This is a genomic window from Marivivens donghaensis (genome assembly GCF_011806565.1).
Classification (GTDB): Bacteria; Pseudomonadota; Alphaproteobacteria; order Rhodobacterales; family Rhodobacteraceae; genus Marivivens; species Marivivens donghaensis_A.
Genome location: NZ_JAATOP010000002.1, coordinates 1 through 226679 on the forward strand (window position 1 = coordinate 1; position 226679 = coordinate 226679).

The 226679-nt window shown below is 60.0% G+C and carries 224 protein-coding genes, 5 tRNA genes, 2 pseudogenes and 1 riboswitch (1 of these 232 running past the window's edge); of the genes and pseudogenes, 121 read left to right on the top strand and 110 right to left on the bottom strand.

Annotated elements, in window-relative coordinates:
* Both HCZ30_RS02850 and HCZ30_RS02855 read right to left on the bottom strand, forming a co-directional pair.
* Window positions 1–195, bottom strand: a pseudogene (locus HCZ30_RS02850) (hypothetical protein); the annotation flags it as partial.
* Window positions 196–198: 3 nt separating this feature from the next.
* The gene (locus tag HCZ30_RS02855) at window positions 199–636 is read right to left on the bottom strand and encodes a flagellar basal body-associated FliL family protein (protein ID WP_167636264.1); all 438 of its coding nucleotides are present in this window, start codon (window positions 634–636) and stop codon (window positions 199–201) included.
* Between the two features lie 111 nt (window positions 637–747).
* Here HCZ30_RS02855 and fliF point away from each other — a divergent pair, with 111 nt between their 5' ends.
* The 4 genes from fliF to fliP are packed head-to-tail and all read left to right on the top strand — an operon-like array spanning window position 748 to window position 3728.
* Window positions 748–2196, top strand: coding sequence for a flagellar basal-body MS-ring/collar protein FliF (gene fliF / locus HCZ30_RS02860; RefSeq protein ID WP_167637046.1), 1449 nt, complete (start codon window positions 748–750; stop codon window positions 2194–2196).
* Entirely contained in the window at window positions 2193–2753 is a 561-nt protein-coding gene (locus HCZ30_RS02865) for a hypothetical protein (RefSeq protein WP_167636265.1), read from the top strand. Before fliF ends, HCZ30_RS02865 begins: the two co-directional genes overlap by 4 nt.
* Window positions 2746–3021 (top strand): FliM/FliN family flagellar motor switch protein, encoded by a 276-nt coding sequence (locus HCZ30_RS02870; RefSeq protein ID WP_167636266.1) that lies wholly within the window; start codon window positions 2746–2748, stop codon window positions 3019–3021. Before HCZ30_RS02865 ends, HCZ30_RS02870 begins: the two co-directional genes overlap by 8 nt.
* Window positions 3018–3728, top strand: a complete 711-nt coding sequence (gene fliP / locus HCZ30_RS02875; RefSeq protein WP_167636267.1) for a flagellar type III secretion system pore protein FliP — start codon at window positions 3018–3020, stop codon at window positions 3726–3728. The genes HCZ30_RS02870 and fliP overlap by 4 nt, the downstream gene beginning before the upstream one ends.
* On the opposite strand, the gene HCZ30_RS02880 is transcribed toward fliP, so the two are convergent.
* From HCZ30_RS02880 to HCZ30_RS02900, 5 genes are read right to left on the bottom strand one after another with little or no spacing between them, the layout of a single operon-like run.
* Window positions 3725–4822 carry a flagellar basal body P-ring protein FlgI gene (locus tag HCZ30_RS02880; protein ID WP_167636268.1) on the bottom strand — a complete coding sequence of 366 codons (1098 nt, stop codon included), beginning with the start codon at window positions 4820–4822 and terminating at the stop codon, window positions 3725–3727. The genes fliP and HCZ30_RS02880 overlap by 4 nt on opposite strands.
* Window positions 4822–5808 carry a flagellin gene (locus tag HCZ30_RS02885; protein WP_167636269.1) on the bottom strand — a complete coding sequence of 329 codons (987 nt, stop codon included), beginning with the start codon at window positions 5806–5808 and terminating at the stop codon, window positions 4822–4824. The genes HCZ30_RS02880 and HCZ30_RS02885 overlap by 1 nt, the downstream gene beginning before the upstream one ends.
* A 2-nt stretch (window positions 5809–5810) precedes the next feature.
* Window positions 5811–7214, bottom strand: coding sequence for a flagellar hook-associated protein FlgK (gene flgK / locus HCZ30_RS02890; protein WP_167636270.1), 1404 nt, complete (start codon window positions 7212–7214; stop codon window positions 5811–5813).
* Window positions 7215–7217: 3 nt separating this feature from the next.
* On the bottom strand, window positions 7218–8519 hold the full coding sequence (locus HCZ30_RS02895; protein WP_167636271.1) for a flagellar hook protein FlgE: 1302 nt from the start codon (window positions 8517–8519) through the stop codon (window positions 7218–7220).
* Between the two features lie 60 nt (window positions 8520–8579).
* Window positions 8580–9362: an OmpA/MotB family protein gene (locus HCZ30_RS02900; RefSeq protein ID WP_167636272.1), complete on the bottom strand. Its 783-nt coding sequence runs from the start codon at window positions 9360–9362 to the stop codon at window positions 8580–8582.
* A 163-nt stretch (window positions 9363–9525) separates the two neighbouring features.
* Here HCZ30_RS02900 and HCZ30_RS02905 point away from each other — a divergent pair, with 163 nt between their 5' ends.
* Complete coding sequence (locus HCZ30_RS02905; protein ID WP_167636273.1) at window positions 9526–11418, top strand: polysaccharide biosynthesis protein; 1893 nt, start codon at window positions 9526–9528, stop codon at window positions 11416–11418.
* On the opposite strand, the gene HCZ30_RS02910 is transcribed toward HCZ30_RS02905, so the two are convergent.
* The 13 genes from HCZ30_RS02910 to HCZ30_RS02970 form a co-directional block, all read right to left on the bottom strand.
* Window positions 11400–12161, bottom strand: coding sequence for an FkbM family methyltransferase (locus HCZ30_RS02910; protein WP_167636274.1), 762 nt, complete (start codon window positions 12159–12161; stop codon window positions 11400–11402). The two genes, HCZ30_RS02905 and HCZ30_RS02910, sit on opposite strands and share 19 nt — an antisense overlap.
* A complete protein-coding gene (locus HCZ30_RS02915; RefSeq protein WP_167636275.1) occupies window positions 12158–12553 on the bottom strand; it encodes a DUF6165 family protein in 396 nt (131 codons plus the stop codon). The genes HCZ30_RS02910 and HCZ30_RS02915 overlap by 4 nt, the downstream gene beginning before the upstream one ends.
* Complete coding sequence (locus HCZ30_RS02920) at window positions 12550–13908, bottom strand: tetratricopeptide repeat protein (protein ID WP_167636276.1); 1359 nt, start codon at window positions 13906–13908, stop codon at window positions 12550–12552. The genes HCZ30_RS02915 and HCZ30_RS02920 overlap by 4 nt, the downstream gene beginning before the upstream one ends.
* Complete coding sequence (locus HCZ30_RS02925) at window positions 13905–14684, bottom strand: hypothetical protein (protein ID WP_167636277.1); 780 nt, start codon at window positions 14682–14684, stop codon at window positions 13905–13907. Before HCZ30_RS02925 ends, HCZ30_RS02920 begins: the two co-directional genes overlap by 4 nt.
* A 15-nt stretch (window positions 14685–14699) precedes the next feature.
* On the bottom strand, window positions 14700–16367 hold the full coding sequence (locus HCZ30_RS02930) for a glycosyltransferase family 4 protein (RefSeq protein ID WP_167636278.1): 1668 nt from the start codon (window positions 16365–16367) through the stop codon (window positions 14700–14702).
* A 57-nt stretch (window positions 16368–16424) separates the two neighbouring features.
* Window positions 16425–17480 carry a Gfo/Idh/MocA family protein gene (locus HCZ30_RS02935; RefSeq protein ID WP_167636279.1) on the bottom strand — a complete coding sequence of 352 codons (1056 nt, stop codon included), beginning with the start codon at window positions 17478–17480 and terminating at the stop codon, window positions 16425–16427.
* On the bottom strand, window positions 17477–18262 hold the full coding sequence (locus tag HCZ30_RS02940; protein ID WP_167636280.1) for a ThuA domain-containing protein: 786 nt from the start codon (window positions 18260–18262) through the stop codon (window positions 17477–17479). The genes HCZ30_RS02935 and HCZ30_RS02940 overlap by 4 nt, the downstream gene beginning before the upstream one ends.
* A gap of 138 nt (window positions 18263–18400) precedes the next feature.
* On the bottom strand, window positions 18401–19384 hold the full coding sequence (locus HCZ30_RS02945; protein WP_167636281.1) for an ABC transporter substrate-binding protein: 984 nt from the start codon (window positions 19382–19384) through the stop codon (window positions 18401–18403).
* A gap of 45 nt (window positions 19385–19429) precedes the next feature.
* Window positions 19430–20275: an ABC transporter permease gene (locus HCZ30_RS02950; protein ID WP_167636282.1), complete on the bottom strand. Its 846-nt coding sequence runs from the start codon at window positions 20273–20275 to the stop codon at window positions 19430–19432.
* Entirely contained in the window at window positions 20272–21219 is a 948-nt protein-coding gene (locus tag HCZ30_RS02955; RefSeq protein ID WP_167636283.1) for an ABC transporter permease, read from the bottom strand. The genes HCZ30_RS02950 and HCZ30_RS02955 overlap by 4 nt, the downstream gene beginning before the upstream one ends.
* Window positions 21212–21985: an ABC transporter ATP-binding protein gene (locus HCZ30_RS02960; RefSeq protein ID WP_167636284.1), complete on the bottom strand. Its 774-nt coding sequence runs from the start codon at window positions 21983–21985 to the stop codon at window positions 21212–21214. The genes HCZ30_RS02955 and HCZ30_RS02960 overlap by 8 nt, the downstream gene beginning before the upstream one ends.
* A 17-nt stretch (window positions 21986–22002) precedes the next feature.
* A complete protein-coding gene (gene hydA / locus HCZ30_RS02965) occupies window positions 22003–23463 on the bottom strand; it encodes a dihydropyrimidinase (protein WP_167636285.1) in 1461 nt (486 codons plus the stop codon).
* 227 nt (window positions 23464–23690) lie between these two features.
* Complete coding sequence (locus HCZ30_RS02970; RefSeq protein WP_167636286.1) at window positions 23691–24947, bottom strand: Zn-dependent hydrolase; 1257 nt, start codon at window positions 24945–24947, stop codon at window positions 23691–23693.
* 181 nt (window positions 24948–25128) lie between these two features.
* On the opposite strand from HCZ30_RS02970, the gene HCZ30_RS02975 reads away from it, so the two are divergent.
* Window positions 25129–25740 carry a TetR family transcriptional regulator C-terminal domain-containing protein gene (locus tag HCZ30_RS02975; protein ID WP_167636287.1) on the top strand — a complete coding sequence of 204 codons (612 nt, stop codon included), beginning with the start codon at window positions 25129–25131 and terminating at the stop codon, window positions 25738–25740.
* Window positions 25741–25769: 29 nt separating this feature from the next.
* Here the strand turns inward: HCZ30_RS02975 and preA are convergent, their stop codons facing one another.
* The 6 genes from preA to HCZ30_RS03005 form a co-directional block, all read right to left on the bottom strand.
* Window positions 25770–27071 (bottom strand): NAD-dependent dihydropyrimidine dehydrogenase subunit PreA, encoded by a 1302-nt coding sequence (gene preA, locus HCZ30_RS02980; RefSeq protein WP_167636288.1) that lies wholly within the window; start codon window positions 27069–27071, stop codon window positions 25770–25772.
* Entirely contained in the window at window positions 27072–28385 is a 1314-nt protein-coding gene (locus tag HCZ30_RS02985) for an NAD(P)-dependent oxidoreductase (RefSeq protein ID WP_167636289.1), read from the bottom strand.
* Window positions 28386–28465: 80 nt separating this feature from the next.
* On the bottom strand, window positions 28466–29092 hold the full coding sequence (locus tag HCZ30_RS02990; protein ID WP_167636290.1) for an ATP-binding cassette domain-containing protein: 627 nt from the start codon (window positions 29090–29092) through the stop codon (window positions 28466–28468).
* Window positions 29085–30728, bottom strand: a complete 1644-nt coding sequence (locus tag HCZ30_RS02995; RefSeq protein WP_167636291.1) for an ABC transporter permease subunit — start codon at window positions 30726–30728, stop codon at window positions 29085–29087. The genes HCZ30_RS02990 and HCZ30_RS02995 overlap by 8 nt, the downstream gene beginning before the upstream one ends.
* On the bottom strand, window positions 30729–31925 hold the full coding sequence (locus HCZ30_RS03000) for an ABC transporter substrate-binding protein (protein ID WP_167636292.1): 1197 nt from the start codon (window positions 31923–31925) through the stop codon (window positions 30729–30731). It abuts the gene before it with no gap.
* Window positions 31925–32542 carry a CDP-alcohol phosphatidyltransferase family protein gene (locus HCZ30_RS03005; protein ID WP_167636293.1) on the bottom strand — a complete coding sequence of 206 codons (618 nt, stop codon included), beginning with the start codon at window positions 32540–32542 and terminating at the stop codon, window positions 31925–31927. The genes HCZ30_RS03000 and HCZ30_RS03005 overlap by 1 nt, the downstream gene beginning before the upstream one ends.
* A gap of 232 nt (window positions 32543–32774) precedes the next feature.
* Between HCZ30_RS03005 and HCZ30_RS03010 the strand changes: the two genes are divergently transcribed.
* The 6 genes from HCZ30_RS03010 (at window position 32775) to HCZ30_RS03035 (ending at window position 39487) form a co-directional block, all read left to right on the top strand.
* Window positions 32775–34046 carry an imelysin family protein gene (locus HCZ30_RS03010; protein WP_167636294.1) on the top strand — a complete coding sequence of 424 codons (1272 nt, stop codon included), beginning with the start codon at window positions 32775–32777 and terminating at the stop codon, window positions 34044–34046.
* 176 nt (window positions 34047–34222) lie between these two features.
* A complete protein-coding gene (locus HCZ30_RS03015) occupies window positions 34223–35680 on the top strand; it encodes a di-heme oxidoredictase family protein (RefSeq protein WP_432442753.1) in 1458 nt (485 codons plus the stop codon).
* Window positions 35680–36666: an imelysin family protein gene (locus HCZ30_RS03020; RefSeq protein WP_167636296.1), complete on the top strand. Its 987-nt coding sequence runs from the start codon at window positions 35680–35682 to the stop codon at window positions 36664–36666. The genes HCZ30_RS03015 and HCZ30_RS03020 overlap by 1 nt, the downstream gene beginning before the upstream one ends.
* 1 nt (window position 36667) lies before the next feature.
* The gene (locus tag HCZ30_RS03025) at window positions 36668–37732 is read left to right on the top strand and encodes a DUF1513 domain-containing protein (RefSeq protein ID WP_167636297.1); all 1065 of its coding nucleotides are present in this window, start codon (window positions 36668–36670) and stop codon (window positions 37730–37732) included.
* A gap of 63 nt (window positions 37733–37795) precedes the next feature.
* Window positions 37796–38893, top strand: a complete 1098-nt coding sequence (locus tag HCZ30_RS03030) for a WD40/YVTN/BNR-like repeat-containing protein (protein WP_167636298.1) — start codon at window positions 37796–37798, stop codon at window positions 38891–38893.
* Window positions 38894–39013: 120 nt separating this feature from the next.
* Window positions 39014–39487, top strand: coding sequence for an Rrf2 family transcriptional regulator (locus HCZ30_RS03035; protein WP_167636299.1), 474 nt, complete (start codon window positions 39014–39016; stop codon window positions 39485–39487).
* Between the two features lie 10 nt (window positions 39488–39497).
* Here the strand turns inward: HCZ30_RS03035 and HCZ30_RS03040 are convergent.
* The 4 genes from HCZ30_RS03040 to HCZ30_RS03055 form a co-directional block, all read right to left on the bottom strand.
* Window positions 39498–39573: transfer RNA gene (locus tag HCZ30_RS03040), tRNA-Thr, on the bottom strand.
* 47 nt (window positions 39574–39620) lie between these two features.
* A complete protein-coding gene (locus tag HCZ30_RS03045; RefSeq protein ID WP_167636300.1) occupies window positions 39621–41099 on the bottom strand; it encodes a heme biosynthesis protein HemY in 1479 nt (492 codons plus the stop codon).
* A gap of 11 nt (window positions 41100–41110) precedes the next feature.
* Complete coding sequence (locus HCZ30_RS03050) at window positions 41111–42367, bottom strand: COG4223 family protein (protein ID WP_167636301.1); 1257 nt, start codon at window positions 42365–42367, stop codon at window positions 41111–41113.
* 61 nt (window positions 42368–42428) lie between these two features.
* Window positions 42429–43109 (bottom strand): uroporphyrinogen-III synthase, encoded by a 681-nt coding sequence (locus tag HCZ30_RS03055; RefSeq protein WP_167636302.1) that lies wholly within the window; start codon window positions 43107–43109, stop codon window positions 42429–42431.
* A 69-nt stretch (window positions 43110–43178) separates the two neighbouring features.
* Between HCZ30_RS03055 and tsaD the strand changes: the two genes are divergently transcribed.
* The 5 genes from tsaD to HCZ30_RS03080 are packed head-to-tail and all read left to right on the top strand — an operon-like array spanning window position 43179 to window position 46362.
* Entirely contained in the window at window positions 43179–44273 is a 1095-nt protein-coding gene (gene tsaD / locus HCZ30_RS03060) for a tRNA (adenosine(37)-N6)-threonylcarbamoyltransferase complex transferase subunit TsaD (protein ID WP_167636303.1), read from the top strand.
* Window positions 44270–45229 carry an NAD(P)H-dependent glycerol-3-phosphate dehydrogenase gene (locus HCZ30_RS03065; protein ID WP_167636304.1) on the top strand — a complete coding sequence of 320 codons (960 nt, stop codon included), beginning with the start codon at window positions 44270–44272 and terminating at the stop codon, window positions 45227–45229. Before tsaD ends, HCZ30_RS03065 begins: the two co-directional genes overlap by 4 nt.
* Entirely contained in the window at window positions 45230–45502 is a 273-nt protein-coding gene (locus tag HCZ30_RS03070; protein WP_167636305.1) for a YciI family protein, read from the top strand. It begins immediately after the preceding gene.
* The gene (locus HCZ30_RS03075; RefSeq protein ID WP_167636306.1) at window positions 45502–45918 is read left to right on the top strand and encodes an EVE domain-containing protein; all 417 of its coding nucleotides are present in this window, start codon (window positions 45502–45504) and stop codon (window positions 45916–45918) included. The genes HCZ30_RS03070 and HCZ30_RS03075 overlap by 1 nt, the downstream gene beginning before the upstream one ends.
* Window positions 45919–45966: 48 nt before the next feature.
* A complete protein-coding gene (locus HCZ30_RS03080) occupies window positions 45967–46362 on the top strand; it encodes a DUF1761 domain-containing protein (protein ID WP_167636307.1) in 396 nt (131 codons plus the stop codon).
* 143 nt (window positions 46363–46505) lie between these two features.
* Here the strand turns inward: HCZ30_RS03080 and HCZ30_RS03085 are convergent, their stop codons facing one another.
* Together HCZ30_RS03085 and ahcY are read right to left on the bottom strand one after the other, a co-directional pair.
* Entirely contained in the window at window positions 46506–46841 is a 336-nt protein-coding gene (locus HCZ30_RS03085) for a DUF2853 family protein (RefSeq protein ID WP_167636308.1), read from the bottom strand.
* A gap of 99 nt (window positions 46842–46940) precedes the next feature.
* Entirely contained in the window at window positions 46941–48329 is a 1389-nt protein-coding gene (gene ahcY / locus HCZ30_RS03090; RefSeq protein ID WP_167636309.1) for an adenosylhomocysteinase, read from the bottom strand.
* A 105-nt stretch (window positions 48330–48434) separates the two neighbouring features.
* On the opposite strand from ahcY, the gene HCZ30_RS03095 reads away from it, so the two are divergent.
* Window positions 48435–49028, top strand: a complete 594-nt coding sequence (locus HCZ30_RS03095; RefSeq protein ID WP_167636310.1) for an HD domain-containing protein — start codon at window positions 48435–48437, stop codon at window positions 49026–49028.
* On the opposite strand, the gene HCZ30_RS03100 is transcribed toward HCZ30_RS03095, so the two are convergent.
* Window positions 49029–49580, bottom strand: a complete 552-nt coding sequence (locus HCZ30_RS03100) for an ActR/PrrA/RegA family redox response regulator transcription factor (RefSeq protein ID WP_167636311.1) — start codon at window positions 49578–49580, stop codon at window positions 49029–49031.
* A gap of 54 nt (window positions 49581–49634) precedes the next feature.
* A complete protein-coding gene (locus HCZ30_RS03105) occupies window positions 49635–50261 on the bottom strand; it encodes an SCO family protein (RefSeq protein WP_167636312.1) in 627 nt (208 codons plus the stop codon).
* 81 nt (window positions 50262–50342) lie between these two features.
* Between HCZ30_RS03105 and regB the strand changes: the two genes are divergently transcribed.
* From regB to hslV, 9 genes and pseudogenes are all read left to right on the top strand, one after another.
* A complete protein-coding gene (regB, locus tag HCZ30_RS03110; protein ID WP_167636313.1) occupies window positions 50343–51695 on the top strand; it encodes a sensor histidine kinase RegB in 1353 nt (450 codons plus the stop codon).
* A gap of 63 nt (window positions 51696–51758) precedes the next feature.
* Window positions 51759–53309: a PAS-domain containing protein gene (locus HCZ30_RS03115; protein ID WP_167636314.1), complete on the top strand. Its 1551-nt coding sequence runs from the start codon at window positions 51759–51761 to the stop codon at window positions 53307–53309.
* Window positions 53310–53349: 40 nt separating this feature from the next.
* The gene (tsaE, locus tag HCZ30_RS03120) at window positions 53350–53805 is read left to right on the top strand and encodes a tRNA (adenosine(37)-N6)-threonylcarbamoyltransferase complex ATPase subunit type 1 TsaE (RefSeq protein ID WP_167636315.1); all 456 of its coding nucleotides are present in this window, start codon (window positions 53350–53352) and stop codon (window positions 53803–53805) included.
* Window positions 53798–54703 carry a phosphotransferase gene (locus HCZ30_RS03125; RefSeq protein WP_167636316.1) on the top strand — a complete coding sequence of 302 codons (906 nt, stop codon included), beginning with the start codon at window positions 53798–53800 and terminating at the stop codon, window positions 54701–54703. Before tsaE ends, HCZ30_RS03125 begins: the two co-directional genes overlap by 8 nt.
* Window positions 54700–55365, top strand: coding sequence for a nucleotidyltransferase family protein (locus tag HCZ30_RS03130; protein ID WP_167636317.1), 666 nt, complete (start codon window positions 54700–54702; stop codon window positions 55363–55365). Before HCZ30_RS03125 ends, HCZ30_RS03130 begins: the two co-directional genes overlap by 4 nt.
* Entirely contained in the window at window positions 55362–58310 is a 2949-nt protein-coding gene (gene addB, locus HCZ30_RS03135) for a double-strand break repair protein AddB (protein ID WP_167636318.1), read from the top strand. The genes HCZ30_RS03130 and addB overlap by 4 nt, the downstream gene beginning before the upstream one ends.
* Window positions 58307–61726, top strand: a complete 3420-nt coding sequence (addA, locus tag HCZ30_RS03140; RefSeq protein WP_167636319.1) for a double-strand break repair helicase AddA — start codon at window positions 58307–58309, stop codon at window positions 61724–61726. The genes addB and addA overlap by 4 nt, the downstream gene beginning before the upstream one ends.
* Before the next feature lie 39 nt (window positions 61727–61765).
* Window positions 61766–62101: pseudogene (trxA, locus tag HCZ30_RS03145) on the top strand (thioredoxin); the annotation flags it as partial.
* A gap of 189 nt (window positions 62102–62290) precedes the next feature.
* Entirely contained in the window at window positions 62291–62848 is a 558-nt protein-coding gene (hslV, locus tag HCZ30_RS03150; RefSeq protein WP_167636321.1) for an ATP-dependent protease subunit HslV, read from the top strand.
* Here the strand turns inward: hslV and HCZ30_RS03155 are convergent, their stop codons facing one another.
* Window positions 62849–63145 carry a BrnA antitoxin family protein gene (locus tag HCZ30_RS03155; RefSeq protein ID WP_217703026.1) on the bottom strand — a complete coding sequence of 99 codons (297 nt, stop codon included), beginning with the start codon at window positions 63143–63145 and terminating at the stop codon, window positions 62849–62851.
* A gap of 110 nt (window positions 63146–63255) precedes the next feature.
* On the opposite strand from HCZ30_RS03155, the gene hslU reads away from it, so the two are divergent.
* Window positions 63256–64557, top strand: a complete 1302-nt coding sequence (gene hslU / locus HCZ30_RS03160) for an ATP-dependent protease ATPase subunit HslU (RefSeq protein ID WP_167636323.1) — start codon at window positions 63256–63258, stop codon at window positions 64555–64557.
* On the opposite strand, the gene HCZ30_RS03165 is transcribed toward hslU, so the two are convergent.
* From HCZ30_RS03165 to HCZ30_RS03185, 5 genes are read right to left on the bottom strand one after another with little or no spacing between them, the layout of a single operon-like run.
* Window positions 64545–65339 carry a metallophosphoesterase family protein gene (locus HCZ30_RS03165; protein WP_167636324.1) on the bottom strand — a complete coding sequence of 265 codons (795 nt, stop codon included), beginning with the start codon at window positions 65337–65339 and terminating at the stop codon, window positions 64545–64547. The two genes, hslU and HCZ30_RS03165, sit on opposite strands and share 13 nt — an antisense overlap.
* Entirely contained in the window at window positions 65336–66232 is an 897-nt protein-coding gene (locus HCZ30_RS03170) for a diacylglycerol kinase family protein (protein WP_167636325.1), read from the bottom strand. The genes HCZ30_RS03165 and HCZ30_RS03170 overlap by 4 nt, the downstream gene beginning before the upstream one ends.
* Window positions 66233–66261: 29 nt before the next feature.
* A complete protein-coding gene (locus tag HCZ30_RS03175; protein WP_167636326.1) occupies window positions 66262–66861 on the bottom strand; it encodes a Smr/MutS family protein in 600 nt (199 codons plus the stop codon).
* Complete coding sequence (mltA, locus tag HCZ30_RS03180) at window positions 66861–67799, bottom strand: murein transglycosylase A (protein ID WP_167636327.1); 939 nt, start codon at window positions 67797–67799, stop codon at window positions 66861–66863. Before mltA ends, HCZ30_RS03175 begins: the two co-directional genes overlap by 1 nt.
* Before the next feature lie 18 nt (window positions 67800–67817).
* Window positions 67818–68477, bottom strand: coding sequence for a Tim44/TimA family putative adaptor protein (locus tag HCZ30_RS03185; RefSeq protein ID WP_167636328.1), 660 nt, complete (start codon window positions 68475–68477; stop codon window positions 67818–67820).
* Between the two features lie 102 nt (window positions 68478–68579).
* Between HCZ30_RS03185 and HCZ30_RS03190 the strand changes: the two genes are divergently transcribed.
* The gene (locus HCZ30_RS03190; RefSeq protein ID WP_167636329.1) at window positions 68580–69062 is read left to right on the top strand and encodes an FxsA family protein; all 483 of its coding nucleotides are present in this window, start codon (window positions 68580–68582) and stop codon (window positions 69060–69062) included.
* A 57-nt stretch (window positions 69063–69119) separates the two neighbouring features.
* Window positions 69120–69617 (top strand): protein-export chaperone SecB, encoded by a 498-nt coding sequence (gene secB, locus HCZ30_RS03195; RefSeq protein WP_167636330.1) that lies wholly within the window; start codon window positions 69120–69122, stop codon window positions 69615–69617.
* Here the strand turns inward: secB and dnaQ are convergent.
* The 4 genes from dnaQ to HCZ30_RS03215 are packed head-to-tail and all read right to left on the bottom strand — an operon-like array spanning window position 69610 to window position 72350.
* A complete protein-coding gene (dnaQ, locus tag HCZ30_RS03200; RefSeq protein WP_167636331.1) occupies window positions 69610–70338 on the bottom strand; it encodes a DNA polymerase III subunit epsilon in 729 nt (242 codons plus the stop codon). The genes secB and dnaQ overlap by 8 nt on opposite strands.
* Window positions 70331–70924, bottom strand: a complete 594-nt coding sequence (coaE, locus tag HCZ30_RS03205; RefSeq protein WP_167636332.1) for a dephospho-CoA kinase — start codon at window positions 70922–70924, stop codon at window positions 70331–70333. The genes dnaQ and coaE overlap by 8 nt, the downstream gene beginning before the upstream one ends.
* Window positions 70921–71754, bottom strand: a complete 834-nt coding sequence (locus HCZ30_RS03210) for a shikimate dehydrogenase (RefSeq protein WP_167636333.1) — start codon at window positions 71752–71754, stop codon at window positions 70921–70923. The genes coaE and HCZ30_RS03210 overlap by 4 nt, the downstream gene beginning before the upstream one ends.
* Complete coding sequence (locus tag HCZ30_RS03215; RefSeq protein WP_167636334.1) at window positions 71751–72350, bottom strand: Maf family protein; 600 nt, start codon at window positions 72348–72350, stop codon at window positions 71751–71753. The genes HCZ30_RS03210 and HCZ30_RS03215 overlap by 4 nt, the downstream gene beginning before the upstream one ends.
* Before the next feature lie 398 nt (window positions 72351–72748).
* On the opposite strand from HCZ30_RS03215, the gene HCZ30_RS03220 reads away from it, so the two are divergent.
* The 7 genes from HCZ30_RS03220 (at window position 72749) to HCZ30_RS03250 (ending at window position 80098) form a co-directional block, all read left to right on the top strand.
* On the top strand, window positions 72749–73225 hold the full coding sequence (locus tag HCZ30_RS03220; protein WP_167636335.1) for a CopD family protein: 477 nt from the start codon (window positions 72749–72751) through the stop codon (window positions 73223–73225).
* Window positions 73226–73339: 114 nt separating this feature from the next.
* Entirely contained in the window at window positions 73340–74611 is a 1272-nt protein-coding gene (rho, locus tag HCZ30_RS03225; protein ID WP_167636336.1) for a transcription termination factor Rho, read from the top strand.
* A gap of 16 nt (window positions 74612–74627) precedes the next feature.
* Window positions 74628–75908 carry a tRNA uridine-5-carboxymethylaminomethyl(34) synthesis GTPase MnmE gene (mnmE, locus tag HCZ30_RS03230; protein WP_167636337.1) on the top strand — a complete coding sequence of 427 codons (1281 nt, stop codon included), beginning with the start codon at window positions 74628–74630 and terminating at the stop codon, window positions 75906–75908.
* An 11-nt stretch (window positions 75909–75919) separates the two neighbouring features.
* Window positions 75920–77782, top strand: a complete 1863-nt coding sequence (gene mnmG, locus HCZ30_RS03235; RefSeq protein ID WP_167636338.1) for a tRNA uridine-5-carboxymethylaminomethyl(34) synthesis enzyme MnmG — start codon at window positions 75920–75922, stop codon at window positions 77780–77782.
* A complete protein-coding gene (gene rsmG / locus HCZ30_RS03240) occupies window positions 77779–78384 on the top strand; it encodes a 16S rRNA (guanine(527)-N(7))-methyltransferase RsmG (RefSeq protein WP_167636339.1) in 606 nt (201 codons plus the stop codon). Before mnmG ends, rsmG begins: the two co-directional genes overlap by 4 nt.
* Window positions 78377–79174, top strand: coding sequence for an AAA family ATPase (locus HCZ30_RS03245; protein ID WP_167636340.1), 798 nt, complete (start codon window positions 78377–78379; stop codon window positions 79172–79174). The genes rsmG and HCZ30_RS03245 overlap by 8 nt, the downstream gene beginning before the upstream one ends.
* Before the next feature lie 15 nt (window positions 79175–79189).
* Window positions 79190–80098, top strand: coding sequence for a ParB/RepB/Spo0J family partition protein (locus HCZ30_RS03250; protein ID WP_167636341.1), 909 nt, complete (start codon window positions 79190–79192; stop codon window positions 80096–80098).
* Here HCZ30_RS03250 and hemW read toward each other — a convergent pair.
* Genes hemW through rph form a run of 3 tightly spaced genes read right to left on the bottom strand, consistent with a single transcriptional unit; the run spans window position 80095 to window position 82563 of the window.
* On the bottom strand, window positions 80095–81282 hold the full coding sequence (hemW, locus tag HCZ30_RS03255) for a radical SAM family heme chaperone HemW (RefSeq protein WP_167636342.1): 1188 nt from the start codon (window positions 81280–81282) through the stop codon (window positions 80095–80097). The two genes, HCZ30_RS03250 and hemW, sit on opposite strands and share 4 nt — an antisense overlap.
* On the bottom strand, window positions 81245–81856 hold the full coding sequence (rdgB, locus tag HCZ30_RS03260; protein ID WP_167636343.1) for an RdgB/HAM1 family non-canonical purine NTP pyrophosphatase: 612 nt from the start codon (window positions 81854–81856) through the stop codon (window positions 81245–81247). Before rdgB ends, hemW begins: the two co-directional genes overlap by 38 nt.
* Window positions 81853–82563, bottom strand: coding sequence for a ribonuclease PH (gene rph / locus HCZ30_RS03265; RefSeq protein ID WP_167636344.1), 711 nt, complete (start codon window positions 82561–82563; stop codon window positions 81853–81855). The genes rdgB and rph overlap by 4 nt, the downstream gene beginning before the upstream one ends.
* A 112-nt stretch (window positions 82564–82675) precedes the next feature.
* Here rph and hrcA point away from each other — a divergent pair, with 112 nt between their 5' ends.
* Together hrcA and HCZ30_RS03275 are read left to right on the top strand one after the other, a co-directional pair.
* Window positions 82676–83734 carry a heat-inducible transcriptional repressor HrcA gene (gene hrcA, locus HCZ30_RS03270; RefSeq protein WP_167636345.1) on the top strand — a complete coding sequence of 353 codons (1059 nt, stop codon included), beginning with the start codon at window positions 82676–82678 and terminating at the stop codon, window positions 83732–83734.
* An 11-nt stretch (window positions 83735–83745) separates the two neighbouring features.
* Entirely contained in the window at window positions 83746–84294 is a 549-nt protein-coding gene (locus tag HCZ30_RS03275; RefSeq protein ID WP_167636346.1) for a nucleotide exchange factor GrpE, read from the top strand.
* A 66-nt stretch (window positions 84295–84360) separates the two neighbouring features.
* On the opposite strand, the gene mutS is transcribed toward HCZ30_RS03275, so the two are convergent.
* A complete protein-coding gene (mutS, locus tag HCZ30_RS03280; protein ID WP_246212580.1) occupies window positions 84361–86979 on the bottom strand; it encodes a DNA mismatch repair protein MutS in 2619 nt (872 codons plus the stop codon).
* A 128-nt stretch (window positions 86980–87107) separates the two neighbouring features.
* On the opposite strand from mutS, the gene HCZ30_RS03285 reads away from it, so the two are divergent.
* Together HCZ30_RS03285 and HCZ30_RS03290 are read left to right on the top strand one after the other, a co-directional pair.
* Window positions 87108–89363 carry an NADP-dependent malic enzyme gene (locus tag HCZ30_RS03285; protein ID WP_167636347.1) on the top strand — a complete coding sequence of 752 codons (2256 nt, stop codon included), beginning with the start codon at window positions 87108–87110 and terminating at the stop codon, window positions 89361–89363.
* A gap of 12 nt (window positions 89364–89375) precedes the next feature.
* Entirely contained in the window at window positions 89376–90242 is an 867-nt protein-coding gene (locus HCZ30_RS03290; RefSeq protein ID WP_167636348.1) for a ribokinase, read from the top strand.
* Between the two features lie 134 nt (window positions 90243–90376).
* On the opposite strand, the gene HCZ30_RS03295 is transcribed toward HCZ30_RS03290, so the two are convergent.
* Window positions 90377–90661 (bottom strand): SCP2 sterol-binding domain-containing protein, encoded by a 285-nt coding sequence (locus HCZ30_RS03295; protein WP_167636349.1) that lies wholly within the window; start codon window positions 90659–90661, stop codon window positions 90377–90379.
* A gap of 72 nt (window positions 90662–90733) precedes the next feature.
* Window positions 90734–91966, bottom strand: a complete 1233-nt coding sequence (locus HCZ30_RS03300; protein WP_167636350.1) for an argininosuccinate synthase — start codon at window positions 91964–91966, stop codon at window positions 90734–90736.
* Between the two features lie 129 nt (window positions 91967–92095).
* On the opposite strand from HCZ30_RS03300, the gene HCZ30_RS03305 reads away from it, so the two are divergent.
* A complete protein-coding gene (locus HCZ30_RS03305; RefSeq protein ID WP_167636351.1) occupies window positions 92096–92902 on the top strand; it encodes a hypothetical protein in 807 nt (268 codons plus the stop codon).
* Here the strand turns inward: HCZ30_RS03305 and HCZ30_RS03310 are convergent.
* Complete coding sequence (locus HCZ30_RS03310) at window positions 92887–93327, bottom strand: NUDIX domain-containing protein (protein ID WP_167636352.1); 441 nt, start codon at window positions 93325–93327, stop codon at window positions 92887–92889. The two genes, HCZ30_RS03305 and HCZ30_RS03310, sit on opposite strands and share 16 nt — an antisense overlap.
* Before the next feature lie 77 nt (window positions 93328–93404).
* Here HCZ30_RS03310 and HCZ30_RS03315 point away from each other — a divergent pair, with 77 nt between their 5' ends.
* The 7 genes from HCZ30_RS03315 to HCZ30_RS03345 all read left to right on the top strand — a co-directional run bounded on the left by HCZ30_RS03315 (window position 93405) and on the right by HCZ30_RS03345 (window position 101641).
* Window positions 93405–94409 (top strand): Hsp33 family molecular chaperone HslO, encoded by a 1005-nt coding sequence (locus tag HCZ30_RS03315; RefSeq protein ID WP_167636353.1) that lies wholly within the window; start codon window positions 93405–93407, stop codon window positions 94407–94409.
* Complete coding sequence (locus HCZ30_RS03320) at window positions 94393–94986, top strand: NUDIX hydrolase (protein WP_167636354.1); 594 nt, start codon at window positions 94393–94395, stop codon at window positions 94984–94986. The genes HCZ30_RS03315 and HCZ30_RS03320 overlap by 17 nt, the downstream gene beginning before the upstream one ends.
* Window positions 94977–96116: a CCA tRNA nucleotidyltransferase gene (locus HCZ30_RS03325; RefSeq protein WP_167636355.1), complete on the top strand. Its 1140-nt coding sequence runs from the start codon at window positions 94977–94979 to the stop codon at window positions 96114–96116. Before HCZ30_RS03320 ends, HCZ30_RS03325 begins: the two co-directional genes overlap by 10 nt.
* A 50-nt stretch (window positions 96117–96166) precedes the next feature.
* The gene (locus HCZ30_RS03330) at window positions 96167–97999 is read left to right on the top strand and encodes an ATP-binding cassette domain-containing protein (RefSeq protein WP_167636356.1); all 1833 of its coding nucleotides are present in this window, start codon (window positions 96167–96169) and stop codon (window positions 97997–97999) included.
* Window positions 97996–99816 carry an ABC transporter ATP-binding protein gene (locus HCZ30_RS03335; protein WP_167636357.1) on the top strand — a complete coding sequence of 607 codons (1821 nt, stop codon included), beginning with the start codon at window positions 97996–97998 and terminating at the stop codon, window positions 99814–99816. Before HCZ30_RS03330 ends, HCZ30_RS03335 begins: the two co-directional genes overlap by 4 nt.
* A 42-nt stretch (window positions 99817–99858) precedes the next feature.
* Window positions 99859–101052: a class I SAM-dependent RNA methyltransferase gene (locus HCZ30_RS03340; RefSeq protein ID WP_167636358.1), complete on the top strand. Its 1194-nt coding sequence runs from the start codon at window positions 99859–99861 to the stop codon at window positions 101050–101052.
* A gap of 82 nt (window positions 101053–101134) precedes the next feature.
* Window positions 101135–101641, top strand: a complete 507-nt coding sequence (locus HCZ30_RS03345) for a L,D-transpeptidase family protein (protein WP_167636359.1) — start codon at window positions 101135–101137, stop codon at window positions 101639–101641.
* Between the two features lie 6 nt (window positions 101642–101647).
* Here HCZ30_RS03345 and HCZ30_RS03350 read toward each other — a convergent pair whose 3' ends face one another.
* On the bottom strand, window positions 101648–102163 hold the full coding sequence (locus tag HCZ30_RS03350) for a CAP domain-containing protein (protein ID WP_167636360.1): 516 nt from the start codon (window positions 102161–102163) through the stop codon (window positions 101648–101650).
* Window positions 102164–102335: 172 nt separating this feature from the next.
* On the opposite strand from HCZ30_RS03350, the gene HCZ30_RS03355 reads away from it, so the two are divergent.
* On the top strand, window positions 102336–102917 hold the full coding sequence (locus HCZ30_RS03355) for a L,D-transpeptidase (protein WP_167636361.1): 582 nt from the start codon (window positions 102336–102338) through the stop codon (window positions 102915–102917).
* Between the two features lie 148 nt (window positions 102918–103065).
* On the opposite strand, the gene hemH is transcribed toward HCZ30_RS03355, so the two are convergent.
* Together hemH and HCZ30_RS03365 are read right to left on the bottom strand one after the other, a co-directional pair.
* On the bottom strand, window positions 103066–104139 hold the full coding sequence (gene hemH / locus HCZ30_RS03360) for a ferrochelatase (protein WP_167636362.1): 1074 nt from the start codon (window positions 104137–104139) through the stop codon (window positions 103066–103068).
* 49 nt (window positions 104140–104188) lie between these two features.
* The gene (locus tag HCZ30_RS03365; RefSeq protein ID WP_167636363.1) at window positions 104189–105010 is read right to left on the bottom strand and encodes a methyltransferase domain-containing protein; all 822 of its coding nucleotides are present in this window, start codon (window positions 105008–105010) and stop codon (window positions 104189–104191) included.
* 25 nt (window positions 105011–105035) lie between these two features.
* On the opposite strand from HCZ30_RS03365, the gene HCZ30_RS03370 reads away from it, so the two are divergent.
* From HCZ30_RS03370 to HCZ30_RS03390, 5 genes are read left to right on the top strand one after another with little or no spacing between them, the layout of a single operon-like run.
* Window positions 105036–105794 carry a ComF family protein gene (locus HCZ30_RS03370; RefSeq protein WP_167636364.1) on the top strand — a complete coding sequence of 253 codons (759 nt, stop codon included), beginning with the start codon at window positions 105036–105038 and terminating at the stop codon, window positions 105792–105794.
* A complete protein-coding gene (gene grxC / locus HCZ30_RS03375; RefSeq protein ID WP_167636365.1) occupies window positions 105781–106035 on the top strand; it encodes a glutaredoxin 3 in 255 nt (84 codons plus the stop codon). Before HCZ30_RS03370 ends, grxC begins: the two co-directional genes overlap by 14 nt.
* Entirely contained in the window at window positions 106032–106865 is an 834-nt protein-coding gene (locus HCZ30_RS03380) for a carbon-nitrogen hydrolase family protein (RefSeq protein ID WP_167636366.1), read from the top strand. The genes grxC and HCZ30_RS03380 overlap by 4 nt, the downstream gene beginning before the upstream one ends.
* Window positions 106858–107304, top strand: coding sequence for a MarR family winged helix-turn-helix transcriptional regulator (locus tag HCZ30_RS03385; RefSeq protein ID WP_167636367.1), 447 nt, complete (start codon window positions 106858–106860; stop codon window positions 107302–107304). The genes HCZ30_RS03380 and HCZ30_RS03385 overlap by 8 nt, the downstream gene beginning before the upstream one ends.
* Entirely contained in the window at window positions 107297–108082 is a 786-nt protein-coding gene (locus HCZ30_RS03390; protein WP_167636368.1) for a GNAT family N-acetyltransferase, read from the top strand. Before HCZ30_RS03385 ends, HCZ30_RS03390 begins: the two co-directional genes overlap by 8 nt.
* Here the strand turns inward: HCZ30_RS03390 and ubiG are convergent.
* Window positions 108079–108813, bottom strand: a complete 735-nt coding sequence (gene ubiG, locus HCZ30_RS03395; protein WP_167636369.1) for a bifunctional 2-polyprenyl-6-hydroxyphenol methylase/3-demethylubiquinol 3-O-methyltransferase UbiG — start codon at window positions 108811–108813, stop codon at window positions 108079–108081. The genes HCZ30_RS03390 and ubiG overlap by 4 nt on opposite strands.
* A 56-nt stretch (window positions 108814–108869) precedes the next feature.
* Between ubiG and pip the strand changes: the two genes are divergently transcribed.
* The 6 genes from pip to infB all read left to right on the top strand — a co-directional run bounded on the left by pip (window position 108870) and on the right by infB (window position 116860).
* Window positions 108870–109841 (top strand): prolyl aminopeptidase, encoded by a 972-nt coding sequence (gene pip, locus HCZ30_RS03400; RefSeq protein WP_167636370.1) that lies wholly within the window; start codon window positions 108870–108872, stop codon window positions 109839–109841.
* Between the two features lie 57 nt (window positions 109842–109898).
* Window positions 109899–111347 (top strand): ABC transporter substrate-binding protein, encoded by a 1449-nt coding sequence (locus HCZ30_RS03405; protein WP_167636371.1) that lies wholly within the window; start codon window positions 109899–109901, stop codon window positions 111345–111347.
* Between the two features lie 132 nt (window positions 111348–111479).
* On the top strand, window positions 111480–112067 hold the full coding sequence (gene rimP / locus HCZ30_RS03410; RefSeq protein ID WP_167636372.1) for a ribosome maturation factor RimP: 588 nt from the start codon (window positions 111480–111482) through the stop codon (window positions 112065–112067).
* Between the two features lie 5 nt (window positions 112068–112072).
* Window positions 112073–113674, top strand: a complete 1602-nt coding sequence (gene nusA / locus HCZ30_RS03415) for a transcription termination factor NusA (protein WP_167636373.1) — start codon at window positions 112073–112075, stop codon at window positions 113672–113674.
* A 19-nt stretch (window positions 113675–113693) separates the two neighbouring features.
* The gene (locus HCZ30_RS03420) at window positions 113694–114329 is read left to right on the top strand and encodes an RNA-binding protein (protein WP_167636374.1); all 636 of its coding nucleotides are present in this window, start codon (window positions 113694–113696) and stop codon (window positions 114327–114329) included.
* Entirely contained in the window at window positions 114326–116860 is a 2535-nt protein-coding gene (infB, locus tag HCZ30_RS03425; RefSeq protein ID WP_167636375.1) for a translation initiation factor IF-2, read from the top strand. The genes HCZ30_RS03420 and infB overlap by 4 nt, the downstream gene beginning before the upstream one ends.
* A gap of 78 nt (window positions 116861–116938) precedes the next feature.
* Here the strand turns inward: infB and HCZ30_RS16720 are convergent, their stop codons facing one another.
* From HCZ30_RS16720 to HCZ30_RS03440, 5 genes are all read right to left on the bottom strand, one after another.
* Window positions 116939–117070 carry a hypothetical protein gene (locus HCZ30_RS16720; RefSeq protein ID WP_281352603.1) on the bottom strand — a complete coding sequence of 44 codons (132 nt, stop codon included), beginning with the start codon at window positions 117068–117070 and terminating at the stop codon, window positions 116939–116941.
* Window positions 117071–117202: 132 nt separating this feature from the next.
* Window positions 117203–117337, bottom strand: a complete 135-nt coding sequence (locus tag HCZ30_RS16725) for a hypothetical protein (RefSeq protein ID WP_281352604.1) — start codon at window positions 117335–117337, stop codon at window positions 117203–117205.
* Window positions 117338–117422: 85 nt separating this feature from the next.
* The gene (gene mutT, locus HCZ30_RS03430; protein ID WP_167636376.1) at window positions 117423–117827 is read right to left on the bottom strand and encodes an 8-oxo-dGTP diphosphatase MutT; all 405 of its coding nucleotides are present in this window, start codon (window positions 117825–117827) and stop codon (window positions 117423–117425) included.
* Window positions 117824–119038: a bifunctional glutamate N-acetyltransferase/amino-acid acetyltransferase ArgJ gene (gene argJ, locus HCZ30_RS03435; RefSeq protein WP_167636377.1), complete on the bottom strand. Its 1215-nt coding sequence runs from the start codon at window positions 119036–119038 to the stop codon at window positions 117824–117826. Before argJ ends, mutT begins: the two co-directional genes overlap by 4 nt.
* 4 nt (window positions 119039–119042) lie before the next feature.
* Window positions 119043–119906, bottom strand: a complete 864-nt coding sequence (locus tag HCZ30_RS03440) for a peptidylprolyl isomerase (protein ID WP_167636378.1) — start codon at window positions 119904–119906, stop codon at window positions 119043–119045.
* Between the two features lie 186 nt (window positions 119907–120092).
* Between HCZ30_RS03440 and secA the strand changes: the two genes are divergently transcribed.
* A complete protein-coding gene (gene secA, locus HCZ30_RS03445) occupies window positions 120093–122804 on the top strand; it encodes a preprotein translocase subunit SecA (protein WP_167636379.1) in 2712 nt (903 codons plus the stop codon).
* 255 nt (window positions 122805–123059) lie between these two features.
* On the top strand, window positions 123060–124028 hold the full coding sequence (locus HCZ30_RS03450; protein WP_167636380.1) for a hypothetical protein: 969 nt from the start codon (window positions 123060–123062) through the stop codon (window positions 124026–124028).
* Here the strand turns inward: HCZ30_RS03450 and radC are convergent.
* From radC to dnaK, 3 genes are all read right to left on the bottom strand, one after another.
* Complete coding sequence (gene radC / locus HCZ30_RS03455; RefSeq protein WP_167636381.1) at window positions 124023–124778, bottom strand: RadC family protein; 756 nt, start codon at window positions 124776–124778, stop codon at window positions 124023–124025. The genes HCZ30_RS03450 and radC overlap by 6 nt on opposite strands.
* Before the next feature lie 64 nt (window positions 124779–124842).
* Window positions 124843–125994, bottom strand: a complete 1152-nt coding sequence (gene dnaJ, locus HCZ30_RS03460; protein ID WP_167636382.1) for a molecular chaperone DnaJ — start codon at window positions 125992–125994, stop codon at window positions 124843–124845.
* A gap of 74 nt (window positions 125995–126068) precedes the next feature.
* Complete coding sequence (gene dnaK / locus HCZ30_RS03465; protein WP_167636383.1) at window positions 126069–127988, bottom strand: molecular chaperone DnaK; 1920 nt, start codon at window positions 127986–127988, stop codon at window positions 126069–126071.
* 189 nt (window positions 127989–128177) lie between these two features.
* Between dnaK and HCZ30_RS03470 the strand changes: the two genes are divergently transcribed.
* The gene (locus HCZ30_RS03470; RefSeq protein WP_167636384.1) at window positions 128178–128795 is read left to right on the top strand and encodes an alpha-ketoglutarate-dependent dioxygenase AlkB family protein; all 618 of its coding nucleotides are present in this window, start codon (window positions 128178–128180) and stop codon (window positions 128793–128795) included.
* Here the strand turns inward: HCZ30_RS03470 and HCZ30_RS03475 are convergent.
* A complete protein-coding gene (locus HCZ30_RS03475; RefSeq protein WP_167637051.1) occupies window positions 128792–129613 on the bottom strand; it encodes an ABC transporter permease in 822 nt (273 codons plus the stop codon). The genes HCZ30_RS03470 and HCZ30_RS03475 overlap by 4 nt on opposite strands.
* Before the next feature lie 129 nt (window positions 129614–129742).
* Here HCZ30_RS03475 and cysQ point away from each other — a divergent pair, with 129 nt between their 5' ends.
* The 9 genes from cysQ to HCZ30_RS03520 all read left to right on the top strand — a co-directional run bounded on the left by cysQ (window position 129743) and on the right by HCZ30_RS03520 (window position 139976).
* Window positions 129743–130540 carry a 3'(2'),5'-bisphosphate nucleotidase CysQ gene (gene cysQ, locus HCZ30_RS03480; protein ID WP_167636385.1) on the top strand — a complete coding sequence of 266 codons (798 nt, stop codon included), beginning with the start codon at window positions 129743–129745 and terminating at the stop codon, window positions 130538–130540.
* On the top strand, window positions 130541–131341 hold the full coding sequence (locus HCZ30_RS03485; RefSeq protein ID WP_167636386.1) for a 3-deoxy-manno-octulosonate cytidylyltransferase: 801 nt from the start codon (window positions 130541–130543) through the stop codon (window positions 131339–131341). It abuts the gene before it with no gap.
* Window positions 131338–132567: a glycosyltransferase gene (locus tag HCZ30_RS03490; RefSeq protein ID WP_167636387.1), complete on the top strand. Its 1230-nt coding sequence runs from the start codon at window positions 131338–131340 to the stop codon at window positions 132565–132567. The genes HCZ30_RS03485 and HCZ30_RS03490 overlap by 4 nt, the downstream gene beginning before the upstream one ends.
* Before the next feature lie 139 nt (window positions 132568–132706).
* A complete protein-coding gene (galU, locus tag HCZ30_RS03495) occupies window positions 132707–133600 on the top strand; it encodes a UTP--glucose-1-phosphate uridylyltransferase GalU (protein WP_167636388.1) in 894 nt (297 codons plus the stop codon).
* Window positions 133601–133629: 29 nt separating this feature from the next.
* Window positions 133630–134613, top strand: a complete 984-nt coding sequence (gene galE, locus HCZ30_RS03500; protein ID WP_167636389.1) for a UDP-glucose 4-epimerase GalE — start codon at window positions 133630–133632, stop codon at window positions 134611–134613.
* 157 nt (window positions 134614–134770) lie between these two features.
* Window positions 134771–135826 (top strand): glycosyltransferase family 4 protein, encoded by a 1056-nt coding sequence (locus HCZ30_RS03505; RefSeq protein ID WP_246212603.1) that lies wholly within the window; start codon window positions 134771–134773, stop codon window positions 135824–135826.
* A gap of 14 nt (window positions 135827–135840) precedes the next feature.
* Window positions 135841–136851: a glycosyltransferase family 2 protein gene (locus HCZ30_RS03510; RefSeq protein ID WP_167636391.1), complete on the top strand. Its 1011-nt coding sequence runs from the start codon at window positions 135841–135843 to the stop codon at window positions 136849–136851.
* On the top strand, window positions 136848–138551 hold the full coding sequence (locus tag HCZ30_RS03515; protein WP_246212582.1) for a beta-1,6-N-acetylglucosaminyltransferase: 1704 nt from the start codon (window positions 136848–136850) through the stop codon (window positions 138549–138551). Before HCZ30_RS03510 ends, HCZ30_RS03515 begins: the two co-directional genes overlap by 4 nt.
* A 3-nt stretch (window positions 138552–138554) precedes the next feature.
* A complete protein-coding gene (locus HCZ30_RS03520; RefSeq protein WP_167636392.1) occupies window positions 138555–139976 on the top strand; it encodes a nodulation protein NodH in 1422 nt (473 codons plus the stop codon).
* A gap of 2 nt (window positions 139977–139978) precedes the next feature.
* On the opposite strand, the gene HCZ30_RS03525 is transcribed toward HCZ30_RS03520, so the two are convergent.
* From HCZ30_RS03525 to HCZ30_RS03555, 7 genes are all read right to left on the bottom strand, one after another.
* The gene (locus HCZ30_RS03525) at window positions 139979–140446 is read right to left on the bottom strand and encodes a PTS sugar transporter subunit IIA (RefSeq protein ID WP_167636393.1); all 468 of its coding nucleotides are present in this window, start codon (window positions 140444–140446) and stop codon (window positions 139979–139981) included.
* A gap of 35 nt (window positions 140447–140481) precedes the next feature.
* Complete coding sequence (gene hpf, locus HCZ30_RS03530; RefSeq protein ID WP_167636394.1) at window positions 140482–141048, bottom strand: ribosome hibernation-promoting factor, HPF/YfiA family; 567 nt, start codon at window positions 141046–141048, stop codon at window positions 140482–140484.
* Window positions 141049–141276: 228 nt separating this feature from the next.
* Window positions 141277–142029 (bottom strand): LPS export ABC transporter ATP-binding protein, encoded by a 753-nt coding sequence (gene lptB / locus HCZ30_RS03535; RefSeq protein WP_167636395.1) that lies wholly within the window; start codon window positions 142027–142029, stop codon window positions 141277–141279.
* Window positions 142029–142508, bottom strand: coding sequence for a lipopolysaccharide transport periplasmic protein LptA (gene lptA / locus HCZ30_RS03540; RefSeq protein ID WP_348640347.1), 480 nt, complete (start codon window positions 142506–142508; stop codon window positions 142029–142031). Before lptA ends, lptB begins: the two co-directional genes overlap by 1 nt.
* An 11-nt stretch (window positions 142509–142519) precedes the next feature.
* The gene (locus HCZ30_RS03545; RefSeq protein ID WP_167636396.1) at window positions 142520–143104 is read right to left on the bottom strand and encodes a hypothetical protein; all 585 of its coding nucleotides are present in this window, start codon (window positions 143102–143104) and stop codon (window positions 142520–142522) included.
* 3 nt (window positions 143105–143107) lie between these two features.
* Window positions 143108–144073: a KpsF/GutQ family sugar-phosphate isomerase gene (locus tag HCZ30_RS03550; protein ID WP_167636397.1), complete on the bottom strand. Its 966-nt coding sequence runs from the start codon at window positions 144071–144073 to the stop codon at window positions 143108–143110.
* A 12-nt stretch (window positions 144074–144085) separates the two neighbouring features.
* On the bottom strand, window positions 144086–144697 hold the full coding sequence (locus tag HCZ30_RS03555) for a ribonuclease D (protein WP_167636398.1): 612 nt from the start codon (window positions 144695–144697) through the stop codon (window positions 144086–144088).
* 121 nt (window positions 144698–144818) lie between these two features.
* Here HCZ30_RS03555 and HCZ30_RS03560 point away from each other — a divergent pair, with 121 nt between their 5' ends.
* Window positions 144819–145658: a fumarylacetoacetate hydrolase family protein gene (locus HCZ30_RS03560; RefSeq protein WP_167636399.1), complete on the top strand. Its 840-nt coding sequence runs from the start codon at window positions 144819–144821 to the stop codon at window positions 145656–145658.
* Between the two features lie 143 nt (window positions 145659–145801).
* On the opposite strand, the gene HCZ30_RS03565 is transcribed toward HCZ30_RS03560, so the two are convergent.
* Window positions 145802–145888, bottom strand: a tRNA-Leu gene (locus tag HCZ30_RS03565).
* A 147-nt stretch (window positions 145889–146035) separates the two neighbouring features.
* Here HCZ30_RS03565 and HCZ30_RS03570 point away from each other — a divergent pair.
* From HCZ30_RS03570 to HCZ30_RS03610, 9 genes are all read left to right on the top strand, one after another.
* Entirely contained in the window at window positions 146036–147016 is a 981-nt protein-coding gene (locus tag HCZ30_RS03570; RefSeq protein WP_167636400.1) for a complex I NDUFA9 subunit family protein, read from the top strand.
* Window positions 147017–147064: 48 nt separating this feature from the next.
* Entirely contained in the window at window positions 147065–147862 is a 798-nt protein-coding gene (locus HCZ30_RS03575; RefSeq protein WP_167636401.1) for an undecaprenyl-diphosphate phosphatase, read from the top strand.
* A gap of 213 nt (window positions 147863–148075) precedes the next feature.
* Window positions 148076–149503 (top strand): FAD-dependent oxidoreductase, encoded by a 1428-nt coding sequence (locus HCZ30_RS03580; protein ID WP_167636403.1) that lies wholly within the window; start codon window positions 148076–148078, stop codon window positions 149501–149503.
* Between the two features lie 9 nt (window positions 149504–149512).
* Entirely contained in the window at window positions 149513–150220 is a 708-nt protein-coding gene (locus HCZ30_RS03585) for a hypothetical protein (protein ID WP_167636405.1), read from the top strand.
* Between the two features lie 12 nt (window positions 150221–150232).
* On the top strand, window positions 150233–154774 hold the full coding sequence (gltB, locus tag HCZ30_RS03590) for a glutamate synthase large subunit (RefSeq protein ID WP_167636407.1): 4542 nt from the start codon (window positions 150233–150235) through the stop codon (window positions 154772–154774).
* Between the two features lie 321 nt (window positions 154775–155095).
* A complete protein-coding gene (gene mtgA / locus HCZ30_RS03595; protein ID WP_167636408.1) occupies window positions 155096–155845 on the top strand; it encodes a monofunctional biosynthetic peptidoglycan transglycosylase in 750 nt (249 codons plus the stop codon).
* Between the two features lie 85 nt (window positions 155846–155930).
* The gene (fzlA, locus tag HCZ30_RS03600; RefSeq protein ID WP_167636410.1) at window positions 155931–156596 is read left to right on the top strand and encodes an FtsZ-binding protein FzlA; all 666 of its coding nucleotides are present in this window, start codon (window positions 155931–155933) and stop codon (window positions 156594–156596) included.
* Window positions 156577–157629, top strand: coding sequence for a tRNA epoxyqueuosine(34) reductase QueG (queG, locus tag HCZ30_RS03605; RefSeq protein ID WP_167636412.1), 1053 nt, complete (start codon window positions 156577–156579; stop codon window positions 157627–157629). Before fzlA ends, queG begins: the two co-directional genes overlap by 20 nt.
* 25 nt (window positions 157630–157654) lie before the next feature.
* Window positions 157655–157843, top strand: coding sequence for a hypothetical protein (locus tag HCZ30_RS03610; RefSeq protein WP_167636414.1), 189 nt, complete (start codon window positions 157655–157657; stop codon window positions 157841–157843).
* Here HCZ30_RS03610 and HCZ30_RS03615 read toward each other — a convergent pair.
* Genes HCZ30_RS03615 through HCZ30_RS03625 form a run of 3 tightly spaced genes read right to left on the bottom strand, consistent with a single transcriptional unit; the run spans window position 157840 to window position 161980 of the window.
* Window positions 157840–160056: a hybrid sensor histidine kinase/response regulator gene (locus HCZ30_RS03615; protein WP_175580954.1), complete on the bottom strand. Its 2217-nt coding sequence runs from the start codon at window positions 160054–160056 to the stop codon at window positions 157840–157842. The genes HCZ30_RS03610 and HCZ30_RS03615 overlap by 4 nt on opposite strands.
* Window positions 160053–161225: an FIST N-terminal domain-containing protein gene (locus tag HCZ30_RS03620; RefSeq protein ID WP_167636415.1), complete on the bottom strand. Its 1173-nt coding sequence runs from the start codon at window positions 161223–161225 to the stop codon at window positions 160053–160055. Before HCZ30_RS03620 ends, HCZ30_RS03615 begins: the two co-directional genes overlap by 4 nt.
* 56 nt (window positions 161226–161281) lie before the next feature.
* Entirely contained in the window at window positions 161282–161980 is a 699-nt protein-coding gene (locus HCZ30_RS03625; RefSeq protein WP_167636416.1) for a response regulator transcription factor, read from the bottom strand.
* Window positions 161981–162234: 254 nt separating this feature from the next.
* On the opposite strand from HCZ30_RS03625, the gene HCZ30_RS03630 reads away from it, so the two are divergent.
* From HCZ30_RS03630 to HCZ30_RS03650, 5 genes are all read left to right on the top strand, one after another.
* Window positions 162235–162756, top strand: a complete 522-nt coding sequence (locus tag HCZ30_RS03630) for an SRPBCC domain-containing protein (protein WP_167636417.1) — start codon at window positions 162235–162237, stop codon at window positions 162754–162756.
* A gap of 24 nt (window positions 162757–162780) precedes the next feature.
* The gene (locus HCZ30_RS03635) at window positions 162781–163266 is read left to right on the top strand and encodes a (2Fe-2S)-binding protein (RefSeq protein WP_167636418.1); all 486 of its coding nucleotides are present in this window, start codon (window positions 162781–162783) and stop codon (window positions 163264–163266) included.
* 60 nt (window positions 163267–163326) lie between these two features.
* Window positions 163327–165690, top strand: coding sequence for a xanthine dehydrogenase family protein molybdopterin-binding subunit (locus HCZ30_RS03640; protein WP_167636419.1), 2364 nt, complete (start codon window positions 163327–163329; stop codon window positions 165688–165690).
* A 14-nt stretch (window positions 165691–165704) separates the two neighbouring features.
* A complete protein-coding gene (locus HCZ30_RS03645; protein ID WP_167636420.1) occupies window positions 165705–166490 on the top strand; it encodes an FAD binding domain-containing protein in 786 nt (261 codons plus the stop codon).
* A 116-nt stretch (window positions 166491–166606) separates the two neighbouring features.
* On the top strand, window positions 166607–167530 hold the full coding sequence (locus HCZ30_RS03650) for a DMT family transporter (protein ID WP_167636421.1): 924 nt from the start codon (window positions 166607–166609) through the stop codon (window positions 167528–167530).
* Window positions 167531–167575: 45 nt separating this feature from the next.
* Here the strand turns inward: HCZ30_RS03650 and HCZ30_RS03655 are convergent, their stop codons facing one another.
* Window positions 167576–168442: a branched-chain amino acid aminotransferase gene (locus tag HCZ30_RS03655; protein WP_167636422.1), complete on the bottom strand. Its 867-nt coding sequence runs from the start codon at window positions 168440–168442 to the stop codon at window positions 167576–167578.
* 145 nt (window positions 168443–168587) lie between these two features.
* On the opposite strand from HCZ30_RS03655, the gene HCZ30_RS03660 reads away from it, so the two are divergent.
* From HCZ30_RS03660 to dxs, 6 genes are read left to right on the top strand one after another with little or no spacing between them, the layout of a single operon-like run.
* The gene (locus HCZ30_RS03660; protein ID WP_167636423.1) at window positions 168588–169085 is read left to right on the top strand and encodes a MarR family winged helix-turn-helix transcriptional regulator; all 498 of its coding nucleotides are present in this window, start codon (window positions 168588–168590) and stop codon (window positions 169083–169085) included.
* Window positions 169082–169783 (top strand): response regulator, encoded by a 702-nt coding sequence (locus HCZ30_RS03665; protein WP_167636425.1) that lies wholly within the window; start codon window positions 169082–169084, stop codon window positions 169781–169783. The genes HCZ30_RS03660 and HCZ30_RS03665 overlap by 4 nt, the downstream gene beginning before the upstream one ends.
* Before the next feature lie 2 nt (window positions 169784–169785).
* Window positions 169786–170712 (top strand): histone deacetylase family protein, encoded by a 927-nt coding sequence (locus HCZ30_RS03670; RefSeq protein WP_167636427.1) that lies wholly within the window; start codon window positions 169786–169788, stop codon window positions 170710–170712.
* A complete protein-coding gene (locus HCZ30_RS03675; RefSeq protein ID WP_167636429.1) occupies window positions 170709–170951 on the top strand; it encodes an exodeoxyribonuclease VII small subunit in 243 nt (80 codons plus the stop codon). Before HCZ30_RS03670 ends, HCZ30_RS03675 begins: the two co-directional genes overlap by 4 nt.
* 53 nt (window positions 170952–171004) lie before the next feature.
* Window positions 171005–171808: a polyprenyl synthetase family protein gene (locus HCZ30_RS03680; protein ID WP_246212605.1), complete on the top strand. Its 804-nt coding sequence runs from the start codon at window positions 171005–171007 to the stop codon at window positions 171806–171808.
* A 7-nt stretch (window positions 171809–171815) separates the two neighbouring features.
* Entirely contained in the window at window positions 171816–173741 is a 1926-nt protein-coding gene (gene dxs / locus HCZ30_RS03685; protein WP_167636433.1) for a 1-deoxy-D-xylulose-5-phosphate synthase, read from the top strand.
* Here dxs and HCZ30_RS03690 read toward each other — a convergent pair.
* Window positions 173738–174583: an SDR family oxidoreductase gene (locus HCZ30_RS03690; RefSeq protein ID WP_167636434.1), complete on the bottom strand. Its 846-nt coding sequence runs from the start codon at window positions 174581–174583 to the stop codon at window positions 173738–173740. The two genes, dxs and HCZ30_RS03690, sit on opposite strands and share 4 nt — an antisense overlap.
* A gap of 16 nt (window positions 174584–174599) precedes the next feature.
* Window positions 174600–175328, bottom strand: coding sequence for a DUF4253 domain-containing protein (locus tag HCZ30_RS03695; protein WP_167636436.1), 729 nt, complete (start codon window positions 175326–175328; stop codon window positions 174600–174602).
* 192 nt (window positions 175329–175520) lie between these two features.
* Here HCZ30_RS03695 and HCZ30_RS03700 point away from each other — a divergent pair, with 192 nt between their 5' ends.
* The 3 genes from HCZ30_RS03700 (at window position 175521) to HCZ30_RS03710 (ending at window position 178350) form a co-directional block, all read left to right on the top strand.
* Complete coding sequence (locus HCZ30_RS03700) at window positions 175521–176990, top strand: AMP nucleosidase (RefSeq protein WP_167636438.1); 1470 nt, start codon at window positions 175521–175523, stop codon at window positions 176988–176990.
* 132 nt (window positions 176991–177122) lie between these two features.
* The gene (locus tag HCZ30_RS03705; protein ID WP_167636440.1) at window positions 177123–177410 is read left to right on the top strand and encodes an HU family DNA-binding protein; all 288 of its coding nucleotides are present in this window, start codon (window positions 177123–177125) and stop codon (window positions 177408–177410) included.
* Between the two features lie 70 nt (window positions 177411–177480).
* Window positions 177481–178350, top strand: a complete 870-nt coding sequence (locus HCZ30_RS03710; protein WP_167636442.1) for a DMT family transporter — start codon at window positions 177481–177483, stop codon at window positions 178348–178350.
* Here the strand turns inward: HCZ30_RS03710 and aroC are convergent.
* Window positions 178347–179450, bottom strand: a complete 1104-nt coding sequence (gene aroC / locus HCZ30_RS03715; protein WP_167636444.1) for a chorismate synthase — start codon at window positions 179448–179450, stop codon at window positions 178347–178349. The two genes, HCZ30_RS03710 and aroC, sit on opposite strands and share 4 nt — an antisense overlap.
* A gap of 95 nt (window positions 179451–179545) precedes the next feature.
* A riboswitch (TPP riboswitch) is annotated at window positions 179546–179647 on the top strand.
* Window positions 179648–179683: 36 nt separating this feature from the next.
* Between aroC and thiB the strand changes: the two genes are divergently transcribed.
* Genes thiB through HCZ30_RS03730 form a run of 3 tightly spaced genes read left to right on the top strand, consistent with a single transcriptional unit; the run spans window position 179684 to window position 182860 of the window.
* The gene (thiB, locus tag HCZ30_RS03720; protein ID WP_167636446.1) at window positions 179684–180667 is read left to right on the top strand and encodes a thiamine ABC transporter substrate binding subunit; all 984 of its coding nucleotides are present in this window, start codon (window positions 179684–179686) and stop codon (window positions 180665–180667) included.
* Window positions 180643–182184, top strand: coding sequence for a thiamine/thiamine pyrophosphate ABC transporter permease ThiP (locus HCZ30_RS03725; protein ID WP_167636448.1), 1542 nt, complete (start codon window positions 180643–180645; stop codon window positions 182182–182184). Before thiB ends, HCZ30_RS03725 begins: the two co-directional genes overlap by 25 nt.
* Window positions 182171–182860 carry a thiamine ABC transporter ATP-binding protein gene (locus tag HCZ30_RS03730; RefSeq protein ID WP_167636450.1) on the top strand — a complete coding sequence of 230 codons (690 nt, stop codon included), beginning with the start codon at window positions 182171–182173 and terminating at the stop codon, window positions 182858–182860. The genes HCZ30_RS03725 and HCZ30_RS03730 overlap by 14 nt, the downstream gene beginning before the upstream one ends.
* A 48-nt stretch (window positions 182861–182908) precedes the next feature.
* Here HCZ30_RS03730 and HCZ30_RS03735 read toward each other — a convergent pair whose 3' ends face one another.
* From HCZ30_RS03735 to petA, 3 genes are read right to left on the bottom strand one after another with little or no spacing between them, the layout of a single operon-like run.
* Complete coding sequence (locus HCZ30_RS03735) at window positions 182909–183763, bottom strand: cytochrome c1 (protein WP_167636452.1); 855 nt, start codon at window positions 183761–183763, stop codon at window positions 182909–182911.
* 14 nt (window positions 183764–183777) lie between these two features.
* The gene (gene petB / locus HCZ30_RS03740) at window positions 183778–185091 is read right to left on the bottom strand and encodes a cytochrome b (RefSeq protein ID WP_167636454.1); all 1314 of its coding nucleotides are present in this window, start codon (window positions 185089–185091) and stop codon (window positions 183778–183780) included.
* A 12-nt stretch (window positions 185092–185103) separates the two neighbouring features.
* Entirely contained in the window at window positions 185104–185664 is a 561-nt protein-coding gene (petA, locus tag HCZ30_RS03745; RefSeq protein ID WP_167636456.1) for a ubiquinol-cytochrome c reductase iron-sulfur subunit, read from the bottom strand.
* 166 nt (window positions 185665–185830) lie between these two features.
* On the opposite strand from petA, the gene HCZ30_RS03750 reads away from it, so the two are divergent.
* Both HCZ30_RS03750 and HCZ30_RS03755 read left to right on the top strand, forming a co-directional pair.
* Window positions 185831–186184 (top strand): GFA family protein, encoded by a 354-nt coding sequence (locus HCZ30_RS03750; RefSeq protein ID WP_167636458.1) that lies wholly within the window; start codon window positions 185831–185833, stop codon window positions 186182–186184.
* 72 nt (window positions 186185–186256) lie between these two features.
* Window positions 186257–186922, top strand: coding sequence for an outer membrane protein (locus HCZ30_RS03755; RefSeq protein ID WP_167636459.1), 666 nt, complete (start codon window positions 186257–186259; stop codon window positions 186920–186922).
* Window positions 186923–186947: 25 nt separating this feature from the next.
* Here the strand turns inward: HCZ30_RS03755 and HCZ30_RS03760 are convergent, their stop codons facing one another.
* From HCZ30_RS03760 to dapF, 3 genes are all read right to left on the bottom strand, one after another.
* On the bottom strand, window positions 186948–187550 hold the full coding sequence (locus HCZ30_RS03760) for a glutathione S-transferase family protein (protein WP_167636461.1): 603 nt from the start codon (window positions 187548–187550) through the stop codon (window positions 186948–186950).
* A 72-nt stretch (window positions 187551–187622) separates the two neighbouring features.
* The gene (gene mtaB, locus HCZ30_RS03765) at window positions 187623–188876 is read right to left on the bottom strand and encodes a tRNA (N(6)-L-threonylcarbamoyladenosine(37)-C(2))-methylthiotransferase MtaB (protein WP_167636463.1); all 1254 of its coding nucleotides are present in this window, start codon (window positions 188874–188876) and stop codon (window positions 187623–187625) included.
* Complete coding sequence (gene dapF / locus HCZ30_RS03770) at window positions 188873–189685, bottom strand: diaminopimelate epimerase (RefSeq protein ID WP_167637060.1); 813 nt, start codon at window positions 189683–189685, stop codon at window positions 188873–188875. Before dapF ends, mtaB begins: the two co-directional genes overlap by 4 nt.
* Before the next feature lie 93 nt (window positions 189686–189778).
* Here dapF and HCZ30_RS03775 point away from each other — a divergent pair.
* Both HCZ30_RS03775 and HCZ30_RS03780 read left to right on the top strand, forming a co-directional pair.
* Window positions 189779–189854 (top strand) — tRNA-Lys (locus HCZ30_RS03775).
* A gap of 101 nt (window positions 189855–189955) precedes the next feature.
* Window positions 189956–190031: transfer RNA gene (locus HCZ30_RS03780), tRNA-Lys, on the top strand.
* 41 nt (window positions 190032–190072) lie between these two features.
* On the opposite strand, the gene HCZ30_RS03785 is transcribed toward HCZ30_RS03780, so the two are convergent.
* The 6 genes from HCZ30_RS03785 to pcaH form a co-directional block, all read right to left on the bottom strand.
* Window positions 190073–190810 (bottom strand): proteasome-type protease, encoded by a 738-nt coding sequence (locus HCZ30_RS03785; RefSeq protein WP_167636465.1) that lies wholly within the window; start codon window positions 190808–190810, stop codon window positions 190073–190075.
* Window positions 190811–190822: 12 nt separating this feature from the next.
* Window positions 190823–191626, bottom strand: coding sequence for a transglutaminase family protein (locus tag HCZ30_RS03790; RefSeq protein ID WP_167636467.1), 804 nt, complete (start codon window positions 191624–191626; stop codon window positions 190823–190825).
* Window positions 191623–192564, bottom strand: coding sequence for an alpha-E domain-containing protein (locus HCZ30_RS03795; RefSeq protein WP_167636469.1), 942 nt, complete (start codon window positions 192562–192564; stop codon window positions 191623–191625). The genes HCZ30_RS03790 and HCZ30_RS03795 overlap by 4 nt, the downstream gene beginning before the upstream one ends.
* A gap of 4 nt (window positions 192565–192568) precedes the next feature.
* On the bottom strand, window positions 192569–193996 hold the full coding sequence (locus HCZ30_RS03800; RefSeq protein ID WP_167636471.1) for a circularly permuted type 2 ATP-grasp protein: 1428 nt from the start codon (window positions 193994–193996) through the stop codon (window positions 192569–192571).
* 144 nt (window positions 193997–194140) lie between these two features.
* Complete coding sequence (gene pcaG / locus HCZ30_RS03805; protein WP_167636472.1) at window positions 194141–194746, bottom strand: protocatechuate 3,4-dioxygenase subunit alpha; 606 nt, start codon at window positions 194744–194746, stop codon at window positions 194141–194143.
* A 3-nt stretch (window positions 194747–194749) separates the two neighbouring features.
* Window positions 194750–195472 carry a protocatechuate 3,4-dioxygenase subunit beta gene (pcaH, locus tag HCZ30_RS03810; RefSeq protein ID WP_167636474.1) on the bottom strand — a complete coding sequence of 241 codons (723 nt, stop codon included), beginning with the start codon at window positions 195470–195472 and terminating at the stop codon, window positions 194750–194752.
* Window positions 195473–195595: 123 nt separating this feature from the next.
* On the opposite strand from pcaH, the gene pcaQ reads away from it, so the two are divergent.
* The gene (gene pcaQ, locus HCZ30_RS03815; protein WP_167636476.1) at window positions 195596–196513 is read left to right on the top strand and encodes a pca operon transcription factor PcaQ; all 918 of its coding nucleotides are present in this window, start codon (window positions 195596–195598) and stop codon (window positions 196511–196513) included.
* Here pcaQ and HCZ30_RS03820 read toward each other — a convergent pair.
* Complete coding sequence (locus HCZ30_RS03820; protein WP_167636478.1) at window positions 196510–197535, bottom strand: LacI family DNA-binding transcriptional regulator; 1026 nt, start codon at window positions 197533–197535, stop codon at window positions 196510–196512. The genes pcaQ and HCZ30_RS03820 overlap by 4 nt on opposite strands.
* A gap of 118 nt (window positions 197536–197653) precedes the next feature.
* On the opposite strand from HCZ30_RS03820, the gene HCZ30_RS03825 reads away from it, so the two are divergent.
* Window positions 197654–197730: transfer RNA gene (locus HCZ30_RS03825), tRNA-Arg, on the top strand.
* Between the two features lie 9 nt (window positions 197731–197739).
* On the opposite strand, the gene HCZ30_RS03830 is transcribed toward HCZ30_RS03825, so the two are convergent.
* Window positions 197740–198444, bottom strand: coding sequence for a winged helix-turn-helix domain-containing protein (locus tag HCZ30_RS03830; protein WP_322743290.1), 705 nt, complete (start codon window positions 198442–198444; stop codon window positions 197740–197742).
* Entirely contained in the window at window positions 198416–198691 is a 276-nt protein-coding gene (locus HCZ30_RS03835; RefSeq protein ID WP_167636480.1) for a hypothetical protein, read from the bottom strand. Before HCZ30_RS03835 ends, HCZ30_RS03830 begins: the two co-directional genes overlap by 29 nt.
* Before the next feature lie 156 nt (window positions 198692–198847).
* Here HCZ30_RS03835 and HCZ30_RS03840 point away from each other — a divergent pair, with 156 nt between their 5' ends.
* From HCZ30_RS03840 to HCZ30_RS03850, 3 genes are all read left to right on the top strand, one after another.
* Window positions 198848–199381, top strand: coding sequence for a hypothetical protein (locus tag HCZ30_RS03840; RefSeq protein WP_167636482.1), 534 nt, complete (start codon window positions 198848–198850; stop codon window positions 199379–199381).
* Window positions 199382–199475: 94 nt separating this feature from the next.
* Window positions 199476–200099 carry a ribonuclease HII gene (locus HCZ30_RS03845; RefSeq protein WP_167636484.1) on the top strand — a complete coding sequence of 208 codons (624 nt, stop codon included), beginning with the start codon at window positions 199476–199478 and terminating at the stop codon, window positions 200097–200099.
* A gap of 108 nt (window positions 200100–200207) precedes the next feature.
* Window positions 200208–201314: a site-specific DNA-methyltransferase gene (locus HCZ30_RS03850; RefSeq protein WP_167636486.1), complete on the top strand. Its 1107-nt coding sequence runs from the start codon at window positions 200208–200210 to the stop codon at window positions 201312–201314.
* Between the two features lie 120 nt (window positions 201315–201434).
* On the opposite strand, the gene HCZ30_RS03855 is transcribed toward HCZ30_RS03850, so the two are convergent.
* The 3 genes from HCZ30_RS03855 to mutY form a co-directional block, all read right to left on the bottom strand.
* Window positions 201435–201995 carry a type 1 glutamine amidotransferase domain-containing protein gene (locus HCZ30_RS03855; RefSeq protein WP_167636488.1) on the bottom strand — a complete coding sequence of 187 codons (561 nt, stop codon included), beginning with the start codon at window positions 201993–201995 and terminating at the stop codon, window positions 201435–201437.
* A 94-nt stretch (window positions 201996–202089) separates the two neighbouring features.
* Entirely contained in the window at window positions 202090–203220 is a 1131-nt protein-coding gene (locus HCZ30_RS03860) for an alkane 1-monooxygenase (protein WP_167636490.1), read from the bottom strand.
* 27 nt (window positions 203221–203247) lie between these two features.
* Window positions 203248–204324, bottom strand: a complete 1077-nt coding sequence (gene mutY, locus HCZ30_RS03865) for an A/G-specific adenine glycosylase (RefSeq protein WP_167636492.1) — start codon at window positions 204322–204324, stop codon at window positions 203248–203250.
* Between the two features lie 66 nt (window positions 204325–204390).
* Between mutY and HCZ30_RS03870 the strand changes: the two genes are divergently transcribed.
* The 3 genes from HCZ30_RS03870 to HCZ30_RS03880 are packed head-to-tail and all read left to right on the top strand — an operon-like array spanning window position 204391 to window position 206720.
* A complete protein-coding gene (locus HCZ30_RS03870; RefSeq protein ID WP_167636494.1) occupies window positions 204391–204900 on the top strand; it encodes a DUF721 domain-containing protein in 510 nt (169 codons plus the stop codon).
* A 12-nt stretch (window positions 204901–204912) separates the two neighbouring features.
* Complete coding sequence (locus tag HCZ30_RS03875; protein ID WP_167636496.1) at window positions 204913–205605, top strand: DsbA family protein; 693 nt, start codon at window positions 204913–204915, stop codon at window positions 205603–205605.
* On the top strand, window positions 205602–206720 hold the full coding sequence (locus HCZ30_RS03880; protein WP_167636498.1) for a CaiB/BaiF CoA transferase family protein: 1119 nt from the start codon (window positions 205602–205604) through the stop codon (window positions 206718–206720). The genes HCZ30_RS03875 and HCZ30_RS03880 overlap by 4 nt, the downstream gene beginning before the upstream one ends.
* Here HCZ30_RS03880 and lpxK read toward each other — a convergent pair.
* From lpxK to HCZ30_RS03895, 3 genes are read right to left on the bottom strand one after another with little or no spacing between them, the layout of a single operon-like run.
* Entirely contained in the window at window positions 206707–207684 is a 978-nt protein-coding gene (gene lpxK / locus HCZ30_RS03885) for a tetraacyldisaccharide 4'-kinase (protein ID WP_167636500.1), read from the bottom strand. The genes HCZ30_RS03880 and lpxK overlap by 14 nt on opposite strands.
* A gap of 1 nt (window position 207685) precedes the next feature.
* Complete coding sequence (locus HCZ30_RS03890; RefSeq protein ID WP_167636502.1) at window positions 207686–208882, bottom strand: 3-deoxy-D-manno-octulosonic acid transferase; 1197 nt, start codon at window positions 208880–208882, stop codon at window positions 207686–207688.
* Window positions 208883–208889: 7 nt separating this feature from the next.
* A complete protein-coding gene (locus tag HCZ30_RS03895) occupies window positions 208890–209123 on the bottom strand; it encodes a DUF4170 domain-containing protein (protein WP_167636504.1) in 234 nt (77 codons plus the stop codon).
* A 123-nt stretch (window positions 209124–209246) separates the two neighbouring features.
* Here HCZ30_RS03895 and HCZ30_RS03900 point away from each other — a divergent pair, with 123 nt between their 5' ends.
* Window positions 209247–210053, top strand: coding sequence for an HAD-IIB family hydrolase (locus HCZ30_RS03900; protein ID WP_167636505.1), 807 nt, complete (start codon window positions 209247–209249; stop codon window positions 210051–210053).
* The gene (locus HCZ30_RS03905; RefSeq protein WP_167636507.1) at window positions 210046–211266 is read left to right on the top strand and encodes a glycosyl transferase; all 1221 of its coding nucleotides are present in this window, start codon (window positions 210046–210048) and stop codon (window positions 211264–211266) included. Before HCZ30_RS03900 ends, HCZ30_RS03905 begins: the two co-directional genes overlap by 8 nt.
* Here HCZ30_RS03905 and HCZ30_RS03910 read toward each other — a convergent pair.
* Genes HCZ30_RS03910 through HCZ30_RS03925 form a run of 4 tightly spaced genes read right to left on the bottom strand, consistent with a single transcriptional unit; the run spans window position 211263 to window position 216545 of the window.
* Window positions 211263–212033: a 3'(2'),5'-bisphosphate nucleotidase CysQ gene (locus HCZ30_RS03910; RefSeq protein ID WP_167636509.1), complete on the bottom strand. Its 771-nt coding sequence runs from the start codon at window positions 212031–212033 to the stop codon at window positions 211263–211265. The genes HCZ30_RS03905 and HCZ30_RS03910 overlap by 4 nt on opposite strands.
* Window positions 212020–213366, bottom strand: a complete 1347-nt coding sequence (locus tag HCZ30_RS03915; RefSeq protein ID WP_167636511.1) for a TldD/PmbA family protein — start codon at window positions 213364–213366, stop codon at window positions 212020–212022. The genes HCZ30_RS03910 and HCZ30_RS03915 overlap by 14 nt, the downstream gene beginning before the upstream one ends.
* A 60-nt stretch (window positions 213367–213426) precedes the next feature.
* Window positions 213427–214983 carry a hypothetical protein gene (locus HCZ30_RS03920; RefSeq protein WP_167636513.1) on the bottom strand — a complete coding sequence of 519 codons (1557 nt, stop codon included), beginning with the start codon at window positions 214981–214983 and terminating at the stop codon, window positions 213427–213429.
* 53 nt (window positions 214984–215036) lie between these two features.
* On the bottom strand, window positions 215037–216545 hold the full coding sequence (locus HCZ30_RS03925; RefSeq protein ID WP_167636515.1) for a hypothetical protein: 1509 nt from the start codon (window positions 216543–216545) through the stop codon (window positions 215037–215039).
* Between the two features lie 123 nt (window positions 216546–216668).
* On the opposite strand from HCZ30_RS03925, the gene HCZ30_RS03930 reads away from it, so the two are divergent.
* The gene (locus tag HCZ30_RS03930; protein ID WP_167636517.1) at window positions 216669–217418 is read left to right on the top strand and encodes an SDR family oxidoreductase; all 750 of its coding nucleotides are present in this window, start codon (window positions 216669–216671) and stop codon (window positions 217416–217418) included.
* Window positions 217415–218020 carry an enoyl-CoA hydratase/isomerase family protein gene (locus tag HCZ30_RS03935; RefSeq protein WP_167636519.1) on the top strand — a complete coding sequence of 202 codons (606 nt, stop codon included), beginning with the start codon at window positions 217415–217417 and terminating at the stop codon, window positions 218018–218020. The genes HCZ30_RS03930 and HCZ30_RS03935 overlap by 4 nt, the downstream gene beginning before the upstream one ends.
* Here the strand turns inward: HCZ30_RS03935 and HCZ30_RS03940 are convergent.
* Entirely contained in the window at window positions 218017–218304 is a 288-nt protein-coding gene (locus tag HCZ30_RS03940) for an HNH endonuclease (protein ID WP_167636521.1), read from the bottom strand. The two genes, HCZ30_RS03935 and HCZ30_RS03940, sit on opposite strands and share 4 nt — an antisense overlap.
* A 46-nt stretch (window positions 218305–218350) precedes the next feature.
* Here HCZ30_RS03940 and HCZ30_RS03945 point away from each other — a divergent pair, with 46 nt between their 5' ends.
* On the top strand, window positions 218351–219520 hold the full coding sequence (locus HCZ30_RS03945; RefSeq protein ID WP_167636523.1) for a TIGR03862 family flavoprotein: 1170 nt from the start codon (window positions 218351–218353) through the stop codon (window positions 219518–219520).
* Here the strand turns inward: HCZ30_RS03945 and HCZ30_RS03950 are convergent.
* The gene (locus tag HCZ30_RS03950) at window positions 219487–220143 is read right to left on the bottom strand and encodes a hypothetical protein (RefSeq protein ID WP_167636525.1); all 657 of its coding nucleotides are present in this window, start codon (window positions 220141–220143) and stop codon (window positions 219487–219489) included. The two genes, HCZ30_RS03945 and HCZ30_RS03950, sit on opposite strands and share 34 nt — an antisense overlap.
* 175 nt (window positions 220144–220318) lie before the next feature.
* Here HCZ30_RS03950 and HCZ30_RS03955 point away from each other — a divergent pair, with 175 nt between their 5' ends.
* The 4 genes from HCZ30_RS03955 to HCZ30_RS03970 all read left to right on the top strand — a co-directional run bounded on the left by HCZ30_RS03955 (window position 220319) and on the right by HCZ30_RS03970 (window position 223995).
* Window positions 220319–222400: a YjbH domain-containing protein gene (locus HCZ30_RS03955; RefSeq protein ID WP_167636527.1), complete on the top strand. Its 2082-nt coding sequence runs from the start codon at window positions 220319–220321 to the stop codon at window positions 222398–222400.
* Window positions 222397–223053: a YjbF family lipoprotein gene (locus tag HCZ30_RS03960; RefSeq protein ID WP_167636529.1), complete on the top strand. Its 657-nt coding sequence runs from the start codon at window positions 222397–222399 to the stop codon at window positions 223051–223053. Before HCZ30_RS03955 ends, HCZ30_RS03960 begins: the two co-directional genes overlap by 4 nt.
* Before the next feature lie 99 nt (window positions 223054–223152).
* Complete coding sequence (locus tag HCZ30_RS03965) at window positions 223153–223365, top strand: hypothetical protein (protein WP_167636531.1); 213 nt, start codon at window positions 223153–223155, stop codon at window positions 223363–223365.
* 72 nt (window positions 223366–223437) lie between these two features.
* On the top strand, window positions 223438–223995 hold the full coding sequence (locus HCZ30_RS03970) for a sugar transferase (RefSeq protein ID WP_217703027.1): 558 nt from the start codon (window positions 223438–223440) through the stop codon (window positions 223993–223995).
* On the opposite strand, the gene HCZ30_RS03975 is transcribed toward HCZ30_RS03970, so the two are convergent.
* The 4 genes in view from HCZ30_RS03975 to leuS are tightly spaced (at most 3 nt apart) and all read right to left on the bottom strand, a layout consistent with a single transcriptional unit that may run on beyond the window.
* A complete protein-coding gene (locus HCZ30_RS03975; RefSeq protein WP_167636533.1) occupies window positions 223985–224878 on the bottom strand; it encodes an NAD-dependent epimerase/dehydratase family protein in 894 nt (297 codons plus the stop codon). The two genes, HCZ30_RS03970 and HCZ30_RS03975, sit on opposite strands and share 11 nt — an antisense overlap.
* Window positions 224875–225897, bottom strand: coding sequence for a DNA polymerase III subunit delta (holA, locus tag HCZ30_RS03980; RefSeq protein WP_167636535.1), 1023 nt, complete (start codon window positions 225895–225897; stop codon window positions 224875–224877). The genes HCZ30_RS03975 and holA overlap by 4 nt, the downstream gene beginning before the upstream one ends.
* Before the next feature lie 3 nt (window positions 225898–225900).
* Window positions 225901–226395, bottom strand: coding sequence for an LPS assembly lipoprotein LptE (gene lptE / locus HCZ30_RS03985; RefSeq protein WP_167636537.1), 495 nt, complete (start codon window positions 226393–226395; stop codon window positions 225901–225903).
* Window positions 226385–226679 carry the final stretch of a leucine--tRNA ligase gene (leuS, locus tag HCZ30_RS03990; RefSeq protein WP_167636539.1) on the bottom strand. The gene runs 2345 nt beyond the window's last position, so 295 of the gene's 2640 nt are visible here — the last part of the coding sequence; its start codon lies beyond the right edge, outside the window; the stop codon is at window positions 226385–226387. The genes lptE and leuS overlap by 11 nt, the downstream gene beginning before the upstream one ends.

Sequence of the window (226679 nt, forward strand, 5' to 3'; positions counted from 1 at the left end):
CCTGCCTTGCCAGCCCCCCCGCGCTTTCTCGGTCGCTTCCTTCATCTCCCCCCCCTGCCCCGCCCACCCCGCCACTCCCCCGCCGACCCCTTTGCGCAGATCGGTCAGTTTTTGCAGGCGCCGCGCGAGGACGTGGCAGTAGATACCGGCGCCGAATGCACCGAGGGTGAGGAGAATATCAGCAATCAAATCCATGACTTAATCCAGTACAAATTCCATGATCAGCACGCTTTTGACGGCGCTTTCGCCAGTCACGAGTCGCGCACGGTGGAGGAGATGGGAACGCAGTTTTTCAAGGATCACAGGGTCTTCGAAGTCGGACGGCTGCACCGCCCTTAGGAAGCTGTTGAAGATGTCCACGATGCGAGGGGACAGCGACTCGACCTCCGCACGAGATCCGGGCGTGACCTCAAGCTGGGCGGTGAAACGCAGGTGTTTGCCATCCGGCAAAGAGACGATCAGCGGGTCGACAGGCACGAAGGCCACCCCGATGCCATGGCTTTGCGCGCCATGCCCGCCGCCGAATTCGGGCAGCATCCCCGCCGTGGCCGCATAGCCACCCGCACCGCCGATCAGCGCCAATACGGCACCGATTATCAGCGGCTTTTTGTTCGACGACTGCGCGGTGTCAGGCATGGTCAGCTCCCTTCTGGATCGAAGCTGTTCTACGACAGCAGTCACTAACCGATTGTTAAGACTGATCTGCAAAATTCGCCTTGAACGAACCGGAGGCGAGCCGTGGACAGAATGTCGGCGATCAAAGAAAAACTGGGCGAACACCGCAAATGGGTGGCCATTGCCACGGCCGGACTGGTGTTCCTGCTGATTCTCGCGATGGCGCGCGGTGTCGCACAGCCCGAGATGTCGGTACTCTATTCCGGCCTCGACGATGCTGCGGCGGGCGAGGTCATCACTTCGCTAGAAACGCAGGGCACGCCCTACAATGTGCGCGGCGGGACGATCTACGTACCGAAAGCCGACCGCGATATGCTGCGGATGCGGCTCGCGGGTGAAGGGCTGCCGAAAGCGGGCACGCAGGGCTACGAACTGCTCGATACGCTGAACGGGTTTGCGACGACCTCGCAGATGTTCGACGTGGCCTATTGGCGCGCGAAAGAAGGCGAGCTGGCACGCACCATCGTCGCCATGCCGCAGGTCGAAGCCGCGCGGGTCCATATCTCTGTCGGTGAAGCGCGGCCCTTTGCGCAGGACGTTTCCGCCACCGCTGCGGTGACAGTCACGACTCGCGGCAGTGCGCTGAACGCGCGGCAAGTGCAGGCGCTGCGGTATCTGGTGTCCTCTGCCGTGCGGCAACTGTCGCCCGACGATGTGGCCATTATCGACGGGACCACGGGCTTGGTGTCGGGGCAGGATGATGCGCCCGCCTCTGATACGCAGGCGGACAATCTGCGGGCGAAGGTCCAACGGCTGCTCGACGCGCATCTCGGTTACGGCAACGCGGTGGTCGAACTGACGCTGGATACGGTGCTCGAGAGCGAATCAATTACCGAGCGGCGGATCGACCCCGAAAGCCGCGTTGCGATCAGTAGTGATGTGCAGGAGACGATCACGTCGAGCCAAGATAGCGGAAATGCACAGGTCACGATTGCCTCCGACCTGCCTGACGGCGATGCGGGGCAGAACTCCAGCTCTGCCAGCGAAACGAACGAGACCCGTACGCTCACCAATTTCGAGCTGTCCGAAACCACTCGCGAAGTGATCCGCGCGCCCGGTGCGATCAAGCGGATGACGGTCGCGGTTCTGGTCAACAGCGCCGATCCAAGTGCGGAGGATATGGAGGCACTGGAGGCACTCGTCGCGTCCGCCGTGGGGTATGACGCTGGCCGCGGCGATGTGATCACACTCCGCGCCATGACATTCGAAGAGGTGCCCGAGGCAGGGACGCTGGTGAGTGAAACGTCCAGCGCATTCGATCCAATGCGGCTCGCGCAGATCGGTATTCTGTCCGTGGTTGCGCTGATATTGGGTCTATTTGTTGTGCGACCTGCCTTGGTCCAGAAGTCCTTGCCAGCACCCGCCCCTATCATTCCGCTCGCCCCGCCGCCCGAGGTCGATCTGGGCGACATTCCCGACGCGCCGGTCGACAAGCTGAAGCAGTTGATGGGGGAGAGGCATGACGAAAGCCTCAAGATGATCCAGCACTGGATCGAGCGCCCTGAGGGTGCCCGCACATGACGCTTTCGGCCCTCCTCCGTGATTTCGACCCCGCCGCGCCGGAAACGCCCCAGCAGCCCAGCGCCGATTTTCAGACGGGATTCGAGGCGGGATACGCGGCAGCGCAGGCCGAAGCGGAGCGCAAGCAGAACCGCCTGAACGACGACTTGGTGATCGCGCTGTCCGACCTCGGTTTCGGCTACAACGAAGCACGCCGGCACATCGTACGGTCGCTCGCGCCGTTCATGGACGCACTTATCGGGCAGATGATACCCGCGATGCTGGGCAAGGCGTTCGCGGCGCACGTCGTGTCCGCCCTGCTTGACCCAGCCGACGTGGCCATCAGCGCAGCCATTCCTGTGATGGTGCACCCCGAAAACGTGGAGCGGCTGGCCGCATTCGCCGCGAACGCGCCGCTGCCGCTCGAAATTCGCGCGGACCCGCAGCTTGGCCCGAATGAGGCGCGCTGGATCGTGAACGATCAACTGACCGCTTTCGACCTCACCCCGCTTGCGGAGTGCGTCACCAATTCAATCGCGACAATTTTCGACGAAAACGAAAGGAAAGCTCATGGCTGAGCCACTATTTACCGACCACCCCCTCCGCTCCGTTCCGCTGGAGATCACCGTATCTGTCGGCCACGCCCGCCCCAAGGTCAGCGAATTGCTGCGGCTGGCAGAGAATGACGTGCTGGCGCTCGATCGCCGCTTGGACGACCCTGTCGAGCTCTATATCGGCGAGCGGCTGATTGCGCGCGGCGAACTACATCAGCTCGAAGGCGGAGAGGCCGGCCAGCTTGGCGTGCGCCTGACCGAGGTCGCGCAAATGGACGGTCATCAGGCATGAAGTGGGTCTGGGGCGCGCTGCTGGTCCTGATCGCGGTTCCCGCGCAGGCCCAAGGGCTAGAGGACCTCGGCGCGTCGATCTCCTCCCAGACGCTCCAACTGATCGCGCTGCTCACGGTTCTCAGCCTCGCGCCGGGAATTGCGGTGATGATCACCTGTTTTCCGTTCATCGTGACGGTGTTGTCGATCCTCCGCCAAGCGATCGGCTTGCAGCAGGCCCCGCCCAACATGCTGATCATCAGCTTGGCGCTGTTTTTGACCTACTACGTCATGGAGCCCGTATTCGCTGCGGCGTGGAGCGCAGGTATCGCAGACATCATTGACGGCACAGTCCCGCTGGAACAGGGTCTAAATCTGGCCTCAGGGCCTTTCCGCACGTTCATGATCGGCCGCCTTGATCCGGATACGTTTTTCGCCCTCGCCGATCTGCGATCGGACGTGCCGACAAGCGTCACTCCGGACACCGCACCGTTTTCCGTCATCGTTCCGTCCTTCATGCTGAGTGAGATCGCACGCGCGTTTCAGATCGGGTTTCTGGTGTTCCTCCCCTTCCTCATCATCGACCTCGTCGTGTCGGCGGTTCTGATGTCGATGGGCATGATGATGGTGCCACCCGCGATGGTGTCGCTACCGTTTAAACTGGCGTTTTTCGTGGTGGCAGACGGCTGGAGCCTCATCGCCGGGAGCCTCGTGCGCAGCTATTTCTAGCGGATCACGAACTCGGCGTGCAGCGCGCCAGCTGCTTTGATGCTTTTCAGGATATCGATCATGTCGTGGGTCGCAACGCCCAGCGCGTTGAGGCCGGCGACGACTTCTGACAGGTTTGTGCCGCCCGCGACTTCGGCAAGGCCAGTGCCTGTTTCTTCGATCGAGGCATTGGTGCGCGGCAGCGTCACGGTTTCTCCGGGCGCAAAGGGGTTCGGCTGGGACACCACCGGCGTTTCTTCAATGCGGAGGGTCAGGTTGCCTTGGCTCACCGCGACGCGGCTGATGCGGACGTCTTCACCCATCACAATCGTGCCGGAGCGCTGATCGACGACCACGCGCGCGCGTTGTTCGGGTTCGACAAGGATGTTCTCGATGCGGCTCATGGCGTGCGCGGGCGAATGCGCGTGGGTCGCGTCGATGTCGATATAGACCGTACCCGCGTCGAGCATGACTGCAACGGGGCTATTGAAACTCTGGTTGATCGCAGTCTCGATCCGTCCCGCCGTGGTGAAATCGGGGGTACGCAGTGCCAGTCGCATTTCGGTCAGGCCCGCGAAATTGAAATCGACCTCGCGTTCGACGATGGCACCGGCAGGGATGACGCCAGAAGTTGGAACGCCTTGGGTCACGCTCGCCGCGTCCCCTTCGACCGTGATGCCGCCCGCGATGATGGTCCCTTGCGCCACGGCATAAATGAACCCGTCGGCGGCGTTCAGCGGCGTCATGATCAATGTGCCGCCCATGAGGCTACGAGCATCGCCAATCGCCGAAACAGTAACGTCAATCGGGCTGCCCGCGCGAGAAAACGGCGGCAGGCTGGCGGTCACCAGCACGGCGGCGACATTGCGCGGGCGGAACTGCTCACCGGTCACGTTGACGCCGAGCCGTTCGAGGGTGGAGGCCATAATTTCTTCCGTGAACGGAGAATTTCGCAGGCCATCGCCCGTTCCGTTCAAGCCGACCACGAGGCCGTAACCAACGAGTTCGTTGCTACGCACACCGTCGAATTCCACGAGATCCTTGAGCCGCACGGGGCTCGCGTGGGCATGTGGAGCAGCGATCACCAGGGCTACTGCGATGAAGAGCGCACGCATCAGATGAACCTCGACAATGTCAGACCGGCGAGGCGCGCGGTCAGGGTGTAATGCATTTCCAGCCTCGTTTGCAGGTCGGTGAGTTTTGTGGCGGTCTCGAACGGGTCGACACTGACGATATCGTTGCGCGCGATGGTCAGGCTGGCGCGCTGGGCTTCGAGGAAGGCGATGGACTGGCTAGTGCGCTCTTCGGCGAGGCCGGTTTGCCCCCTCAGCGCCGCGAGTCCGCTCCCCGCATCGAGCAAGGTCGCGCCGCCTGATTGCATCAACGATGCGGTGCCCGCGTGATCGAACCCCAGTTCAGGTGCGAGCGCGCCGAGCAGCGCGCCCTTGAGCATATCCTTGATCCCTTGGTCGTCGGCACGGGCGGAGATGGTCACCTCGACACCCGCGTCGACCTTGCGCGTGGTATGCGGGCCGGTAGCGCCGAGGTACACGGCGGCGAACCCCGCAGGGTCGTCAAACCAGGCATCCAGCGCGGCGATAGCGCCTGCCGGATTGATCGCAACGGAAATCGCGAGTTTTGCACTTTCGATTATTGTCGCAGGGTCCTCAAACGCCGCGCCCTGAGCGGTTCCGGCGAACAGCGACTGTCCCGAGAACTGGGTGTTCAGAGTGTTCACAATTGACCCGAACGCGGCCTTTGCGTGGTCCGCGGCGAGTGTCACGTCCTGCGCGGTCGAGTTCGCATTGATGGCGATCAGCGACACGGCGACTGTACTGCGTTCGGCCTCCAGATGCTCCAAGGCGGTCTGGACCGTTGACAGGAACTGGCCAGTCTGCTGGGCACCCGACGCGTATGCCTCCGATATCTTCAGCAGGCTGTTGATTGCCACAAGCTCGGGCGCGGTGTTCCCAGCCTTTCGGGCGACATCCCGCGCCTCGCCAGTCGTGATCTCCTGCGTCAGGACGTTCATTTCCTGCCGCATCAACGTGTTATGGCGCTGGCTAACAAAGGAGCGGGCAAGGTCACCAATGGAGTTCATGATCATATCTCCAGCAGGCGCGCGAACATTTCATCAATGATCCCGATGACCTTCGCATTCGCGGCGTACGATTTTTCGATCTGCAAAAGCGCCTGAATTTCGGCATCGGTATCGACGCCATTCGCGAGCTCGGCCTCTTTCAGCGCGGTCTGGGTGGCGACGGTAAAGGTCGCGGTGTCTTCTGCCCTCAGCCGCGCGGTCGAGGCGCTCGTGATAAAGTCCGCTGCAAGTCCGGCTGCGGATTGTGGGCTACTGCCCGCCAGCGACACCGGCTCATCCAGCGCCTCGATCCACGCGTCGATCTGGGTGTTGTCGCCAGCAGGTCCGGCGGTTGCGGCAGCGATGCCATCACGGAGGCGCCAGGGCTCTGCTGATAGGGCATTATTCACGCTGATCCGGCTCGCCAGTCCGATAGTGTCGGTCGGATCGAGCGGCCCGCCGTTGTCCGTCAAAATCGACGGTTGACCGGTCGCGATCGAGGGATCAGCCGCTGCGAACCGGTCGATCAGATCAGCTGCCAATGCGTCGAGGTCGGCCTGCGCTTGCACCAGCGTTTCGTCCCGCATTTTGAGCTGCGTCCCCAGCGCTCCATCACCTAACCGGCTACCGATATCGCGCTCATTGATGGTGAGGCCTGACAGAGCGCCGGACGCCAGCGTCATGTCGGCGGCGATAGTCGAGGTTTTGGTAAACGACACCTCGCGCGCCTTGCCATCAAGCAGCGAGGTCCCGCTTGGCATCATCAGGGCGACCTGCCCACCGTCGCGGCTGAGTTGGCGGATCGGCACGATTTCGGCAATCTGGTCGATGACCTGCTGGCGTTGATCCTGAAGGGCGGTCGTGTCGCCGCCGCGGCTTTGCGCGCGGGTGATCGAACCGTTCAGATCCTCGACCTGTTTCAGCGCGATATTCAGCCGCTCGACCGCGTCGCCAATGGCATGGTCAGCGCTTGATCTGAGCGCCTGAATACCAGCCGACTGCGTGTGAAAAGTGGCGGTGAGGTCAGAAAGGCTCTGCACCACGGCACCGATCTGTAGCTCGGACGAAGGGTCCGCGCTCGCGGCGATGAATTTCGTCTCTAAATCAGCCAACTTCGCTGAAATAGAGGTTTCGCTGTCGATGCCGCCGATCACCATTTCGAGCCGCTTCAGAGCCTCATGACTGACCTGTGCGCCCGCTGCGTCGGTGTCAGCGCTGCGCCGATCGGCCAGCAACGCCTCGTCCACCGTTCGCGTCACGCCAGCCGCCCGAACGCCGCCGCGCACGACATCCGAAGCCACCGCCAGATCGCGTTTTGCGTAACCGGGCGTGGCGGCGTTGGCGATGTTGCCAGAACTGACCTCGGCCCGTTTGGCCGAGATCGTAATGCCCGACAGCGCGTTATTCAGCGAATGGGTGAGGCTCATGGCTTAGCGCTTGATATTGGTGGTTTCCTGCAACATTTCGTCCACTGTCTGGATAACCTTGGCATTGGACGAATAGGCGCGCTGGGTCTGGATCAGCTCGGTCAACTCACCTGCCACATCGGTCGTCGATTCCTCGCGCGCGTAGCTAACAACATCCCCAGTCCCGCCGTCGCCCGCATCCCATAGGAAGAACGAACCGCTGTCGGGGGTCATCTGGTAGCTTTGATAATCAAGCGATTCCAATCCGTTGACGTTCGTCACATCCACCAGCGGGATCTGATAGATGACACGCGTGATACCGATGTCGAAGGACGCGCTGACGTAGCCGTTCGAGTCGACGGAAATGGAGGTCATGTTGCCCACCGGCGTGCCGTTTTTGTCGACGGACACGGGTTTGAAGGCATCGGAAAGCTGGGTCAGGCCAGCGCCGGAGCCGATGAGGCCAAGGTTGATATCCATCGGGCCGCCGTCGACGTTGACAGTGATATATCCATTCGTCGGGTCATAAGCGCCGCCGGAGACACCTGTCACACTGCTAAGCGTACCGCCAAGGCCGCGCGTGTCGTCGAAGGTCAGGTCGTATTCGCCGATTACCGCTCCCCCCAACGCGCTATCATGCACAACCATGCGCCACGCGTTCGAAGAGCCGCTGGCGGGGACGTTTGGGACGAATTGGATGTTCAGCGTCTCCGACTTGCCGAGGTTGTCGAAATATTCGACCGAGAGCTCCTCCATCGCGCCATCGGACATATAGTTAGTTGAAGTCGCGGGTAGGTTCAGCGCGAGGTCGATATAGGTCGTGGCTTCGCCTGCGAACTGGTTGGAGTTGATGCGCACGGCTTCCAGCCCGTCGGCGGTATCGCGTGGATAGGTCGGGATCGTGCCGTCGGCGCTCGCTGGCCATCCCATGAGCACGAGGCCGGAACTGGTCGTCAGGAAGCCGCGATCATCGGTGCGGAAAGACCCCGTGGTCGTCAGCATCATCGGGTGATCGCCGTTTTCCACGTTCAACGCAGCGGCGGGAGAGACGGGCAACATACCGCGCCCACGCACCGCGAGGTCGGTGGCATTTGCGGTGGACACCAGTGAGCCACTCTCGTCGATCAGCCGCATATTTGTGGTGCGCACGCCGCCGGCAGTGTAACTACCCGCGCCGCTGTCGATGACCATCGAATGAAAGTCGGTCACCGCCCGCTTGTATCCGTAAGTCGATGAATTCGCGATGTTATCCGAGATGGCGGCGAGGCGGGTCGCGTTGGCCGCCAGACCGGCGACAGAGGCATTGAGCGAGGATGAAATGGTCATGCGGGCCCTTTCTGGATCGGCAATTTTTCCAGAGCCTACGGGTACAAACTTAACACCACCCTAACGCTGGTCCCGCAGGATGACGATTTCGATCCTGTTGTTTCTGACTGAAGCGAGCATGGGGTCGGCGGGTTCGCGATCGGCATGACCGGTGACGCGCATGAGCCGCGCGGGGTCGGTGCCTGCCGTCTGCATCGACTCCCGCACACGCGAGGCCCGCGCCTGCGAAAGCGCCCAAGCAGGGCTGCTGTCTGGAAGAATGGACAGCGTGGCGACATGCGCCTCTATCGCGATGCCGTTCGGGACAATCTTTGCCGCGCGGCTGACGCCTTCGATCAATTGCTCCAGAACCAGACGCGGCTGCGCGGTGTTACGGTCAAACAGGGGCATGTCAGGCAGATCGAATAGTTCGATCACGAGCCCTTCGTCAGTCACGCGGGTTACGATGTGGCGCAGGGCTGTGTCGGACAACATCGCCTCGCCGCCCTGCCCGACCAGCTGTTCGGCAACGCCATCGAGCGGATTTCCCGCTTCATTTGATAAGGTCAGCCCGCCGGTGCCCGATTGGGCGAGCGTCTCGATCCGCTGGATATCCTCGCCGCCGAACAGCCCATCACCGCCCGCAGAGACACGGCTCAGCGGCACCGTCGGAGAGAAATAGTCGGCAATGCCTTTGCGCTGCTGTTCTGTCGTCGCATTGAGCAGCCACATCAGCATGAAGAACGCCATCATAGCAGTCACGAAATCAGCATAAGCGACCTTCCACGCACCGCCGTGATGCCCCTCTGCCGCTATGATTTTCTTGCGCTTGATGATGATCGGCGCGTTGTTTTGTACGCCCATGACGCTCTCCCCGGACTGCGGATACAAGCATGGAGAGAACCTGTGTGACCTTAATCACGCATTAAACCGAACGACCTATATAGTTAAAAAGAGTAATAAGTAGCCGACTGCGCTAATTTGATATAGCGTCGATCCCAATAACAATGATGTATTCTGACCGTCTATGTTCCTTCTTGATTTACCGCGGCGCGCTAAACAGTTTCTGCTTTTCCTACTGGATCTGCTGCTCATTCCCGCTGCTCTGTTTATTGCGGTGAGCTTCAAGCACGGTAACGGTCAATCCATCGAATTTTTCGCAAATTATCCGTTCTTCATGCCTGCGGTTGTCATCGCCGGAGCTCTGGCGGTGCTTGCAACGGCCCTTCCCCGCATCAAACTGCACGCCATTGAATTCCGCGCTATCGGGCGGATCGGCATCGCCTCGCTCGTCATCGCGCTGGCGACCTACGGGGCAGAGACCCTCATGCGCATCTCGGACGCAGGTCAGATCGCGGTTGCAACGGGCGGCCTGTTTTTCCTGATTTCAATCGGTGCGCGCATGGTCGCGCTGTTCAGTCTGCTGGCCTTGCGTGAACATGCGCTGAGCCGCGTTCCTGTCGCGATCTACGGCGCCGGTTCTGCTGGTATCCGCCTTGCTACCGCAATGCAGATGTCCCACGACGCGCGTCCCGTCATGTTTGTGGATGACAATCCGCAGGTACAGGGCACCATAGTTCACGGGTTGCCTGTCCGCTCTGCCGATGCGCTGCGCAAGATGATTAGCCGCAAGCAGGTCGAGCGTGTCCTGATCGCTATTCCGTCGGCCAACTACTCGCGCCGCGCCGCGCTGGTCAAAGAACTGCGCGAACAGAAATGTGACGTCCAGATCGCGCCGTCGATGGCGGAGCTTGTGCGGTCCAAAACGATCAACGGGATGCCGACGGTTTCGCCCGATAGCCTGCTGGATCGCGACAACGTCGATCTCGATAACCCCCGCGTAGCGCGTGCTTACTACGACCGCGTCGTGATGGTCACAGGCGCCGGTGGCTCCATCGGAAGCGAGCTTTGCCGTCAGCTGCTCGAGTGCGGTGCGCGAAAGATCGTCCTGTTCGAACTTAGCGAATACGCGCTGTATCAGATCGACCAAGAGCTTGGCCCGCTGGCTCGCGCGGCGAACGTGCAGCTGACGACCCGCCTTGGCTCCGTCGCCAATCCGCGCCGTGTCACGCAGGTGATCGAAGACGAGGAAGTCGAGATCATCCTTCACGCCGCTGCGTATAAGCACGTGCCGCTGGTCGAGGAAAACGAGGTCGCAGCCGCGCAGAATAACGTAGTCGGCACCCGCGTGGTCGCCGAGGCTGCCGCCGCCGCAAACGTCCGCCGTTTCATCCTCGTGTCCACCGATAAGGCCGTGCGTCCGTCCAGCGTCATGGGCGCGACGAAACGTATGTCCGAGATGGTCATTCAGGACATGCAGACCCGCAGCAGCGTCACCAAGTTCGCCATGGTCCGTTTTGGCAACGTCCTTGGCTCTTCCGGTTCGGTGCTTCCGCTGTTCCAAGAACAGATTTCAGTGGGCGGGCCCGTGACGATCACCCACCCCGATATGCGCCGCTTTTTCATGACGATTCCCGAGGCCGCGCGCCTTGTGCTGCTGGCCGGTGCATTCGCTGAAGGGGACGATATCTTTGTCCTCGATATGGGTGAGCCGGTTTACATCATGGATATCGCCAAGCGCCTGATCAAACTGACCGGACACCGCGTCTATGACGGCCGTAACGAGAACGACATCAAGATCGAAATCGTCGGCACACGCCCAGGTGAGAAGCTCGTCGAAGAGCTGGTCATCGATCCTGCGCGTCTGATTTCGACCCAGCACGAGAAGATCCTGCGTGCTCACGAGGATCGCCCCTCCCCGCGTCTGGTGACTAATGCGCTGCGGATGCTGACCGACGCGATCAACGAGAGCGACTCGGCCGCCGTGCGCGCGGCTTTGGCAGAGGCGCTCCCTGGGTTCGGTCGCGCCCTGCCGGACAATGTCGTGCCGTTCGGACCGGCTCAGGCGACCAAGCGGTAAACTTCGTCGGGTCCGCAGAATTCGATCAGCTCATAGCCGTTCTTGGTCATCAGGTTCGCGATCTCAGTGCTGCCGGAGTTATTCTCGATCGCCCAGAACCGGACTTTGTGGGCTTTGAAATCAAAGCCTTTCAGCACGGCCAGTTCACCGCCTTCGATATCGAGCGAAATGAAATCGGGGTTCTCGTAACCGCTTTCCCTCAGAATACGTGACAGGGTCCGCGTCTCAATCTCGACAGTTTCTTCTTTGTGACGCGGGTCTTTGCGGACACGCTCAAGCAGGCTCTGGTCGTAGTGCGCGGCGAGCCCGCTCATCTGGGTAAAGCCTTCGGTCACGGCGATAAAGCTCGCGGTGCCGTCTTCGGGCGCCACAGCGTAGCTGAGGCAGGGGCATTTGCGGGCGATGGATGCCTTGTCGATTTGCGAGGTCACAGGCTCCACAAGAACACCGGTCCAACCGCGTATCTGTTCGAGGAATAGCGTGTTGGAACCGCGAACACCGTCGTAGCCGCCGACATCAATGAACACGCCCGGTTTTTCGCCCATCAGGCTGTCGATGATGCGGTCCTGACCCGCCTCCGAGGAGTACTGGTACCCGTCATCGAGCATCTGACGGAGCGAGTGGATTTCGCGGACGATGGCACCGCGACGGCGGGTCTTGTCCTTGGCGAGGGCCTCGACCAGTTCTTTGTGGGCGGCGGCGAGTTCTTTTTTGGCGGCGTTGATGCGCTGGATTGGTGTCATTTCGTTGGCTCGTAATATGATTTCTCTTCGACGATGGCAGAGCCGAGCAGCAAGTTGATTTGTTTTTTCACGGCGGCTCGCCTGTCGTTGGTTTGGTAAACGGCACGGGCGAGGCGGATAAACTCCTCGCCAAAGCCCTTGCGCCCCTCGCATTCGCGGATGTCATCCTCGATCACCCAGAGGTCCGCGTTGATGGCGTAGAGCTCTTCCCAGAGCCCCTTCAGGTTGTCCGTCATCGGCAGAGCGTCATCGGCAATCGCTTGGAGCACGGCCTTCTCATGCGCCACATTCGCCAGCTTCGCGGCATCCGTGATACGTTCTGATTTCAGACGAAGGATGGTCAGCTTGTCGATCAACTCGCCGGGAGAGGTCGGAACCAGAATGTCGTTCATTGCGCGGCCTCCTTGATGAGCGCAGCTTTCACCTCTGCCATCACGTCGCCCCAATACAGTGTCTGTTTCTGCCGGAATAGCCGCATCGACGGATACCACGGCGTCGTGTCGCCCTTGTGGCGGTAGACCCAGAATGCGTCCTTGTGCAGCAGCGTCCACGTCTTCAGCCCGAGCGATCCCGCAATATGGGCGGTCGCAGTGTCGGAGGTGATGATGAGGTCCATCTCCTCCATCACGGCGGCGCAGTCGGCAAAGTCTCGGTCGGTCGAGGCGGCATCGACGATCAGACCGCCCGAGCCATCCTGCAAAAACGCATCCAGCATCGGCCCTTTATAGAGCGAGAACAGCTGAACACCGTCCACTTCGGTCAGCGGCAGGAAATCGGTGTGACTGAACGAGCGAAAAGCGTTCGCGCGGTACGTGACGGAACCAGTCCAGACGACGCCGACTTTGAAGATGTCCTCGAACGGCGCGACGATGTCCTTGGCGCGGACACGGGAGTCGTCGGGGATCGTCAGTCGGCTCGGCGCAGGGATATCAGTGTCTGTTTCAAGCGAAAGCCGTCCCAGATCCATCATGTTGATCCAGAAATCCTCGGTACCGTTGATGGTATAGCTCGTATCCACAACGTCCGCGCCTTCGACATTCGCCATCAAACGCGCGAGCGGTTTTTCCGCAACGACGATGACCTTCGCAGCGCCCTTCTGTTTCAGCGCGGGCAGGCAGCGGGACATCAGGATGCAATCGCCAAAGCCCTGTTCCGGCACCACAACGACGGTCTTTCCATTCAGCGGTTCGCCATTCCACTCTGGGATGCTCACCGACCGTTTCGTCAGCTCGCCAGCGTCCCAACGGGCGCGGTAGTACTTGAATGCTTCCTTGTATCGACCCAGCGCCAATAGCGACATCGCGAGCTGCATTTTGATATCGGCGAAGTCGGGAAACCGCACGGCCAGCGGTTCAAGGTACGTGACCGCTTGCGTGTAGTTACCCTGCCCACGCAAGCACCGCCCGATGAGTGAATGGTGTTCGGGCAGGTTATCATTGTCGCGCAGAATGCTCTGCCGCAGATCAATGGATTCCTGAAATTTTCCGAGGTCGGAGAGGATATTGGCGAGGTTGCCGCGTACAGCAATGCTCTTGGGGTCGAGAGCATAGGCTTTTCGCTGAGCACGCTCTGCATTGCGATAGTGCTTTAGCGTGCGCAGCAGCGCGCCGTAGTTGGACCAGATCTGCGCGTCGTCGGGCTTCTGGCCGAGGTAGCTGACGTAGGCCCTTTGCGCTTCATCCAGACGGCCGGCGCGGTGCGCGTCGATGGTGACGGTGCGCAGTTTCTTCAGCTCGGCAATGCTCATTTATTGCGCTTTACCGGCTTGAGCAGAGTCTCTGGCCGCATCTCCTCGGCGCGCTCGAACAGGCTGAACGTCTGGTTCACGAAATTGACCGCACCAGAGACAAAATCAACGTAATCGGCGAGTTCTTTGGTCAGTTCCGCCTCTACCAGCGTGAAGCTACGGTCGGGCGAGACCGCTTCAAACGTGACATAGAACAGCGGATCGCCGCGGTTAATCTTGAGCGGTTTGCTGGTGTCGTGCCACTCGAACGCCCACATCAGCGGACGCGGCCATGTGTTGATGGGGAAGCGCCCACCAAAGATCGTACCGGGCCATGGATCGCGCTGGTAATCCAAGAACGGCGCGAGCTGCGTGACGTAGACGGGCTCGTCCGCGATCAGCACGTAGGGCAGCGACAATTGCAGCGTCGGCACGCCCGGATAGCGCCATTCCTTTTCGGATACCAGGTGCAGCACCTGCCCGAGCTTGTTCGCGCGGATGCCCGACATGTCGCCAGCAAGGTTGCGCAGTGCGGGCTTGCCCTCCTTGTCGCGTGTGAAGCCGATGTGCAGATCGAACGGGGCGCGGAAGACGAAATACCGGCTCTCCATATTGATCACGGCGGGGCAGCGCGACGCGGATTTCGCGTGCTCGCGGTTCTTTTCAGCGCCGCGGAAACGTTCGGGCGGGTAATAGACCACGCCGCCCTTCTGCGAGTTCAGGAACCAGCCCACGGTGACAGGTCCCTTGTTTTCGGGCAGTCCGGGGGCGTTTTCGAAACGGATCGAGAATTCCATCTCGTACTCCTGCAATTATTGCTGCGAAGACAGCTTCGCCATGCCGTATTTGGCAAGGAAAAGTACTGTCAATTCAAGCTCCAACACACCGATGCCGGTCGATTTTGACAGGGACGCGAGCGTCGCGGGGGCGTGGACGGCCATCTGAACCGCGTTCCGGACCGTGCGGTCAAGCGGCATGATCCTGCGGTCATAGTGGGCGCGCCCGTTGAGACGGTCGAGGGCGTTGATCTCATCCACAGTAGGCACGTGAAGAATGGCAACTTCGGTCTGATCAGTGACTATTTCAGCAGGATATCCGCGATAGAGCGCGAACGGATCGACCTCGATCGGGGACACGGCGGAGGGGCTGAGACGCTTGGAGTGAGACTTGGCGACCTCGCGCCGCGCTGCCAGTTCGTCGGCTAGGCGGAGGTACTGGTTCATCACAGGCTTCAGGTCAAAGTTCTGCGCGACATGTGTGGCCCCTCCCCGCCCCATCTTTTCCCGCAAGATCGGATCACGGGCGAGGCGTTCGAGCGCGACAAGGTATGCCTCCTGATCAATCTCTGTCGCGTTGGATACGAGGCTGAGGTAGCCGAGGTAGCTATCCCGCCCATCGGCGAAACGGCTGGCAATCCTGCCGCCATTCCCCGCCCGCGCCATACGGGTCGGGATGAGGAACCCTGTCTCGCCGTGGCGCACCGTGTCGCGGAAGCCGTCCCAGTCGGGCATGACGACGGGCAGAGATGCCGCCATCGCCTCGATCGGGACGATGCCGAAGGTCTCCTGAATGTTGTCCACGGGCAGCGTGAAAATGTCCGCGCCCGACCAGATCGCGCGGCGCACCCACTCGTCCCGCCCGTCTATGATCCGCGACGTGACCGAAGGACACAGCGCGGCGGGGCCGTCGACGAAGAACCGCTCGTCCTCCTCCCGCCGTGCCCAACCGACCTGCCAGAGGTGGACGGGCCGATCCAGACGCTGCGCGAGGCGTTCAAGCACCTGATAAAGTGGCACCGGGTTCGCCTTTTCGCCCACCGTCAGGCGGCCCATTGTCATGATCACGATAGCATCTTCGGGCGCACCGAATTTTGCACGAGCCTCGGCGCGATAGTCACTATTCCGGCGGAAATCGCTCGCATCCACGCTCAGCGGGATGACGGGTAACTGCGGCAACGGAATGCGCGTGGCGCCGAAACGGCGGCGGATGAACTCCGCGCTGAGGGCAAGCTGGCGGCTCACCACCGTTTTGACCGCACGCGACGTGCAGATGATCGCGTCCCACTCCTCGACGGGCTCTAGAAGCTGATTGTGGAGCTGCTCGATCACGCGGCGGGTGGAAACGGTGTGGGTGATGCCGACGAGCGAACAGGCCTCAGGCTGGAACCGCTGACGCCGCCATGTCGCGCCGTTGAAGCCGGGCACAGGAAAGAAGACCGTGCCAAAACGAGTGAAGTCATCCGTGCTACGCAGCACCGCGCCGTCGATAGGGCGATTAGCACCCAGCTGGGCGGCGACCCTTTCGAACGCGGTCTGCCCTTTGGGCGTGTCGGTGACGATGTTGAGAGTTGGACCGGGGCTATGCTTTATAAAAGCCTTCAGCGCGGTCTGTCCGGCAGAGCGGCGACCAACGAGGTCTTTGCCCGCCGTTTCGACGGCATCCGGGTGGTAGAAGAATGCAGGGGCGGACGCCGTACCCATAGGAAGACCCGTTGAAAAACAATACGATCCTACGGCATTCCGCCCCTGTCACACAAGTTAGATAGCCAGATCCAAGCCGCCTTGAGCGTTGGAGGCGACTGCCTGATCCAGCACTTTTTGCAGAGCCGCACCGCGCGCGAAGTCGGGCAGAACCGGCAGGTCATTTTGGATGGCTTTGACGAAGCGGACGTAGTTCGTGTCCACTTTGCCAATCGGCAGGTCTTTCCACTCGGCGGTTTTCAGATCGGGTCCGATGCAGCCGCGCAGGGCGCTGTGGCCCAACTTGTCGACGACTTCAAGGCCACCTTTCGTGCCGTAGATCTTGAGCGTCAGGTCGTTCATGTGGCCGGACGCAAAGCGGGTCGTGTGAACCACACCGATTGCACCGTTATCCAGACGGACGTTCATGACAGCCGAGTCGTTGGCGTCGAGGACATACTCGCCGATCTTGTCATTCTCGGCCTTGTGGAAGGTCTGGAGACGGCAAGAGATGTTCGACACGGCCGAATTCGCCGCATAGGTCGCGAAATCGAGGATGTGGACACCCACATCGCCCAGAACACCGTTCGAGCCGTGCGCGGTGGACAGACGCCAGAGCCATTGCGACTCTGTCGACCATTCGCCCCACGCGGGCTGGGTGAGCCAGCTTTGCAGGTAGGACGCTTCGAAGTGACGGACCTCGCCGATGACGCCTTCCTGAATAAGGCGATTGGCCTCGATCAGCGCAGCGCCGTTGCGGTAGGTCAGATTGACCATATTCACAACGCCCGCAGCAGCCGCACGTTCGGCCATTTCGACCGCGTCGTGGTGATTCACCGCCAGCGGCTTTTCACAGAGCACGTGCTTGTGCGCCGCGAGCAGCGGAAGCGTGGTCATGTGGTGGACGGAGTCAGGCGTGACGTTCGACACCGCATCGAATTCCCCCCAAGCCAGCGCATCCGCGATGGAGGTGAAGCCATGCGGGATGTCGTGCTTGTTCAGGAACGCATCAAGGCGCTCCTGATTGGTGTCGATGCCGGCGACAACGCGCGCGCCGGGAGCTTCCTTGAAGCCCTCGACGTGCGAATTCGCCATTCCGCCTGTTCCGAGGATCAGGATGCGGACTTCGTTCACTTATAGCCCTCCTCACCGGCCTGATGGAGCTTCGGACCGCGCTCTTCGATCGGTTCCAGCGCGGTTTCGACAGGTACGTTCGGCGCGTCGTTCGGCTTTTCGATTCGTTTCGCGGGGTTGTGGGCCCACTTTACCGCGTTGCGCAGAACGGTCTGAACGTTGGCATCGTGGTAGGTCGGATAGGTTTCGTGACCCGGACGGAAGTAGAAAACATTGCCTGCGCCACGCTTGTAGGTGACGCCCGAGCGGAACACTTCGCCGCCTTGGAACCACGATACGAAGACGGTCTCCATCGGTTCGGGAATGCCGAAGGGCTCGCCGTACATCTCTTCGTTTTCCAGCTCGAAGTGATCCGGAAGGCCGGCAGCGATCGGGTGGTTGCGGCTGGTGAGCCACAGACGCTCGCGCTCGCCCGCTTCGCGCCATGTCAGGTTGCACGGGGTGCCCATCAGACGCTTGAAAATCTTGGCGAAGTGACCCGAGTGCAGAACGATCAGGCCCATGCCTGCGTGCACCTGTTCGGCAACGCGTTCGACGATCTCGTCCGAAACGTCACCGTGTGCGGCATGGCCCCACCACAGCAGAACGTCGGTTTCCTGAAGACGCTCAAGCGGGAGGCCATGCTCCGGCTCCTGCAGCGTTGCGGTCGTCGCAGTGATACCCTCATCCGTGTTCAGCGCGTCGGCGATGCACTGGTGCATACCGGTCGGATAGATGTCTGCTACGACTTTGTTTTTCTGTTCGTGGACGTTTTCACCCCAAACAACAGTACGAATACTCATGTGTCCCTCTCCTCCAAAGCGCTTTGGGTTTGAGGGAATCGTTATCGCGAAAGATGGGACACGTCTATCGCGAACAGCGGCGAAAACGCACAGACGCCCCGCAGTATGCGAGGCGTCCTTTTCAAATCAGCGCGAGGCTCAGTTTAGCGCTTCGTCGGTGATGGCGTGGGTCCATGCGCCTTCGGGCACCATGGTGATGACCGGATCGGAGCCACCTGCCAGCAGCGTGTCGACGGTACGCTGGTAGTCGGCTTCGTCCAGAGCGCCGTTCGAGCCGGCGGTCAGCTTGGCGACTTCACCCATCATGTAGATCTGGTGCTCTTCGGTTTGGGCGCCGGTTTCGTCGTAGTCCAGAACGATCATTGCAGCTTCTTCGGGGTTCTCTTCGGCCCACTTCCAGCCTTGCATCGAAGCGGCAACGAAGCGCACCATCTTGTCAACAAACGCCGGATCTTCGAGCTGGTCTTCGAGGACATAGAGACCGTCTTCGAGGGTTGCGACACCCACGTCTTCGTACTTGAAGGTCACGAGCTCGTCTTCAGTGACGCCAGCTTCGAGCACCTGACCGAATTCGTTGTAGGTCATTGTGGAGATACAGTCAGCCTGACGCTGGAGCAGCGGGTCGACGTTGAAGCCCTGCTTGAGAACGGTCACGCCATCTTCGCCGCCATCGGTCGAGATGCCTTCTTGGCTCATCCACGACAGGAACGGATATTCGTTGCCGAAGAACCAGACGCCGAGGGTGTGGCCCGCGAAGTCTTCGGGACCGGTGATGCCGCTATCCTTCCAGCAGGTCAGCATCAGACCCGAGGTTTTGAACGGCTGGGCGATGTTGACGATCGGCAGACCCTTTTCACGGGCAGCCAGTGCCGACGGAAGCCAGTCGACCATCACGTCAGCGCCGCCACCGGCCAGAACCTGACCCGGTGCGATGTCCGGACCGCCCGGCAGGATGGTGACGTTCAGGTCGGCTTCTTCGTAGAAGCCCTGATCCAGAGCCACATAGTAGCCAGCGAACTGGGCTTGCGTGACCCACTTGAGCTGGAGAGTAACGTCATCGGCAGCAAAAGCTCCCGAGGCAGTGCACAGAGCCGCGACGGCGCCAGCAAGGTACTTCTTCATGATACGACCTCCTAGTCGGTTGATGTTGTCCGGTCTTTGCGCCGGTTACTTTCGTTGCGACGGGTGCCAGAAGGTCACCCCCCGCTCTATCAAGGCGATCAGGCCGTAAAAGGCACTGCCCGCCAAAGCGGCCACCACGATTTCTGCCCAGACCATATCAAGCGCGAGCTGGCCGACAGAGGTGGAGATGCGGAAACCCATACCAAGCACGGGTGATCCGAAGAATTCGGCAACAATTGCACCGATAAGTGCCAGCGTTGTCGCAATTTTAAGCCCGTTGAAAACAAAAGGCATCGCAGCCGGAAGACGCAGTTTGATCAGCGTCTGGAAATAACCGGCGGCGTAGGTGTGCATCAGGTCGCGCTGCATCGCGGACGTATCGCGAAGACCCGCCACCGTGTTCACCAGCATCGGGAAGAACACCATCACAACGACCACGGCAGATTTGGACTGCCAGTCAAAGCCGAACCACATCACGAGGATCGGCGCGATGCCCACAATCGGAAGCGCGGCCATGAAGTTGCCGACCGGCAAAAGCCCGCGGCGCAGAAAATCGTAACGGTCCACGATGATCGCGACGATGAACGCCGAGCCGCAGCCGATGATGTAGCCCGACACCGCGCCCTTGCCGATGGTCTGGACAGCGTCTGCCCAAAGCGTCGGCAGGTTCTGCGCGAAGGTTCCGGCGATCACCGAAGGTGGCGGCAGGATCACCGCAGCGACATTCATGCCGCGCACGACGAGCTCCCACACGATCAGCACAGTGGCGCCGAAAATGAGCGGCACAGCGATGCCCGCGATCCGCGAATTGGACAGCGGACCGTTCGACAGCCACGCGTTGAGCGCCCAAGCAGCAACCCAGATGACGAGAGCGAGAATTACCAGAGTCATACAGCCATCCCCATCCGCTTGAGGGTCCGCGCTTCGATCCAGCCGATGATAGCAACCATCAGCGCCGCAAGGATAGCGGCCACAAACAGAGCGGCCCAGATTTGTTCGGTCTGGCCGTAATAGCTGCCCGACAGCATCCGCGCGCCAAGTCCGCCGCGCTGCACGGGAAGCTCGCCCACAATGGCACCGACCAGCGAGGCCGCGATGCCGATTTTGAGCGAGGTGAACAGGTACGGCATCGACGCGGGCAGACGCAGCTTCCAGAATCCCTGCGACTTGCTGGCGTTATAGGTGCGCAGCAGATCAAGCTGCATGTGATCAGGACTGCGAAGGCCCTTCACCATACCGACGACGACAGGAAAGAAGCTGAGATAGGCACTGATAACCGCTTTGGGCATCATGCCTCCAATCCCGATGGAATAGAGGACCACGATGATCATCGGCGCGAGCGCGACGATAGGAATGGTCTGGCTGACGATGGCCCACGGCATGACGCTGCGGTCCATCGTGCGGCTGTAGACGATACCGACCGCGAGCAGGATGCCGAAGCCCGCACCGATCAGGAAGCCGAGCACGGTCGCGCCCAGCGTGACTCCCGAATGGTAGACGAGGCTGCGGTTCGAGAAGCTGCCCGAGTTGACGATACCGCGGCGGCCATTGACCTCCTCGTCCCACGTGGAGTTGTAGATCTCGGTCAGCACTTGGTGCGGACTGGGGAGGCGCGCGCGATCGACGCTCCAGCTACCGCCCAGCGCGTCCAAATTCTGGAACACCAGCGACCAGCGACCTGCTTCGGAGCGGGCGCGAGCGTTATCGGGGGTCACGGCAACCCCTGCCCGTTCGGCGGCAGTCAGCGTTTCCTGCACATTCATCGGCACCGCCGCGACATACCAGAACGCGACAATCGCAAGGATTACGGTAATGACGGGGCCGAGTTTATTCATCCATATGCCCCGCACGCAGACCGTCACGCACACGGTGCGCGATGGCGATGAACTCGGCACTGTCACGGATATCGAGCGGACGCTCGCGCGGCAGAGTGCTTTCGATTACGTCAGTGATCCGCCCCGGACGCGGGGACATCACGACGATCTTGGTCGACAGGTACACTGCTTCGGGGATGGAGTGGGTGACGAAACCGATGGTCTTGCCCGTATTGTTCCAGAGCTTCAGAACCTCTTCGTTCAGACGGTCGCGGACGATTTCGTCAAGCGCGCCAAAGGGTTCGTCCATCAGCAGGATGTCGGCATCGAAGGCCAGCGCACGCGCGATGGACGCACGCTGCTGCATCCCGCCCGATAGCTGCCACGGGAATTTCTTTTCAAAACCAGTGAGTTCGACCAGATCGAGCACGCGTTTGACGCGCTCGGCCTGTTCGGACTTGGAATAGCCCATGATTTCGAGTGGAAGCGCGATGTTCCGCCCGATGGTCCGCCACGGATAAAGGCCAGCCGCCTGAAACACGTAGCCATAAGCGCGGGCCTTCCGCGCTTCGTCAGGGGTCATTCCGTTGACGGAGAGCGTACCGCCCGTCGGGTGTTCAAGGCCCGCGACACACCGCAAGAACGTCGTCTTGCCGCATCCCGAGGGGCCAATGAACGAAACAAAGTCGCCCTTCTCGATGGTCAGGTTCACGTCCTTGAGGGCGTGGACCGGCCCGTCGTTGGTTTGAAAGGTGAGGTTGAGCCCTTTGGCTTCGATGACGCTCATCCGGTATTCGTCTTTCTTTAAACGCCGGTCGCGGGAATGCCGGTACGTTCGACCGGACGCGGGGCGGTAAGTTCTTTCCATTTCGAGAGAGCGGTGTTCACAGCGGTGTTCGGCTCGCGCTTCACAAACTTACCGTGGCCTTCCTGCGTGCGGACCTCGCCGTCATAGAGCGCAACTTGCCCGCGGGTCAGCGTGAAGCGCGGCAGGCCCTTCACTTTTTGTCCCTCGAAGACGTTGTAGTCGATTGCGGACTGCTGGGTCGATGCCGCGATTGTCTTTTCTTTCTCCGGATCCCAGACAACAAGGTCGGCATCCGCACCGACGAGCACCGCGCCTTTCTTGGGGTAGCAGTTCAGGATTTTGGCGATGTTGGTCGAGGTCACGGCAACGAATTCGTTCGGCGTCAGGCGGCCGGTGTTCACGCCGTGGGTCCAGAGCATCGGCATACGGTCCTCAAGACCGCCGGTGCCGTTCGGGATCTTGGTGAAATCCCCTACCCCGTAACGCTTCTGCTCGGTGGTGAATGCACAGTGGTCGGTCGCGACAACCGACAGCGATCCCGACTGAAGACCGGCCCAGAGGCTGTCCTGATGCTTCTTGTTGCGGAACGGCGGCGACATCACGCGGCGGGCGGCGTGGTCCCAGTCCTTATCGAAGTATTCGCTTTCATCGAGCGTCAGGTGCTGGATCAGCGGCTCGCCCCAAACGCGCTTGCCCTGCATACGGGCGCGGCGAATGGCCTCGTGGCTTTCCTCGCAGGAGGTGTGCACGACATAAAGCGGCACGCCGGCCATGTCGGCAATCATGATCGCACGGTTGGTGGCCTCGCCCTCGACCTGGCTTGGGCGGCTATAGGCGTGGGCTTCGGGGCCAGTGTTGCCTTGGGCCAGAAGCTTGGCGGAAAGCTCGGCAACCACGTCACCGTTTTCCGCGTGAACCATCGCGATGGCGCCAAGCTCCGACAGGCGCTGGAACGACGCATACATTTCGTCGTCGTTCACCATCAGCGCACCCTTGTAGGCCATGAAGTGCTTGAAAGTGTTGATACCTTTTTCGCGGACGACGGTTTCCATTTCGTTGAAAACCTGCTCGCCCCACCACGTCACGGCCATGTGGAAGCTGTAGTCACAGTTGGCGCGGGTGGATTTGTTGTCCCACATCTGGATCGCGTCCATCAGGCCCTGACCGGGCGACGGAAGCGCGAAGTCGACGACCATCGTGGTGCCGCCAGCGAGCGCCGCGCGGGTGCCGCTTTCGAAATCGTCGGTCGAATAGGTGCCCATGAACGGCATTTCGAGGTGGGTGTGCGGGTCAATACCGCCCGGCATGACGTAGCAGCCGGTCGCGTCGAGCTCTTGATCACCGGACAGCCCCTGCCCGATCTGGGTGATGACGCCGTCTTCGACGAGGACGTCGGCTTTGTAAGTCAGGTCAGCGGTGACGATAGTGCCGTTCTTGATGACGGTAGAGTTGGACATGGGACCTCCGGCTGTTGGTGTGCTGCGCGTCCCTGCCCGACCATGCGGCGCGGGACGGCGGCTGGTCAGTTTCTGTTGGTGGCTTTGTACGCCTGCATTTGATCGCGGGTCTTCTTGCCTAAATGGGTGCTGCCGCGCGGGAACGACGGAGCGTGATGGCTCCGTAGTCCTGTTCCGATCTTGTTTGACTGGTCCATGGGATGACCCCGCGCAGCGTTGATTTCAGGTTAGCCTGTGACGACCGCCGTTTCGAGCACGGCGTGCAGGAGGACGTTGGTGCCTTTCGCGGCCCACTCCTGACTGATTTCTTCGGCCTCGTTGTGGGACAGGCCGTCGACACACGGACACATGATCATAGACGTCGGCGCGACACGGTTGATCCAACAGGCATCGTGACCCGCACCCGAGATGATATCCATGTGCGAATAGCCCAGATGTTCGGCGGCGTTGCGGACAGCAGTCACGCAGCCTTCGTCAAAGGTGACAGGATCGAAGTGGCCAACGGGTTCGATTTCGATACCGAGGCCGAGTTCTTCGGCGATCTTGGGGGCTTCGGCCTCAAGCCGCGCCTTCATTCCGTCCAGCTTTTCCTGATGCGGAGAGCGGATATCGATGGTGAACACGCACTTGCCGGGGATCACGTTGCGGCTGTTGGGATAGACGTTGCACTGGCCGATGGCACCAACCGCGTCGGGCTGGTTGTCCATGGCCACGGTGTGAACAAGCTCCGTAATCCGCGCCATGCCGAGGCCCGCGTTCACCCGCATATGCATCGGGGTCGAACCCGTGTGCGCGTCCTTGCCCATGAGCGTGACTTGCAGCCACCACAGACCTTGGCCGTGAGTGACGACGCCAATGTCTTTTTCTTCGGCCTCAAGGATCGGACCCTGTTCGATGTGCAACTCGAACATCGCGTGCATCTTGCGGGTGCCGACCTCTTCGTCGCCGACCCAACCGATACGCTGAAGCTCGTCGCCGAATTTCTTACCCTCGGCATCCTCGCGATCGTAAGCCCAGTCCATTTCGTGCATTCCAGCAAAGACGCCAGAGGCCAGCATGGCAGGAGCGAAACGGGTGCCTTCTTCGTTCGTCCAGTTGGTCAGAACGATCGGGTGTTTGGTTTTCACGTCGAGGTCATGGATCGTCCGCAGCACTTCAAGTCCGCCGAGCACGCCCAGAACGCCGTCGTATTTGCCGCCCGTGGGCTGGGTATCGAGGTGGCTGCCCATATAAACGGGCAGGGCGTCGGGATCGGAACCGGGGTAGGTGGCGAACATGTTGCCCATCTTGTCCACGCCCATCGTGCAGCCGATGTCTTCGCACCATTTCTGGAAAAGCTCGCGGCCTTTGGCGTCATCATCGGTGAGGGTCTGACGGTTGTTGCCGCCCGCAATGCCCGGTCCGATCTTGGCCATTTCCATGAGGCTCTCCCACAGACGGTCGCCGTTGATCTGCATATTTTCGGCTGGTGAGGTCGCTGTCATGTCAGCCTCCCTGTTTTTTGTGCCGCGTTTGTTTTGTGCAAAAACGCTTGCGTGTTTTACCAATCGGTCAAATGAACGCTATCAAAGGGTCAAATCCAGTCAAGCGTTCCGGTATCGCGTTGGCATCAGCAGGAAAAAACCGCTAATTGTTTATGCAGTAATGAAGAGGAAATCGGGGCCAATGACCAAAACCCAGCCACGTACCCGCATTCAGGAAAAGAACCGTAAGACCATTCTGGACGCAGGTCTGGACGTGTTCTCCAAGTACGGGTTCCGCGGCTCGACATTGGACCAGATCGCCGAGGCTGCGGGCCTCTCGAAACCGAACCTGCTCTATTATTTCCCGTCCAAGGAAGCGATCCACGTCGAACTGCTGGAGATGCTGCTCGACACTTGGCTCGACCCTCTGCGGGAGATGGAGCACGACGGCGATCCGATCGAGGAAATCCTGTCCTATGTTCACCGCAAGATCGAGATGTCGCGCGAATATCCGCGTGAAAGCCGTCTCTTTGCGAATGAGATCCTTCAGGGCGCCCCGCGCATCCTCGATGCACTTAGCGACGAACTGAAACCACTCGTTGACGAAAAATGTGCGCTGATCCGTCAGTGGATTTCAGAAGGCCGCATTGCCGAAGTCGATCCTTACCATCTGATTTTCTCGATCTGGTCGATGACCCAGCACTATGCGGACTTCGCGGTGCAGGTCGACACGATCATGGAAGGCAAGGACCCGTTCGACGGGGCGCAAAAATACCTCGATTACCTTTTCATTTCGATGCTGACGCCGAAATGATGGCCCCGTAACGGGGCCACCACTGTTGATTATTCCGCCGCCGTCGACGACGGGTTGTTCGGATGGGTCGTCCAGTTGGCGTAGTCGCCGCGTTTCTGGCCCGTACGCAGGTCAACCTCGCCTTTGGGCAGTTCGACCATGGTGATGCAGTCCTCGACGGGGCAGACGTTGACGCAGAGGTTGCATGCAACGCATTCGCCGTCGTCCACCTCGAACACGCGGCCTTCCTTCATCAGGATGGCCTGGTGGCTGGTGTCTTCACAGGCTGCGAAGCAGCGACCGCACGAAATACAGGCGTCCTGATCGATCTTGGCCTTGGTGACGTAGTTGAGGTCGAGGTACTGCCAGTCGGTGACGTTAGGGGTCGCCATGCCAACGAAATCGGCGGTCGATTTGTAGCCTTTTTCGTCCATCCACTGCGACAGACCGCTGATCATTTCCTGAACGACCTTGAAGCCGTAGGTCATGGCCGCGGTGCAGACCTGAACGTTACCAGCGCCCAGCGACATGAACTCTGCCGCGTCACGCCATGTGGTGATGCCGCCGATGCCCGAAATCGGGAGGCCGTGCGTTTCCGGATCGCGCGCGATCTCGGCCACCATGTTCATCGCGATCGGCTTGACGGCCGGACCGCAGTAGCCGCCGTGCGTACCTTTGCCGCCAATGGTTGGCTCAGGTGCCATCTGGTCCAGATCAACTGATGTGATCGAGTTGATGGTGTTGATCAGCGAGACAGCGTCCGCACCGCCTGCTTTTGCCGCACGGGCCGGCTTCCGGATGTCGGTGATGTTCGGCGTCAGCTTCACGATAACGGGCTTGGAGTAGTACATCTTGCACCACTCGGTGACCATCTGGATGTACTCCGGGACCTGACCGACAGCCGATCCCATGCCGCGTTCGGCCATGCCATGCGGACAACCGAAGTTCAGTTCGATGCCGTCAGCGCCGGTGTCTTCGACGCGGGGCAGGATCTCTTTCCACGACTGTTCGTCACATGGCACCATGATCGAGGCAATCAGCGCACGGTCGGGGTAGTCCTTTTTGACGCGGGTCATCTCGTCGAGGTTGGTCTGAAGCGGTCGATCCGTGATCAGCTCGATGTTGTTCAGACCGAGCAGACGACGGTCCGCACCCCAGATCGCGCCGTAACGCGGGCCATTGACGTTGACGACAGGCGGACCTTCGGAGCCGAGGGTCTTCCAGACGACGCCGCCCCAACCGGCCTCAAAGGCGCGGCGGACGTTGTATTCTTTATCGGTCGGCGGCGCGGAGGCCAGCCAGAACGGGTTCGGGGATTTGATACCCAGAAAATCTGTCGTGAGGTCAGCCATTTACGCCCCCATCAGAGTTGTGTGGATGTCTTCGGCGGCGTCACGGCCTTCGGCCACGCCCCAGACAGTCAGGTCTTCGCCAAGGTTGGTGCAATCGCCGCCAGCCCAGACGCCATCAATGCTCGTACGGCCCGCGCCGGTCACAGCGATCTTGCCACCTTCGACTGCAACACCGCTAACCGTGGTCAGGGTCTGGCCAATGGCTTTGAGCACCTGATCCGCCGGAATAGTGACCGTTTCGCCAGTACCCGAAAGCTTTCCATCGGTGACGCTGGTATATTCGAGCGTGATCTCGCCCTCGGCCAGCGAAGACGGCATCACGTTGAACATCAACTTCACGCCGTTCGCAGCGGCGAGGTCCTGTTCGTAGCGGCTCGCCGGCATGGCTTCACGGCCACGGCGGTAAGCAATCGTGACGTTTTCCGCGCCGAGGTGCTTGGACTGCACGGCTGCGTCGACAGCCGTCATGCCGCCACCAATGACCACGACATTGCGGCCGACGGGCAGGGCGCTCAGGTCGCTCGACTGACGAAGGTCCGCGATGAATTCGACCGCGTCGGTGGCCAGCTCTTCACCACCCGTACGCAGTGCGTTCACGCCGCCCAGACCGATGCCGAGGAACACCGCGTCGAAATCGCCGCGCAGCTCGTCGAACGTGATGTCCGAACCGATCGAGATACCGGTGCGCAGGTCGATCCCGCCGATCTGCATCAGCCAATCGGCCTCTTTTGCAGCAAAATCATGCGGGGTCTTGTATGCGGCGATGCCGTATTCATTGAGGCCGCCGGGCTTGGGTTTTGCGTCGTAGATCGTGACGCTGTGGCCCTTCATCGCAAGGCGGTGAGCACAGGCCAGACCCGCAGGACCGGCACCGACGACAGCAACGCGCTTGCCGGTTTCGGGCGCACGGCTGAACGGATGGCTCTGCTTGGCCATCAGCGTGTCGGTCGCATAGCGCTGGAGGCGACCGATCTCAACCGGCTTGCCCTCGGCGGCTTCGCGAACACAGACCTCTTCGCAGAGCGTTTCGGTCGGGCAGACCCGCGCGCACATGCCGCCAAGAATGTTTTGTTCAAAAATCGTCTTGGCCGCCGCTTCGGGCGTGTCCGTCTGGATTTGCCGGATGAACAACGGAATATCGATGCTCGTCGGGCAGGCCGTCATACACGGCGCGTCGTGGCAGAAATAGCACCGGTCAGCTGCGACTTGCGCTTCGTGCGCGTCGAACTGCGGGTGAAGATCCGCAAAATTGGCTGCGATCTCCTCGGTGCTCAATCGACCGGCTGCAATGCCGGGGGTCATGGGCGAGGTCATGTTGGCTCCCTGTCGTGCCTTGGTTTTTTTCAAAGCATTACACAGGTCCATTTTTTATCAAACGGTAAATTTTAGGCGGTTTATGAACGGAGGGTAATAACCCGCCCTCCGGCAGCCTCGGCATCCGCGACGTCATGCGTGACCATGAGAACCGGAAGTCCTTGATTTTTTGCGTGTTTAAAGACGAGATCGCGAACCTGCCCACGTAGCTCCGCGTCCAGTTTTGCGAACGGTTCGTCGAGTAAAAGGGCCTTAGGTTCGGACAATAACATGCGCATCAGGGCCACTCTGGACCGCTGTCCACCCGACAAAGTGGCCGGATCGCGACCCTCGAATCCTTCCAAACCGACGGATGCCAGCGCGTCAGCGATGCGTGATTTGCGGTCCGGTCCCCGCAGTCCGAACGACAGGTTCTGGCCGACGCTCATGTGCGGGAAAAGCAGGTCGTCCTGAAACAGGATGCCCATGCGGCGCTGTTCCGGCGGCAGGTTCGAGATGTCCGTACCGCCCAGCAACGCGCGGCCCGACGCGGCGAAGGCGCTGGGCAGGTTGCCCGTAAGCCACGCCAGAAGCGTCGATTTGCCGGAGCCGGACGGGCCCATGATCGTGACGACTTCGCCCGCGTTCACGGTGAGATCGACGGCAAGTAGCTCGGTTCCGCCAAGCGAAATGCGCACGTCGTCGAGCATCAAAGTGCGTTCAGCCATGCGTCATTCCTTTCCGGTTGCGCCAGACGATTGCCGGCAGCAGCGCCGCGATCACAAACGGCAGCAGCGCCGCGATGGTTTGGGCCACGGCATAGACCCCGATCAGCCTGCGGTCGCCACCTGACGCGAGCGCGACGGCCTCTGTCGTCAACGTCTCCACCCGTCCGCCGCCAATCAGCAAAGTGGGGAGGTATTGCCCGACCGACACCGCGAAACCAATGGCGAGCGCGCCGAGGAGCGGGCCGATCAGCATGGGGAGTTGGAGCCTGACGAAGATGCTGACACGAGAACGGCCCAGCGCCGCACCGATGACCGCAAATCGTCGGTCCCAAGCGTCCGATGCGCCTTGGAATGTCAGCAGGACATAGGGCAGCACAAAGATCAGGTGGACGATAAGGACGGGGAAGAAGCCTGCCTCTAGCCCCGCGAAAAGCATCAGTGTTTGCAGGCCCGGAAGGAACGTGACTTGCGGTACGATGAGCGGAGCATAGAGGAGCCACGTAGGCAGTTTCCGGTCCGTGTAGGTGAGCGAGAGTGCGATCAGAAGCGCGGCGACTACGGCAGCACCAGCGATCAAGACAGTCTCCATTCCAGCGTCGATCAAGGCATCCCGTCTGGCCCAGCTGCGCAATGTGAAACTGTTGGGCAGCAGATCGGGGAAGCCCCAAAACCCCGCCACGGACCACAACGCCGCGATCACTATGCCCATGATCAACATGGCCGTGATTGCGTAGGCGGTCGCCTTGCCAAAGGGCTTTGTCACCTCGGCAGAGGGCAACCGCCCACCGCCGTTGATGATGCCGTTGCGGAATGCGCGGCACATGCGTTCAACCGCCCACCAGATGCTGAATGCGGCCATGACCAACCCGAGCTGCACTAGCGCTCCCGCAGCGGCTTTGCTGCGCATCGCAAGGTCGGGATCGTTCATGAGGCGCGTGATCGCGACGGCGAGCGGAGGCGGAGTCGTCGGCCCAAGGATGATCGCCACATCGACGACAGAGATCGAGTACGCGAGTACGAGATACACCGGCAGTCTGATCTGTCCGTAAATCGCGGGCCAAACGGTTAGAAACCACCCCGCGATCCGTCCATAACCCAGCGCTCCGGATACTTGGAGGCGGCGGTCAAAATCGCTCTGGGGCAAGGCGGCGATGATCATCAGTAGGAGAAACGGGATCTCTTTCATCGCGAGGCCGAGGATCATCGCGTGGCCCAATGGGTCGTTGATGATCACAAGGTCCGGCGGCCGATCCCAACCGAAAAGCACTGCCAGCAGGCGAACGATCAGCCCCGAGGGCGCGATGATGAAGGCCAGCCCGAATGCTGCCGTCGCATGGGGCAGGGCGAGGAATGGGCCGAGCATGACGCGCAGTCGTTGCCACGATGTCGTGCCGACCAAAGCGGCGGAGATCAGGGAGGCACCGATCACTGCGAGCACCGTGGCGCCCAATCCGGTCGTCACGGACAAACGGACCGACGGCACAAAGCCGGGCCACATAAACAGCTCTCGGAAAGCGTCGAAACCGAAGGTCGTCCTCCCGATGGAGGGGAAATATCCGAAGGCTGGAAGCACGACGCCGACCAGTCCGGCAGCGACCGGACCGATCAGCAAAAGCGCGACCAGCAGGCGAACCACTTACTGCGTAACGCCGTAGCGGGCGTCCCAGTCTTCGGCGATGCGCGTCATCCACGTTGGATGCGGTTCCGCTTGAACAGAGCCTAATTCGGCGGGGCTGAGCGTTGCGATGCCGAGGTCCAGTTCCTCGAACGCGGCGCGCTGGGCGTCGTCCAGTTTCGCCATGTCGAGCACGGTACCGTAACCGAGAACGTCGGGGTTCTGTGCATGTGCCTGCGCCTCGGGCGACATCAGGAAATCGGCCACGACCATCGCGCCTTCCTTCGAGCCGGAGTTATACGGGATCGTCACGAAGGACGCGTTGCCGATGGTGCCTTTGTCCAGCACGAAGGTCCGCACGGTATCCGGCAACTGGCCGTTCGCGATCGCGGTAGACGCTTCACCCGGGCTGAACGAAATGGCAAGGTCGACTTCCTGATCGGCGATCAATTGTAGCTGCGCGGGGCCGGTTTGCGGATAGACGGTGCCATCGCGCCAGAGGTTCGGCGTCAACGCATCCAGCCACTCCCAGAGCGGCGCAGCGACCTCGGCGTAGTTTTCGTCGGTTGCGGGCTCTTGCAGAACGCTCGGGTCCGTCAGCAGGTCAACGAGAGCCTGCTTGAGGAACGTCGTGCCGAGGAAATCGGGCGGCTGCGGGTAGGTGAAACGGCCGGGATGGGCGGCAGTCCAGTCGAGCAGGGCAGCCATATCGCCGACGGGCTCCATGTCAGCGGTGTCATACATGAACACCACCTGCGCCATGGCCCACGGGCTTTCATAGCCGTCGGTCGGCACGGTAAAGTCGGTGCGGACCGTCTTGCCATCAGTGTCGACATAGGCCCAATTTGGCAAGCTTTCGGCGTAGGGACCGTAAAGCAGACCTGCCTCTTTCATCGAGGCGAAGTTGGCACCGTTAATCCAGATCATGTCGATGGCGCCGTCGTCGTCCTTGCCGGCATCACGCTCGGACAGCACGCGGGTGACGGCATCGGCGGTGTCGGTCAGCTTGACGTGTTCGAGAATGACGCCGAAGTCTTCTTCGACCCGATCACCGACCCAAGCGATGAAATCGTTCGTGGCGGTGGAGCCGCCCCATGCGTTCCAATAGACCGTCTGGCCCTTGGCGGCTTCAACCACGGCGTCCCAATCCGCAGGGTCGGTTTCGGCCCAAAGGGCGGTCGGGGCGATCAGCGCCAGAGCTAGGAGCGGAGACTTCATCAATGGTCCTTTCCATCGGAAAATAGCTTGGACGCGCCATAAAGGCGCAAAGAGGCCGTCAGAAAACACAGACCGCCGAAGACCCAAGATAGGGCGGGGAACACGCTCGGGAACAGGCAGAGGAGAACGAAAAACAGCACCGTCTCTGTCCCTTCGAGCAGCCCGTTGGAGTAGTAGAGCGATTTGATGCCTTGCGCCTCTGTCTCCATATCGTGCCGTTCGGCGAGGATCGCATAGCCGAGGAAGCTCGCACCGTTGAAATAGAAAGAGGTTAGGACGAAAGCTCCGGCAGCCGCATTGGACGGATCGTGCCAGACAAACGCCATCGGGACCGCGCCGTAGAACAGGAAATCGCAGGTGATATCGAGGTATCCGCCGAAGTCGGACTTCTGCGTAGCGCGGGCGACAGCGCCATCGAGCCCGTCCGCGATGCGACTGAGAAGCAGCACGACAAGCGCTACGCCGAAATAGCCCAGTACGATCGATGCGGCAGACAAAAGCCCCAGACAAAGCCCGAGGAGCGTGACGGTATTTGCAGTGATTCCCGTCGAAGCCATAGCACGCCCAGCGCGGTTCAGCGGCGGATCGATGAGGCGGCGGGCATAGGCGTCGAGCATGATTAATCCTGAATTTCCTGCAGTTTGCCGAAAACTGAGCGGCGCTGCAATCGTCCTACGGTGATGTGAGGGGTTGCAACACGCCGACCATATTCCGACAAAATAAGTCGGAATTGACACGACCGACTAAATCAGTCAGGTATGCGCCGAGATCACAACGCACCCCTGCGGCTACACGCAGCGGAGGCGGAACCAGCATTAAGCGCGAACAAGAATTCAGAGGGATAACGTGATGACCCGCAAGCTGCTTGCAACTTCGGCCATTTTGACAGTCACCGCCGGCATGGCCTCGGCACAGGACGCTGCGGCGGTTCTGGACAACTACGCCAATATCGCGGCTGCCGTGTACGAGGACTCGCTGACCACTGCGAAGGACCTTCAGGGTGCTGTCGATGCGCTGATCGCTAACCCGAGCGAAGAGACCCTGCAAGCGGCCCGCGACGCGTGGCTGGCATCGCGCAACCCCTACCAGCAGTCGGAAGTGTTCCGCTTCGGCAACCCGATCGTCGACGACTGGGAAGGCAAAGTGAACGCATGGCCGCTGGACGAAGGTCTGATCGACTACGTTGATGCCAACTACGGTGGCCCGACCGACGAGAACGAGTTTGCCGCGCTGAACGTCATCGGCAACGCACAGTTCGAACTGGCAGGCGTCCATGTTGACGCGACCCACATCACTCCGGAACTGATCGGCGACACGCTGAACGAAGCCGACGGCATCGAAACCAACGTCGCTCGCGGCTACCACGCCATCGAATTCCTGCTTTGGGGTCAAGACCTTAACGGCACCGAGCACGGGGCAGGCGACCGTCAATTCACCGACTACGTCCAGGGCGAAGGCTGCACCAACGGTAACTGTGACCGCCGTGCGGACTACCTGACTTCGGCGACCGAACTGCTGGTGTCGGACCTCGAATACATGGCTGGCCAGTGGGCCGAAGGCGGCGAAGCGCGCGAAGCAGTTCTGGCAAACGAAGGCGAGGGCCTAATCGCTATCCTGACCGGCATGGGCTCGCTGTCCTACGGCGAACTGGCGGGTGAGCGTATGCGCCTCGGCGTCATGCTGAACGACCCCGAGGAAGAGCACGACTGCTTCTCGGACAACACGCACAACTCGCACTATTACGACGGCCTCGGCATCCAGAACGCCTACCTCGGTCACTACACCCGCGTTGACGGCACCGTTGTCGAAGGCGCTTCGGTGTCCGACCTCGTTGCGGCCAACAACGCCGAACTGGACGCAGAGATGAAGGCCAAACTGGACGCATCGGTCACTGCGCTGGGCGACGTCAAAGCGGCAGCCGAGAACGGCATGTCCTACGACCAGATGCTCGCTCGCGGCAACGAAGAAGGTGAAGAGCTGATCATGGGCGCCGTCAACGCGCTGATCGACCAGACCTCGACCATCGAAGCCGTTGTGGCATCGCTCGACCTCGACTCGATCGCATTCGAAGGCTCCGACAGCCTCGACGATCCGAGCGCGGTCGAAGGCGTTTTCCAGTAAGACTTGCCTTGGTTTTTGAACAGGCGTAGGGCCACATCGGCCCTACGCCGTTTTTGATTAAAATTGGGAGTAGCCGGACGATGCCATCTTCCCTCCGCTTTGCACCGAAACTCAGCCTTATTGCGCTCATAGCCCTGACGGGCACGGGGTCGCTCGCTGAAAATCCTGACTACAGTATGCTGGACGACATCCACTTAAACGTGGTGCCGCGTACCGAAGCCGAAGCAGAGCGCATCGCCGCCGTCGTCGCCCCAACGACCGACTTTACCGAAGCCGAGAGCTTCGAAGAAAACCCCGCAGGCGCTGCCACTGTCCGAGCGCGCACTAATGCGGACGCGTTTTCCCAGTCCTCCGGCAACATGCCGTTTGACCGCGAGCTGGACTTCAAAGTCGGCAACGGCCTTTTCCGCAAGATCTGGGTGTCCGCTCCGTCGTCGACGCTCGCTTCGGACGGCCTTGGCCCGCTTTACAACGCGCGCGGCTGTCAGAATTGCCACTTCAAGGACGGACGCGGCCACACGCCGAACGGTCCCGACGATAACGCGGTTTCCATGTTCCTGCGTATCTCCATCCCCGGTGATGTAAATGACGCGATTGCCGAGATCGAAGATTACATTCAGGTCGATCCCGATCCAAACTACGGCTTCCAGCTTCAGGACTTCGCCGTCGCGGGCCAGCCTGCCGAATATCAACTCCAGATCGAGTACGAAGAAATCGAGGTCGAACTGGCTGGTGGAGAGACTGTTTCGCTCCGCTCTCCGACTTATACCGCTGCCGATCTCGGCTACGGGCCGCTGCACCCCGATGCGATGCTGTCCCCGCGGATCGCGCCGCAGATGATCGGCCTCGGGCTGGTCGAAGCGATCCCTGCGCAAGATATCCTCGCCAATGCGGATGAAGACGACGCCGATGGCGACGGTATTTCCGGTCGCCCGAATATTGTCTGGTCGTCGGAGTTCGAACGCCCGATGCTCGGCCGCTTTGGCCTCAAGGCCGGTTCGCCGACGATCCGCCAGCAGTCCGCCGATGCGTTTGCCGGTGACATCGGCATCTCCAACCCGCTCCACGATGGCGGCTACGGTGAGTGCACCGAGCGCCAGATTGCCTGCCGCGAGCTGATCGACGGCGGTGACGAGGATCGCGACGGTCTGGAGATCGATGCCGAGGGCCTCGACCTTGTGACGTTCTATAGCCGCAACCTCGCCGTGCCTGCCCGCCGCGATGTGTCGGACACTCAGGTGTTGCGCGGCAAGGAGCTGTTTTACAGCGCAGGCTGTACCAGCTGCCATATTCCCAAATTTGTGACCAACAGACTGGAGGATCAGCCCGAACAATCCTTCCAGCTGGTTTGGCCTTATTCGGACTTCCTGCTACACGACATGGGTGAAGGTCTGGCCGACCACCGCCCCGAGGCCCGCGCGACGGGCACCGAATGGCGCACCGCTCCACTCTGGGGACTGGGAATGACCGAACGTGTCAGCGGCCACACTTTCTTTTTGCACGACGGCCGTGCCCGCAATGTCCTCGAAGCTATCTTGTGGCATGGCGGAGAGGCGCAAGCGGCCCGAGATACCGTCGTGGAAATGCCGAAAGAAGATCGCGAGGCGCTGCTCGCATATTTGGATAGCCTTTGATGCGCACAATTCTCTTTGCTCTGGCCGCGACCATCGCCACTCCGGTTTTTGCGGATGTGGACACGGTGGTCGACCAGAAAATCCTGCCTGATTTTGCCAATTTCGCCACCTCCGCCCGCGCGATGGCCGACGCCGCCGCCGAGGATTGCACTCCCGGCGCTGTGGTGCCGCACTATCAGGCAACGTTCGATGCGTGGATGAAGGTCCAGCACCTCCGCGTGGGGCCGACCGAAGAAGGCGCGCTGCACGTAGCGTTCTGGCCGGATGACCGTGGTTTCGTGCCGAAAACGCTGTCGGGTCTGATCGCCGACGAAGACCCTGTGATCAACGATGCCGAGGATTTCGCCACGGTATCCATCGCCGGTCGAGGTCTGTTTGCGCTGGACATGCTGCTCTATGACGAACGCTTCGATACCTACGGCGCTGACAGCTACACCTGCGATCTGGTCGCCGCGATTGCCCTCGACCTCGCGACCGAAGCCGAACGTCAAAGCACCGCGTGGGCCGAAGATTACGCGCCGATCCTTAAAGGCGATGCGCCCAAGGCTGACGGCAAGACGATGACCGAGATGGATGGTTTTCAGGTTCTCTATACTCAGATCATTTCGGGTATCGAGACGCTGGAAAATGTCCGTATCGACCGCCCGCTGGGTGAATTCGACCGCCCCCGTCCGACCCGCGCCGAGGCATGGCGTTCGGGCCGCCCGCTGCGCAACATCGACATCTCGCTGAACGCGATGGTTGCCGACGCGCTGCTGCTGATGGGAAGCGATCTGCCGCAGACCTTCGGCTACCTCGAAACCGCTCAGGCGACGCTGGAAAAGATCAGTGATCCGACCTTAGCGTCGATCGAAGAGGACAGCGGCGAATGGCTGAAGCTGCAAATCCTGCGCGACAATGTCGTGAACGTAAAAACTGCAATTGAGGTCGAAATAGGCTCTGTTCTCGGGATCGAGGCGGGCTTCAATTCGGCCGACGGAGACTAACATGACCACCCGCCGCCATTTCCTCGCATCGGTGACGGCGGTGGTCACAGCGCCCCGCCTCAGCTGGGCCTCGGTCGGTAGTCCCGACTTCATCGCAGCGGCTAAAGTCGGGGATGGGTTCTCCATGTCCGGCTTTACCGCGGACGGGCAGGTGGCATTCAGCGTCCCGCTGCCCGCGCGCGGTCACGCTGGCGCGGGGCATCCGACATTGCCAATCGCAATAGCCTTTGCCCGCCGTCCCGGCCGCTATGCGCTGGTGATCGACTGCACAGACGGCAGCGTCCTGCAAAGCCTCACGCCACCGGACGGTATCGCGTTCAACGGCCACGGGCTGTTCCTCGACGAAGGTCGCTTGCTGGTCACCGTTGAACAGCGCGATGACGACAGTCAGGGCCAGATCGGCCTGTGGGATGTCGCGCAGGGCTATGCCCGCATGGGCGAGATCGCGACCGGCGGGATCGGTCCGCACGACATCAAACTCATGCCAGACGGCGAAACTCTGGTCATCGCAAACGGTGGCATCGCGACCGATCCGAGCGACCGGACCAAGCTGAACCTGCCCGACATGATGCCGAACCTCGCTTACCTCACGCTGAACGGCGTGCAGGAGACCATCGAGCTGGACGAGGAGCTGCACTTCAACTCCATCCGCCACCTCGCGCTGCGGGACGATGGGTTGGTCGCCTTTGCGATGCAGTGGCAGGACGATCCATCCTATGCGCCACCGCTCCTTGGCCTGCATCGCCGCGGGGAAGCGCCCGTGCTGGCAGACGCCTCGCTGACCGAAGCGATCCTGATGGCGGGCTACGCCGGCTCCATATCTTTCAACGGCGCGGGCACCGAGGTCGCGATCACGTCGCCCAAGGGCGGGCGCATCCACCGTTTCACTCCTGAAGGCTCGTTCCTCGGCGCTGTGGTGCAGCCCGATGTATGCGGCCTGGTGTCCCTTAAAGACGGGTTTCTGGCCAGCGACGGCTTTGGCAACTTCGCCAAGGTGAGTGGTGACAAATTAATTCAACTGCAAAAACATGACGTAAGCTGGGACAACCACATTATCGCACTTTAGTCGTAGGCGACTCGCCTTACGGGGGTGTACATTTCAAGAACATTTAGGGGGGGGGAGCATCCCATGACCAAAGTTCTTTTAGGTACGACCAAGGGCGTTTTCATTCTATCCGACAAGGGCGGTGACCGATGGAATTTCTCCGGTCCGCATTGCACCAACTGGCCCGTTAACCATGTTGTCGGCGAGGGTGATAACCTCTGGGCTTGCGGCGGGAATGCCTTCTGGGGCGCTGCGGTTTTGCGCTCGACCGACGGCGGTGAGAACTGGACGTTCAAGCGTTTATCCGGCGGCGAGATTGACGGTTGGCTTGAAAAAGAGCCTGAACTGGCAGAGATGTTCGGCCTTCCCAAGAATGAAGTCCTGCCATTTAACGGCCAGATCGACGCCCTTTGGTCGCTGAAGCGCGTGGGCGGCAAGCTCTACTGCGGCGCTAAGCCCGCGATGCTGTTCGTGAGCGACGACGATGGTGAGACGTGGGAGAAGGTGAATGGCCTGACCGATCAGGAAGGCGCCGAAAACTGGCAACCGGGTGGTGCGGGCCTCACGCTGCACACCATCCTCGCCGATCCGGCTACGCCTGAAAAACTCTGGGTCGGCATCTCCTCTGCCGGTGTTTTCGCGACAGACGACGGCGGAAAGACATGGGAACGTCGTAACCGCAAATCAAACGAGGACGATAAGGAAGTCGGTCTGTGCGTGCACAACATGACCCGCGCGTCGACCGATGGCGATCTGCTCTATCAACAGAACCACCACGGCGTCTGGCGCAGCTATGACGGCGGGCGAAGTTGGCAGTCGATCAACGAAGGTCTATCGAGCGACTTTGGCTTCCCGATTGCCGTAAGCCCGATTGACCCGCAGACGATCTTTGTCCTGCCGCTCAATGGTGACACGCGTGGACGCTTCCCGCCCGATGCCTCGGCCGCGGTCTATGTGTCGAAAGACGGCGGTGACAGCTGGACGAAGACCCAGAACGGCCTGCCGACCGAGAACTGCTATTTCACCGTCCTGCGTCAGGCGATGGCGACTGACGCCAAGGGCGGCATGTACTTCGGCACCAACTCCGGTTCGGTCTACATGACCCGCGATGATGGCGAATCGTATGAAGAAATCGCGCAGCACCTGCCGACCGTTTTGTCGGTGGAAGTGCTGAACGGCTGAATACCGTAAAATTCGTCCGAAAAATGTGACTTTCGAGGGCTATTTCTGACATGGATCAGATACAGCCCTTTTTCACGCCCCTACCGTCACTCCATCCGATTGTAGAGGAGAGTGAACCCGGTGCGCCTGACCACACGTACAAATCTCGCCATCAGAATCCTGATGTATTGCGGCATTAACCAAGATCGCATCTCGCGTTCCGCTGATGTCGCGGAGGCTTGCAATGCGTCTGTGAACCACCTCGCTCAGGTGGTGAATATGCTTCACCAGCATGGGTTTATCACCGCATCGCGAGGCCGGATGGGGGGCATCAAGCTCGCCACGACGCCCGAAAACATTAATGTGGGTGAGGTTTTCCGCGTCTTCGAATCCGAAGTGCCGTTTACCGAATGCGCGTCGCCCGAAACGAACACCTGCCCGCTCGTCGATGCCTGCCGCCTCAAGAGCGCCATTGGCCGTGCGCTCGAAGCGTTTTTCCATGAGCTCGACATGCTCACGCTCGATGATCTGGTGCGCGGCAACTGTGGTCTAAAGGAAATCCTGACATTCCGCGAAGCCGTGACGACGCCCTGCAAGGAAGCAATCGCTGGTTAATGTCTGGAAGTGGTGCCGGTGATAGGACTCGAACCTACGACCCCATCATTACGAATGACGTGCTCTACCAGCTGAGCTACACCGGCACTGTGGCGGCTCTTAGCACCCTAGAGCCGCCCCGAAAAGAGCAAAATTACCGCTCTTCAACGACTTCGGCGTCGACTGTTTCAGCTTCGACGACCTCTGCCTCTTCTGCGTCCGCATCGACCACGACAGGTGCGGTCTCGGCAGAACCGTTCACCGCAACGAGCAGCGGCAGCATCTCCAGACCACCTGAAAGCGGCTTGTCGTTCTGCGGCGGACGGCGCCACGACAGCGTGTCAAAGCCGTGACAGTTCGAGCAGACGGGCTCCCAATGGTCGTGGATGTTCTGACAGTTGTCACAAATCCACTGCGGGCCACGCGGCGCGGTGACAGCCTTGGCGAGCCATGCGTTCACCAGCTGATCGGTGCCGCCCGAACCACGCTCAATCGCCGCCATCAGCGTCAGAACGCGCACGGTAGCATCGGTTTCGGGCAGGGTGCCCAGCGCGCGGCGTGCTTCGGGGAATTCTTCGGCAGCGACGTGCAGTTCGGCCATCAACATACGGGTTTCCGGATCGTCGATGTTGACCTTGGTCAGCGACTTGAACCGCTTGAGGCGCTCTTGCGGGGTCTCGTTGGGTTCGATCTCCGCGAATGCGGTGGCGAGGTCCGGATGCGGCGACGCGCTCCAAGCCTTTGTCAGCAGGCGGGCAGCGTGCTTCTTATTACCCTTGGCGATGTAGCCACGGGCCGCCAGAACGGCAGCGGGGATAAGGTCGGGCGACTGCTTGTGCGCCGCAATGACCTGCTCCTGCTTTTCGATGGACACGTTGTCATCCAGCAGTTCCTGAGCTTCGGAAAGGGCCAGCACAGCATCGCGACGCTTGAGCACGTCCTTGGGAAGGCTACCGGTCTTTGCCTTGGCGGCGAGCGTCTTACGCGCACCTTTCCAGTCGCCCTTTTCAGCCTGAAGACGCAGCAGAACGTCCTGCGTGTCTTCGTGCTTGGGCTTCAGCGCAAACGCCTTTTCAGCCAGCTTCATCGCCGTGTCGGTATCGCCTTGCTCCAGACGCTGACGCATCAGGCCGCGGATACCGACAAAGCGGGTGCGGTCATCTTCGACCAGTTTTTTGTAGGCATTCTCGGCCTTGGTCCGGTCGCCAGTTTGCTCTGCCGCTTGGGCGACGAGCAAGGTGGTGATTTCGGGCTTGTTCAGAAAACGCTCGGCTTTCTGGGCCTTGGTCATTGCAAGGTGACCTTCGCCGCCGGCCAGTGCCATCATGCTGTCGGAGAGTGCCTGATAGCCACGCTCCACACGGTTGCGGGCGAAGTAGCGGGTAACTGCGGTTTCGTCACCGGCAAGAAAGCGGATGAACGCGGCGATCAGGCCGAGCAGCTTGAACGCCACCCAGACCAGCACGACGAGAGCAACCAGCGCGGCCAGAACCTCGAGCGGGCCAAGGCGCATTTCGAGGCCGCCATAGGTCAGCATCAGTTCACCAGGAACAGTGCTGAGTTCCATCGCGCCATAGGTGATCGCGGTAACTGCAACGATGAAGAATACGATCTTCAGAAGGGACCAGAGCATCAGTTACAGCCTCACTCGTTCGATGTGTTATTCAGTTCGCCAACGGCGGCGATTGCGTTCTGTCGTTCCTTCGCAGCGGCGACCCAGCCGTCAAGCTCGGTCTTCGCCTCTTCGGACAGAGTGTCGATTTCAGCGAGAGCATCGGACAGACGGCCATCCTGCACGGCAGCGCCTGCACGGGACAGGATCGCATCGGCATCATCGCCGTCACGCGCCTCGATGGAGCGGACGTCGAACTGGTTGCGCAAGAAGCCGGCGAACGTACCGCCGTCTTCACCAGCGGTGCCGGCACGGCGCGCAGCAGCCAGAGCTTCTCGGGCAGCGGAGGGGAAATCGGCTTGCAGTTCGCCCAGCGTCGCAACACCAGTGGACGACGGACGGGAAAGGTCGGCGGGGACGCTCATGCCCAGATCTTCGAGACCGCCGAGCATATCCTGATAGGGCGTGCCGGTGTCGAGAGCCGTTTGCACACGGGACAGAGCCACCTCGCGCTGGGCGGCCATGGCGGCTTGCTCTTCGGCTTCGGCATCAGCGCGCGCTTGTTCGAGGCGGGCGGCCGCGTCTTCGGCAAGCTGCTGCAGGCGGGCTTCCTGCGCTGCGATCTGTTCTTCCAGACCGCTCATATCGACGGTGCCACCGTTTCCGGTACCCACGTTTTCCAGTGCGGCTTTGATCTCATCGACCTCGGCTTGCAGCACGTCGATGCGGGTGGTGAAATCGGCAGTCGCTGGACCGATGGCAGCTTCGATGAGCGCTTCGGTGTCGACCGACCCCGATGCGGACAGCTCGTTTTCCAGCAGGCTGAGGCGCGCTTCGACATCGGCTTCGTCGATGCGGGGCAGGGTGTACCAAGACACGCCGTAACCGATGGCGCCCGCGATCAGACCGCCTAGCACGATGGCGATGAATGCGCCTGCGCTGCTCGATTTCTCCTCGACGACCGGAGGCTGCGGCTCAACGACCGGATCCTCGACTTCGACGTCGGTCGGGGTGACCTCTTCCTTGGTCGAGGCTGAAATTTCCTCTTCCGTCAGTTCGGTCGCTGCGACTTCCTCGACGACCTCGTCGTTGGCAGTCTCTTCGGAAACCTCATCGGAAGGTTCGTCCTGCTCTACAGCCTCTTCAGCCGGAGCGTCTTCGACGACTTCCTCGTGTTCGATCTCTACTTTTTCAGAGGTGTCTGTCTGTTCGACCCGAGTTTCCTCTGTCGCTTCAGTTTCATCTACCTTGGACTTCTGGTCCTCGTTCACCGTCAAATCCTTCGTCAACCAATTTCCCTCTCAAACAACTTAGTCGCCGAGAGGTCTCTCTCAAGCAAACTGCTACAATTCACAACTCGTTCCAACGGCGACAGGTCGCCGCAAGCATGGAATCGAAATCCGGCCTAATTGCTGTGCGGATCGTGTCTACACCCAACTCTGCAACTTCGGCTGCCACATTGGTACTCATGGCGATGACATGAACGGGCGCAGAGGTAATTGCGGGGATCAGCATCGCGCTCCTTGGTGAAAAAAGCGGCAACAAAACGGGTTCGGTACCCGACAAAGCTATCAAAGCATCGTCGGAGGGCGCACAGGCACGTTGGTCGTAAGCGATGACTTCACTACAAGGTTTGCCTGAAACGGTGAGGTTGGTTGCGACCTGTCCGCGCGCATGGGTGCCGCGGATGTGGCAAAGGCGGCCGGTATCGCTGTTCAAGATCAGGTCGATCAGCGCTTCGGCATCCTTGCCTGCGGAAATCGGCTCTAATCCAGCGGCTTTCGCCTCATCAGCCGTGCGCTTGCCGACGCACCACGCAACAGTTCCGTCGGGAACACCCAGCCGCTTGACCTGCTTTGCCCCATTGGCAGACGTCAGAATAACCTCGTCGAGCTTGGGGATACGCGCATCCAGCGGCACGATCTCCATCACTGGAGAGATCACGGCGCGAACCTTGCCGACCTCGGCCTCGACGGCGGCAAGGAAACTGCGCGACGCCTCCTCTGGGCGGGTCAAAAGAAGGATGGTCATCGCGGCTCCGCCATTGTTCTGCGTGTGGCGGAGTGTTACCTGCCTTGGGAAACTGTGCAACCGGACCACATGACGCAAACCCTGACAGTTCTTGGCATCGAAAGCAGTTGCGACGACACCGCCGCAGCGATTGTCCGTCTGCAAGGCGACAAGGCCGAGGTTTTGTCCTCCATCGTCAAAGGCCAGAACGATCTGCACGCCGAATTTGGCGGCGTAGTTCCCGAAATCGCCGCCCGCGCCCATGCCGAACGTGTCGATATCTGTGTGGAGGAAGCACTGGCCGAAAGCGGTTATGCGCTGAGCGAGCTGGATGCGATCGCCGTGACTTCTGGCCCCGGTCTTATCGGCGGTGTGCTGTCGGGCGTGATGTGCGCCAAGGGTCTCTCCGCCGCGACCGGCTTGCCGCTGATCGGTGTGAACCACCTTGCGGGCCACGCGCTGACGCCGCGCCTGACTGATAGCGTGACGTTCCCCTATCTGATGCTGCTGGTGTCGGGCGGGCATTGCCAGTTCCTGATTGCCGAAAGCTTCGACACATTCCGCCGTATCGGCGGCACCATAGACGACGCCCCCGGCGAGGCGTTCGACAAAACCGCCCGCCTGCTGGCTCTGCCGCAACCCGGCGGTCCGCACGTCGAAAAATGTGCCAGAGACGGCGATCCCAAGAAATTTCCGCTGCCGCGTCCGCTCCTGAACCAGCCCGGTTGCGATATGTCGTTCTCCGGTCTGAAAACCGCGATCCTGCGCGCCCGTGATGGAGTTGTGGCGGAAAAGGGCGGCTTGACCGAACAGGACCGCGCCGACCTGTCGGCAGGTTTCCAAGCAGCCGTCACCGATATTCTGGTCGAGAAGACCCGCCGCGCGCTGAACGAATACTTCGCGCTTGAGCCTAAAAACCGCATCTTTGCGATTGCAGGCGGTGTGGCGGCTAACGGTCCGATCCGCGACGCGCTGATGGGCCTCTGCCGCGAGCACAACACTGAGTTCGTCGCGCCGCCGCTGCGGCTTTGCACAGATAACGCTGCGATGATCGCCTACGCAGGCGCCGTGCGGTTTGCCGAAGGCGCGAACGATCCCGAGCATCTCACGGCCCGCCCGCGCTGGCCACTGGATCAACGCGCACCAGCTTTGCTGGGTTCGGGCAAGAAGGGAGCCAAGGCATGAGCATCGCAGTCGCAGGGGCAGGCGCATTCGGAACCGCGCTCGCCGTTTCACTGGCACAAAACGGTCCGGTGACGCTATGGGCGCGTGACGCTGAAGCCGTGAAAACGATGTCTGAGACTCGTCAGAACCCACGTCTGGACGGAGTAACTCTGCACGAAAACATCCACGTTTCCGCCGATATAGAGACTGTTTTTGCTGCCGACACGATCCTGCTAGCCGTTCCCGCGCAAAAGCTGCGGGGCTTCCTGTCTGAACATGCGGACCGCCTCGAAGGCAAGTCGCTCGTGTCCTGCGCCAAGGGTATCGATGCCTCGACGATGACCGGTACCGTGACCTCTATCCGTGAGGTCGTGCCCGAGTCCACCGCCGCGCTCCTGACTGGGCCGAGCTTCGCCGCCGATATCGCCCGTAACCTGCCGACCGCGCTGACGCTGGCCTGTCAGGATGACGAGGCAGGCGCGCTGCTGCAAAAGCAACTCACCACGCCGAACCTTCGCCTTTATCGGACCACCGATACCGTCGGCGCAGAGCTTGGCGGCTCGCTCAAGAACGTCATGGCGATCGCCTGCGGTGCCTGCATCGGCGAAGGCATGGGCGACAGCGCCCGCGCCGCGCTGATGACCCGCGGCATGACCGAGATGATGCGCCTCGCGGGTGCGCTGGGCGGACGGCCGGACACGATGATGGGCCTTTCGGGCTTCGGTGACCTCGTCCTGACCTGCACCTCCGAACAATCGCGCAATTACCGCTACGGCCTTGCGCTGGGGCGTCAGGAAAACTTTGATCCGTCGATCACCGTCGAGGGCGTCGCGACCACTCACGCCGTGGCCAAACTGGCACGTGCGCGCGGGATCGACATGCCGATCGTCACCATGCTTGCCGAACTGCTGGAGCATGATGTGAGTGTTGCGGAAGCTATTCAGGCGCTGTTCTCGCGCCCGCTGAAGGAGGAATAAATGCTCTATACCATCATCACCAAAGACAAAGAGGGCGCGCTTCAGACCCGCCTCGACAACCGCGAAGCGCATCTGGCCTACATCGCCGACACCGGCGTGGTGCAGATGGCGGGTCCGTTCATCAATGCAGACGGCGAGATGCACGGATCGATGATCATTCTGGATGTCGAAGACCGCGCGGCCGCCGAAGCATGGGCCGAGAGCGACCCCTATGCCAAAGCCGGTCTGTTCGAGCGCGTGCGCATCGAGCAGTGGAAAAAGGTCATCGGCTGATGCCCTACTGGCTGTTCAAATCCGAGCCCGACGTTTTTGGTTGGGACGATCTCGTCGCCAAAGGGGATGCGGGCGAAGAATGGGACGGCGTGCGCAACTATCAGGCCCGCAACAACATGCGGGCCATGAAACTGGGTGACCGCGGCTTTTTCTACCATTCTCGCAAGGGGTTAGAGGTCGTCGGGATCGTCGAGGTTTACGCCGAGGCGCATCAGGACAGCAAGACCGACGATGTCCACTGGGAATGCGTCGACGTCAAAGCTGTCGAGAAACTGCCCAATCCCGTGTCGCTCGACCTGATCAAAACCGACGAACGTCTGGCTGATATGGTGCTGGTGAAGAACTCCCGTCTGTCGGTCCAGCCTGTGACCGATGAGGAATGGAACCTCATCTGCGCGCTCGGCGGATTGTCGTAGGAGAATTCCGCCGCCGCTCCTATCATCCTGAGTAAACAGGAGGGCAAAATGGGAATGCTTTCAGTGATTGTAGCCGCTGCGGCGGCATGGATTTTCGGAGCCGTTTGGTACATGGCCCTGTCGAAGCCGTGGCTCGAGGCGTCCGGCATCGAATGCGACGAAAACGGCAAGCCGAAGAATGGCGGCAGCCCGGTGCCGTTTATCCTGTCGGCCATCGCGATGCTGATCGTCGCGGGTATGATGCGCCATCTGTTCATAATGTCCGGAATCGTGACGCTTGGCGCAGGGATTGTCTCCGGTCTCGGGATCGGAGCGTTCTTCATCGCGCCGTGGATCATGATCAACAACGCCTACGGGATGCGCCCGTTCAAGCTGACCGCCATCGATAGCGGCTACGCCATTTTCGGCTGCGCGATCATCGGCGCGGTACTTGTTCTGTTATGAAAAGCGGGGTCCGGCCTTGCTGGTCGGACCCCTATCCCCCGCGCTCCCACACGCAGGTTGGTCCAGCCATTCTGGCCGCTTCATCCAAGGGTAGGGCCGCGCTCATCGCAGAGCAAACCAAATGCCCTGCGGATTTAAGGCAATTACTTGTAGTAAGCCTCTTTACCGAAATGCTTGGTCAGCATGTAGTAGACCACGACGCGGTATTTACGCTCGGCATTGTAGATTTCCATCACGACGTCGATCCCGTCATCCAGCTCCGGCCCGTCGCGCAGGCTGAGCTTCTTGATCAGGTAGTTGCGCTTGATCTGTTTGATCTCGGCGGGCGAGGTCTCGTCCACGTAGTGGGTGTTTTCATGGTAGATCAGCGGACCGCATCCGAGCGTGACCTTGGTGAGCAGGTCCATGTCGGGCACCATTCCGCACTTGGTGCGCAGGTCCTCGGCATAGCTTGCGATCAACTCGTCACGTATTCCCATGAAACCCTCCAGCAGTCCGCTTGACGCAGAGGTAGGGTAAGCCGCGAGAATTGTTCTGAAAAGAAAGAAAAACGCCGCCCCGAAGGGCGGCGCTTGGAATTAGTAGCGGTAGTGTTCCGGCTTGAACGGGCCTTCCGGCGTTACGCCGATGTAGTCGGCCTGCTCTTTGCTGAGCTTCGACAGCTTCACGCCGATACGTTCGAGGTGGAGGCTGGCGACCTTTTCGTCGAGGTGCTTGGGCAGGATGTAAACGCCCGGAGCGTATTCATCGTGCTTGGTCCACAGTTCGATCTGCGCGAGCACCTGGTTGGTGAACGACGCGGACATCACGAACGACGGGTGGCCAGTGGCGTTGCCGAGGTTCAGCAGACGACCTTCGGAGAGGAGGATGATGCGGCTGCCCGAGGGCATCTCGATCATGTCGACCTGATCCTTGATGTTGGTCCACTTATGGTTACGCAGCGAGGCGACCTGAATTTCGTTGTCGAAGTGGCCGATGTTGCCGACGATCGCCATGTCCTTCATCTCGCGCATGTGCTCGATGCGGATGACGTCCTTGTTGCCGGTGGTGGTGACGAAGATGTCAGCCGACGCAACAGCGTCTTCGAGGGTGACGACTTCGAAACCGTCCATAGCAGCCTGAAGCGCGCAGATCGGGTCGACTTCGGTGACCTTCACGCGGGCACCAGCGCCGCGGAGCGAAGCAGCCGAGCCCTTGCCGACGTCGCCGTAACCGCAAACGACAGCGACCTTACCGGCCATCATGGTGTCGGTGGCGCGGCGGATACCGTCGACCAGCGATTCCTTACAGCCGTACTTGTTGTCGAACTTCGACTTGGTGACGGAGTCGTTGACGTTGATCGCGGGGAACGGCAGCTGGCCGTTCTTTTGCAGTTCGTACAGGCGGTGAACGCCGGTGGTGGTTTCTTCCGAAACGCCGAGGATCTGGTCGCGGATCTTTGTGAACCAACCCGGGGAGGCTTCCATGCGCTTCTTGATCTGCGCTTTGATGACAGCTTCTTCGTCCGACTGCGGGACGGGGATGATATCTTCACCAGCTTCGGCGCGTGCGCCGAGCAGAACGTAGAGGGTCGCGTCGCCACCATCGTCGAGGATCAGGTTCGGGCCGTCTTCGAACATGAAGGACTTGTCGAGGTAGTCCCAGTGTTCTTCGAGGCTCTGGCCCTTGATCGCAAAGACCGGAATGCCGGCTTCGGCGATCGCAGCGGCAGCGTGGTCCTGCGTTGAGAAGATGTTGCACGATGCCCAGCGCACGTCCGCGCCCAGCGCAACCAGCGTTTCGATCAGGCAAGCGGTCTGGATGGTCATGTGCAGCGAACCGACGATGCGGGCACCGGTGAGCGGCTTGCTTTCACCGTACTCGGCGCGCAGAGCCATCAGGCCCGGCATTTCGGTTTCGGCGATGTCGAGTTCTTTGCGGCCATAGCCGGCCAGCGCGATATCTTTGACGATGTAGTCGTTGGCCATGATGAGCCCTCTCCGTATGTCGTTTGCGTGATGCCATAGCACCGGTTTGCCTTCTCGACAACGGCACGGGGGGAGGCTTAATTAAGGCCTCGACACGGGGGCAACATGAAACAACCACGCGCATGGCAGAGGATGCTGTCGGGCCGCAGGCTCGATCTGCTCGATCCGACACCGATGGACATCGAAATCGAGGACATTGCGCACGGCCTTGCCTTCGTTGCGCGCTGGAACGGTCAGACCATCGGTGACTGGCCTTATTCCGTGGCCGAACACTCGCTCCTGGTCGAAGAAATCTTCCGGATGCAGAACCCCTCCGCCCCTGTGAAATGGCAGATGGCGGCGCTGCTTCATGACGCACCCGAGTACGTGATCGGCGATATGATCAGCCCTGTGAAAGCCGCTGTTGGTCCGTCGTACGGAGAGCTGGATACTCGCCTCACCGCCGCGATCCACATCCGGTTTGGCGTACCCGCACAGATCCCGGCGACCATCAAGAAAAAGATTAAAGCGGCGGATAAGGTCAGCGCTTGGCTGGAAGCGACGCGGATCGCAGGATTTACCGAGGCTGAAGCGACCAAGCTATTCGGCAAAATCGACCCTGTTTATGCCGAAAAGCTGGATATCCACCTGCGGCCTCCTGTCGAGGTCCGTCGGGATTTCACCGCACGTCATGCGGAGCTTCTTGCTGCATTGAAGTGATTACTTCGGGCTACGCTTTGCCAGAATACGCTGGAGCGTACGGCGATGCATGTTCAGGCGGCGCGCGGTTTCCGACACGTTGCGATCACACATCTCGTAGACGCGCTGGATATGCTCCCAACGCACACGGTCCGCGCTCATCGGGTTTTCCGGCGGCGGCGGCAGCGCGTCACCACGGGCGAGCAAAGCGTTCACGATGTCGTCGGCATCGGCAGGCTTGGACAGGTAGTCGGTCGCACCGATTTTGACCGCAGCAACGGCAGTCGCAATCGCTCCGTAGCCCGTCAGAACAACGATGCGGCTATCGGGACGGCGTTCGCGCAGGGTTTCAACCACGTCGAGGCCGTTACCGTCTTCAAGCCGAAGATCGACCACGGCATAGGCAGGCGGGCGACCCGTCGCGATAGCGCGTCCTGCGACGACAGAACCGGCTGTTTCCACCTCGAATCCGCGTTTTTCCATCGCGCGAGCGAGGCGTTTCAGAAATGCCTCGTCGTCGTCGACCAGAAGGAGGGACTTGTCAGTGCCCAGATCCAGCGGTTCGTTGTCCATCGGTACTGCCTACTCAATTACGTCTGTCAGGGGTAACGGGCCAAGCGCGTCAGGTCAATTTGCGCCGACCGCGTCAACGATACAAGCAGTACGTTCGGCCACCGTCTCCGGATCATCGGTGTGGCTGAAGTAGTCCACAACACCCATCCCCGGAATGTTCAGGTAAGTGTAGGTCGAGTGGTCGACGAGGTAGTAGTCGGGATCGCCGTTCGCTTCCTTTGCAAAATAGGTCTTGTAGGCTTTCGACGCAGCGGTGGTCTGCTCGATGCTGCCAGTCAGACCGATCATGCGTTCATGGAAGTTATTCGCAAAGTAGCCCACAGCTTCGGGGGTATCGCGCTCGGGGTCAATTGAGATGAAGATCGGGGTGACTTCCGTGCCCTGCTCGTCCAGCAGGTCGGTCGCAACCGCGTTGCGCATCGCATCCGTCGGGCAGATGTCGGGGCAGAAGGTGTAGCCGAAGTAGACCAGCGAAGGCTCTGTAATCACATCCTCGTTGGTGACGGTCTCACCATTGGAATTGACCAGCTCGAACGGACCGCCAACGGCGCCACCAGCAATCGCACCAGCACCGCACGCAGCCAGAGCAGCATTGGTAGATTTCATTTTCGTCGCGATGAATGTGCCAGCCAGAAACAGGGCGGCGACAACGACTGCAACGATCGCGATTTTCTTTTCCATGAGCGTGCTCCTTTGTTGTCGCATTGATCGCGTGAATGGCGGGCAATAACAATAGGAGCACATTGCCGCACCGAGGACAGCATGGCCGCAAGCGAAGAACTCGATATTCACGACCGCGAACGCAGCAGCTGGGTCAAGCTCAGAACGCTGGTGATCCTGCGCTGGATCGCGATCATCGGCCAGATGGGCACGCTGATCGTCGCCCAGCAACTGTTCCGTCTGCACCTTGAGGTCGGTCTGGCCGCCGCGACCATCGGCGCGTCCATTGTCGCGAACCTGTTCTTCTCTTTCCTCTATCCCGAAACGAAGCGCCTGTCGGAGAGCGAGGCGTTCCTGATGCTGCTCTTCGATTTGTTGCAGCTAGGTCTGCTGCTGTATCTGACGGGCGGTCTGAACAATCCCTTCGCCGTGCTGGTGCTGGCACCCGTCACCATCGCCGCGACGTTCCTGCAAATGCGCAACACCGCGATCCTCGGGTTTCTGGCGGTCGGTATCATCTCTGCGCTGGGCATGTGGTATATCCCGCTCGAAGGCGCGGACGGTCTGGTGCTGGCTCTGCCGCTGATCTTCCTGTTCGGCTCGTGGGCCGCGTTGACCATCGGTGTCGTTTTCCTTGCCGTTTATGCCCGCCAGATCACGTCAGAGGTCAACGACATGTCCGAGGCGCTTCTGGCGACCCAGATGGCCTTGGCCCGCGAACAGAAACTGACGGACCTCGGCGGCGTCATCGCGGCGGCGGCGCACGAACTTGGCACGCCGCTCGCCACGATCAAACTGGTGAGCAAGGAGCTACTGGACGAGGTCGAGGACCGCCCCGAGGTTTATGAGGACATCGCCCTGATCGCCGAACAGGCCGACCGGTGCCGCGATATCATGCGGTCGATGGGGCAAGCGGGGAAAGACGACCTCCACATGCGGCGCGCGCCCCTACAGGCGATATTGGAAGAGGCCGCTTCACCGCACATGCAGCGCGGCAAGGAGATCTCGTTCTCGGTCAACGCCAATACAGAACACCCGCAGCGCCAGCCGATTTTCTTCCGTAGGCCCGAGATTATCCACGGCCTTCGTAACCTCGTGCAGAACGCTGTCGATTTCGCGGCGACAGAGGTGAAGATCGAGAGCACTTGGGATGAGACCACCGTTCGCCTGAGGATCAGCGATGACGGTCCGGGCTATCCCACCACCATCATCGGACGCATCGGCGATCCGTTCGTGCGCCGCCGCAAGGAAACCGAAAACCGCCCAGGATACGAAGGCATGGGCCTCGGTCTGTTTATTGCGAAGACACTGCTCGAACGGTCCGGCGCCAAGTTGGATTTTGCCAACGAAGAAGTCGGCGGCGCGATCGTCATGGTCCAATGGCCCCGCGATATCGTTGATCCCGAGCGCGGAAAACGCGAGGCGCTGGGCGAGAACCTCCCTATTCTGCCCTAGCATTTACTGCGGATTAACTGCGTTCGCGCACCTTGCTGGCGTACTCAGTAGGGATTCGCGCTCATGGATTTGACCGATCTGGCTCTGCCGCTCATCGCCGTCTGTATCTCGATGCTAGCCGTTTTGGGCATCGTGCGGTTCACCGATTCCAGACTGCGGAGCGCACGGTCCATGATGCGCGACGCGGAGGAGGCGGTGCTGTTCCTGTTCGACCGCGCCGACCTCGTGGATGCCACGCCCAGCGCGAGGAAAATGCTGAAAACGCGGAAGGAGGCGGGAAGCGATTGGAACAGGTTTCTCACGCTGTTCGCGCCTCATTTCCCTGATATGCGCGGTGCGTTTGCGCAACTGGACGAGGGGAGAAAAGAACTCATCTCCCCCACCGATCCTGCAAAAACCATCCGCGCCGAGGTGTGCGATGGCCTCACCCGCATCAGCTACGCCGACGGTGATGCACAGCAGAGCAAGCTCGTTGATCGCGCTACTTACGCCGCACTAAAGGCTGATCTCTACGGCCTCCGCTTCGCCGCAGAAACCGCGCCGATCCTGATCTGGCGACAGGCGCCGGATGGTCAGATCATCTGGTTCAACGAGGCATATCGAGACCTCGCCGACAGTTTCGACACCCGCGAGATCGCCACTTGGCCCCTGATTAACCTATTCCCTGAAGCCGTTTGTACCAGCGAGACCGCGAAGAAGCGGATGCCGCTGTCGCACGGGACCGCTTCAAGACCGCGCATGTTCGATGTCACTTCGGTCGCCTGTGGTGAGGACACCGTGCACTACGCCGTCGATGTCACCGAGGTCGCCGAGGCCGAGGTGGCCAAGGCCAGTCACCTCCAGATGTTCGGTAGGCCGTTTGCGATCCTGACAGTGGGACTCGCGATTTTTGATCGGGACCATCGCCTGTTGACCTTCAACCCTGCGCTGGCGGACCTGACCGACCTGCCGATCGGCTTCCTCAGCAACCGCCCACCGATTTACGACTTCCTCCAGCGGATGCATGAAGGCGGCTACATGCCCAAGACCGCAGATTACCGAGAATGGCGCGAGTTCATCGGCAGGCTCGAACGCGAGACCCGCAACGGGACCTATGTCGAAAACTGGGAGCTGCCGAACGGCAAGACCTACCGCGTTATCGGATGCCCCAGCCCCGACAGGTCCATCGCGCTGATGTTCGAGGATATCTCCGCCCACGCCTCCGCCGGTCGCCAGTATCAGTATGAATTGGAGATGCAGCAGGCCGTTCTGGACTCATTTGACGAGGCGACCGCGCTGTTTAATCCATCCGGCACGCTGATCCTTTGCAACAGCGCCTATGCCGAGCTTTGGTACGGGAGCGCGCGCCCCGATGCCACTAGCACATTGCTTGGTGAGACCGCCGAGTGGCGCAAGATGACCATCGCGACTGACTTCTGGGACAATGTGCGCAGCCTTGTTTACCGCGACGCGCTGTCTGAACCGATCAAGCAGACTGTACGCCTGACCGATGGCCGCTCGCTCCTTTGCCGTGTGAACACGCTGAAGTCAGGTGAAACCATCGTGAAATTCGACACCTTCATCGAGGCCGGTTTTTCGGCGGGTTTACCCCCTCTCCGCGCGGCACTGCTCTGATATCACTTGAAGGTTCGGGGCCAGTGCGTAGGTTGTGGGCATGGCCACACCCCGCACCATTTTGCTCCCGTCCGAGACCGACACCGCTGCGCTTGCCCAGCGCATTGCACCGATGCTCCGCGCAGGTGACGTGCTGCTTCTTGAGGGCAATATCGGCGCAGGAAAAACCGCGTTCTCGCGGGCGCTGATCCGCGCGCGGCTTGGCTATGACGAAGACGTGCCATCGCCGACGTTCACACTGGTCCAGACCTACGAGGACGAGGTCGATATCTGGCACTGCGATCTCTACCGCCTGACCCATCCGGACGAAGCGGTCGAGCTTGGCCTGGAGGAAGCGTTCGAGGAAGCGATCTGCCTGATTGAATGGCCCGACCGGCTCGCCGACCTCGCACCGAAAACCGCGCTGACGTTGCAGTTCAGAGCGGGCGACGAGCACAGCGTGACCTTCACCGCCGACGACAACTGGACCGCAAGGCTGGAGGCCGCCGGTGTCTGACCGGATCGCCCAGCGCCTCGATTTTCTACGCGGCACCGAATGGAACGGCTGGCAGCAGGAACCGATTGCCGGTGATGCCTCGCGCCGCAGCTATGTGCGCCTAACGAAGGGCAGTGAGAGCGTCATCCTGATGGACGCCCCGCCCGACAGTGGTGAAGACCTCGCGCCGTTCATCCGCATCGCAGGTCTGCTGCATGAAAAGGGCCTCTGCCCGCCGCGTATCCATTTTGCCGATCAGAATACGGGCTTCGCGGTGATCGAAGACCTCGGTCCGCACCATTTTGCCCAAGCGGTCGATCATGGCGCGGATGAGCGAGAGCTTTACGCCGAGGCAAAGCGTTGCATCGCGGCCTATGCAGATGCCCGCACCGAAGGCCTATCCGAAATGACGCCCGAAGTCGGCACGAACCTTGTTAGCGAGGTCGCCGAGTGGTTCATCAGCCCTGAGCGTCAGCAGCCGCTGCTTGATGCGCTTCGCCATGTTCTGAAAGATACCTACCAGCCGCCTGCGTTGTCTCTTCGTGATTTTCACGCCGAAAACCTCATCTGGCGACCGCATCTCACAGGCACCGACCGCGTCGGCATTCTGGATTTTCAGGACGCGCTGATGGCTCAGCCTCTTTACGATCTGGTTTCGCTGCTTCGCGATGTACGGCGGGATGTCTCAGTCGCGGTGGTCGAGGAACTGACCGACGGCATCGACCAGCGCAGCTTTGCGGTGACTGCCGTGCAGCGCAATCTGCGTATCCTCGGGATTTTCCACCGGCTCGTCCGCCGCGACGGCAAAGCGAAATACGCCGCCTTCATGCCTCGCGTGATCGGCCACATCAAACGCGATCTGGCGCATCCGGACCTATCCGAACTTCGTGAGATCATTCTGCCGGAGCTCGACCGATGACGCCCAACGCTGCTCTCTTCTTTGCCGCTGGTCTGGGCACGCGCATGGCGCCGCTGACGGAAGATAGGCCCAAGCCGATGATCGAAGTGGCGGGCAAACCGCTCCTCCATCACGCGATGGATATGGCCGAGGGCATCGAGCGGCAGGTCGTCAATGTCCACTATCGCGCTGGGCAGATCCGCGATGCGCTGGCCGAGGACATCATGAGCTCGGACGAGACCGACCAGCTGTTAGAGACCGGAGGCGGACTACGGAAAGCCCTGCCACTCTTGGGCGACGGTCCTGTTTTTACGATGAATACCGACGCCGTGTGGAAGGGGCCGAACCCGTTTGACATGTTGCGCTCCGCATGGCGGGATGAGATGGGTGGCCTCCTGCTGCTTATTGATCGCAGCAATGCGCGTGGTCACGTCGGGAAGGGTGACTTCCTCATTGATGAAAATGCTCAGATTACGCCGGGACAGGGTCTTATTTACACGGGCTGTCAGATCATCCGCCCCGACCGCCTGAGCGAAGTCAAAACCGACGCATTCTCCATGTGGGAACTGTGGAACCGATTGCTGGACGAGCGGTCACTCTACGGTCTGCGCTACACCGGAAACTGGTGTGACGTGGGCCGCCCCGATTGTATTCCGATTGCCGAAGAAATGTTGCGCCAATGATGTTCGAACCAACCGACCGACCGCGTATTTACGGTCTCCCCACCGGCGTTGATTTTGCGTCGGAGCTTGCCAAGGGGATCACCGACCGGCTCGGCGGGATGGCGCCCCACGAGATTGCCCGCACCGAGGTTTACCTGAACACCCGCCGGATGCAGCGCCGCCTGCGCGAGGTGTTCGATCAGGGCCCTGCGCGGTTGCTGCCGCGCGTCAGGCTGGTAACTGACCTCGCCCGCGATCCCGCGTCTTCGACCCTACCGCAGCCGATTTCACCGCTGCGTCGGCGGCTGGAACTGTCGCGCTTCGTCTCTGCACTACTAGAAAGCGAGCCCGATCTGGCGCCGCGGTCCGCGCTTTATGATTTGTCCGACAGCCTCGCGGCGTTGATGGACGAAATGCACGGCGAAGGCGTACCGCCCGAAGCGATCCTCGACCTCGACGTGGCGGATAGCTCTGGTCATTGGGAGCGCGCGCTGAAGTTCATCCGCATCGTTACGCAGTTCTACGATCACGTCGAAACGCCCCCTGACACCGAAGCGCGTCAGCGGATGGTGATCGAACAGCTCATCGAGCGGTGGGAGGCCCAGCCGCCCGATCATCCGATTATCGTCGCGGGCTCCACCGGTTCGCGCGGGGCGACGGCGATGTTCATGGATGCCGTTTCGCGTCTGCCGCAGGGTGCGATTATCCTGCCTGGTGTCGATTTCGACATGCCCGCGAGCGTCTGGGACGGGATGACTGACAAAACGACGTCGGAGGATCACCCGCAGTATCGCTTCCGCCATTTCCTCGACCGGATGGAGGTGAACATCCGCGATCTGGCGAGCTGGACCGAGACTGCGCCGTTTGCGCCCGCCCGCAACAAGGTCGTGTCGCTGTCGCTGCGGCCTGCGCCTGTGACCGACCAATGGCTCGTCGATGGCCCCGCGCTGGGAGATCTGGAGCACGCCATGGACGGCGTGACGCTGGTTGAGGCACCGACCCCTCGTGCCGAGGCTGAAACCATTGCTCTTCGTCTGAGGGCGGCGATGGACGAGGGGCTGAAGGCCGCGCTGATCACGCCGGACCGGATGCTGACGCGTCAGGTTGCCGCTGCGTTGGACCGCTGGAACATCAAGCCCGACGACTCCGCCGGTCAGCCGCTGCACCTGTCCGCCCCCGGCCGTATGCTGCGTCAGGTGGCGGCGCTGCTGTCGGAGAAGATCACGGGCGAGATGCTGCTCTCGCTGCTCAAACACCCGCTCGTTGCGACTGGCGTAGCGGGCGAACGCGGCGATCATATCCGTCTGACGAACAAGCTGGAAATGCACATCCGGCGCTACGGGCCTGCCTATCCCGACAGCGCGAGCATGAACGATTGGGCCAAGGTCGTGGCCGATCAGCCGTGGGCGCATTGGATCGGCAAGCTGCTAGATGTCGCGATTGCGTGGCAGAACTCCGGACACGAACGCCCGCTGGTCGATCACATCACCAAACACATCGCCTTAACTGAAGCCTTCGCCGCTGGGCCGAACGGGCCCGATAGCGGTGAGCTTTGGAAGGAAAGTGCCGGGCGGACCGCGCTCAACGTCATGTCGGACTTTGCCAAACAGGCCGATGCGGCGGGCGACATCAACGCGCGCGACTACCTGACAATGATGTCGTCGATCCTTCAGGCGAACGAGGTGCGCAACCCCGATCTGGTGCACTCCAACGTACTGTTCTGGGGTGCGCTCGAAGCCCGCGTGCAGTCCGCCGACCTCGTGATTCTTGGCGGGATGAACGATGGTGTCTGGCCCGAAACGCCGTCTCCCGATCCGTGGTTGAACCGCGAGATGCGCCAGAAAGCGGGTCTATTACTGCCCGAACGGCGCATCGGCCTTTCGGCGCACGACTACCAGCAAGCCGTCGCGGCCAAAACGGTCTGGATCACGCGCTCGATCCGTTCCGACGAGGCGGAGACCGTGCCGTCACGCTGGGTGAACCGCCTGACGAACCTGCTGGACGGTCTGCCGGATCAAGGTGGACGCAAGGCGCTGGCCGCGATGCGGGAACGCGGTGCCAAGTGGATTGCCGAAGCCCATGTGCTGAGCCAACCCGCTGTCCGCACTGAAAACGCCCACCGCCCGTCGCCGCAGCCGCCCGTTGATGCGCGGCCCAAGCAGTTGTCGGTGACAGAAATTCAGCGCCTGATCCGCGATCCTTATTCGATTTACGCTAAGCGCGTGCTCGGGCTGAAAAAGCTCGATCCTTTGGTGCCGACAGCCGATGCTCCGCTGCGGGGGGACATCATTCACAAAGTGCTCGAGGACTTTATCAGGGAAGGTCACGATCCTGCACTTCCCGCGTCTCGTGACCGCTTGATGGAGATCACTCGGAGCCGTCTTGCGGACATGTGCCCATGGCCGACCGCGCGGCGGCTTTGGTACGCGAAGATGGAGCGCGTGGTGGACAAATTCCTGCGCGGCGAAATTCGCAGGCAGGCCAGCGGCACGCCCGAATGGTTCGAAGAATGGGGTGAACTGGACATTCCCGATCTGGACATGAAGCTCGTCGGTAAAGCCGACCGGATCGACCTGACAGACGCCAATGAGGTGATCCTCTACGACTACAAAACAGGCTCTATTTCGACTGTAGACCAGCAAAAAGCCTTCGATAAGCAGCTGCTGATCGAAGCGGCAATGGCAGCTCGCGGCGCATTTAAGAACGTCGGCAAACGCACCGCTGCGGCTGCGGAGTTCGTCGCGGTGGGCAGCGGTAAGGACACGCCCGCACCTTTCGAAGATGCCCCGCCCGAAGAAGAATGGGCGCGGTTCCTCGACCTGATCAGAGCATGGCGCAACGCCGAAAAGGGCTACACCGCAAGGATGGCGGCCGAGAAACTAGCGTTCGGATCGGACTACGACCACCTGTCGCGCTACGGCGAATGGGACATGTCCCACGCCCCGAAAAAGGAGCGGCTGAAATGAGGGATGAAGCCACCAACCGCCAGATCGCTGCCGCCGACCCGCGTGCGTCGACTTGGGTTTCGGCAAATGCGGGCTCGGGCAAGACGCGCGTGCTGACCGACCGCGTTGCGCGGCTGCTGCTCGATGGCGTGGACCCGAAAAACATCCTCTGCCTGACCTACACCAAGGCCGCCGCGTCCGAGATGCAGAACCGTCTGTTCAAACGCCTCGGTAGCTGGGCGATGATGGATGACGCGCGTCTGTCGGCAGAGCTGCGCGACATGGGTGCGGGCGATGGTTTCGGCTCGGACACGCTGCGTCAGGCCCGCCGCCTGTTTGCACGCGCGATCGAGGTGCCCGGCGGTTTGCGCATCCAGACGATCCACTCGTTCTGTTCGTCCATCCTGCGGCGCTTCCCGCTTGAAGCAGGCGTGTCGCCCCAGTTCACCGAGATGGAAGACCGCGCGTCGGAATTGCTGCGGATGGAGGTGCTCGACACCCTGTCCGACGGTCCGAAGAGCGATTTGATCGACAATGTTTCGCGCTACGTCCACGACCAGCAGCTTCTGAAGCTCGCGAAGGAAGTCATCCAACACAAAAGCCACTTTGCAGCGCCGATCACCCACGATGAGCTGGCAAAGATGTTCGGCGTTCCTGCGGGTATGACCGTGCGGTCGCTGCTGGATGATGCCTTTGACGACAAAGACCGCAAAACGATCGAGGCCACTGTGAAGGCGTGCTTCACTGGCAAATCGACCGACATTAAGGCCGCCACGACCCTACAGGATTTTAGCGCTTCGGGGCCTGTGACTTTTGCCGATCAGGTCCTGATGGAAGGCCTCTTGCTGACCGGCAAAAGCGCGAAAGAGCCCTTTACCGCCAAGGTGGGCAAGTTCCCGACAAAGGATCTGCGTGCAAAGCATGAAGCGCTGGGCGGTGAGCTCGACGACCTGATGGAGCGCGTGCAGGAGGTTCGCCCGAAGCGTATCGCCATCGCTGCAATGCAAAAGGCTATCGCCCTGCATGACTTTGCGCGGCTGTTCATCCCCGCGTACGAGGAACAGAAGCTGCTGCGCGGTCTGCTCGACTTCGACGATCTGATCGCAAAGACGAACGAGCTGCTGACCCAGCGGGACAAGGCCGCTTGGGTGCTGTTCAAACTCGACGGCGGGATCGACCATATACTCGTCGATGAGGCGCAGGACACTAGTCCAGAACAATGGCAGGTCATCGACGCGCTGTCCCGTGAATTCACCGCTGGTGAGGGCGCGCGCTCGGACCGACCGCGCACCATCTTTGTCGTCGGTGACAAGAAGCAGTCGATCTATTCATTCCAAGGTGCCGACCCCGAAGAGTTCGACCGAAAACGAGACTATTTCGGCGAAACTCTCAAAGAAACGCCAACCCCGCTGCGCACCACAGAGCTTCAGCATTCGTTCCGTTCCTCCAGCGCAATCCTGTCGCTGGTCGACCAGACCTTTACCGGTGAGCGTGCCGAGGGGCTGGAGGCCAAGGTTAGCCACATCGCGTTCAAAGACGTCCTCCCCGGACGCGTCGATGTCTGGCCAATGATCGAACCGCCCGAAAAAGAAGAACCGGGTGAGTGGTACGATCCTGTCGACAAGGTCAAAGAGACCGACACCGAAGTGCAGCTTGCTCGCCAGATCGCGGACGAGATCAAACGGATGCTGGAATACGAGACCATCCCGACCGATGGCGAAGAGCGCGGCACGTTCGTGCGCCGTCCCGTCCGTCCTGGTGATATCCTGATCCTCGTTCAGCGCCGCAAGGAACTGTTCCGCGAGATTATCCGCGCGTGTAAGGACTCCGGTCTGCCGATTGCGGGCGCTGACCGCCTCACGCTGACCGAACAACTTGCGGTAAAGGATATCCTCGCGTTGCTGTCGTTCCTCGCACTGGCTGAGGACGACCTTTCGCTGGCTGCCGCACTGAAATCGCCGCTCTTTGGCTGGACCGAACAGGACCTGTACTCGATTGCCCAAGGGCGCGAGCGTGTGCTGACCGACAAGGATGGCAAGGAAAAGAAAACCGTCGATGACCTCTGGCGTGTTTTGCGCGGAAAGGCCAATCGCTACCCCGATACGCTGGCCATTCTCAACGATCTGCGCGGGCAGGCGGACTTTTTACGCCCCTACGATCTGATTTCCCGCATTCTGGTTCGCCACGACGGTCGCCGCAAACTTGTCGGCCAGCTTGGGGCCGAGGCGGAAGACGCCATTGACGCGCTGCTGGCACAGGCGCTGGCCTATGAGCGCTCATCGACGCCGAGCCTCACCGGCTTCCTGCACTGGATGGATGCAGAAGAGATCGTGGTGAAACGCCAGATGGATTCTGCCAGCGACGAAATCCGCGTGATGACGGTGCATGGCTCGAAAGGTCTGGAGGCTCCGATCGTCATCCTGCCCGAAACCGCCGGTCGCAGGAATGAGGTCAAAGACGAGGTGATCCGTACCGAAGACGGCCCGTTCTGGAAAATGTCCCGGGACGAGACGCCCCAAGACCTCGTCGGTCATTATGAGCAAATGCAGGATGCCACGGCCCGCGAACGTCGGCGCCTGCTGTATGTGGCGATGACCCGCGCTGAAAAGTGGCTCGTCGTCTTTGGTGCGTCCAATTCGGTCAAAGATCCGGAGATGTGGCACGGGCTCATTTCGGACGCGATGGGGCATGTCGGAGCAACGCCGATTTCCATCATCGGGCAGAGCGTCAGTCGTTACCAAATGCACGACTGGGATGGCTTGCCATTGGTGGATGGCGAGCGTCCCCAGCCGCCCGTTTTCACAGCGCCCGACCTACCCATTGTCGACGCGCCGACTGCGCGGAAAAAGACGCTATCGCCGTCCGACCTTGGCGGGGCGAAGGCGCTTCCGGCCGAGTTCATCGACGATGACGAGGAGACCGCGAAGGCCCGCGGGCGGCTGATCCACCTGCTTCTTGAGCATCTGCCGCAATACGAGGCAGACGAGCGCTGGGAGATTGCTGAAACATTGATCAACGCCGACACGGATACGGCGCATATCGCGGACCGACATATCTTTGCCGAAGATGTGATCGCGATGCTTGATGACCCCGCCTTCGCGCACCTTTTTGCAGGCCCGGTTCTGGCCGAAGTCGAAGTGACCGCCGATCTGCCCGAACTGGAAGGGGAGCGCATCCACGGCACCATCGACAGGCTGGTCGTGTCGGAAAACACCGTGCTTTGCGTGGATTACAAGTCCAACCGAGCGATCCCCGATAGCCCGCAGGCCGTGCCTGATGGCATCAAACGCCAGCTTGGCGCGTATCTTTCGGCGCTGCGCCAGATCTATCCCGGCTACGAGGTCAAGACGGCAATCCTTTGGACGGCGGGGCCGCTGCTGATGGAAATGCCAGACGATCTCGTCATGGCGGCATTGCATCGCTGTGCCATAGCTTGACCATCCTTTGAGGCATCCTTACGTTCTGCCTCCGACACCGCAGGAGATTTTCAAATGGCTACCGTAGCTGTAACCGATGCAACCTTTGACGCCGAAGTGCGTCAGTCCGATGTTCCGGTCCTCGTTGACTTCTGGGCAGAATGGTGTGGCCCGTGCCGCATGATCGGCCCTGCTCTGGAAGAGCTGTCAGACGAGATGGCCGGTAAGGTCAAAATCGTCAAAGTGAACGTTGACGAAAACCCGAATTCCGTAGCCCAGCTCGGCGTTCGCGGCATCCCGGCTCTGTTCATCTTCAAGGACGGCGAAGTCCAATCGAACAAGGCAGGCGCTGCTCCCAAAGCCGCTCTGCAAAGCTGGATCGAGTCCTCGATCTAAGCACGCATAGAATTCTATGAAAGCGCCCGCTGACCTGATGAGGTGAGCGGGCCTTTTGTTTTTTATACGTCGGAAATGTATACGGGCAATGTCACAGGTCAGGCGGCTTCTTTGTGCTGAGAGTCGAGTACGCGGGTTGCACCTGTGCCGCCGGCTAACCATATTCCGGCAAAAGACAGGAGAGCCCGAATGGCCGATAACGAATTCCCCGGATGGCATGGCACGACGATCATTGGCGTGCGCAAAGGCAACGAAGTCGTCGTTGCCGGTGACGGACAGGTCTCGCTGGGCCAGACGGTGATCAAAGGCACAGCGCGCAAGGTTCGCCGCCTGTCCCCAGGTGGTAAGGATGTGGTTTGCGGCTTTGCCGGTTCGACTGCTGACGCGTTTACTCTGCTTGAGCGTCTGGAAAAGAAGCTTGAGGCGACCCCCGGTCAGTTGATGCGTGCAAGCGTGGAACTGGCGAAGGACTGGCGTACGGACAAGTACCTCCAGAAGCTCGAAGCCATGCTGATCGTGACGGACGGCACCGACCTGTTCGTGATCACCGGTGCTGGCGACGTGCTGGAGCCGGAACATGACGTGGCTGCTATCGGTTCGGGCGGCAACTACGCGCTTGCTGCGGCGCGTGCGATGATGGACAGCGATAAGGACGCCGAAACCGTTGCGCGCGAAGCCATGGCCATCGCCGCCGACATTTGCGTCTACACCAACGGCAAGCTCACCATCGAAAAAATCGCGAAGTAACTACTTTTTCGCGTTCATATAGGCCCGCAGGACAGCGTTCATGCGGGTCTGATATCCCTTTCCGCCATCGCGGAAGTAATCCAGCACATCACGGTCGACACGGAGCGAGATGGCCTGCTTTGTCTGCGGCATCTCGGGCTCTTCGCGCAGCCACGGCTCGTCGGGGGCCGCATATTCCTGCGGCTCAGGTTCGGCGGGGCGTTCTGGCTCCTGAACCGGCGCGACGTGTTCAACGGTCAGCTGGGTCGTCGGGATACGACGGACGATCTTGCGGATTTTCGGCGGCTCGACGCTCATCATCACCCTCCTGAAGCTGCTCTTAGCGTATATACATAGACCGTTTTGGACAATCGGGTTGGATTTCTCTTTCGCAGTACCTAGATCGGTCCTGAAATTAAGAGGATGCCATGACCGATCTGACCCCGCGCGAAATCGTTTCCGAACTCGATCGCTTTATCATCGGGCAGCAAGACGCCAAGCGCGCCGTCGCAGTCGCCCTGCGCAACCGCTGGCGCCGCAAGCAACTGGGCGATGACCTCCGTGACGAGGTGTACCCCAAAAACATCCTGATGATCGGACCGACCGGTGTCGGCAAAACCGAAATCAGCCGCCGCCTTGCCAAGCTGGCCCGCGCGCCCTTCATCAAGGTCGAAGCCACCAAGTTCACCGAAGTCGGTTATGTCGGTCGTGACGTCGAGCAGATCGTCCGCGATCTGGTGGACATCGCGATCAACGACACCCGCGAATGGATGCGTGAAGACGTCAAAGCGAATGCTCACAAGGCCGCCGAAGACCGCGTGATCGAAGCTATCGCTGGCGTCGATGCTCGCGAAGGCACCCGCGAGTCCTTCCGCAAAAAACTGCGGACGGGCGAGCTGGACAACCACATCATCGAGATCGAAGTTGCCGATACGTCGAACCCGATGGGCGGCTTCGAGGTTCCGGGTCAACCGCAGATGGGCGGCATGATGAACCTTGGCGATCTTTTCGGTAAAGCGTTCCAGCGCAACGTGAAAAAGCGGATGACCGTGTCTGAGAGCTACGAGGTTCTGATATCTGACGAGGCGGACAAACTGCTGGACGACGAGACCGTGAAGAAGGCCGCTATCGAAGCGGTCGAACAGAACGGCATCGTGTTCCTCGATGAAATCGACAAAGTTTGCGCCCGCGCCGAAGCTCGCGGTGCTGATGTCAGCCGTGAAGGCGTTCAGCGCGACCTGCTGCCGCTGATCGAAGGTACCACCGTTTCGACGAAGCACGGTGCGGTCAAAACCGACCACATCCTGTTCATCGCTTCGGGCGCGTTTCACGTTGCCAAGCCGTCGGACCTGCTGCCCGAACTTCAGGGCCGTTTGCCGATCCGCGTTGAACTGGGCGCGCTCAGCGAAGGCGACTTCGTTCGTATCCTGACCGAGACCGACAACGCGCTGACCCGTCAGTACGCGGCTCTTATGGGTGCCGAAGAGGTGACGGTCGAATTCACACCCGACGGGATCGAGGCGATGGCCAAGATCGCTGCCGACGTGAACCGCAACATTGAAAACATCGGTGCGCGCCGCCTCTACACGATCATGGAGCGCGTGTTCGAGGAGTTGTCCTTCACCGCGCCGGACCGTTCGGGCGAGCACATCACCGTAGATGCTGAGTTCGTAGAAAAGAACGTCGGCGAACTCAGCCGGTCCGCCGACATGAGCCGTTACGTGCTCTGATGCACCCAAGCGTTGTCGACGAACTCGAAATCTCGGGTTTCGTCGACAGCGAATTCGGGCGTCTCGCCAGCCGCGAACCGCTCGATCTTGAGTTTCGCACCTTCCACCGTAAGCAGATTGAACGTGTTCTGTTCGCCGCGCAGGCGGGACGATAGACCCGTGCCTGCCTGAACGAGCAGCAAGCCCGGCGCGGCGGTAAACGGAGACGTAACCGTCGTGTGCAGGTGGCCACACAGCAGCACGTCGGCACCGCATTCACTGAGGCCCTCAATCGCTTTGGCAGCACCGGAGGTCAGACGCTTGTCCGTCTCCGTCAGGTGTTCAAGCGGGTGGTGCAGGACCACGATGCGGCAGCGATCATCAGGCTTGCTCTGGAACGTGTCACAGATGCGTTTGACCGTGTGCGATCCGACCTTGCCACGCTGGTGAGCAAAGCGGTTTACGGTGTTCACGCCAATTACATGGATTTCGTCGTCCGCAAACGTCGGCTCCAGATCCTGATTGATCGCCTTTTTATAGCGGCGGAACGGGCGGAAGAACCGCTCGATCAAGTTTTCTAGCGGCGTATCGTGATTGCCCGGCACAGAAAGTGTCGGCGCTTCGATACGGTCGAGGAACTGACGCGCATCGGCGAACTGCGAACGACGCGCGCGCTGGGTAAAATCGCCCGACACGCATACGAGGTCAGGCTTCAGATCGTTGATCGTTTTTACAAGCGGATCGACAAGCTCGTCTCTGATCTTGCCGAAGTGGAGGTCGGAAATATGGATTACGCGTTTCATGCACCTTCCTTGGGAACAAGGATCCGCAAAGCATCGGTGTGCATACGGAACTCTAACGGGGTTTTCATTTTGGCCTTCTCGCCATCGAACGCGACGAGCTCTTCTTTTCGGCCCGTGTCGATATCGAGCTCCTGAACCTTATAAAGGTCAAAGTCGCGGCCCTGCTTCATCGTGCGGCGCACCAGACGCCAGACGTTTTTCAGCATGGTATAGCGGCCTTGGCTGACAGCGGTGAAGACGGCGAAATTGTCTTCCTTGATGGCGTCCTCGCCTTCGAGGTTGAACATATCGAGCTGGTAGGAAGAGCGCGCGACGAACACGAGGGGTGTCTCGATGGTCTTTTCCACGCCTTCCGACATGATGCGGATTTTCAGCACGCGGTCGAATTGCAGGAACGTCTTGAGCATGGAGATATGCGCAACAATCCGCGAACGACCCCAGTGTTTATACGTCGCCTCACGGTTCTTTAGGATCACCGGATAGACGCCGAGACTGGCGTTGTTGAGAAATATCTGGCCGTTCACCGACCCGACGGAGATCTTCTTCGGCTCGCCGTGCAGCAGCGCCCTTGCAGCTTCCTCGGGGTCTTCGGGGATGCCCAAGCCGCGGGCAAAGAAATTGAACGTGCCAAGCGGGAGAACGCCCATCGTCACGTCCTTGTCGAGCAGCAGAGACGAGATTCCCACGATGGTGCCGTCACCGCCCGCCGCAACAATCGTCGCGCAACCTTGCTCCAGCGCCTTTTCAACGGCACCTTCAAACCCGCTCTCGGGGTCGGTCTCGATCAGCTGGGCTTGGTCGCCCAGAATAGCCATCACGCGATCAATAGCATTCGCGTCGTTGCTATTCGTTCCCGATTTTGGGTTGGTAATTACACAAATGGATTTCGACACAGTATCCGCACCTCAAATAGTGCGCCCTCTCAGCGCACCCGCTTGAGGTAGATGTAATAAGCGCCGTGTCCACCGTGTCGGGCGTGGGCGGGCGTAACTTGCAAAACAACGTGATTGAGGGGCGGTAGGCGCAGCCATTGCGGCACCTGATGGCGGAGAACGCCCATGCGCGTCGGGATCGGTCCGCCTGCGTCGCGGTCCTTGCCCTTGCCGGTGATGACGAGCAGCAGGCGGCGCTCCATTTCGAAGGAGGACAAGACAAACGCGATGAGTTCGCTGTGTGCCTCGGCAATGGTCATCCCGTGGAGGTCGAGCTTCCCGTCCGGCACGATCTTGCCGCGGGTCATTTTGCGGTGGGTTTTATGGTCCATCGATAACGGCGCGGAGCGCAGCGCATCGGCAATCGGCGTGGCAAGGTCGTCTGCTTTGCGGGCCTTGGATTTCTGACCGACGCGGAATTTCGGCAGCGGCGTAGGCGCCACGGGTTCCCGTTTCTTCGAGAGCGCGGCAGGCATCGTTTCGGGCACGTCGATTTCTTTGCGCGTCGGATCGAGCTTGGTCACACGTTTCGCAACGAGGTCCCAGAGGTCCTTCTCTTCCTGCGAGATATGACGCGGACGGCGGGCCATCAGACCAAGCCCTCTGCCAGCTTGCGCGGCAGCAACGCGACCATGCGGCCCGACTGCTGATACCCGCCCGCGATATGTCCTGCCTTTTCGCCAGTGCCCACAAAGATATCTGCGCGCTGTGCTCCTTTGATGGCAGCGCCGGTGTCCTGCGCGATCATCAGGCGCGACATTGCGTCCGGCGCGTCCTTTTCGATCCAGACCGGAGCGCCATAGATGTTGAACCCGGGGTCCACGGCGATCGTACGGCCAGCCGTCACGCTACGACCCATCACACCAATGGGTCCGCTCTCCAGCGGGACATCCAGTTCGCGGAAAAAGACATAGCTCTGGTTCTTTCGCATCAGCTCTTTGGCGTCAGTCGGGTTCGCGCGCATCCAGTCTTTGATGCGCTCGGCCGAAATCTCTGTCGGGTCGATCTTTCCTGCGTCTATCAGCTTTTTACCGACGGATTGATAGAGGTAGCCGTTCTTTCCCGCATAGCCGACGCGCAGGGTACCGCCGCCGGGAAGCGCCACACGACCCGACCCTTGGATATGGAGGAAGAACGCCTCGACCGGATCGGCGAGCCATACAAGTTCGAGGTCGCGGCCATCAAGGGCACCGTCTTCGATCTCTGCGCGGGTCGGGAGTTCGCCGTCAGGCATGCGGTAGAGCGGATGACGGTAGGTGTCATCGGTCGTCAGGCTGCCCAGCAACTCAGGCTCGAAATAGCCCGTAAAGAGGGCAGGGCTGCTATCGCTGATTTCGAAGGGCGTGAAGTGCGTTTCGAAATACACGCGCGGGTCGTGAACGCCATCAAGCGCGGCAACGCAATCAGCCCAGTCAGGCCCCAGCAGATCGGCGGTGTTTCTGAAAACAGAAAGGGCCGCGGCGTGATCGTCCTCGGCCCATCCATTCAATTCGGAAAACGTCAGAAGCCTGTATGTGGCGTGAGCCATATCGGCCTCCGGCTTCTGTTATTCGTCGGTCGCGACGAGCGTCCAGTTCGGATCATTCTCGGTCATGCGGCGAGCAAAGGTCCAGATATCGCGCTGGCGCTTCGGCGTTTTGTCACCGCCCTCGACGATTTCACCTTCGGCATTGCGCACGGTGTAGGTGAACTCGCCGGTCATACGCATAGTGATCTCGGCCTCTTTGGTGGTCGGATCATATTCGGCGTGCTGGATGGCAACCTCGGACACACCGAGGAATTCGGCGTCGATGGTCAGGCCCTGAGCGTTGCGCTCGGCAATCACGGACGACAGCGCTTCGTCTACGTCAGCCGACAGGAACGGACGCACGTCCGAGATGTCGCCCTTTTCGAACGCCATGAGGATCATCTCGTAAGCCCCGCGGGCGCCGCCGATAAAATCACCCACGGTGAAATCGGGATCCTGCTTTTTCATCTCGGCGAGAGCTTTGGCGGTCGGGCTGCTTTCGGGGACGTAGTCCACGATGTCGCGGTCCGGCCCACCTTCGATCACCTCGAAGTCGGCACGTTTCTGGACAGCGGCCTGATCGGCGCGAACCGGCGGTTTTTCAAAGCCTTCACGAGTACCAAGAACACTCCGCAGCTTGATGATCAGAAAAATCGCAATGCCGGCAAGAACCAGCAGTTGGATAAGCGGAGAGTTCATTCCAAACCTCTTCGGGATAGTTGGGGCATTCCATTTCGTTGCCTCGCACTTATGTATGTCACAGGCCCGATCAAGTCTACCTTCGGGCAGAAAGGACCTATCATGTGGCTATTGTTGGCATTTATCGCGGTTCCGCTGATCGAAATCGCACTTTTCATCAACGTTGGCGGTCTTATCGGGCTGTGGCCGACGCTGCTCATCGTGCTGTTGACCGCTATCCTCGGTGCCAATCTTGTGAAGCGTGAGGGCGCTAAGGAACTGCTGCGCCTCCGTCAGTCCTTCAACGATCTGCGTGATCCGAGCGAAAACCTCGCCGGTGGTGCGATGATCCTGTTTTCGGGGGCGCTGCTTCTGACGCCGGGCTTCTTTACCGATGCCGTCGGCTTTGCCCTGCTGATCCCTGCCGTCCGTACCGCCGTGTACAAATACCTGCGTGGCAAGGTGAAGGTTCAGAGCTTCACCTATGGCCAGACGATGCAGCGCGAGCCGCGTGATCCGCAGCGTGGCGACACCATCGACGGCGACTTCGTAGAGGTAGATCCGGAAAAGCGACCGACCCATCCGTCCGGTTGGACGCGCCACTAGCCACCACCATGTCGGACTGCTAAGCAGTGTCCGACTTGAATTTTAGGGAGCCCAATAATGTCGGATAATCCGCAGCAGCCGCAACAGCCGCAAATCAAGAACCGCATCGTCGCCCAGTACATCCGCGACATGTCGTTCGAAAACATCCTCGCCCAGAAGGGCCTGAAGGGTGACCCGCAGCCCGAGATGTCCGTCAAGGTCGCTCTGGACGCTCGCAAGCGCGGTGAAAACCAGTACGAAGTCAGCACCAAGCTGACGGTCAATTCGTCGACCAAAGAAAACAAAGAGCCGCTGTTCATTCTGGAAGTCGACTACGCAGGTGTGTTCCACATCGAAGGCGTGCCGGAAGACCAGCTGCACCCCTACCTGATGATCGAATGCCCGCGCCTGACCTTCCCGTTCCTGCGCCGCGTCGTTTCGGACGTGACCCGTGACGGTGGTTTCCCGCCGGTGAACCTCGACCTCATCGACTTCGTGACGATCTACCGTCAGGAACTTGCCCGCCGCGTTGAAGCGCAGAAGGCAGAAGGCGCCGAAGCTCCGGTCGCTAACTAAGCTTTTTCCAGAGTGCGTCGTCGCCCAGTTTGTCTACGAAGGCAGCGTGGGCGGCGGCCTCTTCCTCGGTGATCCGCGAAGGAAGAGCATGGGGACGCGGCTTGGGCCGCCAGTCCTCGGCAACCCCGCCCGACGCGCTTCCGGCATTGCTGGACAGACCGAAGTCGGGCTGACGCCCCCCGATCAGTTCCAGATAGACCTCGGCCAGAATTTCGGAGTCGAGAAGCGCGCCGTGCAAGGTACGTGACGAGTTGTCGATGCCAAAACGGCGGCAGAGCGCATCAAGCGATGCGGGCGAGCCGGGAAATTTCTTGCGCGCAATGGCCAGCGTGTCGATGGCCTGATCCCACGGGATCTGCGGCAGGTTCAGCCAGCCGAGTTCCGCATTGAGAAAGCGCATATCGAAAGCCGCGTTGTGAATGACGAGCTTCGCGTTGCCGATGAAATTCAGGAAATCCTGCGCGTGTTCGCGGAAAACCTTTTTGTCTTTCAGCAGCACCTGACCCGGTTGCAGCGGTTGCGGCGGCTCCAGAAGGTCGGGACCGATGCCGTGAACCTTGAACGCATCCGCAGGCATCGACCGTTCGGGGTTGATGTAGACGTGGTAGGTGCGTCCCGTCGGCATGTGGTTCTGCAACTCAAGACAACCGATTTCGACCAGACGATCGCCGCTGTCGGGATCAAAGCCTGTCGTTTCGGTATCGAGTACGATCTCACGCATGGGAACTCCGCTCTGTCAGTTCGGCGATCAGGTTTCGCACGTCTTGGCGGGTGCCGTCTAGGGTCAGGGTCTCGATCAGATGATCCGCGCGTTCACGTTTTTCGGCATCGGGCATCTGCCGCGCGAGGATCTGGGCGAACTGCTCCTCGGTCATTGTTCCACGGGAAAGCACACGGTCTTTCTGGACATCGGCAGGGGCGGTGACCACGAGGACAGAGTCCAGCCAGCTGTCGGCGCCCGTTTCAAACAGAAGCGGGATATCGAAAACAACGAGCGGCGCATCAGTGGTGGCAAGGAACTCCGCACGGTCGGCAGCGACCAGCGGGTGGACGATAGTTTCGAGCGTTTTGAGGACCGTGGGGTCTTCGGAAATCAGCGACTTCAAGGCGTTACGGTCAACGGCACCGTCGCGGATCGCTGAGGGGTAGGTATTGCCGACAGGATCGACCGCCGCGCCGCCAATACCGTAGAGCTTGTGGACCGTCGCATCGGCGTCCCAGACCGGCACGCCTTCGTCGCGGAACATCTTGGCGGTCGTCGATTTGCCCATGCCGATCGAACCGGTCAGGCCGAGCTTCCACGTCATCCCAGAACCACAGCGCGCAATTCGTCGTCGACTTCGGGGCGCGTACCGAACCAGCGCTCGAAACCGGGGACGGCTTGGTGCAGAAGCATCCCGAGCCCATCGACCGTGACGCAGCCCATTTGTTCTGCCTCGTTCAGCAGCTTGGTGCGAAGAGGGTTGTAGACGATATCGGTGACCAAGGTGCCTGACCGCAATTGTTTCGTCGGCACTTTGAATTCGTTCGCGCCTTTCATGCCGAGCGACGTGGTGTTGATGACCGTATCGCATTCGCCCATCGCAGCACCGGCGTGGACCCATTCGACCACGCGGATGCGGGCACCAAATTCATCACGCAGCGCGTCCGAATTGGTGCGGGTACGGTTCGTCAGCAGAATTTCCGGCGTTCCGGCATCGAGCATCGCTGTCAGAATAGCCCGCGACGCACCACCCGCGCCGAGCACGAGGGCGGGGCCGGTTGTCGGATCCCAGTCGGGAGCCTTCTGTCGAAGGTTCGCCATGAAACCGTAGCCGTCTGTGTTGTCGGCCTGAATTTTACCGTCAGCACGGAAAATCAGCGTATTCGCCGCGCCGATCAACGACGCGCGGTCGGACACCATATCCGCGATCTCCAGAGCGGAGACCTTATGCGGGATGGTGATGTTGCAGCCCACAAAACCCATCTCGGGCATGGTCCGCAGAACACGTTCCAGATTGTCGGGCTCGACGTGCATCGGAATGTAGTGGCCCTTGATCCCGTAGCGCTTCAGCCAGTGTCCGTGCAGGATCGGCGAGCGGGAATGGGAAATCGGGCAGCCGATGACACCGGCTAGCGGAATGCGTTCTTCGCTCATGCGTCCAGTACTCCCCGCACGATCAGATAGTTCACCAGTTCGACCATCGGCAGCCCGAGGATCGTGAAATAGTCGCCTTCGGTTCGGGCCATCAGGCGGATGCCTTCCTCCTCAATCTTATAGGCACCAACCGACCAACGGATGCTGTCCCAGTTCCGATCGACATAATCGTCGAGGTAAGCGTCGCTGAAATCCCGCATCGTGAGGCGCACCACCCCGACATGACGCCAGAGCGGTTCTGCATCCTTATAGATGACGGCGGCGGAAAGCAGACGGTGCGTTTTGCCGCGCATCGCTCTGAGCTGCGCACGGGCGTCATCGGGGCTTTCGGGTTTGGACAGAACCTGACCGTCGAAATCCAGCACCTGATCGCAACCGATCACTAGCTTGCCCGGGTTCTTCTGGGACACCTTGCGGGCCTTTGCCTCTGCCAGCGCATCGGCAATGTCGCGCGGGTTCGCCTCCTCCGCCTGAAGAGACATCTTTATCATTTCTTCATCGACCCGTGGCAGAACGGACTCAAACGGAATGTTGGCATTACGCAGGAGCGTCTTACGGATTTCCGATCCGGAGGCGAGGATGATCTGGTCAGTCATTGTGGATAATTTCGGGGGTAACCCTGTGATTTCGAAGCGATAACTCGTGGACGTCTTAGGCGTTGACAGCTTTCCACGCAAACACCCTCTGAGTCGACCACGATTCCATCACAGGTTTCACAGATGGGGATGGGATAAAGCGGCCCTGTGGGTATGTGGATGGGAATCGACAAAAGACTCCACAGCCAAAAAGAGTCAACGCGACTCACCGAGTCAAGTCTGCCTTAAAAATAAGGGCCTTGGCGATTCCCACAAGAATCTGCATGACTGTGAGTCATTGTGGAAATGTAGATAAGTTGGTGGAGAAGTCCCAATAAGCCAGTTATCCACACTACCAACAAACAACTACAATCTTTCTTTCTTTATTTATTATTTAAGAGGGAAAGCGCGAGGACCGTATGCTCGACACTTTTTACGACTTTCTTGGCTGGGCTTATCCTTGGACCAAGTCGATCCATATCATGGCAGTAATTTCGTGGATGGCAGGGATATTCTATCTCCCGCGTCTCTTCGTATACCACGTCGAAGGGCCGAGAAGGGAAGGCGTCCCCGAGGGCAGCGATATGGACATCCTGTTTCAGAAGCAGGAACGTTTGCTCCTCAAAGCGATTATGAACCCCGCTATGATCGCGACGTGGATCTTCGGTCTCCTGATGGTCCTGACGCCCGGAGTCGTCGACTGGAGCTTCATATGGCCGTGGACGAAAGCTATCGCGGTCATTGGCATGACCTGGTTTCACATGTGGCTGGGAAAGCGCCGTAAGGACTTCATGAAGGGCGAGAACACCCTGACCGGTCGAAACTACCGGATGATGAACGAGGTGCCGACGCTTCTCATGATCGTGATCGTCATCTCGGTGGTCGTTAAATTCTGAATTTGACTCGCGCCGCAGGGCAGGGCTAATAGGGGTGCCTCCCCGTCCGGGGAAGGAATCTGTCTGAATATTGCTGAAACGAACGCGGGCTGGATGGCCCGAAAAGGGTATGCCATGTCGCAAGACCGTTTGAACCTTGCCGATCTCAAAGCCAAGAGCCCGAAAGACCTGCTTTCGATGGCTGAAGAGCTGGAGATCGAAAACGCCTCGACCATGCGCAAGGGCGACATGATGTTTGCCATTCTGCGCGAACTTGCCGACGACGATTGGGTCATCGGCGGTGACGGTGTGCTCGAGGTGCTTCAGGACGGTTTCGGCTTCCTGCGTTCGCCCGAAGCGAACTACCTGCCCGGTCCGGATGACATCTACGTCTCCCCCGACATGATCCGTCAGCACTCGCTGCGCACCGGTGACACCGTAGAGGGCGTCATCAAGGAGCCGAACGACAACGAGCGTTACTTCGCCCTGACCAGCGTCGAGAAGATCAACTTCGAAGATCCGGAGCGCGCACGTCACAAGATCGCGTTCGATAACCTGACGCCGCTCTATCCCGACCAGCGCCTGAACATGGAAATCGAGGACCCGACAATCAAGGACCGTTCGGCCCGTATCATCGACCTCGTAGCACCAATCGGCAAGGGCCAGCGTTCGCTGATCGTGGCGCCGCCGCGTACGGGTAAGACGGTTCTGCTCCAGAACATCGCGCACTCGATCGAAAAGAACCATCCGGAGTGCTATCTGATCGTTCTGCTGATCGACGAACGCCCCGAAGAAGTTACCGACATGCAGCGCTCGGTGCGCGGCGAAGTCGTGTCGTCGACCTTCGACGAACCGGCGACACGTCACGTCCAAGTATCTGAAATGGTTATTGAAAAAGCGAAACGACTGGTCGAGCACAAGCGCGACGTCGTCATCCTGCTTGACTCGATCACCCGTCTTGGCCGCGCCTACAACACGACCGTCCCGTCCTCGGGTAAGGTTCTGACCGGTGGTGTGGACGCCAACGCGCTGCAACGTCCGAAGCGCTTCTTCGGTGCTGCTCGTAACATCGAAGAGGGTGGCTCACTGACCATTATCGCCACCGCGCTGATCGACACCGGTTCGCGCATGGACGAAGTCATCTTCGAAGAATTCAAAGGTACGGGTAACTCGGAAATCGTGCTCGACCGTAAGGTTGCCGACAAGCGCGTCTTCCCGGCTATCGACATTCTCAAGTCGGGCACCCGTAAAGAAGACCTGCTGGTCTCGCCAAAGGACCTTCAGAAGACCTACGTGCTTCGCCGCATCCTCAACCCGATGGGTACCACCGATGCGATCGAATTCCTCATGGGCAAGCTGAAGCAGACCAAGACCAACGGCGAATTCTTCGACTCAATGAACACCTGATCCGCGGAGGGCGGACATGGATACCATTTACGCCCTGGCCACCGCGTCAGGCAAAGCCGGCGTTGCGGTTGTTCGCGTCTCGGGCCCGTTGGCATTTGAGGCAGGACGCCGCATGTCCGGCGATCTGCCCAAAAGCCGCGGCGTCCGCCGGATCGTAGACGGGCAGGGCGATCTGATCGACGAAGCACTGGTGCTGGTGTTCGAACCGGGCAAGAGCTTTACCGGTGAGGCTGTTGTCGAGTTTCAACTGCACGGATCGCCCGCGATTGTAGCGACTGTTCTGCGCGAGCTGTCGGAGATTGACGGCCTACGCCATGCTGAGGCGGGCGAGTTTACCCGCCGCGCGTTGGAGAATGGGAAACTTGACCTTGCACAAGTCGAGGGGCTCGCTGACCTCATCGAGGCTGAGACAGAAGCGCAGCGAAAACAAGCACTTCGTGTATTTCAGGGCGCTCTGGGAACCAAGGTTGAAAGCTGGCGTGAGCGGTTAGTGCGTGCTGCCGCTTTGGTCGAAGCCACCATTGATTTTGTGGATGAAGACGTGCCCGTCGACGTAATGCCCGAAGTTCGGGAATTATTGACGTCCGTTCGTGATGAGATGCAGGTCGAAGCTGATGGTGTTCGCGTGGCCGAGCGTATCCGTGATGGGTTCGAAGTTGCCATCGTCGGTGCGCCGAACGTCGGTAAATCCACTCTGCTCAATCGCCTCGCTGGTCGTCAGGCTGCGATTACGTCGGACATCGCAGGCACCACCCGGGATGTGATCGAAGTTCGGATGGACCTCGGTGGCCTTCCCGTCACTATCCTCGATACAGCTGGTCTGCGAGAAACCGATGATGTGGTTGAAAGCCTTGGTATCGGGATTGCCAAGCAGCGTGCCGCGGCGGCAGATATGGTCGTCTACATGGTCGTTGATCCATCTGAGGTCGAACATGACTTCGGAAGCGACAGCTTGATTGTGATTGCGAAGGATGACGATCAATTGGCCGATGGCGTCGGCATTTCGGGTAAGACCGGCGCAGGCGTTGATCGCTTGGTAAGTGTGATCGAAGAACGCCTACGTTCCAAGACGGCTCGGATCGGCGTTGCCATGCGCGAACGCCACCGGATCGCGCTTCTTAAAGGCTGCGACGCGTTAGACCTCGCGATGGGTTTAGTGGACACGCAGACCGGGTTGGCCGATCTTATCGCGGAAGAGATTCGTACAGCGGCTAGGGCCACCGAATCGCTCGTCGGACGTGTTGATGTCGAGGATTTGCTGGATGTGATCTTCTCCAGCTTCTGCATCGGCAAATAGGAGTGTTTCACGTGAAACAAATGGACTTTGATGTTGTCGTCATTGGCGGTGGCCATGCAGGTACGGAAGCGGCCCATGCCTCTGCTCGTATGGGTGCAAACACCGCACTGGTTTCACTGACTTTCGATTCGCTCGGCGTAATGTCATGCAATCCGGCAATCGGCGGCCTTGGTAAAGGCCATTTGGTGCGCGAAGTTGATGCTCTTGATGGCGTCATGGGACGCGCTGCTGATGCTGCGGGCATTCAGTTCCGATTGCTAAACCGCAAAAAGGGCCCTGCGGTGCAGGGGCCTCGTGCTCAGGCTGACCGAGCGCTTTACAAACAAGCTATCCAAAAATTAACGGTCGATCAGCCTAATCTCACCGTCATTGAGGGCGAGGTTACGGACCTCCTCATGTCGGGTGATCGCGTTTCGGGCGTCGAGCTCGCTGACGGGTCGCAGATCAACTGCGGCAATGTTGTTCTGACGACCGGCACTTTTTTGCGTGGCGTCATTCATATTGGCGACGTGTCCAAGCCGGGTGGCCGGATGGGCGATAAGCCTTCAGTAAAGCTGGCCGAGCGCCTCGATAGCTTTTCATTGCCGCTCGGCCGTCTGAAGACGGGTACACCGCCGCGCCTCGACGGTAGGACAATCAAGTGGGACCTCTTGGGCAGTCAACCTGGTGACGACGAGCCGGTCCTGTTCTCGTTCATGTCCAAGGCGGTCATGGCGCCTCAAATCGCCTGCGGTATTACACATACGAATGAGCGTACGCACGACATCATCCGCGAAAATCTATCGCGATCAGCGATGTATGGCGGACATATCGACGGGGTGGGGCCGCGATATTGCCCCTCAATCGAAGACAAGGTGGTACGCTTTGCTGACAAAACGTCCCACCAAGTGTTCCTTGAGCCCGAGGGCGTCAATGATCCCACCGTGTATCCCAACGGCATTTCGACCTCGCTTCCTGTTGAGGTTCAGGAAGATTACGTCCGCTCGATCTATGGACTTGAGGATGTGAAGATTCTCCAGCCGGGATACGCGATTGAGTATGATTACGTTGATCCTCGCTCACTCAAACCGACGTTGGAACTGCGAGACGTGCAGGGCCTGTATCTCGCTGGCCAGATCAACGGTACGACTGGCTATGAGGAGGCAGCTGCCCAAGGTCTGGTGGCTGGCTTGAACGCCGCTAGGGGCGATGCGGACTCGATTACTTTCTCGCGCACGAGCAGCTATATCGGAGTGATGATTGACGACCTTATTACGCGTGGCGTGTCGGAACCGTACCGTATGTTCACATCGCGCGCCGAGTTCCGCCTGTCTCTTCGCGCTGATAACGCCGATCAGCGGCTGACTGAGTTTGGGCGTAATGCTGGATGCGTTGGTGATGAGCGCTGGTCTGCGTTCTCAAGAAAGATGGATGATATTCGCGAGGCCAAGGCTGAGCTTCAGCAGGTCAGCTTGACTGCGTCCCAAATTGCGAATTCCGGAGTCAATCTCAGCCCGAGCGGGCAAACACGGTCTGCTCTTGACGCACTTACTTTGGCCGAGTTTGAAGATGAACAGCTTGTCGGACTGGTGCCGAGCGCTGCCGCGTTCGAAAAGCCAATTCGCGAGCAGATCAAACGCGATGCTTTGTATGCGCATTATATTTCTCGTCAGGAAAAAGATATCGAGAGCCTTCAGCGAGATGAGCAGCTCGTTATTCCAAGCATGTTTAGCTATGCAGGCATCTCTGGGCTTTCGAACGAACTGCGTTTGAAGCTGGAAAAGGCGAGGCCCTCTACGATCGGGCAGGCTGGACGTATCGAGGGAATGACACCAGCCGCTCTGGTTTTGCTAATTTCCCAAATTCGCAAGCAGTCGAAAGCAAAGTCGGCATGATCGCTGGGCTTGATGTTTCACGTGAAACAGAGGAGCGCCTTAGGGCGTTCTCTGATCTTGTTCTTAAGTGGACCACAAAGATCAACTTGATCGCGAAGGGCACTCAAGATGATATCTGGGATCGACATATCATTGATTCCGCCCAGGTCTGGCTAAATGCGCCTACCGGCTTCGCCACTTGGGTCGATATCGGATCTGGCGGAGGCTTTCCGGCCATCGTTCTTGCTACAATCGCCAAAGAACGGATGCCGGACGCTCAGTTTACCCTCATCGAGAGCGATCAACGTAAAGCGACATTCCTTCGCACCGCGATCCGAGAATTGGACCTGAACGCCAAGGTTATCGCCAAGCGGATCGAGGAGGCCGACGCGCAGAATGCGGATGTCGTTAGTGCCCGCGCACTCGCTTCCCTTGATCTGCTGCTGGGATTTGCTGATCGGCACCTGAGAGAGGGCGGTGTTGCGCTTTTCCAGAAGGGGAAGGGTGTCAACGACGAAATTGATGCCGCAAAGCAGAATTGGTCCTTTGCCTACGAACTCCACGACAGTATCACCGACGCTGAGGCCAAATTGGTAGCAGTAAGGGAAATCGCCCGTGTCTGACCTGAGCAGAACGACAGCTCCGAAAATTATCGCAATCGCAAATCAGAAGGGCGGAGTTGGCAAGACAACGACGTCGATTAACCTTGCGGCCGGCTTGGCGGAGCTGGGTTGTCGTGTGCTACTGGTCGATCTCGACCCCCAAGGCAACGCATCGACTGGGATCGGTATTGAGCCTGATCAGCGAGAAGTGACGACCTACGACATCCTTGCTGGCGAAGCGAACCTTTACGACGCGGTTCAGGAGACCGGTATCTCCAATCTGATGGCGATCCCTGCAAATACAGACCTGAGTTCGGCCGATATCGAACTGATTTCCAATGAAAAGCGTAGTTTTCTCCTCTACGACGCGCTTCGTCAGCCCTCGGTCGACGCATTTGCTCTCGACTACATCATTATCGACTGTCCGCCTTCGTTGAACCTGTTGACGATCAACGCGATGGTTGCCGCAGACTCGGTGATCGTGCCCCTACAGAGCGAATTCTACGCGCTTGAGGGTCTATCCCAACTGATGTTGACCATTCGTGAAGTCCGCCAGACAGCCAATCCTGATCTTCGGATCGAAGGTGTCGTCCTGACGATGTTTGATCGCCGCAATAATTTGTCAACGCAGGTTGAACAGGATGCCCGTGAGAACCTCAAGGATCTCGTGTTTAAAACGATGATCCCGAGAAATGTGCGTCTGAGCGAAGCTCCATCTTACGCGATGTCGATTATGGAGTATGATCCCAATTCGCGAGGTGCGAACGCGTACCGTGAATTGGCGGCCGAACTCATTCAGCGCCAAGCTTAAGAGCAGGAGGCCGATATGGCAGACAAACCGAACCGTAATCGTGGGTTGGGCCGTGGCCTCTCGGCTTTGATGGCTGATGTGAATGCGCCGGTCGAGCGCGCGCCTGCAGCGGCTGACAGCGCACCGCGCCGCCCAGACATGATGGTCGCAATTGAACGTGTCGAGCCTAATCCTGACCAGCCGCGCCGTTCGTTCGCTGACGAAGCGCTTCAGGAACTTGCATCGTCGGTAAAAGAAAAGGGTGTCATCCAGCCGCTTATTGTTCGGACGTCGCCACGTGATGCATCAAAGTTCGAGATTGTTGCCGGTGAACGTCGCTGGCGTGCATCGCAGATCGCGCAATTGCATGAGTTGCCAGTTATTGTTCGCGAGTTCTCTGACACAGAAGTCCTCGAAGTCGCGATCATTGAGAACATCCAGCGTGCTGATCTCAACGCGATTGATGAAGCGGCGGGCTATAAGCAGCTGATGGACCGCTTCGGCCATACGCAGGAACAGCTCAGCCAAGCGCTGGGTAAAAGCCGTTCGCACATTGCGAACTTGCTTCGTCTGCTCAATCTTCCGCGTGACGTTCAGACTTACGTGATCGAAGGCCAACTATCCGCGGGCCACGCGCGTACTTTGGTTGGCAATGAGCAGGCGGCGGAAATCGCGCAGAAAATCATTCAGCAGGGACTTTCGGTGCGCGATGCAGAAAAGCTGACCAAAGCTGATCCGGCGAAGCAGAAGGCGACCCAAAACAACCGCGTTCGTGCAGCTGCAAAAGACCCTGATACGGCTCAAATCGAGCAGGAATTATCGTCCCAGATTGGGATGAAGGTGTCTATCGATCACGATGCCAATGGTGAGGGCGGCCGCATCAGCATCCGCTACGAGTCGCTTGACCAGTTGGATGACGTGATGCGGATCCTGTCGTCGTCTTAATTGACCAGCAATTCGCGCAGTACAGCGTTGAGCAGGGGCCGGCCTTCGGATGTCAATCTAAGCCGGCCTTTTTCGTGGGTTAGAAATCCCATGTTTTCGAGGCGAGAGATATTCGGCTGGAGCGCATCACCGCCGAAATGAGATAGCCGGTTGAGATCAACGCCGTCCGCTACGCGAAGGCCCATAAGTAAAAACTCATGCAATTGATCGATCTGATTCAGCGTATCAGAGACGTTTTCACCGTTCCCGCGCTGCTCCACCGCTTCGAGCCAAGTATTCGGCATACGGTAGGTCTCGGTTGCATATTTCTGACCGCCCAGGGTCAGGCGTCCGTGGGCCCCAGGCCCAATGCCCGCGTAGTCGCCGTAGCGCCAATAGATCAGGTTGTGTTGGCTCTCAGCGCCTTCCGGCGCGTGATTAGAGACTTCGTAAGCGGGGAAACCCATCTGTGCAGCGACGTCCTGTGTGACATCGTACATGTCAGCGGCGGAGTCTTCGTCGGGAAGTCCGCGAAGTTTCCCAATTGCATATCGATCACCGAAAGCTGTTCCTTGTTCGATCGTCAGCTGGTACATCGAAATGTGGTCGACGGCCAAAGAAAGAGCCTGTTTCAGCTCGTTTCGCCATTCTTGGGTCGTTTGGTTCTGACGTGCATAGATAAGATCGAAGCTCACGCGATCAAACACGCCGCGAGCAATGTCGAATGCCGCGAGCGCCTCTTCGACACTGTGCAACCGTCCAAGAGCATGCAAATCCTGATTGTTTAGTGACTGAATGCCCATCGAGACGCGGTTAACACCTGCGTCGCGGTAGCCACGGAAACGTCCGGCCTCCACGGAAGTTGGATTGGCTTCAAGCGTGACCTCTGCACTGTTAGTCATGGGCCACGTGCGACGGATCTTGGTCATGATCGCGTCGACGAGTTCGGGGTCCATGAGGCTAGGGGTGCCGCCACCAAAGAATACGGACTTCAGCACGCGACCTTGGGTCAGCGTGCCAACACGGTCGATTTCGGAGAGGTAGGCGCGAGCCCATCGATTCTGGTCAATGGAGCTCGCTACGTGACTGTTGAAGTCACAGTAGGGGCATTTCGACTGGCAGAAGGGCCAGTGAATGTAGAGGCCGAAGCCGCCGTGTTGCCAATCTTCAAGCAAAGCAGCCCTGCACGAACTTGGCGAACGCATCCGCGCGGTGACTGATCTTGTTCTTTTCCCAGCGATCCATCTCGCCGAAGGTCACGTCGTAGCCTTCGGGTTGGAAGATCGGATCGTAGCCGTGACCCTGATCGCCGCGCATCGGCCAGACAATCTGTCCGTTCATGACGCCAGCAAAGACCTCATCGTGACCATCAGGCCATGCGAGGACGAGGGTGCAGCAGAAACGCGCGGTGCGCGGGAAGGGGGCCTTTGCCTCCTCCAACTTGTTCCACGTCTTTTCCATCGCCATGACGAAGTCGCGACCGTTCGGCGTTTCGGCCCAATCGGCGGTGTAGACGCCAGGTGCGCCATTCAAGCCGTCGATTTCGATGCCGGAGTCGTCGGCGAGAGCGGGCAAAGCAGTCTCTTTTGCAGCGTAATGTGCTTTTATACGCGCGTTGCCGACGAAGGTGTTTTCGGTCTCTTCAGGCTCTGCAAGGCCGTGATCGGCGGCAGAGGTCACCTTGATCCCGAACGGCGCGAGCATTTCGCTGATCTCTTCGAGCTTGCCCTTGTTGTGGGTCGCTACGACGAGCTCCTTTCCCTCAAAGCGGCGTGTCATGCGGTGGCGGCCTTTTGTGCGGCAACCAGCTCAGCGATGCCTTTGTCCGCGAGGTCGAGGAGTTGGGTCATCTGGTCACGCGAGAAGGTGGCACCCTCGGCGCTCATCTGCACTTCGATCAGGCGGTTGCCGGTCATGACGAAGTTGCCGTCGACGCCTGCTTCGGAGTCTTCAGGATAATCCAGATCGAGAACCGGCTGACCAGCGTAGATACCGCAGGAGACAGCGGCGACAGGTTCGGGCAGGGGATCGCTGGTCACGAGGCCGGCTTTCATCAGTTTGTTGACGGCCAGCTTGAGCGCGACCCAACCACCGGTGATCGAGGCGCAGCGGGTGCCGCCGTCAGCTTGAAGGACGTCACAGTCGATGGTGATCTGGCGTTCGCCAAGAGCAACGCGGTCAACACCGGCACGCAGCGAGCGGCCGATCAGGCGCTGGATTTCAACGGTGCGGCCGCCTTGCTTGCCGCTGGCAGCTTCACGGCGCATACGCGAACCGGTCGAGCGGGGCAGCATACCGTATTCGGCAGTGACCCAACCGAGGCCGGAGTTCTTGATGAACGGAGGCACACGATCTTCGATCGTAGCGGTGCACATGACGTGGGTATCGCCGACCTTGATGAGGCAGGAACCCTCGGCATGTTTGGTGACGCCGACCTCGATCGAGACGGGGCGCATTTCATTTACCTGACGACCGGAAGGGCGCATATTCAATCTCCTTGCTGTACCGCTAGCGGGATACGCGGGTTGATACTGAAAACCAACCCCGATTGACGTTCCACATAGGTGCCCTTTATTTGAATGGAAGGGTAAGGAAACGATGACACGATCGCCTCTGCTAGATGATATGAACGACCGCTCGCGCGAGGTATTCCGCCGCGTTGTCGAAGGCTATCTGGAAACCGGTTCACCCATCGGATCGCGCTCTCTGACCCACAGCATGTCCGAAAAAGTCAGCGCGGCCACGATCCGCAATGTGATGCAGGACCTCGAATACATGGGGTTGCTGGGAAGCCCGCATACCTCTGCGGGGCGTATCCCGACGCAGAACGGGTTGCGGATGTTCGTTGACGGGCTGCTAGAGGTGAACCTGTCGGGCGAGGATCGCCAGAAGATTGATCAGACGATGGGGACAAACTCGGGCGACCTGAACGGCCTGCTGGACCGTGTCGGCTCCGCGCTGTCTGGCGTGACTCACGGTGCGTCGCTGGTGTTGACACCGAAGCATGAGGCGCCGATCAAACACATCGAGTTCGTGTCTATTGCAGCTGAAAAGGCGCTCGTCGTTCTGGTGTTCGCAGACGGCAATGTCGAGAACCGCCTGTTCACACCGCCCGCCGGTCAAACGCCGAGCTCGCTGCGTGAGGCTGCGAACTTCATCAACGCGATTGCCGAGGGGAAGACGCTGTCGCAGCTCGCCTCCGCCGTGACCGCAGAGATCAAAAAGCGCCGTCAGGAGATCGATACGCTCGCCGCCCAGATGGTCGAGAGTGGGATCGCGGTTTGGGAAGATCGCGGCGAATCCACCGAGCGACTCATCGTACGTGGGCGAGGTAACCTGCTGGGCGAATCCGGCACTCCAGACGACCTTGAACGCATCCGAACGCTGTTCGACGACCTTGAGCGCAAGCAGGACATCGCAGAATTCCTCGAACTCGCCGAGGATGGCGAGGGTGTGCGCATTTTTATTGGCTCCGAAAACAAGCTTTTTTCACTTTCGGGTTCCTCTTTGGTGGTTTCTCCCTATATGAACGCCGACCGTAAGATTATTGGCGCCGTAGGCGTCATCGGTCCGACGCGGCTTAACTATGGCCGCATCGTTCCGATCGTGGATTACACAGCGCAGCTGGTCGGGCGTATGATTTCCGGCCAGAACTGAGGGAAACGAGAATGAGCGAAGAACCGAAAAGCCTCGATGAACTGGCAGCAGAAGGCGACGAATTCGAGCAGGAAGCCAATGAAGCGAATGCCGAAACGATCGCTGCCCTGACCGCAGAGCGTGATGAATTCAAGGACCGTTTCATGCGTGCCGTTGCGGATGCCGAGAACGCCCGCAAGCGTGGTGAACGTGACCGCCGTGAAGCAGAACAGTACGGCGGCTCCAAGCTAGCCCGCGATCTGCTGCCGGTCTACGACAACATGCAGCGCGCCATCGAAGCGATTTCCGAAGACCAGCGTGAAGCGCAGGCCGCGCTGATCGAAGGTATCGAACTGACCATGCGTGCCCTGATCAACGTGTTCGAAAAGCACGGTATCAGCCGCATCGCACCGGAAGTTGGCGATCGTTTCGATCCGCAACAGCACGAAGCGATGTTCGAAGCTCCGGTTCCTGGTACGAAAGCGGGCGAGATCATTCAGGTCTCAGGCCACGGCTTCTTCCTGCACGACCGTCTGCTGCGTCCGGCGCAGGTTGGCGTGTCGTCGATGCCTGCTTCTTGAGGTCGCTCGGGGGCGCTGCCCCCGAACCCCCGAGGTATTTTTATCAGAATGAAGAGGGCTGGCGCGTTATCGTGCCAGCTCTTTCAGTTCGTAGAGTAGGGCAAGCGCCTCTCGCGGGCTGAGATCGTCGGGAAAGATGTCTTTGAGTTTGGCATCGATCTTTGACGGCTCGATCTTGGTTTGCGGAGCGGGCGGCGCGGCGACAGCGGCGAAGAGCGGCAGGTCGTCTATGATCGCCTTCTGTTTGCCGCCGCCCTCACGGTCACCTTTTTCCAGTGCTTCGAGGACGACTTTCGCGCGCTCGACAACGGCAGGCGGCAGTCCGGCGAGGCGGGCGACTTGGACACCGTAGCTGCGGTCGGCGGTGCCTTTTCTAACTTCGTGAAGGAAGATCACATCGCCTTCCCATTCGCGGACCGCAACGGTGGCATTGGCGACGCCGTCGAGCTTATCGGCGAGCTGGCACATCTCGTGATAGTGGGTTGCGAAGAGCGCGCGGCAGCGGTTCACGTCGTGCAGGTGTTCAAGGGTGGCCCACGCGATGGAGAGGCCGTCATAGGTCGCAGTGCCTCGACCTATTTCGTCGAGGATCACAAGTGCACGATCGTCAGCCTGGTTCAGGATCGCGGCGGTTTCCACCATTTCGACCATGAAGGTCGAGCGGCCGCGGGCGAGGTCGTCGGACGCGCCGACGCGGCTGAATATCTGGCTGACAAGGCCGATATGGGCGGACTGTGCAGGAACCCAAGCGCCCATCTGAGCGAGGACAGCGATTAGCGCGTTCTGGCGAAGGAAGGTCGATTTACCAGCCATGTTCGGGCCGGTGAGCAGCCAGATGTTTGTGTCGGTCAGCTCGCAATCGTTGGCGACGAACGTCTCGCCGTCCTTTTTCAAAGCCTGTTCCACGACGGGATGGCGGCCGCCTTTGAGCTCGAACGCGCGGGAGCTGTCGATCACGGGGCGCACCCAGTTTTCAGCGCGGGCAAGGTCGGAGAGGCCGCAGCAGACGTCGAGTTCGGCCAGCGCGCGGGCCATGGCGGAGAGGCGACCGGCTTGGCCGATGACTTGGCTTCTTAGGCTGGAAAAGAGCCGCTTTTCGATCTCCAACGCGCGCCCACCGGCATTCAGAATACGGGTTTCGATGTCGCTGAGTTCGACAGTCGTGAAGCGCACCTGATTGGCGGTCGTCTGGCGGTGGATGAAGGTCTCATTCAGGGGTGGAGTCATCATCTTTTCCGCGTGTGTGGCGGGGGTCTCGATGAAGTAGCCAAGGACGTTGTTATGCTTGATCTTCAGCGAATTGACGCCAGACAACTCCGCGTATTGCTGCTGCATCCGAGCGATTACGCCGCGGCCTTCGTCGCGGAGCTCGCGAGCCTCGTCGAGCTCGGCATCATAACCAGGTGCGATGAAGCCCCCGTCGCGGGCGAGCATCGGCGGTTCGGCGACGAGCGCTTGGTCCAGAAGGTCCAGCAGTTCATTATGGCCGGTCAGATCGGCTGCGGATTGGGCGAGCAGCGCGGGCATGTCGTCGTTCAGGTAGGCTGCAACCTGCTCGGCTTGGGTCAGGGTGTTGCGAACCGCTGCGACATCGCGCGGGCCCCCGCGATCCAGTGCGAGGCGAGACAGGGCGCGGTCGACGTCGTGGACGCTGCGGAAGCAATCGCGAAGGGTGCCGCGCAATTTGCTGTCTTCGGTCAGGAAGGTGATGGCGTCCTGGCGCACCATGATGGTTTCGAGGTGGCGGGACGGCGAAGACAGCCGCCGTTCCAGCAGACGTGCGCCAGCAGCCGTGAGCGTCCGGTCGATGGTTGCCAGCAGCGAACCGGCGCGGCCGCCGGTGGTCCCGTGGGTCAGCTCCAACGACCGGCGGGTCGCGGCATCGATTTGCATGTTGGCTGTTTCGCCTTCGACGACGGGCGTGCGGAGAAGGGGCAAGTTACCCTTCTGCGTGATCTCCAGATACTCGACGATGGCTGCCATGGCGGAGATCTGGGCGCGGGTAAAGCTGCCGAAAGCATCGAGCGAGGCCACATCATAGAGACTACACAGGCGCTTTTCACCCAGTGTGCTGTCAAACGCGCTCCGCCCGAGGTCGGTGACGGCGGCGCCGGCTTCGCGGACGACTTTCTCCATTTCGGAGCCGTCGGCGAGCAACACCTCGCGCGGGGTGAGGCGCGCCAGTTCGGGGGACAGGCGGTTGGTGGCGCATGTCATCACGTTGAACGCACCTGTCGAGATATCGACCCACGCCAGCGCGCTTTCGTCGCGGACCTCGGCAAATGCAGCAAGGAAGTTGTGACGGCGCGCGTCGAGCAGCGAGTCCTCTGTCAGCGTGCCGGGTGTGACAAGACGCACGACGTCGCGCTTTACTACGGCCTTGTAGCCGCGCTTTTTCGCTTCGGCGGGATCTTCGAGTTGTTCGCAGACCCCAACGCGGAAACCTTTGCGGATCAGCGTGAGCAGATAGCCTTCAGCGGCGTGCACGGGGACGCCGCACATCGGGATGTCCTGATCGTTCAGCTTGCCACGTTTAGTCAGCGCGATGTCGAGCGCTTCGGACGCGGCAACCGCATCATCAAAGAACATCTCGTAGAAATCGCCCATGCGATAGAACAGCAGCGCGCCGGGGTGGGCTTCCTTGATTTCGAGGTATTGCGCCATCATTGGCGTCACGTTGCTCATATCTGTTCCTCTGCTCGTGCGGAAACTTACCTAAAGCGCCAATGTTAGCGACGAAAGTAGAAAACAACGCCGTTGCGGCTGAGGGTCAAGGGGCTGTAATCCTGACGGGCGCTAACGGAGGAAGAATTATGACCAAGGCACGTGTCACGCGAGAAGATGCGCTGACGTTTCACATGGATCCGGCCCCGGGCAAGTGGGAGGTCTCGGCCACCGTGCCAATGATGACGCAGCGCGACCTGTCGCTTGCGTATTCCCCCGGTGTTGCGATCCCGTGCGAGGAAATCCACGCCGATCCCGAAACCGCTTACGACTACACGAACAAGGGTAACCTTGTTGCGGTGATCTCGAACGGTACGGCTGTTCTTGGCCTCGGTAACCTTGGTGCGCTGGCCTCCAAGCCGGTGATGGAGGGCAAGTCGGTGCTATTCAAGCGGTTCGCCGACGTGAACTCCATCGACCTCGAGCTCGATACCGAAGATCCCGATGAATTCTGCCGCGCCGTGCGCCTCATGGGGCCGTCATTCGGCGGCATTAACCTCGAAGATATCAAGGCGCCCGAGTGTTTCATCATCGAGCAGCGCCTCAAGGAAGAAATGGATATTCCCGTCTTCCACGACGACCAGCACGGCACCGCCGTGATCTGCGCAGCGGGTCTGATTAACGCGCTGCATCTGTCGGGCAAGAAGATCGAGGACTGCAAAATCGTCCTCAATGGCGCGGGCGCTGCCGGTATCGCGTGCCTCGAACTGGTCAAAGCGATGGGCGCGAAGCAGGACAACTGCATCATGTGCGACACCAAAGGCGTGATCTATCAGGGCCGTACCGAGGGCATGAACCAGTGGAAGTCGGCTCACGCCGCTGTCACCGACGCACGTAGCCTCGCTGATGCGATGAAGGATGCGGACGTGTTCCTCGGTGTGTCGGCCAAGGGTGCGGTCACGCAGGAGATGGTCGCCTCGATGGCGCCGAACCCCGTTATTTTCGCAATGGCGAACCCCGATCCCGAGATCACTCCCGAAGAAGCGCATCAGGTTCGCGAGGACGCCATCGTTGCCACGGGTCGTTCGGACTATCCGAACCAGGTGAACAACGTACTCGGTTTCCCGTATCTGTTCCGCGGCGCGCTCGACATCCACGCTCGTGCGATCAATGACGAGATGAAGATCGCCTGCGCAAACGCGCTTGCCGAACTTGCGCGTGAGGACGTGCCGGACGAAGTCGCGCTGGCCTATGGCCGCAAGCTGTCCTTTGGCCGTGATTACATCATCCCGACCCCATTCGACCCCCGCCTGATCCACCGCATCCCGCCCGCTGTGGCGCGTGCTGGCATGGACACTGGCGTAGCCCGCCGTCCAATTGTGGATATGGAAGGCTACGAGCTGTCGCTGAAGTCCCGCATGGACCCGACCGCGAACATCCTGCGTAACATCAATGCCCGCGCTCGTGCGGCCCAAGCAACCATCGTGTTTGCCGAGGGCGACGATCCCCGCGTTCTACGCGCTGCGGTCCAATACCAGCGCAATGGCCTCGGCAAAGCGCTCGTTATCGGCCGCGAAAAAGAAGTCGAAGACCTGCTGATCGCGGAAGGTATGGCCGACGCGGTTTCGGAAATCGAAGTGGTCAACGCGCGCAACACAGCGCATCTGAACACCTATAAGGAATTCCTGTACAACCGCCTACAGCGCAAAGGTCATGACCGTCAGGACATTCACCGCCTCGCGGCCCGCGACCGTCACGTCTTTGGTGCGCTGATGGTGGCGCATGGTCACGGCGACTGTCTGGTTACCGGTGCGACGCGCAAATCGGCACACGTTCTGGAGCTGATCAACCACGTCTTCGATGCGCAGCCGAAAACGGGTGCGGTCGGTATCTCTGCCGTGCTGAACAAGGGCCGCATCGTCCTCATCGCCGATACGCTGGTTCATGAATGGCCGGACGAGTTGGACCTCGCGGACATCGCAGAGCGCGGCGCTGAAGTCGCCCGCGACCTCGGCCTTGAGCCGCGCGTTGCCTTCGTCTCGTTCTCGACTTTCGGCTATCCTGTGTCCGAACGTGCCGAGAAGATGCACATCGCGCCCAAGATCCTCGACGCGCGCGGCGTGGACTTCGAGTACGAAGGCGAGATGACCGTCGACGTCGCACTGAACCCCAAATCGGCAGAGCATTATCCGTTCAGCCGCCTGACGGGGCCTGCAAACGTGCTCGTCGTTCCGGCCCGTCACTCGGCCTCGATCTCGGTGAAGCTCATGCAGGAAATGGCTGGCGCAACCGTGATCGGCCCGATTTTGTCTGGTGTGGACAAGCCAATTCAGATCTGTTCGACGGTATCGACTGTCAACGACATCCTGAACATGGCAGTAATGGCGGCCTGTAAGGTCAAATAAACGGAGCGAACAATGGCGGTATGGAATCTCGGGTCGATCAACAGCGACATCGTTTACTTTGTGCCGCACATCGTTGCTCCGGGTGAAACCCTGCCGTCGACAGGACGGCAGGTGTTTCTTGGCGGGAAGGGCGCGAACATGTCTGTCGCCATCGCACGGGCGGGTGGTACGGCTCGCCACATCGGTGCGGTGGGGCATGGTGCTGGTTGGACCGTCGAGCGACTGACCGAATACGGCGTGGACACCCGCGCGATCCGCCGCATTGATGCCGATCCGGCAGAGGCCGTGATTGCCGTCGCGGCAGACGGCGAAAACTCGATCATTCTGCATCAAGGCGCGAATATCGAAATTCCGATGGACCTCGTGGCGAATGCACTTTCCGAAGCGCAGGTCGGCGACTGGGTAGTTACGCAGAATGAAACCAACGCACAGCTTGAAGCGCTGGAACTCGGCAAGCGTATGGGGCTGAACATCGCCTACGCCGCCGCGCCGTTCAGTGCCGATGCCGTGGCGAAGGTGCTGCCGCTGCTCGACTTCCTCATTCTGAACGAGATCGAGATGCAGCAGCTGCGCGATGCGCTGGGCAAGGAGCCCGAAGAGCTCGGCGTGGAGTCCGTCATCGTGACGATGGGCGGGAAGGGTGCGCTGCTGGTCGAAGACGGCAAGCGGACCCAGTTCGATGCGCTGCCTGTCACGCCGGTCGATACGACGGGTGCTGGCGACACGTTCACCGGATACGTATTGGCTGGTCTGGATCGCGGAATGCCGATCGGGCAGGCGATCGGTCAAGCGACCCGCGCGGCGGCTCTGATGGTGACGCGGAAGGGCACCGCCGACGTCATCCCTGATCTGGCCGAAGTGCAGGAAATGCGGCTCTAAACCAGCAAAATACGCAGCAAGATTATGTTAAAAGCCCGCGCGAGCGGGCTTTGTTTTGTCCGATAGTCGGTGTCGTTGGTCATCAGCTGAGTCAGAATTTCCGACATCCTGCTAACCCATTGATTTCATAGAGACTATGAAATCAGCTGGCCAAGCTTCATCGCCACTGCCGGATTGCCCGACACCTTGAGCTTGCCCATCATGACGCCGGTCATGGGGTTCAGCTTCCCGTGAAGCAATTTCGACAGGTTCTCGGTGGAAATGCGAATGGTGCAGTCGGCGGGAGCGTCGGTGGTCGCAACGCCCTCCGGTCCGAGTACGATACAGCCGTCATCACCGCAGTCGAACTTTAGCGTATCGCTGAGCGACGTGCGCTCGGTGCCTTTGCGAATGATCGCAACGTTGTCTTCAAAAGTCATGGGCCGTCTCCTGATTGCCGTTAACGTCAACGGCTAGGGGACGGCCCATTCTCAATCAATCGAAACGCTGCGTCAGCCTTTTTCGGCGACGCGGCGGTTACGGGTCGCGATCAGTTTGAGGCGCAGGGCGTTCAGGCGGATGAAGCCAGCGGCGTCCTTCTGATCGTAAGCACCAGCATCTTCTTCGAAAGTGACGTGCTTTTCAGAATACAGCGAGTAGTCAGACCAGCGGCCAACGGTGGTTGCCGAACCCTTGTAGAGCTTCAGACGAACGGTGCCGGTGACGTTTTCCTGCGACTTGTCGATCAGGGCTTGCAGCATCTCGCGTTCCGGCGAGAACCAGAAGCCGTTGTAGATCAGTTCCGCATAGCGCGGCATGATGCTGTCCTTGAGGTGGCCAGCGCCGGCGTCGAGGGTGATCTGTTCGATACCGCGGTGAGCTTCGAGCAGAACGGTGCCACCCGGCGTTTCATAGATGCCGCGCGACTTCATACCGACGAAACGGTTCTCGACGAAGTCGAGGCGACCGATACCATGCTTGCCGCCGAGTTCGTTGAGCTTGGTCAGGATTGTCGCCGGCGACATTGCTTCGCCGTTGATGGCAACCGCGTCACCCTTTTCGAAGGTCACTTCGATGAATTCGGGCTCGTTCGGGGCTTCTTCCGGCGAAACAGTGCGCTGGTAGACGTATTCCGGTGCTTCCGCAGCCGGATCTTCCAGTGCTTTACCTTCGGACGAGGTGTGCAGCAGGTTGGCGTCGACCGAGAACGGTGCCTCGCCGCGCTTGTCTTTGGCGATCGGAATCTGGTGCGCTTCGGCGAACTCGATCAGCTTGGTGCGCGAGGTCAGGTCCCACTCACGCCACGGCGCGATCACCTGAATTTCGGGGTTCAGCGCGTAGGCGGACAGTTCGAAACGAACCTGGTCGTTGCCTTTGCCGGTCGCGCCGTGAGCCACAGCGTCCGCACCGGTTTCTTTCGCGATCTCGACAAGGCGCTTGGAGATCAGCGGGCGGGCAATCGAGGTGCCCAGAAGGTAGAGACCTTCGTAAAGCGTGTTGGCGCGGAACATCGGGAAGACGAAGTCACGCACGAACTCTTCGCGGACGTCTTCGATGTAGATGTTTTCGGACTTGATACCGAGCAGTTCTGCCTTGGCACGGGCCGGCTCCAGCTCTTCGCCCTGACCGAGGTCGGCAGTGAAGGTCACGACTTCGCAGCCGTACTCCGTTTGCAGCCACTTCAGGATGATCGAGGTATCAAGACCGCCAGAATAGGCGAGGACGACTTTCTTGGGCGCGGACATCGGCAGGCCTCCAAATTCACGTATCGCCAGCGCGATATAGGTTTTTGCGACCGCAAGCAAGGGAACGCCATTGACCGAACGGAAAGAGATTGCGATCTAAACTCTGTATTTCATTCAAAGGGTCAAATTATGGGCTGGGACATCGTCAAACACTCGCTTCGCATGGTCGTCATGAACCTCGGAGCCGCGCTGCGCGTCACTCTCGCACCGGTCGTGATCGGGTTGGTTCTGGCCTATGTGATTGGCTTGGCGCTCGGCGTGGATTTCGGCGCACTGTTTACCGACGGTGCCGTTCTGGAAACGCTTTCAGGTGACGCATCTGCTGTTGATCCGACAAGCGGCCTTTCGGATGTGCAGGTGCAGTCGGTTGCGATGCTCGTTCCCATCTCCATCATTCTATACCTCTTGATGGCAAGCTGGATGGCCGTGTCGTGGCACCGCTATATCCTTGTCGACGAAAAACTCGGCGTCGTGCCGTCGTTCAACTTCGGAACCGTAACAGCCTACGCAGGAAAGTCCCTGTTGATCGGGCTCATCATTATGCTGGCGATCGGATTGCTGAGCCTTATCCTGTTGCCGCTGCTCGGCTTCACATTCGGCCTGTTCCTCTACGCATTCATCTTCGGCATCGGCGTTAGCTTCCTCGTTTTCCGTTTGTCGATCTGCCTTCCGGCGCGCGCCATCGGTGAAAAGATGGGTATCGCCGAAAGCTGGCGCATGACGTCGGACATGTCTGGCGCGATTTTCCAAGCGGCGCTCTTTATCGCGCTGATCAACACCGTCATCGAAGCGGTTCGCACGATGATTGGTGTCTACATGCCCATCGTTGCAGAGGGCCTGTCGATGCTCGGCACGTGGATCATGACGCTGGTCGGCATCAGCATCCTGACCACGCTCTACGGTATCATCGTCGAAGGACGTCAGTTGCCGAAGTAATTGGCGACAAACCAGTTATCGCCCTCGTTGGTCAGTAGGACGAGCGCTTCTTCGAGTGTAACCCACACCGCTGTATGACCTTTTTCTAGCGGCGGCCCCAGTCGCTGGATCGGGCGGGCGGTGTAGATGTGGCAGACCTTCTCTGCCCAATAGCCGTAGTCGGGCAGGTAGCAGTACCGCTTGAACACGCCCAGCTTGCGCGGTGCGCCCATCGTGTAGCCGGTCTCCTCGTAAACCTCGCGGTGAAGGGCAGGGACCGGATGTTCGCCCGGATCAATGCCGCCGCCCGGAAGCTGGAATTCGGGCTCCGGCGCTTCCTGAAATGTCAGCAGAAAACGTCCGTCCCGTTCGAGGATCACGTATGCGCCGGGGCGGCTACGGTAGCGTTGATCGGCCCTGACAGCCTCGCCAAATCGTCTGATCACCACCTACCCCCTTGGACCCGCGCTTGATGTGCCTATATGGAAGCGGTATGCCAACTTCCGCACATCAAGGAAAGCCCATGACCCTCGGCAGTCAAATCGCCTGGGACGATACCGTCCTTCCGTTTCAACTCGATCGCTCGGACGTTCGCGGCCGCGTCGCGCGTCTTGACGGAGTGCTCGACCAAATTCTGAGCCAGCACGATTACCCTGCGCAGATCGAGGCGCTGGTGGCCGAGATGGCGTTGCTGACCGCGCTGATCGGTCAGACCATGAAACTGCGCTGGAAGCTGTCGCTTCAGGTGCGCGGTGATGGTGGCGCACGCATTATCGCGACTGACTACTATGCTCCCCAGAAAGAGGGTGAGCTGGCCCGTATCCGCGCCTATGCGTCGTTCGACAAGGAAAAGCTGGACCCGAACGCACCTGCGTTCGACCAGATCGGTCGTGGCTACTTTGCCATTCTGATCGACCAAGGTCAGGGCACGACCCCTTATCAGGGCATCACCCCGATCTCGGGTGGCTCGCTGACCTCTTGTGCAGAGACCTACTTTGCACAGTCCGAACAGCTGCCGACCCGTTTCGAGCTGTCGTTCGGCAAGTCGCAGATGCGCGGCGGTGCCGAGGGCTGGCGTGCGGGCGGCGTGATGCTCCAGCACATGCCCAAAGCGTCCCCGTTCGTGGCCTCCGAAGGTGGCAGCGGCGAAGAAGGTCTGCTGACCGCGAACGATATCCTAGACGAGGATGAAGGCGACAACTGGAACCGCGCGAACGTGCTGCTGGACTCGGTCGATGACCTCGAACTGATCGGGCCGACCGTTCAGCCGACCGAGCTGCTCGTCCGTTTGTTCCACGAAGAACAACCTCGCGTGTATGATCCGCAGACGGTGAAATTTGGGTGCTCGTGCTCGTCCGATCGCGTCCGCGAAAGCCTGTCGATCTACTCGGCCAAGGACATCGCGCACATGACCACCGACGAAGGCATCGTAACCGCCGATTGCCAGTTCTGCGGCGCTCATTACGAGTTCGACCCGAAAACGCTCGGCTTCGAAGCCACGGAAAAGCCGGATGACTCCGACGCTTGATCCGCATGAAAGATTGCGCGCTGCCCTGAATGTTCAGGGCGGCGACTCTTCGGATTTCGACCTGAATCCGAACCTGGAACTTCCCCAACAGCGCCAACTCCGCCCCGCTGCCGTTCTTGTGGCGTTCGACGAGTCTGGCCAACTGGTGCTGACGAAGCGCTCCGCCCGTCTGAAGCACCACCCCGGACAGATCGCATTTCCCGGCGGAAAGGTCGAAGCGGGCGAGACGTTGATTGAGGCGGGACTTCGCGAGGCCCAAGAAGAGGTTGGCCTGAACTCTGACCAAGTTGAAATCCTTGGCCTTTTGCCTCCACACGAGACGGTGACGGCGTTCCTTGCCACTCCGGTTCTGGCACTGATCAAGGGCGAATTTCACCCGATCCCCGAAGCTGGTGAGGTCGATGAGGTGTTCCGAGTCCCCTTCGACCACATAGCCGACCCCGCCAATTATCGCATCGAAAGCCGCCGTTGGCAGGGCACCAGACGGTCATTTTACGTCGTCCCGTATGGCCCTTATTATATCTGGGGCGCCACGGCGCGTATGCTGAGGGGGCTCGCAGAACGACTATGCGCATAACGGCTGACTGGCTCACTTCCGAACGCTCCCAAGCGGTTTGCCGCATGCTGACGGATGCGGGTTATCAGGCGTTTTTCGTGGGGGGCTGCGTGCGGAATGCGCTGATCGGTGCGCCTGTCTCCGACCTTGACGTTTGCACAAGTGCGCTGCCTGAACAGACACTAACGCTGGCAAAAAAGGCCGGTTTGAAAGCCATTCCGACCGGTATTGACCATGGCACCATCACGGTGATTTCGGGCGGCGAGCCTTATGAGATCACCACCTTCCGCCAAGACGTCGAAACCGATGGGCGGCACGCGGTCGTGGCCTTTGCCGACAATATCGAGGACGATGCAAAGCGGCGCGACTTCACGATGAACGCGCTATACGCCGCGCCTGATGGGACCATTGTCGACCCTGTTGGTGGCATCGCTGATCTTGAGGCGCGGCACGTCCGGTTTATCGGCGATGCGGACCAGCGCATTCGTGAGGACTACCTCCGCATCCTCCGGTTCTTCCGGTTTACCGCGTGGTACGGCGATCCTGAAATCGGGATTGATGCCGACGGCCTTGCCGCCTGCGCCGAAAATATCGATGGGCTGGAGGCTCTTTCGGCAGAGCGTATCGGCGCGGAGATGAAAAAACTGCTCAGCGCCCCTGATCCCGCGCCCGCGCTTGCAGCAATGCAAAGCTGCGGCGCGCTCAATGCGATCCTGCCGGGGGCGACGGCTCAGTCTCTGGCCGTGCTGGTGCATCTGGAGGACGGCATTCAGCCCAACCGGCTGCGCCGTTTGGCCGTTATCGGCGGGGAAGACCTAGTTGAACGGCTCCGTCTGTCGAATGCCGAAGCGAAGAAATTGGCGGCAATTCAAGCTGGATTAGAGACTGATATCCACGAACTTGGCTACCGTTTCAAGGATACGGCAGTCGACACCTACCTCGTCCGGCAAGCGTCGATGGGTCAGCATCTCAATCCCGATGAACTCGCCCAAATCAAGCAAGCGACCCGCCAGGTATTTCCCGTAACAGCTGCCGATCTCATGCCGGAATACCAAGGCCCAGCCCTCGGCCAGCGCCTCCGCGAGCTTGAAGAGCGTTGGATCAAATCGGGCTTCTTCCTCTCCGCGGCAGAACTGTGCGAACGTGACTAATTCCCCTCACGAGGCGCCGCGCTATGTTGCGGAATATTCGAGAGGCCGCCGTGTTCAAATTTTTCGAGGGATTGGTCGATCCCTACAGCAATTACCAAGAAAACGATAATCCGCCGCAGAAGCTCTGGCCGTTCCTGCGGTCGTTTGCGTATGAATTCCGTTGGGTCTTCGCGATCACAGGATTCCTGTCCATTTGCATCGCGTTTTTCGAGGTCTGGCTGATTTCCTACATGGGGCGTCTGATCGACCTGCTCGATGGCGAACCGATCGAGGTCTGGGGCAGTCACGCCGCCGAGTTCATCATCGTTGCGATCGTCATCCTGACCCTGCGCCCGATCGTTTACGTCGCGCAGTTCGCGCTGCTGAACAACACGATCCTCGTGAATTTTCCGACGATGATCCGCTACCGCGCGCACCGCCACGTGCTGCGCCAGTCGATTGGCTGGTTCGAGAATGACTTCGCCGGACGGATCGCGAACCGCATCATGCAGGCACCGCCCGCTGCGGGCGAGGTCGCTTTCCAGACATTTGACGCGATGACCTTTGCCGTCGCCTATGTCATCGGTGCCGCCTACCTGCTCGCCGATGCGGATGCGCGGTTGCTGATTCCGCTGTCGTTCTGGTTGTTCCCTTATATCGCGCTGCTGGTGTGGGTCGTGAAACGGGCGGGCCCAGCGGCCGAGGCGTCCTCCAATTCGCGCAGCCGCGTGACCGCGCGGGTCGTCGACAGCTACACCAATATCCACTCGGTCAAACTGTTCGCGCATCACGGAAAAGAAGTCGACTACGCCCAAGAAGCTATCGAGGACGCCCGTCAGACCTTTATCCGCGAGATGCGGCTGCTGACGATCATGGACCTCGTCCTGATGGTGCTGAACGGTCTGCTGATTGTCGGCGTGGTCGGTTTTGCCATGTACCTCTGGTTCGGTGCGCTGGCTTCGGTCGGTGTCGTCGCTGCGGCGACCGCGCTGGCGCTGCGCCTCAATGCGATGAGCGGTTGGATCATGTGGGCCACGAGCAGTTTCTTCCGCGAACTGGGCGTTGTGCGCGAGGGCATGATGACCATTTCGCAGCCGATCACGCTGACCGATAAACCGACGTCGCAGACATTAGTGGCGGGCAAGGGTGAGATCACTCTACAAGGACTGAGCCACCATTACGGACGCAAAACCGGCGGCCTCGACAATATCGACCTTGTAGTAAAACCGGGTGAGAAGGTCGGCCTCGTTGGGCGCTCGGGCGCAGGGAAATCGACCCTACTCAAGCTGCTTTTGCGTTTTTACGACGCCGAGAGCGGTCGTATTCTGATCGACGGTCAGGGTATTTCCGAGGTGTCTCAGGACAGCCTCCGTCAGACCATCGGCATGGTTCAGCAGGACAACTCGCTGCTGCACCGCTCGGTCCGCGAAAACATCCTTTATGGCCGTCCGGATGCGACCGAAGACGACATGATCCGCGCCACGAAGGAAGCGCAGGCGCATGACTTCATCCTCGATCTGGAAGATGCGGAGGGCAACAAGGGGTACGACGCTCGTGTTGGTGAGCGCGGTGTGAAATTGTCCGGCGGCCAGCGTCAGCGTATCGCGATTGCGCGCGTGCTGCTGAAGGACGCGCCGATCCTGCTGTTGGACGAAGCAACCTCCGCCCTCGATTCTGAGGTTGAGGCCGCTATTCAGGACACCCTCTACGGCCTCATGGAAGGCAAAACGGTCATCGCGATCGCGCACCGCCTTTCGACGATTGCGCAGATGGACCGCATTGTCGTGATGGACCAAGGCCGCGTGGTGGAGGACGGGTCGCACGACGAACTGCTGGCGCTGGGCGGTATCTATGCGCGCTTGTGGCAGCACCAGTCAGGCGGGTTTATCGGAGAGAGCGCATGAAGCTGGTTGATCTGATCCGTCCGTTCCGCCGTGTCGATACGCCTCCGCCGAATACGCTCTGGCCGTTTATTTGGTGGTGTTTGTCCGGATCATGGCCCGCGCTGACGATCGCGGCCATCGCTTGTATGCTGGCCGGCTCGCTCGAAGTTGTAACGGCTTATCTGCTGGGCGCGGTGCTCGATGCGACTTCGGGCACGGCGGAGGGGTTCTGGCAGGACCAGTGGCCGCTCGCCGTCGTGTTCATCGTGTTCTACATCGTTCTGCGGCCAATCATCTTTGGCGTTTCGGCGCTATCCAACAGCATCATCGTGCAGCCCAACGTCGGCCCGCAGATCCTGTCGCGCTTGCACCGTTGGACGATGGGTCATTCGGTGCGGTTCTTTGACGAAGACTTCGCCGGTCGTCTGACCCAGAAGCAGATGCAGGTGTCCAACTCCGTCACCGAGCTAACGAGCGAATTCCTGAACACGATCTGCTTTGCGATTGCGTCAGTCGTGGGCGCGCTGATCCTCGTGCTTGGCGTCGATATCTGGATGGCGGTTGGGCTGCTGGCGTGGTTCGTGGCGTACGTTCTGATGATCTCGTGGTTTATCCCGCGGGTCCGCCTTCGGGCCAAAGCGCGGGCCAATGCACGGGCGGCGATCACGGGGCAGGTCGTGGATACGTTCACCAATATCCGCACCGTGAAGCTCTTCGCCCACGATGATTTCGAAGACGCCGTCGCGCTGGATGCGATGAACGAATTCCGCAACCGCGCGGTGGAGTTCGGGCGCGTGGCGGTGGCGTTCCGTCTTGCGCTTATGACCATCGCCGGTGTGGTGCCCATCATGCTGATCGGCGGCACGGTGTACATGTGGACGCTGGGCAGTGCGACGGCTGGCGATATCGCTGCGACGGGTGCGATTGCGCTGCGTTTGTCTCACATGACAGGGTGGGTTAGCTTCACGCTGATGGGCATGTATGGCCATCTGGGCGAGGCCGAGGACGGTATGAAAACACTCACGCCTGCGCATGACTTGACCGACGACATCGACGCGGCAGAGCTTGTCGTGCCGCGTGGAGAGATCAATTTTGACGATGTGACCTTTGCTTACGGCGAGCGGAACGGCGGTGTGCGTGACATCGCCCTCACGATCCAACCGAGCCAGAAGGTCGGGATCGTGGGTGCCTCGGGTGCAGGCAAGTCGACGCTCGTGTCGCTGCTGTTGCGCCTTTACGACACCGAACAGGGCCGCGTGCTGATCGACGGGCAGAACATTTCCAACGTCACCCAAGTCAGCCTGCGCCGTCATATCGGGATGGTCACGCAGGACACTTCGATGTTCAATCGCTCCGCGATGGACAACATCCGCTACGGGCGGCCCGATGCCACCGACGCCGAGGTGATGGAGGCCGCACGCAAGGCCGAGGCGCATACGTTCATTCCCGACCTTCGCGACGCCAAGGGGCGCACGGGCTATGACGCGTTCCTTGGTGAGCGCGGCGTAAAGCTGTCTGGCGGTCAGCGTCAGCGGATCGCGATTGCGCGCACGATACTCAAAGACGCGCCGATCCTCGTGTTGGACGAGGCGACATCCGCGCTCGATTCCGAGGTGGAAGCTGCCATTCAGGAAAGCCTCGATCAGGTTATGGAGGGCAAGACCGTCCTCGCCATCGCGCACCGTCTGTCGACAATCGCGCGGATGGACCGGATCATCGTGATGGAAGGCGGACGGATCGTGGAGGACGGCACCCACGATGATTTGCTTGCGCAGGGCGGGATCTACGCGCGGTATTGGGCGCGGCAGTCTGGCGGCTTTATCGGTACAGACGACTAGGGCCGCTGGCGCGGGTCAACGCTTCGCTGTAAAAGCGCTCCCATGAAAATCGAAAGCATCACACACCTTGGTATGGGGCGCGCCGAAGACGGCACGCTCGTCCCGCGCGTTCTGCCTGGCGAAACCATTGAGCTGACCGACGATGGCGCCCGCGTCATCGAGCCGTCCGCCGCCCGCGTCAGCCCGCCTTGCCGTCATTTCAAAGCCTGCGGCGGCTGTGCGATGCAGCACGCCTCGGATAGCTTCGTGGCCGACTGGAAAGCCTCGAATGTGGCTAAGTCATTGGCAGCGCACGGAATTGATGCGCATATACAGGGTGTAGATACATCGCCCACGAACTCCCGCCGCCGTGCGAAGTTCAGCGGTCGCCGCACGAAGAAAGCCGCGCTAGTGGGCTTTCATGCGCGCGCCTCTGACACCATCGTCGAAATCCCCGACTGCCAGCTGATTTCGCCCGCGCTGAAGGCGACTCTGCCAGCGCTGAACGAGTTGACCAAGATTGCCGGCAGCCGCAAAGGCGAAGTCGCGATGACGGTCACGGAAAGCTCCAGCGGTCCCGATATTCGTGTCGAGGCTGATAAAGAACTGACCGAGGAGCTGCGCATCGAACTGGCGGATTGGGCGAATGCGCATAGCATTGCCCGTCTGGTGTGGCGTGACGAGCCCGTGGTGACCATCAACGTTCCTGTGCAGTCATTCGACGGCATTCGTGTCCTGCCACCTCCCGGAGCGTTCTTGCAGGCGACGGTGCAGGGGGAAAACGCCCTCCAGTCCGCCGTGAAACAGATCGTCGGTAAGGCTGCCAAGGTCATCGACCTATTCGCAGGGTCGGGAACATTTAGCCTGCCGCTGGCCCGCAATGCCGAAGTCCACGCCGTCGAAGGCGAGAAGGTGATGATGGACGCACTGGATCGCGGTTGGCGCGATACCCGCGGCCTCAAGCTGGTGACGACCGAAACGCGCGACCTGTTCCGCCGTCCGATGCTGCCCGATGAGCTCGACAAATTCGACGCTGCCGTCATCGACCCGCCGCGCGCAGGTGCCGAAGCGCAGATCGCAGAGATTGCCTCGTCGAAGCTGAAGATCGTGGCGATGGTGTCCTGCAATCCCGTGACCTTCGCCCGTGATGCCCGCACACTCATCGACGCTGGCTTCGAGATGGGTGCTGTGACCGTTGTCGATCAGTTCAGATGGTCTCCACATACGGAGGTCGTCTGTGCGTTCACTCGTCAGTGATGACCTATCGAACAGGTAGAACAGAACACGCTTTTCTTGTACGGTGGCTCCAATAAAAGCCATCAAGGCGAGGCAGTGAGCAATGTTTATCCGTAGCGTTTTTGCGCTTGGCGCGGCAGCGGCGTTATCCGCTTGCGCGGCGTCCAATCCCGCAGGCGAAAAATTCCGGACCTACAACGGGCCGGAAGTGACCAGTGTTTATATCGATAAGAGCGATCGCGCGATGTACCTGCTTCATAACGAAGAGGTGCTGAAAACCTACCAGTTCGGTCTTGGGTTTGCGCCCGAAGGCCACAAGCAGTTCGAAGGCGACGGACGTACGCCTGAAGGTGGCTACTGGATCGATGCACTCAATCCCAACAGCAATTACCACCTGTCGCTGCGTGTTTCCTACCCGAATCCCGCTGATACGGCGCGCGCTGGCAGCATGGGCCGCAGTCCGGGTGGCAACATCTTCATCCACGGCACCCCGACCGGTGTCGATTCGACCACCGACTGGACAGCCGGATGCATCGCGGTATCCAACGATGAGATTGAGGAGATCTACTCGATGGTGAAGGCGCCGACGCCGATCTACATCATGCCATAACAGGCATCAGCGGCGGCCGGTCACCATAGTCCACCAGATCTTGCCGCCGTTTTCCTGGAAGAAGTCGAAGCCAAGTTCGTTAGCCGTCGGATCGAGAATCACCGAGCGGGTGTCTTCCTTCTGGAGCCAGCTTGCGAGCGTCTGAAGCTCGGTCTCGTAGGTTTCCGAGATGTTCTCACCCATGATCCGACCCGCGTAGCCGACACGGCGACCGCGATCGAGCGGCGAGGAGCCGTCCGAACCGAAGTGCCATGGGCGGTTCTGCACAGCCATATCGCGCGAGTGAGTCGCTGCCGCAGCGTTAAGCTGGGCGTTGAGTTGCAGCGCGCCGCGTCCTGCGGTCTGGCGCATGGCGTTCACAGCATCGAGGAATCGGTACTGGATCGTCGCGGTGTCAGCCTCGGAGATACGGTAAACCTGCGGCAAAGGCAGACCGTCGGGACCGAGTCGCACCTGCTTGGGCGGTTCACACGCCGCCAGAGCAGTTGCAGCCAGACCGAAAACCATAAAACGCCGATTCATAAGCGACTCCAAAATTAGCTACGCAACGCATAGCGACTTGTTCGTTTCGTTTCAAACGCGGGAAAGCGCCAGTTTCGTTCAACTCAAATCGCTGTGAATTGCAGGGAATGCACGTCAATAGTAAGTTAAGCGCAGAAACAGGCGGAGAGCAGCCGCCGGTGTGGAGTTTAGAATGACCGATCATATTACGCGTCGCGGCTTTGTTGCAGCTGCAGCCGCCCTCGCAGGGACCGCTTCCTTCGGGCAAACCGAAAATTCGACCGAAGTCGAAGCCGATATCTCGCGGTCGGTCACCCATAACATTTCCAGCTTCCGTTCGCTGGACTGGCAGCCGTATTTCACCGACCTGACCAACGGCGCGGTTCTCGTGGATATCCAGTCGCGTGCGCTGCACTTCTGGTCGCAGGATCAGAGCATCTACAAGCTCTACCCGACCTCTGTGCCGCTGACTGACGACCTGACCCGCAAGGGCCGGACCGAGATTACCCGCAAGATCGTCGGCCCCGAATGGCGTCCGACTCCGTCGATGAAAGAGCGCAACCCCGAATGGCCGGATTATATCGGCCCCGGTCCGGATAACCCCCTCGGCACCCATGCGCTTTATCTGTCGTGGACCTACTACCGAATCCACGGCACCCACGACACGCGCAAGATCGGCCGTCGGTCGTCGAACGGCTGTATCGGCCTCTACAATGAACATATCGCCGAACTTTTCAGCCTTACGAACGTAGGCACACAGGTTCTGCTTATCTGAACCAAACTATTCTCACGCAGCGCTGGCAAAAACGTGAGCGATCAGGCACATTGGGGCCATCAGGTTGTCTGACTTGATGTGCCGTGCGCTGTCCTCAACAACAGGCTGCGGCAATTGAAAAAGCCGGTGGGGTTCCACCGGCTTTTTCTTATTCGATCCATCCCCGCAGGTTCTGCGTGATGACATGGGTCAGCGCGTCGATGTGCGCCGGATCGTCGTTGAGGCAGGGGATGTAGTTGAATTTTTCGCCGCCTGCGTGCTCGAAGCTCTCTTTGATCTCTTCGTTGATCTCTTCGAGCGTTTCGATGCAGTCGGCGCTGAAAGCGGGCGCGATCACGGCGATATTCTTGTGACCGGCCTCGGCCAGACGCGCGACTTCTTCAACCGTGTAGGGCTGGAGCCATTCTTCGGGGCCGAACTTCGACTGGAAGGTCGTGATGATCTTGTCGTCTGCCCAACCGAGCGCCTCTTTGAGCAGGCGAGTCGTCTTGTGGCAGTGGCAGTGATACGGATCGCCTTCCTCGGTGAGGTAGCGCTTCGGCAGGCCGTGATAGGAGCAAACCAGCTTGTCCGGCTTCACATCCATCGCGTCATAGGCGCGCTGAACGGATGCGGCGAGGGCTTTGATGTACTCGGGCTTGTCGAAATACGGCGGCACGATACGCGCGGCGGGCTGGAATTTCTCTTTCATCAGCGCGCGGAAGAACTGGTCGTTCGCAGTAGCCGATGTCGCGCCCGCGTATTGCGGGTAGAGCGGGAAAAACAGGATGCGGTCGCAGCCTGCCTTCACCATCTCGCGGACCTTGGCTTCGGTCGACGGATTGCCGTAGCGCATACAGAAATCGACGATCACGTTGTCACCGAACTCGGCGGCTAGACGCGCTTTGATCGCATCGGTCTGGTCACGGGTGATGGTCATGAGCGGGCTTTCGTTCCGCTCGTTGTTCCAGATCGACTTGTAGGCGGCACCGGACTTCTGCGGACGGATCGACAGGATGATGCCCTGAAGGATCGGCTGCCATTTCCAAGCGGGGTAATCGATCACGCGCTGGTCGCTGAGAAACTCGCTCAGGTAGCGGCGCATGGACCAGTAATCGGTGCCGTCGGGTGTGCCGAGGTTGGCAAGCAGGACACCGATGCGGCGCGGTTTGATCGCCGGATGGGTTGCGGGCGCGTGCTCGGGGCGGGTCGCTGTTCCGCCAGTGTTCTGAAAATCTTTCATATTTCTCCGTCCCGTGAGTGCCGCGTACTTATGCTGAAGCTTTTACGTGTCAATTATCCGATTGGTTCACCGGACCCTTTGCCGCATTCAGCGCCTCGGCCAGACTGAATTTCGCAGAGCCAGGGCGCAGCGGCTTCTGCTGGCTTTCGTCAGGGGCCCAACCAGCGAGGAAGATCACCTCGAACGTTGCTGTGATCCTACCATCTTCGGTGCCGAAGTGCTGCTGGTAAAGCTCTGCGGCCAATTCAAACACCTTGCGGCGGGTCGGGGCGCGGTGGCGGGCGTTCAGCGCATTGGCCTCGCCCATCGCCCGAAGGTCGCGCATCAGCGCCCACGCATCCTGATAGCTGACGGTAAACGGCACCGCATCGGCAACGGGCAGCGCAAGGTTACAGCGTTGGAGCAGGGCGCCCACATCGCGGATTTCGCCCATTGGGGCGATACGCGGGGACAGCCCGCCCGTCACACGCGACTCGGCCTCGGCCAGAACGGTGCGCAGCTCGTGCAGGGTCTGACCGCCGAACAGCGCGGCAAGGAACAGCCCGTCGGGGCGCAGGGCGCGGTGGCTCTGGATGATCTGGCCGACAGGGTCGTTCGCCCAATGCAGTGCCATCGCATGGATCACCAGATCGCGGCTCTGCGGTTCCAAATCGAGCGTGTCGCTATCAACAACCTGTGCGGCATTGGGGAATTGGTCGCCCCAGAATTCAGGGTTACCCGAGACAACGGCAGCGTTGGTGAACGTCCTGTTAACCTCGTTCAGTCTTTCATGAAATTCGTCGGCAACCGTTTCGAGCATGAAAGTTGCAGTCATACGCGCACGGTTGCGTGCGAGCGCCTGTCGGTCGGTAAGAAGCGGTTGGTTGTTCATAACTACGGTTTAGGGAAAGTCGTCCATGTTGCAAAGCGTTGTCCGCCTCATCATGCCTCAGCAATGTGTGCTGTGCGATGAACTGATCGAGTCGGACGGGGGGTTGTGCCCCGCTTGCTGGCGGGACGCAACGCTCGTTGCCGGAACCGTGTGCGACTGTTGCGGCACGCCCCTGGTCGGGCAGGGCGACGATACGGCTCATTGTGACGACTGCCTCCGGACCCCTCGGATTTGGACAAAAGGACGGAGCGCGCTGGTCTACGAAGGCACCGGAAAGCGGCTGGTTATGGGTCTGAAACACGGCGACAGGCAGGATCTGGTACCGACGCTCGGGCGGATCATGGCGCGCTCCTCGCGGCCGCTGCTGGAAGATGACACTGTGATTGTGCCCGTTCCGCTGCATTGGTCCCGATTACTGCGGCGGCGGTACAACCAGTCCGCGCTGCTTGCGCTCGAAATTGGAAAAATCGTCGGGCGGCCTGTCCTGGTCGACGGCCTTGTGCGCATCCATCGCACAAGACCGACCAAAGGACAGACCCGCGCAGAGCGTGAAATGTCTCAGCAGGATTCGATCAGGCCGCATCCGAAAAAGGGCAGTCGCCTCAATGGTCGAAGCGTGATGATCGTGGATGATGTGATGACCACGGGTGCCACGCTCAAGGCAGCAGCGCAGGGTGCATTGCTCGCTGGCGCAAAGCAGGTTTGCGTTCTTACACTGGCGCGCGCGGTCTCGGAGGCCTACATATTCGCTAAACCGAATGAGGCACGACATGAAGACAGTTGAAATCTACACCTCTCCGATCTGTGGCTATTGCCACCGTGCAAAGCATCTTCTGACTGCCAAAGGTGTCGAATATACCGAGTACGACGTGCTCGAAGACCCCGACAAGCGTCCCGAGATGATGCAGCGCGCCAATGGCGGACGTACCGTTCCGCAGATCTTTATCGGCGGCGAACACGTGGGCGGTTGCGATGACCTCTACGCGCTGGACCGTGCGGGCAAACTCGACCCGATGCTGGCATGAAGGCGGCTCTGCTCCAGTTGACATCCTCGGATGATCCGCTTGCCAACCTCAAGACGGTAAGCGGCATGATGGAGCAGGCCGTAGCTGCGGGTGCGGGGTTCATTCTCACGCCCGAAGTGACCAACATGGTCAGCATGAGCCGCAGCCACCAGCGCGAGCACTTGCAGGCCGAAGAGACAGACCCTGTTCTGGCCGGATTGCGCGAAAAAGCTGCCGCGCTGGGCGTCTGGCTGGCTATCGGATCGCTGGCGCTGAAGGTCGAAGGCGAAGAGCGCTTTGCCAACCGTTCGTTCATGATCGGGCCCGGTGGCGAAATCCGCGCCCGCTACGATAAAATCCACATGTTTGACGTCGAGGTCTCCGAAACCGAGGTCTACCGCGAATCCGATGGTTTCCGTCCTGGCGATCATGCGGGGGTGTGCGAGTCGCCGTTCGGTACCGTCGGTCTAAGCGTCTGTTATGACTTGCGCTTTCCGTATCTGTATCGCGATCTCGCGAAGGCAGGCGCAACGATTATCCTGATCCCTGCCGCATTCACACCCGCCACCGGACGCGCCCATTGGGAGCCGCTGCTGCGTGCCCGCGCAATCGAGAACGGTGCATACGTGCTGGCTGCTGCGCAGACGGGAAAGCACTTCGCCAAGGTCGGAAAACTGCGTGAAACCTACGGGCATTCGATGGCGATTTCACCGTGGGGTGAAGTTCTTGCGGATGGCGGTACCGACGAAGGTATTGTTTTCATTGAACTGGATAGCGGGGAAGTGTCAAAAGCGAGAAACCGCATTCCCTCACTGACACACGACCGATCCTACCGCGCTCCAAATGAATGATTCGACCAACAACCTCGCCGTCACGCTCTTCAGCGAAATTCTCGTTGTGGACCAGTTGGCGCGCGCGAATGTGGATCGCGTCCTGCCCAAGGGGATGGAGCTGTCGCATTTCTCGGTCCTGAACCACCTCGCCCATGCAGGCGGAGAGCGCACGCCGGCGCAACTGGCCAAGACGTTCCACCTGACGCGCGGCGCGATGACGAACACGCTGGGCAAGCTCGAGTGGGCAGGCTGGGTGCATATCCGTCCCGATTGGGACGACGCGCGGCGCAAGCTCGTGTCGATCAGCCCTGCGGGCCTGCAAGCGCGTGATGCCGCTCTGGCTGCGATGACACCGGTAATCTCGGGCCTTGTGAATAAGGTCGGCGCGGCCAAAGTGCGCGCCGTCCTGCCGATCCTGCGTGAACTCAGACAGCAATTGAGCGAAGCCGATGATTAAAAGCGAAGGTATCGCCAGCGATCTGCTGGTCATGCGGGGCCGGACTCTGGTCGAAGAATACAGCGATCATTTCGTTTTCCGCACGCCGACCCAGCCGGATTTCTGGTGGGGGAACTGCGTGATCGAGAAAATGCCGCCGCTGTCGCCCGAAGCTCCGATCAAACGCTTCCAAGAGGCGCTGCCGGACAGCAATCACCTCGTCGTCGGCTGGGACATCCCCGATTTCCGCCTTGGTGCGATGGCCGATTGGTACACAGAGCGCGGCTACGAGATTGACAGTACGATTTTCATGTCGGTGGACGGTGATATCAACCATTTCGACATGCCCGAGGGTATCGACGCGCGTCCGCTGGATGGCGATGCCGACTGGGACCAGCTGATCGAATTGCAGTACGCTATTGGCGTCGAGCTGGGATTTGGCGCGTCTAACCACTACGATTACCTGCGCGGTCGCAACAAAGCCCGCCGCGAGCAGATCGCCAATGATGAGGGGCAGTGGTTCGGCGGGTTCGACGGCGATACGCTCGTCGCGGCGCTGGGCATTTTCCACGATGACCGCGTGGCCCGCTATCAGGCGGTAGAGACGAAGCCCGAATATCGCCGCCGTGGTATTTCGTCGGGTCTTCTCTGCGTCGCTCACGACTGGGCCAAAAGCCGCGCGCCCCGCGCTCGGGTGCTGATCGCGACCGACGAGGACGGCGATGCGCGGCGGGTCTACGAACGGCTCGGTTTCGAGACGTTCCAGACCATTACGGGCGTAATTAAGAGAGCCTATTAAGGCTTGATCGCTGCGGTGACGTAGTTCACGGACAGATCCTTGTCCGACACAGACCACGTCCAGAGCACAGGATTGAACACGAAACCTTTACGGTCGACCGGATCGAGGCCAGCCTTGCGGATGAGATCATAGAGCTCGTCCGGCGTGATGAACTTGTGCCATTCGTGCGTGCCCTTCGGCAGCCAACGCATCACCCATTCCGCGCCGAGGATCGCAACGGCAAAGCTTTTGGGGTTGCGGTTGATCGTCGAGCAGATGTGCAGGCCGCCGGATTTCAGCAGTTGCTGGCAGGCGGTCAGGTAAGCGAGCGGATCGGCGACATGCTCGACAACTTCCATGTTCAGGACCACGTCGAACTGCTCACCCGCTTCGGCCAACGCTTCGGCAGTGGTGTGGCGGTAGTCGATATCGAGGCCCGACAGTTCGGCGTGGGTCTTGGCGACGGGAATGTTCCGCTCTGCCGCATCAACGCCGACGATCGTGGCGCCAAGGCGCGCCATAGGCTCGCAAAGCAGGCCGCCACCGCAGCCGATGTCCAGAATACGTAGACCTTCGAACGGCTTACGGTCATCGAGGTCACGTCCGTACTCTGCCGCGATCTGCTGGGTGATGTAGCCAAGGCGCACGGGGTTCATCATGTGGAGCGGTTTGAATTTGCCGTTCAGGTCCCACCATTCGGCGGCCATTGCCTCGAACTTTGCAACTTCGGCGGGGTCAACGGTGACGGACATAATATTGTGCTCCACTTGCGATGGTCTGACGCGATGTCGTGCTATATAGAGTGACCATGGACAAGGTCTCTGGTCAAAGACGCGCAGTGCCGCACCTTTATCCCCCATGTAACCCGTTTGACCAGCGAATGCTGGACGTGGGTGATGGGCATAAGGTCTATGTAGAACAATGTGGTCGGCCCGACGGTATTCCCGTTGTGATCTTCCACGGCGGTCCGGGTGGTGGATGCAGCCCCACCATGCGCCGCTATTTCGATCCCGACATTTACCGCGTGGTGCTGTTCGACCAGCGCGGCTGCGGGCGCTCTACGCCTGCGGCGAGCGTCGAGGCGAACACGACGTGGCACCTCGTGGCGGATACGGAGCTGATCCGCGAAACGCTTGGCATTGAGAGCTGGTACGTCTTCGGCGGAAGCTGGGGCGCGACGCTGGGACTGATCTACGGCCAAACGCACCCCGAGCGGGTCAAGGGCCTGATCCTGCGCGGTGTGTTCCTCATGACGCAGCGCGAGCTCGACTGGTTTTACGGTGGCGGCGCTGGGCAGTTCTGGCCCGAGCTCTGGAACCGTTTCGAGCGCATCATCCCGCCCGAAGAGCGCGGCGATCTTATCGAAGCCTACCACAAACGCCTGTTCGACGCGCCGATCCCCGAGCAGACGAAATACGCCCGCGCTTGGAGCAACTGGGAAAACGCGCTCGCGTCGATCGAGTCCAACGGATTTTCCGGCGAAGCCCCCGGTGAGTATGCCCGCATCTTTGCGCGGCTCGAAAACCATTACTTCATCAATCACGGCTTCCTTGATGAGAAGACCGCGATTCTGAACAACATGGACAAGTTGCAGGGCATCCCCGGTTACATCGTCCAAGGGCGTCTTGATATGATCTGCCCGCCGCGTTCCGCGTGGCTTGTGCATCAGAAATGGGCAAAGTCGCAGCTTCGGATGGTTCCTATGGCCGGACATGCGCTGTCAGAGCCGGGAATTACGCGCGAACTCGTACGTATAATGGACGAAATCGCGCATCACTGAGCCGTTTACGAGCCCATGAAAGCTCCGTAAGCTGTGCGTCCGTGAGAGGAGGGCCTGATGGCACCGATCAGCAGACGTAAACTGTTCCATTCGGGTGTGGCCGCCGCAGTGCTTATGGCAACCGGCGTCGCAGTCGAAGCGCGTCCGCGTGGCGGTACGTTGAGGGCGGGTCTGTCGGGTGCATGGTCCACCGATAGCTGGGATAGCCGCACGCACGCGGGTGCGTTCATGATGGCTGCCGCACACGGGGCTGTCTTTGACACGCTGACCGAAGTCGCGGCCGATGGTTCCCTGCGCGGAGAGCTCGCAACTGGTTGGGAAGCGTCTGACGGTGCGCGCCAGTGGGTATTTAACCTCCGCCGCAACGTGCGTTTCCACAACGGCGCACCCTTTACCGCTGACGATGTGATCGCGTCTATCCTAATGCACGGCGGTACGCTGTCGGGCGCTGCGCCAATTTCCGAATCAATCGCGCGGATTGACCGCTTGGACGACTATCAGGTGCGCTTTGTGCTGCACACGGGGAACGCAGACTTCCCGTATCTGATGTCGGACTATCATCTGATCATCTATCCGCACGTCGATATGCAGGCAGCGATGCAGCGCGGGATCGGCACCGGCCTTTACCGCGTCGAGCGTTTCACGCCGGGCGAGCGGATGACGGCTGTGCGGGTGAACGGTCACTATAAGGACGGCTCGGCGGGTTACTTTGGCCGCCTCGATTTCTTCGGCATGAACGATGCCGCTTCGCAGGCCGAGGCTTTAAGCGAGGGCCGTATCGACGTGGCCGACCTCGCTGCTGAGGGCGCGGACCGCATCATCCAGACCGTCGGCAATCGCCACATCAATTTCGCGATGCCGACCGATATGGCGCCGTTCGACGATGCGCATGTCCGCAAGGCGCTGAAGTACGGAATCGACCGTCACGAGCTGCTCGACACGCTCACCGGTGGGCACGGTACAATTGCCGCTGACACGCCCATTGGCCCTGCAAACCCTTATTTCGACGCGTCTTTGCTGCCTGTCGGGTTCGACCCCGACCGTGCGCGCTGGCACCTCGCTCAGGCAGGTGTGCCTAACCTGACGGTCGAGATTTCGGGCGGCGCTGCCGCGCGGCTTTATGCGAACTCGGCGGATCGGGCAGGGATCACGATCAATCCGGCGCTGGGCGCTGACTGGGCTGCCCGCGATTGGTCGGGCCGCGTGACCGAGGACTGGATGTTCAGCGCGGGCTACATGACGGGCGCGCCGTGGAATCATTCGCGCTGGGCGGACGAGCGTTTCGACAGCCTTCTGCTTGCCGCGCGCGCTGAGCTCGACACCGATCTGCGCCGCGAGATGTACCACGAGATGCAAGCAATTCTGCGTGATGACGGCGGCGCGGTGATCCCGATGTTTGCCGATTGGCGCCACGGTGTCAGCAAACGCATCGGCACGCCCGAGGTCATCGGCAACCTTTGGCACCTCGATAACGCCCGTATGGCGGAGCGATGGTGGATGGCATGAGCAAGTGGCTTGCAAATTTCCTTTTGCGGGCCTATATCGCCTTTCAACAGCGGCACCTTCGGTCACTGACCTGAGGTTCCACCGGGAAATATCGACGGGCCGCGAGCCCGTTTTTTTGTTTTTGGACTACCGATGAATGATCTTATCGCCAAAGCGGCAATGGACCGCCGTGTCGCAGAGATAATTACTCCTGTCGTTGAAGACATGGGGTTCGAAATCGTGCGCGTCCGGCTGACGAAAACCACCAAACAGACCACGCTTCAGGTTATGGCCCAGAGGCCCGACGGCACCATCGAAGTGGATGACTGCGGCGAGATTTCGACCGCTATCTCTGCTGTTCTGGACGTCGAGGACCCGATTATCGAAGCTTACGACCTTGAAGTGTCGTCGCCGGGCATCGACCGCCCGCTGACCCGCCTCAAGGACTTTGATCAGTGGGCCGGTTATGTGGCCAAGCTCGAAACCGATGAACTGATCGACGGTCGCCGCCGCTTCAAGGGCGTGCTTCAAGGCACCGAAGACGGCGAAGTCCTCATCACTCTGGACGACCAGAAAGATGACGTGACCATCGGTCTGAAATTCGAATGGCTGTCGGATGCCAAACTGGTGCTGACAGATGAACTGATCCGCGAAGTACTGCGCGGTCGCAAAGACAAGGGCCAGATCGACGAGGCCCAGTTTGACGAAGTTGAGACCATCATTGATGGCGACGAGGAGTAACTGACATGGCAATCACCTCTGCCAACCAGCTCGAACTGCTGCAAACCGCTGAAGCAGTCGCGCGCGAGAAGATGATCGATCCGGGCCTCGTGGTCGAAGCGATGGAAGAGTCGCTCGCCCGTGCTGCGAAGTCGCGCTACGGCTCCGAGATGGACATCCACGTCTCGATCGACCGCAAGACCGGTAAGGCGACCTTTACCCGCGTCCGCACCGTCGTCGAAGACGAAGAGCTGGAAAACTACCAAGCCGAGATGACCGTCGATCAGGCCAAGCAGTACATGGAAAACCCGCAGGTGGGTGACGTGTACTCCGAAGAGGTCCCGCCGGTCGAACTCGGCCGTATCGCTGCGCAATCGGCCAAGCAGGTTATCCTGCAAAAGGTCCGCGAAGCAGAGCGTGACAAGCAGTACAACGAATTCAAAGACCGCGTTGGCACCATCGTCAACGGTCTGGTCAAGCGCGAAGAATACGGCAACGTCATCGTCGATGTGGGCGCTGGTGAAGCTGTTCTGCGCCGCAATGAGAAAATCGGCCGCGAAGCATATCGCCCCGGTGACCGCGTTCGTGCGTTCGTTAAGGACGTTCGCCGCGAACAGCGTGGCCCGCAGATCTTCCTGTCGCGTACCGCTCCGGAATTCATGTCCGAGCTGTTCAAAATGGAAGTGCCGGAAATCTACGAAGGCATCATCCAGATCAAAGCCGTCGCCCGTGACCCGGGTTCGCGCGCCAAGATCGCCGTTGTGTCCTATGACGGCTCGATCGACCCCGTCGGCGCTTGCGTCGGTATGCGCGGTTCGCGCGTACAGGCCGTTGTGAACGAGCTTCAGGGCGAAAAGATCGACATCATTCCGTGGAATGAAGACACCCCGACCTTCCTCGTCAACGCACTGCAACCGGCTGAAGTATCGAAGGTTGTTCTGGACGAAGAAGCCGGCAAGATCGAAGTCGTTGTTCCCGAAGAGCAGCTGTCGCTGGCCATCGGCCGTCGCGGTCAGAACGTACGTCTGGCTTCGCAGCTGACCGCTCTCGACATCGACATCATGACCGAGGAAGAAGAATCCAAGCGTCGTCAGGCAGAGTTCGAAGAGCGCACCAAGCTGTTTGTCAACACGCTGGACCTCGATGAATTCTTCGCCCAGCTTCTGGTTTCGGAAGGCTTCACCAACCTCGAAGAAGTCGCCTATGTCGACCTCGACGAACTGCTGGTGATCGATGGTGTTGACGAAGGCACCGCTGAAGAACTTCAGGCCCGTGCCCGCGACTTCCTCGAAGCCCAGAACCGTGCAGCCCTCGAAAACGCCCGCAGCATGGGTGTCGAAGAGAGCCTCATCGAATTCGATGGCCTCACCCCGCAGATGGTCGAAGCTCTGGCCAACGACGGCGTGAAGACCCTTGAAGACTTCGCAACTTGCGCAGACTGGGAACTCGCCGGTGGTTGGACCACTGTCGACGGCCAGCGCGTGAAGGATGACGGTGTTCTGGAACAGTTCGACGTCAGCCTCGAAGAAGCGCAGACCATGATCATGACCGCCCGCATCATGCTGGGTTGGGTCGATCCGGCCGAGCTCGAAGCTGATGAAGACGAAGTAGAGGAGGCGGAGGAGTAATCCTCGGAGACCTTGTAAATTGACACGTGGCGGCCAACATAAGAACAGGGAAGCGGACTCCGAGCGTAAGTGCATTGTCACTGGCGAAGTCCAACCCAAAGCAGGACTGATCCGATTTGTGGTCGGTCCTGACAATCAGGTCGTACCCGACGTGCTTGAGAAACTGCCGGGGCGTGGACTGTGGGTCACCGCCTCGCGCGATGTGATTGAAAAGGCGGGCAAGGGCCAGTTCTCGCGCTCCGCCAAAATGGCCGTAACCGTACCGGACGCACTTGTAGACGAGGTGGAACGCCAACTCGTCAAGCGCGTTGTCGATCTGATCGCCCTGGCTCGCAAGGCGGGCCTCGCGGTCTGCGGCTTTGAAAAGGTAAAAGGTTGGCTGGCCGGCGGAGAAAATGTCCGCGTTCTGCTTCAGGCGAACGACGGCTCCACCCGCGGTAAGGCCAAACTCTGGACGCCTCAGGGCGCCCGATATTTCGACTGTCTGAGTGCCGAGGAATTGGGTTTGGCTTTCGGACGGCAAAGTGTGATACATGGCGCGCTCGCGACTGGCGGACTCAGCGACCGTGTTGTAGAGGAAGCAGCGAAGCTGAAAAGCATGCGCGACACTGACGGCGGCAATGGGGCCACCGGAAAGGATAAAGAATCGACATGAGCGATAACGACGGTAAAAAACCACTTGGTCTCCGCGGCGGCGCCGGCAACGTGAAGCAAAGCTTCAGCCACGGACGCACCAAGAACGTCGTGGTAGAAACCAAGCGTAAGCGCGTCGTGGTACCGAAGCCCGGCGCGTCGAAGTCCGGTTCGGCCTCGCCGAAAGCCGGTGATCCTTCGCGTCGTCCGGCTGGCATTTCGGATGCCGAACTGGAACGCCGTATGAAGGCACTCGCGATGGCGAAAGCCCGCGAAGCAGATGATCAAGCCAAGCGCGAAGCCGAAGAACGTGCACGCGAAGAAGAGCGCGAGCGCCGCAAGGCAGAAGCCGAAGCCAAGGAGCGCGAAGAGCGCGAACGCGAAGAAGCACTTCGCGCCAAGGCCGAGGAAGAAGAGCGCAAGAAGCGTGAAGCCGAAGAGGCCGCCAAGCGCGACGCACAGCAGAAAGCTGCCGCCAAAGAGAAGCGCCAGCAGCCCGCAGCTGCATCGCAAGCTCCGGCTGACCCTTCGGTTGCACAAGCTGCCGAAGCACGCGGTGCCGGTCCGACCGGTGCGCGCAAGCCGGATCGTGAACGCGACAACCGCAACAACGACAACAAGCAAAACCGTGGCAAAGGCCGTGGCGACGACAACCGTCGTTCGGGCAAGCTGTCGCTGAACGACGCTCTGTCGGGGCGCGACGGTGGCCGTCAGCGTTCGATCGCAGCAATGCGCCGCAAGCAGGAAAAGGCCCGCCAGAAAGCTATCGGCGGCCAGCAGCAGCGTGAAAAGGTTGTCCGTGAAGTCCAGCTTCCGGAAATCATCACGGTTGCAGAGCTTGCTAACCGTATGGCCGAGCGCGTCGCTGACGTCGTTAAGGCGCTGATGCAGAACGGCATCATGGCAACGCAGAACCAGTCGATCGACGCGGATACCGCGGAACTGATCATCGAGGAATTCGGCCACCGCGTACAGCGTGTGTCGGATGCCGACGTTGAACAGGCGATTGATCAGGTCGAGGACAAGTCGGAAGACCTCCAGTCGCGTCCGCCGGTCATCACCATCATGGGTCACGTTGACCACGGTAAGACCTCGCTGCTCGACGCTATTCGTAAAGCAAACGTTGTTTCCGGCGAAGCCGGCGGCATCACCCAGCACATCGGTGCTTATCAGGTAACCACCGACTCCGGTGCGGTTCTGTCGTTCCTCGACACTCCAGGCCACGCGGCGTTTACCTCGATGCGTGCCCGCGGTGCTCAGGTGACAGACATCGTTGTACTCGTTGTTGCTGCTGACGACGCGGTTATGCCGCAGACCATCGAAGCGATCGCTCACGCGAAAGCTGCGAAGGTTCCGATGATCGTCGCGATCAACAAGTGCGATAAGCCCGACGCAAACGCCGTGAAGGTACGTACCGACCTGCTCCAACACGAAGTTCTCGTGGAAGAAATGGGCGGTGATGTTCAGGACGTCGAAGTTTCGGCAAAGACCGGCAAAGGTCTTCCGGAACTGCTCGAAGCCATCGCGCTTCAGGCCGAAATCCTCGAACTTCAAGCGAACCCCGATCGTGCAGCTGCCGGTGCCGTCATCGAAGCCCAGCTCGACGTCGGTCGTGGTCCGGTTGCCACCGTTCTGGTTCAGAACGGCACTCTCAAGCGCGGCGATATCTTCGTCGTGGGCGAGCAGTGGGGTAAGGTCCGCGCGCTGATTAACGACAAGGGCGACCGCGTCGAAGAAGCTGGTCCGTCGGTTCCGGTCGAGGTCCTTGGCCTCAACGGAACGCCGGAAGCCGGTGACGTGCTCAACGTTGTCGAGACCGAAGCTCAGGCCCGCGAAATCGCTGACTACCGTGCTCACGCTGCCAAAGAGAAGCGTGCCGCTGCCGGTGCTGCGACGACCCTTGAACAGCTCATGGCGAAAGCCAAAGAGGACAAGAACGTCGCCGAACTGCCGATCGTGGTCAAAGCCGACGTTCAGGGTTCTGCCGAAGCTATCGTTCAGGCGATGGAGAAGATCGGCAACGAAGAGGTCCGCGTTCGCGTCCTGCACCACGGTGTAGGTGCGATCACCGAAACCGATATCGGCCTCGCCGAAGCATCGGGCGCTCCGGTCATGGGCTTCAACGTTCGTGCAAACGCTCCGGCCCGTAACTCGGCCAACCAGAAGGGCGTCGAGATCCGCTACTACTCGGTGATCTACGACCTCGTAGACGACGTGAAGAAAGCGGCCTCGGGTCTGCTGTCTGCCGAAGTCCGCGAAAACTTCATCGGCTACGCGTCGATCCGCGAAGTGTTCAAGGTTTCGAACGTCGGCAAGGTTGCCGGTTGTCTCGTCACCGAAGGTGTTGCTCGCCGCTCGGCCGGTGTTCGCCTTCTGCGCGACGACGTGGTTATCCACGAAGGCACGCTCAAGACGCTCAAGCGCTTCAAGGACGAAGTCAAAGAAGTCATCTCCGGTCAGGAATGTGGCATGGCTTTCGAAAACTACGACGACATCCGCCCTGGCGATGTCATCGAAATCTTCGAGCGCGAAGAAGTGGAGCGCAGCCTGTAATAGGGCTGCCCACAAACCAATTAAAAAAGGGACGGTCGAAAGACCGTCCCTTTTTCGTTGCGGAGTGGCGCTTGGTATTTAGTTACGTGCGATGGGTGTTCCTGCGAACTGGCGACCGTTGACCTCCACAACGATACGACCGTTTTCGAGAGCCTTGACGAAAAGGCCCTGCACAGAAACGCAACTTCCTACCACGATGGTTCTGAGCATTTTGACACCTGCTTGCATGAGTGATGTCTTATTCTACCACAGGGCTGTTGAGTGCGCACGAAAATTTCACGCAAATGACACAAATTATTTTTATCTTGCGTGAGTGTTTCTGCGATGCAGCAAAGAATGCTGCTATGCAGCTTTGGTGACAGGCTTTCCAACGAACTGCCGGTCCTCGACGCGGACGACAACACGTCCGTCTTCGAGTTGGCGGACGAACAGTCCTTGGACAGACACACAGGTGCCGATGGTGATGGTGCGGAACATCGTCCGATTCTCCAAAAAGATACTGGGTACAGTACAACTTTAAGGAAAATCGGCTTTTCAATTAAGCAAGCAGAGGGATTGTTCCCTATAGCCAGTCGCGGAGGATCGGTATCAGAGGGATATCGGCAGGAGGCATCGGGTAATCCCGCAGCTCGTTCCCACGCACCCATTTCAGGGTCTGACCTTCCTGCGCCTGCGGTGTGCCGTTCCAGCGGCGGCAGGCGAAGAGGGGCATCAGTAGGTGGAAATCGTCGTAGTTATGGCTCGCGAAAGTGAGAGGCGCGAGGCAGGAATCCCACGTTTCGATGCCAAGTTCCTCATGAAGCTCGCGAATCAGGGCAGCTTCGGGCGTCTCACCGGGCTCTACTTTGCCGCCGGGAAACTCCCACAGACCGGCGAGCGATTTGCCCTCGGGACGCTGCGCAAGCAGAACGCGCCCATCGACATCGATGAGCGCGACTGCGGAAACGAGGATGATCTTCTTGCTCACGAGCGGTAGTCCGCGTTGATGCGGATGTATTCGTAGGTCAGATCACAGGTCCAAACTGTCGAAGCGCCAGAGCCGATGCCGAGGTCAACGCCGATGACCAGCTCTTCGTTCTTCATGTAGGCCGCGGCTTCGGCTTCGGAGTAGTTCGGCGCGCGCCAGCCGTTCTCGGCCACTGTGATGTCGCCAAAGCGGATCGACAGTCGGTCACGGTCGGCCTCAGCGCCAGATTTACCCACGGCAGCCACGATGCGGCCCCAGTTGGCGTCCTGACCGGCGATAGCGGTCTTGACGAGCGGGGAGTTCGCGACCGACAGACCCACGCGCTTGGCGTCGGCGTCGTTAGCAGCGCCCGTGACTTGGATCTCGACGAATTTCGTCGCGCCTTCGCCGTCGCGGATCACCTGATGCGACAGGTCGAGCATGACCTTGTGCAGCGCGTCCTCGAAATCGGCGTTGCCGGTCACGTCCACGCCCGAAGCGCCCGTTGCGCCGATCAGTAGCGTGTCGGAGGTCGAGGTGTCGCTGTCGACGGTGATGCAGTTGAAGGTCTTGTCGGTGAGTTTCGACAGGATGCCCTGAAGCGCCTCATGGCCGATTTTCGCATCCGTAAAGATGTATACCAGCATCGTCGCCATATCAGGCGCGATCATGCCCGAGCCTTTGGCGATACCCGAGATTTTGACCTGCTTGCCATCCACATTGATGGTTGCGGCCGAGCCCTTGGGGAAGGTGTCGGTGGTCATGATCGCTTTTGCAGCGTCGGCCATCGTATCAGCGGACAGGTTATCCTGAAGCTCGCCGATCTTGGCGGTGATGCGGTCGTAGGGCAGGGGCTCACCGATCACGCCCGTGGAGGACGTGAAGATGCGGTCTGTTGCGATGCCGGTCTGTTCGGCGACCGAAGCGCAGAGGCTGTCGACAGCCTCCACACCGTTGCGACCGGTGAAGGCATTGGAATTGCCCGAGTTTACGATAATAGCGGCCCGTCCCGCCTGCGATTTGCCGTTCTTGGCCTGACAGTCCAGCACGTTGGCCGACCGCGTGGCAGAGCGGGTGAAAACGCCCGCAACGGTGCTGCCTTCCGCCAATTCGGCGAGCATCACATCGGTGCGGTTCTTGTATTTCACACCAGCCATTGCGGTGGCAAAGCGGACGCCTTCAATAACCGGAAGTTCAGGGAAAGAGGCGGGAGCAAGTGGCGAGACGGGCATGTTTTTACTGGTCCAGAAGCTGGATGTTGGAGATCAGAGCGGGATCGAACTCGACCTCGCTGCGGGTAACGTCAGCACCTTCTTCGAGCCCGGCGACGTATTCGTCAATCGCAGCGGTCTGGATTTCGTTCGCGAGCTGACCAGCGGTCTGCTGAAGCGTCGGTGCTTCGGTGTCGCGGGTGTCTTCCAGCTTCACGATGTGCCAGCCGAATTGGGTCTGAACCGGATCGGAGACTTCGCCCTTTTCAAGCGAGGTGACGGTGTCTTCGAACTCGGGGACCATCACGCCGGTGCCGAACCAGCCGAGATTGCCGCCGTTGGCCGAGGTGGTGTCGAGCGAAACGTCTGCCGCAACGTCAGCGAATTCCTCGCCAGCGCCAAGGCGTTCGACGACAGCCTGCGCTTCTTCTTCGGTTTGCACGAGAATGTGAGAAGCATTGTATTCGGTGGCCGGTACGAAGTCGGCGACCATCTTTTCGTAAGCGGCGTTCACGGCCTCTTCCGAAACGGCTTCTTCGCTCACGCGAGCGAGCACTTCACCAGCGAGAATGCTGCGCTCTTCGTTTTCGATGGCGTACTGCGCACGGGCCGGTACGTCCTCGAGGTCGTCGGCCAGAAGTTGCTGTTGGATCAATTGGTTAAGTACACCTTCCCACAGCACGTCAGCGGGGAGCTGCTGGTACTGCTGGGGCAGGGCAGAGGCTGCAATGATGATGTTGGCAACGGTGATGTCGGTACCGTCAACGGTCGCAACGACCGTGTCGGCATTCACGTCCGCCGTTGCGGCTTCGGCAGTGTCCTGCGCTTGTGCTGTTGCTGCAATCAGAGCGACAGCGCTTGCCGTGGCGAATGTGGCAAATTTCTTCATTAATCCGTTCCTATTAAGGCCACGGAAGCCCGTGGCGTTGACAGTTTATGGCCCTCCCCCTATTTCCCTTCAAGGCTCCTGAGGGAGGACAGCTTGCCAATGTGTAGGCTTTGAGGACTGGGCCGACAAGGAACGTCCTCATCATAACGACGTCAACAAGCCCCGATACGAGGGCGCGGAGAAAACATGCTGGGATTCGGAACGCTTGCCAAAAAGGTGTTTGGCACCGCGAACGACCGCCAAGTTAAGGCAACACGGCCGATTATCGCAAAAATCAACGCGCTGGAGCCGGAGTTCGAAAAGCTTTCCGACGAAGGACTGAAAGAGAAGACCGCGGAATTCAAGGAACGTATCGCCAAGGGCGAGAGCCTTGACGACCTGCTTCCCGAAGCGTTCGCAAACTGTCGTGAGGCCGCCAAGCGCGCCCTCGGCCTGCGCGCCTTCGATGTGCAGATGACCGGCGGTATCTTCATGCACCGCGGCAACATCGCCGAAATGCGCACCGGTGAAGGTAAAACGCTTGTCGCGACCTTCCCTGCCTACCTAAACGGCCTCACCGGTCGCGGCGTCCACGTCGTCACGGTGAACGACTACCTCGCCAAGCGCGACGCCGAATGGATGAGCAAAGTCTACGCGGCTCTGGGTCTGACCACTGGCATCGTGGTGCCGAACCAGCCAGAAGCGGACAAGAAGCAAGCCTACGCCTGCGATATCGTCTACTCGACGAACAACGAGCTGGGCTTCGACTATCTGCGCGACAACATGAAGTCCGAGCTGAACCAGATGATGCAGCGCGACCATTACTTCGCGATTGTGGACGAGGTCGACTCGATCCTGATCGACGAAGCGCGTACGCCGCTGATCATCTCCGGTCCTGCGCAGGACCGTTCGGACCTCTACATGGCCATCGACCGCGTGATCCCGACCCTGTCGGACGACCACTACACGATGGACGAAAAATCCCGTCAGGTGACCTTCACCGACGACGGCAACGATTTCCTCGAACAGCGCCTCCGCGCCGAAGCGATCCTGCCCGAAGGTCAGTCGCTCTACGATCCGGAGAGCAGCACCATCGTTCACCACGTGAACCAGGCGCTGCGTGCCCACAAGCTATTCACCCGCGACAAGGATTACATCGTTCGCGAAGGCAAAGAGATCGTCCTTATCGACGAATTCACCGGCCGCATGATGTCCGGTCGCCGTCTGTCGGACGGCCTGCACCAAGCCATCGAAGCCAAGGAAAACGTGGCGATCCAACCGGAAAACGTGACCCTCGCTTCGGTGACCTTCCAGAACTACTTCCGCCTCTACGACAAACTGGCCGGCATGACCGGTACCGCGATGACCGAGGCTGACGAATTCGCTGAAATCTACGGCCTCGGCGTGGTCGACATTCCGACCAACCGTCCGGTCCAGCGCCTCGACGAGCACGACCAAGTGTATCGCACCGCGCAGGAAAAGTTTGGCGCGATCGTCAAAGAGATCGAGAAGGCCCACGAAACCGGTCAGCCGGTGCTCGTCGGTACGACCTCGATCGACAAATCCGAATACCTGTCGACCCTGCTGAAGAACGCAGGCGTTCCGCACAACGTTCTGAACGCGCGCCAGCACGAGCAGGAAGCGCAGATCGTAGCTGACGCTGGTAAGATGGGCGCCGTCACTATCGCGACCAACATGGCGGGCCGTGGTACCGACATCAAACTCGGCGGCAACGTCGAGATGAAGGTCATGGACGCAATCGCGGCCAACCCCGAAGCCGATCCCGATGAAGTCCGCCGCCAGATCGAAGCCGAACACGCTTCGTCCGAGCAGGAAGTCAAAGACGCGGGCGGTCTGTTCGTTCTCGCGACCGAGCGCCACGAATCCCGCCGCATCGACAACCAGCTCCGCGGTCGTTCGGGCCGTCAGGGTGACCCCGGTCGTTCGGTGTTCTTCCTGTCACTCGAAGACGATCTGATGCGCATCTTCGGCTCCGACCGTCTGGACAAGGTTCTGTCGGGTCTGGGCATGAAAGAGGGCGAAGCGATCATCCACCCGTGGGTGAACAAGACGCTCGAACGCGCGCAGGCGAAGGTCGAAGGCCGTAACTTTGACATTCGTAAGCAGCTTTTGAAGTTCGACGACGTGATGAACGACCAGCGTAAGGTGATCTTCCGCCAGCGTCGCGAAATCATGGAGAACCACAACCTCTCCGAGACCGTCAAAGACATGCGTCACGACGTGATCGAGGATCTGGTCGACCAGTACGTTCCCGAGCGTTCTTACGCCGATCAGTGGGATGTGCAGGGCCTCTATGCTGCTGTGATCGAAAAGCTGGGCATCGACCTGCCGGTCATCCAGTGGGCCGAAGAAGACGGCGTTGACGATGAAGTCGTCCGTGACCGCCTCGTCGAAGCCGCTGACAAGATGATGGCCGAGAAGGAAGAAGCCTTCGGCTTTGACACCATGCGCAACATCGAAAAGCAGATCCTTCTGCAAACCATCGATGGCAAGTGGCGTGAGCACCTGCTGCGCCTCGAACACCTGCGTTCGGTCGTCGGTTTCCGTGGCTACGCGCAGCGCGACCCGTTGAACGAGTACAAGACCGAAGCCTTCCAGCTGTTCGAAAGCCTGCTCGAGTCGCTCCGTGAGGAAGTGACCCAGAAGCTGTCGCGCGTTCAGCCGATGACCAAGGAACAGCAGGAAGAACTGCTCAAGCGCTACATCCAGCAGCAGCGCGAAGCGCAAGCGGGTGCGGCTGCTCCGGCACCGACACCTGCCGCCGAGGCTCCGGCTGCCGAGGCGCGTCCGGGTTTTGACGAAAACGACGAGTCGACTTGGGGCAACCCGAGCCGCAACGACCCGTGCCCCTGTGGTTCGGGCGAGAAGTTCAAGCACTGCCACGGCCGCGTGGCCTGATCCCAGCGATCATCCAAGACTTGCGGGCGCCCTAGTGGCGCCCGTTTTCGTTGGTGGGAATCGATTCCAACGGGATAGGTCCCATTTGCGCGATGGCATAGTTTTGCCCTGTTTCGCGCGATGCGAGAGGCTGGATCGGTCCAATTCAGGGCAAATGCCTCATTTCGGCCCATATGTTTCCCACTCGGGGGCCTCGGGATACCACTTTTACGAGCGATCTTTGTCTGGAACGAAACGGCATTGATTGGGGGCGTTATGTCCTTCCTCCGCAAGACACTCACCATCGGATCGACCTTCACGGTTGCGCTGTGCATCGGCTTCGTGATGCAGAACGAAAACGCGATGGCGGCGCGGTTCGGGGAGGACACTCCGGAGGACTACACAGTCTCTATCCAGACGCCGACGCTCTGGGCGCCAGAAGTTGCTACCGCATCGTTCGAGCTGCCCGCGTTCGAGACCCCCGAAGTGCCCATGATGGTTCCGCAGTTGGCCGCCGCAGTGATGCCCGACGCTGCCGTCGGAGCAGCCCCTCAGGTTGAGATCAGCTGCACCCCGTCGCTGGGTGCGCAAACGGGCGACTTCGCGCTTGTCCGGCTGTCCCTGAATGCCTCGTGCTATCCGTCGACCGCGCTGACCATCCACCATCAGGGTATGATCTTCACCGCGACGACCGATGCTGCGGGGCAATTGCTTGTCGATGTTCCCGCGCTGACCGAGCACGCGATTTTCATTGCGGAATTTGCAAATGGTTATGGTGCTGTCGCCATCTCCGAAGTGCCTGAGCTGGCCCAGTACGACCGCGCGGTGCTGCAATGGAAAGGCGAAGCCGCTGTATCCATGCACGCTTTCGAATTCGGCGCGAACTTCGGCGATACTGGCCACGTCTGGTCGAATTCGCCGCGTTCGGCTTTCGCAGCTGACGAAGGGCAGGGGTTCCTGATGAAGCTGGGCGATAACAGCGCCGAGAACGCGCATCTGGCCGAGGTCTATACCTTTCCTGCCAGCGAGCCTAGTCAAGACGGCACTGTCGAGCTGAGCACCGAGGCTGTCATCACCGCCAACAACTGCGGTCAGGACGTCGCTGCGCAGAGCATTCAGGTGAACGGCGCCGCGCTTCCTGATGCGGTCGATCTGACGCTGCGGATGCCCGATTGCAGCGCGATCGGTGACATCATCGTCCTGAAGAACATGTTTCAGGACCTGCAGTTTCCGATCCGTTCATAACAGCCCTTCAGCGCGGAAGCTGAGCTCCGACGACTTGCCGATGATCAGGTGGTCGTGAAGCGATAGCCCGAGCACCTTCGCCGCCGCCTCGATCTGCTGCGTCACGCTGATATCCGCCTCGGACGGCGTAGGGTCACCCGATGGGTGGTTATGGACGAGGATCAACGCCGAGGCGTTCAGCTCCAGCGCACGTTTGACGACCTCGCGGGGGTAGACGGGCACATGATCTACGGTGCCGCGCGCCTGTTCTTCATCAGCAATCAGCACGTTTTTCCGGTCGAGAAAAAGGATGCGGAACTGCTCGATCTCTCTGTGCGCCATTACAGTGTGGCAGTAGTCTAGCACGGCGTCCCAACTGCTGATGACGGCGCGTTGCATGACCTTGGCTCGTGCAAGCCGCTGTGCGGCTCCTTCCACGATTTTCAATTCACATATGACAGCTTCGCCTACGCCGCTCACGCCGCGCAATTGGGCGGCGGGTGCTGATATCACTCGCCCGAAATCACCGAAATGGTCGATCAGCGCGCGCGCCAGTGGTTTGACGTCCTGACGCGGAATGGCCCTGAAAAGCACAAGCTCAAGCATTTCGTAGTCGGCCACAGCCGCAGAGCCGCCCTTCATGAACCTCTCGCGCAGACGCTTGCGGTGGTCACGCAGATACGACGGAGCCTTGGCGCCCGTTACCGGTGCCTCGTCGGACAGTGTGCGGAAAAGGAGTGGCGCTTCGGCCATGTGTGGATGCTCGGTCATGGCCTGAGCATCGCAAATGGTGCCTAATAAAGCGTAAAGGGCGATCCTAGGACCGCCCTTTGTCTCAGCCTTTCATCGAATCCCAGAAGCCTTTGACCGCTGAGAAGAACCGCGAGGTGTTCGGGTTGTTCTCTGCGCTCTCTTCTTGGAATTCGGCAAGGAGCTCTTTCTGACGCGCTGTCAGCTTGACCGGCGTTTCCACCTGCAACTCGATCAGCATATCGCCCTGACCGCCGCCACGGAGGGCAGGCATACCCTTTCCGCGCAGACGCATCTGGCGGCCGGACTGGCTGCCTTCGGGAATGCGGACGCGGCTGCGGCCACCGTCGATCGTCGGCACTTCGACGTCACCGCCAAGCGCTGCATCGACCATCGAAACAGGTACGCGGCAGAACAGCGTCGCGCCGTCGCGCTGGAACAACTGATGCTCTGCGACCTCGATAAAGATATAGAGATCGCCGGTCGGACCGCCGCGCATACCGGCCTCACCTTCGCCAGCGAGGCGAATGCGGGTGCCGGTTTCGACGCCAGCCGGAATGTTGGCCGAGAGCGATTTCTCTTTCTCGACGCGGCCGGCACCATGACAGACCTTACAAGGATTTTTGATGATCTGGCCGTTGCCGTTACAGGTCGGGCAGGTGCGCTCTACGGTAAAGAAGCCCTGCTGCGCGCGGACCTTACCCATGCCCGAACAGGTCGGACAGGTGACAGGCTCGCTTCCGCCTTCGGCGCCCGTGCCTTCACAGGAGCCGCAGGCCACTGCGGTCGGCACACGGATCGTTTTCTGGCTGCCCGTGTAGGCTTCTTCGAGCGAGATACCGAGGTTGTAGCGCAGGTCGTTGCCACGCTGAGCGCGCGGACGTCCGCCACCACCGCGGCCACCCATGAAGTCGCCGAACAGGTCGTCGAACACGTCCGAGAAGGCAGACGCAAAGTCGCCGTTTCCACCGCGGTATCCGCCGCCTGCGCCCGGATGTCCGCCCATACCGCCGTCGAATGCCGCGTGACCGTAGCGGTCGTATGCAGCTTTCTTTTCGGGGTCTTTCAGGACGTCGTAGGCTTCGTTCGCTTCTTTGAACTGCGATTCGGCGTCGGGATTGTCCGCATTGCGGTCAGGGTGGAGTTCCTTGGCTTTTTTACGATAGCCCTTTTTGATTTCCTCAGCGGTCGCGCCTTTGGAAATGCCGAGCACTTCGTAGTAATCGCGTTTGGACATTCGTTCCCCCTTAAAGGCAAGGAAAAAGACCGGCCCGGTTTGTCAGGCCGGTCTTTCCGTTTGTGCCTTGGGCCTTATTGGCCGCGCTTGTCTTCGCCGAGATCTTCGAAATCGGCATCGAGGATGTCGTCGTCGGCACCCTCTTCGTCAGCGGCCTTCTGCGCAGAGTTGCCGCCGTCTGCTTCGTCCTGGCTTGCTTTGTATATGGCTTCGCCAAGCTTCATCGCAGCTTCGGTGACGTTCTGGATACCCGCTTTGATCTTGTCCGGGTTATCGCTTTCCAGTTCGTCCTTCAGAGCGGCCAGAGCGAGTTCGATGGCTTCGACAGTCGACGGGTCAACCTTGTCGCCATGCTCTTCGATCGACTTCTCGGTCGAGTGGATCAGGCTTTCAGCCTGGTTCTTGGCTTCGACCAGTTCGCGGCGCTTCTTGTCGGCGTCAGCGTTGGCTTCGGCGTCCTTGACCATCTTATCGATGTCGGCGTCCGACAGACCGCCCGAAGCCTGAATGGTGATCGACTGCTCTTTGCCGGTGCCTTTGTCTTTGGCAGCGACGGAGACGATACCGTTGGCGTCGATGTCGAAGGTGACTTCGATCTGCGGCATACCGCGCGGAGCCGGCGGGATGTCTTCGAGGTTGAACTGACCGAGCATCTTGTTGTCGGCAGCCATTTCACGCTCGCCCTGGAAGACGCGCAGGGTCACGGCCGACTGATTGTCCTCGGCGGTCGAGAAGACCTGGGACTTTTTGGTCGGGATCGTGGTGTTGCGGTCGATCAGGCGGGTGAATACACCGCCGAGGGTTTCGATGCCGAGCGACAGCGGGGTCACGTCGAGCAGAACGAGGTCTTTCAGGTCGCCCTGAAGAACACCGGCCTGAATGGCAGCGCCCATGGCAACGACTTCGTCCGGGTTCACACCCTTGTGCGGCTCTTTACCGAAGAACTTCGATACTTCTTCCATGACCTTCGGCATACGGGTCATACCGCCGACGAGAACAACTTCGTCGATGTCCGAAGTGGTCAGACCAGCGTCCTTCAGAGCAGCCTGACACGGCTTGATCGAGTTCTTGATCAGGTCCGAAACAAGGCTTTCCAGCTTCGCACGGGTCAGTTTGATGACCATGTGCAGCGGCTGGCCGTTGGTGCCCATCGAGATGAACGGCTGGTTGATTTCGGTCTGCTGCGACGAGGACAGTTCGATCTTGGCCTTTTCGGCAGCTTCTTTCAGACGCTGCAGAGCCATCTTGTCCTTGGTCAGGTCGACGCCATGCTCTTTTTTGAACTCGTCAGCGAGGTAGTTGACGATGCGCATGTCGAAGTCTTCACCACCGAGGAAGGTGTCGCCGTTGGTCGACTTCACTTCGAAAAGGCCATCGTCGATTTCGAGGATGGTCACGTCGAAGGTACCGCCACCAAGGTCATAGACCGCGATGGTTTTGGTTTCTTCCTTGTCCAGACCGTATGCCAGAGCGGCAGCGGTCGGCTCGTTGATGATGCGCAGCACTTCGAGACCGGCGATCTTGCCGGCGTCTTTGGTGGCCTGACGCTGGGCGTCGTTGAAGTAAGCCGGAACGGTGATAACGGCTTGGGTTACTTCTTCACCGAGGTACGACTCGGCGGTTTCTTTCATCTTCTGGAGGATGAAAGCCGAAACCTGCGACGGGGAGTACTTGTCACCGCGTACTTCTACCCATGCGTCGCCATTGCCACCGTTAACGATGGAGTAGGGGACGAGTTTCTTGTCTTTTTCTACTGCGGCGTCGTCAACGCGGCGACCGATCAGACGCTTTACAGCGAAGACGGTGTTGTCCGGATTGGTGACAGCCTGACGCTTTGCCGGCTGGCCGACGAGGCGTTCGTCTTCGGTGAAGCCGACGATCGACGGCGTGGTACGGGCACCTTCGGCGTTTTCGATAACGCGCGGCTTGGAGCCGTCCATGATGGCAACGCAGGAGTTGGTGGTGCCGAGGTCAATCCCGATGACTTTTCCCATGTTTCAAAGCCCTTTCTTAAGCGGTTTGAGCGGCGCGAACCCGATCGGCGGCATCCGCACCTTGCTGGTTGTTCCAGAACGGAAATAAATCCGTTCCTTGGATCAAGCGGTATATAGGAGGCGACATTGCGCCCTGCAACGGGGTGAGAAGTACAAACTGTGCTAAATTTGCAACTTGGTGATCGAGCAATGAAAAATAGTCCCGAACCAACGGTGGTTGTGCGCCGGATTCCCGTGTGGAAGCAGCTTTTGTCGCCAGAGCAGCAGATCGCGATGGTTGAAGATTTGCGCGGAGTGGTGAAAGCCGCCCCTCTTTTTTCGCCGGTGACGCCAAGTGGCAAGGAAATGTCTGTACGCATGACCTCCGCCGGAAAATTCGGATGGGTGACCGACCGCCGCGGCTATCGCTACGAGCCGAAGCACCCGTCTGGCGCTCCGTGGCCGGAGGTGCCCGAGAGTGTTCTGGATGTCTGGCGCACTGTCAGCGGTTATGACCGTGATCCCGAAAGCTGCCTAGTCAACTTCTACGGCACCGACGCCAAGATGGGGATGCATCAGGACAAGGATGAAGCCGATTTCAATGCGCCCGTCGTTTCCATCTCGCTCGGCGATGCCGCACTGTTCCGGATCGGTAACCTTGAACGCGGCGGCAAAACCGAAAGCATTTGGCTCGAAAGCGGAGATGTCTGTGTCATCGGCGGCGAGGCGCGTCTGCTCTATCACGGCATTGATCGCATCCGCCCGGGATCGTCGTCGCTGCTCCCCAACGGCGGACGGATCAATGTCACAATGCGGGTGGTGACTTAGCGACCAGCGCCCCAGCTTGCCGATGCGTGGCGGCGGGTGAAGAATTCAGCCATCAGGCCAAGCACAAGGCAGGCGATACTTACCACGACCGGATACCAAATCGAGCTGTGGTGCGGGAAATAGTTCTCGAACACATAGCCGCGTTCTTGGTCGATGCAGTGGAACAGCGGGTTCCACTCGAACAGCACCAGAATATAGCCAGGTGTCGCGTTCGCTACGAACATCTTGCCCGACGCGATCATATTGGTGCGGGCGTAGACCGTTTGCGCGATGCGGGCGAAGTCGGGGAACCACGGCTTCATTGACAGGAAGATGATCCCCACACCGATGCCCGAGAACCACGCCAACAGGAACATCGCCATCGCGCCGACGGGGTCGTCAATCTCGATCGGGTTTCCGATGACGTGGTAAACATAAAGAATCGTCACCATCGACAGCACCTGCGTATAGAGCGAGGCCAAAGCGGCCGATGCGATCATGATAATGGAGTTCAGCGGCGCGTGCTTCAGTATCGACGACGTCGCGCCCTCGGCACCGAAAACAGCACCCATCGCCTTGGCATGCGTCATGAATAGAAACACGCCCGACATGATATAGAGCAGGAAGTCTCCGCGGATTTGCGCTCTGCTAACGCCCAAAATCTGAAACATTGCGTAGAAAGCGCCCACGAAAATAAGCGCCTGCAACATATTCAGCAGCAACCCGACGATCGCGTTCTTGTGGCCCTTACGGATTTCACGCACGGTCGAATGGAATGTCAGTTCAGCGATATTTAACGCCGATGCCCACATAGACTGTGGTTTGTAGGTGTTGAAAATCTGCTGGTCCATTCGGGTCCTATTCGGAGACAAAGCCAATGTGAGGCTTGCCGTTCCAATGTGGCTTTACCATAAGAAGCGTCGACGACGCGATCAATATTAGGCGATTGCATTTATTAGGAGATTAAAATGGATTTGGTTAAACTTACGTCGGTGATGCGCCGCCTTGCACTCGAAGCTGGTGACAAGATCATGGAGATCTACAATAGCCCCGACTTCGAAGTGAAAACGAAGAGCGACGAAAGCCCTGTGACCGAAGCTGACGAAGCTGCCGATGCACTGATCTCCGCAGGTCTGCGCGCCGAATTTCCGGATGTTGCGCTGGTGACTGAAGAACAGGCCGACAGCCACGACCAAAACGTGAGCACTTTCCTCATCGTAGATCCGCTCGACGGCACCAAAGAATTCGTCAAGCGTCGCGGCGATTTCACCGTAAACATCGCCTACGTCATGGACGGCTCGCCGGTGCGCGGCGTTGTCTATGCACCCGCCAAAGATCGCCTGTTCTACACCGATGCGGGCGGCAACGCGGTCGAGGAAATGGGTCCGTTCGATAAGGAAACCGTTGGCGAAACCAAGCCGATCCGCGTTAGCACTCCCGACAACAATGCTCTGCTGGTCGTCGCGTCGAAATCGCACCGCGATCAGGCCACCGATGATTATATCAACAAATACAACGTTGCCGACTCCAAGAGCGCCGGTTCGTCGCTGAAGTTCTGCCTCGTCGCCACCGGTGAAGCCGACCTCTACCCGCGCGTTGGCCGTACGATGGAGTGGGACACCGCAGCAGGTCACGCGGTTCTGGTCGGCGCGGGCGGCGATGTCGTGCGTTTCGACGATCACCAGCCGCTGCGCTACGGCAAGGAAACCTTCGCAAATCCGTTCTTCATCGCATACGCTCCCGGCGTTGATCTGAAGGAGGCTTGATTGCCCACACTTATCGTCATTCCCGCCCGCTACGCATCGACCCGTTATCCAGGTAAGCCGCTTGTCGAACTGACCGGCGCTTCCGGTGAGGCCAAGAGCCTGATCCGGCGGAGTTGGGATGCTGCGATGCAGGTCAAAGGTGTGGACCGCGTCGCCGTCGCGACTGACGACGACCGCATCCGCGAAGCTGCGGAAGCGTTCGGCGCGGAGGTCGTTATGACCTCCGAGGCCTGCCAGAACGGCACCGAACGCTGCGCCGAAGCCTTTGACACGCTGGGCGGCGGGTTTGACGTTGTAGTAAACCTGCAAGGCGACGCGCCGCTGACGCCGCCGTGGTTCGTCGAGGAACTGATCGAGGGGCTGAAGAAGTCTCCGGTGGCAGAAGTCGCAACGCCGGTGCTGAAGACCGAGGGCGAGGCGCTGAACGGTTTCCTCGATGACCGCAAGGCGGGCCGCGTGGGTGGCACGACCGCCGTTTTCGGTATCGATAACAACGCGCTGTATTTCTCCAAGGAAGTCATTCCGTACACCGGAAAGACCTACGGCGATGACGACGAGACGCCCGTTTTCCACCACGTCGGTGTCTACGCCTACCGTCCGTCCGCGCTGGCGGCCTATTCGCGCTGGAACGCGGGGCCGCTGGAAAAGCTCGAAGGTCTGGAGCAGTTGCGCTTCCTTGAGCGCGGTGTGCATGTCCTATGCGTCGAGGTCGAAGGCCGTGGACGTAAGTTCTGGGAACTGAACAACCCTGAAGATGTGCCCCGCATCGAGGCCATGCTCAAAGGTATGGGGGTCGCGTGACGCCCCCGCGGGTCAGTGTCATTGTTGTCAGCCGCAATCGGCCCACCGCTCTTCGGCGCTGCATCAATGGCCTGTCCCAGCTTTACTACCCTAACTTCGAAATCGTCGTTGTCGCGGACATGGACGGTTCCGAAGAACTCGTCGGGCGCGGCTATCAAGGCCGTGTAAAACTCGTCCGGTTCGACATTCCCAACATCTCCATGGCGCGGAACGTCGGTTTGCAGAACGCGGCCGGCGATATTGTTGCCTTCATCGACGACGATGCCGTGCCGGAGCCGCGTTGGCTCGATCATCTGATCGCACCGATTGCATCGGGTGATGCAGTTGCGGCAGGGGGCTATGTGCTTGGTCGCAATGGTATTTCGCTTCAATGGCCTGCGCGGAGCGTAAATTGTGAAGGCCGCACGCAGCTCCTCACCATCGAGGGTGAGGAAACGGTCGTTGTGCGCGGCGAAAAGAGTGAGGCGATCAAGACCGAGGGTACGAACATGGCCTTTGATCGCGAGTTTGTCTGTAAGCTCGGCGGTTTCGATCCTGCGTATCAGTTTTATATGGACGAGACGGACCTGAACCTACGGATCGCTGCCGCTGGCGGTGACACCGCGATCGTTCCCAAGGCCGTCGTCCATCATGGCTACCTGTCCAGCGAGCGTCGCCGCGCTGACCGTGCGCCTATGAGCCTGTTCCACACGGGCCGGAGCATCGCGGTATTCCTGCGCAAGCACGCGCCCGAGGATGTTCGCGGACGGCTTCATCGCTATCACCGGACAGAGCAGGAAAACGGCGCGATCAAGCATCTAATCGAGGGGCGGATCGAGCCGCGCGATGTGCGGCGGCTCATGAAAACCTATGACGTCGGCGCTGATGAGGGCCACTTAGCTCGGCCTCAGGAATTGCAGCCCATCGGCGCATCCGAGCAGCCTTATTTGCCGTTTGAGGCAGAGACCAAACCCTCCGGCCACATTTCGATGAATGCGCGTTGGTACAACTATCGTCAAATCCTTGAAAAGGCGATTGAGGCGCGCGACGACGGACATCGCGTCACGATCTTGAGGTATTCCCTCACCGCTCTACGTCACCGCGTAAAGTTCACGGATGAAGGAATCTGGTTGCAACAGGGCGGGCTCTTCGGGAAATCGGAGAGGACTGACCCAGTATTCAGATTCTGGACCAAACGCTCTCGAAACGTGCGCGAACTGCAACGAATTGAAGCACTACGTACATGAAACGGCCAAAATGGCAGCCGACCTGTTACGTTTGACGCGGAAATGTAACAAACTGCGGGTAGCCCTGACTTTGGTTGAGTGGGCCCGCGTGATATAAGAATTGTTGCCCCACCGGGCGTTTGTATATTTGGAGAGTAGAATGCAGAAAAAGGTAACAAAGGCGATTTTCCCTGTTGCCGGTCTGGGTACCCGTTTCCTTCCCGCGACCAAGTCGGTCCCGAAAGAGATCATGACCCTCGTCGACCGACCGCTTATCCAGTACGCTATCGATGAAGCCCGCGCTGCAGGTATTACGGACTTCATTTTCGTTACCTCCAAAGGCAAGTCTGCGCTCGAAGACTACTTTGACTGCGCTCCGGAGCTGGAAACGTCGCTCCGTGAAGCCGGCAAAGACAAGCTCCTCGAAGTTCTGCAGTCGACCTACATGGAAAGCGGCGCGATTGCTTACATCCGTCAGCACCGCGCGCAGGGCCTCGGCCACGCTGTCTGGTGTGCCCGCCGTCTGATTGGCGACGAGCCGTTCGCGGTGATTCTGCCCGACGACGTCATCGCGGCTGAAAAGCCGTGCCTCCAGCAGATGGTCGAAGCCTACGCTGAAACCGGCGGCAACATGGTTGCTGCGATGGAAGTGGCTCCGGAAAAAGCCTCGGCCTACGGTGTGCTCGATGTGAAGGACGACATGGGCAGCGTGGTTTCGACCCGCGGCATGGTCGAAAAGCCCAAGATGGAAGACGCACCGTCGAACCTCGCGGTGATCGGTCGTTACATTCTTGGTCCGCAGGTCATGGAAAATCTCGGCAAGATCGACCGCGGAGCTGGCGGTGAGCTTCAGCTGACCGACGCGATTGCCCGCGAACTGACCGAAGGCCGCGAAGTATACGGCTACCGCTTCCGCGGTGAGCGCTATGATTGCGGCTCGAAAGCTGGCTTCCTTCAGGCGACCGTTGCATTCGGTCTGGCACGTGAAGAGCTGCGCGACGAATTCCAGAACTATCTGGACGAAATGATGGCGGTACGTAAGGCGGCCCAATAAGGCCGCCTCCCGCGAGGGAAGGGAATTCTATGAGCAATGTGCTTGTGACCGGCGGTGCCGGTTATATCGGCTCGCACGCGTGTAAAGCGCTGCGGGCCGCAGGCTTTACGCCTGTGACTTTCGACAACCTGATCACTGGTTGGCAGGACGCCGTGAAATTCGGCCCGTTCGAACAGGGCGATCTTCTGGACCGCCCGCGCCTCGACGAAGTTTTCGCGAAATATAAGCCCGTAGCCGTCATGCATTTCGCCGCGCTCAGCCAAGTTGGCGAGTCGATGAAGGATCCGGGCGCCTACTGGCGCAATAATGTTGTCGGATCGCTGAACCTGATCGAAGCAGCCGTTGCGGCCAATTGTATGCAGTTCGTGTTCTCGTCCACCTGCGCCACCTATGGTGAACAGGACGGTGTGACGCTTGATGAAAACTGCGTTCAGGAGCCGATCAACGCCTACGGTGCATCGAAGCGTGCGATTGAGGATATCCTCGAGAACTTCGAACAGAGCCACGGCCTGCGGTCTGTGATCTTCCGCTATTTCAACGTAGCTGGCGGCGATCCGGAAGGGGAGGTTGGCGAGTTCCACCGTCCCGAAACGCACCTCATTCCGCTGATGCTCGACGCAATTGACGGCAAGCGTGCGGCGCTGACGGTGTTCGGTACCGATTACGATACCCCCGATGGCACTTGCATCCGCGACTACGTCCACGTCTGCGATCTGGTCGATGCGCACGTGCTCGGTGTGAAGTGGCTTGAGGATGGCAAACAGAGTCGCGTCTTCAACCTCGGCACTGGCAGCGGCTTCTCGGTTCGTGAAGTTATCGCCTATTCGGCAGAGGTCACGAACAAGGAAGTCCCCATTGTTGAGGGGGATCGACGTCCCGGCGATGCAACAAAACTCGTTTCTGGCAGCTCGCGTGCCATTGAGGAGTTGGGCTGGACGCCGCAGCGGTCTACACTGAAGACAATGATCACCGATGCGTGGCGTTGGCACCAGAGTGGACACTACGACAAATAAAGACACTCCAAGGGTTCTCGACCTGAGTAGATTGGCCTCGCGGGCCGGGAAAACCCTGACTGGAATTGACCGTGTGGAACTGGCGTATCTACGCCGGTTCCTTGCTGATTCTGCGCCCTGCTTTTTCCTTTGCCGGACCTCGCACGGTTTCGTGCTGATGGACCGCGCTGGCGGGCAGGCGTTCGAGAAAGCCGTGACAACGGGCGAATGGGGGCGGACGGACCTGCAATCCTACCTCGCACGGCGCAAGCGGCACGAGGTCCGCGCGGCGCACAGTCTTGTACGGCGCCACCGGATCGGGCGCGGGCGTCATGGTCGGCTGGTGCCGCTGCTGACGACCTATCTGCCGGAAAATTCGGAGCTTTACCTCATCGGGCACCAGAACCTCGATGAGGCGACACTTCAGGCGCTCGACGTCGGATTTGGCGGCAATATCAACGTCATGATCCACGACACCATTCCGCTCGATTATCCGGAAACGCAGCGGCAGCGGGTTGTGGAGCGGTTCGAGGACGCGATTAAAGCGGTGTCAAAACATGCGGCGCGCGTCATCTGCATCTCCGATTTCGCGGCTGAGCGTGTGAAGCAGCACCTCGAAAAAGCGGGGAATGTGCCGGAGATTGTTGTGTCTCACCTCGGCGTCGACCGGCCGAATCCGAAGTTTGCCGAAGTCCCGAAACATATCGATCTCAGCGACGACTACTTTGTCATTGCGGGCACTATCGAGCCGCGTAAAAACCACATGCTGCTTCTTGAAGTCTGGCAGTCGCTCGATCCGGAAAACCGTCCGCGCCTGTTTGTTTGTGGATCGCGCGGGTGGCTGAACAAGACCGTTTTCGACAGGCTCGACCGTGGGATCAAAGGGGTGGAGGAGTATCCCGATCTGACCGACGGTGCCTTAGCGGCGGTCATTCACGGCAGCCGCGCATTGCTCTGTCCGTCGCTCGTCGAAGGCTTCGGGCTGACGCCGGTCGAAGCCGCGTCGATGGGCGTTCCGGTTATATGCTCAAATATTCCCGTTTTCCGCGAAATACTCGGGGATTATGCCGATTATCGCGATCCTCGGGATAACTTTTCTTGGCGAACTGCCGTTAACGAAATAATGGGAGTATCAAGAGAAGAACATGTGACAGCCTTCGTGCCATCGACGTGGGAACAACACTTCTCTAAGGTACTTGGCATAAAGTCTGCACACGCTAAGCCTGAGCAGTAAGCGGAGAGACGGATTTGGGTTTCTGGAGTTCATATCGGCTTCGGCTGGAGCGGCGTCACCGCTTGGTGCGCGCGATCCGCAAGCGGCGTGAACTCGAACAGGTTGCCGACCGCACGAGCCAGATCAGACCGAGCGATCTCCTTGTATTCTCGACCATGCGGAACGAGGACCCGCGTCTGCCGCACTTCCTCGACTACTATCGCGCAATGGGCGTGAACCACTTCCTCATCGTGGATAACGATAGCGATGATGGCGGCCGCGAATTCCTTGCCGAACAGCCCGACGTTTCCATCTGGCGTACTTCCGCGAGCTATAAACGGTCGAAGTTCGGGATGGACTGGATCAACTGGCTTCTGCTGCGTCACGGCCATGGTCACTGGTGTCTCGTCGTCGATCCTGACGAGCTCTTCGTCTATCCGTTTTGCGATTCCCGCCCGATCCGCGCGCTGACCGACTGGCTGGACGCGTCGTCGATCCGCTCGTTCTCTGCCATGCTGCTCGACATGTATCCCAAGGGGCCGATTTCGAGCATTCCGTACCGTCGCGGTGACAACCCGCTCGACATTGCGCAGTGGTTCGACAGCGGCAACTACACGATCAGCCGCAATAGCAAATACGGTAACCTGTGGATTCAGGGCGGACCGCGTGCCCGCGAATTTTTCCAAGATATGCCGGAGCGTTCGCCCGCGCTAAACAAGGTGCCGTTGGTCAAATGGGACCGCCGCTACGCCTATGTGTCCAGCACGCACATGTTGCTGCCGCGCGGTCTAAATCAGGTTTACGACGAATGGGGCGGTGAGAAAGCCAGCGGCATTCTCCTGCACACGAAATTCCTCGATACACTCACTTTCAAAGCTGCGGAGGAGATGTCGCGCGGCCAGCACTATGCCGGCAGCCACGAATATCGCGCCTATTTCGAAGGTCTGCGAGATAACACCGACCTCTGGTGCAAGTGGTCGGAGAAATACATCAACTGGCGCCAGCTCGAAATTCTGGGGCTCATGTCCAAAGGAAACTGGGCATGACGGGGACGCAGGTTGGCATCGTCATGCTCATCCACTCGGCCTTCAATCGGGCCGAGCAGGTAATACGCCATTGGTCCGCTGCGGGATCGCCCGTCGTTGTCCACGTCGACAAAGCGGTGAATGACGAGAAGTTCAAAAGCTTCGTCAGTAAGCTGCGCGATCTGGAGACCGTGCGTTTTTCCGAACGCCATCGTTGCGGTTGGGGCACTTGGGGCCTTGTGGCCGCAACGCAGAGTGGCTCCGAGGTCATGCTCAAAGAGTTTCCGGATGTGACGCACGTCTATCTGGCGTCCGGATCGTGTCTGCCGCTGCGCCCCGTGGCCGAGCTGACCGATTACCTCCGCCAGCATCCACGCACGGATTTCATCGAAAGCGCTACGACTGCGGATGTTCCGTGGACGGTTGGCGGCCTCGATCAGGAACGTTTCACGCTGCGCTTCCCGTTTTCGTGGAAGAAACAGCGCCGCCTGTTTGATTGGTACGTCGATTTCCAACGCCGCATCAAATTCCGCCGGAAGATCCCCGAGGGCCTCGTGCCGCATATGGGGTCGCAGTGGTGGTGCCTGACGCGTCAGACGCTTTCGGCGATCCTCGAAGATCCCGAGCGTGAAACCTACGATCGCTACTTCAAAAAGGTCTGGATTCCCGACGAAAGCTACTTCCAGACGCTCGCGCGCCTCTATTCGCCTAATATCGAGAGCCGCTCGCTGACCCTGTCGAAGTTCGATTTCCAAGGGAAACCGCACATCTTCTACGACGACCACCTCCAGCTTTTGCGGCGGTCGGACTGCTTTGTCGCGCGGAAAATCTGGCCCCACGCGGACAGGTTGTATGACACGTTCCTTGGCCCTGCCTCCGAACTGCGTGCGAACGAGCCGAACCCTGGGAAAATCGACCGCATCTTTGCGCGCGCTGTCGATCGCCGGACCCGAGGTCGTCCTGGCCTTTATATGCACAGCCGCTTCCCGAACGATGATTGGGAAAACGGTGTGACTGCGAGCCAGTTTTCGGTGTTCGAAGGGTTCTCCGACCTGTTCGAGGACTTCAACCCGTGGCTCGCCAAAGCGACCGGTGCCCGCGTTCACGGCCACCTTTTTGCGCCCGACAAGGCGTGGTTCGAGGGCGGTCAGTCGACTTTTGTCGGTGGGCTTTCCGACTCTGCCGAGCTGCGCGATTATAGCCCGCGTAGTTTTTTGCGGAGCCTCGTGTGGAACACGCGCGGCGAACGGCAGTGTTTCGAATTCGGGCCGCTGGATAATCAGGCGATCAGCTGGGACCTCGCGCGCGATTCAAACGCGCAAATCAGTGTAATCTCAGGTGCTTGGGCCGTTCCGCTATTCAAGTCGAACCGTAACTTCGCCGATCTGCGTGAAGAGGCGGCACGCCTTCAGAAGATCGAAAGCGAGCATCTCGATATTCTCCGTTCAATCTACACCAAATCGAAAGTGCGTATCTGGACCATGGCTGACTTCATCGAGTCGCCGATGGAAGCGCTGCAAACCGTGGTCGACGAAATCACGGGCAAGAGCCTGCGCCGCCTCAATGAAGCGCCGCGGATGGCGGACCTGACCGGCTTTGGTCAATTCCTGCAAAATCTGAAGAACCAAGGGATGCACCCCTATCTTATGGGTGATTTCCCTGTAGAATCGGCACCAGTCAACGCGCCGCGCCCCAAGCGCAAACCCTATCTGGTTCGATAATTTTTGATGGCCAAATTCGATTATTTCGTCGTGTTCGCAGAAATGCGGACCGGCTCAAACTTTTTGGAAACCAACCTTAACGCTTTTGACGGCATTCAATGTCACGGCGAAGCGTTTAATCCGCATTTCATCGGCTACCCGAACGCCCATGCGATCCTTGGTGTGACGCAGGGACAGCGCGAAATTGATCCGATGCATCTCGTGAAGACCATTCGCGATAAATCGGACGGGATCGGGGGCTTCCGGTACTTCCACGACCACGATCCGCGCATTTTGGACAACCTGCTCGCGGATAAGCGCTGCGCCAAGATCATACTGACCCGCAACCCGATCGAAAGCTATATCAGCTGGAAGATCGCGCAGGCGACAGGTCAGTGGAAACTGACGAACGTCAAAAACGCCAAGAGCGAGGTCGTGTCGTTCGACGAAGGCGAGTTCGAGAACCACCTTGCCGCGCTGCAAGAGTTTCAGGTGCAACTTCTGAATACGCTCCAGAAGTCCGGCCAAACGGCTTTTTACGTCGCCTACGAAGATCTTCAGGACGTCGACGTGATGAACGGGTTGGCGGAATTCCTTGGTGCGGATGCGCGGCTGGATGGGCTGGATAAGACCCTGAAAAAGCAGAATCCCGCACCGATATCCGACAAGGTCGACAACTTCCCGCAGATGGAAAGCGCGCTCGCGCGGCTTGACCGTTTCAACCTGACCCGCACCCCGAATTTTGAACCGCGCCGCGGCGCGATGGCACCGCAATTCGCGGCGGCTGCAAATTCTCCGCTGCTGTACATGCCGGTGCGCGGTGGCCCCGAAGCGGCGGTTACCGCGTGGCTGAATTCGCTCGATGGCGAGAATGTCCGCACGGGGATGAACCAGAAAGACATCCGTCAATGGAAGCGCAAGCACGTCGGGCACCGGACCTTCACCGTTCTACGCCACCCCGTCGCCCGCGCTCACGCTGCGTTCTGTGAACATATCCTCGGCTATGGCGATACAACGTTCGGTGAAATCCGGAAGACTTTGAAGCAGATGTTCAAGGTTCCGCTGCCGAAAGAGACGCCTCCGGCCGAAAACTATGACGCGACGGCACATCGGGCGGCGTTCATCGGTTTCCTCGAATTTCTGAAGGCGAACATCGCGGGGCAGACATCGATTCGCGTCGATCCGGCGTGGGCCACGCAGACTGCCGTGGTGCAGGGATTCGCGAATTTCTGTTCGCCCGATATCATGATCCGCGAGGACCGGATCAAAACCGATCTGGCGTATCTCGCCTTCAGTGTGGGCCGCGATGATGCGCCGGATTTCGACACGAACTGTGATCCGTACCGCGGGAAGCTCCAGTCGATCTATGACGCAGACATCGAAAAACTCGCGGCTGATGTCTATCAGCGCGACTACATGACGTTCGGTTTCGGAAGCTGGAAATAGCCTCAGGCGACTTTCTGGGTGGAGTGCGCTTCGGTCAGGATCGTGTAGAGCGTGGCCGGATCGCTGTTGGCCCGCAGCTTCGCACAGATGTCCTTGTCACGCATGGTGCGCGAGACCAGAGCGAGCGCCTTGAGGTGCTCTACGCCTGCTGCGTCGGGGGCAAGCAGAGCGAAGACCAGGTCAACCGGCTGGCGGTCCACCGAGTCAAAATCGATAGGCTTATCAAGGCGTAAGAACAAACCACAAACCTTGTCCGCCTTTTCGAGGCGGGCATGGGGCAGAGCGATACCCTGTCCCACGCCGGTAGGTCCGAGGCTTTCGCGGTCGACTAAGGCGTCCACAACATCGGTGGCATCGAAACCATAGAATTGTTGCGCCAGATCAGCGATGTCGTGAAACAAACGCTTCTTGCTGGTCGAGGCCGAAATGGTCTTGACCGCTTCTGGTCGCAGAATAGCCGAAAGTTGCATTTACTCGCCTTGGCGCCTGTACTCGAGCTGGGCGCTTAACGCGGATCTACCCAACCGATGTTCCCGTCTTCACGGCGGTAAACCACATTGAGGCCGCCGTGCTTCTCGTTGCGGAAGACCTGAACCGAACCGTGTGCGAGCTCCATCTGCATGACTGCTTCGTTGACCGAGAGAGCGGGGATTTTCATCTCCATCTCGGCAATGATGACAGGTGCGTCGGTTGCTGCTTCGGCCTCATCGGACTCTTCCGTTGCGGCGAGGATATAAGAGGAACCGGCCATAAGTTCAACCGGAGTCGAGCGCTCGGCATGGTGGTCCTTCAGGCGGCGTTTGTAACGGCGAAGTTGCTTGTCCATCTTTTCGCAGCACGCATCGAACGAGCCGTAAATGTCATGGGTATGGGCGCGGGCCTGACAGGTCAGGCCGGTTGAAAGGTGCACAACGGCTTCACACACGAACTCAGAGCCCGACTTGGAAAAGACGATCACGGCGTCGGTCGGACGGCCGGCGTACTTTTCGAGGGTCGCACCGAGTTCGGTTTTGACGTGGCTTTGAAGAGCATCACCGACATCGATCTGTTTGCCGCTAATTTGGTACCGCATTGTAACTCCTCTCAATTGCTAGGCACGGGACATGACAGGTAGCACCGCGTTATCGCGGGGCCACAGGCGCCGTGTCTTGGGGAAGATGATAATGTGATAATTGCAGCCGCTCTGGGGCCTTGAAACCCTGAGGGAGCGCGCAGTGAATTCACGAACATTGTCATCATTATCATGACACGACTGTTCACGCCGTTTGTCAATGAGTCTGAGGGAGTATGCGAATTCCGCTTAGTTTACGCGGAAAGACTGGCCGAGGTAGACGCGGCGCACGTTCTCGTCCTGAACCACTTCTTCAGTCGTGCCGGACATCAGAACCTTGCCGTCGTGCAAAATGTAAGCACGATCAACGATTTCCAATGTCTCACGAACGTTATGGTCTGTGATCAGAACGCCGATGCCGCGGTTCTTCAGATCGGCCACTAGATGGCGGATTTCGCCAACAGCAATGGGGTCAACGCCCGCGAAAGGCTCGTCGAACAGGACGTACTTCGGCCCTGCGGCAAGGCAGCGGGCAATCTCCACACGGCGGCGCTCACCGCCCGAAAGAGCCAGCGCAGGCGCGCGGCGGAGGTGCTCGATCGAGAACTCTGACAGCAGTTCTTCGAGGCGGCGCTGACGGCGGTTCGCGTCTTTCTCTGCGATCTCGAGGATCGAGAGGATGTTGTCTTCGACGTTGAGGCCGCGAAAGATCGACATTTCCTGCGGCAGATAACCGATCCCGAGGCGCGCACGGCGGTACATGGGCAGGTTGCTGACCTCGCGACCATCCACGGTGACGCGGCCGCCCTCGGCGTTCACAAGGCCAGCGATGGAATAAAACGTTGTGGTCTTGCCGCAGCCGTTCGGACCGAGGAGGGCAACGACCTCACCACGGCCAAGCTCCAGCGAAACGTCACGAATGACGGTGCGCTTACGGTAGCTTTTACGCAGGTTTTTGACCTTGAGGCCGACATCGCCTTCTTTGACGGCAAGATCGGGCATCAGTTGTTGCCTTGGACAAACGTGGTGCGGACGCGGCCTGTCAGCTCGGCATTGCCGGTAGATAAGTCGATGGTCATGGCGCTGGCAGAGATAGCGCTGCGGCCTTGGGTGACGAGTACGTCGCCGGTCAGGTCGAGCGATTTGCCTTCAAGGTCATAGTCGGCTTCTTGCGCTTCGACGGCATCGGTCGCGGTGACGAACGTGACACCGCCCGACGCCAGAAGGTGCATGATGTCGCCGGTTTCATCATCGTATTCGACAGACACTGTTCCGGCGGAAATACGCAGATCGCCTTGGACGATGAGCACTTCACCGCTGAACGTCGCCTGACCGTTTTCCTGATCGACCGACAGCGAGTCTGCGGTGATTTCTACAGGTGCGTCGGGGTCCGGCTCTATCGCGCCAAGCGAGATGTTGGTCTGCGCCATGAGCGGCGAGGACAGGCAGGCAAGGGCGAGAGCGGCATAGAACGAACGCACGGTGTAATTCCTTATTGCTGGGGCTGATATACCAGCCGGACGCCCTGATTGAAAACAATATGAGCGCCTTCTGACCCGCGTGTGATCGACAGATGACCTGCCGTGAGCGCGCCATAGGGGGCTCGAACCTCAAGCGGAGCGATGGACTCCACAGTGCCCGCATCAAGGTCGGCATTCAGGCCCTGCGTTTCCATGAGATAGCCGTCGGTGGCATCAAGGCGAACGAGGTTGTGCAGATTGACGAGGCGGCTGGAGGTGTCGACCTCGCCCACGCCCGCGCCGATGTTCACCGAGCGCCCATCACCGGTTTGCAGGTTGATTGCGATCTGCTCCACGGCAAAGGCGCTGCTGTCTTCGAGCGGGCGGGCGACCTTGGCGGACACGGCAAATGTATCGCCGTCGACCGTCACGCCAGAGATGTTCGGCCCCGCAAGGCGCGGTTTGCTGGCGATGTCCTCGATCTCTGCATAGGGGATCGTGTCCACATCGCTGTTGGTGCGGGCGAACAGAAACAGTGTCGAAAGCAGCGCAAGCGATGCCAGCGGAAGGATCACCTTCGCGTAGCTGACGAACCGGCTGTAGGAGTTGTTCGGCACTTTTTAAGCAACTCCCGCACGCAGACAGTCGTGGATATGGAGGATACCGCAGCTTTCGCCCGTGCCGTCGAGGGGCACGACGAAAAGACAGGTAATCTTGCGTTCGTTCATCTGGGCCAATGCCTCGGCGGCGAGCGCTTCGGGGGCGATGGTGCGCGGGGCAGGGGTCATCACCTCCCCTGCGGTGCGGTCCAGAAGGCCGTCCATATGGCGACGAAGGTCACCGTCCGTGATGATGCCGATCAGGCGGTTGTGGTCGTCGGTCACGCCGACAACGCCAAATCCCTTCTGGCTGATGACAAGCAGCGTCTCGCTCATTGCGGTGCTTGCTTTTACCAGCGGCAAGGTATCCGCGCCGTGCATCAGATCGCGGACACGGGACAGGCGGGCGCCCAGTTTGCCGCCAGGGTGGAACTGGCGGAAATGCTCCGCGCCGAATTCACGGTGCTCCATCAGCGCAACGGCGAGCGCATCGCCGAGCGCGAGCGTCATCGTAGTGGAAATCGTCGGGACAACGCCGTGGCCGCACGCCTCGCCCAGTTGCGGCAGGACAAGCTGCACATCGGCCTGCTGCATCAGCGTGCTTTCGGCGCGGGAGGCCACGCCGATCATGGTGATACCGAAGCGGCGGGTGTGGGCGATGAGGTCCGCGAGTTCAGGCGTCTCGCCCGAGTTCGACAGGATCAGAACCACGTCGCCCTTGGAGATCATGCCCAGATCGCCGTGCGATGCCTCTGCCGGATGGACGAAGTGCGCGGGCGTACCGGTCGAGGCAAAGGTCGCGGCGATTTTCTTGCCGACATGACCCGATTTGCCCATGCCCGACACGATCACGCGGCCAGGCGCATCAAGGATAACCTGCGCGGCGTGTGCCAGATTCAGACCAACGGTTTCAGAAAGAATGGCGAGCGCGCGCGATTCTTCGTCGATGACATTGCGTGCGGTCGCGATGATCTTGTTGCGGTCCATGGGTGCCATCCGTCAGTGCGCGAAAATATCGGGTTCGTTCCAGCCTAGCAGGTCAAGCTTGGCGCGGGTCGGAAGGAAGTCAAAGCAGGACTGCGCCAGTTCGGTGCGGTTTTCGCGGGCGAGGCGGACGTCCAGCTCGGCTTTGAGTTTGTGGAGGTGCAGTACATCGGACGCGGCATAATCAAGCTGCGCATCGGTCAGATCAGCCGCGCCCCAGTCCGACTGTTGCTGCTGCTTGGAGATGTCGACGCTGACGACCTCCTGCAAAAGCTGCTTGAGCCCGTGGCGATCGGTGAACGTGCGGACCATTTTGGACGCGATCTTCGTGCAGTAGACAGGGGCCGCCAGCGCACCAAAGGCGTGGTACATCGCGGCAATGTCGAAACGACCGAAGTGGAACAGCTTCAATACATTCGGGTCTTCGAGCATCTTGCATAGGTTCGGTGCCTCAGCCTGGCCCATTTCGACCTGAACAAGGTGGCAGTTGCCATCGCCGCCCGACATCTGGATCAGGCAAAGTCGGTCGCGGTGCGGGTTCAGTCCCATGGTTTCGCAATCAATCGCCACGACAGAGCCGAGATCCAACCCGTCGGGAAGGTCGTTCTTGTACAGGTAATTCGCCATAGAGATGCCTTTTCCGCTTTGCGAACGGGATAGAGAAACGCAAAGCCCGACGCAACACGAGGGCGCTTGCATCTGGACAAATGGGCATTACCGTTCGCCGCAACAACAGGAGGGGTTTCGGATGAAACTGGTCAGATTTGGTGAGCGCGGTTCGGAAAAGCCGGGCGTTGTGGGGCAGGACGGTCTTTTGCGTGACCTCTCGGAGCATGTGGCCGACATCGCGGGCGACGCGCTGGGCGATCTGGATGCGCTGAAGGACATCGACATCGATAGCCTGCCGCTAGTCGATCAGGACGTCCGTATCGGTGCCTGCGTCGGCAACATCGGCAAGTTTATCTGCGTCGGTCTGAACTACTCCGACCACGCGGCAGAGGCTGGCATGACCGTCCCGCCGGAGCCGATCATCTTTACAAAGTACAACAGCGCGATCTGCGGCCCGAACGATCCCATCATCATCCCGCGCGGCTCTGAAAAGACCGACTGGGAAGTCGAGCTGGCTGTCGTCATCGGCAAAACGGCCAAATACGTGTCAGAGGACGAGGCTCTGGATTGCGTCGCGGGTTACGCGATCTGCAACGACGTGTCCGAGCGTGCCTACCAGACAGAGCGCTCCGGCCAGTGGGTCAAGGGTAAGTCCTGCGACAACTTCGGCCCGTTCGGCCCGTGGTTGGTGACGCCTGACGAGGTCGGCAACATCGACTCGCTCGACATGTGGCTCGATGTGAACGGTGAGCGGATGCAGTCCGGCACGACCGCAACGATGGTCTATAAGGTGCCTTACCTGATTTCCTACCTGTCGCAGTTCTTTACCCTGCATCCGGGCGATGTGATCTCGACCGGCACGCCTCCGGGAGTCGGGATGGGTATGACCCCGCCGAAGTACCTCAAAGCGGGCGATATCGTGACGCTGGGAATCAACGGCCTCGGAGAGCAGAGCCAGACCTGCGTCGACGACGAATAATCACGGAATCGGTGCGGCCATCATCAAACAGGTGATGGTCGGACAGAACGCGTGCGACTCAGCGAGCAGCGCCAGAATTTGATGAAGAAAACGCAACCATCCCGTCGGCTCTATCAGAGCTAAGCTATTGAAACTTGGGGGGATGGTGCCCAGAAGAGGACTCGAACCTCCACGGCCTTGCGGCCACTGGCACCTGAAGCCAGCGCGTCTACCAATTCCGCCATCTGGGCACAGATGATTGGTGTGAGCGGGCTTCTATGGCTGGTGCAGGGGAGTGTCAACACGGATTTCGAACTTCTCTGCAAAAAGTTCATTCTGCCTTGTCTGGCAAAGGGTCCAAGGTTAAACCCGACACAAGTTTTCCAATGAGGCGCACCATGTCCAAGCTTGTCACCATCTACGGCGGATCGGGTTTCGTAGGCCGCTACATCGCGCGCCGGATGGCCATGCAGGGCTGGCGTGTCCGCGTTGCCGTCCGCGATCCGAACGAAGCACTGTTTGTAAAACCCTACGGTGCCGTCGGTCAGGTCGAGCCTGTTTTCTGCAACGTTCGTGACGACGCAAGCGTCGCCGCCGTTATGGAAAGCGCCGACGCCGTCGTGAACTGCGTCGGTATCCTCGCTGAAAAGGGCAATAACACTTTCAAGGCCGTTCAGTCCGAAGGCGCCGCCCGCATCGCTCGCATCGCGGCAGAGCAGGGCGTCACCAGCCTCGTCCACATTTCGGCCATCGGCGCTGACGAAGAATCGGACAGCGATTACGCCAAGACCAAGGCTGCCGGTGAGCAGGCTGTTCTGGATGCCTTCCCGAACGCCATGATTCTGCGCCCGTCGATCATCTTCGGCACCGAGGACGAGTTCTTTAACCGCTTCGCCGGTATGACCCGCACCTCGCCGGTTCTGCCGCTGGTCGGCGCTGACACCAAATTCCAGCCGGTCTGGGTCGATGACGTGGCTCAGGCTGCTGTCATGGGCGTCACCGGCAAGGCTTCCGGCATTTATGAGCTCGGCGGTCCGGACGTCATGACCTTCCGTGAACTGATGAGCACCATGCTGCGCATCATCAACCGTCGTCGCGGTATCATCGGTCTGCCGTTCTGGCTGGGCAACATCCTCGCGACTGTGATGGGCGTTGTTCAGGCCGTATCGCTCGGCATCGTCAAAGCACCGATCACCAAGGATCAGGTCGCAAATCTTCGCTCGGACAACATTGTTTCGGCAGATGCGAAGGGTTTTGCTGATCTCGGCATCGAACCGACCGACCTCGAGGCGGTACTACCTGATTATCTCTGGCGTTTCCGCCCGTCGGGTCAGTATGATGCGATCAAGAAATCTGCAAAGAATTTGAAACAGGCCTGAGCGGTATTTTGATACGTCGTTCGGGCTGATTGACTGGAAGTTATTGTCATGAGTTACCTGAACGACGTCATCCTCGGTATTATCGAGGGGGTGACCGAATTCCTGCCGATCTCGAGCACCGGCCACCTTCTTCTCGCTCAGCACTGGATCGGTCAACGGTCCGACACCTACAACATCGTTATTCAGGCTGGCGCGATCCTCGCCGTGACCCTGATCTACTGGAAGCGTATCACCGACCTGCTGCTCGGCTGGAACGATCCGGAAAACCGCGATTACCTCATCAAGCTCACCGTTGCCTTCCTGATCACGGCCGTTCTGGGCCTTGTGGTCAAGAAATTGGGCTTCGAGCTGCCCGAAACCATCCAGCCTGTTGCTTGGGCGTTGGTGATCGGTGGTATCTGGATGATCGTCGCCGAACGGGCGGCAGAGCGGCTCCCCGACAGTGCGAAAATCACGATGACGGTCGCCGTTGCCGTCGGTATCGCGCAGATTGTGGCGGGCGTTTTCCCAGGCACTTCGCGTTCGGGCACGACGATCTTTGTCGCCATGCTGCTCGGCACATCGAACCGTGCTGCAGCAACCGAATTTGCGTTCCTCGTCGGTATTCCGACCATGTACGCAGCGAGCGCCTACGAGATCTTGAAAACCCTCACCAGCGATACTGGCGTCAGCGAAGACTGGACCGCACTGGGCATCGCATTCGTTGTGTCGACCATCACCGCATTTGTTTCGGTCAAATGGCTGCTCACCTATATTCAATCGAACCGTTTCACAGCATTCGCGATCTATCGGATCGTGTTTGGCGGGCTGCTCCTTGCTCTGCTGGGCATGGGAGTACTGGCCTAAGGGTTCGAATCATTCACGATTCGCCCTCAAAATCGGGCGATTTGTGCGTCAAAAGGCATCAATGGAAACTGTGCTGACCTATTTTTTTACAAGCGGGGCGAAAATAATGCGCCAAACACCGCTTAAACCGTAAAATAGGTCAACATTACTGCCTTTTCATTTTGGACGTATGCTTCTATTCAGGCCATCCGAAGAGATTGCGGAGGATGGCCCGTGGCTACAGACAAGATGCTCAAGTTCGTAACGGTTGATCGCGACATGCCCACAAAGCGTGACGCGGAAGATCGCCGTCAGGACTTCAACGAGATTTATGCCGAGTTCGCCGCTGCCAAGGCCGAAGAACAATCGAGCCGTTGCAGCCAGTGCGGTGTTCCGTACTGCCAGTCGCACTGCCCGCTGCATAACAACATTCCTGACTGGCTGCGCATGACCGCGACCGGCCGTCTGGACGAAGCGTATGCGATCAGCCAGGCGACCAACTCCTTCCCCGAGATCTGCGGCCGTATTTGCCCTCAGGACCGTCTGTGCGAAGGCAACTGCGTCATCGAACAGTCCGGCCACGGCACTGTCACCATCGGTTCGGTTGAAAAGTACATCACCGACACTGCGTGGGAAAAAGGCTGGGTCAAACCGATCACTCCGATTTCGGAGCGTACCGAGTCCGTTGGCATCATCGGTGCGGGTCCGGCTGGTATGGCTGCTGCTGACATGCTCCGCCAAGCTGGCGTTCAGGTCACGATCTATGACCGTTACGACCGCGCTGGCGGCCTGCTGACCTACGGTATCCCCGGCTTCAAGCTGGAAAAGGATGTCGTCATGCGCCGCGCCGACCTGCTGAAGGACAGCGGTGTCGAGTACGTCATGAACTGCAACGTCGGTGAGGACATCTCCTTCGAAGAGATCCGCTCCAAGCACGACGCCGTTCTGATCGCTACCGGCGTTTACAAATCGCGCGACCTTCCGGGTTCGGACGCGAAGGGTATCGTCAAGGCTCTGGACTATCTGACCGCGTCGAACCGCAAGAACTTCGGTGACGATGTTCCGGCCTACGACTCGGGCGAACTGAATGCCGAAGGCAAAAACGTTGTCGTCATCGGCGGCGGTGACACCGCGATGGACTGCGTTCGTACTGCGATCCGTCAGGGTGCGAAGTCGGTGAAGTGCCTCTATCGCCGTGACCGTGCAAACATGCCGGGGTCGCAGCGTGAAACCCAGAACGCCGAGGAGGAAGGCGTCGAATTCGTGTGGCTGACCGCTCCGAAGGGTTTCCAGGGCGACACCGTCACCGGCGTCGAAGTGCAGAAGATGCGCCTCGGCCAGCCGGACGCCTCGGGCCGCCGTTCGCCGGAAGTCATCGAGGGCGCCGACTATGTCGAGCCCGCAGACCTCGTCGTCAAAGCACTTGGTTTCGAGCCGGAAGACCTGCCGAAGCTCTGGGGCACCGACGGTCTGGAAGTGACCCGCTGGGGCACCATCAAGGCAGAGTTCGGCACCGGCCAGACCAGCCTCGACGGCGTTTACGCTGCCGGTGACATCGTTCGCGGTGCATCGCTCGTTGTCTGGGGTATCCGTGACGGCCGCGAGGCTGCTCAGGCGATGCTGCGCCAGTTCAACGACATTGCCAGCGTCGCTGCCGAGTAAGGTACGGACATGCAGGACCTGCGCTCTATTATGCTTGGCCTGTCGGTGGCTTTCGCTGCCGGATGGGCCATGCCTGTAGGTGCGCAAGGTCTGACCATGCCCGAAGGTTGCGAGGTCTACGCGACGGTCCAGAACCGCGATTGCACGGTGATGCAGCTTTATACCTGCGAAGCCGATCCGGAAGGATACCAGCAGTCGATGACTTTCGGACCCGAGGGCTTGGAGTTCGTCAGCGTGATCGACAGCGAAGCGCAGTGGGTCCGTAGCTACAGCCCGTTTTCGGGCGCGATCGACGAACTCGACGCAGACAATGCCGATCCGGCGTCGTTCACCGAGCTGCTTGAGACGGGTGAAGACACCTACGACTTCACCCAGACTTCGGACCAGCTCGGCACGCGCCGCTACACCGGCGTGGACCAGCTGACGGGCCGCAAGGTGACGATCGACGGCGTCGAGCTGGAAGAAACCGCGTACCGGATGCGCACCTACGATGCGGAAGGCAACGAAGTTTACCGCGCCGAAGGACATGAATTCATCAGCCGTGACTGGCGCCGTTTCTTTGCAGGAACAGGCACGCTCACGACACCCGAAGATACATTCGACGAAGACGGCAGACCGGTGAGTTTCGCCTTCCCCGGAGAAACCGGCTTCATGTCAACGAATCCCGAATATGGCTGCGGCACGATCCTTTCGCGCGCCTCGGTACATCGGAACTAAAGGAGACGCCTCATGACCACTTATGACGAAAATTGGGTCGCCGCCGAAGAGGCCAACCGCAAATGGATGGCTGAGAACAGCCTCTACCGCACCGACGATGAACACTCGTCCTGCGGCGTAGGTCTCGTGGTTGCTATCGACGGTAAGCCGTCGCGCAGCGTTGTCGACAAGGGCATCACCGCGCTCAAGGCTATCTGGCACCGCGGTGCTGTCGACGCCGACGGCAAAACCGGTGACGGCGCAGGTATCCACGTCCAGATTCCGGCGAACTTCTTCTACGACCAGATCCGTCGTACCGGCCACGAGCCCGATATGGACAAGCGTATCGCTGTCGGTCAGGTCTTCCTTCCGCGTACCGACTTCGGTGCTCAGGAACGCTGCCGTACCATCGTGGAGTCCGAAGTGCTCCGCATGGGTCACTACATCTACGGCTGGCGCCACGTTCCGGTGAACACCGAGTGCCTCGGTGACAAGGCGAACGCGACCCGTCCGGAAATCGAACAGATCCTGATCCGCTGTGAAAAGGACATCACGGAAGAAGAGTTCGAACGCGAGCTATACATCATCCGTCGCCGCATCGAGAAAGCTGCTGCCGACGCGCAGATCAACAGCCTCTATGTCTGTTCGCTGTCGACCCGTTCGCTGATCTACAAGGGCATGATGCTCGCAGAGCAGGTTTCGGTGTTCTATCCGGACCTCGAAGACCCGCGCTTTGAATCGGCCTTCGCGATCTACCACCAGCGTTATTCGACCAACACCTTCCCCGAGTGGAAGCTGGCCCAGCCGTTCCGCATGCTCGCCCACAACGGCGAGATCAACACGCTGAAGGGCAACGTCAACTGGATGAAGAGCCACGAGATCCGCATGGCCTCGGGCGCATTCGGTGAACTGGCCGAAGACATCAAGCCGATCATCCCGAACGGCACCTCGGACTCGGGCGCTCTGGACGCCGTGTTCGAAGTTCTCGTTCGTGCGGGCCGCAACGCTCCGATGGCAAAAACTATGCTCGTTCCCGAAGCATGGTCGAAGCAGGCTGTCGAAATGCCGACCGCTTGGCAGGACATGTACGCGTACTGCAACGCCGTGATGGAGCCGTGGGACGGCCCTGCTGCGCTCGCAATGACCGATGGTCGTTGGGTTTGCGGCGGTCTGGACCGTAACGGTCTGCGCCCGATGCGCTACGTCGTCACCGGCGACGGTATGCTGATCGCAGGTTCGGAAGTCGGCATGGTTCCGACCGATGAAGCGACCGCCAAGGAAAAAGGCGCGCTTGGTCCGGGTCAGATGATTGCCGTCGATATGAAAGAGGGCAAGCTCTACCACGATACCGAAATCAAGGACACGCTGGCTGCCAGCCAGTCCTTCGGCGACTGGATCGACAAGATCGTCGATCTGCATGATTTCATGGGCGACATTCAGGAAAAGGCGACCTTCTCGGGTGCCGAACTGCGCAAGCGTCAGGTTGCTGCCGGCTACTCGCTCGAAGAGCTGGAGCAGGTTCTCGCCACCATGGCAGAGGACGGCAAGGAACTCGTAGCCTCCATGGGCGACGACACCCCGTCGGCTGTTCTGTCCAAGATGTACCGCCCGCTGTCGCACTTCTTCCGTCAGAACTTCAGCCAGGTGACCAACCCGCCGATCGACTCGCTGCGTGAAACCCGCGTGATGTCGCTCAAGACGCGCTTCGGTAACCTCAAGAACGTGCTCGACGAAGACAGCTCGCAGACCGAGATCCTCGTTCTGGAAAGCCCCTTCGTTGCCAACGGCGAATTCGCCCGCATGGTCGAACAGTTCGGTGACAGCGTTGCGATCATCGACTGTACCTTCCCCGTAGGCGCTGGTCAGGAAGCACTCCGCGAAGGTCTGGAGCGTATCCGTTCCGAAGCCGAAGACGCAGTGCGTTCGGGCGCCGGTCACATCGTGCTGACCGACGAACACCAGAACGACAGCAAAGTGCCGATGCCGATGATCCTCGCGACCTCGGCTGTCCACTCGTGGCTGACCCGCAAGGGCCTGCGCACGTTCTGCTCGCTGAACGTCCGTTCGGCAGAGTGTGTGGACCCGCACTACTTCGCCGTTCTTATTGGCTGTGGCGCGACGACTGTGAACGCTTACCTCGCTCAGGACAGCCTTGCTGACCGTATCGAGCGCGGCCTGCTGGACGTTTCGCTCACCGACGCGATGCGCAAGTACCGCGAGGCCGTCGACGGTGGTCTTCTCAAGATCATGTCGAAGATGGGTATCTCGGTTCTGTCGTCCTACCGTGGCGGTCTGAACTTCGAAGCCGTTGGTCTGTCGCGTGCGATGTGCGCCGAATACTTCCCGGGTATGCACAGCCGCATTTCGGGCATCGGTCTGCACGGCATCCAGCGCAAGCTGGAAGAAGTCCACGCTCACGGCTGGCGTTCTGCCGCTGCAAACGTCCTGCCGGTCGGCGGCTTCTACAAGTCGCGCCGTTCGGGCGAGAAGCACGCATGGGAAGCACAGACCATGCACATGCTTCAGGCGGCCTGTGACCGTTCGTCCTACGAGCTGTGGAAGCAGTACTCGTCGTCGATGCAATCGAACCCGCCGATCCACCTTCGTGACCTGCTGGCCATCAAGCCGATGGGCAAGGCGATCCCGATCGAGGAAGTCGAATCGATCACCGCGATCCGCAAGCGCTTCGTCACGCCTGGTATGTCGCTCGGCGCTCTGTCGCCGGAAGCCCACAAGCTTTTGAACGTTGCGATGAACCGCATCGGTGCGAAGTCGGACTCGGGTGAAGGTGGTGAAGATCCGGCACACTTCGTCCCGGAACCGAACGGCGATAACCCGTCGGCCAAGATCAAACAGGTTGCTTCCGGTCGTTTCGGCGTCACCGCCGAATACCTGAACCACTGTGAAGAGCTTGAAATCAAGGTCGCTCAGGGTGCGAAGCCGGGTGAAGGTGGTCAGCTGCCGGGCATGAAGGTCACCGACCTGATTGCGCGTCTGCGTCACTCGACCAAAGGCGTGACCCTGATTTCGCCGCCGCCGCACCACGACATCTACTCGATCGAAGACCTTGCCCAGCTGATCTACGACCTCAAGCAGATCAACCCGACCGTTAAGGTCACGGTGAAGCTGGTTGCTTCGTCGGGCGTCGGCACGATTGCTGCCGGTGTTGCCAAGGCCGAAGCCGATACGATCCTCATCTCGGGCCACAACGGTGGTACGGGTGCGTCGCCTGCGACGTCGGTGAAGTATGCCGGTCTGCCGTGGGAAATGGGTCTGACCGAAGCGCATCAGGTTCTCGCTATGAACAACCTGCGTGAGCGCGTCACCCTGCGTACCGACGGTGGTCTTCGGACCGGCCGCGATATCGTCATGGCTGCGATGATGGGTGCCGAAGAATACGGCATCGGTACCGCTGCTCTGATCGCGATGGGCTGTATCATGGTGCGTCAGTGTCAGTCGAACACCTGTCCGGTGGGCGTCTGTACCCAGAACCCTGAACTGCGCGCCAAATTCACCGGCACCGCAGACAAGGTCGTGAACCTCATCACGTTCTACGCCACCGAAGTGCGCGAAATCCTCGCGTCGATCGGTGCCCGTAGCCTTGATGAAGTGATCGGTCGCGCCGACCTGCTGACGCAGGTTTCGCGTGGTTCGGCTCACCTCGACGACCTCGATCTCAACCCGCTGCTCATCACCGTCGATGGCGCGAACAAGATCGTCTACGACCGCAACAAGCCGCGCAACGAAGTACCGGACACGCTGGACGCCGAAATCGTCAAGGACGCAGCACGCTTCCTGAAAGATGGTGAGAAGATGCAGCTGGAATACGCTGTTCAGAACACCCTGCGTACCATCGGTACCCGCACGTCGAGCTACATCGTCAAGAACTTCGGTATGCGTAACAACCTCCAGCCCGACCACCTCACGGTCAAGCTGAAGGGCTCCGCAGGTCAGTCGCTGGGTGCCTTCGGTGCGCCTGGTCTGAAGATCGAAGTTGCGGGCGATGCCAACGACTATGTCGGCAAGGGTCTGTCGGGTGCGACCGTTGTGGTTCGCCCGCCGATGAGCTCCCCGCTGGTGGCTTCGGAGAACACCATCATCGGTAACACCGTTCTTTACGGTGCGACCGACGGTTACCTCTTCGCGGCTGGCCGTGCTGGCGAACGTTTCGCGGTCCGTAACTCGGGTGCGAAGGTTGTCGTCGAAGGCTGCGGCTCGAACGGTTGTGAATACATGACCGGCGGTGTTGCTGTGATCCTCGGTTCGATCGGTGCCAACTTCGGCGCTGGTATGACCGGCGGTATGGCGTACCTCTACGATCCCGAAGGCGAGAGCGCCGCGCTGATCAACATGGACACGCTCGTTTCGTGCCCTGTCGGCGTCGATCATTGGGAAGAGCAACTGAAGTCGCTCGTCGAGCGTCACGCTCTGGAAACCGGCAGCGTCAAAGCCGCCGAGATACTCCAGCACTGGGATCTGGAAAAGGCCAACTTCGTTCAGGTCTGCCCGAAGGAGATGCTCGCGCGTCTTCCGCACCCGCTGACCATCGAAGAAGCCGCTATTCCTGCTGAATAAGCGGGCCTAGAGAATCAGAAAACGCCGGTGGGAAACCTCCGGCGTTTTTTTATTGCGCAAAAGGCGCTCAGTGCGCAGTCAAACTGTTGCGGGGGCGCAACAAAAATCGTGTCCTTTACGCCGCGGACCGCGATTTGCTGTTACATTGCTATGGCTAAAGACGGGCACCCGCCTGAGACTGAACTCAGGTAGAAGTCCTAATTTGGTAGTGAGCACGATGTCTCCGTTTGTCGAAAAGACCGAACGCCCGACACCAGTACCCGCAAATGCCAGGGTCGTGGTGACTTTCCAGCTTGGCGGTAGCCAACTATATCTGTGGGCATGCCGAAACGCACAAAAACCGAAGACCCCGATGACATCATCGAACCAGTCGCACAGCCCGCTACGGCTCGTCTCCGTAAACGGGTGAGGCGCCTGCTGCTGCGCGGTGTCGCGGTGGCTATCCTGTTCGTTTTCTCTGTCATTCTGGTCGGGCGGTTCCTCAATCCGTGGACCACGCTCTACATCCTGTCCGAAGCGAAGCGCCTCGGCGGAGTGGATTATGAATTCGTGTCGATGGAAGACATCGCGCCGGTGATGGCGCGCTCTGCTGTCGCTGCCGAGGACGCGAATTTCTGTCTCCATTGGGGGCTTGATCTGGATGCGATCCGGTCCGCGATGAACTCTGGCGGCAATCGGGGTGGCTCTACCATTTCGCAGCAGGTGGTGAAGAACCTCTACCTCTGGCCCGAACGTACTTGGTCGCGAAAAGCGATGGAGGCCGTCCTGACACCGGCGGTGGAGCTTGTCTGGCCCAAGGAGCGTATCCTTGAGGTGTATCTGAACATCGCCGAGTTCGACGAAGGCGTCTTTGGCGTTCAGGCCGCTGCGCAGAGCTACTTTGGCGTTGATGCCGCTGACCTCTCTGCAGCACAGGCGTCACGGCTTGCCACGGTGCTGCCCGCGCCCAAATCGCGCGACGCCGCCAACCTTTCCGAAAGCTTCCGCTCGCGCGCTGCAAGCATTCGCGATGGTGCCGCCACAATCGACCGCGACGGACGCGCGGCTTGCTTCCAGGCCGCCGACGACTAGTTCAGCACAATGCACAGTGACTGGCGGGGACTTGCACAAAATGCGCCGTTCAGTCACAGAAGACGAAGCTGCACCGGGACCCAAAATGAACGTTCTTTACCATTATCCGCTGTCTCCGTTTTCCCGCAAAGTCCGCCTTTGCCTTGGTGAAAAGCGGATCGAGGTGAAGCTGGTCGAGGAGCGCTATTGGGAAAAGGACGCCGAACTGATGCGTCGCAATCCCGCTGGAAAAGTCCCGATTCTCAAGCTGGAAAGCAAAGTGCTGACCGAAAGCACGGCGATCTGCGAATACCTTGAGGACGCCTATCCGCAACCTCCGCTGATGCCGCGTTCGGCCGACGACAAATACGAAGTCCGCCGTCTCATCAGCTGGTTCGACGATAAATTCTACCATGAGGTGACGACGAAGCTCGTTGGCGAGCGCGTGTTCCGCAAGGTGATGGGCACTGGCTATCCTGACAGCTCCAACGTCAAAGCAGGCGCCAAGGCGATCAAGTATCACCTCGATTACATGGCTTGGCTGCTGGAAAAGCGCCGCTGGCTCGCTGGTAATTCGATGACGTTGGCCGATTTCGCGGCGGCATCGCATCTATCGTGCCTCGACTACATTTCGGACGTGGACTGGAACCGTTCGGAGGTGGTGAAGGACTGGTACGCAAAGATCAAATCGCGCCCTGCTTTCCGCTCGATCCTCGCCGACCAGATCCCCGGATTCCCCGTCCCGCCGCAGTATGCCAACCTCGATTTCTAAGGATACGGTGCGGGCCTTTGCGCTCGACGCCGGCTTTAGCGACATCGGTTTTTGCCGTCCCACCGACGTTCCCCAGATTGCGGAGCGGCTGGATCAGTTCGTCGCCGAAGGCCGTCACGGACAGATGAACTGGATGGCCGAGCGGATGCACTGGCGGGGCAATCCCGCGGCCCTCTGGCCCGAGGCGAAATCCGTGATCATGCTCGCGGAGCTGTACACGCCCGAGCACGATCCGATGGCGGTGATCGGCAAGCCGGACCGCGCTGCGATCAGCGTTTATGCCCAGAACCGCGATTATCATGACGTGGTGAAGAAGCGGCTGAAAAAGGTTGGGCGCTGGCTCCTCGATCAGGAAAAAGGCGAAGAGATCAAGGTCTTCGTCGACACCGCACCAGTCATGGAAAAGCCGCTCGCGCAGGCGGCAGGGCTGGGGTGGCAGGGCAAACATACCAACGTGCTGTCGCGGAACCTCGGGAGTTGGTTCTTCCTCGGTGCGATCTTTACGACCGTCGAGTTCGAGCCCGATGGGGCCGAAGTATCCCACTGCGGATCGTGCCGCGCGTGCCTCGACGCTTGCCCGACAAACGCGTTTCCCGCGCCTTACCAGATCGACGCGCGCCGCTGCATTTCCTATCTGACAATCGAGCATGACGGGCCGGTTGATCCCGAACTGCGCGCCAAGATGGGCAACCGCATTTACGGCTGCGATGACTGCCTCGCCGCGTGTCCGTGGAACAAGTTCGCCGTCGAATCGAGAGAGATTAAATACGCCGCCCGTGACGATCTGCTGGAGCCGCCACTCGCAGAGCTTGCGACCCTTGATGACGCAGCTTTCCGCTCACGGTTTTCCGGCAGCCCGATCAAGCGGATCGGGCGGAACAGGTTCGTTCGCAACGTGCTGTACGCAATCGGAAATTCGGGTGATGTGTCGCTGGCCGATGCGGCGCGTGGCCTGACCGACGACGCGGACCCTGTTGTTGCAGAGGCCGCCCGCTGGGCTTGGGATCGCTTGAACAACGTCGATGTGCTATGATTGACCTCCGCAGGAGGAGGAAATCATGCAAAAACATATTACCGACCAGCCTCGCCACCGCACTTATGTCTCGCGCGCCAAGGCGTTCCTGACGTTCGAGCGTCAGTCCACCCGCCACCCGTCCTACACCGCGCTGCATCGCAAGCCGAAGGTTGCCGGATCGGGGACCAAGGCGCGTCAGTTCGCACGGATTGAACGGGGCGTGCTGGCCTAGAACTGGTGCGAGGCCGACTCCAAGAACAGATGGAGTGAAATCGGATCAAGCGGTTTGGTGAGCACCTCGATCCCGTGCTTCGAACATTCCGCTTGAACCGCCGCGGTCCTGTTCGCCGTAATCAGGCGGGCAGGAACCTCGCCAAGCATGTCGCGCAAGCGGTTGATAGCGTCCGTGCCCTTCTCGCCGCCGTCGAGTTTGTAGTCGACCAGCATTGCGTCCGGCGCGAGGTCGATCTCCTGAAGGAGCTGGATTGCTTCGTCGCCTGAGTTGACGTCGATCACCTGCACGTTCCACTTTTCCAACAGCAAAGTCAGTGCCTTACGCATATCGAGGTCATTTTCGACCAGCAGCGTCACCAACCCGTCATGGCGCCATGACGAATGGGTCACGGGGCCTTCAGGCGCAATTTCTTCTGCCGTTTCGAATGACAGCGGGACCGTCACGCGGAACACGGTGCCTTTGCCGGGTTCGGATTCGACAGTCAAAGGATGGCGCAGCAGCCCGCAAGCGCGGTCGACGATGGCGAGGCCAAGGCCCAGCCCCTCGGACGCAGATGACCGCGCATCGAGGCGGTGGAACTCGCGGAAAATGATCTCCTGATCTTCGGGCGCAATGCCCGCGCCGGTGTCCCAAACTTCGAGCCTCACGGACCGGCGCATCCGCCGGACGCCGACCAGAACCTTGCCGGTGTCGGTGTAGCGGATCGCATTCGATATCAGGTTTTGCAGGATGCGCCGCAGGTAGGTGGCGTCAGAGCGGACGACCAGATTGACCGGTAGAACTCGCAGATCGAGACCCTTTTGCCGCGCAATTGGTTCGAATTCGTCGCGGAGCTGTTTGAGCAGCGCGCCAAGGTCGATCTGCCTGACATCAACCGCCGCGCGGCCTGCTTCGAGCTTCGAGATATCGAGCAGGGCCGCGATCATATCCTGAACGGAAAACAAAGCGTTCTGCGCTTTGCCAATGACTTCCTTCTGGCGCGGCGACTCGCACTCCTCGGTCAGTGACGACAGGTAGAGCGTCGCGGCAGAGAGCGGTTGCAGAAGGTCGTGCGACGCCGCCGCGACAAAGCGCGAGCGGCTGGCTATTGCGCGCTCGGCCACGGCGAGGGCGTCCTCAAGCTCCAGCGTGCGCTCGGTTACACGCTGTTCGAGGTGCTCGTTCACCTGCCGCAACTGTCGCGCAAAATCACGCTCGGAGGTCACATCGGTGATCGATACCACGAACCCGCGGTCGGGCATTTCCTGCGCGAACATGTCGAACCAACGGGTCTCACCGCGCTGGAACTCGATACGCAGGGGCGGGCGTTTTTCGGTGGACTGGACCCAGTCTTCGATCAGGACATTCGGCTCCGAATTCAACGGGGTGATGTCGTTCTGGATCAGCTTCAGAATCGACACGAAATCGAGGCCGACGCGCATCTGGGTGAGCGGGATCGACAACATGTGCGCAAGGCGCTGGTTGAAGCCGACCAGACGGCGTTCGCTGTCGAAAATGCCGACACCTTGGTTGATGTGTTCGAGCGTGGCGCGGATCAGCTTTGCCTGATCGTCCATCAGGCGGCCGCGCTCCATCCGTTCGAGACGGATGATGTCCGAGATGTCGGTCTGCATGATGACGGTTTGCCCGTCTTTCATGCGGTGCTCGGACACCTGCACCCAGCGGTCCCAAATCAGGCTGACGTTGAACATCACGTGTTCTTCGCCGTGACGAAGCATCCGCTGACGGGCCCAATCCGCTGAAGATGTGCCGTCGGGGAGGTGGAGATAGCGGCTTTTACTGATGAGTTTGACGTAAGATTCGAAGCTCATGCCCGGTTTCAGATCGCTCCTGATATCGGGCATGTGCATCCCGAAGCGCGAGTTGCAGAGCACCAGAATGCCGTCGGAATCAAAGAGGCCGAAGCCTTCCTGAATAGTCTCGATCGCGCTCGCTAGGTCAGAGCGGGCCTTCTCCGTCTCGATATTTGCAGTCGCAAGTCGCGCGTTGGATTCGTTCAGCAGGTCGAGCGCGTGTTCGAGATCGCGCGTGCGTTCGCGAACCTGTTCTTCGAGCAGCACGGCGCGCTGGAACTGCGTGTAGGCCACATTCTGGTCGCCGTTGATCTGCTCGATCCTGCGCATCAGCGACGCGCAGATTTTCAGCAGCTTCTCGCGTTGTTTTTCAGGCGGGTCGAGGGGATTGAGCAGGGAGTCGGAGATCATCGTCATTCGCCGTCCGGCGCAAAAATCGCCACCCCTGTCATGGTCTGGTTTACGTGCAATCCGTTGATCTGCTCACCATAGGTCGAAAATCCGACGACGCGGTGGCGGGACAGAATGGACGACAGATCACCAAGGATCTGTCGCTGCTGCGCTTCCACGCGGCGGAGCATACAGTCGCAGCCGAAGATCGCCTCGGCTTTGCGACCGCCGGTGACCCGCTGGAGTTCGCGTTCAAGGTGGTGCGCCATATCCTCTGGCCGTGCGAGGGTCAGCACGAGGCCCTCGTCGATGGCCGAAAAGAACACGAGATCGCCGTTCTCCAGCACTTGCTGGATTGAGCGGACATGGTGGCTGGCGCCAAGCCGCACGACAACGGGATGGGCGGCGAAGGTGAATGAAGAAAGGTCTTCGAATTCCTTTCCGAGGAGCCGCGCATATTCCTTGGCCGCTGGTTCGGCGTTGATCTCGTGCACGATGCGGCGCTCCGGATCGGCTGACGTCACGACCATGCGCACTTCGCTTGGCATCAGGTGGTCGAGGCTGAAGACCTTCACAGGGCAGACTGTGCGGACGAAGCACAGCACCGCGGCATGTTGGTGGGTATCGCCGTTGAGGGCGACCAGCGTTTCCTGAAATTCATTGTTGTCGCCGGCGGACCCGCCGAACAGTGGGACCGGTCCCAGACCGTTGGCAATCGTCGCAGCAACCTCGTCTTCGCGGACAGACAGGCCGTCGATCGCGAGAAAGGCGAATTCATGCGGCCACTGGCTCGCGGATGCGGTGAGGCTGGTGCGGGACCGGATCATCTGGCTGATGAGGTCTTGCTGGTCAAAGTTATCGAGGTCGGGGATCAGCAGCGGCTCGACGCTGAAATGGCTAGCAGGGAAGCCGATGGCGACGATGGTGCCTTCGGCGTAACCGTCACGACTGATCTCGCCCGCAGTGGTGCAGCCGATGGTCTGAGCATTGCCGAAAATCTTTGCCGCATCGTTCATCCACTTATGGAATTCAGGCGCGATGCTGGCGAGGATGACGACGAGCGAGAACGGACCGTCTCCCAAACCTCGGGCAAGCTCACTGATCGGATCGGGGTGAGCGCAATCGACTTGGGCACTCTTCACGATGCCGTCCAGATGGCTCGCTGCGTGTTGCAGCGAGAGCGTACGTGCCTGCATGTCTCCTCCTGAACAAGCGCGGCCCCACGCAGTGGGTTATGGGGATGGTAGAGCCCTCATGACATGTCCCGCAAGACAGAAGCAAAACTGGCTTCCTGCGCGAGCAGCACGGCTTGGGTTCGGCTCTGGACGCCGAGCTTGCGCATGATGGCGGTGACGTGCGCTTTGACCGTGGTTTCCGCGATGGAAAGGTCGAAGGCGATCTGCTTGTTCAGTTTGCCGTCGCAGATGAGCTGCAGGATGTTCGCCTGCTGGCGTGTCAGCTTCGACAGACGGGCGATGGCCTCTTCCTGATCGGTGACGGGACGGCTGGGGTCTGTATCGAGCGGCACGCCTTCGGGCACATACGTGCCGCCGTTTTCGATCTGGTCAAAGGCGGAGCGGAAAATCTCGCGCTGGCTGTGTTTGGGCACGAAACCGGTAGCGCCCGCGCGCATGGCAGAGCTGATCATACGGTGGTCGGCCATCGATGACACGACGACGATCGGCGTCGTATCGGCAGCGGTGCGCATCCGGATCAAACCGTCGAGGCCGTTCACATCAGGCAGATTGAGGTCGAGCACGATCACATCGGGCTTCGCCCCGTCACGGATCTGCTGCAGCGCGCCTTCGAGGTTTTCGGCAGTCGTGACCTCGTTGATCTGGGTCACAGTGCGCAGAGTCATCGACAAAGCATCGCAGAAGAGCGGATGGTCATCGACGATCATCGCCTTGGTGAATGCGTTGGTTTTCAGACTTGTGGCGACGTCCTGCATACACTGTACCCCGAATTGGAATGAACCTTACTGTATCAGCCTCATGTGAGCGCAACCACGGCACAAAGGTCGGATGAAAGCGGGCGGATTACAGCAGGGTAGGTCCACTAGGTTGAACGATCCCAGCCTCGAGTCAATCGAAAGTGTTTGGCAAAGGCGGCGCGGCTGGCGCAGGTTTGTATAAACCTTTGGTCTAATATTCAGGTCTCTGACCTTAGGCTTAGCTTGGTTTCAGGAAAGAGGAGGAGGGATACGTGGAACTAGCCGATTCCCGCGTCATAAACGCGAGTCCCGATATTGTTTGGGCTGCGTTGCTCGATCCGGAGGTGCTCAAAGCCTGCATTCCGGGTTGTCAGGAAATGGAAGGTTCGGTCGAAGACGGCTTTACCGCTGTCGTCGTCCAGAAGATCGGACCGGTCAAAGCGACGTTCAAAGGCAACGTCCAGCTGACCGACATCGTTGAAGGTCAAAGCTGCAAAATCGTCGGCGAAGGCAAGGGCGGTCCCGCCGGTTTCGCCAAAGGCGGCGCGGTTGTCACGCTGGCCCCCGATGATGGTGGTACGCTGCTGACTTATGACGTCGATGCCAAGATGGGCGGCAAGATCGCACAGCTCGGCAGCCGCATTATCGACGGCGTTGCCCGCAAGCTCGCCGATGAATTTTTCCAGAAGTTCCAGAACGTTGTCGAAGGCCCCGAGGAGGACGAGGTCGCCGCTGACGCATCGGAAGAAACAGTCGTGAAAAAGGGTTTTCTCTCGCGCTTTCGCAAGAGCTGAGCCTGCATATAGGAAGGAGGACCTATGACAAAAGCTACGATCACGGTGAACGGGAAGCCCGTCACCGCCGAGATCGAAGGGCGCACGCTGCTCGTCGATTTCCTGCGCGAAAAAGCCCACAAGACCGGCACCCACGTTGGCTGCGATACCTCGCAGTGCGGCGCGTGCGTGGTGCATGTGAACGGTGTTGCCGTCAAATCCTGTACGATGTTCGCCGCAGAGGCTGACGGTGCGGAAGTAACCACCATCGAAGGCATGGCCGGTGCTGACGGTTCGCTCTCGGCCATTCAGGCTGCGTTCCAGGAACACCACGGTCTTCAGTGCGGTTTCTGCACGCCGGGTATGATCATGTCGGCGTCCGCGCTGCTGAAGGAAAACCCCAAGCCGACCGAAGCGGAAATCCGGCATTACCTCGAAGGTAATATCTGCCGCTGCACCGGCTACCACAACATCGTCAAAGCGATCATGGCCGCCAGCGGTCAGGATGTGACGAGCATCGCCGCCGAATAATCAAGTGTCCGGCGGAGAGGAGCCGCCTGTCACACGCAACGATTTTCCAGGGAGGACAAGATGCCAAAGGATCATGGTATCGGCGCTAGCAGCAAGCGGCGCGAAGACGTCCGGTTTCTGACCGGCACCGGTCGTTACACCGACGACATCAATCTACAGGGCCAGGCTTACGTCCATTTCGTCCGTTCGGACGTGGCACACGGCACGATCAATTCCATCGACACATCCGAAGCCGAAAACATGCCGGGCGTTGTCCGCATCTTTACCGGCGCGGACTTTGCGGCCGTCGGCAGCATTCCGTGCGGATGGCAGGTCACCGACCGCTTCGGTGAAGCCATGCAGGAACCGGCTCACCCCGTTCTCGCGCAGGGGAAGGTGCGCCACGTCGGCGATCCGATTGCCGCTGTTGTGGCCGAGACCAAAGAGCAGGCCCGTGATGCTGCCGAAGCCATCGTGGTGGACATCGACGAACTGCCCGCTGTCGTGAACATGAAAGAGGCGCTGGCCGATGGTGCGCCGAAGGTGCACGACGATCTGAAGTCGAACCTCTGCTACGACTGGGGTTTCGTCGAGGACAACAAGGCTGCTGTTGACGAGGCGATCAAGAACGCTGCGCACGTCACCACGCTGGAGCTCGTGAATAACCGTCTGGTTGCCAACCCGATGGAGCCGCGCGTTGCCGTGGGTGACTATGGTTTCGCCAACGACGAATCGACGCTCTACACCACCTCGCAGAACCCGCACGTCATCCGCCTGCTGATGGGTGCTTTCGTTCTGAACATCCCCGAGCACAAGCTGCGCGTCGTCGCGCCTGACGTCGGCGGTGGTTTCGGCACAAAGATCTTCCACTACGCCGAAGAGGCTTTCGTAACGTTCGCGTCGCGCGCGCTGCGCCGTCCGGTCAAATGGACCTCGACCCGTTCCGAAGCGTTCATGTCGGACGCTCATGGCCGCGACCACGTGACCAAGATCGAACTGGCGCTGGATGCGGACAACAACTTCACCGCAGTCCGCACGGAAACCTACGCGAACATGGGCGCTTACCTGTCCACCTTCGCGCCTTCGGTCCCGACCTGGCTGCACGGCACGTTGATGGCGGGTAACTACAAGACCCCGCTGATCTACGTGAACGTCAAAGCCGTGTTCACCAACACCGTGCCGGTTGACGCCTACCGCGGTGCTGGCCGTCCGGAAGCGACCTTCCAGCTGGAGCGTGTGATCGACAAAGCCGCCCGCGAACTCGGTGTCGATCCGATTGCGCTGCGTCGTCAGAACTTCATCTCGGAGTTCCCGTATGCGACTCCGGTCGCTGTCGAGTACGACACGGGCGACTATACCGCGACGATGGACAAGCTCGAAGAGATCATGGACCTCTCCGGTTTCGAAGCGCGTCGCAAAGAGTCCGAGGCCAAGGGTAAGTGGCGCGGTCTCGGCGTGAACTGCTACATTGAGGCTTGCGGCATCGCGCCGTCGAACCTCGTGGGCCAGCTCGGCGCTCGTGCGGGTCTTTATGATGCTGCCACCGTCCGCGTGAACGCCACGGGTTCGATCAGTGTCATGGTCGGTGCACACAGCCACGGTCAGGGCCACGAGACGACCTTCCCGCAGGTCATTGCAGAGATGATCGGCATCGACGAAAGCCAAGTGGACATCGTTCACGGCGATACGTCGAAGATCCCGTTCGGCATGGGCACCTACGGTTCCCGCTCGCTGGCGGTCTGCGGCTCGGCAATGGTCCGCGCGGCGGAGAAGGTCATCAACAAGGCCAAGAAGATTGCGGCCCACCTGCTCGAAGCATCCGAAGCGGATATCGAGCTGAAGGACGGCAAGTTCAGCGTCGCCGGTACGGACAAGGAATGTGCATGGGGTGACGTCACCCTCGCGGCTTACGTTCCGCACAACTACCCGCTCGAAGACATCGAGCCGGGTCTGGAAGAAACCGCGTTCTACGATCCGGCCAACTTCACCTACCCGTCGGGCGCCTATGCCTGCGAAGTCGAAGTCGATCCAGACACCGGCAAGGTGACAATCGAGAAATTCGCAGCCGCCGATGACTTCGGTAACGTTGTGAACCCGATGATCGTTGAGGGCCAAGTCCACGGCGGTATCGCTCAGGGCATCGGCCAAGCCATGCTAGAAGGCGCGGTCTATGACGCCGAGGGTCAGCTGCTTTCGGCATCCTACATGGACTACGCGATGCCGCGTGCGGATGATCTGCCGTTCTACATCGTGGACCACTCCTGCGCGACGCCCTGTACCCACAACCCGCTGGGTGTGAAAGGCTGCGGTGAAGCCGGTGCGATCGGTTCTCCGCCTGCCGTGGTGAACGCCGTCATCGACGCGCTTGCCTCGGGTGGCAAGAATGTGCCCCATATCGACATGCCCCTGACGCCTCACCGCGTCTGGAAAGCCATGAACGCCTGAGAGGAGGACGACACATGTACGCATTCGACGTAACCCGTCCGAAGACCGTCGACGAAGCCGTTGCGGCGCTGTCCCAAGAGGACGCACAGGCGCTGGGCGGTGGTCAGACCCTGATCCCGACACTGAAGCAGCGTCTGGCTTCGCCGTCGGCTCTGGTCAGCCTTACCGGCATCGAGGACATGAAAGGCGTCTGCCAGGACGGCGACACCCTCGTCATCGGTGGCGGAACCACGCACGGCACCGTTGCTTCCGAGGGCGGTGCTTATCCGGCGCTGGCGGCTCTGGCGTCGAACATCGGCGACCCCGCTGTCCGTAACCGTGGCACCATCGGCGGCTCGCTGGCCAATAACGACCCGTCGGCCTGCTACCCGTCGGCGGCGCTGGCTTCGAACGCCACGATCGTGACCAACTCGCGCGAAATCGCGGCTGATGACTACTTCCAGGGCCTGTTCACCACAGCGCTCGACGAAGGAGAAATCATTACCTCGGTGCGCTTCCCGATCCCGCAGGCAGCGAACTACCAGAAGTTCGTCCAGCCCGCGTCCCGCTTTGCACTGGTCGGCGTTTTCGTCTCCAAGCACGCGGACGGGGTTCGTGTCGCAGTCACCGGCGCGTCCGAAGACGGCGTGTTCCGTTGGTCCGATGCAGAGGACGCCCTGTCGGGCAACTTCTCGCCGGACGCTGTGGACGGCCTGACGGCTTCGGCTGACGGTCTGATGACCGACTTGCACGGTGATGCGGAATACCGCGCCCACCTGATCAAGGTCCTGACGAAGCGCGCTGTCGCCGCTTGCCAGTAAAATAGCCGGTCGGGCCGCTCTTCGGCCCGACCACCATCCTGCAGAGGCGCATGTGCGCTTTCTGTTGTAGCTCCGGCAGTGGCTTTGACCTAAGCAACCTGTGAAAGCAGGTTTCCATGCAGCCATTACAAGCCATCCTATTCAAACTCGGCGCTGTCGCGGTCTTTGTGACCATGCAGGCGCTTATCAAATCGACCTCCAGCCATATTCCGGCAGGTGAGGCGGTGTTCTTCCGATCCTTCTTTGCGCTGCCGATCATCATCGGCTGGCTCGCCATGCGCAAAGAGCTGTCGACCGGTTTCAAAACCGAGAGCGTCATGAACCACTTCTGGCGCGGGATCATCGGCACGACCGCGATGGGGCTCGGGTTTGCCGCGCTCCGCTATCTGCCGCTGCCCGAGGTGACGGCGGTCGGCTACGCGACGCCGATCTTCATCGTTATTTTCGCCGCCATGTTCCTGAACGAGCAGGTGCGCCTGTTCCGCTTTGCCTCGGTCGCCGTTGGCCTCATCGGGGTCATGGTCGTCATGGCACCGCGCCTATCGGTCGGCGAGGAAGGTATCGCCACAGACCACGCGCTGGGCGCGATGCTGGCGCTGACCAGTGCGGTCTGTGCGGCCTTGGCGCAGGTGTTCATTCGCAAGATGACGAAGACCGAAACCACGTCTTCCATCGTGTTCTGGTTCTCGATCACGGCGACATTGCTGTCGCTCGTTACGATCTACTGGGGTTGGTCGATGCCGACGCCGACCGAATGGTTAGTGCTGGTCACGGCGGGACTTCTGGGCGGTGTGGGGCAGATATTGTTGACGAGCAGCTATCGACTCGGAGACGCATCGCTGGTCGCGCCGTTCGATTACGCGTCAATGATCTTCTCGGTCGGGATTGGGTTCTTCTTCTTTGCCGAAGTGCCGCTGCCGTCGACCCTCGCCGGTGCGGGCATCGTTATCGCAGCGGGCATCGTTATCATCCTGCGCGAACGCCAGCTTGGTCTGGAGCGTACGAAGGGCCGCAAGGCCGTATCACCGGGCGGTAAATAAAAAGGGCGCCACAAGGGCGCCCTCATCAAACCTATCCGCTGCGACTTACTTGCGTACGAGCGCTTCGTAGTCTTCTGCGATGCCGCGGGTGATGTCGCCCACGGTGAAGGTGTAATCGCCGATCTGACCGACCGGAGTAACTTCAGCCGCGGTACCGGTGAGCCAGCATTGTTCGAAATCAGCGAGCTCTTCGAGCTGGATGCGGCGCTCGTGGACGGTGATGCCCTTGTCCTTGAGCATCTGGATGACGGTCTGGCGGGTGATACCGTTCAGGATCGCGTCCGGAATCGGGGTGTGCACTTCACCGTCCTTGACGAAGAAGATGTTCGCGCCGGTCGCTTCGGCGACGTAGCCACGGTAGTCCAAGAACAGCGCGTCCGAGCAGCCTTTGGCTTCGGCAGCGTGCTTCGACATGGTGCAGATCATGTAGAGACCGGCGGCCTTGGCTGCGGTCGGGATGGTTTCGGGAGACGGACGCTTCCACTTGGCGATGTCGAGCTTCGCGCCCTTCATCTTGGCGTCGCCGTAGTAGGCGCCCCAAGTCCACGCGGCGACAGCCATGCGAACCGGATTCTTTGCCGACGCAACGCCCATGTCCTCACCCGCGCCGCGCCATGCGACAACACGCACGTAAGCGTCGGTCAGGCCGTTGGCGTCGAGCACGGCTTTCTTGGCAGCTTCGATTTCTTCGACCGAGTAGGGGATCGGCATGTCGAGAAGTTCGCCCGACTTCAGCAGGCGCTCCGAGTGCTCTACGCTCTTGAAAATCTTGCCGTTATAGGCGCGCTCGCCCTCGAAAACGGAGCTTGCGTAGTGGAGTGCGTGGGTCAGGATGTGGACGTTCGCATCACGCCATTCGACGAGCTTGCCGTCCATCCAGATTTTGCCGTCACGATCGTCGTAACCCGCCATGATATTCCCCTTCCGGTACAGAATGTTTCGCGTAACCGGCCCTGTAGGTCTTTTTGTTGCGCAAATTCCGGAATTCGCTAGCAGTCTGGGGTTGGAGTGTCAACAAGGCTGACTTATCCTGCGATGAACCATTGGGGATGCAAAAATGAACGAAACGCCAAGCAGCCAGTCTCTCCTGTTCCTGACGGACGAACAGCTCCGTAAGGGGATCGAGGCGATGTTCTTTGCATATCGGGGGTTTACCGCTGACCCCGACCGCATTCTTCAAGAGAAAGGATATGGCCGCGCGCATCACCGCGCCGTCCACTTCATCCACCGCAGTCCCGGAACGACGGTGAATAATCTCCTTTCAATTCTTGGTGTTACAAAACAGTCCCTCAATCGTGTGTTGCGCACTTTGATCGAGGACGGTCTAGTCGAGAGCAGGGTAGGGCCTGAAGACAAACGCGAACGACATCTGTATCTGACCGAAGCGGGGTCGGTGCTCGAACGCGAATTGACCGAGGCCCAACGGGACCGCATGCGTATGGCGTACAAGGCCGCAGGACCCTCCGCCGTGGCGGGGTTCAGGCAGGTTCTGGAGGCCATGATGGACGAAGATATCAGGCGCCAATACGAAGCGCTAAGGGACAAGACTACATGAGTGCTGACGACGCTCACCTTCTGATCGTAGATGATGACGAGCGTATCCGCTCGCTTTTACAGAAATTCCTGATCCGTAACGGCTATCTGGTCAGTACCGCGCGGGACGCTGCACACGCACGCCGTCTGCTGGCCGGTCTTGATTTTGACCTAATCGTGCTCGACGTGATGATGCCCGACGAAGACGGGATGACGCTGTGCCGCGAATTGCGCCAGCGCATTTCGACGCCGATCATGTTGCTGACGGCGAAGGGCGAGACTTCCGACCGTATCGCGGGGCTGGAGGCGGGTGCGGACGATTACCTCGCCAAACCGTTCGAGCCCAAGGAACTGTTGCTACGGATTAACGCGATCCTGCGCCGCGTTCCGCAGGTTCAGCTGAAGCCCGCGCTGCCGAAGTCGCTGATGCTCGGCCCGTTCCGTTATGATGTGGAGCGTGGCGAGTTGTGGAATGGCGAAGACCTTGTCCGTCTGACCGCGACCGAAAGCCAATTGATGCGGATTTTCTCGACCAGTCCGGGCGAGGCGCTGACACGCTCGCAGTTGGTCGAGGAACTAAGCCGTTCTGGCCAGCAAACGCAGGAACGCGCCGTGGACGTGCAGATTACACGCCTGCGCCGCAAGATCGAAACAGACCCTAAACAACCACGATATTTACAAACGGTACGTGGCTCTGGCTACATGCTCCAACCGGACTGATTATGACCACTGCACTTCTGACCCATCCCGATTGCCTCGAACATGTGACGCCATCGGGCCATCCCGAGCAGGTTGCCCGACTGACCTATGTGCTCGATGCGATCAAGGATATCGACCTCAAGCAGTACAAGGCACCTCTCGCGGCAGAGGACGATCTGCTGCGCTGCCATCCGCAAGGCTACATCGATGAAATCCGCGCGAAGGAGCCGACGGTGGGCTTCCGCCAGCTGGACGAGGACACGCATATGTCCTTCGGATCGGTCAATGCGGCGTGGCGTGCGGCGGGCGGTGCGGTCAAAGCAGTCGACCTTGTGCTGGGCGGTGAGGTGAAGAACGCATTTGTCGCGACACGGCCGCCGGGTCACCATGCGCTGGCCGATGCGCCGATGGGGTTCTGCCTGTTCGGTAACGTGTCTATCGCAGCGAAACACGCGCTCGATTTCCACGGGCTCGACCGCGTGGCTATCGTCGATTTTGACGTCCACCACGGCAACGGCACCCAAGCACTGTGTGAAAATGATCCGCGCATTCTGGTCGTGACCTCGCAGCAGGTTCCGCTCTGGCCCGGCTCGGGTGAACCGTCGGATCGCGGACAGGCGGGGAACATCGTCAACATCGCTTTCCCGCCGCAGGCATCGTCGGACCAGTTCCGCAAAGTCTATGAGGAGCAGGTGTTCCCGCAGCTCGAAGCCTTCAATCCGCAACTTCTGCTGATTTCCGCCGGATTCGATGCACACAAGGATGATCCACTGGCAGAACTGGCGTTCGAGACCGAAGACTATACATGGGTCACTGAACGTCTTGTCGATGTGGCCGACAAATGCTGTCAGGGGCGCGTGGTATCTGTCCTCGAAGGGGGCTATAACCTCGACGCGCTGGCTGTTTCGGCTGCTGCGCACGTGAAGGTACTGGAGGAACGAGGTCGATGACCGAAAAGCCCGTTGAAGAGATGAGCTTCGAAGAAGCGATGAAGGAACTCGAAAACGTCGTGAACCGCCTTGAGCGCGGTGATGTGGCGCTCGAGGAGTCGATCACGCTCTACGAACGCGGTGCCAAGCTCAAAGCCCGTTGCGAAACCAAGCTGAAAGAAGCCGAAGAGAAGGTCGCAAAGATCACTCTGAATGCTGACGGAGCACCGACCGGAACGGCTCCGCTGGACGCCGGCTAATGGACTTCCAGTCCGCGTTGCTACGCGCCCGTGATGCGGCCGAGGCCGAAATCATGCTGGCGCTCAAAGACATTGATTTGCCCGTTGCCGAGGCCATGCGCTACGCCGTGCGCGGCGGTAAGGGCCTGCGTGCGTTTCTCGTGATTGAAAGCGCGCTGCTGCACGGTGTGATGAACGCATCCAAAGCCGCCGCCGCGATCGAGTGCGTTCACGCCTATTCGCTGGTTCATGACGACATGCCCTGCATGGACGACGACGACCTGCGCCGCGGACAGCCGACCGTGCACCGCAAGTGGGACGAAGCGACCGCTGTCCTTGCTGGCGACGCGCTGCAATCGCTCGGTTTTCTGTTGCTGTCCGAAACCAGCTGCGAGGCCGAGCTGCGCATCGACCTGATCCGCAGCTTTGCCCGCGCCGCAGGTGTGCGCGGCATGGTAGGCGGTCAGGCGCGTGATATTGCCGCCGAAACTGCCGCCACCCCGCTGACGCTCGAAGAAATCACCCGCCTGCAAGCTGGCAAAACCGGCGCGCTGATCACGTGGTCCGCCACCGCTGGTGCCCGCATGGCCGGTGCCGATATTACGCCGCTGCGGACCTACGGCGATGCGCTCGGGCTGGCATTTCAAATCTGGGACGACGTTCTGGACGTAACAGGTGATGTAGCTACCGTAGGTAAGGCCGTGGGCAAGGACGCGAATGCTGGCAAAGCGACGTTTGTTTCGCTGCTTGGCCTCGATGCAGCAAAGCGTCGTGCCGCTGATCTCGTGACCGAGGCTTGCGATGCCCTATCTACTTATGGTGAAAGCGCGGAAACCCTCCGTGAGGCTGCACGTTTCGTGATCGCCCGCGACAAGTGAGACGACAATGACTGACCGACCGATCACTCCGACGCTGGACAAGGTCCAAAGCCCTGCCGATCTGCACCGCATGAGCGATGCCGAACTGCGCCGTCTTGCCGACGAGTTGCGAATCGAGACGATCAGCGCCGTATCCGAGACGGGCGGCCACCTTGGTGCTGGCCTTGGCGTGGTCGAACTGACGGTCGCTCTGCATGCTGTCTTCGATGCGCCCAAGGACAAGATCATCTGGGACGTGTCGCACCAGTGCTACCCGCACAAGATCCTCACGGGCCGCCGCGACCGCATCCGCACGCTGCGCACCAAGGACGGCCTGTCCGGTTTCACCAAACGCTCCGAGAGCCCGTATGACGCGTTCGGCGCGGGCCACTCGTCGACGTCGATTTCTGCCGCGCTGGGCTTTGCCGTGGCGCGTGACCTCGGGGGCGTGACGCCCGAGGGCGTTGGCGACGCAATTGCCGTCATCGGTGACGGCTCGATGTCTGCTGGTATGGCGTTCGAGGCGATGAATAACGCGGGTCACCTCGACAAGCGGATGATCGTGATACTGAATGACAACGAGATGTCGATTGCAGAGCCGACTGGCGCGCTGTCGTCCTACCTCTCGCGCCTTTACACAGGCGAGCCGTTCCAGGACCTGCGCTCTGCTGCCAAAGGCGCTGTCAGCCTGCTGCCAGAGCCGTTCCGCGAAGGTGCCAAGCGCGCCAAGGACATGCTCAAACACATGGCCATCGGTGGTACGATGTTTGAAGAACTGGGGTTCTCTTACATCGGTCCGATCGACGGGCACGACATGGACCAACTGCTGTCCGTGCTGCGGACCGTCAAGGCCCGTGCCGATGGTCCGGTTCTGATCCATGCGATCACCAAGAAGGGCAAAGGCTACGCCCCCGCCGAGTCTGCTCGCGATAAGGGCCACGCCACGGCCAAGTTCGACGTGCCGAGCGGCAAGCAGCACAAAGCGCCGTCCAACGCGCCGAGCTACACCAACGTCTTTGCCGAGGCGCTGATGAAAGAGGCCGCGAAGGACAGCAAGATCTGCGCGATCACCGCTGCCATGCCCGATGGTACTGGCCTCAAGAAATTCATGGAGCGCTACACCTCGCGTTGCTTTGACGTGGGTATTGCCGAACAACACGCTGTGACGTTCTCCGCTGGTCTCGCAGCTGGCGGGATGAAGCCGTTCTGCGCCATCTATTCGACGTTCCTTCAGCGTGGCTACGATCAGGTCGTCCACGACGTCGCGATCCAGCGTCTGCCCGTTCGCTTTGCCATCGACCGCGCTGGTCTGGTTGGCTCTGACGGCGCGACTCACGCCGGTTCTTACGATATCGCGTTCATGGCGAACCTGCCGGGTATGGTCGTAATGGCCGCTGCGGATGAGGCCGAACTGACCCGCATGGTTGTCACTGCTGCGCAGCATGACGAAGGCCCGATTGCGTTCCGTTTCCCGCGCGGCGAAGGTGTCGGTGTGGAAATTCCGGAAAATGCCGAGCCGCTCGAAATCGGCAAAGGCCGCATGATCGTCGAAGGTTCCGGCGTCGCGATCCTGTCGTTCGGCACCCGTCTGCAAGAAGTCATGCAGGCTGTCGAAGTGCTGAACGCCAAAGGCATTACTCCGACCGTGGCGGACGCCCGTTTCGCGAAACCGCTGGACCGCGATCTGATCCTCGATCTCGTGGCGAAGCACGATGCGCTGATTACGATCGAAGAGGGCGCAGTCGGCGGTTTCGGGAGCCATGTCGCACAACTCCTCGCGGACGAAGGCGTGTTCGATCACGGCCTCAAGTTCCGCAGCATGGTGCTGCCCGACACCTTCATCGACCACGCCAGCCCGCGCGACATGTACGCGACTGCCAGTCTGAACGCGGAAGATATCGAAACCAAGGTGCTCGAAGTTCTGGGCGTCGCGAGCGTGGCGAAGCGGGCTTAACTTTCCCGCTTCAATAGATCGTCGAGGCCCGCGCGATAGTCCGGATATTTGAGGACGACACCTAGTTCGTCCTTGATCCGGTCGTTTCGCACCTTCTTGCTTTCCGCATAGAACGACCGCGCCATCGGTGTCATCTCGGCCGTCTCGAAATCTTCGGCAGGCGGGATCGGCATACCGAGCAGTTCCGCCGCATAGGCAATCACGTCCTCGGGCGGGGCGGGGTCATTATCGCAGACGTTGTAGGCCGCACCGGGGGTCGGATGGGTGATCGACGCGAGCAGAACCTGCGCGATGTCCTCGACATGGGTCCGGCTGAAAACCTGTCCTTTTTTGATAATTCGGCGCGCTGAGCCGCTGCGGACTTTGGAAAACGGACCTCTGCCCGGTCCGTAGATGCCTGCGAGGCGGAAGATGTGTAGCGGCAGGTCCATGCTGCGCCAATCGGTTTCGGCCATCACGCGAAGCTGCCCGCGCTTGGTCGCCGGAGTGAGTTCCGCGCTCTCATCCACCCAGTCGCCATTGTGGTCGCCGTAGACGCCAGTGGTCGACAGGTAGCCTACCCACGCAAACTGATCGCGGCGTTTGGCGATTTCATCGCGGAGTTCGTTCAGCACCGGATCGCCATCCTCGGACGGGGCGGCAGAGATCAGAAGGTGTGTGGCGTCATCCAGCGCGGCGGTCAGATCGGAGCCCGGCCAGATGACCGGCTCGACGCCCTGAGCCTTGAGCGTTTCGATCTTTTCAACCTTGCGGGTCGTGCCAATGACGCGCCAATCATCCGGCAGAATGTCCGTCAGCGCTTGCGCGGAATAGCCGTGGCCAAACGAAAGAAGGGTCGGCATCGGAGTTCCTTTCAGCTTAGTCCCACCAGAAATACCAGGATGGGTTTTTGAGCAGCCAACACGCAAGCTCGTCAAGGGTGTCGCTCCCCTGATCAACGCGGTCGGGACAGTAGGCGTAGTGCTCTTCAGCCAGCTTCAGCGCATCCTCGACCGTCGTCGGCGGGCGCTGGACGTGGAAGACCAGCGTGTCGAACTGATGCCCGATGAGGCGCGCGCCATAGCGATCACGCCAGCGGCGCATGAGGGCGACGTGCACCTCGCTCACGGGGAATTCGTTCCACCCGCCCGCGTCGAAATGCGCGGGCACCTCTGTCGGGTCAGAAGTCGGGATAAGGCCGATGTAGACCGTGTTCGCGGGCTTCTGGGTCAGCGGGTTCTGCGCAGCGATCTGAATGGCGTCGAGCGGTTCGTGGCGCGGCGTGATGGCGATGTCTTCGCGCAGGGGCTGCTCGCGCTTTGCCCCCGCAAACCAGCTATCGAAATCGAACTTGTTCGCTGCCGATAGCACGTCGCTCACCGACCTTTTAGACGGCAGGTCGTTGAGCATTTCCAGCGACCGGAGCGAGCCCAGAATGATCGGCGTATGATCGCGATTGTTTGCTTCTTTCGCGACGACCGCCTGCGCATCCGCGCCGCTGCATTCGATCAGCGGGAACGGCGTCTTCACCGGCCCGACGTGCTCCGTCTGGTCGTAATACAGCGCGGGCCGTTTCTTTTCTCGCAGGAGGCGTTTGAGCAGGTTCATTCGGTCTATCGAAGTTGTTTGGCGCGTTCTGCCATCAAAGACCTTGGGGCAGCAAGGCCGCTTACGTCTTGAAGACGTTTCATAACTAGTGTCAGATTTGGAAATGGAACGGTTTACCGCAAATCACTTTAAAGAGCCCCGCCATCCGGGCGGACGCGCTCGGCCGTTCACGACTTTATCCGAGGAAATTGTATGACGACTGGGATCAACACGCCCGCACCGCGCCCTACCGAGAGCTTTACGTCCGCCGCCGCCGCCGTTGATCGCTTGATCGAACTTTATGACGAAGCCGTCGCGTATCTGTCGCAGGCTTTCGCGAATGCCGTGACTTCGGGAATGCCGGACGGTCGGTTCCGTGCTTTCTATCCTGAAATCCGCTTTACCTCCAAAAGCTACGGTCTGTCCGACAGCCGCCTGTCGTTCGGCCATGTCGCGACCCCTGGCACCTATTCGACGACCGTCACCCGTCCGCGTCTGTTCGCGAACTACCTGCGTCAGCAAATCGACCTGCTGATCAAGAACCACGATTGTCCGGTCGAGATCGGGCCGTCGGACACGCCGATGCCTGTCCACTTTGCTATGGCAAACGACGACGCGATCACGGTGCCGCACGAAGGTGCGCTGACGTTCAGCCTGCGCGATGTGTTCGACGTGCCGGACCTTTCGACGACTCACGATGACATCGTGAACGGAACGGGCTTTACCTATCCCGATGGCTCGCAGCCGCTGGCGCCCTTTACCGCGCAGCGCGTCGACTATTCGCTGGCCCGTCTTGCGCACTACACCGCGACCGCGCCGGATCACTTCCAGAACCACGTGCTCTTCACGAACTACCAGTTCTACGTGGAAGAGTTCGAAGCCTACGCTCGTATGGTCCTGTCCGATCCCAAGAGCGGCTACACGGGCTTTGTTGCCCCTGGTAACGTCGAGATCACCAAGTCGGACGAAGCACTCGTGCAGCCCGCGAAGATGCCACAGATGCCGACCTACCACCTCAAGCGTGCGGATGGTTCGGGCATCACTCTGGTGAACATCGGTGTCGGCCCGTCGAACGCCAAGACCGCAACCGACCACATCGCCGTCCTGCGCCCCCATGCGTGGCTGATGGTCGGTCACTGCGCGGGCCTGCGTAACTCGCAGCGCCTCGGTGACTTCGTTCTGGCGCACGCGTATCTGCGCGAAGACCACGTGCTTGACGACGACCTTCCTGTCTGGGTGCCGATTCCCGCGCTGGCCGAAATCCAGATCGCGCTGGAAAGCGCCGTTGAAGAGGTCACTGAGCTGCAAGGTTTCGAGCTCAAGCGCATCATGCGCACCGGTACGGTGGCCACCATCGACAACCGTAACTGGGAATTGCGTGACCAGTCGGGTCCGGTCCAGCGCCTCAGCCAGTCGCGTGCCGTTGCGCTCGATATGGAAAGCGCGACCATTGCAGCGAACGGTTTCCGCTTCCGTGTGCCCTACGGCACGCTGCTGTGCGTATCGGACAAACCGCTCCATGGAGAGTTGAAATTGCCGGGAATGGCGTCCGATTTCTATAAAACGCAGGTCGCACGGCATCTCATGATCGGCGTCCGCGCTATGGAGAGCCTGCGTGAGATGCCGCTCGAACGGATACATAGCCGTAAGCTTCGGAGCTTCGAAGAGACCGCATTCCTTTAAAATAAGGGGATTTCCGCCGAAATATGGTTTTTTTGACTTGCAAAAGGACCTGTTTCGTTGTGGTGATCAACAACACGCCGCTAGACTTAGCGGGAAGAGGCCCCATCGGGCAGAACAAGGGAGACCATGCAAATGGCAAAGCCGATGACCAAAGCGCAGCTCGTAGCTGCCATCGCCGAAAAAGCCGGCACCGACAAGAAGACCGCCGCCGCCGGTCTTGAAGCCCTGACCGATATCATCACTTCGGAAGTTTCCGAAGGTGGTGCTGTGACCCTTCCGGGCATCGGCAAGATCTACTGCCGCGAACGCCCCGAGCGTATGGTCCGTAACCCGGCCACCGGCGAGACCATGCAGAAAGAAGCCGACAAGGTCGTAAAAGTCACGATCGCCAAAGCGCTGAAGGACAGCGTGAACGGCTAATCGGGCATTGCATCCGATAGTTTAATGGGAAAGGGTCGCCGCGAGGCGACCCTTTTTCTTTGAGGACATTATGGATATCCGCTCGATTTTCATGGGCTTGGCGTTTGCGCTGATGTGGTCTTCGGCGTTCACGTCGGCACGGGTCATCGTGCAGTACGCGCCGCCGATGACGTCGCTCGCGCTGCGGTTCCTTGTGTCCGGTATCCTCGGCATCGCGATTGCCTACGCGATGGGGCAGCGCATCAAACTCAGCCGCGCCCAATGGAAAGCGACGTTCATTTTCGGCGTCTGCCAGAACGCGCTGTATCTGGGTCTGTTCTTTGTCGCGATGCAGACGATCGAGGCATCGCTCGCTGCGATCCTCGCGGCGACCATGCCGCTTATCGTGGCGCTGTTCGGCTGGGTGCTGGGCGATCGTCCGCGTCCGCTTGGTGTGCTTGGTCTGCTGCTGGGCTTTGGCGGTGTTGCGATCATCATGGGCGGACGTATCGGCGGCGAAGTCGATGTGAACGGCCTCATCCTCTGCGCCATCGGTGTGACCGCTCTGGCGATTGCTACGCTCTCGGTACGTAACGCATCGTCGGGCGGCAACGTGCTGATGATCGTGGGACTACAGATGCTCGTCGGCGCGGCTGTACTGTCGGTGCCTGCCGCAATTCTGGAAAGCGGCCCGATCATCTGGAGCTGGCAGCTCATCGTCGCGTTCTTCTACACCACGCTCGTGCCGGGCCTTCTGGCGACGCTGGTGTGGTTCCTGCTGGTGCAGCGGGTCGGCGCCGTCAAAGCGGCGACCTTCCACTTCCTGAACCCGTTTTTCGGGGTCGTGATCGCTGCGGTGCTGCTGGGCGAGGCACTGGGCATTGCCGACGTCATTGGCGTCGCCATTATTGCCGCAGGCATTCTCGCCGTGCAGCTCTCCAAACAGAAGAAGCTGGCTTAACCGATCTGGCCGCGAACACCACCGGTCTGCGCGCGGTCCAGCAGGATGTGATCAAGGATCACACAAGCCGCCATCGCCTCACCAACGGGCACAGCGCGGATACCTACGCAAGGATCGTGACGGCCTTTGGTGACAACTTCGGTCGGCGAGCCATCCATCAGGATCGAGCGGCGCGGGCTCAGGATCGACGAGGTCGGTTTGACCGCGAAACGCACCACGACGTCCTGACCGGTCGAGATACCGCCAAGGATGCCGCCCGCGTGGTTCGAACCATAGCAGATCTCACCGTTCTCGTAGAAAATCTCGTCCGCATTGTCGCGGCCCGTCAGCGCGGCGGCATTCATGCCTTCGCCGATCTCGACGCCTTTAACGGCGTTGATCGACATCATCGCGGCAGCCAGATCAGTGTCTAACTTGGCATAAACCGGCGCGCCGATACCTGCGGGGACATTGCGGGCAACGACTTCGATGATCGCGCCGACGCTGTTGTGGTCGTCCTTGCGCAGCCAGCCGAGGTAGTCTTCCCACTCCTGCGCGGCAGCCGCGTCAGGGCACCAGAAATCGTTCTGGTCGATGGTCGCCCAGTCGAAACGGTCACGGTCGATGGTCTTTTCGCCCATCTGAACCATGTAGCCTTTGATCTCGATACCCGGAGCGACCTGCTTCAGCACTTCGCGGGCCACACCGCCCGAAGCCACACGGGCTGCGGTTTCACGCGCCGACGAACGGCCACCACCGCGGTAATCGCGCAGGCCGTACTTCTGGTGGTAAGCGAGATCGGCATGACCAGGGCGGAAGGTCTGGGCGATGTTGCCGTAGTCCTTGGACCGCTGATCGGTGTTTTCGATCATCAGCTGGATCGAGGTGCCCGTCGTGGTGTCCTCGAATACGCCCGACAGGATTTTCACTGCGTCGGGTTCATTCCGCTGGGTAGTGTTCTTGTTCTGACCCGGCTTGCGCTTGTCGAGCCAGACCTGGATCATCTCAGGAGTCAGCGGGACGCCCGGCGGTACACCGTCGACAGTGGCACCCAGAGCGGGTCCGTGGCTTTCGCCCCAAGTGGTGGTGCGGAAGATATGGCCGAAGGTGTTGTATGACATGGGCGCCTCCTTTGCCCTGCGTTTACCGCGCGTTGGCTGCATGTCCAAGCTGTTTCATCATTTTGCTTGCGCCTGCATTTGAGGTGGATATGTTTCGCCTCACCTCGGGGTGCTGGCAATGCTGGCTGAGATGCGAAAGCGAACCCGTTGAACCTGAACCGGTTAAAACCGGCGGAGGGAAGGTCATTAGATACGCTCTAGGCCCCCATCCGTTCGGCGCATGGAGCAAGATTATGAAGAACTACCTCTACCATGTCGCAGGACTTTGCCTCGTCGCCACTGGCGCAATGGCGGATACCCCTGTGCTGAATGTTTACACCTACGACGGCTTTGACAGCGACTGGGGCCCCGGTCCGCAGATCGAAGCGGCGTTCGAGGAAACCTGCGCATGTGATCTGCAATGGGTTGCCGCAGGGGACGGCGCTGCCGTCCTTTCGCGCCTGCGTCTGGAGGGTGACAACACCGACGCTGACGTGGTGCTTGGCCTCGACACGAACCTCGTGGCTGCCGCTCGCGAGACCGGCCTGTTTGCTGCGACCGATGTGTCGGCTGAATACGATCTGCCGGTCGCTTGGGAAGACGACACCTTTGTGCCGTTCGACTGGGGCTACTTTGCTTTCGTCGCGAACAAGGACGTCGAAGCCCCCGCTGATTTCCGCGAACTGGCTGACAGCGACCTGAAAATCATCATCGAAGATCCGCGCTCGTCCACGCCGGGCCTTGGCCTGCTGATGTGGGTGAAAGCCGCCTATGGCGATGAAGCTGCCGATATCTGGGCCGATCTGGCTGACAACATCGTCACCGTCACGCCGGGTTGGTCGGAGGCTTACGGCCTGTTCCTCGACGGCGAGTCGGACGCTGTGCTATCCTACACCACCTCGCCTGCGTACCACGTCATCGCGGAAGAGGACGACAGCAAGACCTCATGGAGCTTTGCCGAGGGTAACTACATGCAGGTCGAAGTTGCGGCCAAGGTCGCATCGACCGACACGCCCGAGCTGGCTGACCAGTTCCTCGCTTTCCTCGTGACGGACGCGGCGCAGTCGATCATTCCGACGACCAACTGGATGTTCCCTGCGGTCACGCCCGAAACCGGCCTTCCCGAAGGTTTTGGTGATCTGACCCAGCCCACAGAGGCCCTGCTTCTGTCGGCCGAGGATGCCGCTGCCGCTGCTGCACCGGCTATCGAAGAATGGCGCGACGCACTCGCTCAGTGAATCTACCGCGCTGGCCAGGGGCGGCGGTTGTCGCCGTCCTCTTGTTGCTAACGCTGGGCACGCTCGCCGCAGTCCTGTGGCGGGCGGATTCCTTTAGTGGCCTTGGCCGCGCCGATTGGGCGGCGGTCAGGTTCACAGTTATCCAAGCCTTTGTTTCCGCGCTGCTTTCCGTCGGTTTTGCGATCCCAGTCGCCCGCGCGCTGTCGCGACGGCGGTTCATCGGGCGCGGGCTCCTGATCACTCTGCTTGGTGCGCCGTTTATCCTACCAGTGATCGTGGCGGTCTTCGGGTTGCTGGCCGTTTTCGGGCGCAACGGGCTCTTGAACGAGGCGCTGCAATGGCTCGGCCTGTCCAAAGTTTCAATCTACGGGTTCAGTGGCGTTGTCCTCGCGCATGTGTTTTTCAATCTGCCATTGGCGGTGCGGATGATCCTGCAAGGCTGGCTCGCAATTCCGGCTGAGCGGTTCCGGCTCGCCGCGTCGCTCGGTGCCCCGGTTGGCGTACTGCTTGAACGCCCTATGCTGCGCGCCGTCTTGCCCGGTGCATTCCTGTCCATCTTCCTCATCTGTCTGACCAGCTTTGCAGTGGCGTTGACGCTCGGTGGCGGGCCGAAGGCGACCACGGTCGAGCTAGCCATCTACCAAGCGGTGCGGCTCGACTTTGCGTTGGACCGCGCGGCGTTGCTCGCGGCGGTGCAGTTCGGGCTGACGATCGTCGCCGCCACGGTGTCGTTCTGGATCGCGCTGCCCGAGGGGTTCGGCTCTGGCCTCGACCGAGAAATTACCCGCTGGGACGGCCAGAAAGCGTGGCAGAAGATCGTGGATTTCGGGTTCATCACCCTCGCAGTTCTGTTCCTGATCTTGCCGCTGATGATGGTGATCCTGCGCGGCGTGGCGGGCCTTTCAGACCTGCCATCATCTGTCTGGCCCGCAATCGGGCGATCGCTGGCGGTGGCGCTGACGTCCACGGCGCTGTGCCTTTTGGCCTCCCTCGTCTTGGCCCTGCGAGGTGGGCGAGCGGTCAACGTCGCTTCGGCGCTCCCGCTTGCGGCTTCATCGCTCGTAGTCGGCACGGGGCTTTTCGTGCTGGTCCAGCCGTGGATGAACCCCGCAAAGGCCGCTCTACCCGTCACCATCGTCATGAACGCTTTGATGGCGCTCCCGTTTGCGCTGCGCGTCATCGAGCCGGCGGTGAACAAGGCGGAGGCCGACTATGCCCGACTGTCCGATATGCTGGGGCTCAAGGGCTGGGCGCGGGTTCGGATCGTGATCCTGCCGCGCATTCGTCGCCCGTTCGGCTTCGGCGCTGGCCTTGCGGCTGCGCTGTCGATGGGCGACCTAGGCGTTATTGCGCTGTTCGCCACGGAAAAGCAGCAGACCTTGCCGCTGCTGATGTACCAATTGCTTGGTAGCTATCGCAATGATGCGGCCGCGGGCGCGGCGCTAGTGCTGCTTGGTCTGAGCCTCGCGCTGTTCTGGCTGTTTGATAGAGGAGGGCGCGTCGATGCTGACGCTTGATGCACTCGAGATTACACAAGGCGACTTCCGCCTCGGTGCCGATATGTCATTCGAAGCGGGCCAAGTGACCGCGCTCATCGGGCCGTCGGGTGCTGGCAAGTCCACCCTGTTGTCCGTTGTGAACGGCTTCTTCAGGCAGACCTCTGGCCGCGTCCTTTGGCAGGGGAAGGCAATTGACGATCTGCAACCCGACGAACGTCCGGTCGCGACCCTGTTTCAGGACAACAACCTGTTTCCTCACTTGACCATTGCCCAGAACGTCGGGCTGGCGCTGGGGCCGAAGCTGTCGTTCGGGAGCGATCCGCGCGTGGCAGAAATGTTGTCTGCTGTAGGACTCACGGGGATGGAGGGCCGCAAGCCCGCGCGCCTGTCCGGCGGTCAACAAAGCCGTGCGGCGCTGGCGCGGGTGCTATTGATGGATCGCCCCATCGTGCTTCTCGACGAGCCGTTCTCGGCTCTTGGCCCGGGTCTACGGACGGAGATGCTTGACCTCGTGCGGTCCAAGCTGTTGACGCCCGACCGGTGCATTCTACTCGTGACCCACGACCCCGACGATGCGCGGCGCAGTAGTGATACGGTGGCGCTGATCGACGACAGTGAGGTCGCGCCGCCCGTGCCGACCGAGGAGCTTTTCGCAAATCCGCCGGAGCGGCTCAAAACATACCTCGGAATATAAAGAAGGCCCGCCAGATTGGCGGGCCTTCTTCATTCGTTCGAAGCAGGATTAGTGCTTCTTGTTCTTGTGCGGCGCCCAGATGCGCTTGTTGGTCGCGTAGAGCAGAACCGACAGGACAATCAGGAAGATCACGCCGGTCAGACCAGCGGTCTTACGTGCGTTGAGCTTCGGTTCGGCTGCCCACATCAGGAATGCCGAGATGTCTTCGATCTCGTGCTCCAGCTCGTTCGAGTGCTCGTCGTCGAAATCGACGTCTTCACCCAGAAGCGGCTGCGGCATTGCGATCCAGGAACCCGGATATAGGTGGTTGCCGTGCTCGTCCTTACACTCGTTCGGGAAACCGCCGGTTTCGAAAACGGTGTTGTAGTAGCCCGGGAAGTCTTCCGGAGCACACTCAGGCGCTTCGTGGTAGCCGTGCAGCAGCGAAGCAATGTACTCGGGGCCGCCCATGCCTTTGACGATCTGATTGATGCCCAGACCGTAGGGGCCGTGGAAGCCAGCGCGAGCTTTAGCCATCAGCGACAGGTCAGGTGCGTTCGACATCGAAGAACCCGGGAACTTGTCTGCCGGAGTCGCGGGGCGGTAGTCGCCGTCGCCGCCAGCAAGGGTCGGATCCCAGACTTCGAAGTTACCAGCGTAGGCGTAGACCTGATCTTCCGGCAGGTGCGGTCCGCCCTCGTCGGCAAGGGTGCCGAAGCGGACGAATTCCATGCCGTGACAAGCTGCGCAGACTTCGGTGTAGATCTTCAGACCACGCTGAAGCTGCATCTGGTCGTACGAGCCGAACGGGCCTTCGAACGAGAAGGCAAAGTCTTCGACGTGGCTCTCGCCACCGCCCGCTGCCTGAGCACCGGACGCGAGGCCAAGAACGATGGCAGCGGAAAGGGTTAGTTTACGAAACATCTTTCGGTCCTTTCTCACTCGGCCGGGGTGCCGTAGTGGGCGTTGAAGTCTTCCTCGATGGTCGCCGGCTGTGCCAGCGGCTTTTCGATCACGCCGAGCAGCGGCAGGATGACGAGGAAGTATGCGAACCAGTAGGTCGCAGCGATGAGCGAAATCCAGTCGTACGGGAATACGGTCGACTGGGCACCGACCCACATCAGGACGAAGAAGTCGACGACGAGCAGGGCGAACCACCACTTAAACATCGGACGGTAACGACCCGAACGGACCGACGAGGTGTCGAGCCACGGAGCCAGCGCCATGACAGCGATCGCGCCGAACATCGCCAGAACACCAAAGAACTTGGCGTCGACGATGCCGAAGGTGATGAAGCTGACGAACTGAACAGCCCATACATCGGCGGTGAAGGCACGCAGGATCGCGTAGAACGGCAGGAAGTACCATTCCGGAACGATGTGCGCCGGAGTCGCCAGCGGGTTCGCCTGGATGTAGTTGTCGGGGTGGCCGAGGTAGTTCGGCATGAAGCCGACGATGGCAACGAAAACAACGAGGATCACGGCCAGTGCGAACAGGTCCTTAATCACGAAGTACGGCCAGAACGGCAGGGTGTCGCGCTCGGCTTCTTCTTTCGAAGTACGGCGGACTTCAACACCGGTCGGGTTGTTGTTGCCGGTCGAGTGGAACGCCCAGATGTGCACGATGGTCAGGCCGGCCAGAATGAACGGCAGGAGGTAGTGCAGCGAGAAGAAGCGGTTCAGAGCGGGCTGGCCAACAGCGGTCGCACCAAGCAGCCAGGTCTGGATGGCTTCACCGATGAACGGGATAGCGCCGAAGAGACCGGTGATAACTGCGGTACCGTGGAAGGACATCTGGCCCCAAGGCAGAACGTAGCCCATGAACGCGGTGCCCATCATCACGAGGTACATCAGCATACCGATGATCCAGGTGACTTCGCGGGGCGCCTTGTAGGAGCCGTAGTACAGGCCGCGGAAGATGTGGGCATATACAGCGATGAAGAACAGCGAAGCGCCGTTCATGTGGAAGTAGCGGATCATGTGACCGCCGTTCACGTCACGCATGATGTGTTCGATCGAAGCGAACGCCATGTCTACGTGCGGGGTGTAGTGCATGACCAGCACAACGCCGGTGATGATCTGAAGACCCAGGGTGAACGCAAGGACAATGCCCCAGATCCACATCCAGTTCAGGTTCTTCGGGGTCGGGATCATCAGGGTGTCATAGAGCAGGCCGATGATGCCAATGCGGTTGTGAAGCCACTTTTCGCCGCGTGTCTTCGGCTCGTAGTGATCGTGCGGGATACCGGACATTCGTGCCTCTCCTTAGCCGAGCTGGATGGTCGTGTCGTCGATAAACGCGGCGACGGGGACATCGAGGTTGCGCGGAGCCGGTCCTTTGCGGATACGGCCTGCGGTGTCGTAGTGCGAACCGTGGCACGGGCAGTACCAGCCGCCGAAATCGCCGGCTTCGCCGAGCGGAACGCAACCGAGGTGGGTACAGATACCCATCTGGACGAGCCATACGCCGTCTTCCGACAGGGCGCGATTTTCGTCGGTTGCCGGTGCGTCGCCAGCAATGTTCGAGTTCTCAGCGACCGGGTCAACGAGTTCGCTGACATCAACCGCACGAGCCTGTGCGATTTCTTCTTCGGTACGCGCGCGGATGAACACCGGCTTGCCTTGCCACAAAACAGTCAGCTGGGTGCCGACTTCCACCGTCGAGACATCGACACGGATCGAGGCCTGCGCTTGGACATCGGCGGAGGGGTTCATCTGGTTGACCAGCGGCCAGACAGCGGCGCCGGCCACTACTGCGCCGGCACCAGCCGTTGCATAGTAGATGAAGTCGCGGCGGGTGCCCTGGTGTTCTTCGTGGTTTGACACGGGGTGCATCTCCGATTGTTCCGGGCCTGAAGGCCCATACGAATGGGACAGAAGGCGGAATCCCGCCGTCCATTGGGGCGCTGTTTAGCCACGATTTGTCTTTACGTCTAGCGGACAATCGGGCGCAGGCGGCATAAAGCTCTTGAATAATCAAAAGGAGATACCAGTGATCGAGGGGCAGTGCCTTTGTGGAGAGGTCAAATTTCGCTTCGACGGAACACCCGAGTACATCGCCGAGTGTAATTGCGGCGCATGCCGTCGATATGCGACGCTTTGGGCCTACGGAGATCACGACACGATCGAGATCGAGCACGGCGAAATGGTAGTGTATTTTCGCAACGACAAAATGCTGGGTTTCTATAGCTGCGCGAAATGCGGATGCACGACTCACTGGGATGGCGCAGAGCCGGGGTACCGCGGACGCCGCGCCGTCAACATGCGTCTGGCCGAGCCCGAAGACATAAAAGACATCCGAATCCGCCACTTCGACGGTCGCGACACTTGGACGTACCTTGACTGATTCTACGGTGCCTCACTTGAGACTCTTCGGAGCGAGGCGTAGCATCACGCCGAAATTCATGGGATCTGACTGATGAAAACCAAACTGTTTCTCACTGCCGCCGCTCTCGCGACGCTTCCGGTCGCTGCGATGGCCGAAGTCGAGCTCAGCTTCTATTCGGGCATTCAGGAATCGCCCCACGCCAAGGTCACCGGCTTTGATCCGGATAACGCCGTGTCGCAAAACCTGTCGTTCACTGCCGGATGGGAAGGCAAATCGTTCGAGATGCCGCCGTACTACGGTCTGCGCGCAACGTGGTGGCGTAGTGAAAACTGGGGCTGGGGCGTCGAATATACGCACAGCAAGGTCTATGCTGACGAAGAGACCCTGAACGATAACGGGTACTCGCGTCTCGAATTCACTGACGGCCTGAACATCGCCACCCTGAACGCGACCTACCGCATGCCGAACCAGTGGGGCGCTGTGACGCCTTACGCCGGTGCGGGTATCGGTGTCGCTGTGCCGCACGTCGACATTCAGGCCGATGGCAGCGCGATCCACACGTGGGAATACCAGCTCACCGGTCCGGCGATGCGCCTCTACGCCGGTGCTAAGTACGATCTGAACGCCGACTGGGCGCTCTTCGGTGAGTACCAGTTTTCGTATTCGCAGCATGAGGTCGAGCTGGACAACGGTGGCAACATGGCCACCGACATCATCACGAACGCCATCAACATCGGCGTTAGCTACTCGTTCTGAGTTGAGGGGGCTTCGGCCCCCTTTTTCATTCGGGGCGGGTGCGTGCCAGCGATGGGCGTTCCGACATATTTGCCTGCCAATCGGCCAGAGCGGTTCGTCCTTCGCGCCAGCTACGGTCGCCGCAGCGCAAGTCCACGTATTCCAGAGCGATACAGGCTGCGAGCGACCCCATCGTCGTCGGGCCTTCGAGTACGTGCGTCCAGTCGGCTTCGAGCGCAGAGATCGCGCGGTCGACTTTGGCCCATTGCGCTTTGATCCAATCCTCAAAGACCATGCCCTCGGGGCGGAAACGCTTTTCGTAGGTCATGAGCACTGCGGCTTCCATGATCGCATCACAGGTCGCTTCGACCGTCAGGACTTCCCAGAGGTTATCTTCGGGATAGAGGCCGACGTTCCACTGCGAGTCGAAATAGCGGGTGATCACGCGGCTGTCGTAGATCGCGTGCTCACCGTCGCGGATCAGCGCAGGGATTTTTCCGAGGGGATTGGCGGTGAGGATCTCCGGCGCAGTCGCGTAGGGCGAAGTCGTCACGGAGATTTCTTCGACCTCGGCTTCATGGCCGCTCTCGTAGAGAGCAACGCGGGCCTTGCGAACGAACGGGGAGGCGGCGGAGGTAATCAGCTTCATCTCAAATCCTTTACTGTCCCAATTCCGGCTGCGCCGGAGCCTCCGGCGGAGGTATTTGGGTCAGAATGAAGATCAGGCGCGAAGCTGATTGCCGTCAATGCTTTTGATGACCGCTTCGATGATCTGCGACTCGGGCTGATCGGTGTCGAAGAGGACTTCGGTAAACTGCGCGGTACGGCCCATGCGGTCGTTTTCCATCAGGATGTGATGGGTTTTGCCGACCTGAGCAGCGAGGTGGCGGGCGACGACTTCTTCACCTTTGGCGCGGAGGCGGGCGGCGCGGTCTTTGATGGCTTTGCCATTCACCTGCGGCATCCGCGCGGCTGGGGTGCCAGGGCGGGCCGAATAGGGGAAGACGTGCAGCCAGGTCAGGTGGCAGTCATCCACGAGGCGCATCGAGTTTGCGAAGGCTTCTTCGGTCTCGGTCGGGAAGCCAGCGATGATGTCCGCGCCGAAGGTCATATCGGGGCGCAGTTTGATGGCCTCTTCCGCGAAACGGATGGCATCGTCGCGCAGGTGGCGGCGCTTCATCCGTTTGAGGATCAGGTCGTCACCGTGCTGGAGCGACAAGTGCAGGTGCGGCATCAGGCGCGGCTCGGTCGCGATGGCCTGCATGAGGTTTTCGTCGACTTCGATCGAGTCGATGGACGAAATCCGCAGGCGCGGCAGGTCGGGCACAAGTTTCAGAATGCGCATCACCAGATCGCCGAGTTTCGGCGTGGCGGGCAGGTCAGCACCCCAAGAGGTCAGGTCGACGCCAGTCAGAACGACTTCGTTATAGCCCTTGTCCACAAGGCGTTTGATTTGATCGACCACAACACCCGCAGGAACGGAACGCGAGTTGCCGCGGCCGAAGGGGATGATGCAGAAGGTACAGCGGTGGTCGCAACCGTTCTGGACCTGAACATAGGCGCGGCTACGGGTGCCGAAGCCGTCGATCAGGTGGCCTGCGGTTTCGGTGACAGACATGATGTCGTCGACCTGAACGGCCTCGGTCTCGCCGATCAGGTTCGGTGCCATGCCCTGCCACGTGGCGGGGTTCATCTTTTCGGTGTTGCCGATGACCTTGGTCACTTCGGGCATCGAAGCAAAGGTTTCAGGCTCGACCTGCGCGGCGCAACCGGTGACGATCAGCGTCGCATCGGGGTTTTCACGGCGGAGTTTGCGGATTTCTTGTTTGGCTTTGCGGACGGCCTCGGAGGTCACGGCGCAGGTATTCACGACCACAGCGTTTTCGACCCCTGCCTGCTTGGCGAGGTCTTTCATGGCTTCGGTTTCGTATGCGTTCAGACGGCATCCGAGGGTCGAGAATACGGGCGGCTTCATTTCCATACTCCGTCAAAGACATGAGCGGTCGGGCCGGTCATCCAGACGCCGTCCTCGCGCCAGTCGACATGCAGCGTACCGCCGTCAAGGTCGATGCGCACTTTGCGGCCCGTTAGGCCACGGCGGGAGGCAGCGACAGCGGTTGCGCAGGAGGACGAGCCGGAGGCCAGCGTCAGGCCAGCGCCGCGTTCCCAAACCCGCATACGGAGATGGTCGGGGCTGACGACGGAGGCGAACTGGACGTTGGTGCGTTGGGGATAAAGCGGATCGTGCTCGAACTTCGGGCCGAGGGTCATCAGGTCGACCGCTTCGGCGTCGTCCACGAAGAACGTACAGTGCGGGTTGCCCATGCCGGTCGCGGTGGGCTTGCCGTCGATGGGCAGCTCTAGCGTATCCATTTCCTCGCGGAGCGGAATTTCGTGCCAGTCCAGCTGCGGCTGGCCCATGTTGACCGAGGTCAGGCCATCGCCTGCGTCGAGCGCATAGAGCGTGCCGCGGTCTGTGGTGATGGCCAGCTCGGTCTTGCCAGTGCGGTCCATTTCCCAACGGGCGATGCAGCGGGTGGCATTGCCGCAAGCCGCAGACTGGGAGCCGTCGGAATTCCAGAACACCAGATGCATGTCCGACTCGCGGCCTTCGTGGATCGTGGCCAACTGGTCGAAGCCGATCCCGCAGTGGCGGTCGGCCATGGCAATAGCCAGCGACTCGGTCACGACGGTGCCGAGTTCGCGTTCGTCTATCACTACGAAATCATTGCCTAACCCATGCATTTTCATGAAGGGCAGGCCGGTGTTCTGTTCTGCGCGCATGGGGGCCATATAAGCGCCGCCGAAAAAATATTCCAGAGACGGCATTTGCGGGTTGACCCTTTTCGCGGAGATACATAGAAGGCGCCCCACAGTGGGCCGTTAGCTCAGTTGGTAGAGCAACTGACTTTTAATCAGTGGGTCGCAGGTTCGAATCCTGCACGGCTCACCACTTACTCAAAAAGACGCCTCTCGCAGGCGTCTTTTTTGTTACAAGACCGTCAATTATCGAATTGACGCCTCCGCGACCGACACATAGAAGTCGCGCATAGTGGGCCGCTAGCTCAGTTGGTAGAGCAACTGACTTTTAATCAGTGGGTCACAGGTTCGAATCCTGTGCGGCTCACCACTTCAATGAAAAAAGACGCCCCTCGGGGCGTCTTTTTCGTTTCAGTTGTTCAGATCGATGTCCGGTAGAGAATCAAAGGCTGATTTCAGCGCCGTCCCCCAGCCGTTCGAAATGGCGTGGTACGATGCGTCATCGGCGGCAATCCGGCGGCGGAGGCCCTGCTGGAGCGTATCTGTTTCGTAGACTTGCAGATCGAGCGGCAGGCCAACCGACAGGTTCGCCTTGATTGTCGAATCGAACGACACCAGCAGCAGCTTGGTCGCTTGCTCCCACGTCATGTCCGGCTCGAACGCGCGAACGAGAATCGGTTTGCCGTATTTGGTCTCGCCGATCTGGAAGAACGGGGTGTCATCGCTGGCTTCGACGAAATTACCCTCGGGGTAGACTAGGAACAGGCGCGGTTCGGAGCCTTTGATCTGCCCGCCGAGAATCAGCGTTGCATTGAAGGCCGCATCGGCGCGCTGGCCGGTCATGGCGTTCTCGGCGATTGTCTCTTTGAGCATGTCGCCCACCAGACGCGCGATCTGGAACATGGTCGGCGCTTCCATGATCGAAGGGGCGCGATCCTCGGGCGCTTTGTTGCGCTCTTCGAGTTTGGAGATGACGGCCTGCGTCGTCGCGAGGTTGCCTGCTGACAGGATTGTGATGAAGCGCTCCCCCGGTTCGGAGAACGTCCGCATCTTGCAGAACGACGAAATGTTATCGACACCCGCGTTCGTGCGCGTGTCCGACATGAATACCAGACCGTTATTGAGCCGCATTCCTACGCAGTAGGTCATTGCCGGACGCCTTTATTGTTGCACCTGAAGTTCGACAACGAGTTCTTCACTCGCACCACCGAACCGAGTGCCCGATATAGGTGCCGCGTCGTTATAGTCTAGTCCGGTTGCGACCCTTACATACCGTGTATCCGGCGAAATACCGTTCGATATATCGAATCCTACCCAGCCGAGACTCGGCACCAGTGCTTCTGCCCATGCATGTGTCGCTTCCTGTTCGATGCGGTCGTCCATCAGCAGGTAACCCGACACATACCGCGCTGGCACACCCGCATGACGGCAGCACGCGAGGAAGATATGCGTGTGGTCCTGACAGACACCATGGCCCGCGCTGATCGCGTCTTCGGCGGTCGTCATCGCGTCGGAGCGACCCGTTTCATAGGTCACAGCGTCAAGAATTGCGGCCGACAGCGCATGGAGCCAGTCGAGCGTGCCGACCTCGCCATCCGTCTTGGACAGAATCGCGCGGCAACCGGCACCCGGTTTGGTGAGCGGGGTCTGGTTTTCGAACAGCCAGCTTGGCGCGTTACCCGAATGCGGACCGTAGACGCCGTGTGTGTCCACGATCTCGACCACACCTTGGCTCACCAGCGTGACTTGGGTGGTGTTCGGTTCAAAGCTGACCAGCGTGACGTGGTTCTGGTGGTGGTCCTCGTAAGACAACTCGACCTTGCCGCCTTCGACCTGAATGTCCCAGTCTAGCACCGTCTGGTTGCGTGTGCCTTTCGGCGTTACCCGCAGCTGCTGGAGACCGAACGGCACCGGCTGATCGTAGGTATACGTCGTGCGATGGATGATGTGCAGTTTCTGGGTCATGCGTAGAACCTGTAATCGACTTCGATCTGGTTGCCGAGTTCGGCCACGCTCTTGAGGTACTCCTGAATAAACTGGTGAAGACCGTCGTCGAGCACTTCGTCGATTGATCGCTGCATGGTCCGCAGAGCGAGCTTGTCCGCCATGTCGTGGCATTTCAGGCGCGTGCCGTAGTCTGCCATCAGATACCCGAGGTTATCGCGGATCTTGTCCGTACAGAACGACAGGCTGCGCGGCATACGCTTATCCAGAATCAGGAACTGCGCGATTTCGCGGGGGCGGGGGTCCTGCCCGTAAGAAATCTGGAAACCGCCTTCTGCCGACACCGAACGCAGGATCGTCTGCCACTGGACGTTATCCAGCGAGGAGCCGACCGACATCGCGGAGGGCAGCAGCACGTAGTACTTCACGTCGAGGATACGTGCGGTATTATCGGCACGCTCCACAAACGTTCCGATACGCGAGAAGTCGTAGAAATCGTTGCGCAGCATGGTGCCGTGGGTCGCGCCGCGCACGTAGGCGGTTCGCTGACGGATCATCTGGAGCACTTCCGGCAGATCGCGCTCAGCCACCTTGCGGGCGAGCTTGTTGCACAGAACCATGTAGCATTCGTTCACACCCTCCCAGACTTCGCGGGTGAGGGCGGTGCGCACGGTTTTCGCGTTGTTACGCGCCATACAGATCAGGTTCAGGACGCTCGACGGGTTATCCTTGTCGCGGAGCATCCAGTCGATGACCTGTTCGCGGGTGTAATCGGCGCCGTACGCCGCCTGATAGCCCCAGTGCATCGCGGCAGTTTCGAGCACGCTGGACCACTCGTCCTCACCCGACGGGCGGGTGAGCGACAGGCGCTGGCCCGCTTCGATCAGGCGCGCGGTATTCTCGGACCGTTCAAGGTAGCGGAACATCCAGTAGAGTCCGCCCGCAGTTTTTCCCAGCATCGCGTTACTCCTCCAGAACCCAAGTGTCCTTGGTCCCGCCGCCTTGGGACGAGTTCACGACGAGCGAGCCTTTCTTGAGCGCAACGCGCGTCAGGCCACCCGGTGTGATATCGACCTTATCGGGGCTGACGAGCACGAAGGGACGCAGGTCAACGTGGCGCGGCGCAAGGCCGGTGCGCGTAAACGTCGGTACGGTGGAGAGCGACAGGGTCGGCTGGGCAATGTAGTTGCCAGGGCGCGCTTTGAGCTTCTTGCGGAACTCGGCGATATCCTTCTTCGTCGCAGTCGGCCCGATGAGCATTCCGTAGCCGCCCGAGCCGTGGACCTCTTTGACAACGAGGTCTTCGAGGTTGTCGAGCACGTATGACAGGCTTTCGGGATCGTTACAGCGCCACGTCGGGACGTTCTTCAGGATGGCTTTTTCACCCGTGTAGAACTCCACGATATCAGGCATGTAGCTGTAAATCGCTTTGTCGTCGGCGATGCCCGTACCGGGCGCGTTCGCGATGGTGATATTGCCAGCGCGATAGACGTCCATGATGCCCGGAATACCGAGCGCCGACTCAGGGTTGAAGTTCAGCGGATCGAGGAATTCGTCGTCCACGCGGCGATACAGAACGTCGATCGGCTGATAGCCTTCGGTCGTCCGCATCTGCACGCGGCCATCGACCACGCGAAGGTCGTGACCTTCAACCAGCTCCACGCCCATCTTGTCGGCAAGGAAGCTGTGTTCGTAGTAAGCGGAGTTGAAGATACCCGGCGTCAGCACAGCAACGCGAGGGCGATCACCAGCGCAGTTCGGCGCACAGGCCGCCAGCGAACGGCGGAGCATCTTGGGATAGTTAGACACCTGCTGCACGCGGTTGCGGCTGAACAGCTCGGGGAACATCTGGAGCATCGTCTCGCGGTTTTCGAGCATATAGCTCACGCCAGAGGGCGTCCGCGCGTTATCTTCCAGGACGTAGAATTCATCGGGGCCGGTACGAACGAGGTCGATGCCGACAATGTGGGTGTAGACGCCGCCCGGAGGGGTCACGCCGATCATCTTGGGCTCGAACGCGACGTTCTTGGAGATCATCTCTGCCGGAATGCGGCCTGCGCGCACGATCTCCTGACGGTGATAGATGTCATGCAAGAAGGCATTGATCGCCCTGACACGCTGCTCGATCCCACGGGACAGGCGGCTCCATTCGCGGCCGGATATGATGCGCGGAATGATGTCGAAGGGGATCAGCCGCTCTGCGGCTTCTGCACGTCCATAGACGTTGAATGTGATGCCCGTGAGCCGGAATAGGTCATCCGCCTCGCGCTGTTTTTTACGTAATCTGGACGGATTTTCGTCCTGAAACCAGTTATTGAAATCTGCGTAGGGATCACGGATCGATTCTTGCCCGCTGCCCCACATTTCATCGAAATTGACGCGGTCGTTCATAAGACCAGAATGACTAGCTGTGCACGGATACACAACCGACGACTGTGATCTGGCAGTCATTAATCACTTTTCCGCTGAAAACTTGGGCGATTTGTGTACGTGCATTCTTAAATGCGAAGGGCGCCCGAAGGCGCCCTCAACCTATCAGAGATCGAAGAAGATCGTCTCGTCAGGCCCTTGCAGGTGAATCTCGTGGCGATAGGTGTTTCCGTCCCGCTTTGCGATCAGGGTGGGCACGCGAGACTTCAGTTCGATGCGGGACAGGAACGGGTCGGCCTCGTTCGCGTCGGTCTCGTCATCGAAATAAACGCGGGTCGCGAGGGCGAGGTTGATGCCGCGCGCCGCGATCCACATCAGAACGTGCGGAGCGTAGGTCTTGCCGTCGACGCTCACAGCGCCCGGTTTGATCGTCTCGAACTTAAAGACGCCGGTATCATGGTCCGCGTGCTGGCGACCGAAGCCGGTGAAGTGCGGATCGGCTTCGCGGCCATCTTCGGGCGAGGGGAAAACACCATTCGCGTCGGCCTGCCAAATTTCGACCATCGCGTCTTTGACCGGCGTGCCCGAGCCGTCGAAAATCACGGCCTCGATGTTGACACGCTCACCTTTGGCATCGCCCGTAATCATCGTCGAGCCAAGGTCGGTGTCGAAGATCGTGTGGATGCCCGTGGTGTTCGGCATACAGCCGATGTGGACGTAGGGACCAGCGGTCTGCGATGCGGATTCTTTGAGTTTCGGTGCATAAGGCATGGCTTAGTTCCCTTCCTTACGGTTTTCGAAAACGGTGGAACGCTTGCCGCGCAGAACGATGTCGAAACGGTAGGCACGCATGTCGTGCGGACGCGAGTTGTGCATATCGAGGCGCGCAATCAGGCGGTCGATCGCGTCCTCGTCAGGGATCGTTTTCACAATCGGGCAAAGCGCGATGTTCGGGTCACCTTCGAAGTACATCTGGGTGATCAGGCGCTGGGCGAATGCCGCGCCGAAGACGGAAAAGTGGATGTGAGCGGGGCGCCAGTCATTTTTGCCGTTCGGCCACGGATAGGCACCCGGACGGATGGTGAAGAAGTGGAAGTAGCCGTTCTCGTCGGTCATCGTGCGACCGCAACCGCCAAAGTTCGGGTCGAGCGGCGCGAGGTAGGTGTCCTTCTTGTGGCGATAGCGGCCACCGGCGTTCGCCTGCCAGAATTCGACCAGCGTGTTGCGCACGGGGCGGGCCTCTTCGTCGAGGACATAACCGTGGACCATGATACGCTCACCGATGGCGCTCTCCCCCGCTTGGGCGAAGTTGAGGATCAGGTTGTTATCCAGCTCGCCGATTAGCGAATGACCGAAGGTCGGACCGGTGAATTCGGTCGGCGAGCCATCAAAGCCGATGGGCGCCTTTTGCGGGGAACGCAGGACCGATGTCCGATACCCCGGCGTGTATGCGGGCGGGTGCATATTCAGGTCGCGGGGATAATACCCAGATTTCATCTGTCCTCCTCCAGCGCTCGCGGCGCTTCAGTCACTTCCTCGGGTGTTGAGGGATCGTGACTGATTGCTTTTGGAAAGTAAAATGACGATATGAAGTTTATGATTTCCAGAATCGGAAAGTAAATGATCGACCGCAGGATCAAATTCCGTCACATCCAGTGCTTCGTGGAAATTGCGCGGATGCAGAGCCTCAAGCAGGCCGCCGACCGCCTTTGTCTCACGCAGCCTGCGATTTCCAAGACGTTGAAAGAGCTGGAAGATATCCTCGGCAAAGCGCTGATGACGCGCAGTCGGGCGGGTGTGGAATTGACCCGCGAGGGCGAGGTCTTCCTACAGTTCGCAGAGATGAGCGTCGGAGCGATCCAGCAGGGCATCGACAGCGTCGCGCAGTCGGGCGATAGCGGAAAACAGGTGCTGATCGTCGGCGCGCTGCCATCGGTCGCGGCTTGGCTCATGCCCGTTGTGGCGCAAGAATTCACCCAGATCGCGCCGGATGTGGTGCTGCGGATTATAGACGGTCAGCATGGTGTGCTGGTGGATCGTCTGCGGCAGGGCGCACTGGATCTGGTCATTGGTCGCCTCGGTTCGCCCGAGAGCATGGCGCAGGTGTCATTCACCCAGCTTTACAACGAGCAGGTCGATTTTGTCGTGCGTCCCGGCCATCCGATCCTTGATGACCCGCGGCTTGAACGGATCGACGAATGGCAGGTGGTCTACCCGTCTCCGGGGTCCGCGATCCTGCCGCTCGTGCAGCGATACTTCCTCGCGCACGCTATTAGTGAGCCGCAGAACCGCATCGAAACGGTCTCGGGCGCTTATGGGCGGGTTTATGTGAGGAATTCCGACGCGGTCTGGATCATCTCGGCTGGCGTGGTCGCCAATGAGGTCGCCGAAGGCCGCTTGGTCCGTTTGCCACTGGACACGTCGCTGACGCGCGGGCCTGTTGGCCTGATGTCTCGTCCCGAAACAGAACAAACACCAGCCGAACGCATGTTCCGGCTGGCGGTCAATCGGGCGCTGGCGTCGCTCGGGATCGGTTAGATCCGATTCAGCGTCTCGCCGGGGTGCAGTTTCGGGGTGAGTTCGATCACGAGGCCCTCATCCGCATCGGGATCGGCCACGCGGTCGGCAATGATCTTTGCGGCGCGCTCACCAACTTCGCGGCGGCAGGCATCCATCGACGCCAGTTTGCGCGGCAGACCGTCGAGCAATTCGACGCCGTTAAAGCCCGCAAGGCCGATCTGACCCGGTACGTCGTAGCCCTTTTCCAGCAGGTAAAGCAGGCCGCCCGCGCCGATCATGTCGTTCGAGTAGTACAGAAAATCGAGGTCAGGCGTGCGCTTCAGGAGCGCTTCGGTCATCTCGCGGCCTTTGGCCAGCGCGGAACCGCCCGAGTAGAATTCCTGATCCGCTATCTCCAGACCCGCCTTCGCAAGCGTCTGGGTGAAGCCTTCGAAACGCTTCCGCGCACGGTGGTCGAGCGGCATCTTGGTACCGAGGAAGCCGATACGCTTGAACCCGTTCTCGAGGATCGCTTCGGCCATCTTGCGGCCAGCACGGCGGTGCGAAATGCCGACGCACGCGTCCACAGGCTCGCCGTCCACGTCCATGATTTCGACAACGGGACAACCTGCCTGCGCCAGCATGGCGCGCGACGCTTCGGAGCGTTCGAGACCCGCAATGATCACGCCCGACGGACGCCACGACAGCATCTCGAACAGGACTTTCTCTTCCTTTTCAGGGGTATAGTCCGTCACGCCTACAACAGGCTGAAGGTCTGTGCCCGACAGAACGTCCGAAATACCCGAGAGCACTTCGGGGAAAACCATGTTGCCGAGGCTTGGAATAATCACTGCCACAAGGTTCACACGCTGCGACGCTAGAGCGCCCGCGATCTTGTTCGGCACATAGCCCAGACGCTTGGCAGCTTCCTGAACACGCAGGCGGGTCGCCTCGCTCACGTCACCTTTGTTACGCAGAACGCGGCTGACGGTCATTTCACTGACGCCCGAAGCTTCGGAAACATCACGCAGAGTCAGGGGGCGGCGGTTCGTAGGTTTCAAGGTGCTACCTTTGAGAGTGTCACGTTTTCTTTAACTATCACCTCATACAGTACCAATCCAACCACGCAATGAGACAAGATTGACCTTCGTCTCAATCTTGGGCAATCAGTGCGGCGATGGCCCCGTGGCTCAACTGGATAGAGCAGCCCCCTCCTAAGGGGCAGGTTACAGGTTCGAATCCTGTCGGGGTCACCATCGCCCACATCAGGTCATGCGGATGACGTCCTTATCGATGGCGAGCATGTAGCCGCGGCGGGCGATGTTTTTCACGAGTAGTTCGCTAATCATCTGGTTGCCGAGCGTATCGCGTAGACGTTTGATCCGCGTGGCACCCGCAGCTTCGTCACAGTCGGACGGATCACGGCCAGAAATGACGGCTTCGATCTGGAGGCCGGACATCACCTCGTCGTCCATACGCGCCTCTGCCAGAACGGCGAGCGTCTCGATGGAGGCCTCGGTCAGTTTGAATTCGAAGTCATTGAGCGTGACCGTGTTCTGGTCGCGGCTGATGACGAGCGAGTTGATCTCGATCCCTGCGCGCTCGATCTTGCTCATCCGGCGGTTCATCTCGATCAGCATCACGAGGAAGGCGACGGCCGCGATCAGAAGCGCGGTCGCAAAAACGAACAGTACGAATATGACGAAGCGGTAGGATGCAAGCGTGTCCTGAAAGGCCGTTCCGGACTGGGCGAGGATTTCCAGCAACTTGAGTTCGGCCTGCGCTGTCAGGTCGTCATTCTGGATGAACAGCTGCTCGACGCGGGCGTTGAACGCGTTCGCATCGGGAAGGTTCGCGAACAGCACGACGGCTGCCAGAACGAGGACCAGAACAACTGCCGAAATGCCCGCAACCACAACGCGGTTACCTGCCTTCAGCGATTCAGAAGCGGAGAAAATTTTCGCCTGCACTATCGCGCCTTTCTTCCAGTCCGTTCTCGTCGAACACGCTGACAATATTCAGCAGTATCCAGCCCGCACCTTCAAGACGCGGAGCCAGTTCGTTTGCGGCGGCCTCGATTTCGCAGGCGCCGTTGATCTGAGCGACCCCGTACTGCAAGCGCAGCGGGTCGTCCTGCTTGGCTTTGTAGTCGGCGTAGCAATCGGCCTGAGCCGCCGTGCCGAACAGTGCCAGAACGATGGGAAGTATGTGTTTCATGATGCACTTAAATGAACAGAGCAGGGGCAGCTATTCAATAACACTTCGCGCCAGATGCCTTTCAAAGGCGCGTTATTGTCTGACAGGGCGCTTTGAGCCGATCACCGTGGCAAGCGCTGCACGACGCGGCGCATCTATGCCACGGAGGAGGTCCACATGCGTAACGCTCTCATTGCCGGCCTGGTTGCTGCCGCTCTTTCCCTTGCCAACCCTGCCGCAGCGCAGACGGCGAATAGCCATAATAACGATGACATCGGTAAGCTGATCGTCGGGCTCACGTTCCTTGCGCTTGTCGGGACTGCGCTGTCAAAAAAAGACGACACGCCGCCCGCGCCGGAAGCGGTCGAAAATGATGATCACCGCGACTGGGAACGTCGTAACGACTACACCCGTCACAATGACCGCGACAATAACGGCCGCTGGGACAATCATGGCGAAAACAACGGCCGTTGGAACGACAACCATCCGTCCGAGCTGACCCGCGCCCTGCCTGCACAATGTCTGCAAGGCGTTCCGACCTACAACGGTCCGGTGTCGATCTACACTTCCGAATGCCTCCAACAGAACCGCGTGCAGATCACGCGGCTCCCCGGAAACTGCGCACGTCAGGTGCGCGGGGTTCGTGACGAACACTATGGGTTCGATCCGGACTGCCTGAGCAGCTATGGTTTCAACATGTTGCGCAGGTAAATTCCTGACAGGGAGGAGGCGCGCGAAACCCCGATAGCGCGCCGCCAGCGGGGCAGGGGGTTCCAACAGCCCTCTGCCCCATCTATCAGAAGGCATGACCAAGACTGTTCCCGATCTGAGTTTCGAACTGGCCGCGCGAGAGCGCGGCTTTCTGCGTATCGCTGGTGTGGATGAGGTTGGGCGCGGCCCGCTTTGTGGACCGGTCACAGCCTGCGCCGTGGTGCTGGATCTGGAAAAAGTGCCCGAGGGCCTGAACGATTCAAAAAAGCTGAACGCGAAGCAACGCAATGCCGCGCTGGAGGCGTTGCTCGACGTGGCCGAGGTGTCGATTGCCCACGCCACGGTCGAGGAGATTGACGAGATCAACATCTACCACGCTTCGCACCTCGCGATGGTTCGTGCGGTAGAAGGCCTTTCGGTGCAGCCCGATCATGTGCTCGTCGACGGCAACCGCATCCCTAAAGCACTGCCCATGGCAGCCGAAGCGATCGTGAAAGGTGACGCGCTGTCTGTGTCGATTGCGGCCGCTTCGATTGCCGCGAAAATCTGCCGAGACCGCTTGATGGTGGACTTGGCGCAACAGTATCCGGGCTACGGTTGGGAGCGTAATGCGGGTTACGGAACGTCAGAACACCTTGCTGCGCTTAGAGAATTTGGCGTCACGCCGGTTCATAGACGGTCCTTCAAGCCCGTCCACAATATCTTGTATCAAGAGTAAAACGTAAGCTCTTGATTCAATAAAGCTTTTGACACCGCTCCTTCTCTGCCCCATTTTAGCCATCAACCAGAGAGCGGAAAAATCCGCCGGTTAACGAGGCAGTAAAAAATGAACAGAGCAAAGGAGACGGGCGTGGAAACGCTCCCTCTTAACACCATTCTTGCGGGCGATTGCATCGAACAGATGAACTCACTGCCGGAAGCAAGCGTCGATCTTGTTTTCGCAGACCCGCCCTACAATCTTCAGCTTCGTGGCGACCTGCATCGCCCCGATAACAGCAAGGTCGACGCGGTCGACGATCACTGGGACCAGTTTTCGTCGTTCAAAGCGTATGACGACTTCACGCGTGAGTGGCTGAATGCGGCGCGCCGCATCCTCAAGCCGAACGGTGCCATCTGGGTGATCGGCAGCTATCACAACGTGTTCCGCATGGGCGCAGAGCTTCAGAACCAAGGGTTCTGGATTCTCAACGATGTTGTGTGGCGCAAGTCGAACCCGATGCCGAACTTCCGCGGCAAGCGCCTGACCAACGCCCATGAGACGCTGATCTGGGCCTCAAAAGAGGAAGCCAGCAAGTACACCTTCAACTACGAAGCGCTCAAAGCGCTCAACGAAGGTGTCCAGATGCGTTCGGATTGGGTTCTGCCGATCTGCACCGGTCACGAGCGTCTCAAAGACGACGCCGGTGATAAGGCACACCCGACGCAGAAGCCTGAATCGCTGTTGCATCGCGTCCTTCTGGGTACAACGAACCCTGGTGATGTGGTCCTTGACCCGTTCTTTGGCACCGGCACCACGGGTGCGGTAGCCAAGATGCTGGGCCGTGACTTCATCGGTATCGAGCGTGAGGAAGAGTACCGCAAGGTCGCCAAGCGCCGTATCGATGCGATCCGCAAGTTCGACCGCGAAGCACTTCAGGTGTCGCAGTCCAAGCGCGCCGAACCGCGCGTTGCCTTCGGTACGCTCGTCGAGCGTGGCCTGCTGCGTCCGGGCGAGGAGCTGTTCAGCTTCAACGGCCGTCACAAAGCCAAGGTCCGCGCAGACGGCACTCTGGTCGGCTCGGATGTGAAGGGATCGATCCATCAGGTTGGAGCGCACTATGAAAGCGCACCGAGCTGCAATGGTTGGACGTACTGGACATTTAAGCGCGACGGCCAGCTTGTGCCGATCGATCTGCTCCGTCAGCAAATCCGCGCCGAAATGAAGGGCAACTGATCTTTCTACCAGTTACCGCCGGAGCCTCCGACCCTGCTCGGTCGAAGTAGGCTCTAACTTACCCCGCCGTCATGAACGGCGGGGCTTTTTGGCAAAGATTTTTACCAATCTTTTCCGATCTTAGGCAGCAGCGCGCTGGTGCTCGCCTTCTTCGATTTCCTCGACAATTTTCGCGACAAATGCCGGAAGGTCGTTCGGATTACGCGATGTAATCAGGCCCTTGTCGGTCACGACTTCCTTGTCATGCCACTCACCGCCAGCATTCACGATGTCGGTCTTGATCGAGTTGTACGACGTGACCTTCTTGCCTTTTACGATACCTGCCTCGGCCAGCAGCCACGGTGCGTGACAGATCGCGGCGACGGTTGTACCCGAGTTGTAGAAGGTCTTCACGAGGTCCACCGCCTCGGGGATCGTGCGGAGGATGTCGGGATTGATCTGGCCACCCGGCAGAACGAGCGCGTCGTAGTCGGCTGCATTCACGTCGGCGAGCGCGAGATCGGCTTCGACCTCATTGCCCCAGTCCTTTTCATCCCAGCCCTTGATGGCCTTACCATCAGGCGATGCGACGTGGACGGTAGCGCCCTTGTCTTTCAACTCGTGCAGCGGGGTTTCGAGTTCCGACTGTTCGAAACCGTTGGTGGCGAGGATAAGGATTTTTGCTTCGGTAATCTTCGGCATGGTGGCCTCCTGATTCAATTTCATTTGGCCGGAAAACCAATGAAGCAGGGGCTTTGTTCCTACTGCCTGACTGACATCGTTGTGAGCCGCACTGTTACCGCGGCATCGGGTTGGTGCCCTTTTTGTAGGGCGTCCAATCGGTGATATCGGGGTAATATGTGCGCCGCCACGCGCGCACTTTCGGGTTCATCCAGCGCCGCCAAACGGGCGGAACCATCGCCGCCATCGCCATCATGGGATAGCCGAACGGAAGCTGCGGCGCTTCGACCTCGGGGTAGGTCTGGAGCAGCGGGAAGCGGCGGTCGGGACGATAGTGATGGTCGGAGTGGCGCTGCAAATTGATCAGCAGCCAGTTCGACGCCTTGTGCGCTGCGTTCCACGAATGATGCGGGCGGACGGGTTCGTATTTGCCGTCGCCCAGATGGCGACGGGTCAGGCCGTAGTGTTCGACGTAGTTTGTGAGCTCAAGCGCCCAGATGCCGACGAAAGCCTGCACGACGAAAAGCCCTACGCCCTCCCAGCCGCCGATCCACGCGGCGAAGACGATCATCCAGAATTGCATCGCAAGATAGCGCCAGAACGGATTGCTGATGTGCCACCACGGGAGCTTCTTGCGGGCGAGCATCCGCTTTTCGGCCTTGAACGCGGACGGCGGGCAAGTGCGGAGAACGCGCGCGAAGTAGCGGTGAAACCCTTCGTTATACCGCGCCGTGACCGCATCGCGGGGCGTGCCGACATAGACGTGGTGGACAAGCAGGTGCTCGGTTCTGAAGTGCGAATACAGCGCCATCGCCAGCAGCACGTCGCCGAGCCACCGTTCGAGGCGGTTTCGTTGATGCAGCAATTCGTGGGCATAGACGATGCCGATGGTGCCTGTCAGAACGCCCACGTCGAACATCACGCCGATCTTGCCCCAAGTACTGAGGTGATCGGTATGCGTGATGTAAGCGAGCAGTCCGAAGATAAGACCAAGCTGTACCGGCGGCCAGATCATTGTGATCAGCTTGTACCAGAAAAGCTGCGGATCAGGCGTTTCGGGATCGGGGTTCGCGTCACTCAGACCCGCGAAGGAGTCGATCACGGTGAACAGGTGCCACGCCAGCAGCGGGGTCAGCAGGATCGTCCAGCCGCCGTAGATTGCGGCGATGACCGGCAGAGGCACCAATGCGAGCGACAGCCAGAATGGCGCGGCGTTCACGAATGATACCTGAGCTTTGGCGGACATGTCCTGTTCCCTCTGACTACCGCGACGCTACCGCTCGGACCCGTCATCGGCAACCGGAACGAATGTCGCTGCCGCGAGGTCGTAAACCTTTCGCATCACCGTGGGGAGCGATGACGGTTTGAAATCATGCTTGCCGATGAGGACAGCATTTCCCGGCTCGGCCCCATGAGGAAGCTCGGCGGTATGCACCTTCAGGCGCAAATGGAAATGCGTGAAGGTGTGGAGGGCTTCGGCGTTGAGCGTGGTCCAATGGCCATCGAACGGCGGCGTGGGGGTCGGATCATCGCTCCATTCCGACCCTGGCCAGCCGAGCATACCGCCGAGCATTCCTTTCTCGGGCCGTGTTTCCAGCAGCCAAGTCCCATCAGCGCGACGCGCGACATAGGCATGGCCGAAACGGGTCGGCACTTTCTTCTTCGGCAGCTTGCGGGGGAGGCTAGCGGCGGTACCTTCAGCGCGGGCGACGCAGGGTTCGCGCCACGGGCAGATGCCGCACGCAGGATTGCGAGGCGTGCAGATCGTCGCGCCGAGGTCCATGACCGCCTGTGCGTAATCACCGGGTCGTTCCTCGGGCGTCAGTGCGCGAGCCAGTTCGGTCAGTTCGGGCTTCGACGTCGGCAGCGGTGTTTCGACGTTATAGAGCCGCGACATCACCCGCTCGACATTCCCGTCCACGACCACTTCAGAGCGGTTGAACGCAATTGAGGACACTGCGCCAGCGGTATAAGGCCCAACCCCAGGCAGTTTCAGCAGCCCTTCGCGCGTGTCGGGAAACCTGCCGCCGTGATCGTCTACAACGGCGCGGGCGCATTTCAGCAGATTCCGCGCACGGGCGTAGTAACCAAGTCCCGCCCATTCGGCCATCACATCTGCATCTTCGGCGGCGGCCAGATCGCTCACCGTCGGCCATTTCGCGGTAAATCGATGGAAGTAATCCTTGACCGCAGCGACCGTGGTTTGCTGTAGCATGATCTCTGACATCCACACGCAATAGGGATCGGGCAGAACGCCGTCCTTGCGGTCTTGCGGCGAAACCCGCCATGGCATGACCCGCGCATGGGTGTCATACCATTCCAAGAGAATATCACTTAAACCGTCACGCAATCTTTAGCCCCTGTAACAGTGGTTTTGCTGGCACCTGCCGTACCTGCCGATAAGATGACCCCCAAGATGACAAAAGATCGATCCAGAGGAACCACCCGCGGTTTTGCCCGCGCTGTCACGCTGATGCAAACCCGCATCCGCACCGCGACAGAGTCCCGTGGTTTCGCCGTATCCCGCGTCATCACGCACTGGGAAGATATCGTCGGAAGTGGCATCGCCGGAATAGCCCGTCCGGTCAACATTTCGTATGGCCGCGAGGGCATGGGCGCAACCCTTACGCTTCTGACGACCGGTGCGCAGGCTCCCATGCTGGAAATGCAGAAAGAGCAGATCCTGAACAAGGTGAACAGCTGCTACGGCTACCGTGCCATTTCCCGCATCAGGATCACGCAGACCGCTCCGACCGGATTTGCCGAAGGGCAGGTCCAGTTCAAACAGAAAACCAAGACGGTTGCCGCACCCGATCCCGTGGTCGTGAAAGAGGCCAAGTCGATGGGAGAGAGCGTAGGAAATGATGACCTGCGCCTTGCCCTCGAAAGCCTTGCAACCAATGTACTTAGCAAACGCAAAACCTGACAGAGGCCAAATATGAACCGACGCCAATACCTGACCGCCACGACCGCAATGGCTTTTGCCAGCATGATCGGCGTTCCGGCCTTCGCACAGGACACGACCGAGTCGCTTATTCCTGACATGGTACTGGGCGACCCCGATGCGCCGGTCGAAGTGATCGAATACGCATCCTTCACCTGCCCGCACTGCGCCAGCTTCGAGGCGGACCAGTTCAAGGAAATCAAGGCCAACTACATCGACACCGGTAAGGTCCGCTTTGTCTTCCGCGAAGTATACTTCGACCGTTACGGCCTCTGGGCATCGATGATCGCCCGTTGCGGCGGCCAGATGCGCTTCTTCGGCATCACCGAGATGGTATTCGCCAAGCAGCGCGAATGGACCCAAGGCGAGCCGGCTCAGATCGCAGCGAACTTGCGTTCGATCGGTAAGGCTGCCGGTCTGGACGATGCGTCGCTCGACGCCTGTATGCAGGACGCCGAACTGGCCCAGAACCTGATCTCCTGGTACGAGACCAACGCAGAGCGTGACCAGATCGAGGGCACCCCGAGCTTCATGATCCAGGGTCAGAAGTACTCGAACATGGCTTACGACGACTTCGCCAAGATTTTGGACGAAGAGCTTGAAAAGGCCGGCTGGAGCGACGAAGCTGCCACCGAGGAAGCGCCCGCAGGAGCGGATGCGGAAGGCGAAGAAACCAAGACTGAATGACACCACTACACGGCCTCAAGGTAATCGAACTTGCCCGTATTCTCGCAGGCCCGTGGGCCGGACAGACGCTGGCAGACCTCGGGGCCGAAGTGATTAAAGTAGAGGCTCCCGATGGCGATGATACGCGCCGTTGGGGGCCTCCTTTCGTTGAGAGGGACGGCGAGACGACCGCATCCTATTTCCACGCAGCCAATCGCGGCAAGAAATCCGTGGTCGTCGACTTCCGCACCGAGGAAGGCCGCGAAACTGTCCGCAAACTGGTGCGTGACGCCGATGTGGTCATCGAAAACTTCAAAGTCGGTGGGCTGAAGAAATACGGCCTCGACTACGAGAGCCTGAAGGCCATCAACCCGCGCCTTATTTATTGTTCGATTACGGGGTTCGGCCAGACCGGCCCCTATGCGCATCGTGCGGGCTATGACTACATCATCCAGGGCATGTCCGGCCTGATGTCGATCACCGGCGAGCCTGAACAGCAGCCGCAAAAGGTCGGCGTGGCGGTCACGGACATTTTTACGGGCGTTTATGCCACCACCGCGATCCTCGCTGCCCTGCACCAGCGGCAAAGTACGGGGCAGGGACAGCACATCGACATGGCGCTGCTGGATGTGGCGACCGCGATTTCGGCGAATCAAGGGATGAACTACCTGACCACCGGCAAAGCGCCGCAGCGGATGGGCAACGCGCACCCGAATATCGTGCCGTATCAGGTGTTTGATTGCTCTGACGGACATATCATCATCGCTGTGGGCAATGACGGCCAGTACCAGCGGCTTTGCCAGCAACTCGGCCTGCCTGAACTCGCGGACCAGTACCCCACGAATGCCGACCGTCTGGCGCACCGCGATGTGCTCGTGCCGATCCTGACGGCGGCGACTCGGCAGCATACACGGGATGGCTTGCTAGCGATTTGCGAAGCGCACGGCATTCCCGCCGGTCCCATCAACGATATGGCTGACGTTTTTGCGGACCCGCAGGTCGTCGCGCGTGGCATGGTCGTGGATTGTGACGGGATGCCCTCTATTCGGACACCGATCACGTTTTCGGATGCCGAGCTTAGCCTAAACTGCGCGTCTCCGAACCTCGGACAGGATCAGACGCTTATCGAGGAGTGATGCCGACTTTCGCGAGCGCCGCGTCAATCGGGCTCCAATCGTCGACTTCAAGCCGCACAGGTACCGTCAGCACTTTCGGGCGGAAGCTCGCGGGCAGGCGGACCGCGTCTTTTTCTGTCGTGACCAACTGGGCGACACGGGTTTTGCCCTCAAGCTCCAAGCGGGTGAGCAGCGAGTCCGTCAGCGGTTGGTGATCCTCCAGCGCCTCCGCGCGAATGATGTCGCAGCCCAGATCGCGCAGGGTGGCAAAGAATTTCTCCGGATTGCCGATGCCCGCGAAGGCCAGCACGCGCATATTTGTCCACGTCATACCGGTCTTGAGCGGCTCCAGCCTGCCGCGCACCAGCGGAACTGGCAGCGCGCCGAGGGGGGCAAGCTCCTCACCAATGGAAAGCACCACATCTGCCCGCTTCAGACCCTTTTCCACGGGTTCCCGAAGCGGTCCGGCTGGCATGACGCGCCGATTGCCGAACCCGCGACGGGCGTCGACGACGACGATGTTCACGTCTTTCGCAACGGTCGGGTTCTGGAAGCCGTCGTCCAGCAGAATGACTTCCGCGCCCGCAGCTTCGGCGGCTTTCACGCCCGCGGCGCGGTCCTTCGCAATCCACGTCGGGGTGAACGCGGACAAAAGCAGCGGCTCGTCGCCAACCTGATCGGCGGTATGTTCGCGCTCGTTGACTTGCAGCGGTCCTTCGAGGCTGCCGCCATAGCCACGCGACACGATATGCGGCGCGTAGCCCATCGAAATCAGTCTCTGTGCCAGCGCAATTGCGGTCGGCGTCTTACCTGTGCCGCCGACATTGATGTTGCCGATGCAGATGACGGGGACGGTCGCTTTGTAGCCTTCCTTCGCCACACGGCGCGCAGTTGCAGCAGCGTAGAGCGCCGCAATGGGCGCCAAGATACGCGCTTTGAAGCCGGGTTTGTCAGGATCGTTGAACCAGAAAATCGGTGCGGGCATGTCAGTGATCCAACGTATCAAGCAAGCTGGCGATCATCGACGCCACGCGGTTCGTTACCTCCGCGCCTTGCGAAGTCACAGCCCAAGCGGCGTGAGCGATTTGCGCGGCCTTGTCGGGGGAGAGAAGCTTTTCGATAGCGCTCGCCAGCTCGACGTTATTTTTCACGGCCTTCGCGCCGCCCGCCTTATCGAGGCGGCTATAGGCGTCTTGATAAGGCTTATTTTCAGGGCCATGCACCACGACTGACCCAAGCGATGCTGGCTCGAACGGATGCCGACCGCCGCCGAGGATCGTGCCGCCGATATAGGTCGTGGGCGCAATGCGGAACCACATGCCGCGCTCCTGACCAAGGTCAGCGATGTAGACGTGAGTGGTATCTTTGGGGTCATCCTCAGAGCGGAGAACGGCCTTCAGCTTTGCCTTCTCGACTGCCTCGGCATAGATCGGGCCGTCTTCCGGATTGCGGGGCTCCAAGATGAGCAGCAAGCGGTGGGAGCGGCGCAACGCGTTCTTGTGCGCCGCAATCACGCCCTCAAGCTCCTGCACAGGCACGTCCGAAGCCAGCCACATCGGGCGCGACCCGACGACTTGGGCAAAGTCGGCGCGTTCGGCCTCGTTGTTGGGCAGGACCGGAATGCTTTCCGTGAAGGAGCCTGTGACCGTCACGGCCTCTTGCGACATGCCAAGACGGATCAGCCGCGTGGCGGTCATGGTGTCCGCTGCGAACGCGGTTTCGAATTCGCTGATGGTGTCGGATTTGATCCCGGGGAGCCACCCGCCGCCCGTCACGATGGGATCGTCCGAGCGGATGTTCACGAGGAAGCGTCTGATCGGGCGCTCTTTGACCACGGCGACCACCAGCGGATCGACCTGCCCCCCGAGCCAGAACAGCGCGTCAGGCTGCCAGTGATCGAGAAAACCGTCGACTTCGGCCTTCGTTCGGCCGGGGCCGGTGCCGATGATCACGTCGCCGTCGTCTGAGACTTCAGGCTCGCTCTGCGTGCCAGTGATCAGAAAACTGACCTGCTCCTGATCGTCCTGAAGCGTGCGGATGACGCTTTGCGCGTGGAGCAGATCGCAGGTCGTGGGGCAGTGGAACCACACAAGCGGACCGTCGGGGCGCGGGTCACGGCTTGCGCCGTCCTTCCCGCGTCCGCGTAAAGCGACATAGGTCGCGAGGGCCAGCGAGTGGGCCATGGGCAGATCAGGCCTGATCGACCGGAGTCATCTCTTCGTCGCGCAGACGGTGCAGGTGCGCGATGAAATAACGGGTGTGCGCATCGTCGACGGTGCGCTGGGCAGCCGATTTCCAAGCCGCGTAGGCGCTTTCGTAGTTCGGGAAGATGCCGACGATGTCGATTTTTTCGACGTCCGCGAACTGGGTGGTGGACGGATCGACGAGTTCGCCGCCGAAGACGAGGTGCAGGCGTTGGGCCATGTTGTGCTCCAGTGCTGAAAGTTGGGGCCAAACTAAACTTTCACCCTACATCGTCAAGTAACACCGCTGCGGGTTGCTGCAATGCAGCAAAGCGGTAATGATAGGGCTAACAAAGGAGACGCGATGCCTCGGATTGCCGTATTTTCGGATCTGGACGGAACGTTGCTGGATCACAGCACCTATAGCTGGGAGCCCGCGCGCCCTGCGCTCGAACGGTTGAAGTCGAACGGGATCATGCTCGTTCTCGCCAGTTCAAAGACAGCGGCAGAGCTTGTTCCACTGCGGAGCGAGATGGGTTTCGACCACTGCCCGTGCATTGTTGAAAACGGCGCTGGCATTATCGCAGCAGGCGAGGAAGCAGGTTCGGAAGCCATCGTACATGACGCGCTGATGAATGCCGTGTCTCAGATGCCAGAAGCGCTTCGACAGAAGTTCGAGAGCTTTTCGGACTGGGGTGCGGAAGGCATCGCCGAGCATACCGGACTGGCGCGCGACGCCGCAGAGGCTGCCGGCAAGCGTCAGTTTTCGGAGCCCGGGGTCTGGAACGGCACTGACGCAGAACTGGAAGACTTCATTGCCAACCTTGCCGAGCAGGAGGTCCACGCCCGTCATGGCGGCAGATACCTCACGCTCAGTTTCGGGGCGAACAAGGCCGACCGTATGAAGGAAATCGCTGGCAGCGCAGATGCGGAATTCACGCTCGCGCTCGGCGATGCGCCCAATGACATCGAGATGATCGAAGCCGCGACCCATGGCGTCATCATCAAAAACGGTCATGGCAACCCGATGCCGGAGCTTCAGGGCGAGGCCGACAAACGCATTATCCGCACCGCAAAAGAAGGCCCTGCTGGCTGGAACGATGCGGTGAATCATTTCCTCGATCATGTCGAGAACGGTCAGAATTGGCACAAAGGAGTTGAACTTGGCTGATTTCCACCAGAGCGGCAGCATTGCCACCCTGCATAACCTTCGGACCCGTAGCACCGAAGACATGACGCGGGAGCTGTCGATTTTCGGCGAGCGCCGCAAGATCAACCTTATCCTTCCGTCGTTGTTTTCCGAACTCGAAGGCGATGCGCTGCCCGCGATCATCGACGAACTGAACACCGTTCCCTATCTGAACCGCATTATCATCGGCCTCGACCGTGCGGACGCCGAACAGTACCGCTATGCGCGCGAGTTCTTCTCCAGACTGAAGCCGCAGCACGAGGTGCTCTGGCACGACGGCCCGCGGATGAAGGCCATCGACGAGCGTCTCCAGCGCCTGACGCTTTCGCCGTCCGAACCGGGGAAGGGCCGCAATGTCTGGTTCTGCATCGGCTACACGCTGGCGCAGGCCGAAGCTGCGGTGGTCGCGGTGCACGATTGCGACGTGGTCACTTATTCGTCCGATATGTTGGCCAAGCTGATCTACCCCGTCGCCAATCCGGCGTTCCCGTACCAGATGTCGAAAGGCTTCTATCCCCGCGTGGCCGACGGCAAAATGAACGGGCGTGTCAGTCGCCTGCTGGTGTCGCCGTTGCTGCTCGCGCTGAAAAAAGTGCTCGGCCCGCGCGATTACCTCGATTTCCTATCGTCGTTCCGCTACCCGCTTGCGGGTGAATTCGCGATGCGGACACCGATCCTGCCCGACATGCGTATTCCGTCGGATTGGGGCCTCGAAATCGGCATCCTGTCGGAGGCGTGGCGCAACCTTTCCCCGCAGGCTGTCTGTCAGGTCGAGATCAGCGATCGCTACGACCATAAGCATCAGGACCTGTCCGCAGAGGACGCCACGCAGGGTCTGAGCCGCATGTCGGTCGACATTTGTAAGGCGCTCTATCGCAAGCTGGCCGCCGACGGCACAGTGCTGAGCGAGGAGGTGTTCCGTTCGATCAAGGCGACCTACTTCCGCATGGCGCTCGACCAGATCGACACTTACTACAACGACTCGCTCATCAACGGTCTGCACCTTGATCGCCACGCTGAAGAAACGGCCGTCGAGCTGTTCGCCGCCAACATCATGCAGGCGGGTCAGGTGTTCCTCGAAAATCCGATGGAGACTCCGTTCATCCCGAACTGGAGCCGCGTGAATGCCGCAGATCCGGATCTGATGACGGACATGCTCGCAGCGGTTCAAGCCGACCGCGACGAGTTCGGCTAAGCGAGGCTATCGCGCAGCAAACTGTGGGCGGCGTTGGTCCCTGCGACCACGCCGTCGACCTGCGGGAAGGGATTGTTGAAGACGAGCGGATCGCCTGCGCGGTCGGTTACGATGCCGCCAGCCTCTTCGATGATGAGGGTGCCAGCAGCAATATCCCATTCCCAACTGGGCCTTAATGTGAGCATAGCGTCAAATCTGCCTACTCCGACGAGGCACATGCGGTAAGCCAGCGACGAGCGGAAATGTTGGTCGCACTCGGGCGGGGTGCCGTTCTTCCAGAACTTCGGTTGCCAGTTGGGCTTCGCCGCGAGGACGGACGGAATGCCGACGCGGTCACGGATCGACAGGCGTTCGCCGTTCAGGAAGGCACCCGTGCCGCGGCCCGCGGCGTACATCTGGTTGCGGATCGGCAGGAACACGACGGCGGCGGTGATTTTGCCATCCGTCGCAATTGCGATGCTATGCGCCCAGTCGCGCGAGCCGTTGATGAAGGCGCGTGTTCCGTCGATCGGGTCGATGATGAACTGGTGCTTGGTCGACAGGCGTTCAGCGTTGTCTTCGGTTTCCTCGGACAGCCAGCCGTAGTCGGGTCGCGCACTGCGGAGTTTTTCTCGCAGCATGTGGTCGACCGCATAGTCGGCCTCGGTCACGGGGCCCGCGTCATCGGGTTTGTGCCATACCTGCGGATCGGCGGTGTAGTAACCGCTTGCAATCTCGCCAGCCTCGTTTGCGGCCTCGATCAGGAGATCGAGATCACTCGCCGGCAAGGGTCAGCCCCTCGACCAGAAGCGACGGGATCACGCGGCTGAGGTAGGTGCGCGCATCGTTTGCAGGTGTGATCTTCTTGAGCATGTCGATCAGATTGCCCGCAACGGTCACCTCGTTGACCGGATAGGCGATCTCTCCGTTTTCGATCCAGAAGCCCGACGCGCCGCGCGAATAGTCGCCCGTGTTCGGGTTGATGGTCGCGCCGATGAACGAGTTGATGAGGAAGCCTGTGCCGATCTCTTTCATCAGATCTTCGCGGGACTTGGTGCCTTGGGTCAGTTCGAGGTTCGTCACGCTCGGCGACGGCGGGGCGGATGTGCCGCGCGCAGCGGAGCCGGTGCTTTCGAGTCCGAGTTTCCGCGCATTCGCGAGGTCGAGGGTCCAGTTCTGGAGAACACCGTTTTCGACGATGGCACGCTTGCGGGTCGGCAGACCTTCGGCGTCGAACATCTTGGAGCCGGAAATCCGCGCGCGATGCGGGTTTTCGATCAGCGAAATCCCGTCGGGCAGCACCTGCTGGTCCATCAGCTGGCGCGCCCAAGACGAGCCGCGAGCGATCATCGCGCCGTTGGTGGCGGACAGCAGGTGGCCGATCAGGGTCGAGGACACGCGCTCGTCGATGATGACAGGGTAGGCGCCCGTTTTGACACGGCGCGGGTTCAGCGCGGCAACGGCACGTTCGCCAGCGGTGCGGCCGATATCCTCGGCACTGCGCAGATCGATGCGGAAGATGCGCCCATCGCCGTCCGCGTCGCGCTCCATCTTGCCGCCCTTGCCGGCAAGCGCCACGCAGGACATGCCGATATCGCTGCGGCGATAGCCACCCGAGAAACCGTTGGTCGCGGCAAGGTGCAGCGCGCGGTTGCTGTATCCGGCGGAGGCAGAAATGACCTGCTCGACACCGGCGACCGAAAGGCCGGCGGCTTCAGCGCGTTGGGCCATATCTTGTAGTTCGGCGGGTGCGGGCTCTTCGGACGGGTCGAAGAGTTCGAGTGCGGCACTGTCAATCTCTGTCGCGAGCTGCGCTGGGTCGGCGAGGCCGCAGTACGGATCTTCGGGCGCGAGGCGGGCCATCTGGACGGCACGCTCAGCCACGGTTTTCAGCGCATCGCTGCGCGTGTCTGAGGTGGACACACAAGCCTGACGATTGCCGACAAAGACGCGCACGCCGATATCGACGCCTTCGGACCGTTCGGCGTTTTCGAGCGCACCTGCGCGGACGTCGATTGTCATGGAGGTGCCGTCAACGGCGAGCGCATCAGCAGCGTCGGCGCCGGACTGGCGGGCGTAGTCGAGAAGTTCGTGGGTCAGGTCGGCCAGAGTGCGTGTCATGCAAGATCCTTTCGGTCCTGCATGAGGTAGCTCTCCGGCCGACCTATCGCAAGTGTTCGATCAGAACGGCATACCGTTCAGGGTGAAGCCTTCCGGCGTCAGCTCGACATCACCGACGAAGCGGTCGTCGATACCATCCTGCGGTTCCTGACGGAGGAACGCGCCCAGCATCATACCTGCATTCGGCGGGACCATGCCGGTGCTTTCGAGGCGGGACAGCAGTTGGTTGATGTTGGCGACGACGACCTGAGCGGTACCGGTCACGCTGAACGGCATACCCGTCATCGGGTCCATCATCTCGGTGAACTCGAAATCGCCTTCGGCCGTTGCCATCGCGCCGAGCAGACCGAGGTCGAGCGAATTGACGGACACGCTTTGCACAGTGACGGGCGTATCTTCGAGGCCCATCATCGTTTCGATGTCCAGCAGGTCCTGCATCACGGTCATCTCGCCGCTGATGTCGACGACGAGGTGGTTTTCGCCCTCGGTCACGTCAAAGCCCATCAGCATGTCCTGCGGCTCGAACGAGGTGATCGCGTAGGACGGAATATCGATGGCAATCGAGAATTCCTGCGGATCTTCGGCTGCCATGAGCGGAGAGGCCATTTTCACCGTCGACGGCTCCGACGTCAGCGAAACATCGAACGGCATACCGTTCATATCGCCCGCAATGTTGGCGGTCGAAGCGCCATAGCCGATGTCCAGGGAGAGGCCTTTTTCGCCGATGCCAAAGCTGGAGGTGCTGTTTTCGATTTCAGCGTCGACTTGGAAGCTTGCCGAAGAAGCCTCGGAGTACTCAGTTGCCTCCGAAGTGAATGTCATCGATTGCGACGTGGTGGCCTTTTCGGAAGTGCTTGTCATGTCGACCGAAAGGCCCGCGCGGATCGACGCTGCAACGTTCATCAGGTCCAGCGGCTGACGCGGAAGCTGGACGATGTAGTCGATTGTCGTGTTCTCGTTCGATGTGTAAGCGGTCTGATCAGCACCGCCACCGGTTTGCTGGGACGTCGTTTCAAGCATAGCGGCTGTGGAGCTGCCGTTCTGGATGATCATGTCACCGAGCGATACCGTAGTGGTCTGCGAGCCGTCGGTCATGATGATGTGATAGGTCGAAACGATGTCCGCGACGTCTTCGCCCATCGAATCCAGTGCGGCCATGTCGGACATATCCGACATCGCTTCGATGCTGTCATAGGTGCGCTCGATCTGCATCTGATCGGGGTCGCCGGTGACGTGTTCGCTCAGGTTGGACATGCTCATGGTGAAGGGCGTAACCAGATCGTTCGCGCCGTCTTCGGGCGGAGTGATAACGAGTTGGCCGTCCATCGTTTCGCCATAGACAACATCGAGCTCACCATCGGCTTCGGTGATGGTCATGGACGGAACGGTCATTGTGAACGCACCGAAGTCCATCGGCAGGGTCATCACGAGATTGAGGTTCTCGACCGTGGTGACATCGCCGTCCGCGCTAACGTCCGAGGTGACTTCGAAACCGGAGGCATTCGCGACTTCGGTGATCATGTTCAGGTAATCGTCTGCGGTGACGTCTGCGAGCGCGGGTACGGGAACAACTGCCGCGACCAGCGCGAGGCTGCGGGGGGAAAGTTTGTTAAACACAATAGACCTTTCAAGTCAGGATTGTGCCCCGCGAGAAGGCGGGGCTCTAGAAATTATTTAATGCGTTGGCCGTTCAGGGCCACTTCGCCAGCTTCATTTATCTCGAGAGTTGTTTCAAGCTGGTCGTCCCCCGTGGCGCGGGTGAACATACCCATCATCATGCGGGCACCCATCAGTTCGTCCTCGATCGGCAGGCCCATGGTCTGGAGCGTATCCAACAGTGCGTTGATGCCGGTGCCGCGCAGCGAAGCGGAACCCTCGGGGCGCGGCATACCGTCGAACGACTCCATATCGGAGTAGTCGAAGGTCATCGCGCCTTCGCCGACGATCTTCGCGCCGACGGCTTCGATGTTGAGCTTTTCGATGTTCATCTCAGTCACCTGACCCGTTTCCTCGGCCATGCCCATCATGATGTCGAAGGCGCTGGGCATCAGGATCATACCGCTGGTGCCGAATTGCAGGGTGACGGGGTCATGAGGCAGCATTCCCATCGGGTCGACCATGCTCCATGCGACCTCGCCGGTATTGATCTGTTCGAGGTCGATATCGACACTGAACGGCACGGCATCGCTCGCTCCGGACATGGAGGGCACAGGCGTTTCGATGCCGAAGCCGATGGTTTTGGCGGAAAGCTCTATGGGAAGCGGGACATCGACGATCTGCGCCATCACCGCCAAGTCGCTGGCGTTCATAGTCATGCTGATGCGCTCTGTGCTGCCAGCCATACCGAAGTCGAACGCGCCAAGCTCGCCTGACATCATGCCAGTGTCGCCGTAGTCGTCCCATTGCACGATCATTGCCGTGTGGTTCAGGCTGTAGTTCGCGGCAAAGGTCAGGCCATCCACCGAATAGGGATCGAAGTTCGGGTCTTCCATGACGGTCATGTCAGTCGGCAGTGTGGCCGAACCGTTCATCCGTGTGCCGTCCGACTGCAAGCTGAAGTCGACCATCGAGTAGCCGCTGTCATAACCGAAAACGAGGTCCACGCCGCCGAAGCCGAAGTCATAGGTCCAGTCTGTGACTTCGCCGCGCGGGTTGGTGCTGTAGCTACTCGTCAGGTCGCGCATATTGAGATTGAAGTCCGCGTCGCCTTCCTCGCCGCGGTCCATCATCTCCAGAAGCGTGAGGTTATAGCTGGCTGCCTCGTAGGAAAAATTGATGAGGTCGGGATCACCGCTCGCGGTCATATTCAGGCCGCTCGTCGTTGCGCCAAGCAGCGCATAGTCCATGTCGGGATCGGTCGAATTGCCGAAGTACACGGTCGACTCCGGTGACATGTCGATGCGCACCGTTCCGTCACCCTGCTCGACGAACTCCATATAGGGGTAGTGCGTCTGGATCAGAATGTCGCCGTCATCATAGGTGATATCTAGGTCGACGACATATACCTGACCGCCGCCGTCGGTGACGCTGGTGACGCCGAATTGCAGTTCGGGGAGGTCGTCGAAATTGGATTGGAAGGCTTGCCAGACCTGATCGGCGGTCACATCGGCGCTTACACCGGTCGCCGTCAGTAGAGCTGCGGTTGCGACGGTTGCGCGGAAATTCCAAGTCGTTTTCATGGTCTGTCCTTTCAGGTAACGCTACGGAAAGGTTCGGTCCGACGCCTTCTTCGGTCAAGGTGAGGAAATCATCCATTCGGATATATATTGAACTTTAAAACCAAGATGATGCGGAATTGTGAAATGGATCTGAACGGAAAAGTTGTTGTCATTACAGGGGCTAGTCGCGGTATTGGCGAGGCTGCCGCCCGCGCGTTCGTCGCCGCCGGTGCCAAGGTCGCCCTGCTGGCGCGTAGCGAGGACCGCATCGCCGATCTGGCTGGCGAGCTGGGCGAGAACTCTCTCGCGATCCCCTGCGATGTTTCCCGCTTCTGGGAAGTGCAGGAGGCGATTGCCGCTACTGTCGAACGCTGGGGGACGGTCGATATCCTCATCAACAACGCTGGCATGATCGAACCGATGGCCCGCCTTGAGGAGACCGACCCCGAAGACTGGGGCCGCGCGATCGATGTAAACCTCAAGGGCGTCTACAATGGCACTCGCGTCGTGCTGCCGCTGATGGTCGCTGCGGGGGACGGAACGATCATCAACATCTCTTCCGGCGCTGCGCACAACGCCTACGAACACTGGTCGGCCTACTGCACCTCGAAAGCGGGCGTCTACATGATTACCCGCCAAGTGCATCTGGAAAACGGCGCGCAAGGCGTCCGCTCGCTGGGCCTGTCGCCGGGAACGGTCGCGACGCAGATGCAGAAAGAGATTAAAGCGTCGGGCCGTGGCCGCGTGGCTGAGCTGGAGTGGAGCGACCACATTCCGCCGGAATGGCCCGCAAAGGCGCTGCTATGGATGTGCGGCTCGGAAGCTGACGCCTACCTAGGTCAGGATGTCAGCCTGCGCGAAGACAGCATCCGCAAAGCCATCGGTGTTGCATGATCAGGCTCGACAAGGACGACGATCTCTGGATCGTCACGATTGACCGGCCGGAAAAAGCGAACTCGCTGACGGCCGATATGCTGTCCCGTTTGATCGAAATCGCAAAGGACGCCAGCGCGGCGAAGGTGCTGGTCATCACCGGCAACGGCAAGGTTTTCAGCGCCGGTGCGGACCTCGACGAAGCGCGCGCCGGTCTGGCGACCAGTCCGTTGTGGGAAGAGCTATCGGGCACCATCGCGACGCTGCCGTGTCTGACTGTTGCGGCCCTCAACGGCACACTGGCAGGTGGTGCCTTCGGTATGGCGCTGGCGTGCGACCTACGGATTTCGGTTTCGACGGCAAGGTTCTTCTATCCCGTGATGAAGCTCGGGTTTCTGCCGCAGCCGTCCGATCCCGTGCGGATGTCGCAGCTGATCGGTCCCTCGCGGGCCAAGATGATCCTGATGGGCGGGCAGAAGATCACTGCCGACGAAGCTCTGAGCTACGGGCTGGTGGACCGGCTAGTGGACGACGATCTGATGTCCGCAGTGCGGGAAATCGCTGCGGACGCCCTCGGCGCTTCGCCCGACCATATCGCAGGCATCAAAGCTCTGATCCGCTAGCGCCTTTTCGGAACGCGAGAGATAAACGACGGTGGGCGTTTCGCGACCCAGTTCGCGAATTTAGCAAGGCGCGGATGGCTGCGCAGTGCCTCGGGCGTGTTGTAGTTCCGTGCAAGCTCGGCCTCTGACAGTGTTGCGTGGATTTCTTTGTGGCAGATGTGGTGGAGCAACACGGTCGGCCCGTTCTTTCCACCTTTGAGCTTCGGGATCAGGTGATGAAGGCTCTGCGGCACATCGGGTGGAATAGGGCGCCCGCAAAGCGCGCAGGTTGGATCGTCTGACATCGCGTGATACCGCCTTTCGGGGAAAGAGATGGCACGGAGCAGTCGTTTGGCAAAGGCAGTTGTGATCGGAGCGGGACCCGCAGGGCTGATGGCTGCCGAAATGCTCGGCGCCGCCGGTCATGGCGTCTTGGTCGCCGACCAGATGCCGTCGCCCGCGCGCAAGTTCCTGATGGCGGGCAAGAGCGGGCTGAACATCACGAATGCGGGCGACGGGTTTGCGGCGGCGTTCGGTGATATGCCCGAAGCGTTGAAAGCCGCGCTGGACGATTTTGCAGCGAAGGCTGTGACCGACTGGGTCGAGGGGCTGGGGCAAGAGACCTTCATCGGCTCTACCGGCCGTGTGTTTCCGACGGTGATGAAAGCATCTCCGCTGCTGCGCGCTTGGCTGGCGCGGCTGGGTGACTACGGTGTCGAACTGAAAACCCGATGGCGCTGGACGGGTTTTGCGGATGATGCCGTGTTGTTTGAAACGCCTGACGGCACTATCGAAGTCACTGCCGACGTCATCGTCCTCGCGATGGGCGGGGCGAGTTGGAAGCGGCTCGGCTCGGACGGCGAGTGGGCGAGAGCCTTTGCGAGCGACTGTGCGCCTTTCCAACCTGCGAATATGGGGTTCATTGTGGATTGGTCCGATCACATGACGCCGTTCTTCGGGCAGCCTGTGAAAGGCTGCGGCTTGACTGTTGAGGGTCGGACGACTCGCGGCGAGTTCGTCATTTCCGAGCGCGGTATCGAGGGCGGCGGTATTTACACGGTTTCCCGCCAGATGCGGGAGGGCGCGACGCTTTACATTGATCTGCTGCCGGATCAGACAATTGGTGACGTCCGCGCCAAGTTTGCCAAGCGCGGCAAAGCCAGCCTGACCAATCACTTGCGGAAGGCGCTGAAACTCGACGGTGTCAAAATCGCTCTGCTGAACGAATTCGGGCGCCCGTTTCCCGATGACTTGGCGTCTCTGCTCAAGGCTCTGCCCATCAAGCACATTGGCCCGCGTCCGATAGACGAGGCGATCTCCGTCGCTGGCGGATTGCGTTTCGATGTTCTTACCGATGATCTGATGCTTCGAAGTGCGACCGGTGTTTTCGCGGCGGGCGAGATGCTCGACTGGGAAGCACCGACAGGCGGCTACCTTCTGACAGCCTGCCTCGCGACGGGGCGCAAGGCGGGCCTCGCCGCTGCCGACTATGCCGCCCGCTTGAAGCAGGGAGGCGTGTAGCCGAATTTCGCGATGTCGTCCGCGTAGCGTTCCGAGATGATCTTGCGGGCAGCGCGGGTCATGACGCCAGGTGTCACCCTTGTAATGTCATCCATCGCGGGAAGGTTCGCAGGCGGCAAATCGCTTTCGACAAAAATGCGGGTAATCTCGCTCTGCGCATCTTCGGCTTTTATCACATGGCGCACCTTGCCGCCGGTCCAGTTGTCGATGGCCCAAGTCCCACACCGCCGCCAACGGGCATGAGGGGCACCTCCACCGCCGCGCCCTTCGGGCAGTGTGCCGTTCAGCCAAGTGACGAAATGCGGCGGGGCTAGACCTGCGGACTGGCGAAACCGCCACAGCCGATCCGTCCTTTTAATCCGTTCATAAAGCGCCGGAAGCCGTGTGAACGGATCGCGAATGCAGGTAATACTGACGTATTCGTCGTAGGGCAGTCCTTTCATCTCCATCGTCTGGGCGACTTCGGCGGGCGGCATGTAGGTGTAGAACGGATTGCGCGGCGTGCGCAGGTGATACGGCTGGACGACCTCGTCCTGCATAAAGGCCAGTGCATTGCGGATCCGCGACGATCCGGTCAGCGGGTTGTTGTAGAGGATGAACTTAAACCTATGAGAAATGATCATTACCTGTCCGCACATTTTGTCCCTGTGCACGGCAAGCTACGATTGAAAGCTTAAAAAAGCACAAATCCGCCGATGCGAACTTGCAACCTTTCGATGTCATCTGCGCCTTTGGTTTTGAAATGTGACAGCATTGGCTCTAGAAGGATGCTGAACTAGTGAAAAGGCGCCGATTTCGATGAAGAACCGCTATTATCTCTGGCTCGGTGTGAGTGCGACTGCCATCGCGACCATCGCCGCAGCCCAAGAGACGCCGCATTACTCGCTTTACGGTACTCCGGGCCTGATCGAAATGCCGAGCGCGTTTTCGGCTCCCGATGCCGAAATCGGGCTTTCGTACAACACTTTCGAGCTACAACAGCGCGGCACGCTGACGTTCCAGATTACGCCGCGTCTGAGCGGTAGCTTCCGCTACACGCACTTCGACAATTACACCGGCAACGGTGTGGACGACACTTACGACCGCAGCTTTGACTTCCAATACCGCCTCTTGGACGAGAGCGATTGGATGCCCGCAGTGGCCGTTGGTCTGCGCGACTTTGCCGGTACGGGCCTGCTGACTTCCGAATATGTGGTTGCCAGTAAGCACCTCACCGACGACATCAATGTCACCGGCGGCGTCGGCTGGGGCCGTCTGGGCTCCTACAACGGTGTCAGCGGTTTTGCTGAACGTCCCGAGAACGACTTTGAAAACGGCGGCGTGCCGGCGTGGGATCAGTATTTCCGCGGTGACATGGCTGCATTCGGCGGTGTCGAATGGCAGATCACGCCGCAGTTCGCGATGGTCGCCGAATATTCGTCGGACGCATATACTCGCGAGACGGATAACGGCAGCTTCGAGCACAATAGCCCGTTCAACTTCGGTGTGACCTACCAGCCGACCGACCGCATCGCGATCAGTGCCTATTCGCTGTATGGCACCGATGTCGGCCTGTCGTTCACCACGACGCTGAACCCGAAATACCGGGCAACGGTCGGCGGCGCCGATCCGGCTCCGCTTCCGGTGCGCGTGCGTCCGGCAGGCAGCCAGAACGAGGTCTGGGCACGCACGCCAGAGGTCGAGACCGCGCTGCGCACCGCTGTGACCCAAGCTTTGGCCGCTGATGGCATCGTCGTCGATTCGATGTCCTTCACCGACGATCAGGTCCGCATCCGCTATACCAACAACAAATACCGCGCCGAAGTGCAGGCTGTCGGTCACGTCGCGCGTACGCTGACCCAAGCGATGCCGAACGGGATCGACGATTTCCTGATCGAGCCGATGCGCAACGGCATTCCGATTTCGGCGACGCTGATCCACCGCTCCGACCTCGAACAGTTCGAAACCTCGGCGGAGGGCACCGCTGAAATCTATCGTCGTTCGCTGACGACTGCCGCCGGACCGCGCGGCGATCTCGTTGATGCGCCGCAGACCGAGGACCGCTTTACTTGGGGCATCGTACCTTATGGCGAGGTCATCCTGTTCGACAGCCAGAACCCCGGCTCGTTCGAAGCAGGCTTGCAGGCGTCGTTCGAGTACAAGATCGAGCCGAACCTCGTTCTGGCCGGTTCGATCAAGAAGAGCGTCTACGACAACCGCGATCAGCTCGGCACCATCAAGCCGTCGACCCTTCAGCCGGTCCGCCGTAACGCGCCGATCTATGCTGAAGAGGGAGATGGCGGAATCGAACGCCTCGCGCTGAGCTGGTACGGCCACCCGAGTGCCGACCTCTATAGCCGCGTAACCCTTGGTTATATCGAGCAAATGCACGGCGGTGTCTCGACCGAGCTGCTTTGGCATCCGCTGGAAAGCCGTTTGGCGCTGGGCGCGGAACTCAACTACACCGCGCAGCGTGACTACGATCAAGGCTTTGGCTTCCAGGACTACGAAGTCCTGTCGGGCCACATGTCGGCCTACTATGAATTTGATCAGGGCTTCCACGCCACCGTCCACGCTGGCCGCTATCTGGCTGGTGACTGGGGTGCGACCGTGGCGCTGGACCGCGAATTCGACAACGGCTGGAAGATCGGCGCCTACGCAACGCTCACCGACGTGCCGTTCGACGACTTCGGCGAAGGATCGTTCGACAAGGGCATCCGCGTGACCATTCCGTTCGACTGGATCACCGGTCAGCCGTCGCGCCTCGAAAACAGCACGACGCTCAGCTCGCTGACCCGTGACGGCGGTGCGCGCCTTGACGTGCAGGATCGTCTCTACGAGGTCGTCCGTGACGGCGATATTACTTCTTATGACGCATCCTGGGGACGGTTCTGGCGATGAAATTGACTAAACTCGCTTTCGCGGCTCTGGCCGCACTCGCCGCCTGTGGCCCTATGGGGGAAAACAGTGGTGCCGGAAATTTTGTCAAAGGTGTGCAGGGTCTCGCGTCTTCGCTGATTGCCGGCCCGGCAGAGCCGGTCGAGGTCGCACCGCTGTCGCGAGAGCAACTCGCCGCGACCGGTGTTCCGATGATGGTCATGGTCCTGCCGTCCCGCAATGCGACCGCCGCGATGGCACAGATCAGTGACGCTGGTGGGCGCAAGACGTGGATGTCGCCCGACGGCATCTCTGTGACCACTCAGGATGGTATCATCGTCGCCACGCGCGGCCTCGGTGATGACCTGATGGGTGCGGATGTCGACGGCGTGCTTTCGGCAATCAAAAACGGCGGCACCGTGCAGCGGACCCACGCGTTCCTGAGCGGTGAAGACCAGATTATCCGCCCGACACTGACCTGCACCTACAAAAAAGATGCAGATCAGGCGATCACGATTCTCGGCCAAAACATCGCCACGACGCGGATGGCCGAGGACTGCGAAAATGCACAGATCGCTTTCAAAAACTACTATTGGTTAGCTAATTCGGGAGAAATTGTCCAAACGCAGCAATGGATCTCGTATGGGGTTGGCCATTTGGCAACACAACGCCCATGAAAGAAATAATGCAGATAGTGCTGGAAACTTATTCTTGAGTTTCTAGTTCTTTCTGAGTACCCAAATCCTTGAGCGTCAAAATTCTATTGGAGAATAATCATGCGCAAAATCGTACTCGCTTCGGCTCTCGCCCTCACCGCTGCTACCGCTGCTAACGCTGGTGGTATGAACCCGCCGGCAGAAGTTCCGGCAGTCACCGTTGTTCCGGCACCGGCTCCGGCTGGCTCGCTCGGTTCGCTGGGTGGTTCGTCGGCTCTGATCGTTGCCGGCATCCTGGCAGCTCTCGTTGCTGCAGCTGGCTCGGGCTCCTAATAAAATTTTCGGCTTCGGCCGATACGCAAAGGGCGGACTTTGGTCCGCCCTTTGTCATTTCTGGAGGGTTCATTGCTCTACACTTTGTTCGAGCGTGTCTTTGCGGCAGTCCTGTTTGTTCTGACGCTTCCGATCCTCGCGATCGCGGCCCTGCTGATCAGGCTCGATAGCGCGGGCTCTCCGATTTTCCGCCAGACCCGTGTTGGTCAGTCGGAAACCACATTTACCCTCTATAAACTCCGCACGATGAAGCTCGGCACGATCAATGCCGGATCGCATCAGGTTTCCGACGCGCAAGTCACTGCGCTCGGCAAACAGCTGCGCCGTTTCAAACTCGACGAGCTCCCGCAGCTGTGGAACGTCGTGAGAGGCGATATGCGGCTCGTGGGGCCGCGACCCTGCCTTCCGACGCAGTCTGACGTGATTGAGGCCAGACGCCGCTCTGGCGTGCTGCATATCAAGCCTGGGATCACCGGTTTGGCTCAAGTGCGGAATATTGACATGTCAACGCCCGACAAACTGGCCGAGGCCGATGCGGAATACGCACGGAATCGCACGGCGAAGGGTGATCTTCAGCTTCTCGCGGCGACATTCGGCGGCAAAGGCCGCGGCGACGCCGTCAAAGGTTGAGATATTTTAACGTATCAGGCATCCGCGCCTCGGGGCTCCAATGCCAATCATCGAACGCCTGACGGTCGTAACGCACTGGAACCGCGTCGAGAGCGCTACGGATCAGCGTTGATTTCCCCGTAGCGGCGCCTGCAAGCCGCAGGAGTGGCGTCGGCACAGGAAACAGTCGCGCAGGCTGGCGGGTGGCCGCTGCGATAGCCTCACAGACCTGTTTCGTGGAGAGCTGCACGCCGTCGTGCGGCTCGGGCGTGGAGAGGTTGTTCAGCGTCCAGTCGCTTTCAGTCGCCGTCACCAACGCATTGATGAAGCTCTCGAAATTCTGGACTGCCAGATAAGGGCGCGGCGTACTCGCAGCACCGAGCGGCAGCGGCACCCCCTTTTGCACCAGCTTGGCCAGCGCGGCGAGCGGCCCTTGGCTCCCCGGACCGTAGATCGCAGGGGGGCGCACAAACACGCATTTGGTCCAAGCGGGCAGGACGGCCCTCGCGGCATGTTCGGAGGCCAGTTTCTCGATTCCATAGCGCGACGCTTTGGTCGGGTCGATTTCGGCCTGAGAGGCAGCAATAGACGAAATGAAAATCAGGCGCTTCGCCCCGCCTAGCGCGATGTTGCGTGCCAGTTTGACGTTCACCGACTCATCGAGCGGAAGGCGCGGATCGCTCGGGCTGACCTCGCCTGCGCAATGAACGACGAAGTCGAAGCCGCGCGTGTCCAACGGCGACTCCAGTAGATCATTGCGGATCTTACGCGTGTTGGCGTGGGCGTTCTGTTCCGAACCGGGACGGACGAGGGATGTGACGCGGTGACCGCTCCGGACCAACCTGCGACTGACGCGACCACCTACAAATCCGCTCGCACCTGTCACAAGTATTTCCAGAGTCATCGTCGTGCCATCATTGCTAGTCTTACGAGTGTTCTTTCGACCAAGGCGGTGAGCGGGACTTTCGATCCCGACCGCAAGGTCATGTCGGTGGCAACCAAATCACTCAATGCTCGTTCAAGCTTGTCGCGTCCCCACGAACCGGCCTGACGTACAATCGCGTCGCGGCGTGGACCGAACGCTGGCGGGCGAAGCCGTCCGACACCTGCCGCAGGGCCGCCCGGATCGGACGCGGCAGTGTGCAAGCGGCGGAAGTGCTGGATCGCCCCGATGCACAACCCTACGGGTTGCACGCCTTGGGCATAGAGCCTGCGGAGGATGGGTGCAATCTCTCCCACCTTGCCATCGGCAACGATATTCAACAAATCGTCCAATCCGGCCTCGGCAGAGCGCGGACGGCATGCGTCGACGTCCTCGACCGTGACCGGAGAGTTGTCCTGATACTTGTAGAGACCCAGCTTTTCGAGCGTCTGACGGAAGTCGCCCGGATCGATCTGGCGCGACAGTCCGACAATAGCATCCATCGCGTCGCGGCTGACGTTCGTCAGGCCTGCCGCAGCGATAAGCTGGTCGATTTCCTCGCGCCCCGGCGGGTCGTCATAGATCCCGATAGAGACCGTGCTGCGGTGACCTTCAAACAGCTTGCGGAGCGCGGATTTGGCAGTCAGCTGACCCGCTGTCACGACGATCTGGGCGTCGCCGTCGCGCCATTCTTCGAGCGCGGTCTTAAAGGTATCAGCCAGCCCGTCCGTCGCATCTTCGACGAAGGTAACGCGATGGCCGGGGAAAAAGCTGATCGCTTTGATCGAATCGAACAGGGCAGCGTTGTCCTTGCGTAGCTCAGCGCCCGACATGCGGGTGAGGCGCATTTCCTCGTCACCCTTCGGACCGACGAGCGCGTCCACGACCTCTTTCCGGCGGGTGGCCACGCGCATGCCGTCCGAGCCGTAGATCAGGATGCCTGCACGGGCCGGATCGGGCTTACGGAAAAAGGCTACGGCGTCGCGTGGGCTCAGCTTCATCGGTCAGAGGGACGCCGCTGCGGCCATGACGCGCGCAATGACCTGATCAGCCAAGGCAACGGCAAGACGGTCGTAGGCGTCGTCCTCAGCGGCGCGGATCGCGACGATGCTGCCGGTGGTCGAATAGCCGGTGAAGTTATCGACGATGCCGCTGTCGATCACGGTGCCGTTCTCGGCAGTCAGCGAATAGGTCGCTTCGCCGATGACCGTCACGCGGGTCGATTTGTCGTTCTGGTCGATGGCGACGTTGTTTTCGGTGATCGTGGTGTTCACCGTCAGCGCATAGGTCGGGGCGCTTGCCTGACCCAGACGGCGCGTCAAGCGCTGCGCGATGCGATAGCCGACAACCGAATCGTCGGTGATGTAGGCGGTGTGATCGCGAAAGACTGAAGCCATTCCGCGATCGCCGTAAACGGGTTCGAAACCGCAGCCCGCGAGAGCCGTCAGCCCCAAAAGAGCGGTACGGCGGGTGACGCGGGCATTCGGTTTAGACGACAACGTTCACAATCCTGCCGGGGACAACGATCAGCTTTTTCGGCGCGGCCCCATCGAGCGCCTTGGCGACAACATCATGCTCGAGGACGAGCTTTTCAACCTCTTCCTTCGGCATGTCCTTGGGTACGCTGATTTCAGCGCGGCGCTTGCCGTTGATCTGGATCGGCATGGTGACGCTGTCTTCGACGAGCAGCTTTTCATCAGCCACAGGCCATGCAGCCGAGGTGATTAGACCTTCGCCGCCCAGCAGGCTCCAAAGCTCTTCGGACAGGTGCGGCGTCATCGGC

Coding starts and splice junctions, on each gene's coding strand:
- HCZ30_RS02855 (WP_167636264.1), bottom strand. CDS start 636: ATGCCTGACACCGCGCAGTCGTCGAACAAAAAGCCGCTGATAATCGGT.
- fliF (WP_167637046.1), top strand. CDS start 748: ATGTCGGCGATCAAAGAAAAACTGGGCGAACACCGCAAATGGGTGGCC.
- HCZ30_RS02865 (WP_167636265.1), top strand. CDS start 2,193: ATGACGCTTTCGGCCCTCCTCCGTGATTTCGACCCCGCCGCGCCGGAA.
- HCZ30_RS02870 (WP_167636266.1), top strand. CDS start 2,746: ATGGCTGAGCCACTATTTACCGACCACCCCCTCCGCTCCGTTCCGCTG.
- fliP (WP_167636267.1), top strand. CDS start 3,018: ATGAAGTGGGTCTGGGGCGCGCTGCTGGTCCTGATCGCGGTTCCCGCG.
- HCZ30_RS02880 (WP_167636268.1), bottom strand. CDS start 4,822: ATGCGTGCGCTCTTCATCGCAGTAGCCCTGGTGATCGCTGCTCCACAT.
- HCZ30_RS02885 (WP_167636269.1), bottom strand. CDS start 5,808: ATGAACTCCATTGGTGACCTTGCCCGCTCCTTTGTTAGCCAGCGCCAT.
- flgK (WP_167636270.1), bottom strand. CDS start 7,214: ATGAGCCTCACCCATTCGCTGAATAACGCGCTGTCGGGCATTACGATC.
- HCZ30_RS02895 (WP_167636271.1), bottom strand. CDS start 8,519: ATGACCATTTCATCCTCGCTCAATGCCTCTGTCGCCGGTCTGGCGGCC.
- HCZ30_RS02900 (WP_167636272.1), bottom strand. CDS start 9,362: ATGGGCGTACAAAACAACGCGCCGATCATCATCAAGCGCAAGAAAATC.
- HCZ30_RS02905 (WP_167636273.1), top strand. CDS start 9,526: ATGTTCCTTCTTGATTTACCGCGGCGCGCTAAACAGTTTCTGCTTTTC.
- HCZ30_RS02910 (WP_167636274.1), bottom strand. CDS start 12,161: ATGACACCAATCCAGCGCATCAACGCCGCCAAAAAAGAACTCGCCGCC.
- HCZ30_RS02915 (WP_167636275.1), bottom strand. CDS start 12,553: ATGAACGACATTCTGGTTCCGACCTCTCCCGGCGAGTTGATCGACAAG.
- HCZ30_RS02920 (WP_167636276.1), bottom strand. CDS start 13,908: ATGAGCATTGCCGAGCTGAAGAAACTGCGCACCGTCACCATCGACGCG.
- HCZ30_RS02925 (WP_167636277.1), bottom strand. CDS start 14,684: ATGGAATTCTCGATCCGTTTCGAAAACGCCCCCGGACTGCCCGAAAAC.
- HCZ30_RS02930 (WP_167636278.1), bottom strand. CDS start 16,367: ATGGGTACGGCGTCCGCCCCTGCATTCTTCTACCACCCGGATGCCGTC.
- HCZ30_RS02940 (WP_167636280.1), bottom strand. CDS start 18,262: ATGAGTATTCGTACTGTTGTTTGGGGTGAAAACGTCCACGAACAGAAA.
- HCZ30_RS02945 (WP_167636281.1), bottom strand. CDS start 19,384: ATGAAGAAGTACCTTGCTGGCGCCGTCGCGGCTCTGTGCACTGCCTCG.
- HCZ30_RS02950 (WP_167636282.1), bottom strand. CDS start 20,275: ATGACTCTGGTAATTCTCGCTCTCGTCATCTGGGTTGCTGCTTGGGCG.
- HCZ30_RS02955 (WP_167636283.1), bottom strand. CDS start 21,219: ATGAATAAACTCGGCCCCGTCATTACCGTAATCCTTGCGATTGTCGCG.
- HCZ30_RS02960 (WP_167636284.1), bottom strand. CDS start 21,985: ATGAGCGTCATCGAAGCCAAAGGGCTCAACCTCACCTTTCAAACCAAC.
- hydA (WP_167636285.1), bottom strand. CDS start 23,463: ATGTCCAACTCTACCGTCATCAAGAACGGCACTATCGTCACCGCTGAC.
- HCZ30_RS02970 (WP_167636286.1), bottom strand. CDS start 24,947: ATGACAGCGACCTCACCAGCCGAAAATATGCAGATCAACGGCGACCGT.
- HCZ30_RS02975 (WP_167636287.1), top strand. CDS start 25,129: ATGACCAAAACCCAGCCACGTACCCGCATTCAGGAAAAGAACCGTAAG.
- preA (WP_167636288.1), bottom strand. CDS start 27,071: ATGGCTGACCTCACGACAGATTTTCTGGGTATCAAATCCCCGAACCCG.
- HCZ30_RS02985 (WP_167636289.1), bottom strand. CDS start 28,385: ATGACCTCGCCCATGACCCCCGGCATTGCAGCCGGTCGATTGAGCACC.
- HCZ30_RS02990 (WP_167636290.1), bottom strand. CDS start 29,092: ATGGCTGAACGCACTTTGATGCTCGACGACGTGCGCATTTCGCTTGGC.
- HCZ30_RS03000 (WP_167636292.1), bottom strand. CDS start 31,925: ATGAAGTCTCCGCTCCTAGCTCTGGCGCTGATCGCCCCGACCGCCCTT.
- HCZ30_RS03005 (WP_167636293.1), bottom strand. CDS start 32,542: ATGCTCGACGCCTATGCCCGCCGCCTCATCGATCCGCCGCTGAACCGC.
- HCZ30_RS03010 (WP_167636294.1), top strand. CDS start 32,775: ATGACCCGCAAGCTGCTTGCAACTTCGGCCATTTTGACAGTCACCGCC.
- HCZ30_RS03015 (WP_432442753.1), top strand. CDS start 34,223: ATGCTGGACGACATCCACTTAAACGTGGTGCCGCGTACCGAAGCCGAA.
- HCZ30_RS03020 (WP_167636296.1), top strand. CDS start 35,680: ATGCGCACAATTCTCTTTGCTCTGGCCGCGACCATCGCCACTCCGGTT.
- HCZ30_RS03025 (WP_167636297.1), top strand. CDS start 36,668: ATGACCACCCGCCGCCATTTCCTCGCATCGGTGACGGCGGTGGTCACA.
- HCZ30_RS03030 (WP_167636298.1), top strand. CDS start 37,796: ATGACCAAAGTTCTTTTAGGTACGACCAAGGGCGTTTTCATTCTATCC.
- HCZ30_RS03045 (WP_167636300.1), bottom strand. CDS start 41,099: ATGCTCTGGTCCCTTCTGAAGATCGTATTCTTCATCGTTGCAGTTACC.
- HCZ30_RS03055 (WP_167636302.1), bottom strand. CDS start 43,109: ATGACCATCCTTCTTTTGACCCGCCCAGAGGAGGCGTCGCGCAGTTTC.
- tsaD (WP_167636303.1), top strand. CDS start 43,179: ATGACGCAAACCCTGACAGTTCTTGGCATCGAAAGCAGTTGCGACGAC.
- HCZ30_RS03065 (WP_167636304.1), top strand. CDS start 44,270: ATGAGCATCGCAGTCGCAGGGGCAGGCGCATTCGGAACCGCGCTCGCC.
- HCZ30_RS03070 (WP_167636305.1), top strand. CDS start 45,230: ATGCTCTATACCATCATCACCAAAGACAAAGAGGGCGCGCTTCAGACC.
- HCZ30_RS03075 (WP_167636306.1), top strand. CDS start 45,502: ATGCCCTACTGGCTGTTCAAATCCGAGCCCGACGTTTTTGGTTGGGAC.
- HCZ30_RS03080 (WP_167636307.1), top strand. CDS start 45,967: ATGGGAATGCTTTCAGTGATTGTAGCCGCTGCGGCGGCATGGATTTTC.
- HCZ30_RS03085 (WP_167636308.1), bottom strand. CDS start 46,841: ATGGGAATACGTGACGAGTTGATCGCAAGCTATGCCGAGGACCTGCGC.
- ahcY (WP_167636309.1), bottom strand. CDS start 48,329: ATGGCCAACGACTACATCGTCAAAGATATCGCGCTGGCCGGCTATGGC.
- HCZ30_RS03095 (WP_167636310.1), top strand. CDS start 48,435: ATGAAACAACCACGCGCATGGCAGAGGATGCTGTCGGGCCGCAGGCTC.
- HCZ30_RS03100 (WP_167636311.1), bottom strand. CDS start 49,580: ATGGACAACGAACCGCTGGATCTGGGCACTGACAAGTCCCTCCTTCTG.
- HCZ30_RS03105 (WP_167636312.1), bottom strand. CDS start 50,261: ATGGAAAAGAAAATCGCGATCGTTGCAGTCGTTGTCGCCGCCCTGTTT.
- regB (WP_167636313.1), top strand. CDS start 50,343: ATGGCCGCAAGCGAAGAACTCGATATTCACGACCGCGAACGCAGCAGC.
- HCZ30_RS03115 (WP_167636314.1), top strand. CDS start 51,759: ATGGATTTGACCGATCTGGCTCTGCCGCTCATCGCCGTCTGTATCTCG.
- tsaE (WP_167636315.1), top strand. CDS start 53,350: ATGGCCACACCCCGCACCATTTTGCTCCCGTCCGAGACCGACACCGCT.
- HCZ30_RS03130 (WP_167636317.1), top strand. CDS start 54,700: ATGACGCCCAACGCTGCTCTCTTCTTTGCCGCTGGTCTGGGCACGCGC.
- addB (WP_167636318.1), top strand. CDS start 55,362: ATGATGTTCGAACCAACCGACCGACCGCGTATTTACGGTCTCCCCACC.
- addA (WP_167636319.1), top strand. CDS start 58,307: ATGAGGGATGAAGCCACCAACCGCCAGATCGCTGCCGCCGACCCGCGT.
- hslV (WP_167636321.1), top strand. CDS start 62,291: ATGGCCGATAACGAATTCCCCGGATGGCATGGCACGACGATCATTGGC.
- HCZ30_RS03155 (WP_217703026.1), bottom strand. CDS start 63,145: ATGAGCGTCGAGCCGCCGAAAATCCGCAAGATCGTCCGTCGTATCCCG.
- hslU (WP_167636323.1), top strand. CDS start 63,256: ATGACCGATCTGACCCCGCGCGAAATCGTTTCCGAACTCGATCGCTTT.
- HCZ30_RS03165 (WP_167636324.1), bottom strand. CDS start 65,339: ATGAAACGCGTAATCCATATTTCCGACCTCCACTTCGGCAAGATCAGA.
- HCZ30_RS03175 (WP_167636326.1), bottom strand. CDS start 66,861: ATGGCCCGCCGTCCGCGTCATATCTCGCAGGAAGAGAAGGACCTCTGG.
- mltA (WP_167636327.1), bottom strand. CDS start 67,799: ATGGCTCACGCCACATACAGGCTTCTGACGTTTTCCGAATTGAATGGA.
- HCZ30_RS03185 (WP_167636328.1), bottom strand. CDS start 68,477: ATGAACTCTCCGCTTATCCAACTGCTGGTTCTTGCCGGCATTGCGATT.
- HCZ30_RS03190 (WP_167636329.1), top strand. CDS start 68,580: ATGTGGCTATTGTTGGCATTTATCGCGGTTCCGCTGATCGAAATCGCA.
- secB (WP_167636330.1), top strand. CDS start 69,120: ATGTCGGATAATCCGCAGCAGCCGCAACAGCCGCAAATCAAGAACCGC.
- dnaQ (WP_167636331.1), bottom strand. CDS start 70,338: ATGCGTGAGATCGTACTCGATACCGAAACGACAGGCTTTGATCCCGAC.
- coaE (WP_167636332.1), bottom strand. CDS start 70,924: ATGACGTGGAAGCTCGGCCTGACCGGTTCGATCGGCATGGGCAAATCG.
- HCZ30_RS03210 (WP_167636333.1), bottom strand. CDS start 71,754: ATGAGCGAAGAACGCATTCCGCTAGCCGGTGTCATCGGCTGCCCGATT.
- HCZ30_RS03215 (WP_167636334.1), bottom strand. CDS start 72,350: ATGACTGACCAGATCATCCTCGCCTCCGGATCGGAAATCCGTAAGACG.
- HCZ30_RS03220 (WP_167636335.1), top strand. CDS start 72,749: ATGCTCGACACTTTTTACGACTTTCTTGGCTGGGCTTATCCTTGGACC.
- rho (WP_167636336.1), top strand. CDS start 73,340: ATGTCGCAAGACCGTTTGAACCTTGCCGATCTCAAAGCCAAGAGCCCG.
- mnmE (WP_167636337.1), top strand. CDS start 74,628: ATGGATACCATTTACGCCCTGGCCACCGCGTCAGGCAAAGCCGGCGTT.
- rsmG (WP_167636339.1), top strand. CDS start 77,779: ATGATCGCTGGGCTTGATGTTTCACGTGAAACAGAGGAGCGCCTTAGG.
- HCZ30_RS03250 (WP_167636341.1), top strand. CDS start 79,190: ATGGCAGACAAACCGAACCGTAATCGTGGGTTGGGCCGTGGCCTCTCG.
- hemW (WP_167636342.1), bottom strand. CDS start 81,282: ATGCGTTCGCCAAGTTCGTGCAGGGCTGCTTTGCTTGAAGATTGGCAA.
- rdgB (WP_167636343.1), bottom strand. CDS start 81,856: ATGACACGCCGCTTTGAGGGAAAGGAGCTCGTCGTAGCGACCCACAAC.
- rph (WP_167636344.1), bottom strand. CDS start 82,563: ATGCGCCCTTCCGGTCGTCAGGTAAATGAAATGCGCCCCGTCTCGATC.
- hrcA (WP_167636345.1), top strand. CDS start 82,676: ATGACACGATCGCCTCTGCTAGATGATATGAACGACCGCTCGCGCGAG.
- HCZ30_RS03275 (WP_167636346.1), top strand. CDS start 83,746: ATGAGCGAAGAACCGAAAAGCCTCGATGAACTGGCAGCAGAAGGCGAC.
- mutS (WP_246212580.1), bottom strand. CDS start 86,979: ATGAGCAACGTGACGCCAATGATGGCGCAATACCTCGAAATCAAGGAA.
- HCZ30_RS03285 (WP_167636347.1), top strand. CDS start 87,108: ATGACCAAGGCACGTGTCACGCGAGAAGATGCGCTGACGTTTCACATG.
- HCZ30_RS03290 (WP_167636348.1), top strand. CDS start 89,376: ATGGCGGTATGGAATCTCGGGTCGATCAACAGCGACATCGTTTACTTT.
- HCZ30_RS03295 (WP_167636349.1), bottom strand. CDS start 90,661: ATGACTTTTGAAGACAACGTTGCGATCATTCGCAAAGGCACCGAGCGC.
- HCZ30_RS03300 (WP_167636350.1), bottom strand. CDS start 91,966: ATGTCCGCGCCCAAGAAAGTCGTCCTCGCCTATTCTGGCGGTCTTGAT.
- HCZ30_RS03305 (WP_167636351.1), top strand. CDS start 92,096: ATGGGCTGGGACATCGTCAAACACTCGCTTCGCATGGTCGTCATGAAC.
- HCZ30_RS03315 (WP_167636353.1), top strand. CDS start 93,405: ATGACCCTCGGCAGTCAAATCGCCTGGGACGATACCGTCCTTCCGTTT.
- HCZ30_RS03320 (WP_167636354.1), top strand. CDS start 94,393: ATGACTCCGACGCTTGATCCGCATGAAAGATTGCGCGCTGCCCTGAAT.
- HCZ30_RS03325 (WP_167636355.1), top strand. CDS start 94,977: ATGCGCATAACGGCTGACTGGCTCACTTCCGAACGCTCCCAAGCGGTT.
- HCZ30_RS03335 (WP_167636357.1), top strand. CDS start 97,996: ATGAAGCTGGTTGATCTGATCCGTCCGTTCCGCCGTGTCGATACGCCT.
- HCZ30_RS03340 (WP_167636358.1), top strand. CDS start 99,859: ATGAAAATCGAAAGCATCACACACCTTGGTATGGGGCGCGCCGAAGAC.
- HCZ30_RS03345 (WP_167636359.1), top strand. CDS start 101,135: ATGTTTATCCGTAGCGTTTTTGCGCTTGGCGCGGCAGCGGCGTTATCC.
- HCZ30_RS03350 (WP_167636360.1), bottom strand. CDS start 102,163: ATGAATCGGCGTTTTATGGTTTTCGGTCTGGCTGCAACTGCTCTGGCG.
- HCZ30_RS03355 (WP_167636361.1), top strand. CDS start 102,336: ATGACCGATCATATTACGCGTCGCGGCTTTGTTGCAGCTGCAGCCGCC.
- hemH (WP_167636362.1), bottom strand. CDS start 104,139: ATGAAAGATTTTCAGAACACTGGCGGAACAGCGACCCGCCCCGAGCAC.
- HCZ30_RS03365 (WP_167636363.1), bottom strand. CDS start 105,010: ATGAACAACCAACCGCTTCTTACCGACCGACAGGCGCTCGCACGCAAC.
- HCZ30_RS03370 (WP_167636364.1), top strand. CDS start 105,036: ATGTTGCAAAGCGTTGTCCGCCTCATCATGCCTCAGCAATGTGTGCTG.
- grxC (WP_167636365.1), top strand. CDS start 105,781: ATGAAGACAGTTGAAATCTACACCTCTCCGATCTGTGGCTATTGCCAC.
- HCZ30_RS03380 (WP_167636366.1), top strand. CDS start 106,032: ATGAAGGCGGCTCTGCTCCAGTTGACATCCTCGGATGATCCGCTTGCC.
- HCZ30_RS03385 (WP_167636367.1), top strand. CDS start 106,858: ATGAATGATTCGACCAACAACCTCGCCGTCACGCTCTTCAGCGAAATT.
- HCZ30_RS03390 (WP_167636368.1), top strand. CDS start 107,297: ATGATTAAAAGCGAAGGTATCGCCAGCGATCTGCTGGTCATGCGGGGC.
- ubiG (WP_167636369.1), bottom strand. CDS start 108,813: ATGTCCGTCACCGTTGACCCCGCCGAAGTTGCAAAGTTCGAGGCAATG.
- pip (WP_167636370.1), top strand. CDS start 108,870: ATGGACAAGGTCTCTGGTCAAAGACGCGCAGTGCCGCACCTTTATCCC.
- HCZ30_RS03405 (WP_167636371.1), top strand. CDS start 109,899: ATGGCACCGATCAGCAGACGTAAACTGTTCCATTCGGGTGTGGCCGCC.
- rimP (WP_167636372.1), top strand. CDS start 111,480: ATGAATGATCTTATCGCCAAAGCGGCAATGGACCGCCGTGTCGCAGAG.
- nusA (WP_167636373.1), top strand. CDS start 112,073: ATGGCAATCACCTCTGCCAACCAGCTCGAACTGCTGCAAACCGCTGAA.
- infB (WP_167636375.1), top strand. CDS start 114,326: ATGAGCGATAACGACGGTAAAAAACCACTTGGTCTCCGCGGCGGCGCC.
- HCZ30_RS16720 (WP_281352603.1), bottom strand. CDS start 117,070: ATGCTCAGAACCATCGTGGTAGGAAGTTGCGTTTCTGTGCAGGGCCTT.
- HCZ30_RS16725 (WP_281352604.1), bottom strand. CDS start 117,337: ATGTTCCGCACCATCACCATCGGCACCTGTGTGTCTGTCCAAGGACTG.
- argJ (WP_167636377.1), bottom strand. CDS start 119,038: ATGCCCGTCTCGCCACTTGCTCCCGCCTCTTTCCCTGAACTTCCGGTT.
- HCZ30_RS03440 (WP_167636378.1), bottom strand. CDS start 119,906: ATGAAGAAATTTGCCACATTCGCCACGGCAAGCGCTGTCGCTCTGATT.
- secA (WP_167636379.1), top strand. CDS start 120,093: ATGCTGGGATTCGGAACGCTTGCCAAAAAGGTGTTTGGCACCGCGAAC.
- HCZ30_RS03450 (WP_167636380.1), top strand. CDS start 123,060: ATGTCCTTCCTCCGCAAGACACTCACCATCGGATCGACCTTCACGGTT.
- radC (WP_167636381.1), bottom strand. CDS start 124,778: ATGACCGAGCATCCACACATGGCCGAAGCGCCACTCCTTTTCCGCACA.
- dnaJ (WP_167636382.1), bottom strand. CDS start 125,994: ATGTCCAAACGCGATTACTACGAAGTGCTCGGCATTTCCAAAGGCGCG.
- dnaK (WP_167636383.1), bottom strand. CDS start 127,988: ATGGGAAAAGTCATCGGGATTGACCTCGGCACCACCAACTCCTGCGTT.
- HCZ30_RS03470 (WP_167636384.1), top strand. CDS start 128,178: ATGAAAAATAGTCCCGAACCAACGGTGGTTGTGCGCCGGATTCCCGTG.
- cysQ (WP_167636385.1), top strand. CDS start 129,743: ATGGATTTGGTTAAACTTACGTCGGTGATGCGCCGCCTTGCACTCGAA.
- galU (WP_167636388.1), top strand. CDS start 132,707: ATGCAGAAAAAGGTAACAAAGGCGATTTTCCCTGTTGCCGGTCTGGGT.
- galE (WP_167636389.1), top strand. CDS start 133,630: ATGAGCAATGTGCTTGTGACCGGCGGTGCCGGTTATATCGGCTCGCAC.
- HCZ30_RS03505 (WP_246212603.1), top strand. CDS start 134,771: ATGGACCGCGCTGGCGGGCAGGCGTTCGAGAAAGCCGTGACAACGGGC.
- HCZ30_RS03515 (WP_246212582.1), top strand. CDS start 136,848: ATGACGGGGACGCAGGTTGGCATCGTCATGCTCATCCACTCGGCCTTC.
- HCZ30_RS03525 (WP_167636393.1), bottom strand. CDS start 140,446: ATGCAACTTTCGGCTATTCTGCGACCAGAAGCGGTCAAGACCATTTCG.
- hpf (WP_167636394.1), bottom strand. CDS start 141,048: ATGCGGTACCAAATTAGCGGCAAACAGATCGATGTCGGTGATGCTCTT.
- lptB (WP_167636395.1), bottom strand. CDS start 142,029: ATGCCCGATCTTGCCGTCAAAGAAGGCGATGTCGGCCTCAAGGTCAAA.
- HCZ30_RS03550 (WP_167636397.1), bottom strand. CDS start 144,073: ATGGACCGCAACAAGATCATCGCGACCGCACGCAATGTCATCGACGAA.
- HCZ30_RS03555 (WP_167636398.1), bottom strand. CDS start 144,697: ATGGCGAATTACCTGTACAAGAACGACCTTCCCGACGGGTTGGATCTC.
- HCZ30_RS03560 (WP_167636399.1), top strand. CDS start 144,819: ATGAAACTGGTCAGATTTGGTGAGCGCGGTTCGGAAAAGCCGGGCGTT.
- HCZ30_RS03570 (WP_167636400.1), top strand. CDS start 146,036: ATGTCCAAGCTTGTCACCATCTACGGCGGATCGGGTTTCGTAGGCCGC.
- HCZ30_RS03575 (WP_167636401.1), top strand. CDS start 147,065: ATGAGTTACCTGAACGACGTCATCCTCGGTATTATCGAGGGGGTGACC.
- HCZ30_RS03585 (WP_167636405.1), top strand. CDS start 149,513: ATGCAGGACCTGCGCTCTATTATGCTTGGCCTGTCGGTGGCTTTCGCT.
- gltB (WP_167636407.1), top strand. CDS start 150,233: ATGACCACTTATGACGAAAATTGGGTCGCCGCCGAAGAGGCCAACCGC.
- mtgA (WP_167636408.1), top strand. CDS start 155,096: ATGCCGAAACGCACAAAAACCGAAGACCCCGATGACATCATCGAACCA.
- fzlA (WP_167636410.1), top strand. CDS start 155,931: ATGAACGTTCTTTACCATTATCCGCTGTCTCCGTTTTCCCGCAAAGTC.
- queG (WP_167636412.1), top strand. CDS start 156,577: ATGCCAACCTCGATTTCTAAGGATACGGTGCGGGCCTTTGCGCTCGAC.
- HCZ30_RS03610 (WP_167636414.1), top strand. CDS start 157,655: ATGCAAAAACATATTACCGACCAGCCTCGCCACCGCACTTATGTCTCG.
- HCZ30_RS03615 (WP_175580954.1), bottom strand. CDS start 160,056: ATGACGATGATCTCCGACTCCCTGCTCAATCCCCTCGACCCGCCTGAA.
- HCZ30_RS03620 (WP_167636415.1), bottom strand. CDS start 161,225: ATGCAGGCACGTACGCTCTCGCTGCAACACGCAGCGAGCCATCTGGAC.
- HCZ30_RS03625 (WP_167636416.1), bottom strand. CDS start 161,980: ATGCAGGACGTCGCCACAAGTCTGAAAACCAACGCATTCACCAAGGCG.
- HCZ30_RS03635 (WP_167636418.1), top strand. CDS start 162,781: ATGACAAAAGCTACGATCACGGTGAACGGGAAGCCCGTCACCGCCGAG.
- HCZ30_RS03640 (WP_167636419.1), top strand. CDS start 163,327: ATGCCAAAGGATCATGGTATCGGCGCTAGCAGCAAGCGGCGCGAAGAC.
- HCZ30_RS03645 (WP_167636420.1), top strand. CDS start 165,705: ATGTACGCATTCGACGTAACCCGTCCGAAGACCGTCGACGAAGCCGTT.
- HCZ30_RS03650 (WP_167636421.1), top strand. CDS start 166,607: ATGCAGCCATTACAAGCCATCCTATTCAAACTCGGCGCTGTCGCGGTC.
- HCZ30_RS03655 (WP_167636422.1), bottom strand. CDS start 168,442: ATGGCGGGTTACGACGATCGTGACGGCAAAATCTGGATGGACGGCAAG.
- HCZ30_RS03660 (WP_167636423.1), top strand. CDS start 168,588: ATGAACGAAACGCCAAGCAGCCAGTCTCTCCTGTTCCTGACGGACGAA.
- HCZ30_RS03665 (WP_167636425.1), top strand. CDS start 169,082: ATGAGTGCTGACGACGCTCACCTTCTGATCGTAGATGATGACGAGCGT.
- HCZ30_RS03670 (WP_167636427.1), top strand. CDS start 169,786: ATGACCACTGCACTTCTGACCCATCCCGATTGCCTCGAACATGTGACG.
- HCZ30_RS03675 (WP_167636429.1), top strand. CDS start 170,709: ATGACCGAAAAGCCCGTTGAAGAGATGAGCTTCGAAGAAGCGATGAAG.
- HCZ30_RS03680 (WP_246212605.1), top strand. CDS start 171,005: ATGCTGGCGCTCAAAGACATTGATTTGCCCGTTGCCGAGGCCATGCGC.
- dxs (WP_167636433.1), top strand. CDS start 171,816: ATGACTGACCGACCGATCACTCCGACGCTGGACAAGGTCCAAAGCCCT.
- HCZ30_RS03690 (WP_167636434.1), bottom strand. CDS start 174,583: ATGCCGACCCTTCTTTCGTTTGGCCACGGCTATTCCGCGCAAGCGCTG.
- HCZ30_RS03695 (WP_167636436.1), bottom strand. CDS start 175,328: ATGAACCTGCTCAAACGCCTCCTGCGAGAAAAGAAACGGCCCGCGCTG.
- HCZ30_RS03700 (WP_167636438.1), top strand. CDS start 175,521: ATGACGACTGGGATCAACACGCCCGCACCGCGCCCTACCGAGAGCTTT.
- HCZ30_RS03705 (WP_167636440.1), top strand. CDS start 177,123: ATGGCAAAGCCGATGACCAAAGCGCAGCTCGTAGCTGCCATCGCCGAA.
- HCZ30_RS03710 (WP_167636442.1), top strand. CDS start 177,481: ATGGATATCCGCTCGATTTTCATGGGCTTGGCGTTTGCGCTGATGTGG.
- aroC (WP_167636444.1), bottom strand. CDS start 179,450: ATGTCATACAACACCTTCGGCCATATCTTCCGCACCACCACTTGGGGC.
- thiB (WP_167636446.1), top strand. CDS start 179,684: ATGAAGAACTACCTCTACCATGTCGCAGGACTTTGCCTCGTCGCCACT.
- HCZ30_RS03725 (WP_167636448.1), top strand. CDS start 180,643: ATGGCGCGACGCACTCGCTCAGTGAATCTACCGCGCTGGCCAGGGGCG.
- HCZ30_RS03730 (WP_167636450.1), top strand. CDS start 182,171: ATGCTGACGCTTGATGCACTCGAGATTACACAAGGCGACTTCCGCCTC.
- HCZ30_RS03735 (WP_167636452.1), bottom strand. CDS start 183,763: ATGTTTCGTAAACTAACCCTTTCCGCTGCCATCGTTCTTGGCCTCGCG.
- petB (WP_167636454.1), bottom strand. CDS start 185,091: ATGTCCGGTATCCCGCACGATCACTACGAGCCGAAGACACGCGGCGAA.
- HCZ30_RS03755 (WP_167636459.1), top strand. CDS start 186,257: ATGAAAACCAAACTGTTTCTCACTGCCGCCGCTCTCGCGACGCTTCCG.
- HCZ30_RS03760 (WP_167636461.1), bottom strand. CDS start 187,550: ATGAAGCTGATTACCTCCGCCGCCTCCCCGTTCGTTCGCAAGGCCCGC.
- mtaB (WP_167636463.1), bottom strand. CDS start 188,876: ATGAAGCCGCCCGTATTCTCGACCCTCGGATGCCGTCTGAACGCATAC.
- dapF (WP_167637060.1), bottom strand. CDS start 189,685: ATGCGCGCAGAACAGAACACCGGCCTGCCCTTCATGAAAATGCATGGG.
- HCZ30_RS03785 (WP_167636465.1), bottom strand. CDS start 190,810: ATGACCTACTGCGTAGGAATGCGGCTCAATAACGGTCTGGTATTCATG.
- HCZ30_RS03790 (WP_167636467.1), bottom strand. CDS start 191,626: ATGACCCAGAAACTGCACATCATCCATCGCACGACGTATACCTACGAT.
- HCZ30_RS03795 (WP_167636469.1), bottom strand. CDS start 192,564: ATGCTGGGAAAAACTGCGGGCGGACTCTACTGGATGTTCCGCTACCTT.
- HCZ30_RS03800 (WP_167636471.1), bottom strand. CDS start 193,996: ATGAACGACCGCGTCAATTTCGATGAAATGTGGGGCAGCGGGCAAGAA.
- pcaG (WP_167636472.1), bottom strand. CDS start 194,746: ATGCCTTATGCACCGAAACTCAAAGAATCCGCATCGCAGACCGCTGGT.
- pcaH (WP_167636474.1), bottom strand. CDS start 195,472: ATGAAATCTGGGTATTATCCCCGCGACCTGAATATGCACCCGCCCGCA.
- pcaQ (WP_167636476.1), top strand. CDS start 195,596: ATGATCGACCGCAGGATCAAATTCCGTCACATCCAGTGCTTCGTGGAA.
- HCZ30_RS03835 (WP_167636480.1), bottom strand. CDS start 198,691: ATGAAACACATACTTCCCATCGTTCTGGCACTGTTCGGCACGGCGGCT.
- HCZ30_RS03840 (WP_167636482.1), top strand. CDS start 198,848: ATGCGTAACGCTCTCATTGCCGGCCTGGTTGCTGCCGCTCTTTCCCTT.
- HCZ30_RS03845 (WP_167636484.1), top strand. CDS start 199,476: ATGACCAAGACTGTTCCCGATCTGAGTTTCGAACTGGCCGCGCGAGAG.
- HCZ30_RS03850 (WP_167636486.1), top strand. CDS start 200,208: ATGAACAGAGCAAAGGAGACGGGCGTGGAAACGCTCCCTCTTAACACC.
- HCZ30_RS03855 (WP_167636488.1), bottom strand. CDS start 201,995: ATGCCGAAGATTACCGAAGCAAAAATCCTTATCCTCGCCACCAACGGT.
- HCZ30_RS03860 (WP_167636490.1), bottom strand. CDS start 203,220: ATGTCCGCCAAAGCTCAGGTATCATTCGTGAACGCCGCGCCATTCTGG.
- HCZ30_RS03870 (WP_167636494.1), top strand. CDS start 204,391: ATGACAAAAGATCGATCCAGAGGAACCACCCGCGGTTTTGCCCGCGCT.
- HCZ30_RS03875 (WP_167636496.1), top strand. CDS start 204,913: ATGAACCGACGCCAATACCTGACCGCCACGACCGCAATGGCTTTTGCC.
- HCZ30_RS03880 (WP_167636498.1), top strand. CDS start 205,602: ATGACACCACTACACGGCCTCAAGGTAATCGAACTTGCCCGTATTCTC.
- lpxK (WP_167636500.1), bottom strand. CDS start 207,684: ATGCCCGCACCGATTTTCTGGTTCAACGATCCTGACAAACCCGGCTTC.
- HCZ30_RS03890 (WP_167636502.1), bottom strand. CDS start 208,882: ATGGCCCACTCGCTGGCCCTCGCGACCTATGTCGCTTTACGCGGACGC.
- HCZ30_RS03895 (WP_167636504.1), bottom strand. CDS start 209,123: ATGGCCCAACGCCTGCACCTCGTCTTCGGCGGCGAACTCGTCGATCCG.
- HCZ30_RS03900 (WP_167636505.1), top strand. CDS start 209,247: ATGCCTCGGATTGCCGTATTTTCGGATCTGGACGGAACGTTGCTGGAT.
- HCZ30_RS03915 (WP_167636511.1), bottom strand. CDS start 213,366: ATGACACGCACTCTGGCCGACCTGACCCACGAACTTCTCGACTACGCC.
- HCZ30_RS03925 (WP_167636515.1), bottom strand. CDS start 216,545: ATGAAAACGACTTGGAATTTCCGCGCAACCGTCGCAACCGCAGCTCTA.
- HCZ30_RS03930 (WP_167636517.1), top strand. CDS start 216,669: ATGGATCTGAACGGAAAAGTTGTTGTCATTACAGGGGCTAGTCGCGGT.
- HCZ30_RS03935 (WP_167636519.1), top strand. CDS start 217,415: ATGATCAGGCTCGACAAGGACGACGATCTCTGGATCGTCACGATTGAC.
- HCZ30_RS03940 (WP_167636521.1), bottom strand. CDS start 218,304: ATGTCAGACGATCCAACCTGCGCGCTTTGCGGGCGCCCTATTCCACCC.
- HCZ30_RS03950 (WP_167636525.1), bottom strand. CDS start 220,143: ATGATCATTTCTCATAGGTTTAAGTTCATCCTCTACAACAACCCGCTG.
- HCZ30_RS03955 (WP_167636527.1), top strand. CDS start 220,319: ATGAAGAACCGCTATTATCTCTGGCTCGGTGTGAGTGCGACTGCCATC.
- HCZ30_RS03960 (WP_167636529.1), top strand. CDS start 222,397: ATGAAATTGACTAAACTCGCTTTCGCGGCTCTGGCCGCACTCGCCGCC.
- HCZ30_RS03965 (WP_167636531.1), top strand. CDS start 223,153: ATGCGCAAAATCGTACTCGCTTCGGCTCTCGCCCTCACCGCTGCTACC.
- HCZ30_RS03975 (WP_167636533.1), bottom strand. CDS start 224,878: ATGACTCTGGAAATACTTGTGACAGGTGCGAGCGGATTTGTAGGTGGT.
- holA (WP_167636535.1), bottom strand. CDS start 225,897: ATGAAGCTGAGCCCACGCGACGCCGTAGCCTTTTTCCGTAAGCCCGAT.